Here is a 174,911-nt window from a genome sequence, read left to right as displayed (position 1 = left end):
ATGGTTCGAGGATTACAATGAATATCATCCTCACAAGGGGCTCAAGATGAAGTCGCCAAGACAATTCATCCGCAGCCAGTTACTAACCGCATCCTGTCCGGTTTAATAGGGGCAACTCCACTGGTGGGGTCATCCGGTATTTCGTAGTCACTGGGGATGAAGTAGGCAGAATAGCCCACAAGCAGGGTCTCGGTTTCAATGGTGCAGGTCCCGCCGCGATAGCCTTTTGGATATGTTGAAGACCGGTCTCCCTGAGAGCTCACATGAAATTGTGCTCCCACCGCCACCATCAGCGCCACAAATCCTGTTACAACCAGAAGCCGCATCCCTGGCGGCAATCTACGCCAAAAATTCATGCCGTTCTTTCCTGTTCGATGCTGTGAATGTTCCGGTGCTGGTCCCAGTTGTTTAAGTCACACTGGAGTTAGGCGGCGTCTACTTTGAGCTAACCTGCATAGTATTCTGCTTTGATCCGGTTCAACAATAGGCAATTGACAGTTCCAACTGACTACAAGCGCCAGGGTCTCTTCCAGTTAGTGCCTACTGCAAATCTGAATAATATTGCATCTTGATGCGGTCAATATAGTTTCTGAGATTTTCCTTCGATAAGCCATATTCCTTCAGAGGGGATTCGATAGGACAACCAAAGGTATTGATCAGGAAACCGAAGGCGCTCGCATCCAGCGTGGTGGGCTTATCTCCCAGAAAATATTTCTTGTCGCCCAGGCATGCGGAAAGTGCGTCTATATCCTGCATCCCGAGTTCAAAAATCTCTTCGGGTTTATGCCGCCCCATGCCGTGCCCATGAATTTGACGCCGAATCCTGTAGCGGTAGATAACTGCTGCGACATCCCGGATTGCTGGGGGCAAGACGTCAAAAATGGCTTTCTTGTTGACCTGCCAGTTCGCATCCGTATATTGCCAGCGGGTATACATGGTTGCCCAGAAAAGATGCTCTTCGACTAGGCGTTGCATGGCCAGGGATAGCGCGGCTTCTGCAGGATTCAACCCTTCGTCGAGGTCTTTATAATTGTCTTTGAGATGCCGGATGATAAAGCGGGAATCCGCTAATTTGATGTTTTCATCTTTTATATAAGGCAATTTACCTTTTGGCGCAAACAGTGGAAGTGTTGTCCTGATTGCATATTCAATCCCTGCCATACGCAAATACGTTTCTGTTTTGCAACAGAAATGACTTAAATTCGGATTACCCCAGGTACGCTCAAACTGGTACAGTATCAACACGGCTGTTCTCCATCCTGTCAATCAGCTTTCCACTCATCAGCTTGCCGTGGCAAGGGACAGCAGCCTAGCCTACTATGTTGCGAATTGCAAGTTACTATATTAAAGTTCACCCGCAAATGTTATAACCCCCGCAAGTGTTATAAGTTATGGGTGGATGAAGGAGGAAGCTGTGACAGGTGGTGCGGAAGCGCGTGATGACGCAATATTCAAGCGCTCTTCATGTCCCATTACCAATGGATTGAATATCTTTGGCGACAAATGGACGCTTCTGGTCATTCGCGACCTGGTGCTTGGTAAACGCCGTTATGCCGATTTTATCTCGTCGCCGGAAAATATCGCTTCGAACATCCTTTCCGATCGCCTGAAAAGATTGGAAGCGGCAGGCCTTGTCTCCCGGCGGGTATATCAACAGAAACCCGTTCGCTACGAATACGTTCTTACAGAGAAGGGCAACGATCTCAAGCCCATTCTGGAAGCAATAAGCAGATGGGGCAAGAAGCACTGTCCTGGTACCGACGTATTTCGCCCTGTCGATCAGCCCACATTACGAGTTTCAAAAACAGGAAGTACAAACAGCGATTTTAATAATTGAATGAACATTCTAAAGCTATCTCTTCGCATGCTTGGACGCGACTGGCGCGCGGGCGAGTTGCGCGTGCTGGTATTTGCGCTGGTCGTCGCAGTGGGTGGGATGACCACTGTCGGTTTTTTTGCCGACCGGGTGCAGGTGGCGCTTTCGCGCCAGGGCAACCAGTTGCTGGGAGCGGATCTGATCATTTTTTCGGATCATCCTTTGGCGCCGCATTATGCCGAGGAGGCAAAACGCCGGAACCTGTCGATTTCCTCTGCCGTCAAGTTCCCGAGCATGACCGCGAAAGGGGAGGAAAGCCTGCTGGCGGAAATCAAGGCCGTGGCGGAAGACTATCCGCTGCGTGGCGAATTGCGCATCAGCGAGGATTTCGGCAACGGAGCACCGCCTGCTGAGCGTGTGACCCATATTGCCAACAGGATTCCGTCCCCGGGCACGGTCTGGGTGGACGAGAAGCTCATGATCGGCTTGTCTCTCAAACGGGGGGACAGGATCGAGGTGGGGTCATCCCGCTTTGCTGTGGATGCGCTGATCACGCAGGAACCGGATTATTCGATCGGTTTTCTGAACCTGAGGCCGCGCGTGCTGATCAACGAAGTTGATCTGCCGGCAACCGGGCTGATCCAGCAGGGGAGCCGTATTGGCTACCGCCTGCTTGTTTCCGGCGATTCGGGTAATGTGGAGGAGTTCCGCAAATGGGCCGAACAACGCCTGATGCTGGGGGAGAAAATCGAGGGCATCCGTGACGCCCGGCCCGAAATCAGGTCGGCGCTGGAGCGGGCGGAAAAATTCCTGAGCCTGACTGCGCTGGCGAGCGTGGTGCTGGCAGCCGCCGCTGCGGCGCTGGCTGTGCGCCGCTTCACTCAGCGCCACCTGGACGGCTGTGCAGTGATGCGCTGTCTCGGCGCAAGCCAGGGAGCCATGCTGCGCCTCTATCTGTATCATTTTCTCATCCTGGGTTTCGTTGCCAGCAGCTTGGGCTGTCTTCTCGGTTTTGTGGCTCAGCAGGTTTTAACCCATTGGCTTTCGGGATTGGTCGAAGCCGAATTGCCATGGCCCACGGTATGGCCGGGTGTGCATGGAGTGCTGACTGGAATGGTGCTATTGCTTGGCTTCGCGCTACCTCCGCTGCTCAGCCTGCGCAGCGTACCGGCACTGCGCGTCATGCGCCGGGATATCGGCCTGCCGCCGCAGGGGCTTGCCGGCTATGGGCTGGGACTGGGCGTGCTGGCGCTGCTGTTCCTGTGGAAAGCGGGCGACATGCGGCTCGGTGCCTCCGTCATTGGCGGTTTCATCGTGGCGATAGCGGTTTTTGGCGTGCTCGGATTCCTGCTGATGAGAATGCTGGTCCACATCCGTAACCAGGCAGGTGGCGCGTGGCGCTATGGCCTGGCAAGCATCCGCCGTCGCGCCGCCGCGAGCGTGCTGCAGGCCGTGGCCCTCGGATTGGGATTGATGGCGCTATTGGCGCTGACGCTGATCCGGGACGATCTGCTGAGAAATTGGCGGACCAGCCTGCCTCCCGATGCTCCCAATCATTTTCTGGTAAATATCCAGGAGGACCAGCTGGAGCCGCTGGCGGTGTTTTTCAAAGAGCACGGGATACAGCCGCCGAGAGTTTTTCCCATGGTGCGGGGGCGTCTCACCGAGATCAACGGCAAGACGATCGCTTCCGAGGATTATGCCGATATCCGGGCAAAGCGGCTGGTGGAGCGGGAATTCAACCTCTCGTGGGCGAGCGAGATGCAAAGCGACAACCAGATCGTCAAAGGCCGCTGGTGGAAACCTGAGGACCGGGGAAAAGAGGAAATCTCGATCGAAGAGGATATTGCCAAGACCATCGGGATCCACGTGGGCGATACACTGACTTATGATATAGCGGGCAGCGTGTTTTCCGCCGAGGTCACGAGTCTGCGCAAGGTGAACTGGGACTCGTTCCGGGTAAACTTTTTCGTTGTGACGCCGCCCGGCGTGCTGGAGCAATATGCGGCAAGCTATGTGACGAGCTTTTATCTTCCGTCCCTGCATGTGGAACTGACGAACCAGCTGGTCAAGGAATTTCCCAACCTGCTCGTGCTGGATGTGGCTGCCATCCTCACTCAGGTTCAAAGAATGATCGAACAGGTGACCAAGGCGGTCGAATTCGTGTTCCTGTTTACACTGCTGGCAGGGCTGGCGGTACTCTATGCCGCCATCGTTTCCACCCAGGATGAACGCATTCAGGAGGCCGCCATATTCCGCACCTTGGGCGCAAGGCGAAGGCAACTGGCGCGCGCCTGGGCGGCTGAATTTGCCATATTGGGAGGCCTTGCCGGCTTTTTTGCGGCGGCGGGAGCAAGCGCGCTCGGTTATGTCGTTGCGGAATATGCACTGAATCTCACTTATACCTTCAATTCGTGGATTTGGCTCATCGGCATAGGCGCGGGAGCCGCAGGCGTGACCCTGGCGGGGCTGCTCGGTACGCGCGCCGCGCTTTCAACGCCACCACTCATGACCTTGCGCAGGATCTGATCGAATGCTCCCGTCTTGCCGCTTTGCTTCGAACGGATAGGCGGGATGAGCCGCTGCGTTGCCCATCTCGATATGGATGCTTTTTACGCCTCTGTCGAATTGAAGCGGTACCCGCAATTGCGGGGGTTATCAGTGGTCATCGGCGGAAGCGCGGAGCAGCAGCCAGAACTTTTCAACGGTAAGCCGCGTTTTTCAAAACTGAAAGGTTATGCGGGGCGGGGTGTGGTAACCACCGCCACTTATGAGGCTCGCGCTTTCGGCGTTTCCTCCGGCATGGGCTTGATGAAAGCGGCACAGTTGGCCCCGGAGGCTATCCTGCTGCCCGCCGACTTCAGCGCTTACCGCCGTTATTCGAATCTGTTCAAAGCAGCCGTTGCCTCGGTTGCGCCTCATATAGAGGATCGTGGTATCGATGAGATTTACATCGATCTCAGTGACTCGGCTGAGGACATCGTGACTCTTGCCTGGCGCATCAAGCAGGCTGTGCGGGAAAGCACCGGGTTGTCCTGTTCTATTGGTGTGGCGCCGAACAAGCTTCTGGCAAAAATCTGTTCAGACCTCGAAAAGCCGGATGGTCTCACTCTCCTGAGCATGGCGGATGTTCCAGCCAGAATCTGGCCTCTTCCCGTATGTAAAATCAATGGCATCGGGCCGAAAGCAAACCAAAAACTTGCAGCCTCGGGTATTTTCACCATCGGCGATCTGGCACAGGCTGACATCGTTTTCCTGCAGGCGCGGTTCGGGCGCAGCAACGGCTCCTGGCTGTACGAGGCTTCCCGGGGCATCGACGAGCGTCCCGTCGTGAGGCATGCGGAGCCCAGATCGATCAGCCGCGAGACGACGTTCGAGCGGGATCTGCATGCGCGTCGCGATCGTCCTGTCCTTTCGGAAATTTTCACCGGTCTATGCGCGGGTGTTGCCGAGGATCTCCAGCGCAAGGGCTATGCCGCCCGTACCATTGGCATCAAATTGCGATATGAAGATTTCCGCACCGTAACCCGTGATATCACACTCCCAGTCCCCACGGCGGATGCCGCTGCCATTCGCAAGGCAGCCCAGGAATGCCTGCGGCGGGTGCAGCTGGAGAAGAAATTGCGGCTGCTTGGCGTTCGGGCTAGCGGACTCTGCCCCGATACTGCATTGCAAAGCCCGGGCATGAGCCAGCAAGGGGAACTCCCCCTGGCTGCCCTGGATCTTCAATAAAGAAGTGCATATACGAATTGCTCGTGGCGCAAGTGGCCCGGTCAAATATGGGCGATAATTCCTTCTTTTCTCTTCATGGAGCAGTATGGGCAGTGTCCTTAGCTGCTTGAAGCATCTATTTGCGTATCTACTTGCTTTTACCCGATTTATCCATTCGCCATGCCAACAAAAAAAACACTGGCTCGCTTCGCCATCATCATTGTAATTCTCACGGTAGCGGGCTATGCAATATGGTTTGCAACGCGTCCGGCCCCCATAGAGGTTGAACTTGCGACCATCAAGCGGAGTACAGTGGAAGCCACCGTGGTGAATACACGTGCCGGAACAGTGACCGCATGCCGCCGTGCCAAGCTTGCGCCAGCGGCAGGGGGACAGATTGTCAAGTTACTGGTAAAGGAGGGTGACAGGGTCAAAAAAGGACAGGTATTGCTGGAATTATGGAATACGGACCTGACCGCTCAGCGCGATCTCGCCTGGCGCCAGCTCATCACCGCGGAAGAACGCCGCCGTGAAGCCTGCATCATCGCAGCCCATGCCAGCCGTGAGGCCGAGCGCGCGCGTCAGCTCGCCGAGAGAGGCTTCGTCAGCGCACAGAACCGGGAGAATGCCGATGCCGATGCACGCGCACGCCAGGCAAGCTGCGATGCGACTACTGCCGATGTGAAGCGGGCGCGGGCACAGGTCGAAGTAACAGAGGCAGGGCTGGAGCGCACGGTTCTGGTTGCTCCATTTGATGGTATCGTGGCGCTTGTCACCGGGGAACTGGGTGAATATACCACCCCATCACCTCCGGGGATTCCCACCCCGCCGGCTATTGATCTGATCGACGATAGCTGCCTCTATGTTACCGCTCCAATGGATGAGGTCGATGCGCCCAAGCTGAGGATCGGGCAATTTGCCCGCATTACGATCGATGCCTTGCCGGGCCAGACCTTCGCCGGCAAGGTGCGGCGGGTGGCGCCCTATGTCACGGAGGTAGAGAAGCAGGCGCGCACAGTGGATATCGAAGTGGATTTCGAAGAGATACCGGAACGGCCGTTGCTGGTGGGATATAGCGCCGATGTCGAAGTGGTGATCGAGCGCCATGAGAATGTGTTGGGCGTGCCCACCCAGGCGATCCGTCAGGGCGGCAAGGTGTTGCTGGTGAACGAGGAGAAAAGATTGGTTGAACATAAGCTGGAAACAGGACTTGCCAACTGGGCATTTACAGAAGTCACCGGTGGCCTGAAGGAGGGCGATCGCGTGTTGCTATCATCAGAGGCAAAGGAAATCAAGGCCGGCATGCAAGTCCGGGAGAAGGTTGCCGAGCAGTGAATCCAATGGGGCGACCCATTGATTCACTTCGCCAGAATAGAATGATTCGTCTTACTGACATTTCACGCGTTTTCCATATGGGAGACCAGGAGGTGCGAGCGCTCAATGGAGTCGATCTTGAAATCGGTACCGGAGAGTATGTTTCAATCATGGGTCCCTCGGGGTCGGGCAAATCGACTCTGCTCAACGTCATTGGCTTGCTCGACCAGCCGGACGGCGGACGCTATGAACTCGACGGCAAGGATGTAACCGATCTGTCGGAGATCGAGAAGGCACGTGTTCGCAGGGAAAAAATCGGCTTCGTGTTCCAGTCGTTTCATCTTGTGCCGCGATTGACTGCCGCGGAAAATATCGAGCTGCCGTTGATGCTGGAGGGAATTCCACCCGCCGAGCGAAAGTCGCGCGTGAATGAGGCGCTGCGGGGGTTCAATCTGCAGGATCGGGCCGCGCACCGGCCTCCCGAGCTGTCCGGCGGCCAGCGCCAGCGCGTCGCCATTGCGCGTGCTACCATCCTGCGGCCTACTGCCTTGCTGGCGGATGAGCCAACGGGTAATCTCGATCACCGTATTGGTGCGGAAGTCATGGTGCTGCTCGAAGGTTTGCACAGGGCGGGAACAACATTGATCGTGGTGACGCATGATCGCGAATTGGGGGCGAGAGCACAGCGCCATATCGCGATGCGTGATGGAGAAATTGTATCCGACGAGAGGCAGGATAAATTTCCAGGTGGGAACACCCTTGCATGATCTGCATCGACTTCCCATTTTTAGGATCTCATGGGTTTGCAATAAATCCTATGGTAACCATAAAACTGTTTATAATGAACTTGGCACATTTTGTACTATCACAGCTCCCTGTCCTGTCAGTTGCGCATTCACAGGTTCGGTTCTTTCGGGGAGATGGATCGAGGGCCTGCAATGCCGCATATTCTGGCTGCTCTGGCAATCGGGGTTTTCAGTTTTCTTCCTTGCCTGGCTTATGCTGACCTCAGCGGTCAGGTAATTCATGTTGCGGATGGAGACACCCTTACCCTTGTAATAAACAAGGAATGGGTAAGGGCACGCCTTGCGGGCATCGATGCGCCTGAAGCGAATCAGCCTTTTGGCAAGCTTTCCAGGGAATCTCTCTCCGATCTCTGTTTCTGGCAGCAGGTTACGGTTATTCCGAAAGGAAAAGACCAGTATGGCCGCATGTTTGCCCAAGTCCTCTGTGGTGATGTCGATGCCGGGGCAGAGCAGGTACGGCGCGGCATGGCCTGGGTTTACGATCACGATGTAAAAGACAATGACCTCAACCCCCTTCAGGCCGATGCGAAGGCTGCAAAGCGCGGATTGTGGGCTGATCCCTATTCAAAGCCGCCGTGGAAATGGCGCGAAGTGTGGCAGGAATGAAGATTTGACGTGAAACTTCGCGACACGTTGAGTCTCTCCATCAGAACCGTTGCCAGCTACCGCACCCGTTCGTTGCTCATCATTCTGGCAATGTCATTGGGGGTGGCGGCAGTGGTGGTACTGACCGCCCTGGGGGATGGCGCCCGCGGCTACGTGGTTCGCCAGTTTTCATCCGTCGGAACCAATCTCATCATCGTCTTGCCCGGTCGTGCCGAAACTTCTGGCAGCTTCCCCGGTGCAGCGTTGGGACAGACCCCACGCGACCTGACGCTGGAAGATGCGCGATCGCTTGTCCACCTGCCGCAGATCAAGCGGTATGCGCCGCTCAACGTCGGTGTTGCCGAACTTGCTTCCGCCGGGCGCCTGCGCGAAGTGACGGTGCTGGGAAGCACAGCGGATATACTGCCGATAAGGCACATGAATCTCGCGCAGGGCGGTTTTCTTGCCCGGGAAAAAGGAAGTGAGCGCAGCGCGCAAATCGTTCTGGGTGCACAGCTCGCGCAGGAGTTCTTTCCCCAAAGCAGTGCTATCGGTCAACGGGTAAGGCTGGGTGACAGGCGCTTCCTCGTTTCCGGCGTGCTTGCGCCGCAAGGCGAAACGATGGGCTTCAATACCGATGAAATTGTCATCATTCCTATCGATTATGCCCAGGCCCTGTTCAACACATCGTCCCTTTTTCGTATTCTGGTCGAAACCAGAAGCCGCAGCGACCTTTTGCCCGCCAAAGAAGCAATTCGCGACATTTTAAAGCAGCGACACGATGGGGAAGAGGACGTCACGGTAATTACACACGATGCAGTGCTTGCCACTTTTGACCGCATTCTGCGGGCGCTGACACTCGGTGTAGCTGGCATTGCCGCCATCAGCCTGGCGGTAGCCGGCATATTGGTAATGAATGTCATGCTGGTGTCGGTCAGTCAGCGCACCTCCGAAATCGGTTTGTTGAAAGCCATTGGCGCGCCTTCCGCCGAAATCCATCGTTTGTTTCTTGCCGAGGCGTTGTGGTTGTCACTGGCGGGTGGGATAGTGGGATTCGCATTGGGACAATTTGGAAGCCTGCTGATCCGGCTCGCTTATCCGCAGCTTCCTGCGTGGCCGCCCGCATGGGCTAATATTGCCGGGGTGGGAGTGGCTTTTGTAACAGGCCTGCTGGCCAGCCTTATACCGGCAGCACGTGCCGCCAGGCTCGACCCCGTACGCGCACTGAGTGGAAAATAAGCGGAAATGGGGGGCAAACAGAGAATGGATATAAAAGGGGTATGAAAGAGGCGGCATGAGTGTTATCGATACGCTGCGTTTCGCCCTGCGCTCGCTCACCGCACATCGCCTGCGCACCTTGTTGTCCGCAACCGGAATCGGCATCGGGATTGCCGCGGTTATCCTCCTGACTTCCATTGGGGAAGGAATTCACCAGTTCGTGATTTCGGAGTTCACCCAGTTCGGCACCAATATCATTACGGTCACGCCGGGAAAAATCAGGACCCACGGCAGATCGCTGGGCGCGATCGGAAGTGCGCGGCTCCTCACGATCGAGGATGCGCTGGCGTTGAAGGATTCCCGCTATGTCCAGCACGTCAACGCAGGCGTGATGGGCAATGCGGAAATACGGGCGAGCGGACGGAGCCGGCGGGTCACGGTCTATGGTGAAAGCCCGGATTTCGCCCATACATTCAACATGAATGTCGCAAGCGGACGGTTTCTGCCGGAGGATGATCCTCGCAATCCTCGCGCCTATGTGGTGCTGGGTTCCAAAGTGCGCACGGAATTGTTCGGCAGTGCGAATCCTCTGGGGGCTACGCTGCAAGTCGGCCTGTCGCGCTTCCGTGTGATAGGCGTCATGGAATCGAAGGGGCAGGTGCTGGGATTCGATCTGGACGATACGGTCTTCCTTCCCACTACCCGTGCGCTGGAAATTTTCAATCGCGAAGGTGTAATGGAAATCAACATTGCCTATCGGCCAAGCGCGCCACTGGAAGCCGTGGTGGACGATATACGCCGCATTCTCGTTTCAAGGCATGGGCGGGAAGATTTCACCATCACGCCCCAACAGCAAATGCTGAATACGTTGAATACCGTTCTGGACGTATTGATTTTTGCGGTTGCAGCGCTGGGCAGTATTTCCCTGCTGGTGGGTGCTGTCGGCATGGTCACGCTCATGCATATTGCCGTGACTGAACGCGTTGCCGAAATTGGCTTGCTCACCGCCCTGGGGGCGACCCGTGCCCGCGTCCGTATTCTGTTTCTGACGGAATCCACGGTGCTTGCCACATTGGGCGGTTTGGGTGGTCTGGCTACAGGCGTGGGAATAGCATGGCTGCTGAAATCCCTGTCAATCGGCCTGCCCGTGCAGATCCCATGGAATTACACTGCTAGCGCACTCGGAATTTCTGTGCTGATCGGCCTCGCCGCCGGCGTTATTCCCGCCATGCGAGCGGCACGGTTGAATCCGATTGAAGCGCTTCGGGCGGAATAGGTTTTCCCGTTCACCCTGAATCCTTCGTTGCCTCCCGCTTCCCTGTTCCTTCACCTTGCACCGCGAAAGAACAGCGGAATAAAAAATAAGGAGCTTTTAATCGCCAGAGACCTGTTTGTTCCTGCGTAGCCAGCGGAAAAAGAAAACATAAATAAAGGCGGGGACAAACGGGAGAATCCACGGGAACATCTGCGAAAACCAGGCTGCATAGAAGCTATTCATATAGCGCGCCTTGGCCGTGGAGCAGGCACTGGCATCCGGAAGGCGGCAGGCCAGGTCGATTTCGTAAGAAACCTGGACATGGGCGCGCCAGAGCCAGTAAGCCATTGATGCGGCAAAAACGATCAGCATAAGGACAAGCCAGTTTACCCGGCCTTCTTGTCGCATAGGACTCATTTTTTTCTCCACTCCATAGATAATGCTTCCGAGGAAAGCAAACACGCTTTGAAAAATGGCTGCTGGATAATCAGTAGGTCGGGCTTTGCCCGACGGTCTAAATGCTGTCGGGGCAGAGCAGGCTTACCTGGAGAGAGTACCATTGCCTCTCCTTTGTTTCTCCTTCTCCTTTATGGCATCCAAAGCCTTTTCCCCCCAGCACCTCACGCATTGCGGAAGCGCGAATGCCTGAGCAGGAAGATAGCCAGTAGCGGCAATACGAGGCCAATTACGGTCACTGAAACCAGCAGCGGACCCAGTTCGCTGTAATCCGCGGGAACAGTAAGCTTCCCGGTATCGGGGTCCGTCACTTCGCGCGTTACCATGAAAATCTGGTTCATGTATTTTGTTCCAAGCTGCGACGCGGACAGGGCAAGGTTGGTGAACGAGGCCATCACCGCGAAGAAGGTGGCTTTGAGGGTCTCCGGGGCGGAGTTGGCAATCCACGCCAGCATCGGGATCATTGCGATCTGCCCCAAGGGTGATTCCAGCGCCGTATCGATCACCGCAATAAAACGCGCATCCACCACGCCATTCGTCAGAGACGCCGTCCATTCATGCAAGCCGTAATACATTCCGATTATAGGCAGGGACAAGAAAGTGCCAACGACGGTAAGCCAGCCGATAATGTAGGCGATCGAACGTTCAGCCATGAATCGCCGAAAGATGAACATTCCCGCCAGGGTCAAGGTCGCGCCGATCAGGGATAATGTCGCCAGAAACTGCTGATCAAAGCCAAGGTGGTCGATCATCCACCAGGTTGAACCAGCCCCTGGCCCAGGTATGGCGCGGAACACGAATATCAGGATTGCCGTGCCCACCAGCACATTGCGCGCCTCGGGTTCCAGTTCGCCCGTCAGCCGCCACATCAGGAATAAGACGATAGCCATGGAAACCAGGAAGATGATTTCCTCTCCCCCCGGTATCTGGCTCAGGCCTACACTCAGGGAGACTGCCGTGAAAGCCAAGCCGCCGCCGAGTATCCACCAGTTCACCGGAGGAGGATCGGGGTTAACCCCAAGCAGCGCTTCCGATTCCACCCGGCTATGACCTTGCGCTACAAGACGCGCAATATCCCGCCGATGCAGCCATGAGGCGAACAGGACACCGGTAACGGAAACCAGCGGGATGATCAAGGCAAGCTCATAGACGAACAGGTACGCCGCGGCTTTGCCTGCTTCGGGTAACTCACCCACGCCTTGCAGGACATAAACGTTCACCACCGAGACCAGAATTCCCCCGCTGATGATGGCGACCCGGCCCAGCGTCTGCATAGTGACATGCATGGATTTGCGGCTTTCGAGCATTAACGGGTTTCCGTCCTTGTCGACTCGCGGCACGGCTTCCACTGTCATTGCATCCGCCACCACATCCTGAAGGACGTAGCCAATGGGCGCGAGCAATGCTGCGGTAACGTACCACGCCTCCACGGTAGCAATGGCGCGCATCTCCTCCAGGTGTCCAAGTAACCCGATCATGATGAGCAGGCTCAACGTGATCAAGCCGGCACCCAGATACACCAGCAGGCTCTTCCACCGCCATACAAGATCGACGAGGTGCCCGAGCGGCATCTTCAAAGCCCATGGCAGCATCATCCAGAACCCGAGCGCAGCAAGAAATTCGGCCGAAAGCCCCAACCGCTCCTTGACGTAAAACGTGCCGACGATTGACGTCAGCCCGGAAATACCCGCCGCTACGTAAACCATGAGCGGCGGCAGGTAGGATAGACGCATTTCGCGGCCCAGCGCGAAAATATTCTCGTCCAGCCAGCCGCCGACAGTGGCAAAGAAACCCATGGCTGGTCGCGCGGTTACAGTCATCGCGCTTTTATCGGGAGACTGGTTCATTGCTGGGGAAGGAAAGAAAGATTGTGGGGAGTATCTGGCACAAAAACGTTTTCGATTTTTTTGACTTCAAGGATGAAGCGCGGCAGCGATAGTTAATATTTCATATTACGCCAGCCGGCTCTGCGGTTATTGCTCTACGGCTGAGACAACCTGCTCCCGGACTCGGTTCCAGTAACTGGTTGCAACAAAGCCGTTGGCGCAGGTCAGGGTTGTCAACGTCATTATCAGGTATACCTCGCTTCGAGGCGCCTTGACATTGACAGCGGGATCGAGCAGATCGGGCGCTACCGCGACACGCCGCAGGGTTTCGCCAGCCAGCAGGATCGGCCAGATGCAGGCCAGCCGTTGACGAATCTCCGAGACGGGAATCGCCATGGTATAAATCCAGCCTTGATCCAGGTGCTCCACCGCCATCCTGATGAGCCGGTCGAGAACCGGTTTGAATTTTGGAAGGCTGCTGTCATTCAACAAGTCTGCTGGTTTCAGGCCCACCTCATCGAGAAGCGATTCGGGAATATAACAACGGCCATTGTGCAGGTCCCGGCCGATATCCTTCAGAATGTTGGTAAGTTGCAGTCCTTTCCCGAACCTTACCCCGATGGCCGCCATCTCCTCCACATCCCATCGCCCCATCGTCGGCCGGTGAGCACAGATCATCCTGGTCCAGAAATCCCCGACACAACCTGCGACATAGTAGGTGTACTGATCCAGGTCGTCCAGAGTGGATAGCGCCGCTAGATGGTCACTTGACTGGCCGGGAAAGCGGTTCAAGTCCATTTCCATCCCTTCAGTCAGCACCTTTATGACCCACTGAATGCGCTTCCGGTCATCGGGCGAACACTCCTCGTACAGCCTGAAACAATCCTCCAGCCGCTGCAGAAGAATGCTTTCTCCCGAGTCTTTCTGATGGGGGACCAGCGCGCTCTGAATCCCCTGAACCGCTTCCCGATCAACCCCGGCCGTCGTGAATTGCTCACGGAACTGGTCAAGGTACTTGAGCCGCTCTGCCCGGTCGATCAGATCAGTATCAGCAATGGTATCGGCCGCACGCGCAAACAGATACGCCAGGCCCATCTGGTCACGCACACCAATCGGCAGCACATTGAGTGTGAGATAAAACGAACGGGAAACCTGCTTGAGAAGGTCGTGCAGCAGCTCGTGTTTGGTGGAGGGGGTAGTCAAGGATGGAGATTCCGGAACGGCAATGGAAAGGGCTGAACATTACCTGCTGCTGGACCTTAAGGTCAAGCTGCTATGTTCTCGAATCACCTTCTCAAGAGTAATGGCTTAGAAATGCACATTTATGCTTACGGCGTAGCATGGGGAAGCGTGGCGCAATCCATCAAAGCTTTGTCCTGAAACCGTCCGAGCGGAAAAAGACACAAAGACTATCAGGTCTTGGACGTAGTACTTTAGTCCAATTGCTGAGCCCGTTTCAAGGCAATAACATCTGAATAGACCGATTTGGAAATGGAGTGAGAAATCATCTTATTCCTGAGCAGCGCTATAAAAAGAAGCGTCAGCACAATAGATGGAAAGATCAAGCAAAATTCAATACCTCGCCCATGTCAGACAAGATTCCAACGGCGTTTGGAAGGAACATCCGCTGGAAGAGCATTTACAAAAGGTTTCACGTTTGGCGGGGGAATTTGCCCAACCCTTTGAAGGCGGGGAGTGGGCTGCTCTGGCGGGATTGTGGCACGACTTGGGAAAATACTCAGCAGGCTTTCAGGACTACATCAAGTTAGCCAGCGGTTATGAGAAACAAGATGCGCACGTCGAAATTGAAGGTTCATCAAAGCGCGTAAATCACTCCTCCGCTGGCGCCATTTTCGCCTGCGAGAAAATGGGTGCAAAGGGAAGATTTTTAGCCTATTTGATTGCGGGTCACCACGCAGGATTGCCAGATTGGTCAACAGCGGAGACAGGCGCAGCAGCATTGGAATATCGGCTCGCCTCAAAGGAGCACCTTGAGGCATTGCCTTTCTCGAAAATTCCCTCCCAGATAATCAACCCAGACATATTGCCGTCCCAAAAACCTTTAGGCGGAGCAGATGGATTGGCGCTGTGGTTGCGTATGCTGTTTTCGTGCCTAGTGGATGCGGATTTTCTCGATACCGAGACCTTCATGGAGGAGGAAAGAGCAGTCATCCGTCGAGGTTAACGCGATCTAATTAACCTCCTTGCCGATTTCAATGACCACATGGAGCGAATGATATCGAAATCCGATCCCACTCCTGTTAACGCCATTCGTCGGGATATTCTGCGTCAATGTCGTACTAAAGCTGCTTTCATGCCAGGACTGTTTTCTCTAACCGTTCCTACCGGCGGAGGAAAGACATTGGCGAGCATGGCCTTTGCCTTGGAGCACGCGCTTGCCCACAACAGAAAGAGGATAATTTACGTTATTCCATACACCAGCATTATCGAACAAACTGCCGGTATCTTCCGTTCCATATTTGGTGATAACGTTGTCGAACACCACTCCAACCTGGATCCCGATAAAAGTGAAAATGCGCGCTCCCGCCTAGCGGCAGAAAACTGGGATGCTCCAATCGTAGTAACGACCAACGTTCAGTTCTTAGAGTCCCTATTTGCTTCCCGCACCAGCCGCTGCCGAAAGTTACATAACATAATAGACAGTGTAGTGGTAATGGACGAGGCGCAATTACTGCCGCCTGAGTTCTTGCAGCCTATTACGGTTGTAATAAATCTGTTGGCGACCCATTATGGTGTGACTTTTCTCTTCTCTACTGCCACCCAACCCAAGCTCGCTTCCTTCGAGATTTGCGGCCAAAAACCTTTTCGCGGTCTGGATAATGTGTGTGAAATCATCGAGGACCCAGATGCGCTATGCGCTGCATTAAAGAGGGTAGAGGTTGAAATACCTTCTGATCTATACAAGCCCCGGGATTGGGATAGCCTCGCAGCAGAACTCGCTCAATATCCCATCATGTTATGCATCGTCAATCGCCGCGACGATGCCCGTCTGCTCCATCGACTCATGCCGAAAGGCACGCTACATCTATCTGCGTTAATGTGTGGCGAGCATCGTAGTCGTGTTATTGCCGAGATCAAATCGCGACTAAGCCGTCATGAGTCGGTGCGCGTCATTAGCACTCAACTGGTAGAAGCGGGCGTAGACCTGGATTTTCCTGTGGTTTATCGCGCTCTGGCGGGATTGGATTCTATTGCTCAGGCAGCAGGCAGGTGTAATCGGGAGGGTAAATTAAAGGGGTTGGGGAGAGTGATTATTTTTGTGCCGCCAACTTCCGCTCCTCCAGGTTTGCTGCGACAGGCCGCACAAATTTCTGTCAGCCTTATGGCTGGGCTCGAAGAGGATCTTTTGGGGCGTATCGTTGTTCAGCGGTTTTTCGAGCATCTTTATGTTCGCGCTCCTTCACTGGATAAGCACAGTATTACTGATCTTCTCAGCAGAGACGCTCGACGGGCGCAGATTCAATTTCGCACAGTCGCACAAAAATTCAAGCTCATCGACGATAAGTACCCAACAATTCTAGTGCGGTATGGAAAGAGTGATGAACTCCTCGAACTATTGTCCCGCATTGGCCCGACGCGCGATCTTATGCGCAAGCTGCAGCGCTATGCTGTAAACATACCCGCGCGACTGTTTGTTCATCTGGCAAAGACCGGCGACGTGTACCCGATCCATTCGGGAATATATGCTCAAGTTGGAAACAAGCTTTACGATGAAACGCTGGGAGTTATCACAGACGGGGAAATAGCACCTGATGATTTAGTTGTATGAAACGAGTGGGGATAAGAATAATGAAGGCATTTTGCCTTGAGGTCACGGGAAATTTTGCGTGTTTCACTCGTCCTGAAATGAAGGTTGAGCGCGTCAGCTATGACCTTATCACTCCCTCAGCCGCGAGAGCGGTGTTTGAGGCGGTTTTATGGAAACCGGCAATAAAGTGGAAGGTGACGAAGATTGAAGTGTTGAAACCGATCAGGTGGATAAACCTGAGGCGTAACGAAGTCGGAGCAGTCATCTCCTCGCGCAACGTGCAGACCGCGATGAACCTGGGGAGGGGGAGATTGAGCCTTTACATAGAAGACGAACGGCAGCAACGAGCAGGCCTGTTCCTCCGTGATGTTGCGTACCGCATTCATGCTGGGTTCGAGCTTCTACCTAATGCGGGTGAGGGGAACAATCCAGGCAAATTCTTAGATATGTTCGAGCGGCGCGCCAGAAAGGGTCAGTGCGTAAATCAACCGTATTTAGGCTGCCGAGAGTTTGCCGCTGATTTCCGCTTGATTGAAGTGTCCGATGCGTTACCTCCTCCTATTAACGAAAGTCGTGATCTGGGCTGGATGCTGTATGACATGGATTACAGCGACCAAAAAAGCCCTAATCCATGCTTTTTTAATGCGAAATTGGAAAGGGGAGTAATTGATTTAGTGGACGTGGAGGTGCGGGGATGATTTTTCAAGCGCTATGCGCTTACTACGAACGAAATATCGATTTGCCACGTCCAGGGTTTGAGACCAAGGGCATTCCTTTCGTAATCGAAATTGATTCCCACGGCAAGGTAGTACAAATTGAAGATACGCGAACTACTTATGGGAAGAGGAAGAATCCTCGTAATTTCCTTGTCCCTCAGGGAGTGAAGAAAACTTCAGGCATTGTGGCTAACCTGTTATGGGATAGCGCTGAATATGTGCTAGGCGTAACGCTCAATGGCAAAGTGGAGCGGGTCAAGGAGCAGCATGCAGCATTTCGAGCGCGATTCGAGCAATTTTGTCTTGGAGTCGATGATGCCGGACTTAACGCCATTGGCCAGTTTTTTGCGACGGGAGACAGGATTCGGCTGGAAGCTGATTCACTTTGGCCAGAAATTCTGGAAACAAATCCTGTTTTGACTTTTCGTCTAAACGGAGACTTGGAACTAATTTGCCAGAGGCCTGCTGTGAGGGACGTATTGGCCAACGCCATCGACCCCGATACGGCACAAGTAACATGTCTTGTTACGGGGGCATCGCATAGCTTTGAGCGCTTACATACCTCTATTAAGGGTGTTAGAGGTGCGCAAACCAGTGGCGCAAATATTGTTTCCTTCAATAAAGAAGCCTTTAATTCATTTGCCAAAGAACAAGGAAGAAATGCGCCGGTGGGTAAACATGCCGCCTTTGCATACACCACAGCACTTAATTATTTGTTGAGTAACGAGTCAGGTCAGCGCATTCAAGTTGGCGATGCTTCCACCGTATTTTGGGCGGAAAGGCAAACCGAGCTTGAGGACATTTTTGGGGACTTATTTGATGAGCCCTCCAAAGATGATCCGGCAAAACAAACCAGGGCTGTCGAAGCATTATTCAACTCACCAAAGACGGGAGTTTTTACTGATAACAGCGATGATACGCGCTTTTACGTTCTTGGCCTTGCACCCAATGCTGCTCGCATAAGTATACGCTTTTGGCTGGTCAGCACGGTTGCCGAGATGTCTGCTCGGATTCAACAGCACTTTGACGATTTGAGGATGATCAAGCCAAGCTTTGAAAAATCCCATTTATCACTCTTCAGGCTATTGACTTGTACAGCCTTACAAGGAAAGTCTGAGAACGTCGCCCCTAATCTTGGGGGTGAATTCACCCGCGCAATTTTGGCAGGATTACCTTATCCCGCAACTTTGTTGCAAGCGGTTATCCGCCGCATCCGAGCGGAGAGGCAGATTACTTATCCGCGCGCCGCTCTTATTAAAGCCTATTTAAATAGGCAAGTTCGCTACTTACAGTCTCAAGAAGGGAGAATTACTGTGTCACTCGATGAAAGCAACAATAATGCAGGTTATCTAATAGGGCGTCTGTTTGCCGCGCTGGAAAAAGTACAGGAGGAGGCAGTCAATCCTAGCGCGACCATTCGCGATCGGTTCTACGGCGCTGCATCCAGTACACCTGTCACGGTATTTGCCAATCTGATGAAGCTTAAAAATCACCATCTTGCCAAGGTGGAGGATGGGCGTAAACGCTATTTTGAAAAATTGATTGGCGAAATAATGGCAGGCATCACTGATTTCCCTGCCCATTTGAGTCTTGCCGATCAGGGGCGCTTCGCCATCGGCTACTACCACCAGCGGCAGGCTTTCTTTACCAAATCCAACAAGCAGGGAGAATAAATCATGGCGTTAAACAATCGGTATGATTTCGTGTTGTTTTTTGATGTTAAAGACGGCAACCCGAATGGCGATCCCGATGCGGGTAACTTGCCTCGAATCGATGCAGAATCGGGGGATGGGCTTGTAACCGATGTAAGTCTCAAGCGAAAAGTGCGCAATTTCGTGGGTCTCATAAAAGGAGAGAAACCACCATTCGAGATTTACGTTAAAGAAAGGGCAGTGCTAAATAATCAGCATAAACGTGCTTACCTTGGCATCGGCAAACCTGAGTTGCTTGAAGGTGACGATAAAAAACACAAGGGTGGGGATGCAGTTGATGAAGCGCGGCAATGGATGTGCCGGAATTTTTACGATGTACGTACGTTTGGCGCTGTGATGTCGACGGGCGTGAATTGTGGCCAGGTTCGTGGTCCTGTACAGATGACTTTTGCCCGCTCCATCGATCCCGTTGTAACACTGGAGCACTCGATTACTCGTATGGCAGTTGCGACCGAGGCGGAAGCAGAAAAGCAAAGTGGAGATAATCGCACAATGGGACGCAAGTTTACCGTTCCTTACGGTCTTTATGTTGGCTATGGCTTTGTATCAGCCTTTCTAGCCGAGCAAACAGGTTTCGACGAGAATGATCTGGAGATGCTCTGGCAGGCACTTGCCCAGATGTTCGAGCACGATCGCTCCGCCGCACGGGGGCAAATGGCTACACGCGGCTTGTATGTGTTCAAACACGATAGCCAGCTTGGAAACGCTCACGCACACACCTTATTCGAAAAGGTTGCTGTTAGGAAAAAGGACGAAGCAAAGGTTCCGCGTGAATTCTCTGATTATGAAGTGACAATAAATGGTAATGAGATGCCCGTTAACGGGCAGCTTTCTCCTATGGAGGGCGTAACGCTTACACGGATGGCATAAGCGATGAATGAAATCATATTTCTGGTTGAGGAGGCCCCAGAAGGGGGTTATACCGCTCGTGCGCTAGGTGTCTATCTTTACCGAAGCAGATGATCTTGAGAGCTTGCAAGAACAGATACACGATGCGGTTCTTTGTCATTTCGATGAGGGTAAAGCGCCCCCTATCATTCGCTTGAATTGACCCGTAATGGGCTCGTCTCGAATTGCTCAGGAAAAACTGATGAATGTTGATACTGTCGAGCGTGATGACATTATCATGATTTCCGCGCTCCAGCACTATAGCTACTGTCCACGCCAGTGTGCCTTGATCCATATAGAGCAGGAATTCAGTGATAACGTGCATACTGCTTGGGGAGACGCCGTTCATGCTCGGGTAGACGAGCCTGGATGGGAGATTCAGCCCGGCGCTCGCGTGGAGCGGGCATTACCCGTATGGTCTGATCGGCTTGGGCTAACCGGTCGATGTGATGCAGTCGAATTTCGAAATGATGGAAGTATCTATCCCGTCGAGACGAAGCACGGTCCGCGCAAGACCAAGGCGCATGATGACCTGCAGCTCGCTGCACAGGCGGTATGCCTGGAAGAAATGACGCGCAAATCCGTTCCTCGCGGCGCGATATATCACCATTCTTCCCGGAGGCGGAGAGAAGTGGTGATAACCGATGCGCTACGTATCCAGGTGGAAGAGGTGACCGCGGCGGTGCGTGCTTTGCTGACTGCCGGTAAACTGCCGGCTCCTGCTAATGATACGCGCTGCAAGGAGTGCTCCTTGAAGGAAATATGCCAGCCGGAGGCATTGGCGGCCAAGGCGAGCCAAGCCTCCTTACGCTCGTCTCTTTTTGTTCCTGATTAGCAAATGCGCCAGATCCTTAATACGCTCTATGTCATGACACCCCATGCGTACGTCCATCTGGAAAATGACACCTTACGCATAGATGTGGAGCGTCAAAAGAAAATGCAGGTGCCGCTGCATCATCTTGGCTCGGTCGTTTGTTTTGGGAATATCCTGGTTTCACCTGCCTTGATGCACCGCTGTGCCGATGATGGAATCAGCCTGGTCTTGCTGGATGATAACGGGCGCTTCAAGGCTCGGCTCGAAGGCGGTATCAGCGGGAATATCCTGCTTCGTCAGACGCACCATCGTCGCGCGGTGGATGAGCAATTTACACTGGCAATCGCTCAGGCAATGATCGCCGGAAAACTGCGGAATTCAAGGCAGGTACTGATGCGTGGCGCGCGTGAGGCGGAGGATTTGGAAGATCGTGAAATTTTAAGTACTGTGGCGGAATCGTTGGCTCGCTCCATTCGCAACCTGCCCACCATATCAAGCCTGGATACGTTGCGAGGATTTGAGGGTGATGCTGCCAAGGTTTATTTCTCGGCATTGCCCTCTTTGGTTCGTCCCAATATTCGGGAGCACTTTGCCATGAATGGGCGGTCACGCAGGCCACCCCGCGACCGCTTCAACGCCCTGCTATCGTTCCTTTACTCAATGGTAATGAACGATTGTCGTTCTGCGTTGGAGAGTGTAGGTCTCGATCCACAATTAGGTTTTCTCCATGCAGTGCGGCCTGGACGAGCAGCGCTGGCTCTTGATCTCATGGAGGAATTTCGCGCCATCTTAGCTGATCGGCTCGCCTTGACTTTGGTAAATCGCGGTCAAATTACTTTCCGTGATCTCAGGGAACGTGAAGGAGGTGCGGTTTATTTGGAAGGTGAAGCAAGGAAGGCCGTAGTAATCGCTTATCAGGAGCGTAAGCAGGAGCAGATTACGCATCCGTTGTTGCAGACCAAAGTTTCGGTAGGGTTGCTGCCACAACTCCAGGCGCGCTTTTTGGCAAGAACAATCCGCGGCGAGATAGATGGATACGTACCTTTTCTTGTGAAATAGCCATGCTCATTATCGTAACGTATGACGTTTCCACAGAAACCAGGGAAGGGCGAAAAAGGCTCCGGCGTGTAGCAAAAATATGTGAAGGAATAGGGCAGCGGGTACAGAAATCAGTATTTGAATGTAGAGTTAACCTGATGCAATACGAAGAGTTGGAACGAAGGCTGCTTGCAGAGATTGAACTCAAGGAAGATAACCTGCGCATATATCGGTTAACGGAGCCCGTCGAATTGCACGTAAAGGAGTATGGAAGTTTCAGGGCGGTGAATTTTGAAAGGCCTTTAGTTATTTAACATGCGCGTACCTGAAGCTACGGTAAATATGCGGTATGTTCGCGCGTCCGTACTTACCTGATTAATATGGAAAAATTTTTTCAAATTTGATGTTTCAAATGTTAGACGGCAACTCTGGATACGGTTCGCGCACTTATAACAATTTCTTTTTTTGTATCATAACTTTGTAGTTGTACTGTAGCGCCCGGCCGAAGAGCCGGGCGAGGATTGAAACTCGAAGATGCCGTCAGAAGCGTAGTCCTGAAGGCTGTAGCGCCCGGCCGAAGAGCCGGGCGAGGATTGAAACATGAATTTCCGCATCCGCACTCCCCACTAGGAAGTAGCGCCCGGCCGAAGAGCCGGGCGAGGATTGAAACTTCTCGGGTTGAGGGGTTGCGACCTGCGCGAGTCGTAGCGCCCGGCCGAAGAGCCGGGCGAGGATTGAAACCTGTGAAACCAGCCGCAATGCCGTTTGGTAGGATCGTAGCGCCCGGCCGAAGAGCCGGGCGAGGATTGAAACAAGTTTGCCGGGCCGCAGTACATGGACGATTTTTCGTAGCGCCCGGCCGAAGAGCCGGGCGAGGATTGAAACACTTTAACCTCCCCTCCTCTCGATTATTTTCTCCGTAGCGCCCGGCCGAAGAGCCGGGCGAGGATTGAAACAAGTACGGACCCGGAAAGAAGGTATTGCCTGGACTGTAGCGCCCGGCCGAAGAGCCGGGCGAGAGTTGAATCGTTAAAACACCGTTCGAGCGGAAAAAAGCATCCCTACTCCAACGCTGCTTACTTGCAGAACTTCATGCGAATTTCGCCCCATCCGCTTTCCCCCTTCGCCTGACCCACACCCCGATCAAACCCATCCCACCCAGCATCATTGCGTAGCTTGCAGGTTCGGGTATAAGAGCGATTTGCCCGACCTGCCCATTGAGGCTTACCAGATAAAGGTTGCCGGAAGCGTCCTCACCGAATGAAGAGATACTCCCCGAAATGCCGGTTGGGGAGAGCAGTTCGGCAGTGCGGTCGGTAAGGTCTGTAATGCCCGAGCCGGTGAAGCGGAAGGACATCACCTTGTCGTTCACGAAGTCAGCAAAGAAGTAGGTGCCTGCCAGGCCGGGGATTTCTGAGCCGCGGTAGACATAGCCGCCAATGACTGAGGCGCCGTCTGCGGTATGGTTATATTCAAAGATAGGTGGCGTGTGGTTGGGAATCTGTGGATCGTTGGGAAAATTCACTAGCGTGCCCTCGAATCTGCGCCATCCATAATTCGCTCCGGCAGCGCCTATATCGATCTCCTCGCGGGCGTTCTGCCCGACATCACCGATGTAGAAAGTGCCGTTTTCCCGGTCGAAGCTGTCGCGAAACGGATTGCGCAATCCATACGCGTATATTTCCGGATTACCCCCGGTGACATTTCCATCCGGTATCGCATAACCATACTGCGTGGGATCATTAGGCAGGTGGTCAGATGAAACATCGACCCGCAGAATTTTGCCGAGATTGCTGGACAGGTTTTGCGCGCGATTCCCGGGATCATCGCGGAGGCCGCCGTCTCCTGTGGCTATGTAAAGATTCCTTGATTCACCGGGCCTGAAGCCGAGCCACCCGGCCTTGTGATTGTTGAACTCAGGTTGCTGCACAGTGAGCACTGTTTGCCGGCTAGTGATATCTGCCACGTTTGGCTGCGTCGCACTTACCTGGTACGTGGCGACTACGGTGTTGAGCGAGGTCTTGTCTATGTAATCGACATAAAATCGACGGTTGCTGGCAAAGTTTGGATCGAATGCCATGCCCAGCAGGCCGCGTTCGCCCTCGGTATCGACCGATCCTGACAGATCAAGAAATGGTGTTGGCTGCACAGTCCCATTCTGGAGGATTTTGATCAACCCGCCCTGTTCGACAATGAACAGGCGTGAGTCTCCTGCGGGCGATGTTGCGAACAAAGGGTGATCAAGGCCGCTTGCAACGATTCGGGTTTGCAGTTGTGCAAAAGCCGCTGGCGCTCCAAGGCTAGTGGCGAAGGCCAAAGTGAGCAGGGCAGAAAAGGGTTTGATCATGTCAGATCCTCAGAACCGATTAGAGTTGGAGTCAATAGCGGAAATAATGCGAAGGCCAATTTATGTATAGAAAAGGCAAAGTTCGCTGTCAACCCGGTTTGAGATTTGAAGGTGAATTTGAATTTATCGGCGTGTTTTCCATTCTCGAAAACGGATTTGGTCAAAATCTGTTGGGGATGGAAATCAGGTAGAAGTAGAAATCGTTAGAAGTCCGGCGGAAATCATGGGGAGGCTAAAAAGAGACAACTTGCTATACTGAATCATGGGTTGTCTTATTTTGTCTTATTCATCGTCATCCATTGCGGAGGGAGGCGCATGATTCACGAAGTAAGGGGCGATATCCTGTTGAGCCATGCTCAGGTCATTGCTCATGCCGTTGCCCCTCATGATCATTTCAGCCAAGGACTGGCTTTGAGTTTGCGCCAGCAGTGGCCCGCCCTGGTCAAGGATTTCCACCACTTCTGCCATGCCATGCACCCCAAAGCCGGCGATGTATGGGTTTGGTCGGGCGCGATGAGCAAGCGGGTGATCAGCCTGCTGACAAATGAAGCGCCGCCCGGCACCGGGGGCAAGCCGCCCCCGGCCAGAAAGGAAGTTTTAGAACTGTCGTTGCGCGAACTTCGCAATCTGCTGGAGAGCAAGAGGTTCACCCATATTGCGCTGCCGCGCCTTGCTACGGGTGCGGGCGGCCTGGATTGGAAGGTGGTGGAGCCCTTGATCGAGCGCCATCTCGGGGACCTGGACCTGCCTATTTACATTTATACTCAATATGAGGAAGGCGTTCAGGCCATAGAGCCGGGGTTGAGTCGCCCTGGCGGTGTCGACAGGAAACCGGACGCTTCCCACAAGCAATGAGCCTGACGCCTGGCGATCCTGGATTCGATTCCAGGACAGAGGGGTCAGGAGGGATTTTTGTGGGCGGGTAGCAGATGCAATGTCTGCTCGGGCGGTCCGGGAAGGAAGGGAGTGCGTCTGCCTGTCACCCAGCCTTCGTGTCCGCTACCGTAATAAGGTGACAGGGGATGTCCGCTCTGGCCGCCGGGCATCTCGAAATATCCATTCTCCTCATCGCCCGGGGCAACGGCGAGACGGTTCGACGCACCGAACGCCGGCCCCTGCACGCGTGGCATTTTGCTGTCTCCGGCAAGTTCATCTTTGGGCATATCCAGCCACTTTCCGATAAATAATGGTAAAGCCTGGCTGAAAGGGTGCCGGATATTCGCTGTGTTGCGTTCACCCCAGGTTCTCGCCGCGATACCGCCAGGCTGGCGCCGGAAACGTTCTGCAACCCGGTGCGCGCACTTGCCGAGGAGATCGTCCCAGTCAGAATGGACAGGGAGTAAAAGGTGCGGGGGACGTTCCTCTATTAATTTCCATACCGCATGTTCCGCCTGGTTCAACGGTGGCAGCACGAATTCCGGATATTTCTCCCGCACGGCTGCTTCGAAGCCGCGAAGCACGCCGCTTACAACTTCCTGGCGAAAGGCGCGCACCACGCGGTAGGCCACGGATTTTGTGGATGCACGTTCATCCCAATCCTTGAGCGCTTGTTGCATTTCGATGCGCCAGGGTGCCGCTTCGGTTCTTTCCAGGGTCTGTTCGAGAAGCTGTCGCCATCGCGCGAGGAACAGTGCCCGATCGTCCAGTTGAATAGCCAGCATGGTGGCGGGCGTGAAATGATCGTGTTGATAAAGGGTGTCGCGGATCTGCTTTGCCCGTGCGCCGAGATCAAAGCCGCCATCCCCGAGCCTCTCCAGCATCAGGCCATCCACAGTGCGCGCGTTCGCGGTCCAAAGACGCTGGTCGGTGGGATCGATGATGGTTGGATAGAGCGCGGGATCCAGCCATCCGTTCCAGCCGGTACCCGGTGCGCTCCAGTCTGCCGGGAGCCGCGGATCATACCCCTTGTCCCGTGCCGGAAGCCTTCCGGCAATAGTCCATGCGGTTCTGCCGGTCCGGTCACCGACGATAAAGTTCTGCGCGGGAATACCGGCATTCCGTACTATGACGATCGCCTGATCCACGCTTTCCGCCTGTTCCAGCTCGGTAAGCTTGATATCCATGGAGCCCGGTTGGTGCGCAGTCCAGGCAAATGCGAGGGGTATTCCGTCATGATCGGTTGCCGCAATGGGTCCCCATTCTGTTTCCTGGACCTCCAGTGTTTCATCTGCCGATCCGCGTACACGCAGCACTTCGCGATGCACTTCGATGCGCTTCCATCCATCCGCAGTCCGGTAGCGCAGGGGATCATCCGGATCGCGCGTTATCCGCACCCAGTCAATCAGGTCGCCATAGCTGTTTGTAAAACTCCACGCAATGTGCCGGTTGGAACCGACCGTGATTGCCGGCGTGCCCGGCAGGCTGGCGCCTGTGATGTCGCTTGCTTCCCCCGGTCGTTGCGGATGGGGATAGATGAAGCGTGTGCGAAACCAGATATTGGGGACGCGCAGTTCCAGGTGCATGTCATTGGCAACCAGCGCCGCGCCCCCGGCCAGCGAGCCAGTCACGGCGAAGCTATTGCTCCCAAGCACATCGTCGATGTATTCGTCGGGGCTATGCGTATCCACGGGAGGCATAAGGCCGGGATCGAGCTTGCGGAGATCGAGTTCGCTTGCAGGCGGGATATCCGGCCAGGCAAGGGGAGGGCCCAGCAACGGGGCATCCCATTTGCCACCCTTGGCGCTAAGAAACCGGAAGGCAGCCGGGGGAAGCGCATCCCGCAGGGTGGAGAAGGCAAGCTCGCGCACGTCACTTGCCTCTTTCAACGTGAAATACATCGCCCCGATGACCAGCAGGCTGTCTTCGCTGCGCCATGCCAGAGGCTGCAACCCCAGCAGAAGATAGGGGAAGGAGTTTGTCGTCAGCGCATCGAGACCTTCATTTACCCCATCTCGATACGCATCGAGCAGTTCACGCTGTTCAACCGGCAACTCTTTCAGCATCGAGGACGCGCGTGCCCGCATCCGATGCTTGCGTGCTTCCCGATCGGCGGGCAGGACGCGTGATCCGAATAACTCAGCCAGTTCGCCTGCAGGCTGCCGACGCAGCAGGTCCATTTCAAAGAAGCGTTCCTGCGCGTGAACATAACCCAGCGCCCAAACCAGGTCATGCCGGTTTTGCGCACGCAACGTGGTGGTACCGAGGGTATCGCGTTCGACAGCCACAGGTGCAGACAGGGCGTCCGTTTGCACTGTTCCTTCGTATTGCGGCAGGCTTCCACGCAATACCAGCCAGAGAATGCCAACGGACAGCAACGCCAGGATAACAAGGGCGCAGGCAAGACGGGCCAGACGATAAGGCGCCCGAGGAGTCATGCAGGCGGATTCACTACGGGGAAACCGCCACTGATAGCGTGCGGAACGACTATCGGGTGCGGATTATGCGAACAGGAGGGGATATGCAAGGCGTTTCCAGGAGTTCAAAAGCTTTTCCCGGATGGATTCCGCCGTCATTTTTCCCCATCCAGCCGGATGCAGGCGACAGGCAGCTGTGGCGGCTGTGGTCTCATATCCTGCCGTCATTCCTGTCAGAACCCTGGCGCGGCCGCTATTTCGTCTTGCTGTTCGCCAGAACGTATTCTGCGAGACGCTGGGCCGGTTCGCCCTGAATATTGGGGAAAGCGGTCATGCCCATGCTTCCCTTCTGGACTTTCTGAATGATGGCATCCTTATTGGCCATCTTCTCGCTCAATATCATTGCCGCGCCGGCTTCGGGTTTGTGGCATTTTGTGCAGTTTGTGCTGAATATATCTTCTCCCGTGGCATCCGAGGGCGGAGTGTAAGGATCTGTTTTCGAACAGCCCATCAAGCCAGCCAGTGCGGCAAACGTCAATATCAAAGTTGTCTTCTTCATTTTTGCTCCTGATTAAAGAGGAATCGTTTTTATACCGCAGGGAGGAGATTATAGCGCGCTATTCAATGCAAGTTACATTGCACTTGAGGCTTCATTCAACAATTCCTGATCATCGAGCGAAGTTGGCCCTGTACCTGTCACCTGCCGCTGCCCTTGGCCGGAAAATGGCTGGAAAATTATTCAGAACAATTTCTCCGCCCGAAATAACCAGGTCCGGGTATTCCAGGTTTTTCAGGTTATGGGTGGGATCGTTCCTGACAGCGATCAGGTCGGCAGGTGCGCCGGGTTGGAGGGTGCCGAGAAGGGGCAAGCCGAGGTGTTCCCCCGCTTTCGACGTGGCTGCGCGCAGGACCTCCAGCGTTTCCATGTTTCCCATCTGCATCATGAACATAAGCTCCTGGGCGTCGATTCCCCTGGGAATATCCGGATGTGCGATTTCAGCGCCATACAGCAGTTCGCCACCCTGCTCCCGCCATATGCGGACATTGTGCGCAACACCGGGGCATTTCGACAGGGTATCGAGCGTCGTAACTATTTTGACGCCCTGTGACACGGCCTTTTTTAACAGGAGTTCGGGGATGATGTCACAGGGCACATGCGCCCATTCATCCACGCCCGCATTAATGGCAATCTCCGCGCCTTTTGCCTCGGCGATATGGGCCGTTACCTTGCGTTTGTTCGCATGCGCTTCATCCACTATCGCCTTTACGATGCTTTCAGACAGCAGGGGCCAAGCAGTGTTGAAACCAGTATTGGGATGTGGGTGAGAGGAATGGGCGTGCTTTGCCGGTTTGTCACTTGCGGGTTCGTGACTGGGCGGTTTGTGGTTGGGTGGGCTGTGATGAGCATGACTATGGGCAGCTGCGGGAACGTCATGGTGATGCCCGTTCACATGACCGCCCGACCACGGCGCGCCGGGCTCGCCGCCGGGTTCCAGAGCGATCTTGATCACCACCGCTCCCGCATCGATCAGGTGGCGAACTGTTTCTCGTGCTTCTTTCTCCGTGGATACCGGTGTTGCGATATTCTTTTCCCCTGTCAGCGGAATAGGATAACCGCCAGGGGCGGTGATGATGGGTCCCGAGGTAAGCACACGCAAGGCGCCATTTCCCCCGTAGGGCTTGTGTACCGGTCCGCCTACGTCCCGGATGGTGGTAATCCCGTGCTTCAATACAGTATCGGCAGGAACACGCTGGAACGAAAGGTGCGCGTGCAATTCGATAAAACCGGGCAGTATCGTGGCATCTCCCAGATCGATGACTTTCGCATCACCGGATGGGAATGAGCCGCGCGGGCCGATTTGCCTTACCTTTCCGTTTATTACCTGTACCGACGTGTTCGTCCTCATGTTGTGGCCGTCGAAAACCCGTGCGGCATGCAGGAGAAGCGCTTCGTGCCTATCTGTCTGGGCAACAGCCGGAGGGGAAACCAGCATGATCGACATCAGCGATAAACCCGTCGTGATTCGGCTGGCGATGCTGGTGATTTTCAGGCAGGTGCTTTTCATAGCCTTTTTTCCTTTTATCCTTTATGCGTTTAGATGTTGCTCGATTCAGCAGCGTTTTTAAAACTCGTCCGGCTTCAGCATATCCAGCAGAACGCAGAGAGCGGCCATGAGAAAAAAACTGCCCCAGGCAGATTCGACCATTTCCTCTTTGTTGTCGCTGGTCTTATAACAGCAACCCCAGAATATTCCGGAAGGCGGATCGCCACTTTTTGCATGGTTGCCGTTTTCATGAAAACCAGTGAAGTAATCGCTTCGAACGATCGCGGCAATCTTCTGATGCGCAGAGGTACGCCATTGCGTTCCATCCGCCAGCAGTTCAGCGAGGGTGAGCATTGCGAGGGACACGATGACCGAGGACGAAGGGTCGGAAAGACCTGATGGATCATCCAGCCGATTCAGGGGCAGGGGTTCCGGTCGCGAGCGCTTCCAGTATTCACACGCGCGCAACGTGCAGGTCAGGTAAGGTTCTCCCCACAGTGCTGCTGCGCGGCTTAATCCCAGCATGGCCCACGCTTGACCGCGAGACCATACGCCTGCCTGCCCCGCTGGTTGAAAGTGCCCGTCAGCGAAGCATGCGCCGGGGTGAAATGCGCCGTTCCCGATCCCACACACTACTGACAGGGTGCTTGCGTGAGTACGCGCGACTTGATGATGAGCACTGTCCCCGCTGTGATTCAGAAGTTGGATCAGGGGAGCCAGCGAGTCCACGGAGATGAGTTGATTGCCTTCCTTTCCGCCTCCCATGTCTCTACCGAGTGGAACGCCACGCATTTTCGGATCATAGGAAGAGGCAATCGCGAAAATGGATGCCGAGGTAAGGCCACGCGCCTTTACGTCACCGAACCAGAGATCGCCAAGTGCTGCCCCGTACCAGAATATGAGGTTTCGGTTAATGGAGTCGATCGTGACTTTCGGGGATAGCCGCTGGCAGATGGCGGCAGCCTTATGGCGATCGGATAGGGCGCCGGTTATCCGTGATCGAAGCCACCAGCATGCTCCCCAGTATCCCCCGACCCAGGAACCGCCTGACGATAAAGTCCATCGATCGGCAACCCCCGGCGAATAAAGCGGAAAACTGTTCGCGCAGCTCGAATGAATGGCCTCCATGCGCTGTACCAGCAACTCCAGTGCCTGCTTCATTTCTGCATGATTCAACAGGATGCCTGGCGACTGTTCCTCGATGTTGTATCGGGTCTTTTCAAGCATGTGCATATCAAGTGGATGTATTGGATCAAGCAAACACTAAACTGTCTTCTTTCGCTGCCTGAATTACCCTTGCGCGAGGTCATGAGGATTATTGGATTCATGGCTTCACAGGTTCTTACATTTCAGGTTCTTACACCTTTGCGGTAGTCGCACGCTGGTGCGCGCCAGTTGGCGCCGGTGTTTGCGCTTTGCGTCGTCGGGCAGAAGCCAATCCCAGGGCCATCAGGCATCCGCACAAGAGCACGCCGATCAGCAAGCCCCAGGCAGACTGGGAACTGCCGGAATAATTCGAAAACGCACCATAAAGGGGCGGGCCTGATGCGAAGCCCCCGAAGAAAGCGACGGAAACAAAACCCGATGCCGTTGCTACCGGGCCAAATGCGGTATCCCTGATCAGCATGCTCATTGCGATTGCATTGGTGCCGACGGCGGTGAGGCCCATTCCCACAGCCCCTGCCCAGAGATACCAATGACTGTCCGCATTGGCCTTCATCGTCACTGCGATTGCGCAAGCTGCAATGGCAATGAGCACAAGCAGAAGCAGCGACTCGTCTTTCATTCTGGCGCCAAGGGGTGTCAATGCCATCCGCGAGAGTATTCCCATCACGCCGAAGAGGGCGATCAAGCTGCCCGCCACCGACAGCGGCATGCCTTGTCGGACGGCAAAGGTCGGCAGGAACGTAACGAAGGCGGAGAGTGCTATACCCACGCAAAACTGGATGGCCATCAAACGCAGCAGCAGTACATTCGGCAGCAGGACCGTGAAAGCTTTACGCGTTCCCGAGGGTTTTCGCGGAGCGATGTAAGGTGTCGTAATCCCGAACAGTATCGCTACCGGAACAACGATGCCGAATGCCACATGCCATCCGTATTGCGTTGCAATGGCGGGAAGAACCAGACCTGCAAAAAGCGCCGCGAGTTGAACACCGGATTGCTTGAGTCCTACGACTGTCGCCTTTTTCTCCGGTGACACCTGCTGTGCAATCAGCAGATTGGTGACCGGGTTTGCCAGTGCCTGGGCGATTCCACAAATGGCAGCCGCTGCAACGAGGGAGTAATAATCTTCAACCGTTGCAATCAGCGCAAAAGCAAGCGCTACGGTGAAGAAAAGCACTGCTAGCGCCCGCCGTGTCCCGATCCGATCCACGAACGCGCCTGCCCAGAGCGATAGAATGGCCGCGATGCCGAACGCGCTCATCACGAGATAACCCAGCAACCCGGCCTCAAAGCGCAGATCACGCACGAGGAATGGCCCCAGCGTGCTGATGGCATACAAGATCAGCATGGGCAGGGCCATGGCAAATACCAGGACAATCCTGAACCAGATGACTGCAAAGAGTGATTTAGTCAAAGTGATATACGTCCTCTTCCTGGAAGAAGTCGATGAGGCGGCGGCCTGTCGAACTGATAAGCGACTCGTCGGTGCCGTCGAGAATTCGCGACGTACGGGCTATCCTGTAAATTCCGGAGAGGGGCGTGAGGTCGCTGATGCCTTCGGCGCCGTAAAGCTGCACCGTCGAATCAGAGGCCATGCAGAGCGCCTGTGACGCGGCCATTTTGGCGACATTGATCCGCACATCGCTGGGGCATTGAATATCAATTCCGCGCGCAGCGATGCGAATCAATTCGCGCGCACTTGCAATAGCCTGATAGGCGTTGGCGATGTGCTGCCGTATGAGCTGCTTGTGCGGCAGCCGGGCTGAAAGGCCGCGGCGGGAATTGATGCGCGTCCCCATCAGGTCGAAACATCGTTGCGCCAATCCCACCCAGTTCATCGCGCGAAGCAGGCGGCCGAGACGGAGCCGTTGACTCATCAGCTCGATGCCATTGCCATTTTCGCCCAACCGGTTATATTCGGGGACCTGCACATCGGTGAAAGACATTTCCCCTTGGCCCAGAAAGCGCCCCAGTATGGGAATCTGGCGCTCGACACTGAATCCGGGCGAATTCGTGGGAACGAGGATCATTGAAAGCGTCTTGCGGGTATCGATTTCTTCTTTGCCAGTGCGCGCCAGGACCGTGACAAAAGTGGCGCGGTCGGCATTGCCGACAAACCATTTTCTGCCATTGATCGTCCAGTTTCCGTTCGATAGATGGGCGGAAGTCGTTATCAGGGTGGGAAACGAGCCGCCATGATCGGGCTCGGTCATGCCGTAACTGGGAATGGCTTCCCCGGCAACCATGGGTTCCAGGAAATTTCTGCGGATTTCATCGCTGCCGAATTTCAGGAGCATGTGTGCATCCAGGGCTGAATGGCTGCCGAAGATCGCGGATGAGAACTCTGAGCGCCCTTCCTGTTCGGCTACGATCAGGTAATCTTCGAGGGAAGCAATTTTTCCGCTGTGGGAGAGCGGATAAAACAGGCCCCAGAGGCCGGCATGCCGCGCTTTTTCGGTCAGTTCCGATTGCAGTTGCGCTGCCGAATCTCCTCCCTCGGCCAAGTGTGGCTCGCAGGGGATGATCACCTTGTCGACGAACTTTCTTACCTCTCGCGAAAGGGATCGGGCTGCTTCCGTGTGGGAGGATGCCCGATGCTCCCCATGCTCCTGATATGCTTGCAGCATCAATGTGCCCATTCGGGCTGACTCCGCTCATCAGGATACTGCGTGAACTCGACTTCGGCAGTCAGCCGCTTCTTATCGATTTTCCCCGCCGGGCTGAGGGGCAGCTGGCGGTAATAGCGCAGGTATTCGGGAAGCTTGCTTTTCTCCAGTCCCTTTTCATGGAGAAAACGGGTGAACTGGGAAAGTGAAGGACGTTCCGCGCCCTCTCTCATGACGAGACAGAGGCAAACCCTGTGTCCCAAGTCCGCATCGGCCACTGGAACGCAGGCTGCGCTCACAACAGCCGGATGGGAAACAGCAATGTTTTCAATTTGAGCGGGACTGATATTGACGCCGCCCCGAATGATGATGTCTTTCTTGCGCCCGGATAGCACCAGATGCCCCTCTTCATCAATCAGGCCGAGGTCACCGGTATACACCCATCCCTCCTGGTCACGATACAGGGCGTCGAGGTCCGGAGCGTTGACGTACTGCATGGGACTTATCGGGCCCCTGGCCATTATTTCTCCTATGCAGCCTTGCGGCACTTCCTGCTTCTGGTCATCGATTATGCGAATGGAACAGATTTCCGGATTGGGCCTTCCCGCCGTCCTGATAATGGTTTCCAGGTCATCATCCAGGGTCGTATGACAATTGACGCCATCTGCAGACCCATACAAGCTGATGAATCCACATCGGAACGCCTCGGTACAACGGCGAATGGAGGCCTCATCGATTTTCGCGCCGCCGCTGATGATGGCAAGCAGGCTGGATGTATCCGCCTGCGCCAACACAGGATCTGCGGCAATGCGCTGAAACATCGTGGGAACGCCCAATATATGCGTAGGCTTCAGTTCCCCAATGGCTTGAACAGCTGCTGCAACGTCAAATTGCCGCAGGACAACGAGGGATCCGCCAAGCCAGGATAAAACCCCGAATGTCGCCGTGGAGCCGAACGCCGTGCCGAGCGGCATCAGATAGAGTCCCCTGAAAGTCTTTCCTTCAGGATGAATTCGCCGCAGAAAACGGCCTCGCCCGCCCGCCAGCGCGTTATGAGAATAGGCAACCCATTTGGGCTCGGATTCCGTGCCGGATGAGATCAGGAAGCGGGCAGGTGAATCCGGACAGACTGTCGGCAGATCTGATTCAATGGGGCCGGCCCGGAACAAGTCATCCAGTGCGTGCCAACCGTCTCCGGCTGCTCCATCGACAACGAGGATGCGCAGTGAAAGCAAGGTGGGACGGATGGATTCGATCAATTCGCAAAGGTCGGTTTTTCCATATTCGCGCTCGACAATAATCGTACGGGCATCACAGCGTCTGAGCAGGGACTGGATATCGAGGCGGCCGCGCCCCGGCGGAAAAGGCGCCACGATGGCTCCAAGTGCTGCCGCCGCCAGATCGATTGCGCAGCTACGCCAGCTGTTATGAAGCTGGTATGAAATTACATCGCCTGCAACAATGCCCAATTCATGGAAACTGGCAGCCAGGCAATGAACCTTGTCCAGCAAAGCTGCGTAACTGATGGTGTGGTCGAGCGATATTACTGCCGGACTATCCGGGTGCTGCCGCACTTGCTCGCAAAACAACTCGTACAGGGATTTATTCGGATAGATTCCCTGCCGGGCCCATTGAGCGCGGACCTCGGCGGGGACCCTATCCAGAATGCCGGAATGGTTCATTTAAATCTCCAGGGAGAATTGACTTGGGTGTATGAGCCGGGAGTCAGCCCTGGCTGCAGATGTGCCAGGGTTTGCAGCTCGGCAAGATCTTCGATGACAACGGCGGCGGGAATGCCTGCGTGCTGGAAGAGTTCAACCCATTCATCAGCCGTTCTCAGGGGGAATACTTCGCTCAAGCAGCGCTGGAAGTCTTTGTTTTCAATGCCGGCAGTAATATCGAGGACTTCCGCGAGCCGTAATACCGTATCCACATCAGGGCATTCGACTGCAATCCTGCCCTGTCTTGTGGCGTAAACGTCATTGACTTCATTGATGATACTTGTCGAAGGTTTTGAACCGGAAGCCGGCAGGCTGTATATATCCCGGAAATCCTCGGCACACAAAAGTGTTGCTGCGCTCATGAGCGAGGAAGTGACCTTCGTACCCACATTGTTCATACACCGGTTAAGCAGCGCAATCGTGATGCCTTGAGCCGCTACCACGCCTCCGAGCACATCCAGGACAGTGAACAAGGAGCCGCCACGGCTGCTGCCGGCTCCTGCGACCTTTCCTGCCACTCCCGAATAGGCTTGGGCCATGAAATCCGTTCCGGGCATTGAATTTGAAGAGACGTGCTCGGCACAATCGGTGGCCCATCCACCCGCATAGGCATAAACCAGGGATGGGTTGATTGCCCCCAGATCGCCATGATCGAGATTGAGCAGTACCGCTTTGCCAGGCGCCCAGTTATGCAGAAAAACGTCGGCGTGTCGGGCCAGTTCCCTGATTTCTGTTTTTCCAGCCGCGGATTTGATATCGATTTCGCGCACCGTCTTGAGACGGTTGAGCGCCTGGAAACGCGCGGAGCAACCTTCAGCCATGGGCGGCATTCCTCGCAGGGCATCGCCGCCTGGCGGTTCTATCCTGATAACGGTTGCTCCGAGGAGTGCGAGCAAGTGCCCGGCGAGAGGGCCTTGTATGCGCCGGCATGATTCGATCACCGTGAATTCGCTTAAAGGCAGGTCATTTCCCGGCAATGCGCCAGCGGGACGCAGGTATTCGCCATTCGGCTTTGGTTCGGATGAGAACGACGAAAACGACCACGGGCCTTGATGCCAGATTTGTCTGGCATCGTCGTCCTGCGCCCGGTCATCGATCGAGCGGACAGGGCAGATGGCCATGCTGGTTCTCGCACATATCTGTGAGATACGGTGATAAGTCAGCTTCGAGATAGCGAGAGGCAGCTCATCCGGCAATGGCGATGCCGCCCTCGCGTACCGCAGCAGAAAAGCTCTCCATCCTTTTCCCGCCGCTGCTGAGCTTACACCCAGTTCCGTCCAGAATTTTTGCCAGGGACCGGCATCAAGCGTTTCGAGTTCAAAAAAGACTCCATCCGAGGAAACAAAAGGAGGGCAAGCGGGAGACGAACCAGGGAGTGAGCGGGGAGGTTCGGCGGTTTCAGGGGATTCCGAAGCGGTCGCCCCGGCGATATACTGGCTCATGCTCAACAAGGCTGCAGCTGCCATCGAGACAGTGCTGCCGGAAACAGGCAGTCCCCGCAGCCGGCCAATGGTAGCGGCGATGCTTCCCTGAAGCGCCAGTGCCGCGGTCAAGGTCGAAACGTAGTTCAGCCCTAGAGGTTTCGGCTGCCGATGGGTTCGCCCATGTACCGACATCAGCCCGCATGCTGCTTGCATGATGTTTTCGCTCACAGTTGCCTGCCGGGAAGGATCTTCCCACCGGGTGATCTCGCATATGACAGGGGCAGTGTGGGGTGTTTCGAATTCGAAGCACAATGCCTCATTATCTGCACAATTCTCATTTGCCTCGATATTCATGCCCAACGCTTCGGACTGATAAAGAAACGAGGCGGCTATGGGGGCAAAATCAGGGGTTATGCTTTTCGGACCCTTCATCACACAACCCGTCAATGGTTGATTCATGCTCATGTTTCTCTCAGGACAGGAGTAATTTCGGGTTCAACCCCCTGCAACGGCAGGCAGGATGGTTAACAAGTCGCCGTCAGTGAGTCTGGTCGAGAGGCCTTCTCTAAAGCGAATATCGTTGTCGTTCACATAGATATTGACGAAGCGGTGCGCCTGGCTCCCGGTGATCAGTTTTTCCTTGACGCCGGGGTATTGCTGTTCCATCCGTTCGATGGCATCGAGTACATTGGCACCATCCACTTCGATACGCTTCTGGTTGGCGGTAAGTGGTCTGAGTATGGTTGGGATACTTATGGTTATCGGCATATTTATTCTCCGTAGCTAGTTTTAAACACAAATAGTATTAATAAGAATTTCAATTCGCATTAATGCCTTCATTCAAATCAAAAGCGTATCGCGTCCATCCGATTCTTTGCGGATTCAGGCACTTTCACGGGTGCTTGAATCCCGTTGCCACTGCCAATATTCCTGATCGACCTGCCCGCGAAGAATCGAACGTTCAGAAGGTCATTTCAGAAGGCCCCTTTTAGAAGGCCCCTTTCAGAAGATCCCTAAGCGATCATTGCCCCCATCGATAATTCCCATTCCGCGTTATATGAATTTATCGTCCTGATTCTCTCTTCGGTGACCATTCCATCAAGAATGCGGAAGCTGCGAATTTCTTCTCCGTATGCGGGGTCGGTTGGAACAATGACATAATGGGACTGGGGCTGGGACGCATATTGCACGTCGGTACGGCTTGGATAGGCTGGCGTATGGGTATGGGAGTGATAAATCACGATGGGTTCTTCACCACGTGCTTCCATTTCTCTCCAGACCTGTAGCTGCTCTTGCGGGTCGAACCTGAAAAATGTTTCCGATCGGGCCGCATTGCGCATCGGGATGAGGCGCAGGGGAAGATTCGATTTTTCCAGACCGGCAATGACGCCGCAGGTTTCGAAAGGATGATCTTTATGTGCCTGAGCAAGCATTGCTTCAACAAGCTTGGCGTGTATAGTCAGCATGATTCTTATCCTCCATGATTTTGACATTAATCGGCATATTCCCGGTCGAGAAAAATATAATCTCGTCATTCCGGACCTGATCCGGAATCCAAAGGTTTTCCATGTTGATTGATAGGGCAGGTCGGGTTTCGCCCATGTCCAGGAGCTCTACCCGCGATGACGACTCGCTCAATAACTCGGCAACGTCTGATCCACATCCTGGATCCACGCCAGGATTCCGCCATCTAGGCTTTTGACGTTCGTAAAGCCCCGTTCGCGCATCTCCATGAGAACATCCCGGGACCGCACGCCCATCTTGCAGTGAAGCACGATGAGTTCATCCTTGTTCAATCGGGATAAAACTTCTTCGGACATCATCCTGTCCTTGGGAATATGATTTGCCCCTTCGATATGCACGATGTTCCATTCCTGGATTCCGCGAACATCGATAAGCTGCATGGCTACGCCACTCTCCTGCATCTCTTTCAGCTCCAGGGCGCTGATCGTGGGAACGTTGGGTTTACTGTCCGCCGTCGACCGCGGGAGTCCGCAAAATGCCTGGTAGTCGATCAGCCGGGTGATCGGCGTTCTTACCGGAGCCCGCCGTAGCGGGATGAATCTGAAGGTCATCTCCAGGGCATCGTAAACAGCAAGCCTGCCGAGCAGCGTGTTACCCAGACCGGTAATCAATTTGATGGCCTCGGTAGCCATGATCGCGCCGATGGATGCGCACAGTATGCCCAGCACGCCACCTTCCGCACACGATGGGGCCATTTCGGGTGGCGGGGGTTCGGGATAAAGGTCGCGGTAGTTCAGGCCGCATCCCCCTGGCGCATCTTCCCAGAAGACCGAGGCTTGTCCTTCGAAGCGGAAAATGGATCCCCAGACATAGGGCTTTCCAGCCAGCACACAGGCATCGTTGACGAGATAGCGGGTGGAGAAGTTATCCGTTCCGTCTATTACCAGATCGTAGTCCGATATGATGTCAATAGCATTTGTTGTCTCGAGACGTTCATCGTGAATCCGAACCTGGATATAGGGATTCAGGGCCTTGACCGAGTCCTGCGCGCTCCTGCATTTGGGTCTGCCGATATCCTCCTGCCGATGAATGACCTGCCGTTGCAGATTGGATTCATCGACAATATCGAAATCGATAATGCCTAGGGCTCCTACGCCGGCTGCGGCCAGATAGAGGAGCGTCGGCGAGCCCAGGCCTCCGGCGCCGATTACCAGGACCTTGCTGTTCTTGAGGCGCTGCTGCCCTTCCAGACCGACATCCGGAATCAGCAGGTGGCGGCTGTAGCGTGAAATTTCTTCTTTACTCAATTCTTGCGAGGGATGTACCAGCGGTGATAGCTGCATTCGAAACCTCCATGTTCAAGTCAAAGGATCATCATTTCTTAGAAGCTTGCGGCTATGCCGATTTGTCCCCACCGGCCTGGCATGGGATAACCCGGACGGTAGGCGTAATCAGCATCCAGAAGGTTTTCCATGGCCACGAAAATTTCTCCTTTCTTGCCTAGGAAAGGCAATGGGTGGGAGACACGCGCATTCATGATTACAAAGGAGTCGACCCGCTCGGTATTCACTGCGCCGGCTGTGCGGGGACGGCTGAGTGCCAGTACGCTGGACTGGTACTGGGTATCGATCGTCACGCGAATCAGTCTGAATTGCCCGTTGAGACCGGCTGTGACTGCCCTTGCCGGGGTATAAGGCAGATTGTCGATGGTGGGGTCGAGCAAGGTCAGCCCGCCGAATACCGTCCAGTGACGGCCGATATTCTGTCTGATCGCAATCTCGGCGCCCCGGATCAAATAGGTGCCAAGATTCAGAAACTGAGGCGGCGGCGGAACATTCGGCGGAAAGCCGAAGATGAACCGGTTTTTTACCTGATCGATAAAGAGGCTGACATCGATTTGCGTCGCGTCGACAGGCGTCAGTTTCAAACCGATCTCCGCATGGTTGAGTTCTTCCGCGGACAGCTGTTTCCATGTCTGCCCCAGTGGTGGAATCACGAAGGAGAGAACAGGTGCCTCCAGGCCCGGATAGTTGAGACCGCGTGAAACATTGCCGAAGAGGGTCAGCTTTTCGGAAATCAGGGAGAGGCCCGCGTGGGGTGAGGTTCTCGTGCGGAACATGCTGTGATCGTAGACACGTATCCCGACTGACGGCACCAGCGACCAGTTTTCATTGAGATCGATCTTCTGGCTTAATGCCACAGAGGGCGATGTAACACGAAAAGTCGGCGTATCGAAACTGTCTCGGGGAGCTGGCGGCAGCCGGTTGAATCGTACGTCGCCCGAAACCCAGTCGCTGTCGAGACCGGCAACAATAGCGCCCCCCTTCCATAGGGAGGATTCTTCTTTCCAGCGCATGCCGATCATCTCGAAATTGGTGAGCGTATCCCCATCCAGCCCTGCTTGATGCAGCCAGTTGCCTTCTCCCTTGTTGTAGTAAAAACGCAGGTCGCCCCGCCACGTATCATGCCGATGCGATACGAAGGCAGTCACCATTCCTGCCTGGGTGTTGTACCGAGGCGCTACAGCGGGAAGCGGGTGACGGTTGTCTCCGGGATCGCGCGCCTGATTGTCCACAAAGAGGAAGCTCGTGCCCATTGACCAATTGGCGTTCAGGCGCATCCCGATGCGTCCCATTACATTGTTCAGCTCGCCGTTCGCATTAGCCCGATGCCCATTCGATTGGGCATGGCCTTGCGCCAGCATGAAATCCACGTTTCCATAGCGGCCCACCAGATCCGCCTGCTCTATGAAGGTGCTGTAGTAGCCTCCGGATATTCTGCCGCTGGCATGCAGGCCGTCTTCAATGGCTCGCTTGGTTTCCAGATTGATCGAGGCAAAGTTGTTCCCGTTGATTTGTGGTTGCGGGCTTTTATATACTGTGATCGACTGCATGCCGTTGACCGGCAGAAGATCAAGCAAGGGATGGTTCCAGACCCCCATGTAAAATGGAACGCCATCGATGTAGGTTTTGATTTCGCTGCCGGGCCGGCTGACGCCCATCCCGCGGATATAAACCGCGCCGCCCTGATCCCCGCCAAAGGCGCCCACAGGGTTGTAGCGCGATATCTGGACGCCAGGCGTGTGCCGCAACGCGGTAGCCAGATCGAATGCATTCTGATCGTGCAACTGGCTTTCGGTGACGACTGCCGATGTGCTGGAAAAACCATCGATACGAACACGATCTATGATCGGATTGGCGGTTACCACAATCGGAGTGAGTTCAGTTTCATGTGCCATGGCAAAACCGGGGCAGATTATTGTCAAGACCGCAGATAGTGCGGATACCGTGCTTTTTCTTCTTATCATTTTTCTTGTTTTCATCGAATTCCTGTGAATTGCTGCAAGCAGGCTTAAGCAACAGGGCCAAAACAATCATCAATGCTGAAAATGACGTGAGCATTTGCTCGAAGTCGGAATGCATATCGAAATAAAGCCCGAAATAAAGCCCGAAGTGAAGCCTTGTACTGGGAAAAACCGGGAAGAGCTTGTCGCTCGCGGTCAGCAGAATGTCGGCAAACCCTGTATCGCTGCTGAGGTGGAATGTAAAGCAAATCGTGGGGATTAGGAATGTGGCATATTGCCGCATGTGACAAATTGTCGCATGTCATATTGCGGCACTCGCGCCAGATTTGACAGAGAAGGTTTCATCGTCTCGACAGGCTATATTTCCGGTATATATCCGGCATTGTGGAATCAGCCTTGCTGTTGATTGTCTTAAACATTGCAGTTCGATATCCGCTTATTTATCATGTCCAGAATGCCCGAGGCAGTTTGCCCCCGGAAACGAAATAAGCGGCGAAAAAAATTAACGACCTTTTGATCAGAGATTCGACACGAATTCAAAAAAGCGAATAAGTCGAGGAAAATGCCGCATTTCATGGTTTGGTTGATACCCATAAAACAGTAATGTTGTATTTTTACCCTTGCTGATTCCTACTGTGCGGCGTGCGCTCAGGTTTTTCACTCCCCGCGTATTGATCCTGCTTTTTGCTGCGCTTTCAGTCGCAGTCCTTCTTGCCTACCGGGAAATAGAAACATCCTGGTATCAGGCATGGCGGCTGTCGAAGCTGGCCGGTGATCTGAAGTGGGAGATGAGAAGCGGTCCGGATGAAGACTTCACGCGGTTTGCTCTTTCCCAGACTGGACCGTATGACATTCGTCTGGGCTACAGCCGCTTGCCCCAATTGCTTCAGAACCTGGAAAAACATGGTTTCGAGGTGCAGGCGCAGGCGCATGCTTCCGAGCAGATGAAGGATCTGGTCCGGCGGGGCGTGTTCGTGCCGTATCGTGAAAAATCCCAGGCGGGCCTCGAAATAACCGGAAGCAACGGGAAATCGCTATATCGCGTATCGTTTCCGGGACGGGTGTATGACAAATTCGAATCCGTTCCGTCGGTGATCACGAGCAGTCTTCTGTTCATCGAAAACCGAGAATTGCTGGATGAGACCCAGCCGAAAAAAAATCCCGCCATAGACTGGACCCGCCTCGGCAGGGCGATCCTGGACAAGGGAATCCAGGTTTTCAACTCCGATCATGACGTCCCTGGCGGCAGTACGCTTGCAACGCAGATCGAGAAGTACCGTCATTCTCCCAACGGGCTGACGCTTACCAGCGGCGACAAGTTCCAGCAGATTGCTTCCGCCTCAGTGCGTGCGTACCTGCAAGGGGACGGCACGCTGGCGGTCCGCAAACAAATCGTGGTGGATTACCTTAATACCGTTCCGCTGGCGGGCGCTCTTGGATTCGGAGAAACGAATGGAATCGGTGACGCTCTCTGGGCCTGGTATGGACTCGATTTCGACGAAACCAACCGCATCCTGAACTGGCAATACCGGAATGAAGCCGAATTTATCGAGGCCGCAGGGCGCTACAAGCACGTACTGAGCCTCATGATCGCGCAGAGGAGGCCTTCCTATTATCTGCTGGTCGGTCGCCAGGAACTGGGCGAACTCACCAATGCCTATCTGCGCGTGCTCACCCAGGTGAAAGTGATTCCACCCAGACTCAGGGATGCCGCACTTAGGCAACCTCTGCGGTTTCGGGATGCCTTCAAGCCGGAGGAGATCAAGGATTTTTCCGCCCAGAAGGCGGTCAACGCGGCTCGAGTACGCCTTGCGTCACAGCTGGGGTTACAGGGGCTGTATGACCTGGATCGGCTGGATCTGTCCGTGCAGAGCACGCTCGACATTGATCTGCAGAAAAAAACCACCGAAATGCTTCGCCAGTTGAGGGATCCGATAAATGCGGTAGCGGCGGGGCTGTATGGCCATCGCCTGTTGGGGAAAGAAGATCCCTCCAAAATCATCTATAGCTTCACGCTTTCGGAATTGACTCCTGACGGGGCCAAATTCCGCATTCTCGCTGACAATTTCGACCAGCCTCTCGATATCAACAAGGGGACCAAGCTGGATCTGGGTTCTACGGCCAAATTGAGAACACTCGTGAGTTATCTCGAAATTGTCGAGGTGTTGCATGGAAAATATGCAATCTGGGAACCGAAAGCGTTACGCGCGGAAGAGGTCGATCCGAGCGACGCGCTCAGCCGCTGGGCAATCGACTACCTTTTGCATAGCAGGGATAAGAGCCTGAAATCCATGCTGAATGCGGCCATGGAGCGCAAGTATTCCGCCAGTCCCTATGAGCGCTTCTTTACCGGCGGAGGCCAGCATGTCTTCCATAATTTCAAGCCCGAAGACAATTACAGGATCATGAGCGTACGGGAGGCCACGACCAACTCGGTCAATCTCGTTTATATCCGGTTGATGCGGGATATCGTGCGCTACTACATGTTCCAGGTGGGAGGATCGTCTGCCAAAATACTCAGGGACGCGAGTAATTCCGATCGGGAAGAATATCTTCGGCGCTTTGCCGACAAGGAAGGCAGGCAGTTCATCAACCGCTTTTACTTGAAGTACAAAGACAAGGGCGCTGATCCGCGCGAGGTGAACGATACATTCTTTTCGAGTTTCCGGCACACACCCCGGCGTCTCGCAGCAGCTTATCGCTATATTTATCCAGCCTCCAGTCTCGTCGAATTCGTAGCCTTCATGACGCCGCATTTGCCCAGATTCAAAAACCTGGATACCTATAGACTCGAGGATCTGTATGAGACTTACGCCCCGGGAAAATATTCACTGGCGGATCAGGGCCACATCGTCACGGTTCATCCTCTGGAATTATGGCTGGCGCGTTACCTCATCCTGCATCCCGGAGCCGGGTACAAGGATGTGATCGACGCGAGCGCCAACGAGCGCGTTGCCGTTTATCACTGGCTGTTCAATACCATCCATAAAAACTCCCAGGATGTGCGTATCCGCGGTCTTCTGGAGGTCGAGGCATTTCTCGAAATCCACCGCAGCTGGAAACGCCTCGGCTATCCTTTCGACTCTCTCGTGCCATCGCTCGCCACGGCTATAGGAAGCTCTGCAGATCATCCCGCAGCCCTTGCCGAGCTTATGGGCGTCATCCTCAACGATGGCGTGCGGGTGCCCGCGCTGCTGATCGAACGCCTTCGCTTTGCAGCCGATACACCTTTCGAGACAATCGTCGAGAAGAAACCTGTCAAGGGCGAAAGAGTATTTTCACCCGAACTGGCGGCAACGGTGCGCAGTGTCCTGACCAAGGTGGTGGCGGCAGGTACGGCTTCGCGGCTGGCCCATGCAATTGTGGAAGAGGATGGCTCGGAAATCCTGATTGGCGGGAAAACGGGGACGGGGGATCATCGTCATATCACGTTTTCTTCACCCGGAGTCATCAAGGAATCGCGTGTGGTGAATCGTTCCGCAACTTTTGTCTTCTTTATCGGCGATCGTTTTTTCGGAACCATGACTGCATTCGTGCCGGGAGTGGATGCAGCAAACTATACGTTTACCTCGGCTCTTTCCACACAGGTGATGAAGAAACTGGTACCGGTCCTCAAACCCCTCATTGACAGGCCTCCATCCTGGCCGGAATCCACTCTGGCGGAGGATGCGATCAGGAAAGCTTTGCCGGAAGAAAAGGAAAAACTGGAACCGGCTTCCAGCTAATAATACTTAAACGCAACTATTAATTCGGCGAGCAAACAGTACAAACGCCGTACCGGCGAAAGCCGGTATCCAGTGATGTTCAAAGCACGCCCATTATTGGTTTGGGCTGGATTCCGGTTTGCCGGATTGCGGGTGAGGCCCGGAGTGACGAGATTCATAGGATCAATGGTACCTGGCAGCGCCCGGATTCAGTCCTCCGTGTTGATCCACCACAGGAAAACGACTATTCCCAGCACAAGGGCGAGGCCGAGAATAGCCTTGGCAAATTCCTTCACAAACCAGAACACCATCGATTCATATAAATTCACATTTCCTCTCCTGATTTATTTTCGGGTCCACCACCACAGCAGAAACGACAGAACCAGCGACACCAGCAGCCCTGTGGTGAGCGGAAAGTAGAGCCTGAAATTCTCGCGTTCAATGATAATATCTCCGGGAAGACGGCCAAAAGGCAGTTTCGACAACCAGGGCCACAATAATCCCGCCAATAACAGGAGTATGCCGGATAGGATAAGCAGACGCTGCATAAGAATTCCCGACTCGTCATTTTCTGCGAACATGTTCCAGCCAGTGTAAACCGTTTTTTCCGGAAAGATCAATTTGCTCTTCCGGCTATCCCAAGCAAACCTTGTCCTCCGGAAATCATCAAGGGAGCTTGAATTTTCTACTGGATCGTTGCTGATTTAGGGGCGGGTCACAGCCGGTTTCTCCTGGGTTCATCCCACCGGTAGTCGATTATGTGTGAAAGCGAACGGAACGCGTGGGGGTCTGTCACTAGGATTAATAGATGACCTGCACCGTTCCCTTTTTTATGGAGAGGGTTTCCGGGTCGGCTGGTTTATCTTCTATCTTCGTTAATCGAATCTGATTGCAGTCCTCAGATTTCTGTTCTCAAGGAGGATAACATGAATATTCTGGTAAAGAAGAACTCCCGTAGTTTACTGACCATAGTTGCGTTGGTGTTCGGTATGTCTGTTTCGGTCGGTCTCAGCGCGCAGGAGTATCCTGGCAAGCCGGCAATGAATAAGAAGCCTGCACCGGTCGAGAGCAAACACCCCGGGGCCAGGGGTGGCAAGACGACTATCGAAGTTCCCGTATTGATGTTCGTTCCAGTCCAGGTTTCCGCCGAACTGGAAAACAAAGGGTGCTGGGTGAAATTTTTTGACAAGAAGAATTTTCAAGGCGATAGCCTGTTTTTAAGCGGCCCGGTCACCTTGCCTCGACTGATTGGCCCGTTTGGAAACGATTGGGAGAACAAGGTTCGCAGCGTCAAAGTCGGTCCCAAGGCCAACCTCACCATTTTTGACAATCACGATTATCGGGACGAGGATAAGTTTCTCGATGCTGGTGCGGATGTCGCTAATCTGTCGAAGGAAATGGGTTTTTTTGACAACTTCCGTTCAATGGTGCTGAATTGTATTTGATTTGCTGTCCGCTTCGTTGATCTGATCGATTCAAGGGGTGGAATGCAGCAGTTCGTAGGGCAGGTTCTATCTGCCGTCGCAACAGGATGGCGGATAGAACCTGCCCTACGGCTATCGGCTCATCAAGGACTTTCTAGGGGCGGCAGGAATCGAGGACGATGCGTTTGAGGATATGCAGACGGCGATGAAAGAAATGCTCTGCGCCGGGTACAACGACAATGGGTAATTCCTGCGGCGCGGCCCAATCCAGAACGGTTTTAAGCGGAACGACGTCGTCCTGATCGCCCTGAATGATCAGCACGCGGGGTGCAGATTGGACATCCTGCGTATCCTGCAGAAAGGAGAGGGAAGGGGCGCTCAAGCGTTCCACCGCTGGGGCGACCAGGACGACCTGCTGCGGCTTGAGCCGTTGCGCGGCGAAAATCTGGATCGCACCCCCGAATGAAAATCCCGCCAGGCACAACGCCGGAGAAGAATCGAAGCGAGAAGCATATTCCGCTGTTACAGCTTCCGCCACCGCCACCACATCCTCGACTTCTCCCATGCCATCATCGTTGCCTGAATAGAGAGGACCTTCGCTCTGCTCCACACCTCGGAAATTGAATTTGGCCGTGATAAATTCGAGTTCCAGAAAGGATTTGAACAGGGTATGCACTACCTTGTTATTCATGGTTCCGCCATAGAGCGGATGAGGGTGTGCGATAACGGCAATACCTCGGGGGGAAGGCGAAGCCGGCTCCGCCAGAACCGCTTCCAGCTTTCCCGCCGGCCCGTCAATGAACAGGTTTCGGGACAATTTTTGGGAATTATGCGCAGTCAATGGATGTACTTAAAATCGCGAGTACTGAGATCAGATCCGTAATCGCTCGACCACACGGCCGTTTTTCAGGTGTTCTTCGATGATTTCATCGATATCCTCCTTGTCCACGTAGGTATACCAGACATCTTCGGGATATACGACGATGACAGGACCTTCATTGCAACGGTCCAGGCAGCCTGCATTATTAATCCTTATCCTCTTGTTTTTAGTGTCCAGCTTGAGTGCCTTTACACGCTCTTTGGCGTAGTCGCGCATCGCCTGGGCGCCAAAGTTATTGCAGCACAAGGTTCCGGGTTCACGCTGGTTCACGCAGAAAAATACATGCCGATGGTAGTAGCTCATAAGTTTTTTTCTCGTATGGATGAGCAGGAATTATAACGATTATCGCAATTTAATTTCTGTCCACAAGCGGCTCAGCAGTCGCCGCTGCTTGCGATCGAGATCGCGCAGCATTTCAAGCCGGGCAATCAGTTCCGGATCGGGAAAAATGGCCTTGTTGCTTGCAATCTCGGGCTGGATGTATTGCAAAGCGTCGAGATTGGGATTGCCTGAGCCGATGAGGTTGGTGAGTTCTGCGGAATTCTTTCCATCCAGCATGAAATTGATGAATTGGTGAGCAAGATCGGGGTGTTTCCCGCTTTTGTGCAGAACCATGCTGTCCACTGCCAGCACCGCTCCCTCTTTGGGCGTCGAATAGCTGATCGTGAATTTTCGTCCGGTTTTCTGTGCGTCAAGCGCCGCCTGGAACATGTCGTTGGAATAACCGTGCGCCACCCACAGATTTCCCACCGCCAGTTCCTTGATGTAGCTGGTATTGCTGAAGGCCGCCCAATAGGGCTTGGCACGCACGATCAGATCGGCAGCCTCCTGCCAATGCCTCTCATCCGTGTCGTTCACCGAATAGCCCAGATACTTGAGCGCGGCAGCCATCAGCTCGCGTTGGCTGTCGAGCACGGTCACCCGTCCCCTGATTTTTTCCAGATATCTCGGCTCGAAAATAATTGCCCAGGTATCAGTCGGCAGGCCAAGCTGCTCGATCTTCTCCTTGTTGAAACCGAGCAGAGAGAGCGTGTAGGCGTAGGGGACCGAGTATATATTGCCGGGGTCGAAGGCCGTATCGAGATAGGCGGGGTTGATATTCCTGAAATTAGGCAGCAGCGATTTGTCCAGCGGACTCAGTACTCCCTGGCGGATGAGAGTGTCGAGCGCATTACCCGTGGGAACGATAACATCATAACCGGTGGCGCCCGCCGCGAGCTTCGCCAGCATTTCCTCGTTATCGGCATAATAATCCTGCGACAAGTCGCACTTGCAGGATTCCTCGAAACGCGTAACGGTTTCCGGCGCGATGTAGTTATTCCAGTTGAACAGGTGCAGGACATTTTTACCGCTGTTGGCCGCATCCGGATTCTGGGGACTGCACCCCGCGGTGAACGTTAGCAGTGACACCAGCAAGAAAAAGGGGAGTCGTGAAGAGTTCATCATTTCGCCGCTTATTTTGCCGTGTGAGGTTTCGCGCTCCCTTCCGAGGAGCCGTTTGATTCAAGCCGGGCGGCAATGATGATCATGACCAATGTCAGCAGCATCAATAATGTGGAGATGGCGTTCACTTCAGGCGTCACCGCCACTTTTATCATCGTATAAATCTGGATCGGCAGAATCGGTTCGCCTACACCCTTGGTAAAGAATGTGATGACAAAATCATCGATGGACAGGGTAAACGACATCAAGGCCCCTGCGACCACAGCCGGCATGATGAGCGGCAAGGTGACGAGCCGGAAAGTTTGCCACGGCGATGCGCCGAGATCGCGCGCCGCTTCGAAGATGCTTTCATCCATTCCCTGCAGCCGCGCCCGTACGATGATGGCAACAAAACCAATGCAGAAGGTAGTGTGCGCAATGATGATGGACACCATTCCGAGCGTGAAATTCAGGACTTGCAAAAAGAATAGCAGGATCGATACCCCAAGCAGGATTTCGGGCATTGCCACTGGAGTGAATACCAGTACCGGCAATACCTTGAGCTTGTACCGGTGTATCGCCAGGCCGGACATCGTGCCCAGCAGGGTTGCACAGAAGCTGGCGCACAGCGCGATGATGAGCGAGTTGCGTGCCGCCAGCAGCATCTCGGTATTGTTGAACAGCGCCTTGTACCAGAACAAGGTAAAGCCGACCCATTCAGCATTCAGCCTGGAATCGTTGAACGAGTACAGCACTACGATGATCAGCGGGATATAAAGGAAGGCGTAAACCAGCACGGCCGCGGACCACAACCAGGGATTGCCGCGCTTCATACTATAGCGCCCGTTGGCCGGTTGCAGAGCGGGCGAACCATGTCGTCAAGCCTGCTACGGACAGTACCGCCAGTGTCAGCATGATCGATAACGCAGAACCGAAAGGCCAGTCGCGCGTGCCCAGGAACTGATCCTTGATCAGGTTTCCAATGAGGATATCGCCTGTGCCGCCGAGTATGTCCGGCACGGCGAACATGCCCAGCACCGGAATGAATACCAGCGCGGACCCTGAAAATACGCCCGGCAGGGATAGCGGCCAGGTAACCCGCCAGAAGCGTTGCCAGGCATTCGCACCCAGATCTTGGGCCGCATCCAGAAGCGAGGGGTCGTGCTTCTCCAGGTTGGTATAGAGAGGCAGCACCATGAACGGCAGATGTACATACACCATGCCAACCAATACCGCAAAAGGCGAGAATAATAATGTGACCGGGGCGATTCCGAATGCGCCGAGAACAGTATTGACAAAGTGGCTGAGCGCGGATTCCGGGCCGAGAATGATCATCCAGGCGTAGATGCGGATGAGGAAATTGCTTGCGAATGGAAGTATTACCAACAGCACCATCAGGTTGCGCAAGTGTTTTCTGCTGCCGGCAATCAGTACTGCCAATGGATAAGCCAGGATGAGACAGATCAAGGTGGTGCCGAACGCAACCGCGAACGATTTAAGAAAGATCTCCGTGTAGATAAAGTCACTGAAAAAGAAATGATAAGCGTCCGAGGTGAATCCATATTCGCCAATCGCTTTGTCCGATGGCAGTGTAATGGGTGCCAGACCACCGAATTCACCCGGAAAGCGAAACGAGGTGAGAATCATGATCAGGCTGGGTGCAACAAAGAACACTATCAGAAACAACAGGGGCGGCCCGCTCACCAGCAGCCGGGCAAGCCGCTTTTCTTTCATTTCGCCCTTAATCATTGGGAATCATTGAGAAAAATGCCCGCATCGTGGCGCCAGGAGATCGTTACCTCGTCATCCACCTCGAAAAACTTGGCCCGGCCAGGAGCGGAATTTGGCAGTAAAGCTTCAATATAGGCACCGTTGACGAGTTCCACAATATAAGTGGTTACGTCGCCGACATACAGGAAGTCGTGCACTTTGCCGCGGAAATGGTTTTTTAACTGCGATTCATGGGATGGGTGAGAAATTCGCACCTGCTCCGGGCGGATGGCCAGCACACCCTTGTCGCCCACCTCCACACCTTCCCTGGCCGGCGCCGTTACCTCCCCCAGTCCTTCTATCGCGAGTTTCAGATGCGACGGAACAGCTTCCATAACCGCTGCATTCATCACACTGATTTTGCCGATAAAATCTGCAACGAAATAATTTCTCGGAGCACTGTAGATTTTAGAGGGTTCGTCTATCTGCTCGACATTCCCCCGGTTCATGACGGCGATGCGATGCGATAGCGCCAGCGCTTCATCTTGTGCATGAGTGACAAAAATAAAGGTAATGCCGATTTCTTTCTGGAGATTGATGAGCTCGATCTGCATCTCTTCGCGCAACTTTGCGTCGAGTGCGCCCAATGGTTCATCGAGCAGGAGCAGCCGCGGTCGATTCACCAATCCTCTGGCGAAAGCCACGCGCTGTTTCTGGCCGCCAGAGAGTTCGTGTGGAAAGCGATTGCCGAAGTTCGGCAGGTGAACCCGCTCCAGCAGTTCATTCACCCTTTTTTTTATTTCCTGTGGCGCTTTGCCTGCCATCTTGAGGGGAAAGGCGATATTGTCCGCCACCGTCATGTGCGGAAATAAGGCATAGGTCTGGAACACGGTATGGACAGGGCGTTTTTCCGGCGGGATGCCTACCATATCCTTGCCATCCAGCAGGATTTGACCGGAGTCCGGCAGATCGAACCCGGCTATCATCCGCAGCAGCGTTGTCTTGCCGCAACCGGATGGACCCAGCAGCGTGAAGAACTCGCCGGCTTCTACATCGATGCTGACGTTGTCGACCGCAGTGTAACTGCCGAAACGCCGCGTAACATTACGGATTTCCAGGAGCGCCATAGTCGGGGAAAATCAAGGTAAAACTCGACATTTTACCAAAATTTATGAAGCAACTGCTGCTCCCGCCATTCTCTTAAGGGACTTCGAACGCTATGATAAAGCGAGAGTCTGCAGGCAGTCAGGGCCATGCTAAAAAACAGAAAATTTCCGGTGCTGCAGTGCGAGGCTGCTGACCTCGCCGCAGCTTTCACATTCGATTTCGAAGGAGAGTCATCATGAGTTGGACCTATCTTGTCTTGGCAGGGTTGTTTGAAATCGGATGGCCTGTCGGGCTGAAGATGGCACAAGAGCCGTCGTCCCGTGTAACCGGTGTCGCTGTAGCTCTCGTCTTTATGGCCACCAGTGGCCTCCTGCTGTGGCTCGCCCAGCGTCAAATCCCTATTGGTACCGCTTATGCGGTCTGGACCGGTATCGGAGCTGCCGGCACGTTTCTTGTCGGCGTCTTCTTCTACGATGATCCGACGTCCATTGCTCGATACCTCGGGGTTGCGCTCATCGTCTCCGGTGTTGTCATACTGCAGCTGGCACATTGAGGTTCCCAGGCAACGCCGTTTCATGTAACCCGTCCGACGGCAGTCCGTTAACCCGCTTACAAAAAACCCCATCCCTGTGAAAGCGGATGGGGTGTGCTGCAGCAGTTACAACTGGATTAAAACTTAACCAACGTTATCCAGGATCACTCGGCTTTGCTTGTTCCATTGCACGTCCATGAGGTTGGAGAACCGTGCAATGACCTGGACGGCGAGGCCCCCTTGGAACAGCCCGGCCCAGGCCAGTACCACGAAGCCCCAGTGCAGCGGTGCGCTGAAGAGTTCCTCCATGAACCAGAAGGCATGGCCCCATTCGTTCAGGCCGACGTTCGGGAGACTCATGATTGGGCCGGCAATGACCATCACCAGCGGAAACGAGGTCGTCTTGTTGTAGAGTGGCAGTCGCGTGCTGGCATAGATGTACATCGATACGCCCATGATGATGTACATCGGGAACGAGCCATAGAACAAAGGAATATGGCTGGGAGTGAAACTGGTGTCACGAATGATCACCTGGTGCCATGAAGCGTCCTGCTCGGTGAAGAAGCTCGATCCCCAGTAGACGCCGAACAGGTATACCCCCAACCACATCAGGAAATAGAAGTACCGCTTGATCTCCTGCTTGATCGTCAGGCTGGCCAATTCCTCCTTGGTGCTGCGGGTCTTCCACAGCCACCCCCAGTATAAGGCGGCCATGGTGGGCCAGAGTATCATCTGGAAGCGCCACAGCCCCATCCAGACTTGCTCGAACTCCGGTTCCATGGAGTCCATCCCATGGGAATAGGCGTAGGTGCGTTGAAACCAGACCCAGAAAACCGCCATCCCCAGTATCGGCAGCAGACCCAGCTTGTAGAACCTGGAGTCATACCACTCCGACATATCGTAGGCAGGAGTGCTTGCCTTCGTCGCCTTATCTACTACTACTCTATTTTCAACTGCAGTAGCCATCACCAGCTCCTTTTGCAAATAATCCAGAATCCTCGAGGGAATCTGGAAATCAAGAACAAAGATTCAGGGGAAGTGCAGGAGGAGTACTTCCCCTGGCGTCTCCACGGATCAAAAGAGTGCTGCCGCAATATCCAAGGGGTTGAGGGAAGGTCCCCTTGGCAGCCTCAATGGATCAGAAGAGCGTTACCGCCAACAGTGCTACCGTCATGCCCGTAAAATATGAAAGGGCAAGGAGTTTTCCTACTTTCATCATCCTTCTCCTTATCAAAGCCGCGCCTTTACCGATACCGCGGTTTGTTAAGAAGTTGTGATCTTTTTGTGAAGTTTCTGTTATATTACTGTGAAGATGCTCCCTGGTCAACCCAATTCCCCTTCAAGGATTTCTCATGAAGGATGGACGGGAAAGGTCTCGGACGACGAGCTAGATGAATCAAGCCAGCGGCTCAATCCAGCGAATCAACTCAGGACGTGAGTTCCCTTTGCAGGGCGCTGGGGTGTTGCAGGGATTGCGGGGGGAGCACTGGACGTGCCGGACAAAGGGAATTCAAAGGGAACTCAAAGGCGCCGCCGCAAGCAGCGCTTGCGGATCACGGGCAATAACAGGCCATGACAGGTGAAGCACCGCCTCAAGTAATGGGCGGCTTGCGTGGCCTTTGACTTAGCGGAAAACGAGGATAGGAAAGATCTTTGCGTGCGAAAAAATCTCCGCCCTTATTTCCCCAGATGCCACAGTATCACTATGATCAGCAATACGATGAAGATGGTGAGTCGCCGGCTCTCACGTTTTTTCTCCAGGATAAACCGGTCCATCTTTTCTTCCAGGGCACTGGTGCGTATCTCCGTCAGGGCATGATGCATCAGGCGGGGAAACTGGGGCATGATTACCGCCCAGCTCGTGGCTTCCTTGCGCAGGCGGTGACTGAATCCCCTCCACCCCAACTGCTCCGCCATCCAGTTTTCCAGGTATGGCTTGGCCGTCGTCCACAGGTCGAGATTAGGGTCGAGGTCCCGTCCCAGTCCCTCGATATTGAGCAGCGTTTTTTGCAGCATCACCAGTTGCGGCTGGATTTCGACATTGAACTGGCGCGATGTTTGAAACAGCCGCAACAATACCCGCCCAAATGAAATCTCACTCAAGGGCTTGTCGAAAATGGGTTCGCACACTGCGCGGATAGCGGTTTCGAAATCATTGACGCGCGTGTTTTTCGGCGCCCATCCCGCTTCCACGTGCGCTTCCGCCACACGCTTGTAGTCACGGCGGAAGAAAGCTAGGAAATTTTGCGCGAGATAGTTCTTGTCCTCGTCGGTAAGGGTTCCCATTATGCCGAAGTCGACTGCGATATATCGGCCGTCACTGCCGACAAAGATGTTTCCCGGATGCATATCGGCATGGAAATAGCCGTCGCGGAACACCTGGGTGAAAAAGATTTCCACCCCGACGCGGGCAAGCCGCGGAATATCCACTCCCTGCTCACGCAAGGCTGTGACATGACTGATGGGCGTGCCTTTGACGCGCTGCATCACCATGACACTCGAATAGCAGTAATCCCAGTAGACTTCCGGTACGAGAAGCAGGGGAGAATCCAGGAAATTGCGCCGCAACTGGCTGCAATTGGACGCTTCGCGCATCAGATCCAGTTCATCGTCGAGATGACGAGCGAATTCGCTCACGACTTCCCGTACCTTGAGCCGCTTGGCATCCGGCCAGACTTTTTCGAGCAGAAGGGCGCCTGTGTCCATCAGTGCGATATCATGGGCGATTACAGGCGCGATGCCGGGACGCAGTACCTTGACTGCGACTTCCGTACCATCATGCAGCACCGCCAGATGAACCTGGGCAATGGACGCGCTTGCTACCGGTTCCGCATCGAACAGCAGAAAAACTTCATTGACGGGTTTTCCATAAACCTCTTCCAGTGTCTTGAGGGCAATGCTCGAGGGAAATGGGGGCACCTGGTCCTGCAGTTTCGCCAGTTCGTCGGCGATATCGGGCGGCAGAAGATCCCGCCGGGTGGAGAGCATCTGGCCGAACTTGACGAAGATGGGGCCCAGAGCCTCCAGGGCGAGGCGGAGACGTTCGCCACGCGCACGGTCCAGTTTACGCCAGAATGTTGCCGCTCTGACGACAGGTCGCAGCAGACGCAGACGCTCGTGGCTCAGGAAGAATTCGTCGAGGCCGAAGCGGAATGAGACGGCGAGTATTTTGAGAAGACGAAAGAAACGCATTTATCCTATTCTGCTACCCCGGTTCACCCAGGGAGTTGCTCAGATGTTCCTTGATCTTCTCAGTTCACTTATAAAGACTTGTTTATGAGGCTTTCCACACGCAGTTCCAGTTCTAACACATGATCCTGCAATCCGGCCACTTCATCGGCAAATGTGCGCATGTCGGTCGGCTTGGCAAGTACCGGCTGTTCTTCGGTGAGGTACTCCATCAACGCCTGAGACAAATTATGAAGGGTTTCGTTATGCCAGTAGATCAGGTTTTCCCCCGCGCGGACCACCCGGTGAGCGAGGAGGTCCCCCATCACATCGCTTAAATCCTGCTCCACGTCCCAGCGCAGATTCTGCCCGATCTCGAGGATTTCCTGGCCGAATATGTTATCCCCGGAAATTCTGACTTCACGGTATGCGGCTTCATCGCGGACAAGCAGGCGTGGCAGCAACGCCGGCATGATGGTCAGGATGGCGTCGTTGCCAGCAGCGGTGGATGCCGCCGCCACCTCGCCGGTAGGCTGGATGACGACGGCAAGATCAAAAAAAGGTGGGACGCGAAAACGGGCAGTCTTCCCGGCGCACGGCTGTAGCCGTTTGCGCGCCCAGCTTTCTCCACGCAGCATATGGTTGAGCGGCGCTATCGCCACCGATGCCAGCATGGAATCCGGTCTCTAGGAGACTTGTTGAATTCCAGCGAGCAGCCAGACAGCATCAGGATCTTTGAGATCCTTTTGCACGTGCCAGATTTCATCGAACGCTTCCGGCGCTGACTGGGGCGACTCGCGCAACTGACCATTGAAGCGGACACTGGCAATTGCCATGTCTTTTTCCGTGACCACTTCAAGCAGCTGCGCATTGATCGCCAGCACGTCGGTCCGTTGGGGCTCGTTACCGCGCTCGTTGATCTGCATGCTGATCTCTGCATACATCTCGGGGGTAGTATATTCCCGGATATCGTTCAGGTCGCGCGCATCATTTGCTGCCTGCAAGCGTATGAATGAAGTCTTCGCGTTACGCAGGAAAGGTTCCACCTGAAAATCAGCGGGAATATTGGCTGTGCCGGAAACCGGTGCCACCGCGCTTGCTCTCGGGGTTGTCTCCGATCCGGAGCCTGTGGCGGATGTTGCTCCGGGTGTGACGCCGTGATCGGTTGAGGTCCCCTGCATGCCCGAATACTGCATCGGGCGAGCCGAGTGTTCCTGCCTTGGTTTGCGCAGCATGCGCATGACAAAAAAGACCCCGCCGATCAACGCTGCCAGCATCAGCACGTCCATCATATTGATTCCTTCGAATGCGCCGCCCATGAAAAGCGCAGCCAGCAATCCTCCCGCCGCTAAACCGGCCAGTGGTCCCAGCCACTTATTGCCGGCTGGGCGTGCGGCTGCTCCGGGCGCGGCGCTGGGCGTCTGTCCGGGCTGGGGTGCTGCCTGCTGGCTCATGGATTCCCGTTGCTTGCCCATACTTTGACCGCCACCGAAGCGTTTCGCCTCGGCATCGAAGGCCGCCAATCCGAAGCTGAAAACGGCCAGGGTCAACAGAGTCAATATTTTCTTCATGAAGGTCTCCCGGAGGATACGTTAAAGTAAAGAGTATAGCACCATCAATTCAAGGAAATGTCGCCTAAAATCAGAATCGCTCACGTCTTTGAGGAATCCTTTCAGGGATGAACGATTGATGGAGGAAAAACAGTTCAGGGAGGGGGAGGAATTGCCCTGGCAGTCCGGCAGCAAGGGATGGCAAAACATCTGTCATATGAGGGTTGACGTACAGACGCAGTCGAAGATCATGTCTCTAATCGCCAGTTTGATGCTGGATGCGGTATCGTGATTTCCCGCAACGCTGCTGGCAGTATAAGGAACAGGGTAAAGGGTGCTTGCTGACAAGACCGAAGGCGCGAAGGACTGAAGGATCGCAGGGGGCGGAAAAATCATCCGGTTTATCCTGTTCCAGCTATCGCAGCATCTTTTGACCGGATATCTTCAATCTTCAGCCTGATTTCAAGGGACCGTGTTCGACAGATGCGACAGGTGCTATTGCGAGGAACATAGGTGGAGATTCAACGCATACTCATCGCCACCGATTTCTCCCCCCGCGGCGAAAGAGCGGTGCAACGCGGCGCGCAACTTGCCGCGGAGCATGCGGCCGAGCTGTATCTGTTGCATGTCCTTCCCGCATTGCCGCTCGAAGTATTCAAGCGCCTGATAGCCGAAACGCCGCTGGAAACAGAACAGAGACTCTACAACCGGGCAAAGGCGGCACTGCAGAACAGGGCGGAAATACTGGCATTGAAAGGCATACGGGTAAAGCATCACGTTGCCATCGGCAGGGCGCACCTCGAGATTAACCGCTATGCCCAGTCCCATCATGTGGATCTCATCGTGATCGGGGATCAGGGGGAAAGCTTCGCGCGCGAATTCTTTTTGGGGACGACCGCATCGAAAACGCTCCGTACCGGCCATCACCCCTTGCTGATCGTCAGGCAGGAGCCCAGGGATAAGTACAAGCACGTGCTGGTACCTGTCGATTTTTCGAAAAATTCCCTGAATGCGCTGGAGATGGCATTGAAAGCTGTGATGGATGCATCCATTCACGTATTGCATGCGGTGGAAATGCCGCTCGGGCAGAAAATGAAGCAGGCAGGCTTCGATGCAGAGCAGGTTGAACACTTTCGCAGCCAAATATTGATCCATGCCCGCGAAGGCATGGAGAAGATAGTGAGCGATTACGCGCACGGGGACAGGCGTGTTGCATCCCTTATCGAATACGGCCATGCACCGGATATGATCCGCGAGAAAGCGCAGGCACTCGATATTGATCTCATCGTGATAGGCAAGCGTGGTCAGACAGAACTGGATGAGGCGCTATTCGGGTCAGTCACAAAGCATGTCCTTTATGAAACCCCTTGCGATGTGCTCGTAGTCAACCCGTAATATGATTGTCTTAATATGATGCTGTAATTCTAAGATGCTGGCGGAGCGCTGAATCCTTATGCGTTCAGATCAAGTCCTTGCCATGAAAATTTTGACGGTCAACACAGGTAGCTCATCGGTACGCGTGGCAGCATTCGTTCACCATGAGGAAAAACTGACGGAGCTTGCGAGTGTCAGGGAAGATTCCGGCGGTGAACCGGAGAGCACTCTCCAGGAATTCGTGCAGACCCACAAACTTGCCAAGATAAACGTCGTGGTGCATCGCGTCGTGCATGGAGGCATGCGCCTTACTTCCCCTTGCCTGATCGATCGGGATGTGGAAAGGGAAATCGAACGTCTCGCGCCGCTGGCGCCCTTGCACAATCCTGTGGCATTGAAATGGATATGTGGCGCCAGTGGAGTATTCGGCGCTCGTACACCGCAAGTTGCAGTATTCGACACCGCGTTTTTTACCCATCTCCCGACAGTTGCGCAAACTTACGCCATCCCGCACGAGCTGACCGAAAAATACAGATTGCGCCGGTACGGCTTTCACGGACTGGCGCATCAGGCCATGTGGCGGGCTTGGCGCGACCAACATCCGGACCTTCTGCAAAATGGAAAAATCATCTCGATGCAGCTCGGCGCCGGTTGCTCGATCACGGCGACAGATAAGGGATTGCCTTGCGACACTTCCATGGGATTCTCGCCTCTGGAAGGGCTCATGATGGCGACACGCTCGGGTGACCTAGACCCGGGTCTGATGACGTTTTTGCAGCGGCAGGAGAGCTTGACGCCGGAGGAGATGGATCGGCTGCTGAATGAGCGGTCCGGTTTATCGGGAGTATCAGGAATCAGCGCAGATATACGAAAGCTGTTGAAATCGGAGGATGAGCGCGAGCGCCTCGCGATCGATTTGTACTGCTACCGTGCGCGTAAATATCTGGGTGCCTATCTTGCTGTGCTGGGCGGGACAAATGCAGTGGTTTTTGGCGGAGGTGTAGGGGAGAACGTTCCAGTCGTGCGGGAAAAGATTCTGGCAGGAATGGAATGGTGCGGAATCCATCTTGATGCGAAAAAGAACAGCGATGCGAGCGGGATGTCATGCATCAGCAGCGAAACAAGTAAGGTCGAGGTGTGGGTAGTTCCCGTGAATGAGGCGGCAATCCTCGCACAGGAAGCAGAGGCAGTCATTTCCAGCCGCCGCTAGCCTTGCGTCAGTGCCGGGATTGGCAGTAACCAGTGCCTGGAAAAAAGGAGGATTCAATATGAACCGTGCTTCGCCTGCAGTACAAACCCAAAGCAATCCGCTCTCGCCGGACGAACTGCGCAAGATCGATGCGTATTGGCGCGCCGCCAACTATCTCTCGGTGGGGCAAATCTATCTGCTGGACAATCCGTTGCTCCGGGAACCCCTCACGCTTGCACATGTCAAGCCGCGGCTGCTGGGGCATTGGGGCACATGCCCCGGCCTCAGTTTTATTTACACGCATCTGAACCGGGTGATAAAGAAATTCGATCTGGATATGTTCTACATATGCGGGCCAGGCCACGGTGGACCGGCAATGGTGGCGAATACATGGCTGGAGGGCAGCTACAGTGAATTCTATCCCCGCATTTCAAGGGATGAGGCGGGAATGAAGAGGCTGTTTCGGCAGTTTTCCTTTCCCGGAGGGATTCCGAGCCATGTTGCCCCGGAAACGCCGGGCTCGATAAACGAAGGCGGGGAACTGGGTTACTCGCTTTCGCATGCTTTTGGAGCGGCCTTTGACAATCCGGATCTCATCGTGGCGTGCGTGGTGGGTGATGGAGAAGCTGAAACCGGACCGCTTGCAGCCTCCTGGCACTCGAACAAATTTCTCAATCCGGTCCATGATGGAGCGGTGCTGCCTATTCTGCATCTCAATGGCTACAAGATCGCAAATCCGACGATACTCGCGCGCATCAGCCGAGAAGAACTGGAAGACCTGTTTACGGGGTACGGGTACGAGCCCTATTTCGTGGAAGGGTCCGACCCCGAGCTCATGCATCAGGCAATGGCTGTCGTACTGGACGCTGCAATCGAGAATATCCGGAGAATACAGCGGGAGGCGCGCAGCCGCGGACCAAATCCGGGGAAGAGCCGGGAAGCTATCATCTATTCCCGCTGGCCGCTGATTATCCTGCGTAGCCCCAAGGGCTGGACCGGACCGGAAGAAGTGGATGGGAAAAAGCTGGAAGACTACTGGCGCTCACACCAGGTACCCCTTGCGGAACTCGGCTCAAAGCCGGATCACCTGAAGCAGCTGGAAGACTGGATGAAGAGCTACAAGCCCGAAGAGTTATTCGATGAGAACGGTTGCCTCATGCCGGAGCTGGCGACGCTTGCCCCCGAAGGCAATCGGCGCATGGGCGCGAATCCCCATGCCAATGGCGGTCTGCTCCTGAAAGAGCTGGAAATGCCCAATTTTCGCAGCTATGCCGTTGACGTACCTGTGCCGGGAACGGAAGTGCGTGAAGCAACACGAGAAATGGGTAAGTTTCTTCGCGACGTCATGAAACTCAATCTGGATAGCTGCAACTTTCGGGTAATGGGACCGGATGAGACCAGTTCGAACCGACTTGACGCCCTGTTCGATGTAACAGCACGAACCTGGGTTGCCCAGCGGCTACCCGAGGATGAGCGCCTCTCTCCCGACGGGCGGGTGATGGAAATATTGTCCGAACACATATGCCAGGGCTGGCTGGAAGGCTATCTGCTTACCGGACGCCACGGGCTTTTTTCCTGCTATGAGGCTTTCATCCACATCGTTGATTCCATGTTCAACCAGCATGCCAAATGGCTCAAGGTCAGCAAGGAAATCCCTTGGCGGCGGCCCATCGCCTCCCTCAATTACCTGTTGACATCGCATGTGTGGCGCCAGGACCATAACGGCTTTTCCCATCAGGACCCCGGTTTTATCGACCATGTCGCCAACAAGAAGGCAAGTATCATTCGTGTTTATCTTCCGCCGGATGCGAATACCCTTCTTTATATTACCGACAAGTGCCTTCGTTCCCGAAATTTCATCAACGTCGTCGTCGCGGGAAAACAGCCCGCGCTCCAGTGGCTGGATATGGATGCGGCCATCAAGCACAGCAGCGCAGGTATCGGTATCTGGGGGTGGGCGAGCAATGATCAGGGGGGCGAGCCGGATGTAGTCCTGGCTTGCGCCGGCGACATTCCTACCCTGGAGACGCTGGCTGCCGTGGATCTGCTGCGGCGTCATGCACCCGAGCTCAAGATAAGAGTAGTCAATATCGTCGACCTGATGACCCTGCAGCCCCAATCGGAACATCCGGACGGGCTTTCAGACTGGGACTTCGATACGCTGTTCACAACCGACAAGCCCATCATTTTCGCTTATCACGGCTATCCCTGGCTGATCCATCGCCTGACTTACCGTCGCACCAATCATCCCAACCTGCATGTGCGCGGCTACAAGGAGGAAGGCACCACGACTACGCCGTTCGATATGACAGTGCTAAACGATCTGGACAGGTTTCATCTGGTAATGGATGTGGTTGACCGTGTACCCAAGCTGAGTCCCAAAGGCGCCTACCTCAAGCAACTGATGCGCGACAAGCTGATCGACCATAAACGCTATATCAGGCAATACGGCGAGGACATGCCGGAGATACGGGATTGGCATTGGCCTTCACACGGCTCGTAGCCACTGCCTGTCCAGGAAAACCGGGGATTAAAAATGTTTTTATCATCGTGCATGCTATATTGAAATGTAACTCCAGTAACTCCAGTGTCTTCATGGGAGCGGCCGTTCAAAGGGACTGTACATTCACATAAGAAGCTTCTTTCCGGACCGCTCTGAATCTTACGAAATTCATATCGATATTGATTGGAATCGTATATCGTTCATTATTCGAAATATCCAGCTATCGGATCGGATAGGAGCATGGATGATACTGATCATCAATTTCATTGCGCTGTATGCCTCGTTTTCACTCAATCACATGCTCGCCATTTACTGGGGCGCCGTGCTGCCGGTGCTATATGCCCTTGTTATTGCACCGCACGCCTTGATCGGCAGATCGGATATCCCTCGATTGACGATAACGAAAGTTCTCGCGGTGAAGTGGAACAATGCGGAGGAACTGACCACTTACATTGTGAAATACTGGATGGCTTTGGCATATCCGGTCACTTCGTGGAAAAAGCAGCGCAACAGCCTCGTTTTGTCCCTGACATCATTCTTCCTGGGCGTGGTCTACATTCTCAAGGAGTTGCTCGCCGCGGGGGTGGTGATGTTCGTAGTCGGGTATGTCCTGTATCAGATGAGCGCTCGGGTGGACAGACCGCGAGCGGTGCTTGGTAATCCTGACTTCAGGGACGGTACTGACAATGAATTTGCCAGGAAAGAATGGGAACTGGCTGCAATGTCCATCATCGCGTTTTCGGAGCTATATCCAGATGACAAGGCATTCAAGAAGGCAGCTGATGAGGTGCTGGAAGATAACGATGTGAAATCGATGCTGACGAAATACCGCTATGATTACGGTGCAAGCTGGCTGAACGTTGCATAATTTTCTCCGGGGGCATCCTGAAGCGGGGCTACTCGCGGGAATGAGACCAAGCCGTGCGGCCAGCCAGATCATGGGGCGGTTCTACCGCCGTCTCAACAGGATAGCGGGTAGAACCGTCCTACGGCTGCTCTATCGAATACTCACCCTTTTCATCTCACTATTTGTCGTACGTGACGAGGTTTTTTTCGTTGGTATCGACGACAAAGACAGCCAGCAGGCGTGCGGGCTGAGTCTTGCTGTTATTTGCACTGACGGCATGATGATCGCCCGGCAGTTCAGCGAAGTTCTCGCCGGCGCGATAAACCTTTTCCGGACCATCATTGACTTTGCTACGAATTTCTCCTTCCAGGACCGTTGCATAGATGAAAGCCGACTTTGGATGAGTATGGGCGGGCGATGAACCTCCGGGCTCGTATTCGACAAGCACGCCTTTCATGCTTTTGCCAGGCACGTTCGGAAGGGCATGATCAAAGGCCAGCGTTACCTTGGACTCATCAGCAGGCAGGTTATCGGCTGAAGCTACGCTTATGGAGAGAGCTGCGAAGGCAATCCCGCAGAGAAGTCTGGTAAACATCATGCCTCCTTTCGTTGATAGAAATTAGTGGAGAATTTGTTAGTCATGCTCATGGCTTCACAGGATAACGGCTGGAAATGGCAATGCGATTCCAGGCATTGATGACTACCGAAAGCCACTCGACAGCCGATATTTCATCTTTTGACAGATTGGTTGCTGCTTGTTCATAGATGGCATCCGGCACTTGCCCCTCAGAGATCAGTGTAATTGCTTCTACCAGCGCCAATGATGAACGTTCCTTTTCGGTAAAATACCCGGTCTCCCGCCAGGCTGGCAGGACACTTATGCGATCGCTTGACTCGCCACTGGATAGAGCGTCGTGAGTATGCATCCTGATACAGAATGCGCACTGGTTGAGTTGGGATGCACGAAGGCGCAACAGATGTGCAAAGCCATCCGGGATGCTTGCGGAAGCAGCAGCCTCCGCTGCCAGCTTCTCAAGGCCCATGATTGCCTGGTAAAGGGCTGGAGCGGATTTGCCAAGATTGATTCTTTCTGACATAAAATCTCCTCCCCTGTATGTACCGGCCCACGAATAAGCTCTCGGCCGGACGGATTCGCAGTGATGGGTTCGGCGTGGCGAACCTTTAAGATCGACAAACGTCGAACTCGTCCTTGTCAAGCTCCCTCCTCGTGAAGCGAGACAGATTCCCGACGCTCATCGCTGCCCGCCGGCACCCGCTCCATATCCTCCGCCTGATTATCTCCAGTAAAAGTTTGATAGTGGATCGTCTAATGACACGGCATTTCGCCTTTCATTTCAATTTATAGATGAAGATAAAGAAAAGGCAAATCAGTACTGGACGAGCATTTGGAATGGACACGGCAACTCGACCCAATTCAACACACCATAAAGCGATATACGATGAACCAGGCCTTCCGTTGATGTTCCTTTCAAGGTTCACGGTTTTTTGCCGATAAAGACTTTAGTAACCTCCCGTTACCGTCGTCAGTAACCCATAACGCCAGTTCATGCTTCTCGTGCACGCTTCCGATGCCGCACGAAGGGGCCTCTTTCAACTCCAGATATTTGTTTACTGAAAAGATGGAGGTTTATGAGAATAAGTTCTTTTACCAAACTGTTTGCCACTGTTCTGATACTGCTTCTCCTGACAATTGGAGCAATGGCTTTCCAGGCGCTGAATATCCAGGATGACATCGTTGTGACCCAGAACTGGACGCAGTCAAAATTGAATGAGGCGTTAGGTCACCTGCATCGGAATATGCTGATGATGGTCGCGCTCACTGTTACCACGCTGCTTTCTGTCGTCGTTGCTATTGTCTATACACGCCGCACAATCTTGCTTCCACTCGCTCAACTTCATGAAGAGGCGAAAAGTATTGCCGAGGGAGCTTATCAAGCCTGCTGCGGCATTGATACAAGCAATGAATTGGCGGAGTTGGGGGCAATGTTCAATTCCATGGCTGTGACAATCGAAAAGGATATCGCTACACGCCGCGCACTTGAAGAATTCATGCAGCAGGCCACAGCAATATTTGAAAACAGCAGCGAGGCAGTGATGATAACCGATGCTGAAAATATCATTGTCAGCGTGAATCCTGCCTTCACGAAGGTAACCGGTTACCGGCCCGACGAAGCGGTGGGAAAAAACTGGGATTTGCTGGAAACCAGCATGAAAGGACAGCCTTTCTTTTTAACAGTTAAAAATTCACTTGACACTACCGGCCGTTGGGAGGGGGAAATGACGAGCTGGCGCAAGAACAGGGAAGCTTATGTTGAATGGCGCAGGGTGAATGCCATTTACCGTGACGGCGGCTCCATCCATGGATGGATAACCTTGTTCTCGGATATCACTCCCGAGAAGAAATCGGAGGAATTGATCTGGCAGCAGACCAATTTCGATCACCTGACGGATTTGCCTAATCGCCATATGTTTCACAATCGACTGGAACAGGAAATCAGGAAAGTGGATCGCCTCGGATCATCGCTGGCATTGATTCTCCTGGACCTCGACAACTTCAAGGAGGTCAACGACACCTACGGGCATAACAGCGGGAATGTTTTGCTCAAGGAAGCGTCGTGGCGCCTCAATAGCTGTGTGCGCGGCACTGATACAGTAGCACGAATGGGTGGCGATGAATTCACTGTGATTCTCGCCCCATTAAAAAGCCTGATCAGTATCAATCGCGTCATTCGGGATATCCTGTATAAAATGGCAATGCCATTCCAGTTAGGGGATAAGACCGCCTATATATCGGCCAGTATCGGTGTGACTTTTTATCCTCATGATGCCACTGATCCCGAATCCCTGGTGCGGAATGCCGACCAGGCAATGTATGCTGCAAAGAATAAAGGCCGCAACTGCTTCAACTATTTCACTCCTACGCTGAATGAGGCTGCTCAAAACCGAATGCGCGTGGCGAGCGATTTGCGCGGCGCACTCGCCGACCACCAGCTTCAATTGTACTATCAGCCCATTGTCGAGCTTTCAACGAGCCAAATTCACAAGGCCGAAGCATTGCTTCGTTGGCATCATCCAGAACTCGGGTTGATCAATCCTGCCGATTTTGTTTCAATCGCCGAAGAAACCCGAATGATCGTCGATATCGGTAACTGGGTGTTCCAGAAGGCGTTACAGCAAGTTGCTGCATGGCGCGTGTCCTACTTTCCTCAATTCCAGATCAGCATTAACACTTCTGCCGTGCAGTTTCGAAAGGATGTGGATCTGTTCAGCTCATGGCTTGGTTTGCTACGCGAGATGAGACTGCCCGGCCAGAGTATCGCCATCGAGATTACTGAAAGGTTGCTGATGGACACCACCTGCGATGTCAGGTCTAAGCTCCGCGGTTTTCGGGAGGCGGGCCTGCAAGTTTCCCTGGATGATTTCGGGACGGGTTATTCGTCTCTGGGATATCTTAAAAGATTTGATATTGATTACCTCAAGATAGACCAGACCTTTGTGCAAAACCTCGCCCCGGATTCAGAGGATTTAGCGTTATGCGAAGCGATCATCGTCATGGCGCATAAACTGGGGATAAAGGTGATCGCCGAAGGGATAGAGACAATGGAACAACGTGACCTGCTTACTCTCGTCGGCTGCGATTACGGGCAAGGCAACCTGTTTTCCAAAGCAGTGCCTGCAAAGGGCTTCGAGAACGGCATAACGGAACAGGAAGAAGTATCGGATATGTCATTGAGGATCAAGAACAACAATGGGCGCGAAGACAGCGTTCGCACCGGTTCGAGCAGAGTGCTGCTGCCGTATAACGACACAACTCAGCCCTCTGTCTTCACTGCCCGGGGCGCTTTGAGGCCTCCGGGTTAATAAATCTTCCGTTCGAGTTTTGCTTCGTGCAGTACCGCGGTCGCTAGTTCTTCGATGGATTTGCTGGTCGCGTCGAGATAGGGGATTCCTGCGCGGCGCATCAGCTTTTCCGCGCTCTGCACCTCATACTCGCAGTTCCCGAGGGAAGCGTACACGCTCTCCGGCTTGCGTTCGCTGCGTATCTCATGGAGTCGCTCAGGATGAATGGTAAAGCCGAACAGCTTGCTTTGCGGATTCCTGATCTGGGCAGGAAGCTCTCCGCGCTGGAAATCCTCGGGAATAAGGGGGTAGTTTGCCGCATAAATTCCATATTGCAAGGCGAGATAGAGACAAGTCGGCGTCTTGCCGGTACGGGAAACGCCTACCAGGGTAACATCGGCCCGGTTCCAGTCTTTCTGCGACAAGCCATCGTCATGCTTCAGAGCGTAATTTATTGCGTCGATGCGCTTCCAGTACCCGGTTGGATCGGAAACACGATGAGAACGCCCCATGTTTTCCGACGAACGCAGGCCCAGCTCAGTTTCCAGTGGAGCAATAAAAATGCTGAAGCAATCGAGATGCAGAGCGTCGGCGGAATTGATAATAAGCCTGGTTTCGGGATTCACCAACGTACTAAACACCACTGGGCGCGCGCCGTCCGCGATGCACTGCTCATTGATCGTCCGGACGACCGAAGTGGCTTTTGCCCTGCTGTCAATGTAGGGTAGGGTGATCTCATCCAGGGGAATATTTTCGAATTGACTGAGCAGGCTATGTCCCAGCATTTCCACCGTAATCCCGGTACGGTCTGAAAGAAAGAAGGCAGTTCGACGAGTCGGTTTGGGGGTAATCGGCATGATCGGCATGGTTATGAGAAACTATCGATGATTTCCGGGTGGAAATTCCGCTTGAAAATGTAGCACAATTCTTCTTTGGCCATCATTTGCACAATCAGGAGTCAAAATGGACGAGTCGCCCTATATAGCCTGGTTTGACACTCTGCGCATGACGGATGTGGGGCGCGTCGGCGGCAAAAACGCCTCCCTTGGCGAGATGATCAGCCAACTGACCGGGATGGGAGTCCGGGTTCCCGGCGGTTTTGCAACTACTGCCGATGCCTATCGCGATTTCCTGGCTCAGGATGGGCTCGCACAGCGTATCGAGCAGACCCTCGCTGAACTTGATATAGAAGATGTTCAAGCACTGGCTGCGGCAGGCACACAAATTCGCTCCTGGATAGTGCAAGCATCATTCCCATCTCGTCTGGAAAATGAAATTTCTGCTGCTTACGAGAAAATGCTGGGCGAGGCGGAAGGGGAAATTTCGGTAGCGGTGCGTTCTTCGGCCACTGCCGAGGATCTGGTGGATGCGTCGTTTGCCGGGCAGCAGGAGACTTATCTCAATGTCCAGGGACTGGATAATCTTCTGAAAGCGGTCAAGGATGTCTTCGCTTCCCTCTACAACGACCGTGCCATCTCTTATCGTGTGCATAAAGGTTTCATTCATTCCGAAGTCGCGCTTTCGGCCGGAATACAGAGGATGGTGCGCAGCGACATCAGTGCCGCGGGAGTGATTTTTACACTGGATACCGAATCCGGTTTTGACAAGGTGGTTTTCATCACCGCCTCCTATGGGCTGGGTGAAACCGTCGTCCAGGGCGCAGTCAATCCCGACGAGTTCTACGTCTACAAACTGGCATTAATGCAGGGAAGACCAGCCATTCTGCGGCGTAACCTGGGCTCGAAACTCATCAAGATGCGGTTTGCTGAAGGGCGCGGCGCTGCCCGGGCGGTTGAGACAGTGGATGTGGAAGAGGGGGATCGTAAACGATTCTCCATTAACGATGCAGATGTGGAAGAGCTGGCCCGTCATGCTCTTGTGATTGAGCGGCATTATCAAAGACCGATGGATATCGAGTGGGGCAAGGATGGTGCGGACGGCAAGCTCTATATTCTGCAGGCCCGGCCGGAGACAGTGCAGGCGCACGCCGCGATGGATACATTGCGGCGCTATCGCCTGAAGGACAAATCCGCGATCCTCGTGTCAGGGCGCGCCATCGGCCAGAAAATAGGGAGCGGACCGGTGCGCCTGGTTCCGGACGCGCAGGAAATGTCGCGGGTACGCGAGGGTGACGTGCTGGTAACCGATATGACCGATCCTGACTGGGAGCCGGTAATGAAAAGGGCTGCCGCCATCGTTACCAATCGCGGAGGACGAACCTGCCATGCGGCAATTGTTGCGCGTGAGTTGGGGATTCCCGCTGTAGTCGGCTGCGGCAATGCCACCGACTTGCTGAGGGAGAATGAGATTGTCACCGTATCCTGCACCGAAGGGGATACCGGCAATATTTATCAGGGGAAGCTGGAAGTCGAGGTGACCGACCTCGCGCTCGAAAGCATGCCGAAGGCTCCGGTCAAGATCAGTATGAATGTCGGCAACCCCGAGCTTGCCTTCGGGTTTCAACGCATTCCCAACCATGGAGTGGGGCTGGCGCGGCTTGAGTTCATCATTGCGCGCATGATCGGCCTGCACCCAAAAGCAGTGCTGCAATTTGCCAGCCTTTCGCAAGACGTGAAGCAGCAGGTCGAAGCCCAAAGCAGCGGTTACGCCGACCCCGTCAGTTTTTACGTGGAAAAGCTTACCGAGGGGATCGCCACCCTGGGCGCTGCCTTTTTTCCGAAACCGGTAATCGTGCGGATGTCCGATTTCAAATCCAACGAATACTCCAGCCTCATCGGTGGCCATCACTATGAGCCCAAAGAGGAAAACCCGATGCTCGGCTTTCGCGGCGCTTCACGCTACGTGGCGGATGAATTCAGGGACTGTTTCGAGCTGGAATGCCGGGCGCTGAAGAAAGCACGCGACGAAATGGGTCTGACCAACCTGGAAATCATGATTCCGTTTGTGCGGACACTGGCCGAGGCCCGAGGTGTGGTGGAACTGCTATCGGAAAACGGCTTGAAGCGTGGTGAGAATGGACTGCGCCTGATCATGATGTGCGAGATCCCGTCCAACGCATTGTTGGCAGAACAGTTTCTGGAGTATTTTGACGGTTTCTCGATCGGCTCCAACGATCTTACCCAACTCACCCTCGGACTGGACCGTGATTCTAGCCTCGTTGCAGAAGCCTTCGACGAACGCGATCCGGCGGTAAAAATGCTTCTGAGCATGGCTATTCAAGCATGCCGTAAAACCGGTAAATATGTCGGAATCTGTGGACAGGGGCCTTCCGATCACCCTGACCTCGCACGATGGCTGATGGAAGAGGGCATTGAAAGCCTGTCGCTTAATCCCGATACCGTCATGGATACCTGGTTATATCTGGCGAAGGAGGCAAAAAAACAGTTATAGTCAAAGAATCCCGTCGAGTTCGAAATTTGTCAATCATCTGCCGGTAGGCGACTTTCAGGCAGGCGACTTTCACTGTCATAGATTCGACACATCGTTATGAGAACATTGATGCCGGTGTTAGCATTTACCCCTTATGTGAACACCCTCGGTCTATCCTCTCCCTTAAGACCTAGGCCCAGATACGGTCAATCTCCGTTCTGGGCTTTTTTCTTTTCCATGATATGACATTCCACTAATTGCAAAGAGAAGGGGTGAAATGAAGTGATAAAGCGACCAACTTTCGAGGAGATGAGGGATGTGGCGAAGGATGTAGCGAATCCTTGTATTCAGAGATTCGTTGCAACAGGTACCTTGGTGAAGGAGATAAGAAATGTCGGTAACTTCGGATGCAAAAAGAATGTTTGTGGAAAATCTGAACACGTTTGGCGATAAGGAAACTCAGCCGGAAAAATACAATCTTTATCTCGGCCTTATTTATCTGACGGCGTCAGTGGAGCAGATTCAGCAGGAGTTGGAGGAAATCAAGCGGCAAATAGCCAAGAGGAATTAAGGCGACACCTACAGGAGTTGAACGGTCCTCGTCCCCCATTCGCCTTGGTTTTTCCCCCCGCTCACACTGAGCTTGTCGAAGGGCCAGTCGGGAAACCACGTGAAATAGGGGGAAACGATCAGATTGGTATCGAAGTTATTACAAGTCATTCTGGCTTCTGCGAGGGTTGCAGAGCATTTTGATAGGGCCTTGCATCCACCGGAATATCTATCGTGAAGGTTGTGCCACGATAAGGTGAGCTATCGACTGCGACGCTTCCACCATGGCTCTCCGCAACGCTTCGCACATACGGCAAGCCAATACCCCAGCCCTCCTTGTTTCCTCTTTTTGCGGCCTCTGCCCTTCCGAATACCTGAAATATACTCTCGATTTGTTCAGGCGGGATGGATTCTCCTTCATTGTGCGCAGACAGTAGCATACGCTCGTTTTGTGAAGCAATCTTGATTCGAACAGGCGTATCGGGAGAGCCATATTTCACCGCATTTCCAATAATATTTTCCACTGCCCGTTTGATTGCCTCTCGATCCCACCATCCTACAATAGAAGCGCTGATCAGCGGAAAGCGTGCCCCATGAATGGCAGTGAAATTGTCGAGTACTTCCTTCAGGACTTCCTGTATGTCGAATTCCTCGAGCCGCAGGTGCAATCGTTCTCCCATCTGGAATTTTATCGAGTCGAGCAAATCGCGAATCATTCCATCCATCCGGCTCAAGTTGCTCATGATTCCTTCCGCGAATTCCTTTATCTTGGTCAAATCGGAATTGGATTTGATGAGTTGAGCGGCAAGGTAGGCATTTGATAATGGATTTCTCAGGTCGTGAGCAAGTGTTGCAACAAATCTTTCCTGTAGCGCTGCCTGAGTCAAGGCGAAGGCATTGACGGACTCACGGATTGATCCATCGATAGAAGCATTGATAATGTAAATTTCACGATCATTGAGGTGTACGTCATTCATCTTTAGAACATCAAAGATTGTCCACCGCAGTTGCTGATATTCCGCGATTACTGAGTGCGCGTTATAGCTTGTAAGGCGCGCGCGCTCCCCACCGTGCTCCGCGGCTACCGTAGTACCCTCATTTCCTGTTGCTCTCGGATAATCAGGCGTAATAGCTTCGGCGAGGTTATCGTACAGGGCTGGAAAGGTATTGATGATGATCGGGTTGGGTAAATGCTCGGCTTCCTTAATGCTGTTTCGAACCCTTTTTACCCATTCCGAAAGTACTTTATCTCGAAGCTCGAGCATTCTTCGAGCAGTTGGGGAAAGTTTCTCAGGATTGATATTTTGATCACTTGCCAGAGTCACGATAAACACCCTTTTTTATTGATGAGGAGGGAAGCAATATGATTTTGAGCCTTGAGAAGATAACCAAGAAGAGGTGGTGAGTGACGGGTCGGAGCATTTACCATGTTGGGGAAGTATTACATGTGAGGGGCGTGACTGCAAAGCTTCAGCTATCTGGTCATGTTATTGTTGCGGAGGGGAAGCTATTTGGGGTTATGGAATCCCGGCTTGAACGGGTATAAATCTAAATCAGACGGGGGAAACCCCGCCTTTTTGTTTTATAGGAACGAAACGATGAGAAGAATAATTGAAGCTTTCATACTGGTGGCTGCCATGAGCAGTGAAGCCACTGCCTACCAGGCTTATCCAACATGGAAGACGAGTGGAACCGTAAGCGACAGTTATCGGAAGTGCAACGGATCGAGCAGGGTGCCAGACGCTGCCAGTCGGGAATTGCCGACTGCTTAATACAACTCGAACGTCAGAATAGAATTGAGCAGAGAGATAAGGAATTGCGTCACCGCCAGCTGAAAGTGGGACGGTACAGGTCGGAGTGGCGTTAAATCTGCTACCTGAATGCTAAGTAACTGTTGGTGCCGACACCAAGAGTCGAACTCGGGACCTTCTGATTACAAATCAGCTGCTCTACCAACTGAGCTATGCCGGCGTGGATGCAATTATAGAGATTGGGAAGGAGGAGAGCAAACCGGTAATACGGGTGACAGGTCGAACTTACTTGACTACCTGAAGCCGACGGTTCTTGGTGGCCTTGGCAGGTGACTGATGCGATGAGGGTTGGGGCTCATCGGGTTCTTTACCGGCAGTCTCATCCTGCGAGGCATCCGATTCCACCTCGGGTGGAAAAATCATGCCGCGCGCAGTTTCTTTGGCGAATATTCCCTGGACTGTCGTCACAGGAATGGAGATTTCACGCGAGACACCGGCAAACCGCGCCGAGAACTGTATCACTTCATTTCCAAGCGTGAGGTGGTGCGCAGCGTCGTGGCTGATGTTGAGAATAATCTCGCCATTCTTTATATGTTCGTCCGGTACCCGGGTGTTGTCATCCACTTTAACCGAGATGTAGGGCGTATAGCCGCAGTCCGAGCACCACTCATAAATGGCGCGAATCAGATAAGGCTTGGTAGAAAGCTCTCTCATTTGCGCATGGCCTTTTCAGAGGCTGTGAGCGCATCAATGAATGCCGGTCTGCTGAACAGGCGCTCGGCAAATTTCAGCAGGGGCGCAGCTTGCTTGGGTAGCTGAATGCCATAATACTCGAGCCGCCACAGCAGTGGTGCAATGGCGACATCGAGCATGGAAAATTCGTCCCCCAGCATATGTTTCTGTTTGGCAAAGACAGGGGCGATCAGCGTCAGGTTGTCGCGAATCGTTGCGCGAGCTTTTTCCGCTGCTTTCGGGTTGCCGTTCTCCACCGCTTCGAGATGACAGAAAAGTTCCTGTTCAAAGCGGTGAAGAAACAGGCGCGCCCGCGCCCGCATCACAGGGTCTGCGGGCATCAGCTGCGGGTGAGGGAAGCGGTCGTCAATATACTCGTTGATGATATTGGACTCGTACAGGACGAGGTCGCGCTCTACCAGGACGGGGACGCGACCATAAGGGCTCATCACTGCCAGATCTTCAGGCCTGTTGTGCAGGTCGACATCAATGATCTGAAAATCCATACCTTTTTCGTACAGCACGATCCGGCAGCGATGGCTGTACGGACAGGTAGTGGCTGAGTACAAGGTCATCATGACCAGTTATTTCCCAACGGTATCAAATCGGCAGCTTTCCAGATAATGATCAATCTCAATGAACGTCCTTCCAGTATTCCTTCTTGAGGGCGTAGGTCAGTACCAGCATGAGAAACAGGAAGAGCATCACGATGATTCCGATCTGCACGCGCTTGTTGGCCGCAGGCTCGCCCAGGTAAACCAGGAAATTCACCAGATCAGCAACGTATGCGTCGTATTCCGTCTTGGAAAGCGATCCCGGTTTCGCGAGTGTCAATTCCTTTATTTCATGTGTACCGCCGTGGCCGTCATCCTCTGACTTTACGTCGAGGATTTGCTCTCCTTGCAACTCGTACAGCACATGGGGCATGGCGGCCTTGTCGAATACAAGGTTATTCCAGCCGGTTGCAGTGCTGTCATCCCGATAAAATTTCCGCAGGTAGGTATAAAGCCAGTCGGGACCACGGGAGCGGGCAATGACGGAGAGATCAGGCGGAGCTACGCCGAACCATTGCTTTGCTTCTTTCTTTGGCATCGCCACCGTCATGAGTTCGCCGACTTTCTGACCTGTGAATATGAGGTTTTCACTGATCTGCGACTCGGTAAGGCCGAGATCGCGCAGGCGGTTATAACGCATGAATTCCGCGCTGTGGCAGGACAGGCAGTAATTGACAAAAGTCTTTGCACCCCGCTGCAGGGAAGCCATGTCCCTCGGCTTGATGGGCGCCGTATCAAGTGTTACTGCCGACTCGCTTGCAAATGCGACAAGTGGAGCCAGACAAAAAACAAATACGATGCTTTTAAGGTTTCTCATTATCTCACCCTGGTCGGTTCAGGCTTGGTTTTATCGATCTTGCTGTACCACGGCATGAGAATGAAAAAAGCGAAATAGATTACCGTGAATATCTGCGCGAGCAACGTGTAGAGGGGTGTGGGCGACTTCGTGCCCAGCCAACCAAGCACAAGGACGCTGATGACAAAAAGTGTAAGGGCAAACTTGAAAATTGGCCCCTTATACCGGATGGATTTCACCGGACTGCGATCGAGCCAAGGCAACAGGGCAAAGATCGCGACGGAGCCGCCCATCAGCACGATGCCCCAGAGCTTGGCATCTATCCAGAGAAAGTTGACTGTAACTGCCCTCAGCATCGAATAGTATGGGGTGAAATACCATACCGGTGCGATGTGGTCGGGAGTCTGCAGCGTGTTGGCGGGAATGAAATTATTGTATTCCAGGAAGTAACCGCCCATTTCCGGCATGAAGAATATGATGCCGGTAAACACGATCAGGAACACGACGACGCCGAAAATATCCTTTACCGAATAATAGGGATGGAAGGGAATGCCATCCACGGGGATATGCGTCACGGGGTCCTTGTTGGCCTTGATTTCGATCCCGTCCGGATTGTTCGAACCTACTTCATGCAGCGCCAGAATATGGACGATCACCAGCACCACCAGCAGGCCGGGCAGGGTCACCACGTGATAGGCAAAGAAACGGTTGAGCGCCGCATCCGAGAGCATGAAGTCGCCCAGAATCCAGTTCGACAGCGTCTGGCCGACCACCGGGATCGCGCCGATCATGCTGATGATCACCTGCGCGCCCCAGTATGACATCTGCCCCCAAGGCAGAATATAGCCGGTGAATGCCAGCATCATGAGGACGAAAAAGATGCCCATGCCGATGACCCAGAGAAGCTCGCGCGGTTTGCGATAGGAGCCATACATCATTCCGCGGAACATGTGCAGGTAGACGACCACGAAGAACATCGAGGCGCCGGTGGAATGCATGTAACGGATAATCCAGCCATAATTCACGTCACGCATGATATATTCCACCGAGGCGAATGCCATACTGGCATCCGGCTTGTAGTTCATCGTGAGGAAAATACCGGTGAGAAGCTGGTTCACCAGCACGAGCATGGCAAGTGAACCGAAGTAGTACCAGAAATTGAAGTTCTTCGGCGCATAGTACTCGCTTAGATGCGCCCTCCAGTTGGCTGTCAACGGAAATCGGGCGTCGATCCAGCCGATCATTGCCTCCAGTCGCTTGCTCATTTTATGCAGACTCCTTATCAGACCCGACCAGCAGGCGCGTGTCGCTCAAATACATGTGGGGTGGGACAACCAGGTTAGTGGGTGCCGGAACTGCCTTATACACACGTCCTGCGAGGTCGAACTTGGAGCCATGGCACGGACAGAAAAAACCGCCGAGCCAGTCGGGGCCGAGGTCTGCGGGCGCAACGTCCTTTCGGAATACCGGGGAGCAGCCCAGATGGGTGCAGACCCCTTCAACCACGAGAACGGCGGGCTTGATCGAACGGGTTTCATTCTGAGCGTATTTCGGTTGCTGATTCTTTTCAGATTTTGGGTCGGCAACCTGGTTGTCGAGCTTCGGCAATGTCGCTAACATATCCTGAGTGCGGTTCAGAACCCACACCACCTTGCCGCGCCATTCCACCAGAAGCAGCATGCCCGGCTCGACCTTGCTGATATCCACTTCGACTGGTGCCCCGGCCGCCTTGGCGCGTTCGCTGGGCATCATACTCATTACGAAGGGAGTCGCTACCGCAACAGTCGCGATCCCGCCGGCAACAGAAGTCGCGGCCAGGAGAAAACGCCTCCTGCTGTTCATACCTTCTTTTTTTTCAATATCCGCCATATTTGCAGTCCCGTTTTCCGATTTGGACTTCCAGAAAAATTCATAAAAAAACTTAACCATTTTACCATGATACGTATTGGAAAATAAATATTGATTGCAAGATGATTTGAGTGGGCAAAGCGGGGAGATTCAAAATTATCTATTTATAATCAATCGGATATGACAAGATTGTTACCGATGTGTGTCTCCGTCGGTTGAAATGGCTCCAAGTGAAGTAGTCCCGGATTTGAAGCCTTTGAAAGATCAAACAGGCGGGCCAAACAGCCAGCCTTGCAACTATAATGTTTTGATTATGGAAAACCTGTGGCGCAAAGTGATGCTTCAGTCGATCTGCGCGAGATAATGGGTGTGAGGGAGGGCAGGACCGTTAGAAGGATGACGGGAACGGAAAAGAGGCGGCAGCCATAACAGAACAACTGGAGATCATGCGATGACTATGAGGCCTGTATGAAACGACCTGTTGTCAATTGTCCGCAGTGCGGCAAGAGTATCGTCTGGGATAACAGCAACCCTTTTCGCCCGTTTTGTTCGGAACGTTGCAAGCTGATCGACCTGGGGCAGTGGGCGGCGGAATCCTATCGTATTCCGGATACGGGAAAGGATTCGGAAAAACAGGAGAGCGATCCGTCAGGAAGCGAGAAATAGGGGTAGGGGCGACCAGGTTGCCAAGGTGTTCGGCGGTTTCCTATTGAGTCGGCGAGCGGGCAGTGCAAACGTCATATCGGCAGAAACCGGTATGACGTTCAAAGCACGCCATTATTGGTTGGGGCTGGATTCCGGTTCACTGGATTCCAGCTCAGGACCGGAATGACGAGATTCATAGTATTTTCTGGCCAGATCAAGAGATTAATGGCGGACTGTCTTTCGCACCTCGTCCTGAAAAACATCATCGTGTCGCGGAAGCGGTTCGGGTTTTTCAGGCCTTCTGCCCGGTGTCGCGCACCTGCCCAACGCCGCGCATCAGGGCGATGCCGTGGGCACCATGTTCCCAGGCAATGGCAAGATCCTCGCTCCGCAGTCCACCCAGCGCATATACAGGGATGGAGCTGCCGTGGATGAGCCTGGCAAACTTCCGCCAACCCAGCGGAGGAGAATCAGGATGACTCGATGTCGGCAGTACGGGAGCCAGAACGGCGAAATCCATTTCCAGTTGCTCGGCCTGGAAAAGCTCCTCGGCATTGTGGCAGGAGGCTCCGCACCATTCCACATCGGGTCGCTTCGAAAGATTCATCAGGTCAGCCGATGTAAAATGAATTCCATCCATGCCGAATTCATGGCAGAGGCTGGCGTTACCCGTACCACTGTTCACGAGGATGCGGGCGCCGAAATGATGGACCAGTGCAGTCACTTCACGGGTAAAGGCATCCAGCGCTTTGCCCTGTATTCCTTTTTCACGTAGCTGCACCAGCCGCAGTCCTTCCTGGAGGGCGATCTCGATTCGGGCTGCTGCAACCTTTGGTCCCCACTCCGCGACATTCGTAATCCCATAAACGGGGGGCAGGTCAAGTGCACGCAATACGGGTGCGTTGGCAGGAAGCAATGGTTCTACAGAGACATTGCCCGCAAACTGCCACGACAGCTCCTGGTCTTCATACGGATGAGGCTCGCCATGCCACTCCAGCACACGATAAAAGTGAAGCCGTACGGTTGCATGAGGGTAGGTAAATGTGCGAATTATCCAGGGGTACGCATGCTTGACATGTATGCCCAATTCTTCCAGCAGTTCGCGCTTGAGTGCGTGCAGCAGTGGCTCGCCCGCATCGGCCTTGCCACCCGGAAACTCCCAGTAGCCGGCATAGGGTTTGCCTTCTGGCCGGCAGGCTAAAAGAAAGGAACCGTCGCTCCGGGTGATGACGGCGGCAGCAACTTCCACGATAGAGGGAGCAGGAAGCATGAAGAGGTTTATCGCTCCTGGTGGAACTCTGTTTTGTCCGCGGTTTTCTGCCCGGCTTTCTCTCTACCTGCCCAGTCGCGCGCGAACTGCCACGCCACCCGGCCATTGCGGGAACCTCGTCCCAAGGCCCAGCGTAGCGCCTCTTCCCGTATGCTGTCATCCATTTTCTCTATCCCGAAGTAGGCAAGCCAGCGCCTCACAATATCCAGGTACTGTTCCTGGTCGAAAGGGTAAAAAGATACCCATAAACCAAAACGTTCCGATAGCGACGTCTTTTCCTCGACCGTTTCGCTCGGGTGAATCTCGCCGCCGATATGCCGCGTGTCCTGATTGTCCACCATATATTCGGGCATCAGGTGACGCCGATTGGAGGTGGCGTAGACAAGCACATTCTCGGAGGCAGTGGCAATAGAGCCATCGAGAACCACTTTTAGTGCCTTGTAGTCTGGCTCGCCGGATTCAAACGACAGGTCGTCACAATAGAGAATGAAGCGTTCGGGGCGTTGGTATATCTTCTCCACGATTTCAGGCAGATCAATGAGATCGTGCTTCTCTACCTCGATGAGACGCAATCCGTCGTCCGCGTATTTATTCAGCATGGCTTTTACCAGCGACGATTTGCCCGTGCCGCGGGCTCCCGTAAGCAGCACGTTATTGGCAGGATAGTGCCGGACGAATTGCCGTGTATTCCGGTCTACAAGATTTTTTTGCCGCTCTATGCCCTGCAATGCCTCGAACGTGATGCGATCGGGATAATGCACCGGTTCGATGGTCCCGGTGCGTCCTGTCTTTCGCCAGCGGAAAGCCGCGGCATTCCAGTCCGGATTGGGCACGTCAGCGCGCAGCAGCCCCTCCAGGCGGGAGAGCAAGGTTTCCGCCCGATCATATAAGCTATCCCAATCGTTCATGAGCTGTCCTGAAAATACTCAATTATACCCGTAACAAATCCAGGGTCCGACCCCGGAACCTGCTCACGGTAGCTGCAGGTACATCGAGAAAGACCGGTTGTAAGCTTCAGGCAGTATGGGGACGGTGTCTGCCGCCGAAAGCTGGGTCAAATGCATGATTTATGTGCGCTAACGAACGGAATAGCTCAGCTAAAAACGCCATGATTTAACGCGGTACGTCAGGCAGTTGTCCAGGTGCCGGGTTCCCGGTTTCCGGTTCCGACCGAACCGTAAAAACCAAGAAGATAAAAATCTTTGATGGGTTTCAGCAATTGGCAAGCGTACGCTTTCCGGGAAACTTCCTTTAAATTGAGCAACCTCTCAGGAGAAAACACTATGAATAATATGCCCAGCAAAAAGTCAATCATTTCTCTCGCGCTCGGATCTGCTTTCGCTGCAACGCTCGGTACTTCTTCCGTTGCTTCTGCGGCCGACAATCCTTTCGCCGTACAATCCCTTCAAAAAGGCTTCATGGTAGTGGGTCAAAATGACGACAAAGGCGGATATGATGCCACCGGCGGATATGGCGACAGGAAGGATGGATATGGTGACACTGGCGGATATGGGGACAGGAAGGATGGATATGGTGCCACCGGCGGATATGGCGACAAGAAGGACGCCTACGGTGGTGACAAGAAGTATGGAGAAGGCCGCTGCGGGATGTCCATGGCGGACACCGATAATGATGGCAGGGTAAGCAGGGAAGAGCACGCCCGCCACGCTGAAATGATGTTTAACAAGATGGATACCAACAAGGATGGGTATATCGATAAGGATGAAGCCAGCGCGATGAGGAAAAAATACCGCGGCCATGGCCACGGGTCCCGGTCCGACGACCAGTATCGTGGCTCAGGCGACCAATACCGTGGAGGCGATCAGTACCGCGGTGATCGCGATGGCGGCGTCGATGTGCATCGTTACCGCGAATATGGTGCAGGCGAGACGGTTCCCCGTGATTTGCCCCACATGAGGCCCATGGGCGAGTAAAGCACTGTTCGTCAGGGATGACTTCCGCCTTGCCGATAAACGGTTAAAACCGGTTATCGGCAAGGTTGTCCTGGGGCAGAACGACAGGGCATCGGTGCTTATATCTTATATATTTCTACCGATTGCAGTGTTGCAGACCCGGGACATACGCACTGGTATCAGCTCCGATACTCCGCGTTGATCTTTACATAATCGTAAGACAGATCGCAGGTCCAGACCGTGGCTGCGGCCTGTCCTCTATTCAGTGCGACGCGCACGGTAATTTCCGGTTGTTTCATCACTCGCTGTCCCTCTTTCTCCACGTAAGCGAAGGCTCTCCCCCCGTTTTCCGCAACCAGCACATCGTCGAGATAAAGTTGCAGTTTGTTGATATCAAGAGCCTCTACGCCTGCATAGCCGATGGCGGCCAGTATTCGCCCGAGATTAGGATCTGCGGCGAAGAATGCTGTTTTGATCAGAGGTGAGTGTGCAATCGCATAAGCAATCTTGCGGCATTCCGCCACGGTTTTGCCACTTTCTACCTGGACTATGATGAACTTGGTCGCGCCTTCGCCATCGCGCACGATTGCCTGAGCAAGTTCCACTGCGACACCGGTTATCGCATCCTGCAATTGCACAAAATCCGGACTTTCCTTATCTACGATGGGTGAATGAGCGGCGCATCCGGTGGCCATCAGGATGAATGCGTCATTGGTGGAAGTATCGCCGTCCACGGTGATGCAGTTGAATGAATGGGCAGCGGCGTGCTGGACCATGTGTTCCAGCAATGGGTTGCTTACGGCGGCATCGGTTGCGATAAAACCCAGCATCGTTGCCATATTCGGACGAATCATCCCCGAACCCTTGGCAATTCCGGTAATTGTCACGGTTGTACCATTGAGGGAAATCTGCCGGGACGCTGCCTTGGGGACAATATCGGTTGTCATGATCGCCTCAGAGGCGGCAAACCAGTTATCGGCTCCAAGATCGTTTATTGCCCTTGGCAACCCGGTAACGATTCTGGGCAGAGGCAACGGCTCCATGATCACGCCGGTTGAAAAAGGCAGTACCTGTTCACTTGCACACCCGAGTAGCCGGGCAGTCTCGGCGCAGGTCGTGCGGGCATCTTCTATGCCCCTTTCGCCGGTGCCGGCGTTGGCGCACCCCGTATTGATGACAAGGGCACGAATAGAACCATTTGAATTGAGGGCCGAGAGATGTTCCCGGGAGACGGTGACTGGCGCTGCGCAAAAATCATTCTGTGTAAACACTCCCGCCACCGTCGCACCGTCATCCAGAACGATGACCAGCAGGTCCTTGCGCCCCGGTTTCCTGATGTTGGCTTCCGCTATGCCCAAGGTGATGCCTTTTATGGCCAGGAGTTGTTCGGGCAGGGCAGGTGTAAAGTTGACGGGCATAATAGATAGTAGATAGGCGAGATAATTGGCGAATGAAGCACAATCGATGCTCGGGTAAAAGAAGACAGTGGTATTATCGTCCCCCGTTGTTTTTTGAATCGGAAGAGCAGATTGTGAAAAAACGCAATGCTAACCCATCTTCAGGTTCTCCTCCATCCCATCTTTTCAGCCGCTGATAATGCCGAATAGCCCGGCATTAACCTGACGAACAGAAATTAGAATTTTTGTAACTGATAGAAATATTGTTATCGGCGAATGGCTTTCGTTCGCCGCGCCCCCGTTTTACTGGGTATACCGCTTGATGCGATTAGGCCGGACCGGGAATGAAGGAGAAGATGCATGAATTGTGATAAAGAACTGGATGTGCGCGGGCTGAATTGCCCGCTGCCCATATTGCGTACTAAAAAATCACTTGTGGATATGATATCGGGTCAGATATTGAAAATTGTCGCCACGGATCCCGGCGCTGTAATCGATTTCCAGGTTTTTGCCGAGCAGACGGGAAATGAGTTGCTGTCGTCGTCGGAAGCAGCGGGTGAATTCACGTTTTATATGAAGAAGAGGTAGCAAAGAAGAAGTAGCAGGAAGCAGCAAGGAGCAGGAGTGGCTTAAGGAAAATCTGAACCATCAGAATTCACGGTATGCCACTGGCCTTTCTGGACACGCGTGCAACCGTTGCGTTACGCGCTGGTAGGCTGCCGGTGAATCGATCGCGCGTTGAGCGGCGACGGCACCATTCATCAGACGCTGATGCAAAGGTTTCAGTATCCCCTCCACCCAGAGCCTTGAGTCAGCCCGGGCCTGGTTTTGCGAAGCATAATAACGTGGTTGGGAAAATGCCGCACGCAGTGGTTCCTCCAGCATTCTCGCTCCAATACGAAAGTGCGATTGCCATGCGGACACATGCTCCAGCTCATGTTTGCGCACGATATTTCTTCTGCAGCTGTCGTTAAGTTCCCTGGCAAGATATACCCGCATTGCCGCAAATCCCAGTTTGACCGAGACATCCGGCACCATGCACGTCCGCCCGTCCGTGCTTGTCCGCCACCTGGCCCGGAATTCGTATTTGAATTCCGGTTCGGCATGCGTCAGTCCGTACACGTTGTGATACGCGTCGCTGGTCTTTCCTGACACCGATTGAAGCGCCTTGGCGGTGCGCGAACTGTCCTCGGCCGGGATGATATCCGTGTACACAACCGCCACCTTGCCGGCACCCATCAGTTTCTCGCAGCCGGCTTTAAATGAGTCATTGCCAGCCAAAGCCATCCGTTCCGGTAATAGAAGCAGCAATAGCAGTCCAGCGAAAAAACTGGCTGCAAGGTCTTTGCCGGTTTGATCGTTCCCGGTGAATCTCAAGTGGTTAAACCAGGCAGAGTAAGGTGGGAAGTGGGGTCGCAATGAGCCTCACGTACAGGTAAGCGTGGCAGGTAAGCGTAGTTTCCCGATAACGACAACATTACGCCTACCACTTTTGTGTTGGCTATCGCACAGAAGTCGGCTGCCCGATGGGAAATACTAGACTTTCACCTGAAGTCATCTCTCTCTGGACCCGCGGCTTTTTGCGGGGACCGGCCTGTTTAATCTTGGTGTCAATCAAAGGACCAAGCACAAAGGAGCCTAATCCTTGGATGCTTTCGCGACACAAGCAACAGAAATCTGGCCCCTGGTTGCATACTTCTTCCTCGTCGTCGCGCTGGTTGCGGGCATCATGGCGCTTTCGTACGTCATTGGAGAGCGTCATAGATCGAAGGCTGCGGACGAGCCATTTGAAAGCGGCATTGTCACTGTCGGCCTTGCGCGCTTACGCCTGTCCGCCAAATTCTATCTGATCGCGGTGTTCTTTGTGATCTTCGATGTGGAAGCTGTATTCCTTTTTGCCTGGGCCGTTGCTTTTCGTGAATTGGGCTGGCCTGGTTATATCGAGGCGCTCATCTTCATATCTATTCTGGGAGCGGCCCTCGCTTATTTATGGCGGCTGGGTGCGCTGGATTGGGGGTCGACCAGGCATTCGGCTGGCAGGTTTGCCAAAGATTCAAGGAGTCCAAACCATGCGGTGGTCTCTAAGTAAGCCATCCGACAAAACCTCCGGGGCAGCAACGTCCGGGTCTTCAATAATTCGCGATAACGGTTTTGAGGAAGACGGGCGCCGCAGCGTATTGCTGACGCGATTGCAAGACCTTGTCGCCTGGGGCCGCAAGAATTCGGTCTGGCCTTACAATTTTGGCCTGTCGTGTTGTTATGTGGAAATGGCGACCAGCTTCACCAGCAAGTATGACCTTGCCCGGTTTGGCTCTGAAGTTATCCGCGCCTCTCCTCGTCAGGCCGATCTGATCGTTATTTCCGGTACGGTTTTTATCAAGATGGCGCCCGTGCTCCAGCGGCTTTACGATCAGATGCTTGAACCGCGCTGGGTTATTTCGATGGGTTCATGCGCGAATTCGGGTGGAATGTATGATATTTACAGCGTGGTACAGGGTGTAGACCGATTTCTTCCCGTGGATGTTTATGTTCCCGGTTGCCCGCCTCGGCCCGACGCATTCATGCAGGGGCTGAATCTGCTTCAGGATGCGATCGGCAAGGAAAAGCGCCCATTGAGCTGGGTGATCGGTCCGCAGGGGATCGAGCGACCGGCTGAAGGATCGCAACGGGATCTCAAGCGGTCCGAGCGAATGCGCGCCACGACCCTGGGCAGTCCCGACGAGGTACAGAAGTGAGCGCAACCTCCAGTCTTGCCGCCCCACAGGATATGCAGAATATACCGAATATGCCTGATGCGCCAAACGCTTCAGATGTGCTGGAAGAACTGAAGAGCCGCTTTGGTCCGCCTGCTACTGGCGACTCAGGAGGGCCAATGGGTTTAGTGCAAAAAACCGGCGCTGACCTTCCCACGCAATGGGTCTCCAGGAACAGAGTGCATGAGGTCCTGCACTACCTGAAACTGGGAGCGGAGCGGCCTTACCGAATGCTGTATGACCTGACCGCGATTGACGAGCGTACACGCGTACACCGCGAAGACCAGCCGGCAAGCCAATTCACTGTCATCTATCACCTGCTGTCGTTCGAGCGCAATGCGGACATGTGCCTCAAGGTCGCGCTCACCGATACTGATCTTCGGATGCCCACCATTACCGATATCTGGCCTGCGGCAAACTGGTACGAGCGTGAGATATGGGACATGTTCGGGATCGTCTTCGACGGGCATCCGCACCTGCGTCGAATTTTGTTACCCCCCTGGTGGCAGGGTCATGCCCTGCGCAAGGATCATCCGGCTCGCGCGACCGAGATGGAACCGTTCCATTTGTCTGCGGAGAAGGAGGAGGCTGAGCAGGAAACGCTGCGTTTTCATCCTGAAGAATGGGGAATGCGCCGCGCACACGACGGCACCGATTTTATGTTCCTCAACCTGGGGCCGAACCATCCCAGCGTGCATGGCGTATTTCGCATTGTACTGCAGCTCGACGGCGAGGAAATCATCGACGCTGTGCCAGAGATTGGCTTTCACCATCGCGGAGCGGAAAAGATGGGGGAGCGCCAATCCTGGCATACCTACATTCCCTACACCGACCGCATCGATTACCTGGGAGGGGTCATGAACAACCTTCCCTATGTGCTGGCCGTGGAAAAACTGGCAGGCATTGAAGTGCCTGATCGGGTAAAGGTGATGCGCGTGATGATGGCTGAATTTTTTCGTATTGCAAGCCATCTGGTGTTCTACGGAACTTTTACCCAGGACCTGGGCGCGCTTTCCCCGGTATTTTTCATGTTCACCGACCGCGAGCGAGTGTTCGATGTCGTCGAAGCCATCTGTGGGGGGCGAATGCACCCGAGCTGGTATCGCATCGGCGGGGTAGCTCAGGACTTGCCCAATGGATGGGATCGGATGGTGCGGGATTTCCTGGATTATATGCCTGCAAGACTGGCTGAGTACGACAAGATTGCTGTGGGCAACCGTATCCTGAAAGCCCGGACGCGAGGTGTCGGCAGTTACTCGAAAGATGAAGCGATCGAATGGGGCGTGACGGGGCCCAATCTGCGCGCCTGCGGCTTCGAATGGGATTTCCGCAAGGCACGGCCGTATTCGGGCTACGACCAGTTCGAGTTCGATGTGCCAACCGGCCAGCATGGCGATTGCTATGACCGCTGTGCCGTTCGCGTACAGGAAATCCGCCAGAGCCTGCGCATCATCGAGCAGTGCCTGGAAAACATGCCGGCCGGCTTGCATAAAGCGGATCATCCGCTCACCACGCCGCCGCTCAAGAGGCATACCTTGCATGACATCGAAACGCTCATCGATCATTTTCTGGGTGTGAGCTGGGGGCCTGTCATTCCTCCGGGGGAAGCATTTATAGGCATCGAGGCGACCAAGGGAAACAACGGCTATTACCTGGTTAGCGACGGCAATACCATGGCTTATCGGGTGCGTATCCGCACGCCTTCCTTTCCGCACCTGCAAATGATTCCTTTGATCAGTCGTGGACTGATGATTTCGGATTTGATCGCCATTCTGGGCAGCATCGATTTTGTCATGGCCGACGTGGATCGCTGATGTGGATCGGCTGAGGGGATCGCTGAGGGGATACTGAGGGGAAACAATGCTGAGCGAACAGGAGAGGAGAGAAATAGAAGCGCATGCGCGGCACTACCCGAATAATCGGGCGGTATGCATCGAGGCGCTCAAGATCGTGCAGCAGCATCGCGGCTGGGTATCGAACGAGGGGATTGCCGACGTGGCCGAGGCACTGCAGATGAAGCCGGCTGAACTGGAGAGCGTTGCAACCTTCTACAACATGATTTTCCGCAAGCAGGTAGGCAAGCATGTCATTTTGCTATGCGACAGCGTCAGTTGCTGGATCATGGGTTATGAACGCCTGCGCGAGCACCTGGGAGACAGGCTAGGTATCAGGCCGGGTCAGACCACCGCCGACGGGCGCTTCACGCTATTGCCGAATGTGTGCCTGGGCGCCTGTGACCACGCTCCTGTCATGATGGTGGATGATGCGCATTACCAGGACCTGGATCCCCCCAGGATCGATGAAATTCTGGCAAGTTATCGACAGGAAGAAGAAAAATCGAGCGATGGAAACGCCGCTGACTCATAACATTTCACCGGGCAGGGAGCCGCCGGATCTTGCGCAGTACGAGAAGGCCGGCGGTTATGCCGGGCTGCGCAAGGCGCTCGGCATGTCGCCGGCGGAAGTTCAGGCAGCGGTGAAGGAATCAAATCTGCGCGGGCGTGGCGGAGCGGGGTTCCCAACTGCACAGAAATGGAGTTTTGTGCCGATGGGCGATGATGCGCCGCGGCCCAAGTATCTCGTTTGCAATGCCGACGAGATGGAGCCGGGGACATTCAAGGATCGCATGTTGCTCGAAGGCGATCCCCACCAGTTGATCGAGGGCATTATCATCAGCGCCTATGCGATCCAGGCTGACGTAGCTTACGTATTTCTGCGCTGGGCTTACAAACTGGCAGCCCGGCGCATGGAGGGGGCAATCGCTGAAGCATGCCGCCACGGCTACTTGGGTAAAAATATCCTGGGCTCGGCATACAGCCTGGAGATGCATCTGCACGTCAGCGCCGGGCGTTATATGTGCGGGGAGGAGACTGCGCTGCTCAATGCCCTCGAAGGCAAGCGCGCCAATCCACGCGCCAAGCCTCCATATCCCCAGGTGAGTGGCCTGTGGGGCAAGCCTACCATTGTCAATAACGTGGAAACCTTGTGCAACATTCCGCACATCCTGAACCAGGGCGCCGAATGGTTCAAGAGCTTGAGCCGCAGCGACGACGGCGGAACCAAGCTGTACGGGGTAAGCGGGAGAGTGAAGAATCCTGGGCTATGGGAATTGCCCATGGGCACTTCTATGCGGGAGATTCTGGAAGAGCATGCGGGCGGCATGTGTGACGGCTATCAGTTTCGCGGGTTGCTGCCGGGTGGCGCTTCGACGGATTTTGTTACTGCCGAGCACCTCGACCTGGCGATGGATTTCGATTCGATGAAAAAAGCCGACAGCCGCCTCGGCACCGGCACCATGATTGTCCTTGATGACAAGACCTGTCCCGTTGGGATGCTGCTCAATCTGGAGCATTTTTTCGCCCAGGAGTCATGCGGCTGGTGCACCCCATGCTGGTCGGGGCTTTCCTGGATCGAACAGATATTGCAGGACATGGAGGAGGGTCGCGGCCGGGCTTCCGACCTTGAACTGCTGGAATCCCATACGCGCCTCCTGGGTCCCGGACATACCTTCTGCGCCCTGGCGCCGGGTGCAGCCGAGCCGCTGCAGAGCGGCCTCAAGTATTTTCGCGATGATTTCGAGCGCCATATCCATGAGAAACGCTGCCCCTGGAGCCAGACGTGAGAGTTGAAACGGGAAATATAGCGAGGCTGGCAAGGCGAGTGTGATGACGACTATCCATATCGACAATCGTCCCTATCCTGCCAAAGATGGTGAGAATTTATTGCAGGAGTGCCTTTCGCTGGGATTCAACCTGCCTTATTTCTGCTGGCATCCCGCGCTCGGCTCGGTAGGCGCGTGCCGCCAGTGCGCGATCAAGCAGTTCAAGAACGAGGAAGACAAGCGCGGCAAGATTGTCATGGCGTGCATGACTGCCACTAAAGACGGAATCCGGATTTCCATCGACGATCCCGAAGCAAAGGAATTTCGCACGAGTGTGGCGGAATGGCTGATGGTGAATCATCCGCACGATTGCCCGGTGTGTGACGAGGGCGGCGAATGCCATCTGCAGGATATGACGGTCATGAATGGGCATGTCTATCGCCGCTACCATGGCCGCAAGCGCACCTTCCACAACCAGGACCTCGGCCCGCTGGTCAACCACGAGATGAATCGCTGCATTCAATGCTATCGCTGCACGCGGTTTTATCGTGAGTATGCCGGCGGTCGGGACCTGGATGCACTGATGCTGCGCAATCAGGTCTACTTCGGCCGTCATCAGGATGGCGTTCTCGAAAGCGAGTTCAGTGGGAACCTGGTGGAGATTTGCCCTACCGGTGTTTTTACTGATAAGACACTGAAGCGGCACTATACGCGCAAGTGGGATTTGCAAACGGCGCCATCGGTGTGTGTGCATTGCGGGCTGGGTTGCAACACCATTCCCGGCGAGCGTTACGGTGCGTTGCGGCGCATCCGCAACCGCTTCAACGGGGCGGTAAATGGTTATTTCCTGTGTGACCGCGGCCGCTACGGCTACGAATTTGTCAATAGCGAGCGCCGGACCAGACAACCCCTGCTGCGAAAAAACAGAACCGAACCACTGCAACTTGCCAGCAAACGCGATGCGCTTCAGCATCTGGGCGAAATGTTATCCGGCAGGACCCGGGCGATCGGTATCGGTTCTCCGCGCGCTTCGCTCGAAGCCAATTTTGCGTTGCGCACCTTCGTTGGGCGCGACCGGTTTTATCTCGGAATCTCTGAAAGGGATTCCCGCCTGCTTGCTTCCGTTCTGGATATTTTAAAGAAAGGCCCTGCCCGCACCCCGTCATTGCATGAAGTGGAATTGGCGGATGCGGTGCTGGTATTGGGTGAGGATGTGGCCAATACCGCGCCGCGCCTCGGACTGGCCCTGCGGCAGTCGGTGCGCCGGCAGCCGGAAAAGATAGCGAAAAAAATGGATATTCCGCTCTGGAATGATCATGCGGTGCGTGCAGCGATGCAGGAAGAGCATGGGCCATTGTTTATCGCCACCATGGCGAATACCCGGATCGATGATATCGCCACCCGCACCTTCCGGGGACCTCCCGCTGAATTAGCCCGTCTGGGGCTCGCAATAGCGCATGCACTCGATCCGATCGCGCCGCAGGTACCGGATTTGTCCGACACGACACAGGCATTGGCAGGTGCAATCGCCGAAAAGCTGATGGCAGCAGAGCGCCCGCTGGTCATTTCCGGCATGGGTTGCGGAGACAACGCCGTAGTTGAGGCAGCAGCCAATGTGACATGGGCGCTTTGCAATATGGGTCGCCCTGCTGAGCTCTGCTATGTAGTTCCTGAATGTAACAGTCTTGGCGCCATGCTGCTGGGTGGCGGCAGTCTCGAAACCGCACTGGAAGCGATGAACGATGCTGCTGCGGATATTCTCATCATTCTCGAAAATGATCTTTATCGGCGGGGAGATGCCGCCATGGTTGATCGGCTTCTCGCTGCCGCGCGGCACATCGTGATGATCGACCACATTGAGCATGCGACCAGCGCGAAGGCTGACATGGTGTTGCCGGCCGCGACCTTTGCCGAGGCCGATGGCACCCTTGTGAATAACGAAGGCCGGGCGCAACGGTTCTTTCAGGTATTTGTACCCAAGGGTGAGATCGAAGGTGATATCAAGGGTGATACTCCACGCGATATTCCCGGCGATATCCAGGAAAGCTGGCGCTGGATGCGGGACATCATAGTTGCCGGCCGCGGGGACGAAAGGCAATGGTCAAGCCTGGACGATGTCACTGCTGCTTGCGTTGCGGCGATTCCCTTCCTGGAACCCATTTTACGCGCCGCCCCCCCGGCGGCTTTTCGTATGGACGGACAGAAGATTCCGCGTGAGTCCCATCGTTATAGCGGACGCACCGCCATGCACGCCAATGTAAACATCCACGAACCCGAACAGCCGCATGATCCCGATACAGCCTTGGCATTTTCGATGGAAGGCTACCTGGGTCATCCGCCGCCGTCGCTTATTCCCCGGTTTTGGGCCCCCGGCTGGAATTCGATACAGGCGTTAAACAAGTTCCAGGACGAAGTGGGTGGTCAGCTTTCCGGGGGGGATCCAGGCGAGCGCCTGATCCAGGCGACGCCGGGGAAAAAAGCTGCTTATTTTGAAAATATACCGCCCGGCTTCGAGCCGCGCCCGGGCGAATGGCTGCTGTTGCCGTTGCACCACATCTTTGGTTCGGAGGAGTTGAGCATCCTCGCGCCCGGCATCGCCGAGCTCAGTGCCCAGCCCTATCTCGCGCTCAACCCGGAGGATGCAAGTAATCTCGGATTGACTGCAGGGGATGAGGTGCAGTTGCGCTTGAGGGCGCAGACGGATGTCACGGCAGATGGCTCAGCGGCAGATGGCTCGGCGAATGCCGCCACTACTCCCGCTGAAATTTTCCGGCTGACGCTGCGCTTCAAGCCTGCGCTGCTGCACGGTACTGCGGGGCTCCCTGTCAGCCTGACAGGCATGGGTAATCTTGCGGGAGTCGCCTTGCCAGCATGGGGCGAGCTAAAGAAGGTGTAAAGGGGAAAGGCGGAGAAGGGAAAGCAAATGTAAGGATAGATAGAGGAAAGAAGCTCCGAATGGATTCAGCCATGAATAGTGGATTCAGTCATGAATGAATGGGCCATCATCTGGGCGAACCTGATTTTGATCCTGGCCGTCGTGTTTGCTTTCTCGGCGATGCTGTCCTGGATCGAGCGCCGCCTGCTCGGCCTGTGGCAGGATCGCTATGGACCCAATCGGGTAGGGCCCTTCGGGGTTCTGCAAATCGTCGCTGATTCGATCAAGCTTCTTACCAAGGAGGACTGGATACCCCCCTTTGCAGACAGGGCGGTGTTCGTGCTGGCGCCGGCAATCGTTGCCGTCACCACGCTGCTTGCGTTTGCCGTCGTGCCAATCGCGCCGGGCATCGGCGTGGTCGATCTGAACATCGGATTATTGTTTTTTCTTGCCATGTCTTCGCTTGGCGTCTATAGCATCGTGCTGGGTGGATGGGCATCCAACAGCAAATATTCGCTGCTCGGGGGCTTGCGCGCAGCGGCACAGATGTTGAGCTATGAGGTTTTCATGGGTCTGGCGCTCATGGGTGTTGTCATGCTCGCCGGTTCATTCAACCTGCGCGATATCGTTGCCGCGCAGGAAAATCTCTGGTTTTGTGTGCCGCAGATCCTGGGCCTGGCAACTTTTGCCGTAGCAGGCATTGCCGAGGCGCGCAGGCTTCCTTTCGATTTGCCCGAGTCGGAGAACGAGCTGGTCGCAGGCTTTCATACCGAATATTCCAGCATGAAGTTCGGTCTGTTTTTCATTGGCGAATACGTCGGTATCACCCTTATCTCGGCAATGATCGTCACCTTATTCTTCGGCGGGTGGCTGGGCCCACTGCTGCCTCCACTGGTCTGGTTTCTGCTCAAGACTTTTATCGTCGTCGCCTGCTTCGTCCTGCTGCGGGCGGCATTGCCACGCCCCCGTTACGATCAGTTGATGGCCTATGGCTGGAAAGTCATGCTGCCAGTCACGCTTGTCAATTTGTTGATCACCGGCGCAGTCGTATTGTCAACGGCATAACTGCTCATATAGCTTCGGGAGAAGATCATGTGGAATTCTCTGAAGACAATGTGGATCGTTTTTCTGCACATGTTCCGCCGCCGGGTAACCATTCAATACCCGGATGAGAAGCCCAACATCCCGCCGCGCTGGCGCGGACGCATCATTCTAAGCCGCGATCCGGACGGGGAGGAACGCTGTGTCGCCTGCTACCTCTGTGCGGCAGCCTGCCCAGTGGATTGCATCGCGCTTCAAGCCACCGAAGATGAGCACGGACGCCGCTACCCCGAGTTCTTCCGCATCAATTTTTCGCGCTGCATTTTTTGCGGATATTGCGAAGAGGCCTGCCCTACCGACGCGATCCAGCTTACGCCGGACTTTGAAATGGGCGAATACAACCGGAAAAACCTGGTGTATGAAAAAGAGGATCTGTTAATCGATGGCACCGGCAAATATCCCGGCTATAACTTCTACCGGGTGGCGGGAGCTACGATCGGAGGAAAAAACAAGGGCGAGGCCGAGAATGAAGCGCCTCCGGTAGACCCGCATTCGCTGTTGCCTTGATCCGTACCTTTGATTACTGATTCAGGAGGAGGTTATGGAAGCGACATTCTACTTGTCCGGAGCGGTTGCCGCCGCAGCCACGCTGATGGTCATTACGCGGGCGAGCGCCGTACATGCATTGCTCTACCTGATCGTATCCCTGCTTGCGGTGGCGATCATCTTTTTTGTGCTGGGGGCGCCGTTTGTCGCCGCACTGGAGGTCATCATTTACGCAGGCGCTGTCATGGTGCTGTTCGTGTTCGTGATCATGATGCTCAACCTCGGCAAAGCCGCCGCGGTCAAGGAGCGGGAATGGTTGAGTCCCGGCATGTGGGTGGGACCCTCCATACTGTCGGCATTGCTCCTGGCAGAACTGATTTATATCCTTGTTCAGAATGTACAGGATATGCAGGGCGCGTATGGCGGTGCCATAATCTCCAGCGGGGTTGTGGTCGATTCGAAGGAAGTCGGCATCGCGCTCTTCGGGCCCTATCTCCTCGGTGTCGAGCTGGCATCGCTGCTGCTGCTGGCGGGATTGGTCGGCGCCTGTCATCTCGGCTGGCACACCGAGCCACGTTTCGGTTCGCATTCGGCATCCCGTTCGGATGGAGCGGAGTCGTGACGACGGCCGCCGCATCCGCTGCTACCACAGTTGCGGCTGCTGTTCCCATGCATCATGGCCTGCTACTCGCCGCAATCCTCTTCGCGCTGGGAATGACCGGCATCCTTGTGCGGCGCAACCTGATTTTTATCCTGATGTCGATCGAGATCATGCTGAATGCTGCCGGACTTGCCTTCGTGGTGGCCGGTTCACACTGGGTCCAGGCCGACGGGCAGGTGATGTTCATCTTTATCCTGTCAGTGGCGGCGGCCGAAGTCTCTGTCGGCCTGGCATTGCTGCTGCTGTTGCACCGCCGCTTCCAGACACTGGACGCCGATGCGGTAAGCAAGATGCGGGGGTGATAATATGCTGCCCCTGCTCTGGCTTATTCCCACGCTGCCTCTAGCCGGCTTCCTGCTGCTGGTGCTGGGTGGAAACCATCTGGGGCATCGCAGTATCGCGGTAATCGGGACGGGATCGGTGGCTCTCTCGGCACTCATTGCCATCCTGATCGGAATCGACTTCGTCGCTGCGCCGCCACCGGGTTTTGTTTTCCGGCAGGAAGCATGGACCTGGATCGCTGTGGTCGATTTCTCGCCAGGAATTGTTTTTTATCTTGACGCCTTATCACTGGTGATGGTCCTGGTCGTGACTGTCATCAGTTTCCTGATACATCTTTATTCCACAGAGTTCATGAGTCGCGATGAGGGCTATGCGCGCTTTTTCGCCTATATGAATCTCTTCGTCGGCTCGATGTGCATCCTGGTTCTTGCCGACAATCTGCTGTTTCTTTACCTGGGCTGGGAAGGGGTGGGACTTTGCAGCTACCTGCTGATCGGATTCTGGTATCGCGACCCTGCCAATGGGCGCGCGGCGCGCAAAGCATTTATCGTGACCCGGGTCGGCGATACCGCCATGGCGATCGGCTTTTTTCTGCTGTTCACTCATCTGGGAACCCTTGATATCCAGCCGTTGATGCAGCGCGCGACGCAGCAGTGGCCGGAGGGGTCGGAGCTCGCTATTCTCGCTGCAGCGCTTCTGCTTGGCGGTGCGGTGGGCAAATCTGCCCAGCTCCCGCTACAGACTTGGCTGCCTGATGCAATGGCCGGCCCCACACCAGTGAGCGCGCTGATGCATGCGGCGACTATGGTAACAGCAGGCGTATATCTGATCGCCCGCACGCATGCGCTCTTTACGCTCGCCCCAGTAGTGCAGCTTGCGGTAGCAGTGGTCGGCGCCCTTACCCTGCTGCTGGCGGGATTCAGTGCGCTTGCGCAAAACGACATCAAGCGGGTGCTGGCCTATTCGACCATCAGCCAGCTTGGTTATATGTTCCTTGCTCTGGGAGTAGGCGCCTGGTCAGCCGCCATCTTTCACCTGGTGACGCACGCTTTCTTCAAGGCTCTGCTGTTCCTGAGTGCAGGTGTGGTCATCATGAGCCTGCACGAGGAACATGATATTTTCCGGATGGGTGCATTGAGGAAAAAACTTCCCGTTACATTCTGGACTTTTCTGATTGGCAGCGCATCGCTCGCGGCGCTGCCGCTCGTTACTGCGGGCTTCTACAGCAAGGACCTGATTCTTTGGCAGGCCTGGTCGTCAACAGGAGGGAATCCATGGTTATGGGCCGCGGGGTGGGGAGGTGCAATATTGACGGGACTCTACATCTTTCGCGTGGTGTTTCTCGTCTTTTTTGGCCAAGCGAGGACTGCGACGCCTCCCGAAACCCGGCGGCCAGGGCTGCGCATAACTATACCGCTTGTCGTTCTTGCAGCATTCTCTCTGGTGGGCGGATGGATTGAAACCCCGCCTTTTCTCGGAAATTTAACGCTGTTTTCCGATTTTGTTCAGCATGCCTTGCCGCCGACTCAGCTCGTTCATGCCGGTAAAAACGACGAAACCATTCTGGAACTGCTCGCAATTGCTGCCTCTCTTGGCAGCATTGCGCTGGCATACCTGTTGTTTTTGAGATATCCCACCTTTCTCCATAGGCTGATGCTGATCCCGGCATTGGCAAGAATCCGGGAGTTCTGGCATTTTGGTTGGGGCTTCGACAGTTTTTATGAGTTCCTGTTCGTCCGGCCCTATCTCTGGCTTGCACATGTCGATCAGCGTGACGTGATCGACGATATCTACCGCATGGCGTTTGCATGCACACTCAGGTGGCTCCAGAAGATCAATCGGCACGACCTGATCGACAATATCTATAGCGGCCTGGCCGGGCTTTGTCTGTTTTTCCATCGCGCCTTGAGTGCAACGCAAAGCGGACAGGTACGTCGCTACGCGGCAGCGATTGCCGCCGGATCGATCGGTATTATATTCATGGGGGTATTCGCATGATCCTCGCTGCATTGATTTTCATTCCGGTAGCGGGCGGTTTGCTGTCATGGATGGCGGATCGCTGGCATCCGGGCGCGGCAAAGTGGCTCGCATTGGCCACGGTGGGCATCGAGTTCGTATTGACGATATGCCTTTGGCTGCAGTCTGCCAGCGCTATGGCTCTTCCCGCTCACGGGGGGTGGCTTGCCGAGACCAGGGCGGAATGGATTCCGCGTTTCGGAGTGAGCTTTCATCTGGCCATGGATGGAATAAGCCTCATCCTGGTCGTGCTGACCGCTTTTCTGGGGATAGTATCGGTGGCATGTTCCTGGACGGAAATCCAGAAGCGTGTCGGGTTCTTTTACTTCAACCTGCTATGGACTGTGGCAGGGGCGATCGGTGTATTCCTTGCGCTGGACCTGTTTCTGTTTTTCTTCTTCTGGGAGCTGATGCTGGTGCCGATGTATTTCCTGATTGGGATCTGGGGCCATGAGAATCGGCAGTATGCATCAATCAAGTTCTTCATTTTCGCGCAGGGGAGCGGTATGTTCATGCTGGTGGCAATTCTCGCGCTGGTATTCGTCCATTACCGTAGTACTGGAGTGCTGACATTTGATTATTTCGATCTGTTGAATGCCACACTGTCTCCCTCCACCGAGATGTGGATCATGCTCGGCTTTTTCATTGCGTTCGCAGTCAAGACGCCCATCGTGCCATTTCATACCTGGCTGCCGGATGCACATACCGAGGCGCCGACAGCAGGAAGCGTGATTCTTGCAGGAGTGCTGCTGAAAACAGGAGCCTACGGACTATTGCGCTTTATTGTTCCGCTATTTCCAGAGGCCGCGGCGCATTTTGCTCCGGTGGCGATGGTGCTGGGAGCAACCGGAGTTCTCTATGGCGCTTTCCTGGCGTTCGCCCAGACGGATTTCAAGCGCCTCGTGGCCTACACCAGCGTAAGTCACCTGGGCTTTGCCGTGCTCGGGATATTCGCCTGGAATCCCTGGTCGCTTGGGGGAGCCGTGATGCAGATGATCGCGCATGGCATCAGTACGGGAGCATTGTTTGTAATCGCAGGCATTTTGCAGGAGCGGACCCATACACGCGATATGCAGCGCTTTGAAGGCCTGTGGAGCGTCGTACCGCGCCTGGCGGCAATGGGATTGTTTTTTGCTATTGCCGCGCTTGGGCTGCCGGGAATGGGTAATTTCGTCGGGGAGTTCCTGGTACTGATGGGATTATCCACCAGCAGCAGCGTGCTGGCGTCCGTCGCAACCGTGGTATTTGTCGCCAGTGTCGTGTATGCGCTTGCGCTGGTGCAGAAAACTTTTCATGGCGAGAATAAGCATGGTTGGCAACTACATGATCTCTCAAGCCGTGAAATGGCGACCCTGTATTCAATGGCAGCCATTACCTTATGGCTGGGGTTGTACCCGCAGCCGGTACTGAATGCCGCGCCAAACACCGCAAATAGTCCGCCTGCGATTGCTGTTACCCGCCATGAGGTCAATGTGGAATGAACCCGATGCCCTCCGCGCTACACTCCGACTCCCTGCACTTCGACCTCTTGACCCTGTCACCGCTCATTCTCCTTGCCGCAGCTGCGGTAGTGGTGATGCTGGCCGCAGCCTTTTACCGTCATCCCCGGCCGGTCATGATATTGACGCTCGCCGGCCTGGTTCTGTCATTTGCGGCATTGTTCCTGCCCCACGGTATCGCGGGCATCGCGTCTCCTCAGGTCACGGCTCTGCTGGTACTGGATCACTACGCGCTGTTTTTCATCGGACTCATCGTTGTCGCGACCTTTGTCGTCGCGGTGCTGTGTTACCGCTACTTCGGCGGAGACGAAAGCCGGCATGAAGCGCTTTACATCCTGTTACTGCTGGCCGCCCTTGGTGGGGGAGTTCTGGTGGCAAGCAGCCATTTTGCTTCGTTTCTCCTGGGTCTGGAACTACTCAGCATTTCGTTGTTTGCATTGATCGCCTATCCGCGATTCACAGAGCGTCCTCTCGAAGCAGGAATCAAGTACCTGATCCTCGCCGGGTTCTCATCCGGGTTGCTCTTGTTTGGCATGGCGCTGGTCTATGCGCAGCTTGGGACGATGCAGTTTGTGAAAATCGGGACAATGCTTGCTGAGCCTAACGGAGCGTTGGAACTCTATGGGTTGGCGGGGCTCGCACTGATTGTGACCGGTGTTGGATTCAAACTGGCGCTGGTGCCCTTTCACATGTGGACTCCGGATGTATATGAAGGTGCACCTGCGCCGATTACCGCATTCATCGCCACTGTTTCAAAGGGCGCCATGCTTGCCCTGCTGCTGCGCTATTTCCTCATGGCAGGCGCGCACCAGTCGCAGTCGATCACATTCTCATTGAGCCTGGTTGCCGTCACGACGATCTTGGTTGGCAACCTGCTCGCCCTGTTACAGGATAACATCAAGCGGATTCTTGCCTATTCCTCCATTGCACAGCTTGGCTATCTGCTGGTCGGGTTCCTGGCCTTTGATCAGCTGGCGATCGAGGCGGTAGCTTATTTTCTGACAGCCTATTTCGTCACCATGCTGGGCGCCTTCGGTGTGGTAACGGTATTGTCCGACGGGTTCAATGACGAATCCGGGGGCGAATTGCATGGTGCAGCGGAAAGGGATAGCGACAGGCTGGCGGATTATGCAGGTCTGTTCTGGCACAGGCCGTGGCTGGCGGGAGTGTTTACCGCCATGCTGCTGTCGCTGACTGGAATCCCCCTGACAATGGGCTTTATCGGCAAGTTCTATATAGTAACGGCCGGGGTGGAAGCATCGTTATGGATGCCTGTGATTGCGCTGGTTGTCGGCAGCATCATCGCGCTGTTCTATTACCTGCGTATTATCACAGTGATGTATGCGTCGGGCTCGGAGGCAACCGGTGAAGCAATCATGCCGCGCGTTGCATCACCCTCCTTTGCGGAAAGTGTAACGCTGGCGGCGCTGGCGTTATTGCTTATATGGCTGGGCATCTTTCCGACCCAGCTTATTGATGTGCTTGAAGGAACGGTGGTGGATTTGACCTGATTACGTGCTTCGTCTATTTGTCCCTGTCTTGCTGCCTGCTTTGTCGCTCGCCTTGGCGTTTTATCATTGAATGACTGCGCAGGCGTCTGCAGCCTCCGCGAACTTCCGATATCGCGCCAGCCACTGAAACGGAATGGGGAATTCGTAAGTATTCTGTCTTGCCGCATGTGTCGCCACGAGGGCGCCCAGCATGATCGATCGGCCGCAGCTGTCTCCACCCGCGCGTATGTTGGTTTCGACTGCGCTCCGGTAATCGCTGGCAGTTTGCGCAATGTGGAAGATGACAGGCAGACCTTCCGTGACGTGACAGGCGGGACCGAAGCGTTCAGTTGCACCGATACCATCCGGCCTGGGCATTGAGAGTGCTTCTTCAAGCAGCGGCCGGAGCACGCTGCCTGCAAGCGGCAAAGCATCTGCCAGGGCTTGTGGCATTGACATGCCATGCAAAAGGTTGAATAACGCTGCGGCAGAACATTGCGCGGCGGCAACGGCCGTTTCGTTATTGTTTGTTATGCGCACCACTTCATCGACCCGCGGCATGAGCTCATCCAGTGTTCCTGTGTGTGCGGCCACCAGCGGTGGGATCGCTGACAGGGATGGATGCTGGTCGTCATCCGCGCCGGAGGCTGCCGGAAATTCCGCCGGTTCCAGTGGTAACAATGTGCGCAGCGTGAAGCGAGTAGGGGAATCAATATACCCCACGTATTTCCCGCCCGGCCCGAAGCAGGCGCGATATTCGCTCTGATACTCGACCCGGTTGAACCGTCCGTGCTTTGCCAGGTGCTGCAGCATCAGCAGACAAACCTCTCCATAGGAGCTTGACTCGCCGGACATCTTTCCGCCATGCGCAAAGTATCCCTTTCCCCCGGCATAATTTGCCTCCTCCGGTTGCAGAAATACAGGCCCCGCGGACCCCGAGCTGCTTCGATCTCTGCGATGCGGGCAGAATCATAAATCCAGTGCAGCCCTAGGGCGGCGCTGTCCGCTATCAGAGCGCCAAGAACCGCCTCACTATTCAGACTCTTCATTCTTCACATCCTTTCAGGCTTCCAGAGACCAGAAATCCAATGCCACTGGACATTCTGTCAGCTGATTTCTTCCTCCACCGGCAGCTTTCGGGCTTCATCTTCCAGCATGATGGGAATTCCATCCCTGATGGGGAATGCCAGCCTGTCGGCCTTGCAGATGAGTTCGTTTTGAGACTTCCGGTACAGCAGCGGCGATTTGCATAACGGGCATACCAGAATGTCGAGCAATTTCGGATCCATAATTCAGCCTCAATTTTAAGGTTTCACCTCAATCAGTTGCTTGCAATCAGCCCAGCCATTTTCCAGGCACTCTGCTTGAAGCTGTTTTCCAATGTTCAAAGGACGCCATTGTTGGCTTGGCTGGATTCTAGGTCAAGCCCGGAATGACGGGATTCATAATAATTTTCTGACCAGATAATAAGGCGAAGCCCGATTTTTCGTCGGCCTTCGGTCTTCCAGCACTATTCCCGGTTCTGAGTGGTGAAAGTGATGCGATTGTATCCCGCCATTCGCGCTGCCTCCATCACTGTTATAACTGACTGGTGCGTTGCCCTGGCGTCCGCATTGATGACTATCACCGGGTCTACACGGCTTCCTGCTGCCGTTCGCAATTCGTCGTGGAACTGGGCAACATTCCGAAACTGGATAGGCGTTCGATTGATCATGTAGTTCCCGGTCGCGCTGACCGAGATATCGATGACATTCGATCGCTCGCCGGATTTTTCGGAGGAGGCTTGCGGCAAAGTGATTTCCAGTTCCGAAAACCGGGAGTAGGTGGTAGTGATCATCAGAAAAATCAGGATGACAAGCAGCACATCGATCATCGGGACCAGATTGATTTCAGGTTCTTCTTTGTGTCTGCCGCGCTGGAAATTCATGACCAGGATTCGATGGAATAGGAGAGCAATGGATGAGAGCGGATAAGAGCAGTTTCAGGTGAGCGGGTTATAATGGATCGGGCATAACGTCTCCAGTAATCAGCCCTTTCTTTCGCCATGAATGATTTCCACCAGTTTCAATGCCTGCAATTCCATCTCTATTATCAGCTCATCCACCTTCGCGCGGAAATACCGGTAAAACATGATACTGGGAATGGCGACAAGGATGCCAAAAGCGGCATTATAAAGCGCTACGGAGATGCCATGCGCCAGTTGCGCCGGGTTGTTGCCGCTGGCAGGAGTGGTTGCGCCGAATATTTCGATCATGCCGACCAGTGTCCCGAACAGGCCCATCAACGGGCTTATGGAGCCGATCGTTCCCAGAGTGGTGAGATAGCGTTCCAGTTGATGGGCAACGGCACGACCGGCTTCTTCTATGGATTCTTTCATGACTTCCCGCGTACTGGTGTCATTTTTCAGTCCGGCAGAAAAAATCTGACCGAGGGGAGAATGCTTCTGGAGACGGCCGAGCATTTCGGAAGACACGCCCGCTTCGCGGTACTCACGCACTACCAGCGGCAAGAGATTCCGCGGTGCGACCACGCTGAGGCGCAGCGCCCAGATGCGCTCGCCGATGATGGCTACCGCGACGATGGATGCCAGAATGATCGGCCAGATCGGCCAGCCGGCGGCTTGAATCAACGCGAACACGGAGGGAGTCTCCTTGGCAAAAATACAGAAATAGAGTCCGAATCAGAGCGAATCAGGGCTTCGGGGATGGTCTTAATGTAGCGTGCTGCTGTGATTTCAGCAAGAATGAAAGGTTTTTTATTGTCCACAATTGCTGTGGATAAGTTTGTGGGTAATATGCAGATAGAGCTTTTAAGTCGCCCTTCCATAACAACTTTTTCTGACTAGACTAATTTTTGAACTTATCATATATTAATTTAAAAACATAAGGTTACATTATACCCAGATTTCGCGCGGGTTGGCGCTGCATAATATGCTATTTTCGTGACAGGTGTGGATTATTGTAAAATGTCAAGATGAATCACGTTCTGGAAATGGGTTTCGAGCGGGCGGTCATGAGCGTGAGCGAATTGAACCGCAACGCCAAGGAGTTGCTGGAGCAGGCTTTTCCATTGTCCTGGGTGGCTGGCGAGATTTCCAATATCAAGTGTTATGGCTCCGGCCACTGGTACTTCTCCCTGAAGGATGAGATTGCTCAGGTGCGCTGTGTCATGTTCCGGGAAAAAAACCAGTACCTGGACTGGCAGCCCCGGGACGGCATGCGGGTGGAAGTGCGGGCGCTGGTAACGCTATATCATGCGCGCGGCGATTTCCAACTGAACATCGAGACTATCCGCCATGCCGGACTCGGTTCGCTGTTTGAAGCTTTCGAGCAACTCAAGGCGAGGCTTGGAAAAGAAGGATTGTTCGATTCCGAGCGTAAGAAACCATTGCCCGAGTTTCCAAAGCAGATTGGAATCATCACTTCTCCTGCTGCCGCCGCGCTGCATGATGTACTGTCCACCTTGCAGCGACGCATGCCTTCCGTCCCCATAATCGTTTATCCAACGCCTGTTCAGGGCGCCGGCGCTTCAGTAAAGATCGCGAGCGCCATTCAAACCGCTGCAAGCCGGGCTGAGTGCGATGTACTGATACTGTGCCGGGGCGGTGGTTCTCTGGAGGATCTGTGGGCTTTCAACGAGGAGGTTGTGGCACGCGCAATTGCGGCTTGTTCCATTCCCATTGTCAGCGGAGTAGGTCACGAAACCGATTTTACCATTGCGGATTTTGTCGCCGATGTCCGGGCGCCCACGCCGACCGGCGCATCCCAGCTCGTGTGTCCGGACCGCGCAGAACTGGCGAGACGTGGAGAAATTCTTTGTGGACGCATGCATCGCGCGATCCAGCGGCGCATCGAAAGCCGGATGCAGCATACCGATATGCTGGGATGCCGCCTGGTGCATCCGGGAAAGCGTATCGAAGCCCAACTGGTACAGCTTGCGCGTTTGCGCGAACGCCTGGAAAGAGCATGGCAACGTCATGCGAAAGAGCGGTGTTGGCGCTTGCGCGAGCTCCAGCAGCGCATGAAGATTGCCAGGCCCGACATTCCACGGCTGGAAGAGCGCCAGCAGGAACTCGGTCTACGCCTTCAGCGGGCGATCGCATCCCGGATTGAAACTCTCGGCATGCACTTGCAGCGCAGGGAAGCAAATCTTTCCCATCTGAATCCGGATTCCGTTCTGGCGCGAGGCTACAGTATTGCTTATACCCCCGATGGCACGGTATTGAGAAGAAATGATCAGGTCGACGTTGGTGATGTCATCCGCGTGACGTTTGCGAAAGGATGGAGCAAGGCGTCCGTGATGGAGAAGGGCGAGTAGTGGGAATGCGTATGCAGGATCGCATTCCATAACCTTCTGTCGAGTCTGGACATTCAGCCAAGGGTAGTGCAGACTTGACCGTTGGTGGGATTGTACCGAATCCGCATCGAACTCCCGTTCTCCCGCAGGGGAGAGATAAGTTTTTCCCGGATAAAAAGACGCTATGGAGATCGTTGCCATTCAATTCCGTTTATATGTTTCTGCCACTGGTCTCTGCCACTGAATCCTATCAGCTCTTTCCACAAAAATATGTCTCCAAAAATCTTTCTCACGCTGGGCGCAGTCAATGCATTTCTCTGCGTCGCTTTGGGTGCGTTCGGCGCGCACGGCCTGAAGCAGACGCTCTCCGCTGATATGCTGGCCGTATACCAGACCGGTGTGCAGTATCATTTTTATCATGCGCTCGGCCTTATCGCAGTGGGTCTCGTGCTGTTTCAGTTTCCCGCTTCCAAATGGGTGGCGTTATCCGGATGGCTGATGTGTGCCGGAATTGTTCTGTTTTCTGCCAGTCTTTATGCGCTGAGCCTCACGGGCATACGCGGCCTTGGCGCCATCACCCCATTGGGCGGCGTGTCATTCCTCACGGCGTGGGCCCTGCTTGCCTACGGCTCGTGGACAGCAAGATAAACCCATTTCTGTGAGTATCCGGGGATCAGGTTCCCCTGATATTCGTGACCCGCCTGCATTCTGTCATCCTGTGACGCTTCATCATTTTTTTGCTCCTTGTCCCCGTGGCGTGGAATCCGCGCTCGTTGCCGAGCTGGAGCGCCTCGATGCATCTGCCATAAATCGTCAGGACGGGGGCGTGGAATTCCAGGGAGACTGGGATACCTGCTATCGAACCAATCTGGAAAGCCGTATTGCCAGCCGTGTTCTCTGGCGCGTGGCCAGCGAACCTTACGCTACCGAAATTGACGTATATAAGGTTGCGCGCCACTTGCCCTGGCACGATTGGTTCGCTCCGGCGCTTACAATCAAGGTCAACGTGGCTGCTATCAAGTGTCCGTTGCAGAGCTTGGATTTCGTTACGCTCAGGATCAAGGATGGAGTCTGCGACAGGTTCCGCGAAGTTGTCGGCAGCCGGCCAAGTGTCGATACCGGGCAACCGGATATCCGGATTCACGGCTTTCTCGATGCCCGCAGGATTTCTCTGTATCTGGATACCTCGGGTGATGCGTTATTCAAGCGTGGCCTCCGAAAGAATATCGGAGAGGCTCCACTACGGGAAAATCTTGCTGCAGGAATTTTATCGCTGGCAGACTGGCGCCCAGGAATTCCGCTGCTTGATCCCATGTGCGGGAGCGGAACCTTTCTGCTCGAAGCGGCACAAATTGCACTGAATATACCCCCAGGACTGGAACGGGGTTTTGCTTTCGAAAAGCTCAGGATATTTGACAAAAAACGATGGGAACAGATCAGAAAGGCGGCAATTGCAAAGCAAAAGACGAAATCGCAGCAACCGATATACGGCAGCGATTTGTATGGCAGTGCGATTGCTGTTGCCCAAGCCAATCTGGCGGCTGCCGGGCTTTCTGAAGCGGTTACTCTCAAGCAGGCGAACGTGCTGGAACTATCCGCGCCGGCGTTCTCTGGCTTTCTTGTCACCAACCCGCCCTACGGGGTGAGATTGGGGGAGCAGAAACAGCTCATGGAGTTTTACCCGAAACTCGGAGACGTGCTCAAGAAGAAATTCAGCGGATGGAATGCCTACATACTGACTGCTGATCCGCAGCTTCCCAAGCTCATACGTTTGACAGCCTCGCGCCGGATTCCGCTCTTCAACGGCGCGCTGGAGTGCCGCTTACTGGAATATAAAATTGTATCGGGCGGGATGCGCAAAACGAAGAAAACTGCCATCGATGAGCCAGGGCGGGTAACGGGAGTCGGGTATGAGTAACCCCATGACGCCGGTACGGAGCATATGGCTGGCGATATTCCTGGGGTGCGCGGCCCTGATCAGCTATGCGCTTTATCTGCAACTCGTGAAAAATCTTTTGCCATGCCCGCTTTGTGTCGTGCAGCGCATTGCCTACTGGTTGACAGGCTTAACTGCGCTGGCCGGTTTTTTTCATATTCCGGGAACAACAGGTCGCCGCATCTATGCCGGCCTGATGACAGTCTTTGCGTTCACCGGAGGACTGGTTGCCTTGCGGCAGGCCTGGCTTGTCCGCTACCCGGGGGCATTCGAATGCGGTATCAGCCCCGAAGAAGAGTTTCTGAACGCGCTGCCGCTGGCACGATGGTGGCCCGTCATGTTCGAAGCAAATGGCGATTGTGCCGATGTCACGTGGAAATTTGCTTCGCTTACTCTTCCGGATTGGTCGGCAATTTTCTTCATGATCCTTGTCGCTCTCTCGATTTATGTCCTGCTCATCCGCGAGAATCGGCGCTAGTGATACACTAACAGCTGCCCTGAACCCTTCGTTCACCGTTCGCCCTGAGCCTCTTTGGCAGGCTCAGGACAGGCTCGTTGAAGAGGGGTTGAGTCGATCAGGGCAGGACAGGAATATTGTGAGGAGCACGGTTCTGCCTACAACGTCTCCTTGAAAAATTGAACTCCCATCCCTATATATGATTGTATGATCCATCTTTGATACAAGGAAACGGAACTGCCCATGAAGCGAATTTTTCTATTTGTAGTTACCAACCTGGCCATCTTGCTGGTGCTGAGCATCACGCTACGCTTGTTGGGCGTTGACCGCATGCTTGACGAGCAGGGTGTGGGCATTGATTACAACTCACTGCTTGTCATGGCGGCAGTAATCGGTTTTGGCGGTTCGCTGATTTCGCTTGCCATGTCCAAGTGGACTGCGAAACGCATGACGGGAGCAGTCGTGATCGAGCAACCTTCCGATCCGACCGAGCGCTGGCTGGTGGAAACTGTTCGCCGCCAGGCTGAACGCGTTGGCATTGGTATGCCGGAAGTGGCGATTTACGATGCGCCTGACATGAATGCCTTTGCTACCGGCATGAACCGCAACGAGGCATTAGTGGCGGTAAGTACCGGCTTGCTCCACAGCATGACTAAAGATGAAATCGAAGGAGTGCTGGCACATGAAATAAGCCATGTTGCCAACGGCGATATGGTGACACTTGCGCTGATTCAGGGTGTCGTTAACACCTTCGTAATCTTTTTATCAAGAGTCATCGGGCATTTTGTGGATAGGGTTGTATTCAAAACAGAGCGAGAGCATGGGCCTGCCTTCATGATTACCACGCTGATTGCTCAAATGGTGCTGGGAATATTGGCAAGCATCATCGTGATGTGGTTCAGCCGGCAGCGCGAATTTCGCGCGGACGCGGGTGGTGCGCAGCTGGCCGGACGCAACAAAATGATCGCAGCGCTTGAACGCCTGCAACGCCGGCACGAACCCTCCCAGTTGCCGGAGCGGTTGGAAGCATTCGGTATTTCTGGAGGCGAAGGGGGTCTCAAAACCCTGTTCATGTCTCATCCGCCACTTGAAGTGCGTATTGCAGCGCTTCGCGCAATGACCTGATCAGCCATAAATTAAAAAGGGCGGGAGCATAAACATGCTCGCGCCCTTTTTTGCGCCCTGTCAGAATTGACGCGTCAGGTTTGACAAGCTTTTACTTCCTTGTTCCTTGCGCAGTTCAAATTTCTTCTTCATCCTCCATATTCTTCGGCGGATTCCCGTCGTGCACCAGATTCTGCCGTCTCTGGAGGTAGGCATCGCGGATAAACTCGTATTTATCGAGCGAAGCTTCTTCGAGAGTTTTCTCGGATTTGAGCAATCCGGCGCGGGTGTCTGTAACCTTGGTGGAGCCCACTATCGGACCTATAAAGGGTGCCACGAAAAAGCTGCCCACAAAAACAGGGTCAGTCACGGTGTCGATGACGCGGCCGCCTGCGTCCCGGGTGGAACTGGGTCCGAGGAAGGGTAATACGACATAAGGCCCGCTTGCGACTCCATAATAGCCCAAGGTTTGCCCAAAATCTTCATCGTGCTTTTCAAACCCGATACCGCTCGCCAGATCCACAATCCCGGCGAGGCCCAAAGTGCTATTCACTACGAACCGGGTGCTGCTGGTGAGTGCATTACCGAATTTGAGCTGCAGAAGGTTATTCAAGGTGATCGGTATGTCACCGAGGTTGGAGAACACATTTCCCACCGCTGTTTCGAGGGGGTCCGGCATTATCCATCTATAACCCTTTGCGATCGGTCTCATTAGATAGTCATCAACCGATTCATTGAATGAAAATATCTTGCGGTTGACGGATTCCCACGGGTCTTTTTTACTGTAGGTCGGGTAAGTGGCAGGCGGGGCTGCATTTTTGAATACGGGTCCCTCAATCGCTTCTGTTTGCCTGCTGTCATCAACAGAAGCGGTTTTGGCGGCCGAAGCGTTGTTCTCTGCAGAGACGCTTCCATCAGCCGCAGTGTCCTTAGCCATGGCCCCACCGTTAAGGAGAAATCCAAGAAGTAACGGCAATAATAGAGGAGAAGGTTTGACGGAGCGTGCCATAGTCAAGGTAAAATCCTGAAGTTGACAGGGAATATTTTTCGTCATTATATGCCTAATTTCAAGGAAGAAAACACTTTTTTTCTCGCCCAATTCCTGCAGTTTTTTCTGGTAGGTTTGTTCCTGTTCATCTGCTTTACGACGCAATTCTCACGATCTTGATGCCCTCTCCCCTATCCTCTCTCCCACAATGAGAGAGAGGTCCGATAATCCAATCTTTTGCTGTCTATCCAGCAGTCTTTTGCGAGCAGAAATGGAAATGAAGAGTAATGTAGCGCTTCCTGCAAACTATGCAGCGCGCCGGGAGAAATCCTTGAGGCGAAAACCGAGTAGCCATAAGGTGATAAAGTAACTTGCCGCACCGATTGTCACGACTCCTGCCAGGCGTATCCCTCGCACTGCCGCCGTATCCGTCAGCCAGGAAATATCGCTGCCTGAAGCAAACCATAATATGGTTCCCATCATCGCCAGGGCTCCCGATATTTTCGCCATAAAAATGCCCCATCCTGGTTGAGGCTGGTAAATCTGGTGGCGCCGTAATTTGTAATAGAGCATGCCCGCGTTGATACAGGCGCCTAATCCAATAGCAAGCGCCAGCCCGGCGTGTTGCAGCGGTATGATGAAGGCGAGATTCATCAACTGGGTCGCGACAAGCGTGATAAGGGCTATTTTTACCGGTGTCTTGATGTTTTGCCTTGCGTAGAAACCAGGCGCCAGCACTTTCACCAGAATCAGTCCCAGCAGACCCACGCTGTACGCTACGAGAGCATTGCGTGTCATCCAGACATCGTTGGTCGAGAACTCGCCGTGATGAAACAGTGTCGTGATAAGCGGCGTGGCAAGCAGTGCCAGTGCCAGCGCTGCGGGCAGCGTCAGCAGCATGGTCAGGCGCAAACCCCAGTCAAGCAGCCGGGAATATTCATCCGTGCTGTTGTCGGCATAGTGCCGCGACAAGGATGGCAGCAGGACCGTTCCGAGTGCAACACCCAGCAGACCGGCGGGAAACTCCATTAACCGATCCGCATAATAAAGCCAGGAAACGCTGCCCGTGACAAGAAAGGAAGCAAATATCGTGTTGATCAGCAGACTGATCTGGCCGATGGACATGCCGAAAACCGCCGGCGCCATTTGCTTGAGAACGCGCCACGCGCCATTGTCTCGGGATTTCAGGCGTGGGCGCGGCATCAATTTGAGGCGTATGAGGAACGGTACCTGGAAGGCAAGCTGGAACACGCCCCCGATGAATACTGCCCACGCGAGCGCCAGCACTGGCGGATCCATGAGTGGTGCCAGCCATAGCGAACAGCCGATAAACGACAGGTTGAGCAGGGCCGGAGTCAGCGCAGGCACCGAAAATCTGCTCCAGGTGTTGAGTATGCCGCCAGCCAGCGACACGAGCGAGATGAACAGGATGTAGGGAAACGTGATCCGCAGCAGTTCCACCGTGAGCTCGAATTTCTCGGGGTTTGCCGTGAATCCTGGCGCACTCACATAGATGACCAGCGGCGCCGCAATAACGCCTGCCAGCGTGACCGCAAATAGCGCAATGAACAGCAGTGTTGCGACATGACTTACCAGTTCGCGCGTATCTTCGGCTGTGCGGCGATTCTTGTATTCGGCAAGTATGGGTACGAAGGCCTGCGAAAACGCCCCTTCGGCGAACAGACGGCGCAACAGGTTGGGGATACGGAATGCCACAAAGAAAGCGTCGGTTTCGACGCCTGCGCCAAAAATGCGGGCAATGATGACATCCCGCACAAATCCCAGAATGCGGGATATGAATGTCATCCCGCTGATGGTGGCAAGGGCTTTGAGCAGATTCATGGATGCGTATGTTAACTGAATACCTGAAGTTTAGGGTTGCTTCACCATGAGCCATTCTTCATTGTCGTTCTCCGGCAGGTGGGATCAAATCAGTACAAGTGCTGCAATGGTTAGCAACAACAGATAGAGTTGTCAGTTTTCTTGCAATCAGGCGTAAACATCCGTATCATTCAGAAATTTTCCGTAAAGGGTAATCCGAGGAATTTTCATGGCCAACAGCGCACAAGCAAGAAAACGTGCTAGACAGAATATCAGTCATCGTAACTGCAACATGAGTTTGCGCTCGGAGTTGCGCACAGCAATCAAGCATGTGAGGAAGGCGATCGGATCGGCTGACAAAAATACTGCCCAGGCTGCATATCAGGCGTCTGTCGGTACCATAGATTCGATTGCGGACAAGGGAATCATTCACAAGAACAAAGCAGCCCGTCATAAAAGCCGTCTCTCGGCAGCCATCAAGGCGATGGCCTGATCGTTCAAATCCCAACAAAAGAGCCCGGGAATCACTCGGGCTTTTTTGTTGGCGCTCCTTTTGTCAATGGTTAGCACAAACCCGATCATGACATGGGTACGCAAAAGTTTCCGGCTTGAGCAGGAAAGGATCGGTTTCGGCTGGGTGGAGTCCGCATTGGCATCGGCATTAGCGGCGTTTACATAGATTTAGCGGGATCATGCATCGGGATCTTCTGGTCCTTCTGTATCATAAGCTTTCGCCTTCCGGTTTCCGGCCGCCTCTGTCAGCGTCGATACCAGATCCATCGGCACTGGAAAAATAACGGTATTGGATTTATCGCCCGCAATTGTCGTGAGCGTCTGGAGATAGCGCAGTTGCATGGCGCCGGCTTGCCGCGACAGCGTTTCTGCCGCCTGCATGAGTTGCTCGGATGCCTGTAATTCACCCTCTGCGTGAATCACCTTGGCACGGCGCTCGCGTTCCGCCTCCGCCTGCCGGGCAATAGCCCGTATCATGGATTCATCGATGTCCACATGCTTGATCTCGACATTCGAGACCTTGATACCCCAGGCATCGGTTTGAATGTCCAGCACCTTCTGGATATCCATGTTGAGCTTCTCGCGTTCAGCCAGCATTTCATCGAGTTCGTGCTTGCCTAATACCGATCGCAACGTGGTTTGTGCGAACTGACCGGTGGCGGCAAGAAAGTTTTCCACCTGGATGATGGATTTTTGCGGATCCACCACGCGAAAATACACCACCGCACTGACTTTTACAGAGACGTTGTCGCGTGAAATGACATCCTGGCTCGGTACGTCCATCACTATGGTACGCAGATCAACTTTCACCATTTTCTGGATACCGGGAATGATGATGATGAGGCCGGGGCCTTTCACCTTGTAGAAGCGCCCCAGCAGGAACACGACACCGCGTTCATATTCTCGCAGAATCCGGAATATCGAGAATAGGGCGAGGATAAGAATGAGGGCGAGCGTGCCGAATACCGAATTGGCGAGCATAAGTGTCTCCTGGTTATTTTTCAGTTGCGATTACGTGCAGGACGAGGCCGTCGATTCCTGTCACGCGCACCTTCTGGCCCCGGACCAGTGGTTGGGCGGAATGCACACTCCACAACTCGCCGCGAATACGCGCCATGCCCTCGCCGGAAGTGTCTTCCAGCATTTCTCCCACTGCGCCGACCATATGCTCCTGACCACTCACCAACGGTTTCTGGCGGCTCTTGAGCGCCATGCCGATTACGGAAACCAGGAAGAGGGCGCTGGCGAAGGCTACTCCACCGATGATCGGCCAGGGGATACCGAAACCGGGCACATCGCTGTCAATCAGCATCAGGGAGCCCACGACGAAAGCGATAATTCCGCCGATACCGAGAGCGCCGAAGCTGGGCAAGAACACTTCGGCCACCATGAATCCGATACCGAGCAGGATCAAGGCAAGTCCGGCATAACTCACCGGCAGTAACTGGAAGGCATACATGGCGATAAGCAGACAGATGGCGCCTGCCACACCGGGCAGCACAAAACCGGGGTTGGCAAACTCGAAGAACAGTCCGTAGATGCCGATAAGCATCAGGACATAGGCGACGCTTGGATTGGTGATGATGGCGAGCAGCTGCGTGCGCCAGTCGGGTTCTACGACTTCCACAGTGGTGGAGGTGGTATCGAGTGTACGGTCCTGGCCGAGTACGTTCACTTGCCTGCCATTAATCTGCTTTAACAGATCCGCAATGTCGGCAGCGACATAATCGATGACTTTGAGGTTTAGCGCTTCGGAGGCCGACAGGCTGACTGCTTCGCGGACGGCTCTTTCCGCCCATTCCACATTACGTCCGCGCATCTGTGCCAAGCCGCGTATGTATGCCGCAGCGTCATGAACCATTTTGCGGGACATTTCATCCTTTATGGGAAGCTTGTCCTCTTTCTCCGGATTTTGCTCGCGGTTCTCGCCAGATTTCGGTTTGGCCCCGGGTTCAGGCTCTGATCCTGGCAAGCCGCCAATTTCTATTGGCGTTGCGGCACCCAGGTTGGTGCCCGGCGCCATCGCGGCGATATGGCTTGCATAAAGGATATAAGTGCCGGCACTGGCTGCCCGAGCCCCACTCGGCGCCACAAAAGTTGCCACGGGCACGGGTGAAGCCAGGATGCCGCGTATGATCTGCCGCATGGAAGTGTCGAGCCCTCCCGGCGTGTCCAGTTGTAGCACCACGAGCAGCGCGCTCTCGTTCGCTGCGCGTTCCAGCCCTCGCTGGATGAAATCGGCGCTGACAGGAGCAATGGGACCATCGACTTTCAACACCACGACGGGGGAGGCCCGAACAATTGACGGCAACAGAAGCAGTATCGTCAGGATACTGGCAGAAAGAGTTCGAATGAGCAGTTTCATTTGTTCAATAGACCGTTTCATCCGTTACAAATTCGCCAAAAAAGCTTGGCAGATGCTTGCAATGCCCTTTATTTTGGCGCATAAAGCGACTTCCATATCAAAAGCATTTATTTCATGAAGAGACCGGTAAGCAGAATTCTCGTTATCAATGATGAAAAACTGATACTCAAGGAGCTGATAAAGGGATTGAACGCCGCGGCCAAATCCCTTGAAAACCCTCTCGGCCTCATGTTTTCAGGAGTCACTACTGCGCGCGAGGCGCTTCAGGCCATTCAGGAAGATGGCGACATTCAGTCCGTGCTGGTGGACGACACGCTCTACACCCTGAAAAATGGCGAGAAGGGTTCCCGCATCCTGCAGATGACCGCGCTGAAACTGGTGCAGGAAATAACCCGTTTCCGCCCCGAGCTGGATATCTACATCCTGATCGCGCAGGAGAAAGAGGATGAGGTGGTGGATGCGCTGTTTTCTGAAACCGTGGATGGTTATTTCTACCGGGAAGAGCGCGATTACCGGGGCATGTACCGGATTTTGAACGCGCAGCTTCAGGAAAAAGCGCGCACGCCTTTTTACGATCAACTCAAAAATTATGTATTGATGGCAAAGGATGCCTGGCATACGCCGGGGCATTCTTCGGGCGATTCGTTGCGCGATAGTCCCTGGGCCAGCGATTTTTATCAGTTTATCGGCGAGCATATTTTTCGGGCAGATCTGTCGGTATCGGTGCCCATGCTCGATTCGCTCATGGAGCCTTCCGGCGTCATCGCGGAAGCGCAGAAGATTGCGGCAAAGGCGTTTGGCGCCCGCCGCACTTTTTTTGCCACAAACGGCACCTCTACCGCCAACAAGGTGATATTCCAGACGTTGCTCGCCCCCGGCGAAAAGCTGCTGCTGGATCGGAACTGTCATAAATCGGTTCATCACGGGGTTGTCTTATCCGGCGCCCATCCAATCTATCTCAACTCCTCGGTAAACAAGAAATTCGGGGTTTATGGGCCGGTGCCCAAACAGACACTGTTCAGGGCAATCGAAGAACATCCCGATGCCCAGGCGCTCATACTCACGAGTTGCACCTACGATGGTTTCCGCTATGACCTGCCTCCGATCATCGAGGCCGCGCATGCCAAAGGCATCAAGGTGATCATCGATGAAGCCTGGTACGGCTTCGCCCGCTTTCATCCGGCTTTCCGTCCCACTGCCCTGGAAGCAGGCGCTGATTATGCTACTCAAAGTACACATAAGGTGCTGTCGGCTTTTTCCCAGTCCAGCATGATTCATGTCAATGATCCCGAATTCAACGAGCATCTGTTTCGGGAAAATTTCAACATGCATACTTCCACCAGCCCGCAGTACAGCATGATTGCAAGCCTCGACGTGGCGCGCAAACAGGTGGTGATGGAAGGATACAAATTGCTGTCGCGCACGCTGGAACTGGCGAAGGAAGTGCGCGAGCAAATCAATTCGACCGGTGTGTTTCGCGTACTGGAACTGGCGGATCTGCTGCCTGACGAGGTGAAGAGCGACAATATCCAGCTCGATTCGACCAAGGTGACGGTTGATATCTCCCGTTGCGGTTTTACCGTGGAAGATCTGATCCGGGAACTGTTCGAGCGATATAATATTCAGGTGGAAAAATCGACTTTCAATACGCTCACTCTGCTGCTGACCATCGGTACCACGCGCAGCAAGGTGTCACGTCTTTATGATGCTCTCATGCGCATTGCACGCGAAGGCAGGGCGCCTCGCAGACTCTACCAGATCCCGGAGCTTCCGGGATTTACCGAATTGAAGTATCTGCCGCGGGATGCTTTTTACTGTGGTGGCGAGATCGTCCCGCTACTCGACGAGCAGGAACGGGTAAACGATAGCCTGAAAGGGAAGATCTGCGCGGACCAGATCACGCCTTACCCGCCGGGTATTCCCGTGCTGGTGCCAGGCCAGACCATTACCTCCGAGGTGGTGCAATATCTGATCGGCATGCTCCGGTCGCAGAAACGGGTGGAAGTGCACGGGATCGTTTATGATGGCTATCTGCCGTGTTTGAGGCTGTTGAGCGAGGTGGAGGAAAAGAGCTTGAAAAAGCTTGCGAAATAGGTAAAACTAAAGGATTCCACAGAATAAACCACAATAAATTCCACCACGTCGCACGGCGGCTCATGCCGCCGTGTTGCATTCTGATCTGGCAAATTTACCTATGTCGAATTTGATGAACACCTACCTGCGCCTGCCCGTTACATTTGCGAGGGGGGAAGGGGTGTGGTTATGGGACGAGGAGGGCAAGCGCTATCTCGACGCGCTTGCCGGAGTAGCGGTATGCGGGCTGGGGCATTGCCATCCCGTGCTGGCAAAGACACTTTGCGAACAGGCAAATACCCTTATCCATACTTCCAATCTCTACCATATCAGGAAGCAGGAACAGCTGGCAACGAGATTGACTGAGCTCTCGGGCATGGAGAATGCATTTTTCTGCAATTCAGGGGCCGAGGCCAATGAGGCAGCGATCAAGCTCGCGAGGTTGTATGGACATGGAAAGAATATCGATTTGCCGACTATTATCGTCATGGAAAAATCCTTCCACGGACGTACCATGGCCACCCTGACTGCAAGTGGCAACCGCAAGGTGCAGGCTGGCTTCGAGCCGCTCCTCACCGGTTTTGCACGGGTTCCCTATAATGACCTCGAGGCAGTCGCGCAGGTTGCGGAACACAACAAGAACGTCGTCGCTATCCTGGTTGAACCTTACCAGGGGGAGGGGGGGGTCAATGTGCCGCAGGCAAGTTACCTGCAAGGTCTTCGCCACCTCTGTGACCAGAATGGCTGGCTGCTGATGCTGGATGAAGTGCAGTGTGGAATTGGCCGAACCGGCAACTGGTTCGCTTTTCAATACAGCGGCATCACACCGGATGTCGTCACGCTTGCCAAAGGTCTGGGATCGGGCGTGCCCATTGGCGCATGCCTGGCGAAAGGTATTGCAGCAAATGTCTTCAAGCCAGGCAATCATGCCTCCACTTTCGGTGGAAACCCGCTCGCCTGCAGTGCTGCGCTTGCCACGCTCGAAGTAATCGAGGAAGAAGACCTGCTGCGCAATGCAATGGAAGTGGGCGATTTCATGCGCAGCCTGTTCAAGTCGCAGTTGGGGGATTTGCCGGATGTGATTGACATTCGCGGCCAGGGTCTGATGATAGGCATCGAGCTTTCGAGATCGTGCGGTGAACTGGTGACGGAAGCTTTGAAAAAAGGCCTTCTCATCAATGTAACCTCCGACAAGGTAATACGTCTGCTACCGCCGCTCGTGATCCAACGAAGCGAGGCTGAGCAGGTAGTCAACACTTTATCTCCCATTGTGAAGGAATTTCTGGCAGCTTGAGTTTTTTTGCGATCGCGAAAAGTGAACGGTTGAAGTCATCCGGGCTTGAGTCTTCGCAATGGACTCGCCCCTGACACCAAAATATGCAGATCAAGCATTTCTTACAGTTCAACGATTTTTCCCGGGAGGAATTCGAGTATCTGTTCGAGCGCACGCGCTGGATCAAGCAGGAGTTCAAACAGTACCGTCGCTACTGGCCGCTGGAAGACCGTACTCTGGCCATGATCTTCGACAAGCATTCAACCCGCACCAGGCTTTCGTTTGAAGCGGGAATGCACCAGCTGGGCGGGGCGGCGATCTATCTTTCCACTCGTGATACCCAGTTGGGGCGTGGCGAGCCGGTCGAAGATGCGGCACGGGTGATTTCGCGGATGGTGGACATCGTCATGATCCGTACCCATGAGCATGATATCGTCAGGCGGTTTGCGGCGCATTCGCGTGTTCCGATCATTAATGGACTGACCGATGAATATCACCCTTGCCAGATCATTGGGGATATTTTTACGTTCATCGAGCACCGTGGCAGCATTACCGGCAAGACAGTGGCGTGGATAGGGGACTCCAACAACGTTTGCAATACGTGGCTTCAGGCAGCGGAAGTATTCGATTTCAACGTACATGTCTCCACTCCGCGAGGCTACGAAGTGGAGCCGGAACGGGCCGGTCTTTACGGGACAAGCCACTATGAGGAGTTCGCCGATCCACATGAGGCAGTAAAAGGCGCAGATCTCGTTACTACGGACGTCTGGACCAGCATGGGATTCGAGGCCGAAACCGAGGAGCGAAAAAGGGACTTTGCGGATTTTCGGGTGGATGAGGAAATGATGTCGCATACCCGCAAGGATGCGCTGTTTATGCATTGCCTGCCTGCTCATCGCGGCGAGGAGGTGGCGGCGGAAGTGATAGACGGACCGCAATCGGTGGTATGGGACGAGGCGGAGAACCGTCTGCATACGCAAAAGGCACTGATTGAATACCTGTTGCTGGGAAGACTGGATAACGTCTGCTAGAGCAGGGTTTTCAATAGGAGTTATTCGGCGAAGTCCAGCCGGCATTTTTTTATCAATGAGACAAGCATGGGAAAAGAAAACAAGGCGAATGCCGCTGAGATTAAAAAAGTAGTCCTGGCATTTTCCGGGGGTCTGGATACATCGGTAATCCTGAAGTGGCTGCAGGATACCTATCGGTGTGAAGTTGTCACCTTCACCGCTGACATTGGCCAGGGGGAGGAGGTGGAACCTGCCCGGGCAAAGGCGAAGCAACTTGGCGTGAGGGAAATTTTTATCGACGACTTGCGCGAAGAATTCGTGCGCGACTTCGTCTTTCCCATGTGTCGCGCCAATACCATTTATGAAGGAGAGTACCTGCTCGGCACCAGCATTGCACGCCCGCTGATTGCCAAGCGCCAGATCGAAATCGCGCGGGAAACCGGTGCGGACGCCGTGTCGCACGGTGCGACTGGGAAAGGCAATGATCAGGTGCGCTTTGAACTCGGTTACTATGCACTTCAACCGGATATCAGGGTGATTGCACCGTGGCGCGAATGGGACCTTACATCCCGGGAAAAGCTTCTGAAATACGCGGAGCAGCACGGCATCCCGGTGGAAATGAAGAAAAAGGAAGGCTCTCCCTATAGTATGGATGCCAACCTTCTGCATATTTCTTATGAGGGACGTATTCTCGAAAATCCTGCGCAGGAGCCGGAAGAGGCGATGTGGCGCTGGAGTGTTTCACCGGAAAAAGCACCGGACAATCCCGAATATATCGACCTCGAATTCAGGCAGGGCGATATCGTGGCATTGAATGGGGAAGAGCTTTCGCCGGCGTCCCTACTTGCCAGACTCAATGAACTGGGAGGCAAGCATGGGATAGGGCGCCTGGATCTGGTCGAAAACCGGTATGTCGGTATGAAATCCCGCGGGTGCTACGAGACCCCCGGCGGCACGATCATGCTGCGTGCCCATCGGGCCATGGAGTCCATTACACTGGACCGTGAAGTCGCACATTTGAAAGACGAGCTTATGCCACGTTATGCCGAACTGATTTACAACGGCTATTGGTGGAGTCCCGAACGCAGAATGATGCAGACGATGATCGATGCGTCACAGGCGCATGTGAACGGCTGGGTGCGGGTGAAGCTCTACAAGGGTAATGTGATTGTCGTGGGGAGAGACTCGAAAACAGATTCGCTGTTTGATCCTCATATTGCAACCTTCGAAGATGACCAGGGTGCGTACAATCAGATGGATGCTGCCGGTTTCATCAAGTTGAATGCGCTCAGGATGCGGATTGCCGCCAATTTGAGAAATCGCAAATAATAGCGCTGGAATTACCAGCAGCAAGGAACAACAAAGGTGTTGAAAGTTGTGCAAGCATCATGCAATCGGAGGCGAAGCCTGTATATCTTAGATGATCATGAACAGAGCAGCGCCAAGGGGCTGGAAAGCCTGCCTTATGAAGACTGCATGAGATTCTTTTGAAAAGATTGATATGCCATCATTCGATATCGTTTCCGAAGTCGACAAGCAGGAAGTTAGAAACGCAGTTGACCAAGTGAATAAGGAAGTGAGCACGCGTTTCGACTTCAAGGGTTCTGACGCCCGCGTGGAACAGACGGATTACACGCTTACTGTTTTTGCCGACGATGAATTCAAGCTGGACCAGGTGTTCGACATCCTGACCGCCAAACTGGCCAAGCGAAATGTCGATGTGCGCTCCCTGGATAAGGGTCAGGTGGAAAAAATCAGCGGCAACAAGGTGAAGCAGCTCGTTACGGTAAAAACCGGCGTGGAAAGCGAGCTGGCTAAAAAAATTATCAGGCTCATCAAGGACAGCAAACTCAAGGTGCAAGGCAGCATTCAAGGGGATACCGTGCGCATTTCAGGCGCAAAGCGGGATACCCTGCAAGAGGCCATCCAGCTAGTCAAGAAATCGGTCACGGATTTTCCCCTGCAATTTCAGAATTTCCGCGATTGATCAATGAGCGATTCCGTTGATCCATTTTGCATACAAGCGATTGGCTACCTGGTTTAACGCCCATATCCGGCTGGACAGATCCACTTGCATTGCCTCTGTGGACTGCACCGCAGGGCCTGGGCTCGAAGCAATTTCCTCCGTACCGTGGCTGCACCAGGCTTTCACCATTCCTTCGGTCATTTCTACATGGCACTGCAATCCCAGGTGTTTATCCAGTGCGAATGCCTGATTTTTACACCAGGGGCTGGAAAGCAGCAGTGTGGCGTTATCCGGGAGAGTAAAAATCTCGCCATGCCAGTGGAACACCTCGCACTTTGAGAGATTCCCGAACCACTCCCGGGCTGGCTGATTATCGGCAGTGCTCGCCTCACCCCAGCCTATTTCCTTGACTGGGCTTTTGGAAACCACTCCTCCCAGCGCCTTCGCCATTAATTGACCACCGAGACAGTGCCCCAATACAGGAATATTGTTTGCCACTGCCTGGCGGATCAATGAGAGTTCATTTCTGATCCAGGGCAAATCATCATTTACGCTCATCGGGCCGCCCATGAATACCAGACCGCCGAATTGACCCGCGTCGGCAGGTACACTTTCACCGGCATCGATTTTTATGAGTTGCCAGGGAATTGCATGGCGATCGAGAAACGTGGCGAAATAGCCTGGCCCTTCGATTGGAAAATGCCTGAAGATTGCGACCGGCTTCATGGATACAATTGCACTCCGCTGGCTGGCGAGTAGGAATGGGAGGAAAGGGAATTTAGATGTTTAGTACCGGTCAGCGTGGCGCCAGGGGGCTATCTCGGTATCTGCAATCACCCTCTGGCCGGTAACCTGGATACCATCAAAATCTGCGCGCTCGTGTGCACCTACGAGGTAAGTTCCAGTCTTAACCAGGATCTCCACCTGTCCATTCGCCACAGCGACACTACCGCCACCGGTGCGCTTGCTGACACTGAAACGGGTGCCAGTGTCCCTGATGTAAGTGGTGCCCACCTTCAGATTCAGTTTTCCGGGCTGGTTACCCCTGACATCAAAAAAGGCGTTGCCCCGCAACAGTTCAATCCCGCTGGGTTCGGTATTGGTGACAGCAACACTGCTGTCGGCATCGAGGCTGATCGCGATATCGGGCGTTGCAAGGACAGTGAGCCGCTGGCCGGGAATGGTTTCATGGAGACGCGTCTTTATCGGCGCGGCAATGAACCAGGATAACAGGCCGAGCCCTACGGCGGTGGCTACGATGGAGCCATGCACCACGAACGGTAGCCACCGGTCGCGGGTTATGTCAGGCATGCAACTATACCCTCGCAATGACGAAGCGTTTGCCGGTGTGTCTGTCAGTGCTTGAATTGACCGTGATTGATATTCCTTCTGCAGTCGTGCTTCGGCAACTGTTATTTTTTTGAAGGGTCGGTAACGAAACCTATTCGCACCAGCCCCGCCTTTGCTGCAATGGACATCACCTGCGCTACATGCTCGTAGTGGACATGTTTGTCGGCGCGGATATGAAGCTCGATATTTGGATTTTGCCCTACCGCCTCAGTGAACCGGGGCGCCAGTTGATCCATTGTAACCGATTCACCGTTCCAGTAAAGACTGGAGTCGTCACGCAGTGCGAATTCCACGTGCTCTGGTTGAGTGATGTTTGGGCTGCTCGATGCCTTCGGCAGGTCGATTTTAACGGAATGCGTAAGCAGCGGTGCCGTAATGATAAAAATCACCAGCAGTACCAGCATCACGTCCACCAATGGTACGACGTTGATTTCAGCCATCGGTAGCTGCCGGTTACTGCTGTTCATGCTGCCGAATGCCATTACAGCCTCCTTTCGCCGGGTGCCGCTGCGGGGGAAACCAACGGAGTAACCACCCGCAAGGAACGCTCATCGCCGGGAGATCCGCCTGTTTTTGTTCCAACCGTGATCAGGACGAAAAGATCATGGGCAAAGGCATCCAGTCGCGCCAGCCAGATGCGATTGCGCCGTACAAATGTGTTATAGGCCAAAACCGCGGGAATTGCCACCGCCAGCCCGAGCGCTGTCATGATCAACGCTTCTCCCACGGGACCTGCTACCTTGTCCAGCGTACCTTGGCCGGATAATCCGATTTGGATCAAGGCGTGATAGATGCCCCATACTGTGCCAAACAAACCAATATAGGGGGCAGCCGAACCTGCGGATGCGATCACGGTGAGACCATTTTCCACCTGCGCTGCTTCCTGGTCGAGGCCATTGCGCAGTATGCGGGTGATGAACTCGCTTGCGCCACCCGCTGCCGCGAGATTTTGCAATCCATGTTTCTCCGAATCGGCGGCTGCGTTCATTGCCAACCTGGCAAGTTGCGCAAAGGCGTTGTCATCCGAATCCTCTTTCAGCGTCGAATTTACTTCCTGCAATGAACCCGCGCTCCAGAAACGCTTGAGAAAGGCGTCAGCCCGCTTTCCTACCATGATATTGGAGATACCCTTGGTCAGTATGAGATACCAGCTTGCTACAGAGAGCGCAAGCAGCAGTATGAGCACCGTCATACCGACGCCGTCGAGCTGCGCCAGAAAATTTGAAAATCCGAGACCTGTTTGCATTAGGTTAATCTCCTTGGAGTACAAAGTTGAAGGGTTGCAGGGCAACAGCCCGCACCGGTTGACCATTGCGTACGGTGGGTGTGCAGCGCCAGGTTTTGACAGCGGTCATGGCAGCTTCGTCCAGCCGCTTGAAACCACTGCTGTTCACTACGTGTGCCACATTGACGTATCCTTTTTCATCCAGTTCCACTCTTAATACGAGCTTTCCTTCCTCGCCGAGCCGTTTCGAAAGCGCTGGATAAGTCGGCGCATTCAAGTGAGGGCACGCGACCGATAATTCCGAGGAAAGCGAAACCGGGCCAGCCGGCATTTGCGGCGCAGGGGCTGCTTCCACTACTGGTTCGGGTTCGGCTTCAGGTTCGGCTTCGGGTTCCGGTTCCGGTGGAGGAGGGGGCGCGACCGGCTCGCTTTCGGTCAGTGGCGGCGCCTTTGCAACGAGTTGCTGAGGTTGCGGTTTCTTTACAGGTTTAGGTTTAGGCTTCGGCGGAGGAGGTGGCGTTTCAGGCTTGGCCTCTTCCTTTGGTTGAGGCGAAGGAATGAAATTTACTATCAGTGTCGCTAATTGTTCCGGTGGGGGAATCAGCTGTTGTTTGAACAGGAAATAAAGCAATCCGGCGTGGATCAGAACGACGAACATCAAACCAGACAAGGATATGCTGTTGTGCTTCAAGTTCATTGCCTGTCCTGCCATCTCAATACTTTCCATCCTGCTTTCCGTTCGCGGTATCGACAGTATTTCGCGCCAGCCATTCCTCGACGAGCGACTTGTTGATCAGGCCCATCCTGACTGTGCGCTGGTGTTTCTGATCATAGAAATAAGTCCGCGGTACTTCGCCGTACCAGCGGCCATCGATTTCCTGGCGCAGGCGTTCCGGCATATCCTCTGCGAAAACCCATTGTTCGAACTTGGCAGTTCCATAGTTTGCCGCCCGATCAGCGAGTTGAGGTATATCATCGATCGTGTCGGTAGCAATCAGTACCACATCCAGTCCCGGGTGACTCTTTTCAAGCTCGCTCAGCATTTTGAGTTCAGTGGGGCAATACTGGCAATCGAGGGACCAGAGGACGAGAATGAAAGGTTTGTTCGGCCGGGATGCAAGCACTTGCTCGAGGCTTCCCGATGTAAAAGGGCGAATACTTTCCGCCGCGCCGACAATGCCGACAGCGCCGAGGAAGAACATCAGTACGAGCGCCATCCGAAGCATAGTGCTACCAGAGCTACGGGCCAGCTCGTTGGGCGATGGGACGGGTTGGAATTTCAGAATACCTGACATTGGTAGTGTAAATCTAATTAAGAATCACTCGCAATTCAAGGCGGAATTGTACCACTAACAGGCGGCTGCACAAATATTCGAACGCAGTTTCGGATTTTTTTGGGCAACTTTGAGAAGGAATTTTCAATATCTACGACGATCGCCGCCATGATAGGCAGGAAAAAGGATTATCGCAATGTGACAAATTGTCGCAGGAGCAGAATAGAGCCCCTCCGAAAAACCTCCTCTATGACTTAAACTCGACCGCCTGGTTTTCGCGCCTCTCCAATATCGGACATGGGACCATGACGACTGTATTTCCTCATACTTTGCTCGAGCCGTCAGCGGAAGGGCAAGCGGAGGGGCATGCAGATAAACTTCGCCTAACATTACCTGCCTTATTAAAACAGCTACAGCAGCGTGCTAAAAGTTTGCTAACATTGCCGCCGGTGAGGAGTTTGCTCCTGTTCTTTCATCTTCCAAGAGTCTTCCAAGAGGCGAATCGTCCTGGCTACAAAACAGGAATTTTCGAATTTTCTGGCTGAAGTCGAACGGCGCGCCTATAAGCAAGCTTTATTTGCCGTACGGGATGAACATCTCGCCCTGGATATTGTTCAGGATTCGATGATGAAGCTTGTCGAGAAGTATTCGGCCAAACCCCTGGAAGAATTACCTCTCCTGTTTCAACGCATCCTGCAAAATACTATCCGGGATTTTTATCGTCGACAGAAAACACGCTCATTGTGGACGACACTGTTTTCGGCATTCATTCCTTCCGATCATGAAAAGGAAAGCGAAGATTTCGATCTGCTGGAAACTTTGCAATCCGATGCGTCATCATCTAAGGTTAATGATCCCCACCAACAGCTCGAGCAGTCGCAACTTATCAATCTGCTCGAGAGAGCTATTGAAACCCTACCGGCACGTCAACGCGAGGCTTTTCTATTGCGTTACTGGGAGGAAATGGATGTTATGGAAACAGCGAAAATCATGGGGTGCTCCGAAGGGAGTGTGAAAACGCACTGTTCCCGTGCAACCCATGCACTTGCCGCAATGTTGAAAAAACATGGAATCGGGCTATGAGTGAAACAGATGTAGGGAGGGAAGTGACGCGGTTGCTGGATCGTGGACTTGATGACATCAAGCAGGGCACATTAAATCGTCTCCAGTCTGCGCGTCGGGCTTCTCTAGAAAATTACCATGTGGCGGAAACAGTCGTCCGGCTTGGCCAGAGCGGGCAGGTCGCTTCATCGCGAGGTGGGCATCATGGTCATTCACGGGCTGGCAAGTTGTTATCGGTGATAACATTGTTGCTGGCTTTAGCGGGCGCCATTTATTGGCAGAATTTGCAGCAGATTGATGAGAATGAGGAAATCGAGATAATGCTGCTCGTGGATGATCTGCCGATAGATGCCTATCTGGACGATGAGTTGGGTGAATGGTTAAATCAGTCATAGCCGTCACATCGGCGCTGTGCCTGTTATTTTCGGTCCCGGTTGAAGCAGGTCAACCTGCCTGGGAAGAATTGAAGCCGCAGCAAAAGGAGGCGTTGGCTCCGCTCGCACAGGAGTGGAACGGGATGGACCCTGTAAAAAAGAAGAAATGGCTGGGCATTGCCAAACGCTATCCGCATATGACACCCGAAGAGCAGCACAGGACCCAGTTGCAGATGCGGGATTGGTATTCGCTGACTCCGGAACAGCGGGAGCTGGTACGTGAGAAGTATAAAACCATCAAGAAATTACCGCCGGAAAAGCGCCAGGAAATAAAGCGCAAATGGCGTGAGCATGAGCATCAGCAATGAAGCATTCCACTGTAGCAGGTGATTCAACACAGGTAGACAGGCAGACGCGTTTCCCGGTTTTCTGAATTGTTTTCTGTTTTTTCTCAATACTGCACTGCAATAAAACCAATACGAAAGCCTTCCTGATGGACTTCCCGACACCATGAAAATTTCCGCGCCGGGACTGGGGCGGAGATTACTGAGTATGCTGTATGAATCGCTGATTCTGGTTGCGGTTCTGTTTATCGCCAGTTTCGTTTTTCATCTTCTCTTCCGGGATACCAGTTCCGTTTTTTTCCGGCCCGCATTCCAGCTTTACCTGCTCGTGGTCGCAGGTATTTATTTCATCTGGTTCTGGACCCACGGTGGACAAACATTGCCCATGCAAACCTGGAAGCTGCGTGTAATCCGCGCCGACGGAGGTCCCCTTAATCTGAAGCAGGCGCTCGCACGCTATCTGTTTGCCGTCATCGGCATCTTTTTGTTCGGCTGCGGGATATTGTGGGGGTTATTCGATCGGGATGGATTGTTCCTGCATGACCGGCTTGCGGGTACCCGGATCGCGAAGATCGAGCAGTGAGAATACCTGACAGGATCGAACGTATTATGGGGCGGAGGCTGCGGTTGGGACCGCGGCCAAAGCCGCAACTCCAGGGTCGCCCTGGATCAGGCCTGGAACTGAGGCGTATCTGGATCAGGCATTGAGGCTATGCCGTTCCTCCCACTGTCAGCCCATCTATGCGAAGGGTTGGCTGACCCACGCCTACCGGCACGCTCTGGCCTTCCTTGCCACAAGTGCCCACACCGGGATCAAGCGACAGATCGTTACCGATCATCGAAACGCGGGTGAGTATATCGGGACCGTTGCCGATCAGGGTAGCGCCTTTCACCGGATACGAAATTTTTCCGTTTTCGATCATGTAGGCTTCCGCAGCCGAAAATACGAATTTCCCGCTGGTGATATCCACCTGTCCCCCGCCGAAATTGACCGCATATAACCCGTGTTTCACGGAAGCGATGATTTCTTCCGGGGTTTTGTCCCCATTCAGCATATACGTATTCGTCATGCGCGGCATGGGAATGTGCGCAAACGATTCACGTCTTGCATTTCCAGTAACGGGAACGTTCATCAGCCGTGCATTCAGGCTGTCCTGCAAATAACCCTTGAGTATTCCGTTTTCGATCAGCACTGTGCACTGCGTGGGATTTCCTTCATCATCGACATTGAGCGAGCCCCGTCGGCGTGCAATAGTGCCGTCATCCACCACCGTCACTCCCGGTGCAGCCACGCGTTCGCCGATTCGACCCGCAAATGCGGAACTCCCCTTGCGGTTGAAGTCTCCTTCCAGCCCGTGGCCGATGGCCTCATGCAACAGTATGCCCGGCCAGCCCGCGCCGAGCACCACCGTCATGGTCCCCGCAGGCGCCGGTTTTGCATGCAGGTTGACGACCGCCTGGTGAACCGCTTTTGCAGCATAGTCGCGCAGCACTTCGTCCGTGAAGTATGCATAGTCGAATCGTCCTCCTCCTCCCGCAACTCCTTGCTCACGATTGCCGTTTTCCTCGGCGATAACCTGCAGTGAGAGACGTACAAGCGGGCGCACATCGGCTGCCAGAAGACCATCACTGCGGGCAACGAGAACCACTTCGTATTCCCCTGAGAGGGAGGCCATGACCTGGATAACACGTTTGTCCAGCGCCCGTGCATAACTCTCGAGCTTTTCGAGCAAAGCCACCTTGTCCGTATCCTTAAGGCTGGCAATCGGATCCTCCGGCAGATAAAGCTCGCGCCCCTTGCTGCGCTTGACGGCCTGCACCGATTGTGTGACGCCATGGCGAGCGATGGCCCGTGTGGCCTGTGCGGCGGACACCAGCGCAGGCATGCTGATGTCGTCCGAATACGCAAAAGCGGTCTTGTCTCCGCTGACTGCCCGTACACCCACACCCTGATCGATATTAAAGCTGCCGGATTTGACTATGCCTTCTTCCAGAGCCCAGCCTTCAGCCCGGCTATACTGAAAATACAGGTCGGCATAATCGATGCGGTGCGCAAGCATCTGGCCGAACACGTTCTGCAAGCCGGGTGCATCCAATTCATGAGGTGCAAGCAGACAACTGTGGGCCGTCGCGAAAAGATCGTTAACCTGGATAGTCTGTTCTGTAATCATGGTAGTTAGTGGTGGAGAAGGAGAACAAGGTTCAATGGAATTCAGCAGTGACGCAGTGTGCGGTGATTCAAGGCGGGCAGGCTGCTGCGCAAGCTCGCCTGGTATTCCGGATCAATATCCGCGATGACGACCCCGGGTCCGCGCGGGAGGCGGTCCAGCACCACGCCCCAGGGATCGACTATCATGCTGTCCCCGTGGGTTTCCCGCCCATTGATATGGTATCCCCCCTGGGCAGGCGCAACGACGTATGCCAGATTTTCGATGGCTCGAGCGCGGATCAAGGTTTCCCAGTGCGCCTTGCCCGTGGTGGCGGTGAAAGCTGCCGGGGCGAAGATAATGTCTACCCGCCCCATGGAACGGTAAAGCTCGGGAAAGCGGATATCGTAGCAGATGGAAAGGCCGATGCGGCCAAAGGGGGATTCCAGGGCAACGACACCCTGGCCTGCCTCAATGGTTTCTTCTTCGGCATAGCGTTCAGTCCCCAGCTCCAGACCGAACAAATGTATTTTGTCGTACCGTGCGACCTGCTCACCATTGTCGTTGTATACCAGGCAACTGTTTCGTACCTTGTCAGGGCGGGAAGAAACCAGGGGCACCGAGCCGCCTACGAGCCAGAGGCCGAGACGCCTGGCAGTATTGCCCAGGAATTCCTGTATCGGCCCCTGATTATCCTGCTCACGTGCCGCTACTCTATCAGCATCTTCCATTCCCATCAGACAGAAATACTCGGGGAGCGCCGCCAGCTTCGCGCCGCGTGATGCAGCTATATCCAGAAGCCGCCCGGCTTCTTCCAGATTGGCGTAGATATTTGGACCTGCCGCCATTTGAATGGCGGCAACACGTATCGGCCCCCTGGGGGCTGTTTCAGGAGGAAGCGAGTTACAGGCTACGGAGTCTTGCATATTTGAAGTGTATTTTCCAGGCAGCGGGGAATACAGAGTAACTTAAAAGATTGTCTTTATAAAGTATTGTGGCTGATACCACGTTCGACATTGTCCCAGGCCGCCTTGGGGCTCCTATGTACTGGATTTAATGCAGGCGCTAGTTTGGCGAGCGTCATATAACGGGCATGGTCAGTCAATGCGACCGTTGCCGGCAGACCTCGCGTAAGGAGACTCGGGTCATGGTTGAGGTCCAGCCAGTTCCGGGGGGGGTTGCCCTATCCGGGTTACGACAGGATCTGCCCAGGTGCCGGTAATGTTGTAGTCCCTCGATGGAGCAGAGGTTTGTTTCATGGCTGTGCTTGCAATTACCGATGCCATCCCGACTACGGGAGACGCAAGTCCATAGGAAGGGGTAACCCTGATGTGAAGTTTTTGCGTTTCCGCTTCGAGATTCATCTGTCCATTCATGGTAACCCTTGCAGCCGGCCCGTTGATTTTAAGCTCATCCGTCGATGCAATGCCACTCGCGATATTTATGCTGCCGGAAATGTCGTCAAATCCGAAACCTTTACTGAACACATCGCGAAAGTCCAACGTGATCCGCCGCGGCAGCGAGCGGAGATTGAAAATGCCAAAGAGCCTGCCGATTCCTGGCTCAAACCCGGGAAACTGTCCGCGTCTTGCGTCAAGCTTAAACCTGCCGGACAAGGTGGAGTAATCTATCGACAAGGGATCCCCCTGCCAGGACAGGATGCCCTCAAGCGTGCCGCTTCCACTGGTTATGCGATCAGGAAGGTCGAATCGTTCCAGGAATTTGCCAATGTCATCTGCTTTCAGCATGACCGTAGCCTGCGTCTGCGGAGTTGCAGTCCGGCTTTTCCATAGACCTCGCATTGTTATCGAACTGTCCGGATTGACAATGTGCAGTTTGTCGATGTACCAGTTCCGTTCTTCCTGATTTGCAACCAGTTCCAGCTTACCCAGTTGTTTCTCGCCAAAGACAAAGTCGTCCGCGATTACATCGAGCGCCGGCAGATCCTTTTCCTGTTGGCCGCTCCTGGATACAGTACCTGGCCCGGAAGGAGAAATTGCAGGAATGATCAGCCTGTTCAGGCGCGCCACTATCTTGCCGGTGCCGGATGGGTTCCAGGTGATGCCTCCATTGACCTCCTCGCTTGCAATCATGCAATACCACAGACCGTCTTTTCTGTCAGCATCCAGCCTGACATCATCGAACTGCCTGCCTAGAAAGCCAAGCGATCCTATATAGAGGTTTAAGCCGCTCAAACTGGAAGGGGCGGCAGATTGGATTTCGAGCTGCTTGAGCAAAAGGCGCCAGCGGTCGAGATTCAATACGGGCAATGCACCCTTTATCACGATACCGGGCTCTTCAGGAGGAAAAACGGTTGAGGGACCGAAAACGACGGAACCGCGCTCCATGTAAAAATGACCGGCATCGTCCCGGTCGCGCCTGATCTTTGCCTTGATGCGCTCGCCATAGCTCAGGTGCAGTTCCTCGCTCTGTATACCTGTTGCCTTTCTTTCGAATTTCACTGGTATTGCATCATGCGCGGCCTTCGACAACGGCTCGGGCAGATCCGATGAAATTCCCTTTAAGGATGATTCAACGATCACATTCGTGGACCGGTTGTCTACGAGCACCGCTGCTTGCCAATCGCTGCTGCCATGTACGTGCCGAGTCCAGAAAGGGGCGCTGCGTGACGTGCTGGCTTGGGAGGCTTCATTCAGGTTGTCGAAATTGACCTTGCCGATAGCGGAAAAACGTATGCCACCGCCTGGCATATCAGAGGAAGTGATCAGCACGGGACCGCCGAGAAGACGGCCACTCAGGTTTTCCGTTCTTATTTCAGAACCGGTAAAGGTCAGTGCGCCGTTCAATTGCTCCAGCTCGGGAATATGTGGACCCGGATCGATCCGGTTGTTCATGAATCGGTAGTTGCCCCACAGTTTGATTTCCCCTGACCCGCGCAAAGGAATATCAAGTTTGAGCAGCAATCTCCCGTCGCCAGAAATATGGGTATTGTCCACCAGCCAGTTGTCGTAAGTGCCTGGGGTTTTTGCGGCAGCGAATGCCAGAAACTGATGGGTGGCGCCGCTCGCTTCCAGTTCGGTTTTGAGCCTCGCCTCGGCGGCAGTCATGTCAGGAATGATCAGTCTTGCGTTCCCCAGGCGCGCTCCAAGGATGTCCCCTTTGGAAACATTGATCTCCATGCGATTATCGTTAAGACGTACGTTGCCTGCGAGATTCTCTATCCGGGGCCAGCCGGGGAGGTGATCGAGCAGCATGCCCGATATCTTTGCGGCAAATTCGAAGACGCCGGGATTGCTTGAGACGGAGGGAGGTCGAGCCAGATTCCCCTTGAGGTGAAGCCGAGCATTCGAAATATTCCCTGCAACAATGGATTCTCCCAGCCAGTCAGGAAAATACTCTCTCCCTTTCCCGGGCAGGAGACGCAGCAGAGAAGGCGCGTCAGCGCGGGTGAGATGAGTTGTCAAGTCGAGGATACCCGGGCTGCCAGGCACTGTCTGGTAATTTCCATAGGCTGACCCGGCTGCATATGCACTGGAGAAGGAGATATTGCTGAACTTTATCGACTTTGAACCGTTGCTGGTCAGGTTCCATCTTATCTGTCCCGTAAGTATATTCAGCGTTATCGGTTCAACAGGTGTATCCGGCGGTTGCAGCACGGTGTTTTGGGAATCCAGATTCAGCGTGCCCCCCTGTTCGGTAATGTCAATATTCCCGCTGACACCAGTAAAGGCAGGCATGCTATCGGACCTTTTCATTCCCAGTCTGGTAAATCTCCCCGTGGCATGGAAAGAAGAGGGTGTCGGCCATTCGCCCGTCCATTTTATCAACATCGAATGCAGTTTGCCGCGGGGGGAAACAGCGCGGATTTTAGTCCGAAGCGGCTCGCTCATCGGCAGGTATTTCGTCAACTCCTCCAGTTTATCCAGTCTCAGGTTCTGGACGCTCAATGTGTTGCTATCCGGTTTGCCGGCATCGTGGTGAAGCTGCTGCAACGAAAAATCCAGCAAAGGCAAGGGCGGTTTGCCATAAAACGCAGCGGTGAGCCGACGTGCGAAAAGTTGACTGCCGTTGCTGCCTTTATCATCTATCTTGTGCCACCCGACCCTGCCTGCCAGCCTGGTCAGGTTCAATTCCGGCAGAGTCGGCGCGAGCCGCGCCTTTACATTCTGCAGGCGCATGTCTGCCGTAACTTTGTTCATATCTGCTCCGTCGATACCCGCCCAGATACGCAGCGCGCCAACACCCTGATTCAACTTTATTTCCTCGGGGAAGGGCAGCCAGGCACGCCAGGCTGCTATATCGGCACGGGTTATCTGCATGAAAAGCCGGCCCCGCCATAATCCGGGATTTGCGAGTGACTCTCCCTTGAAATCCCCACGCATATCGAGATGGGCGGCAAGCCGCGCGGGGGGTACGGCACTGATGCCGAAGCGATGATGTCTGCCCCGGTTCTCGAGGCGCAGGTTGACCAGCAGTTCCAGCTGCGGGGCAGCGCGCTGATCATCCTGCCAGAGGATATTGGCATTGTTTATGATGACTTGCCTCTGGTTGAGGAGCCAGTCGAAAAAGCCATCTTCACTTCCGGCAAATTCCTGCTTCAGTGCGAATCCGGCGACATGAATGACGCCGGCAGCGTCTCGACGTACGATCAAATCAGGCTGATCGATTGCGATTTCACGAAAAAGCAATTCGCCATGCAATATCGAACGCCATGAAAACGTGCCTTCAAGGCGATTCAGCAGCAAGGTGACACCCTCGTTATCATGCACGCGCACATCACGCAACATCATGTGAGGCCGGAACCCGTCCCAGTTCGCGCTGACCTCGCCCAGCATTACATATTGGCCGGAAGCATGGCTGATGGCGGAAGCGATGTTTTCACGGTACTGTTCGATATTCGGCAACAGCCAATAGCGGAGAGACAACAGCAGAACCGAAAAGACGGCTGCAACTGCAATCAGCACCCACATGGAAAGCCGGAACAGGAAGCTCCGTAGCACAAAAAATGAAATTGCTGACAGGTTCAATAAATTGTTCCGATACGGGTACTTGGGGAAGGACTCAGGAACATTCGGACCCCTGATGATTATTCGTTAAATCATACTCAAAGGAATCTGATCCGGAGGTGAATGCCGAGGGAAGACGTGACAAAGCGGATTAGATGCAGCAACAGGTTCTTTGTTCAATCCTTCAATAGAAGCTGCGGCATAGGTTATGCAGGAATTATCTACTCCACTCATTATCCTCCCATTTTATTTTAACCCGAATTCAATCATGCTTTCCCATAGTCCCGCCAGAGAAATAGTGCAATCTATCCTGCCGCTGAGCCGTTACGTCCAAGGTCAGGTGGCAAGCGACCCCGGCCTGCTGGCTGAGCTGGAGCAAAACCTGCAGCGACCTTTCATGCGAGAGGAAATGCAGGCATTTCTGCAGGCATCCGCTCAAGGAATAAATGATGAGGAAGGACTGCACGCGGTCCTGCGCGGCTTGCGCAAACAGGTGCTGCTGCGGGTAGCGTCGCGGGACCTGGCAGGACTGGCTGATCTGGCCGAGGTGATGTCATCCATGACAGTTCTGGCGGAGCTTACCATCGGTTTCGCGCTGGAGCGCTTGTACGCCTGGCTAGCTGAGCCAGGGCGTTACGGTCAACCGAAAAGCGCCGATAGCCGGGTTCAGCAGATGCTGGTCATCGGGATGGGAAAGCTTGGCGGTGGCGAACTCAATGTTTCTTCTGACGTGGATCTTGTTTTCGTATATCCGGAAGATGGCGAGACCGATGGACACCGGTCAATTTCCAATCAGGATTTTTTCGTTCGCCTGGGACGAAAACTGATTACAAGTCTTAATGACATTACCGCAGACGGTTTCGTTTTCCGGGTGGATATGCGGTTGCGGCCGTATGGGGAAAGCGGGCCGCTGACGATGAGCTTTGCCATGCTGGAAGAATATCTGATCACCCAGGGACGGGAATGGGAGCGTTATGCGTGGATCAAAGGCCGTGTCGTAGCAGGTCCGGGTGAAGAAAAACCAGTCCCTGTAGAGCAGATCACGCAACCCTTCGTGTTTCGCAAATACCTGGACTTCGGCGCCTACGAATCCATGCGCGCACTTCACGCCCAGATCCGCCGGGAGGTTCAGCGCCGGGAAATGTACGGAAATATCAAACTTGGGTCGGGCGGTATCCGCGAAATCGAGTTCATTGCCCAGGTATTCCAGCTGATCCGGGGCGGACGCGATCCGGATTTCCGCATCCGGCCCACGCTTGCTGTACTGAACTTGCTGGGGGAAAAACAACAGTTATCGGGGGAAACGGTGGCAGAACTGGTAGAGGCATACACTTTTTTACGCAACCTTGAGCATCGCCTGCAGTATCTTGACGATCAACAGACCCACGTTCTGCCTGAAAGCTCCCCGGATCAGTCGCTGATTGCAGCTTCGATGGGTTTTGCATCCTATGACGGATTTTTGAAGAAGCTCAACGACCATCGCTCGAATATAACGCGACATTTTGAGGCTATCTTCGCGACGCCGCGTACTTCTGAGGCCTCCAATGCGCTTGCCGACCTGTGGAAGGCTGGAGAAGACGGCGTTCAAGCCGAAGGCGCGCAGACGCAACTCACTAAACTGGGATTTTCCAATCCGGAGAAAGTTCTTGAGTGTGTGGAGGAATTTCGCTCGGGCACCCGCTACAGGCAACTGCCGCAAACGAGCAAAAAACGCATCGATGCGCTTGTTCCTGCCCTGATCGAAGTGGCTGCAAGGTTTCCTTCCGCAGACCTCACGCTGGAACGACTGATGCAGTTGCTGGAAACCGTCAGCAGGCGCTCGGCTTATCTGGCCCTCCTGCGCGAGCATCCCCACGCGTTGGGACGGGTAGCCAAGCTCGTCAGCGCAAGTCACTGGGCCAGTGAATACTTGAACAGGCATCCGATCCTGCTGGACGAACTGCTCCCGGGACAGTTTCGAGATCCGCTCGATTGGTCTCGTGCCGGGGAAAGGCTGATGCGCCAATTGCAGGATGCGGAGGGTTCCGGCGGCACCGATGTCGAACAGCAAATGGATATATTGCGGCATTTCCACCATGCCCAGGTATTTCAGTTGCTGGCGCGGGATGTGGAAGGATTGCTGCCACTTGAGACCTTGAGTGATCATCTTTCAGATCTTGCCGACTTGTTGCTCGATACCGTATTGCACCTCGCCTGGTCGGGGTTGAGGAGGAGGCATAGAGATATACCTGCTTTTGCCATCATCGGCTATGGCAAGCTCGGCGGCAAGGAACTTGGTTATGCCTCCGACCTCGATATCATTTTTCTCTATGACGATCCCCATGCCGACGCTCCAGAAAGCTATGCCCGGCTGAGCCAGCGTATCAACTCATGGCTCACCAGTTACACTTCAGCGGGATTGCTCTACCAGACAGACCTGCGTTTGCGCCCCAACGGTAGCAGCGGCCTTCTGGTGAGTTCGATTCAGGCATTTGCTGAATATCAGCATCACCATGCGTGGGTCTGGGAGCATCAGGCGTTGACTCGAGCGCGATTCGTGGCCGGAGATGCACAGGTAGGGGAGGCATTCGAGCATATTCGCAGGGAAGTGCTGCGTCACCCGCGGGAATTGCCGGATCTGAAACGGGAAGTATTGGTAATGCGGCAAAAAATGCTCGACGCTCACCCCAATAACAGCGGGTTGTTCGATATCAAGCATGACCGTGGGGGCCTTATCGACGTCGAGTTCATCGTGCAATACCTGGTCCTTGGATATGCCTGCCATCACAAGGAGTTGACCGGCAATATCGGTAATATCGCATTGTTGAAGCTGGCGGCAAAGCTGGGGTTGATCAGGAATGAAGTCGCAGAACCGGCCCTTAATGCCTACCGGGAATTTCGGCGGACGCAACACTGGCTGAGATTGAGCGGTTACTCCGACCTCGCTGGTTCGTCTTTCGCGAACGGCAAATCGCAAAAATTTGCACGCGTTGAAGCAGATTATTTTGAGAATGAAATCGCGGCAGTTTCCGGCTTGTGGAGCGAAGTCTTCGGCGCATCCGCGGTTTAGTCCTCCCTGGATTCAGGGTACACCTCCATCATATTCAGCAGTTCGATGAGATGAATGCGCACGCGCTGGAAATATTTCTTTAACCAATGGAGCAATTGTCTCTTGCGGTTTGGGTACGAAGTGCTATACCTCTAAAAAGTCCTGAAAAAATTCGACGTTTTCTTTGGTTATAGGTCCGTAAAGCCTATTAAATCTTTTAAGAAAGAGGGGAGAAAAGGGAGGTTTACATGCACTCAGTCAAAATACTCGCCGGAGCAACGTTTGCTACCGCCATTCTTTGCAGTCCCTCCGCGTGGTCCGCCGCCCCCGTGGTGTACAGCGGATCGGGCGCCAACGTAACTACCGCTCTTGACGCTTTTCGCGCCGCAATCGGAGGCGCCAAGAATACCGGTGCGCCCGAAATGAGCGGTCGCCGCGAAATCAGTTGGGATGGAGTCAGGCTTGACGGTACAGACGTGAATCCGAACACTCAAGTGGTTGACAGCGGTCATACAGTCATTCTCCCAGTTGATCGTTTCCGCGCCTAGGGCGCATTATTCGAGGATCCCTATGCGGTAAGCGGAGATGGCTTTGCCAGTGTTAACCCCGCCACGGCGGGGCAGTTTCCTGCCTTCAGTCCCAACAATACCTTCGTCATGCAGGATGACACTCCATACCAGTTCGACGACCGCTTCATCGGCCAAAGCTTCACCATTCCCGGCACGGCGACAGCAGCCGGGACACGTGGTTTCGGTGCCATCTTCGTCGATGTAGAAAAAGCTGGCAGCAGCAGCATCGAATACTTCGGTCATGACAGCAGTGGACACGAGGTCAGCCTCGGCACCTTTAATGTGCCCACGGGTACCAGCGGTGAACCGCAGTTCCTCGGCGTGCTGTTCGATCAGCCGGTGGTGACGGACGTGAAGCTGGCTGTGGGGACAAACACCCTGTTCAACTTCGATGGCACCCATTTTCAGTCGTTTGGCGGTGAAAATCTTGCTGGCGGTACTGATCTTGCCGTCACCGATGATTTCGTTTACGCGGAACCGACCATGGCAGCAGCCATTCCCGAGCCGTCATCTTATGCCTTGATGCTGGGGGGCCTTAGCCTGCTTGGTTTGATTGCCTATCGCAAGAGACCCGCGTTTAACCAGCTCTAGCATCATTTCAAACAAACCCCCTCTTAGCGAGGAGGTTTGTTTCAGTGACTTATTTTTATAGCTGACTGTTCCTGCAAGTGGCCCAAACACTCTCAGACCATCTGCAATCGTATTTGCCTATAACGGTAACGGGCTTATACTCTATCGGCAAATCGCTGGGATGGCACTTAATCCTAAAAACCGCCTGCCATTAATTAAGCTGTCTGTCAGCAGTAAATTCTGGTCTTCACGTTTGTTGCGAAACCGGATCTATCCCCGTCGGCATTCAGGATAAATTCCCTTTGATAGCAATTCCAGAATAAGCCGGGTACTAACGGACGAGCCGGGATAGGTATGTGGAACGGTTGCAAGTCCGGTGCAAACAGTCCGTTTTCCTGCATCCCTTCTCTCGAAAGGGAATCCAGAGGATCAGGAAATACGTTAGAATATACAAACTTAAATTCTCTCCGGAGTCTGTGAATGTCAATGGCTGACCGCGACGGTGTAATCTGGAGTGATGGAAAGATGATTCCGTGGCGTGAGGCTACCACCCATGTACTCACCCACACCCTGCACTACGGGATGGGGGTATTCGAAGGATTGCGCGCCTACGAAACCCCCCGTGGACCTGCAATTTTCCGTCTGAAAGAACACACCGATCGTTTATTCAATTCCGCGCACATCTTCATGATGAAGATGCCCTATGACAGGGCTACATTGATGCAGGCGCAGTGCGATGTCGTAAGGCAGAACAATCTCAAGTCGGGCTATATCCGTCCCATCGTATTTTACGGTTCGGAAGCGATGGGCATCTCAGCCAAAACGCTTTCCGTGCATGTGGCTATTGCAGCCTGGTCGTGGGGCACGTATCTCGGCCTTGATGGTCTCGAAAAAGGTATCCGTGTCAAGACATCGTCATTTACGCGGCATCATGTGAATGTCAATATGTGCCGCGCCAAATCAGTCACGACTTATGCAAATTCCATCCTGGCGCATCAGGAAGTAGCGCACGACGGCTATGACGAGGCGCTGCTTCTAGACGTGGACGGCTATGTTGCAGAAGGAGCGGGTGAAAACATATTCATCGTGAAGCAGGGCAAATTGTATACCCCTGACATGACTTCCTGTCTGGAAGGCATTACACGCGCGTCTCTCATAGAGCTCGCCGGAGAAATCGGCATTCCGGTTATCGAGAAGCGCATCACCCGAGATGAAGTCTATTGCGCGGATGAAGCCTTTTTTACCGGTACCGCAGCCGAGGTAACCCCGATCAGGGAGCTGGATAACCGCACGATAGGCAGCGGCAGGCGCGGCCCTGTCACGGAAAAACTCCAGGCCCTCTTTTTTGAATGCGCCAGGGGAAATGGCAAACATGCCGACTGGCTCACCTATGTCTGATAAAACTTTATATCCTCATCGATCCATTTAAGAGATACGTCTTAGGAAAATCTGATGCAGAAGCTTGCCGCCAACACCCAGCGCCAGATCGAGGTGACGTCCGATGATCTGCCGCTTCATTGTCCCACGCCTTCCATGCTGTTATGGAATTCGCATCCCCGGGTTTTTCTGCCCATAGAAGATACAGGGGAAGCGCTGTGTCCCTACTGTGGTACACATTATGTACTCAAGGGCGGCGCAGTTGCAGGCCACCATTGACCTGAATATACCTTAAAGCCCAAATACGAAATACGAGCAGCACAGTCGTAAACAGTGCGAATCCTGCCACTGAAGATACCATTGATACAGCTGAAATTCATCTACTGTCCACCCATCATCCATGCGTCAACTTCCACCAGAAATCTTCAAAGCCTATGACATTCGAGGGATTTTCGGAAAAACACTGACCGTTGAAGGTGCCGAAGCGATTGGTCACGCCATCGGCTCTGAGGGGCGTGCGCGCGGACTTGCCGCCATCACCATAGGGCGCGACGGAAGGTTGTCGGGTCCCGAGTTGGTGCAAGCCCTGGCCAGGGGTCTGCAAAAAAGCGGCGTCAACGTAATCGATGTCGGTGCTGTCGCGACCCCGATGCTCTACTACGCGGCGCATGAGTTGTCCGGTTATTCCGGCGTGATGGTAACCGGAAGCCATAATCCGCCGGAATACAACGGCTTTAAAATGGTACTGGGGGGAGAAACGCTTGCTGCGGAATCAATACAGGCCTTGCGTGCGCGCATCGAAAATGAAGACCTTGCTCACGGCAATGGAAGCTACCACAAGCAGGACATTGCGGAAGGATATCTCCGACGCATAACCGCAGACATAAAGCTGGGGCGGCCCATGAAGATTATCGTCGATTGTGGCAATGGGATACCCGGTTTATACGCTCCGGAGTTGTACCGCAGGCTCGGATGCGACGTAACGGAGTTGTTTTGCGAGGTCGACGGCAATTTTCCCAATCATCATCCGGATCCTTCGGTACCGGAGAATCTGCGGGATGTGGTGCAAGCGCTTGAAACGACTGATGCCGAGATAGGGCTGGCCTTCGATGGAGATGGTGACCGCGTGGGCGTAGTTACCAAAAGTGGAACGATCATTTATCCGGATCGGCAATTGATGCTGTTTGCAGCCGACGTGTTGTCGCGGAATCCGGGTGGCCGGATCATTTTCGATGTGAAATGTACGCGTAATCTGGCGCCCTGGATCGTGCAGCACGGAGGCGAGCCGATCATGTGGAAAACCGGTCACTCCTTCATCAAGGGTAAACTGAAGGAAACCGGGGCGCTGCTGGCGGGGGAAATGAGTGGCCATATCTTTTTCAAGGAGCGCTGGTATGGCTTCGACGACGGGCTCTATGCCGCAGCCCGTTTGCTGGAGCTGCTCAGTTCCAGGGTGGATATTGATGCTGCATTCAACTCGATTCCGGACGCGGTTAGCACGCCAGAGTTACAGATCAGGTTGAAGGAAGGGGAAAACTACGCGATTATCGCGCAACTGCAGAAAACAGCCCGCTTTGACGGGGCTGAGCGCATCATTACTATCGATGGAATGCGAGTCGAATATGAAGATGGTTTCGGCCTCGCGCGCTCATCCAATACCATGCCGGTAATCGTGCTGCGCTTCGAGGCAGACAGCGAGGCAGCTTTGAGGCGTATCCAGAATGATTTTTGCAGAGCGATCCTGCAAATCAAACCGGACGCGGAACTGCCTCATCAACTGAGGGGAAATCCTCTTTCCGCCACATGCTGATGAGTTGCTGGAATGTTCTGAAGGACGTTGCCAGCAAGTTACAGGAATGGAAATGCCCCGCGTGGGAAGTCAAACTGAGATATAACTGAATATGATGAACAGGAGAGAGGGCACCAGGACCAACGTTTTGTTCGTTTGCATGGGCAACATCTGCCGCTCGCCCACCGCTGAGGCCGTTTTTCGGCACCAGGTCATCGCGGCTGGGGTGGAGGAAGAAATCCACATCGACTCTGCCGGTACACATGATTATCACATCGGCGAGCCGCCGGATGAAAGGGCGCAAAGAGCAGCGGGAAGAAGGGGATATGACACAAAAGCATTGCGTGCTCGCATGGTAGATGAAAAGGACTTCGAGTTTTTTCACTATATTCTGGCAATGGACAGGGCGAACCTGGCTGTCCTTCAGAGAGAATGCCCAGCAGAATACAGTCATAAACTCGGATTACTGATGCAGTACAGTGAAAAATTCTCCGAAGGAGTACAGGAAGTGCCGGACCCTTATTTTGGGGGAAGCCAGGGCTTCGAGCATGTGCTCAACCTGGTGGAGGATGCCGGGCGGGGGTTGCTCAACCGGATTCGTACGGAAAATCGGGAAATGGGTTGCGCTGAATAACCGGAGTTGCGCATGCAGTTCAAGCCCAAGCGAAATTTCATCAAGCTGCTGGATGAGGTGGCGCGCAGTGTGTCGATGCCGCGATATCGATGTGTATAAAGGCGGGAGAGTCTATCCCGCCTTTTTTCGTGAATCAGGTTGAACCGAGCTTTTACTTATGGGTTTCGACCTGTACCAACGATTCGTGCTGCTCGATTACCGGTGGAGGAGGCGTTCTTTTACGTCGAGGCTGCGCTTTCATTGCTTCCGCTTCAGTTTCAGTTTCAGCAGGTCTTATCTTTTCGGGAAGGGTCTCGATCATGATCAGGCCCGCTGCACTTAAATCGAGGGATTGCGTGGCCCCTGGTTGCTGAGGAGGCTCAGCTTGCTGCCCCTCTTGTGCAGGAACTTCTTCCTGTTCGATTTCTGCGGTTTCTGCACGGGGCATAGCCATTTCCAGGGCGCTCACGAGAACCCTGGAGGTGTCGTCCTCCGGAACGCTCCTTGCTGCTTCAACCGGCGGCTCTGATACCGGCGGTTCTGATGCCATTAAAATCGACGCACCCATAACCGCTGCTTTGGTCGCTGCCTCCCTCCGGTCCTCAGACAGCTTGTCGGATGGCTCATAAGCAATCTGGTGTTCATTCGCTGGAGCCACTTTTTCGGTTATCGTAGCTGCCGGAGCAGGGGCAGATTCCACTGCAGCCACCTCGGGCACAACCACCGGCAGAACTCTATCCGCATGCAAAGGTGCGGAATGGGTGTCATCCCTTGCCCCCGCAGGGGATTCCATCAATGCCTCTTTTTCGTCCAGGAGGACAGAAGCCAGGGCAAGCGACGGTGTTCCATTTATCGGGCTCGAAATGATATCCGCCGCAGGATTGTCCTCATGCGCGACCTGATCGGCAGATTGCTGGAAAGGAGAATCCTTTACAATTGTCTGCCCGGCTTCACGCGCTGCACGATCCGGGCGCTCGCTCCGGTCGCGTTGCCTGCCACCACGCCGTCTGCGGCGGCTGCCTTCCTCGCTTGACTGTACGACTTCTTCCGTGGCGGACGGTTGCTCGGAAGAGAGCTTGAGGTCCGTCCGCGGTTTTTCTTCACGCTGCGGCCGGGGATGCTTTTTCGCAGCAGCTTTTTCGCCCGGAGTTTTTGCCTCGCTGCGTTCCTGGCGCTGGGGCACAGCTTCGCGCACCGACCCTGGGGCACCGCCTGGGCCGACTTCGCTCCCGCGCGCTGCGCGCTCATCACGTGGACGTTGGGCGGTGCGTGCCGCCTTTTCACTTTCACCGTTGCGTCCTTCCCGGCGGTCGCGGCGTCCCTGGCCCCGTTCCTCACGATGGGCAGCAGCGGCAGCCGGTTCGTGCCGAACAGTCTTTTCGCCGACCCCCACCTGTTTAAACCAGCCGAATATTTTATCGAGCAGGGAAAGCGGTTCCGGTTCATGCTGCGGTTTTTGCTCGCGTATCGGCGCAGGTTGGGACGGCGTGATGCCTCTTACCGCTGCCTGTTGCCGCACAGGCTTGGCTTCCTGTCCGCTTGAAGGGAGGGGGATCTCCTGGGGCGGTTTCTCCACCAACTGATAACTCGTCTGAACTTCACCAAGTTTTACGTCGTCATGACGCAGGCGCGTGATGCTGTAATTGGGCGTTTCGAGATGGATGTTGGGAATCAGAACGACACTTACTTTCAGGCGTGCTTCGATTGCATGAATTTCCGCACGTTTTTCGTTCAGCAGGTAGGTCGCTACATCTACCGGCACCTGAGCATGCAGCACCGCCGTATTTTCCTTCATCGCTTCTTCCTGAATGATTCTGAGGATATGCAACGCCGAGGAATCGGTGCCCCGGATGTGACCGGTGCCGTGGCAGCGTGGACAGGAAATGTAGCTGCTTTCACCTAGGGAAGGCCGCAGTCGCTGGCGCGATAATTCGAGCAAACCGAAGCGGGAAATCTTGCCCATCTGCACGCGTGCCCGATCGTAGCGCAACGCGTCGTGCAACCGGTTTTCCACCTCGCGCTGGTTGCGCGAAACTTCCATGTCAATAAAGTCGATCACCACAAGGCCCCCGAGGTCGCGCAGCCGCAGTTGCCGCGCAATTTCGTCTGCCGCCTCCAAATTGGTAGCCAAGGCCGTCTGTTCGATGTCGGAACCACGGGTGGCACGGGCTGAATTTACGTCCACCGATACCAGGGCTTCCGTATGATCGATCACGATCGATCCACCTGAAGGAAGGGTAACCTGTCGTGAATATGCGGTTTCGATCTGGTGTTCGATTTGAAAGCGGGAAAACAGGGGCACGTCGTCGCGATAGAGCTTGACCCGCGCTACATTGCCTGGCATGACATGCCCCATGAACTGGCATGCCTGCTCATAGATGCTTTCCGTGTCAATCAGGATTTCACCGATTTCCTGATTGAAGTAATCCCGAATTGCCCTGATGACGAGGCTGCTTTCCTGGTAAATCAGGAAAGCGCCGCTCTGGCCTTTGGAAGCATCTTCAATAGCGCGCCACAACTGCAGCAGGTAGTTGAGGTCCCACTGCAACTCTTCTTCGCTGCGTCCTATCCCTGCCGTCCGGGCTATGATGCTCATGCCTTGGGGAATGTTCAAATGCGACATGACATCGCGCAGTTCGGCGCGATCTTCGCCCTCTATGCGGCGCGAGACACCTCCCCCGCGCGGGTTATTGGGCATCAGCACCAGATAACGGCCCGCGAGTGAGATATAGGTGGTAAGTGCGGCTCCTTTTGTTCCCCGTTCGTCCTTGTCCACCTGGACGATGAGCTCCTGGCCTTCATGAAGCGCGTCCTGGACTCGAACCCGACCCGGGTCCGGGCTCTCTTTCAAATAAGAGCGGGAAATTTCCTTGAACGGCAGAAAACCATGCCGCTCACCCCCGTACTCGACGAAGGCGGCTTCGAGGCTTGGTTCAAGACGGGTGATAACAGCTTTGTAGATATTGCTCTTGCGTTGTTCCTTGCCGGCAGATTCAATGTCGAGATCGATGAGTTTTTGACCGTCGACAATAGCGACACGCAATTCCTCCGGCTGTGTCGCATTAAATAACATGCGTTTCATTTTTTATGCCTCCCGCGCTCTAGTCACGGGCAGACAGCCTACGCGCGCAGGAAAACATGTCCTGCGCGCGTATACGAGAGCTTTTAGTCAGACAACTTGATCATGGCGTGGTAGCTGCTTATTAGTAGCTGCTTGTTAAAAATGGCCACTTCTCTGGCTTATTCTCTGGCTTGTCACTGTGGCCCTGCTTTATTTCGCAAGCAGAACCAGGAAATTAGTTTCAATCAGGTTTCGACTAGGGCTGCCCGTAACCAGGCGCTTCGAAACTGAAAACTGAAATCGACGTGTGCTTTGAGCGCGTAAATCCATTACTATCGCTACTTTATTGGTGAGCGACATTAACCATATCTTGGGGTCAGCTCTTTTCCCTCGGATAAAATCCCATCAACAGTACCACCTCGTGCACCGGATAAAGGATAGGCTGGAACCCTGACTTGACAAGTATAAGTAGAGTTAAAGATTTACGCAAAGAATTTCCTCCAAGTCCTGCGGTGAAGGAAATCATAGGGGAGGACAGCAAGGGGCAGCGTATTGATAATTTTTTAATCAAACGCTTGAAAAACGTGCCCAAAAGTCACATCTACCAGTTGTTGCGCAGCGGGCAGGTGCGGATTAACAGCAAGCGAGCCGCTCCGGACTACCATCTCCAGTCTGGAGATACCGTTCGCATACCTCCGGTGAGAATGGTGGAAAGATCGGCGCCGCCCCCGAAGAAATTGAGCAAACCGGGTTTTATTGCATTCCAGGTTTTGTTCGAGGATGATGCACTGATTGCCGTCAACAAGCCTCCCGGAGTTGCCGTGCATGGAGGAAGCGGCATAAGTTTCGGAGTGATAGAGCAATTGCGCGCCCAGCATCCTGACTGGAGGTTTCTGGAACTCGTGCATCGACTGGACAGGGAAACTTCCGGCGTATTGCTTCTTGCCAAGAACCGGCCGGCACTTGTAGAGTTGCATCAACAACTTCGTGCTGGAGAGGTGGAAAAGCACTACCTGACCCTGGTCAAGGGGCGGTGGCGTAATGCACGACAGAGTGTCAGGCTGTCGCTCAGAAAATATCTGACACCTGCCGGTGAGCGGCGTGTAGCAGTGGAAAAGGATGCAGATGAAAAAAAAGGTGGAATGAGCGCTCATACTGTTTTCATCCTGCGAAAATCTTGGCAGAGCTTCAGCCTGCTGGAGGCTGAACTGAAAACCGGGCGTACCCATCAGATTCGCGTGCACCTTGCCTATCTCGGGTTTCCTATAGCGGGAGATGACAAGTATGGTGATTTTGCCTTGAATAAGGATATTGCCCGGCGTGTTCCTGGTTTGGAGCGCATGTTTCTCCATGCCCGGGCGATCGAATTCACGCATCCCGTTACGCATGAAAAACTTCGTCTCGAAGCGCCGCTGCCGGATGATCTGCAAAAATTTCTGAATGCGATGGATAACCACGATAAATCATCGAAGCTTCCGGCGGAAAGGACGCTCTCCTGACTAGAGATCGCTACAGGTATGGTAGCCGGGGGCGGAAGCCAATGAGCAGTTTTGGCGGTTTTATGTTTGTGGCCTGTCGCTGCGGCAGGACGCTTTATTTGACTTGAAGGATCGAAATAATTATGTCTGATTCACAGAATCGAAATGAAGATTGGGACAGGCAGGTGCTGGAAAAGCTGGTGTTCTCCACCTTGCAGGAACAGCGTCGCACACGGCAGTGGGGGGTATTTTTCAAGTCTATTACTTTTATCTGGCTGTTTATCCTGCTATTTTTCGGTCTTGGGTGGTTTGAGGACAGCAGTATGTCCATTTCCGGCAAGCATACCGCTCTCGTCGATTTGCGCGGTGTAATCTCTCCCGACAGCATCAGCAGCGCGGAAAACATTACCGCGGGTTTGCAGCAGGCATTCAAGGACGCAAAAACGCAGGGTGTGATCCTGCGCATCAACAGTCCTGGGGGAAGTCCCGTCCAGGCAGGATACATCAATGATGAGATACGCCGCCTGCGTGCAGAATATCCTGAAATACCGCTCTACGCGGTCGTGGAAGATATCTGCGCTTCAGGTGGTTATTATGTAGCAGTTGCCGCCGACAAGATATATGTGGACAAGGCAAGTATCGTTGGTTCCATCGGCGTCCTGATAAACGGGTTCGGTTTCACGAAAGCAATGGAAAAGCTTGGCATCGAAAGGCGGTTGATCACGGCAGGGGAAAGCAAGGCCTTTCTCGATCCATTTTCTCCCAACAATCGCGAGCAGGAGGAATATGCAAAGAAAATGCTGGGTGATATCCATGAGCAATTTATTCAGGTAGTTCAGCAAGGCCGGGGCGAACGCCTGAAAGAAAGACCGGAAATATTCAGCGGCAAGGTGTGGACAGGTCAAAAAAGTGTCGAACTGGGGCTTGCTGACGGAATGGGCAGCGCGGAGTACGTGGCGCGGGAAATTATCAAGGCGGAACGCATTGTCGACTATACAACTCGGGAAGGAGTTGCCGAACGCCTTGCCAAGCGCTTTGGAGGAGTGCTAGCGGAAACATTGGGTGGTTTGGGAATGAGTGCGGGATTCCACTAATCCGGATATTTCGCCAGATTACTCTCGGGGCGACCCTGGCGAGTGGAGCAGTGTCTTCCGAAGGAAGATGCGACTCCGAAACGGGAAATTGCAAGGCGACCGTGCGGGGAAAAAGTACTCTGTATACGATACGCTTTCCCTAAGCGTACACTCTGACATAGGGGCGCGGTCGCGGCGCCCCTCCGCTGCACGATCCCACTTCGCGGTCCCTTATGTCGTGTTCCGGACGCTCTACCCATGCAACAAAAAGACAGCAGGTTTGTTACTGAGGTCGGGCGAGACGCGCTTCCACTCCTTGATGGTCCTGGTTGCGATGAATTCGTCTGCAAGGGTGAGATTGCATGCGATACAGAGAACCGTTCCTTCGCGGCAGGTGGCAGTGATCGCCTCCAGCAGCTTCTGGTTGCGATAAGGCGTTTCGATGAATATCTGGGTTTGATCGCTGGTGATGGAGTTCTTTTCCAGTTCCATGATTTTTTTTATACGCTTGCTGTTTTCAATGGGCAGATAGCCATGAAACGCAAAGCGCTGGCCATTCAATCCGGAGGACATCAGCGCGAGAAGAATGGAGGAGGGGCCAACGAGAGGAACTACCCGGATGTTTTTCTGGTGAGCCAAACGTACCAATCCAGTTCCCGGATCGGCTATTGCGGGGCAGCCAGCTTCCGATAACAATCCTGTATCTATTCCCGCGAGCAGTGGCGCAAGCAGGTTCTCAAATTCCCTGGCGTGAGTGTGTTCGTCCAACACCTGCATGGTAATCTGCTGCAAAGGGAGAGCACAGCCCACCTGTTTCAGGAATTGCCTGGCTGTTTTCGGATGCTCGACAATATAATGATCGAGCCGGGCAATACATTCATGAACCGCAGGAGGCACTATCCAGCCAATATCGCTGTTGCCTAATGGTGCAGGGATAAGATAGAGCGTTCCTGTACTCAAACTATCTCGACACCTTCAAGCGTCAGCATTTCAACAAGCGCAATGAGCGGTAAACCGATTAATGCAGTGGGATCCTCGCTTTCCATATGCTCTATCAGCGCGATCCCCAGTCCTTCGAGCTTCGCACTGCCGGCACAGTGATACGGTTGTTCCTTATCGAGATAATTTTCTATCTGATGATCGCTTAAGAGACGGAATTTGATACGAGAGGGCACGAGGCGTGCCTGCATGTTGCCTTGAGCGCTGTTGAAAAGGCAAAGTGCAGTATAAAACAGAACTTCTTTTCCACGGACAAGCTGCAACTGCCGGGTTGCATTGTGATGGTTCAGTGGTTTTCCGAGTTGGATACCTTCGAAAACCGCCACCTGGTCGGCGCCAATAATTAAAGCGCCGGGATGAGTTGCTGCAACTGCACGGGTTTTCGCAGCAGCCAGGCGAACGGCAGTAGCGTCCGGACTTTCACCGGGCAGAGGCGTTTCATCGATATCTGGATTACTGACGTCGAAGGGGATCTGCAGGCGCTGGAGAAGATCCCGGCGATAAATGGAACTGGACCCTAATATAAGCTGTTGCGCAATCTGCTTTGTTTTCAATGTTTATTATTTTGGAGGGGAGGGAGCTTTTTTGACACTCAAGGGCAAAAAATATATCATGCGCGCCGTGTAACGCTGCAAATTGACCAGGATTGTAATACCAAGTGTGCGCCGACATCAATTGAGTATCAGGGCGCGCGGCTTGCGGATATAAAGCATATAAGAAGTTATGTCCTATGTCAGGTAACCGCAATATGGGGTATTTCCAGAAAAGCAGCGAGATTTTGAAGCCGGTAGAAGACAAGAGCGCAATGTTTATGGGTATCCCGCTCGTCATAGATTCCCTGGATTTCGCGTGTAAGGCGGAAGTGTGCCGTGGTAAGATCGCGATTGCCGGATTTCAGCGTCTGCAGGATTATCTGGTTAACAACTCCGGTGAGTTGGGATATGGGGTTATTGGAGCGCTGAATGCAAACGGAAGGCCAGTTTTACGCGTAGACATTCAAGGTGTCGTAAACCTCCAATGCCAGCGTTGCCTGGAGGAACTCGAACATGTGCTCGACATCCATACAGAGTTGCTACTGGCGCAAAATGAGCAAGAGCTCCAGAGCTTTGATGAGGACGAGTACGTGGACTGCATTCTGGCTCAGCCCGATATGGATGTTCTGGTGCTTATCGAGGATGAAATCATTCTGGGTCTGCCCGTATCTCCACGCCACGAACAGAGCGAATGCACGTCTGGCAGACGGGAGGAGGGGAAGGCAATAAGGGAAGTATCTCCCTTTGCCGCTCTGGCGGCACTGAAAAAAACGCATTGAATTTATTGAGGAGTTGAATTTATGGCAGTGCAACAAAACAAGAAGTCCCCCTCCAAGCGGGGCATGCACCGGTCGCATGATTTTCTGAGGACGACGTCTCTGTCGGTTGACTCCGGCACGGGTGAGGTGCATTTGCGTCATCACATCAGTCCCACCGGCTATTATCGCGGCAAAAAGGTTGTCAAAACAAAAGAAGATTGAATTTCGCCCGTTGATTTTTCGGTCCGAAGTTTATTCCGGCCTCAAGGGCAGAAATTGACTATAACCGTAGCTGTAGACTGCATGGGCGGCGATCACGGCCCTCATGTGACGGTTCCCGCAGTCGTCGACTATCTCCAGAGCAACCCTGCGATCGACGTGGTTCTGGTAGGGTTGTCCGATGTTATCGAATCCGAGCTGCGTGCCATAAGGTGTACGCAGAACCCTCGGCTCAGGATTCATGCTGCAAGCGAGGTCGTCGGCATGGACGAATCTCCAGCGACGGCGTTGCGGGGTAAAAAAAATTCTTCGATGCGCGTTGCGCTCGACTTGGTCAAGAGCGGTGAAGCTCAGGCCTGCATCAGCGCCGGTAACACCGGAGCATTGTTAGCGACTTCCCGGTTTGTGTTGAAGACGCTCCCGGGTATCGATCGGCCGGCTCTTGCGGTGGTATTGCCCACCATGAAAGGGCACACCTATGTGCTTGATCTCGGCGCAAACGTGGATTGCACTGCGGAGCATCTGCTTCAATTCGGTGTGATGGGCGCCACCTTGGTCTCGAGTATCGAGAACAAGGAAAAACCGAGCATCGGTTTGTTGAATATCGGCGAGGAAGAGATCAAAGGAAATGATGTGGTGAAGCGCGCGGCGGAACTGCTACGTGACAGTGGGCTTAATTTCTACGGAAATATCGAGGGAAACGACATCTATAAAGGAACGACCGATGTGGTTGTGTGCGATGGCTTCGTCGGTAATGTTGCGCTGAAAACCTCGGAAGGCGTAGCGCAAATGCTCTCGCATTACCTGCGCGAAGAATTCAGGCGGAACCTTCTCACTAAACTTGCGGGGCTTATCGCCATGCCCGTGATCAGAGCCTTCAAGCGCCGTGTCGATCACCGGCGCTACAACGGGGCTAGTCTGCTCGGACTCCGCGGCATCGTCATCAAGAGCCATGGTTCGGCTGATAGGCGGGCATTCGGTTTTGCGATTGCGCGCGCCGTGGATGAAGTACGGGGCGGAATGTTGCGCCATATAAGCGAGCGGGTGGCGCAATTACCGCATCAATCCATGTCATCCTCCTCTTACACCCAATCGTTGGCGGAAGAGAGTCCGGTATGAAGTATGCCAGAGTCATTGGAACCGGCAGTTATTTGCCCGATAAAATTCTCACTAATCATGATCTGGAGCGCATTGTCGACACGAGCGACGAGTGGATCCGGACCCGTACCGGCATTGCGCAACGGCATATCGCCGCCGACTCGGAAATGGCAAGCGATCTCGCTTTGAATGCGAGCCGTGAAGCAATAAAGGCAGGTGGGATCGATCCACGGGAGATCGAACTGGTGATTGTCGCCACCACCACGCCCGACATGATATTTCCCAGCACGGCATGCATCCTGCAGGATAAGCTCGGTATCGGGGATTGCGCAGCATTTGATGTACAGGCGGTATGCAGCGGTTTTATCTACGCGCTTGCCACTGCAGATATGTTCATTCGAACTGGGAAATGCCGGACGGCGCTGGTTGTCGGCGCAGAAGTCTATTCACGCATACTGGACTGGAGCGACCGCAACACTTGCGTACTGTTCGGTGACGGCGCGGGCGCTGTGCTGTTGAGGGGCGATGAACAGCCCGGAATCCTTTCAACGCATTTGCATGCGGACGGGAGCCAGAGCAAGATTCTTTCCGCACCGGCTAACATCTGTGGCGGCAAAGTGCAAGGTAAACCCTTTGTTGTGATGGAGGGTAATACGGTTTTCAAGTTTGCGGTAAAGGTTCTGGAAGAAGTCGTACACGAGGCTTTGACTGAAAACAACCTGGAGTCATCGGATATCGATTGGCTGATTCCGCATCAGGCCAATATCCGTATTATTGCTTCGACTGCAAAAAAACTCGGCATTTCCATGGATAAGGTCGTCGCCACCGTGGATAAGCACGGTAACACTTCCGCCGCCTCGATTCCATTGGCCATCGATATCGCTGTCCGAGACGGGCGCATCAAATCTGGCCAGCATGTGCTTCTGGAAGGCGTGGGGGGAGGTTTTACCTGGGGAGCGGCATTAATCCGCTGGTAAGCCAGTTCCTGCTGCTGGACTCCCGTATTTTAATTGTTCTTGTTTCAGTTCCCTTTCCAGCGGGGTTTTAAAAACTTTTCTTTCCTCGGCTCGAAGGTTTTTTCGTTGCCTGCCGCAGATGGAACCGTCGAAGGGTTGTACTGATACTGATGAGCGTACAGGTTAAATTTGCATGTGTTTTCCCGGGACAGGGGTCTCAGTCCATAGGGATGATGGCCGGATACGGCAGTTTTCCAGTGGTACGGCAGACTTTTGCTGAAGCATCCGATGTGTTGAAGCAGGATTTGTGGGGGATGGTGTGCGACGGTCCGGCCGAAACCCTCAATCTGACCGTTAATACCCAGCCGCTGATGCTGACTGCCGGAGTAGCGGTTTACCGGGCGTGGCAGACCCTGGGCAAAGTCAGGCCGGCCTTCATGGCGGGGCACAGTCTCGGGGAATATACAGCGCTGGTAGCGTCCGAGGCATTGTCTTTTGCTGACGCCTTGCCGTTGGTACGCTTCCGCGCGGAGATAATGCAGCAGGCTGTGCCTGAAGGAGTGGGCGCGATGGCGGCAATTCTCGGACTCGATGATGACATTGTACGCTCGATCTGCCGGGAGGTTACAGAAGCATCGGATGGGGAATCGCTGGAACCGGCAAATTTCAATTCACCCGGACAGATCGTGGTTGCGGGTCACAAAGACGCGGTGGTTCGTGGTATGGAAGCGGCAAGGTCTAAAGGCGCAAAGCGGACCGTCATATTGCCCATGAGCATTCCTTCGCACTGCTCCCTGATGAAACCCGCAGCGGAAAAAATGCGCCAGCAACTGGCGCAAGTCACGCTTCGTTCACCCAAGATCCCACTATTGCATAATGCGGATGTAGAACAGCACGAGGATGCTGAGAGCATCAAGGAAATTCTGGTCCGGCAGTTGTTCAATCCTGTCCGCTGGACGGAGATCATCCGTTTTATTTCTGGCGCTGGCATCCATCACGTGGTGGAATGCGGGCCGGGCAAGGTTCTGTCCGGACTCAATAAACGTATAGATGCAAATTTGCAGAGCCTCGCATTGAGCGACGATGCGGCGCTTGGCCATGCGGCGGCTTTGGCAGGATAAAGGTCAAGCGGACATATCCAGCGTGGCCGCATTGCTCATCATTGAACGACGTATTGGAGATCATGCCGCAAAATCAGACAGCACTTGTAACCGGCGCCAGCCGGGGAATCGGGCAAGCCATTGCCCTTGAACTCGGTAGACAGGGGGTTACCGTTATCGGTACAGCGACAACAGAGGATGGCGCCCGAAATATCGATCACTTCCTGAAAGAGGCAGGCTTCAGGGGAACGGGGATGGCATTGAACGTGAATAACCCCGCACAGGTCGAAAGCGTTATCAAGACAGTACAAGAGGAATTCGGCGAGATCGCAATCCTGGTGAACAATGCCGGCATCACCCGCGACAACCTGCTTCTCCGCATGAAGGATGAGGAATGGGATGAGATCATGGAAACGGATCTCAAATCGGTGTTTCGCTTGAGCCGCGCCGTGCTGAGGTCAATGATGAGAGTGCGTTACGGGCGCATCATCAATATTTCCTCGATAGTCGGGGCTACCGGAAATATCGGCCAGGCCAATTATGCCGCTGCAAAGGCCGGAATATTCGGTTTCAGCAAGTCCCTTGCCCGGGAAGTGGCGAGTCGCAATATCACGGTCAATTGCATCGCGCCCGGGTTCATTGCAACAGACATGACTCAATCCCTTACAGAAAAACAACAGCAGGTATTATTTCAGCAGATTCCAGTCGGAAGGCTTGGATGCCCCGAGGATGTGGCGACAGCAGTGGCTTTTATTGCCTCACCCGCTGCCGCATACATAACGGGCGCCACCCTTCACGTGAACGGCGGAATGTATATGGATTAGCAATGGGAACGGCGCGCCAAGGATGGATTCCGCCTCATCCAGTCGCGCCATGTGACTGTATGGCTGTCAGAATGGGAGATGGGGTTTTGGTGTCCGGTGTATTAGGTCTGGAATGTGTCGATTTTACTAATATGGAAAACTTGCTAGAATGGCGGCGTTTTTTCTTACGGAGAGAGGTTACCTAGATGGAAAACGTGGAACAACGTATAAAAAAAATTGTAGCGGAGCAGTTGGGCGTGAACGAGGCTGATGTCAAAAACGAATCTTCCTTTGTGGATGATCTAGGCGCCGATTCGCTTGATACGGTGGAGCTTGTGATGGCGCTGGAAGAGGAGTTCGAGTGCGAAATTCCTGACGAACAGGCTGAGAAAATAAATACTGTTCAACAGGCAATCGACTATATCAATTCTCACAGCAACTGATTTTGTTTCCAGTAAATCCATATCGGAGTCATTTTGTCGAAACGTAGGGTAGTGATCACCGGACTAGGCATAATTTCGCCAGTCGGTAATTCGGTTTCAGATGCCTGGGCCAATATTCTTGCCGGGAAATCCGGGGTTACTCGAATCAACCGTTTCGACTCTTCCGCATTCGCTTCTCAGATAGCCGGAGAAGTCAAAGGTTTTGATATCACGAATTATCTTACCGCCAAGGACGCGCGTCGAATGGATGTATTCATTCATTACGGCATGGCTGCAGGAATTCAGGCGGTAAAGGATGCGGGTATTGAAGACATAGCCGCCAGCAATCTCGATCCTGAACGAATCGGCGTCAATATCGGCTCCGGTATTGGGGGGCTGTCCATGATCGAGGGAACGTACGACGCCTATCACGCCGGTGGTGTGCGCAAGATTTCCCCATTTTTCATTCCCAGCACCATCATCAACATGATCGCAGGTAATCTGTCCATCATGTATGGTTTTCAAGGGCCGAATCTGGCCATTGTTACCGCTTGCACCACCGCTACCCACTGTGTGGGGGATTCAGCCCGGCTGATAGAATATGGCGATGTGGATGTGATGATCGCGGGTGGAGCCGAATCCTGCGTAACACCCCTTGCAATAGGTGGATTTGCGGCAGCGCGAGCCCTTTCCACCCGCAATGACGACCCTGCCACTGCCAGTCGCCCATGGGATAAGGGCCGCGATGGTTTCGTCCTGGGGGAGGGGGCGGGTGTTCTGGTGCTGGAAGAGATGGAGCATGCCATGCGTCGCGGAGCCAGGATTTATGCTGAGCTTGCCGGTTTTGGCATGAGCGCCGATGCGTACCACATGACTGCACCCTCTGAAGACGGAGAGGGCGCCGCGCGTTGCATGACGAATGCGCTCCGGAATGCCAGGCTGAACGCGGATGACGTCGACTACATCAATGCCCACGGCACATCGACGCCGCTAGGAGATGTTGCAGAAACCGTTGCAGTAAAGCGATGCTTTGGAGAGCATGCAAAGCAGCTCGTGGTGAATTCTACAAAATCCATGACGGGTCATCTGCTCGGCGCAGCAGGCGGGGTAGAAGCAATATTCAGCGCGCTGGCCGTACACCACCAGGTTTCACCTCCCACGATCAATATTTTCGATCAGGACCCGGAGTGCGATCTGGATTATGTTCCCAACCATGCGCGAGAAATGAAGATCGATGTGGCAATGTCGAACTCATTTGGTTTTGGCGGTACGAATGGCACCTTGATTTTCCGAAGAACCTGATTTCTGCTTTGTGGCGAAACTACTGAAGCGCTTCATCCGCGTCGTTTTTCTGGGAACGGCGCTCTTTTCCGCATGGGTAGGGTATAGGGTCAGCAAACCCGTTGAGCTTCCCATTGTTCCTTATGAGTTTTCGATCGAGCAAGGCAGCAGTGTAAAAACCATCGCCGGTCAACTGGCGAATGCCGGTGTTTTGCCTGATGCCTGGTCTTTTGTCCTGTTGTCCCGCTTGATGGGTGTCGCTACATCACTCAAGGCGGGAGACTATGAGATTACTGCGAGCATTTCGCCATTTCAGTTGCTACAGCGAATAACCAGGGGTGATAGCAGCCAGAGTGAAATCAGATTCATCGAGGGCTGGACTTTTTCCCAGCTCAGGCGAATGCTGGATGAGCATCCCGCTCTCCGCCACCAGACCACTCACCTGAGCAACGGGGAGATTCTGCGGCTGATCGGAGCAACCGAGGCTGCGGCAGAGGGATTGTTTTTTCCGGATACCTATTTCTTTGCGCGTGGGAGCAGCGATGTAGCAGTATTGAAACGCGCTTACCGCGCCATGCACAACCACATGGATATCGCCTGGGCACAGCGGGCAGTAAACCTTCCTCTGAAAGATCCGTACGAGGCCCTGATCCTGGCATCGATCATTGAAAAGGAAACAGGTCGGGAGGATGATCGCAGAATGGTCGCCGCCGTGTTTATCAACCGCTTGCGGTCACGCATGTTGCTACAGACAGATCCGGCAGTCATTTATGGTCTGGGCGATAAATTCGATGGCAACCTGCGTAAAAAAGATCTCTTGAGCGACCAGGAATATAATACTTACACACGTCCTGGCCTGCCGCCAACTCCCATTGCCTTGCCTGGTTTGGCTTCAATCCGCGCCGCGCTCAATCCCGCAACGACCGATGCGCTGTATTTTGTTGCGAAGGGGAACGGAGAGTCCCATTTTTCCAGCAATCTGTCTGACCATAACCAGGCCGTTTCCAAATACCAGAAACGGTAGTATCCGGCCCATGACACGTGTACTGGGGCACCCGCGCGCAAGGGCGAGCGCTTTTTCTACTGTTTGATCCTGATTCCGATCTCTTCACAAAAGTTAAATTGAACATTACCTTCTTCAAAAGTAAAATAGTGCGTTATTTATCACAACGATAAGCAGAACTGCGCCAGGATGCGCTCCAGCAATCCGGGCCACACCAGTTCACCTCCCAATCCCGTCTCCAAAATTAAATAACTCAATCAGGAAGGAGCAAATGAGCCATACACTATATGAAGCCTCTGTCATTCGTGTGCAACGATGCGAACTGGCTGTTCCCGGTTCGAACCCTGGCATGTTCGAGAAAGCCCTGAAAAGCGGTGTGGATTTCGTTTTTCTCGATCTCGAAGACGCCGTTGCCCCGGATGACAAGCTGACTGCACGAAAAAACGTTATCGAGGCGCTCAATGACCTGGACTGGAGAGGCCACGGAGTGACTGTTTCGGTACGGATAAACGGTCTGGATACCCAGTTCATGGTTCGTGATGTGGTTGACGTGGTCGAAAAAGCAGGTCACAAGCTGGATACCATACTGATCCCGAAGGTGGGGATATATTCGGATGTCTATATGGTTGAAGCCATGCTCAACCAGCTGGAGATGCAGCAGGGACTGAAAAACCGGATAGGCATTGAAGCATTGATTGAAACGGCGCTGGGTATGGCGAATGTGGAAGACATTGCGCGCAATGGGGTGCGTGGTCGGCTCGAGGCGCTCCATTTCGGCGTAGCGGATTACGCCGCCAGCAATCGCGCCAGAACGACAAACATCGGCGGCCTCAATCCCGACTATCCGGGAGATCAGTGGCACGCTGCCATCAGTCGGATGACTGTCGCCTGTCGTGCTTATGGCTTGAGGCCGATAGACGGTCCTTTTGGCGACATCAAGGATCCGGAAGGCTATAAAGCGGCGGCAAGACGAGCTGCTGCTTTGGGCTGTGAAGGTAAATGGGCTATCCATCCGTCGCAAATCGATCTTGCCAATGAGGTTTTCACGCCACCTCTATCCGAAGTTGAAAAAGCACAACGTATCCTCGCGGCATTGCAGGAGGCGGCAGCTCAAGGGAAAGGGGCGGCTGCGCTGGACGGGCGCCTGATCGATGCCGCATCGGCAAGAATGGCCAATAACGTGGTAAAAATGGCAGAGGCGATAGGCGCAACCGCGACATAGCGTACTTCCGACCGCATCAAGCGGTCTTTCTTTTTCTCCTGATCCTGCCGGTGGGGATACTCAGGTTGACGGATACATTACTGTGAAGTATGACGCCGTTTCCATCAGGCAGGTTCGCTTTGTGCTTGAGTAATTCAAGGAATCCATGAAGCTTCCTGGATTGCGAGAGCCGTGACCCCGGAAAATAGTGAAAATTATTGTTGATAAATAAGGTGACGCATTGGATATACATGAGTATCAGGCAAAAGAAATTTTAATGAGGTATGGGGTCAAGACAGCGGAAGGGGGATTGGCATATACGATAGAAGAAAGTGTGCAGCGTGCCAGGGAAATCGATGGCAATGTATGGGTGGTGAAGGCGCAGATCCATTCGGGAGGACGCGGCAAGGCGGGGGGCATCAAGGTATGCAGGACTCATGACGAAGTCCGGGCGGCCGCTGAGGAGTTGCTGGGAAAGATTCTGGTGACTCGTCAGACGGGATCTGTGGGAAAGGTGTGTACACGGGTATATGTGGAAGCGGGCACGCACATTGCCAGGGAGATGTATCTCTGCTTTCTGATAGACAGAAGTTCGGAGCGTATCGTCATGATAGGCTCGGGGCAGGGTGGAATGGAAATCGAGGAGTTGGCTCACACAAATCCCCATGCCATCAAGAAGATTTTTATCGAACCCGCAGTTGGGTTGCAGGATTTTCAGGCGAGAGAGATGGCTTTTGCACTGGGCATGGAAGCGGCACAACTGCCTCATGCCGTTAAAACCATCCGGGGCTGCTATCGCGCCTTGCGTGATCTGGATGCAAACATGGTGGAAATCAACCCCCTTGTGATCACCGGGAGCGGTGAACTCATTGCTCTTGACGCGAAAATGAGCTTCGACGAAAACGCCTTGTTTCGCCGGCACGAGGTTGCCGAACTGCGTGATAAAACACAAGCCGATCCTCGGGAGATGGCAGCCTCCGATCATGGGTTGAGCTACATCGGATTGAACGGTGATATTGGATGCATGATAAACGGTGCCGGACTCGCCATGGCAACGATGGATATGATCAAGCTCGCGGGCGGGGAGCCGGCAAATTTCCTTGACGTGGGAGGTGGCGCGTCGGCTGAACGTACGGAAAAGGCATTTCGCCTGGTGCTGGCTGATAAAGGAGTCAAGGCGATGCTGGTCAATATCTTTGCAGGTATTAACCGCTGCGACTGGATTGCGCAAGGCGTCGTGCAGGCGGTAAGAAATATCGATATGAAAATACCGCTGGTCGTGCGCTTGTCCGGTACCAATGTCGAGGAGGGCCAGCGGATCATTGCTGAAAGCGGCTTGTCGATCATCACCGCGGGAACGCTGGCGGAGGCGGCCGAGAAGGTTGTCCAGGCGCGCAATCGCGCGGTTGCAGAAGAGTGCAAAGGGATATAAATGGCGATTTTAATTGATGAGAGCACACGGATCATAGTTCAGGGCTTCACCGGCAAGATCGGTACTTTTCATGCACAGGATATGATCAATTACGGTTCCAACATTGTCGGCGGCGTAACCCCTGGCAAAGGGGGGCAGCAGCATCTGGGGAGACCGGTTTTCAATACGGTGAAAGAGGCTGTTCAGCAAGTCGGTGCGAATGCAAGCATCGTGTTTGTGCCTCCGGCATTTGCGGCGGATTCAATCATGGAAGCAGCCGACGCAGGCATCAAATACTGCGTTGCCATTACTGATGGTATTCCTACGCAGGATATGATGACGGTCAAGAACTTTTTACGCCGCTTTCCTATCGAAGAACGCATGGTGCTTACCGGCCCGAATTGTGCTGGTACGATCAGCCCAGGCAGGTCGATATTGGGAATCATGCCGGGCCATATCTACATGCAGGGAGATGTGGGCGTCGTTGGCCGTTCCGGAACGCTGGGGTACGAAGCCGCGGATCAAATGCGGACGCTGGGCATCGGCATATCGACATCGGTTGGTATTGGCGGGGACCCGATTATTGGCAGTTCGCATCGCGATATTCTGGAGAGATTCGAAGAGGACCTGGAAACAAAAGTAGTGGTCATGATTGGAGAAATTGGAGGGCCTCAGGAAGTCGAGGCAGGCATTTTCTCCAGAGACCACATGAGTAAACCCCTCGTGGCGTATATTGCAGGCCTGACAGCGCCGGAAGGCCGCCGCATGGGACATGCGGGTGCGATTATCTCCGCAGCGGGTGAAAGTGCTGCGGAAAAAGTTGCCATCTTGAAAGAGCTGGGCGTCACTATTTCCCCCACCCCTTCGGCCATAGGGGAGACAGTCGCAAAGGTCTTGGCCAGAATGTAAGCGCGCAGGAGATTTCGCCACACACTTTTTAATGGCGACGAACGAACGTGGAGGCTTGGATATGTCAATCTGGATGACAGCGTTAAAAATCATTCCCTGGGGGAATGTGGTGGAATCCGCACCGCATATCGTAAAGGCGGCCAAGCACCTTTTTTCTGCCACAAAGAAGGAGACAGCCGATTTCTCGGCAGATTGGCAGACAGGAGATTCCTCGGGCAGCCTGGACAAACGTGTTCGTTTCCTGGAGGCGAAACTCATCGAGTTGAGTGATGAGCAGAGGTCTTCCGCCGAATTGATAAAATCGCTTGCTGAGCAGAACGCCCTGATGGTCGAAGCGATCGAGGTTTTTCGGGTTCGTGTGAAAATGCTGCTTACTGTTTGTATCCTGCTGCTGGGAGGACTTGCAGTTGTCATATTCAGGTTCGTGGTCTGATCTCAATTTTCTTGACATGGGATGTGGGTCCGGTTAGGCTACGCGCTGTTTTGGTCTGACCCGGTTACGCGGGTTTTCCAGCGCAGCGGATATGTGCAGGGGAGGCCGTATTCAATATGGATGCGGTAATGCAGATATCCGGGGAACATTGAATAATTTCACGGGATTACAGCATTTCTTGCGTCTTCCGGTTATCCCGATTTTACTCTGCAGCGTCCTTTTGCAAGGACTTGTTCAACGTTCCTGATAAACAACAACATCATTACGGAGTAAAGGAGAGAAGCAGATGTTAATGAAGCCTTGGCTGAGGCTGGTTACGCTTGCGTGTGGGGTGCTGTTTGCGGGCGCCACGTGGGCCAACTTTCCCAGCGTTCCCAAAGAGACGTATAAGGCGCTGAAGCTGGAGCAGTCGGCCTCGCCGAAGGAACTGCATTCGGCGCTGGTGAAGCGTTACAAGGATCCTGCGCAGGGAGCGGGACGCGGCACGCTGGCGAAGTACTGGGAGCCGATCCCGATGAGCATGTACTTTGACCCTGCCTCGTATTACAAGCCGCCTACCTCGATGAAGGAAGTAGCGGCGCGCGAGGAATGCGTCAAATGCCACACGGACGAATCGCCGGTATGGGTGAGTGCCTGGAAGAGGAGCACGCACGCGAACCTGGACAAGGTCCGGAACCTGAAGCCTGAAGACCCGACGTACTACAAGAAGGCGAAGCTTGAAGATGTGGAGAAGAATCTTCGCTCGATGGGCAAGCTTGGAGCCAACGACAAGCTCAAGGAAGTAGGGTGTATCGACTGCCACGTCGACATCAACAAGAAAGACAAGGCAGACCACATGAAGGATTTGCGCATGCCGACGGCGGACGTGTGCGGCACCTGCCACCTTCAGGAATTTGCCGAACGCGAATCCGAGCGCGACACTCTGGTATGGCCGAACAAGCAATGGCCGCAGGGACGCCCCTCGCACGCACTGGACTGGAAGGCCAACGTTGAAGTAGCCGTATTTGCCTCCATGCCGCAGCGCGAGATTGCCGAAGGCTGCAGCATGTGCCACACCAACCAGAACAAATGCGACTCCTGCCACACGCGGCACGAATTCTCTGCTGCCGAATCGCGTCATCCTGAAGCCTGCGCCACCTGCCACAGCGGAGTAGACCACAACAACTGGGAAGCCTACTCCATGAGCAAGCACGGCAAGACGGTAGCGATCATGGGCGACAAATGGAACTGGAACGCACCCCTGAAGGACGCCTACACCAAGGGCGGGCAGACAGCGCCCACCTGTGCCGGCTGCCACTTCGAATATGAAGGCAAGTACAGCCACAACGTCGTGAGGAAGATTCGCTGGGCCAACTACCCTGCGGTACCGGGCATTGCCGAGAACATCAACAGCGAATGGTCGGAAGCGCGGCTGGACTCCTGGGTCAAGACCTGCACCTCCTGCCACTCCGAGCGTTTTGCCCGCTCCTACCTTGAATTCATGGACAAGGGCACGCTGCACGGCCTGGCCAAGTACAAGGAAGCGCACGCCGTGGCCGAGAAGCTCTACAAGGAAGGTCTGCTGACGGGTCAGAAGACCAATCGTCCGACCCCGCTGCCGCCTGACAAGGAAATGTTCGCAGGCTTCACCCAGCTCTACTGGAGCAAGGACAACAACCCTGCTGCGATCGAGCTCAAGGTGCTGGAAATGGGAGAGAACAACCTTCCCAAACTGCACGTAGGACTGGCGCACGTCAACCCGGGTGGCTGGACCTATACCGAAGGCTGGGGCCCGATGAACCGCGACTACGTCGAAGTCATGGACGAGAACACCAAGATCCGTGAAATGGCGGCGTTGCAGGCGAAAGTAGCCAAGCTCGATGCCAAGCGCAAGGCAAGCCTGTTCGACCTTGACAGCAGCGAGAAGCTCTCGCTTGGCGGTCTGGGTGGCGGCATGCTGCTGGCTGGCACGCTTGCCCTGGCAGGCTGGCGCCGGCGCGAGAAGAACGAGGGCGTCCGCAAGGACTGATATCCTGTTTTGACCGCAAGTACCTCTAGCCGCGCCATTCTGGCGCGGCCTGGCTCCAAACTCCTCCCCTCACTGGGTATTCTCCTGGTGGCGGGAGGAATTCTTTTGCTCCTGTGGTTTGCCTGGGCGTGGTTCAACCCCGGGCCTGCCCCCTACCGCTACCAGCTGGCGGAAGAAGGCAGCGCAGACAAATTCCCGCAACTTGGACTGGGCAAGTGGCCGGACCTTTCCATTGCCCGGTATGAAGTCTTTACCGAAGACATTCCCCAGCCGCTGGCAGTACTGCATGCGGCAAGGCAGGGCAATGGCGCCCCGGTGAGGCTCGACTGGGAAAACCGCACGAGTGAGCTGCTGCTCACTCCCGATCTCAAACTCAATGAACTGGCCACCCTGGCTGCCGCCATCGACAAGTACGCCGACAAGGATGCGCTGGTACTTGGCTGGTGGGACACCTCGCGCCAGCTGAAGCTTCTCTCGAAGCGCGACACCCTGTTTAGCGGGCAGTTCTCCGACTACCTGGTCATCCCCACTCCGTGGCAGAAGCAGGCTGACGCCATCCGCAAATACGAAGACGACTTCTGGGGCGGCAAGGCAGGACGGGAAGAAGAGCAGAGATTCGAGCGCTTTGCCGATGCCCTGATGGCCGAACCTGAAGCGGGGGCTGCCATCCTGCGCGAACTGGCAGGCGATCGCGAAGCCTATCTCGCCATTCATGTCACCGACCTGTACAAGCTTGGCATCATGCGTCCGGGCCGGTTCGACGTTGCCTATCGCAACTTCCCGATGGAAGGCAACATGCATGGCATGGTCGACTATCTCAAGCGATGGGTGCTGGACAACAACTACAAGACCTACACCCTGCAATCCGTGTCGGACAGGCTGGTACGCGGCTACTTCCTCAAGGATGACAAAAGCGACCGGACGCTGATTGCGCAGATGCTGCCCTTCACCGAATCGATGCCGCTTGACCTGGCTGCGGTGCAACTCATCTACCAGACCGGAGGCTACTGGGTGTACAGGATACCGGGCGGCAAGGAGCCTGCATCTGTCGGCGCAACCCCGGAGGATGCCGCGTCCTTTCCAGCGCCCACCCTGCCTCCAGCCTCCGAGTAAATCCGATATCCGCAGTTGACTGACAGACGGTAGCAGAGGTTAATGACCACCCACTTCTGCCGACAGCCGCATCGGCAGTCACCCCACTGCATCCCATCATCAAAACGTAGCAGGGTAGCCAGGCAGCCCGGGCAAAGCCTGGGAATGCCTTCATTCGTCTGGCGGAGCCAGACCTGCTACTATAATCTCGTCATTCCGGGCTCGACTGGAATCCAGCAAACCGGAATCCAGCCCAAACCAGTAGCTATAAACTGCAAAGCGACCGTGCATGGGGAAAAAAGCGCTCCGGTTGCTGATACATCACTTTACTCAGTACACCTACATTAAAGCACGGTCGCGGCGCCCCTCCGCTGCCCGACCCCGCTACGCGGGTCCCCGTGCCGCGCTCCGTGCGCCACCGGTACCAGTGGTACCAGAAAGAGTGATAGTACTGGTGCTACCCCTCCATATAAACCGGAGATACAGTACGGGTACAACAAAAGGTGTGTCCTGAAGTTGCGATCATTGCGCTATCATTACAATGACAGGAAAGACAGACAAAAGAACAAGAACAGGAATAACAAAATACGGATCAGTTGTAGTCGCATGAAGCTGGAAGAGATACAAGAATCCAGGGATATAACGGAAACAACGGATATACTTGCCGAAAGAAAAAAGGAGGAAGGATGAACCATCGCATGACACTCGCCCTGGCCGCGGCAGCGCTGTTTGCGGTCATGGCCGGCAGCGCGTCTGCCCAATCGTTTGAAGGCCGCAAGAAATGCAGTTCCTGTCACAAGAGCCAGGCCGAATCCTGGGGCAGCACGGCGCACGCCAAGGCCATGGACTCGTTGAAGCCCAACAACAAGGCCGAAGCCAAGAAGAAGGCCAAGCTCGATCCTGCCAAGGACTACACCCAGGACAAGGACTGTGTCGGCTGTCATGTGGATGGCTGGGGCAAGGAAGGCGGCTACACGGTTGACGACCCGAGCAAGTTCCTGACCGGGGTAGGGTGCGAATCCTGCCATGGGCCCGGCTCCAAGTATCGTGGCATCCACCGCAAATCCGGTGCCGCTTATGAAAAATCGAAGAAGACCACCTCCCGCCAGGTGCTGGCCGATGCCGGGCAGGACTTCAGCTTCGAGGAAAGCTGCAATGCCTGCCACATGAACTACAAGGGCAGCCCGTGGAAGGGTGCCAAGGAACCCTACACCCCCTTCACCCCGGACGTGGACAAGAAATACACCTTCAACTTTGACAAGTACGTCAAGGACACCAAGGCCATGCACGAACACTACAAGCTCGATGGGGTCTTCACTGGCGATCCGAAGTTCAAGTACCACGATGACTTCCAGTCCAGCGCCAAGGTAGGCGAGAAAGGTTCGGACGACTGACATGGCGATGAAGACAGGTAGTGCCCTTTTGGTCGGCACACTCTTGGGGGTGGTGATGGTGGCGGTGGTATTGGGCGGCGAAGCGGCCGTCTCCACCACCGAATTCTGCACCAGTTGCCATTCCATGACTTATCCTGCGGAGGAGTTGAAGGAATCCTCGCACTATGGCGCCCTGGGCGCCAACCCCGGCTGCAAGGATTGCCACATCCCGCAGGGATTGCAGAACTTCCATCTGGCGGTGGCGACCCATGTGGTGGATGGGGCGCGCGAGCTCTATCTTGAGATGGTCAACGACTACTCCACGCTGGAGAAATTCAACGAGCGTCGATTGATCATGGCGCACGATGCGCGCATGAATCTCAAGAAGTGGGACAGCCGCACCTGCCGCGCCTGCCACAGGAATCCGCAGCCTCCTGGAGCGGATGCGAAGGCTGCGCACAAGAAGATGGAGACGGAAGGGGCCACCTGTATCGACTGTCACCAGAACCTGGTGCACAAGGAGGTTGCAGAAACCGACCTGAACGAGAGCATCAAGCAGGGCAAGATGGTGCTCAAGCCCGAAAAGAAGGATGACGACGAGGAAGAGGAAGACGAGGAGTAATAATCAGCCGATTCCCTGGCGGTTGTTACCCTTATTCCTTCGAGACGCCTGACAACAATACGAGTAATTTTCCTGCCCAACCGCTGTTTCCGGTGATAACCGGAACAGCGGTTTTATTTCATGGAGGCGTTGATTTCGTATGCCTGCCTATCTCCGCGCAGAAACGCCAAAAAGAAATCCCGGATGTATGGTATGGTTCACACTTTATAGTTACTTCCGGTTAATTACCCTACGGACTCCCGATAGCTGTCCCCAACACTAGATCCAGGAAATGCTACGCAACTTTCCCAAACCAGATACTCCATATGCACATAGAATGCGCGATTACTTTATCGCCGCACTCACTTTTCTTTGTGTAGCGCTCAGCCTGAATCTGGATGCAACTGGCAGCCTCTCGCAGCAAAACTTCATGGGATTGATCGCATGGACATTTCTGTTCGGACTGTTGATTGGGGAAAATAAAGAAGTGCGGATGCAAGTGATCATTGCGGTAGCTTTCGCTACTGCGGGTGAGCATTTTGCTTCCATTTATATGCAGGGCTACACCTATCGTTTTGGAAATGTGCCCGCTTACGTGCCTCCCGGGCATGGCATGGTTTATCTTACCGCAGTTGCCCTGGCCCGCTCCGGCCTCTTCCTGAAGTATTCCCGAAGAATAGCGGCTTTCGTGGTCCTGGCTTGCGGTATCTGGTCGCTCTGGGGGGTCAGCGGATATCCTGAGCAGGGAGATCAGGTAGGGGCGCTGTTATTTTGCGTGTTTCTCATATATCTGTTCAAAGGCCGCTCCCCAATGGTTTATCTGGCAGCCTTTTTTATTACCACCTGGCTGGAGTTGATCGGCACCGCAGCGGGGACATGGAAGTGGGCTACGATAGAGCCCGTTCTCAACCTATCCCAGGGGAATCCGCCAAGCGGTGTAGCGGCCTGGTATTGCCTCGTCGATGCGGTAGCGATTGGTGGCGCACCGGTATTATTGCGTGTTTTCACGAAAAGCGGCGAATGGGTCAAAGGAACCAAGTCCGAAAGTATCCGCCAGCAAGCAAGAAATGATTAAGAGTGAATGAATTTTATAATTCGCAGATAGTCTAAACTTTGGATTACTGATATACGTTAATACTGTACACCTTAATAAATTCGACTCGTCTCAAACAGACCAATGCTGTTTAACGCTCTACATAGCGTTAGTCTCTTCATCTTCTACAACCATTGTCGTACATCATTTCCTTATCTATAAATCATCCTCCTCCGACCGCATTGACACCCATGCGGATTCGAAGTATTGAATATGTCGTTTACCCAACTTAATTTAACGTCCGAGATTCTGCGCGCCATAGCAGATCAAGGCTATACCGACCCAACTCCGATTCAGGCCCAGGCAATTCCCCGTATCCTCGAAGGCAGGGATATCATGGGTGCAGCACAGACCGGTACCGGCAAGACCGCGGGTTTTACATTGCCGATGTTAAATCTCCTGCAACCCGGCGCTAACACCAGCGCCTCTCCCGCCCGGCACCCTATCCGTACACTGATTCTCGTCCCCACGCGCGAACTCGCTATTCAGGTACATGAGAGCGTAAAAACCTATGGCAAATATCTTCCACTGAGATACGCCGCAGTTTACGGCGGAGTGGATATGGAACCGCAAGCTCGTGAATTGCGGGCGGGAGTCGAAATTCTGGTGGCAACGCCAGGACGCCTGCTGGATCATATTCAGCAGAAGGCAATCAACTTATCCAAGGTAGAGATTCTCATACTGGATGAAGCAGACCGGATGCTCGACATGGGTTTTTTGCCGGATATCAAGCGCATTCTTGCATTGCTGCCGCCCAAACGCCAGAGTCTGATGTTTTCGGCCACATTTTCCGACGAGATCAAGAAACTTGCGGGGAAGCTTCTGAGAGAGCCGGTGCTGGTCGAAGTCGCGAAGCGCAACACTATCACTGAATTGATAACTCATGTAGTACATCCTGTGGTTCGCGAGCGCAAGCGTGAATTGTTGGCGCACCTCATCAAATCTCAAGACCTGAAACAGGTTCTGGTATTCGCGCGAACCAAGCATGGAGCGAGCCGACTGGCTCAGCAACTGGAACGGGATCACATCAGTGCAACGGCGATTCATGGGGACAAAACCCAACCGCAGCGTACTGAAGCGCTGACAAAATTCAAACAGGGCGAGGTCCGTGTCCTGGTGGCCACCGATGTTGCTGCCAGAGGATTGGACATCGAAGACCTGCCGCACGTGGTCAATTTCGAATTGCCGACAAATCCCGAGGACTATGTGCACCGCATTGGTCGCACAGGTCGCGCTGGGACGAAGGGAGACGCTGTATCGCTCGTATGCGAGGATGAGGCGGAATTACTCAAGGGTATTGAGAAGTTGCTCAAATTCAAGCTGGAATCGAAAGCAATTCCAGGTTTCGAGCCAGAGACCTTTGCCACCCAAGGGGAAGTTGCCACATCGCCCGGAAGAACTGACCATCGATCGAATCAACCGGTTGAGAAGAAATCTCCCGGATCGCAGTCCCGGAAACTGGAGCAGGCAAATTCCATTATGTCATTCAACGGCGCCAAGGGTAAAACTGCCAGGAGTTCAAAGGAGCCAACGCGTTTTCACCGAAAGAACGGCAAAATGCCGGAGGACCCTCTCTTTACTCAACCCTATACGCCGGGCACATTTTCCGGAGAGCCTTCGGATAGAGCCAGTGCCAAGTCAGAAACATCCCTGCCGGAAAAACGGTTTGACTATTTTGGCCATAAGCAGCAAAAAAAACCCGTTGCCGCGTTATTCATGCCCCCACGCAGTCAAAGCAAGGAGGAGCAGGAAGGGTGAGCCCGGATTGCCCGGTTAATGGAAGTCACCCCGCAAGTTGATCAGACAATCCGTATGGGAAAGCGATTGACCAGGATCTATACGCGGACCGGTGATGACGGAACCACCGGCTTGGGGGACGGTACCCGCTCTTCCAAGCAGAGCTTGCGTATCGAAGCCATGGGCACGTTGGACGAGCTCAACAGTTTCATTGGGCTGTTGCTTGCGGAAACGCTGGATGGCGAAACCAGGATAAAACTGGAAGATATCCAGCATGACCTGTTCGATCTGGGCGGGGATCTTTGCATTCCGGGACGGGTCACTATTAACGCCGGACAGGTCGAGCGCCTGGAGGCGCAACTGGATCATTATAACGAAGCGTTACCGGCGCTCAGGGAATTCATACTTCCCGGTGGCATTCGCGCCGCTTCATTATGCCACGTTGCCCGGGCAGTATGCCGGCGCGCCGAAAGGCGCCTCGTAGAGCTCTACCAGGCAGAAACGTCAGTTCCCGTACATCTACAGTATCTCAACCGGCTGTCGGATTTCCTGTTCGTGTTATGCCGCTTCCTGAACCGGCAGCAAGGTGTGGGAGATGTGATGTGGCAGCCGGGCAAAACGGCTGTCTGAAACATCTTCTTGCGCCGAAATCACCTGCTCTTTGCGGTATCCGCATCCTTTCGCCGAAAACCGTCGATCACCAGCAATACCGCCCCCAGTGAAATCGCTGAATCCGCCATGTTGAAGGCGGGCCAGTGATAGCCCGCTACATGGAAATCCAGAAAGTCGACAACATGACCCAGGGTGGCGCGGTCCCACAAGTTCCCCAAGGCGCCGCCCAGGATCAGACTCAAAGCGATGCAGAAAAATTTGTCTGCCGCATGCCTGTGCAGCAAAAAAACGATTAATACAGAGGCACCTGCGGAAACAATCGTGAAAAACCAGCGCTGCCATCCTCCCGCATCACTCAAGAAACTGAACGCTGCTCCCGCGTTGTATGCCAGCACCAGATTGAAAAAACCGGTCAGCGGCACATGTTCGCCATAATCCAATACGCCCTCTATCCAGCGCTTCGTGACGAAATCGAGCACCCCTACAATCAGCGCAATAACCAGGCTTACCCAAAGCTTCATATAAGCCTGTCCCCACAAGCAACTTGTTCAAGCATATCGTCTAACCTCGCCCGCCCCATACAGGTTGGATACGCACCGTCTGCAAATGGTCGGATATTCTTCGTCCGCACCTACATCCTCCCGATAATGCCAGCACCGTTCGCATTTCGGGTGAGCGCTGGGCGTTACGGCAACGCCTTCCTCTTCCAGTTTGTCAGTGTGAACAACCTGCGCCGCCGAGGTGATCATGACAAGCCGGAGATCATCGCCTAGCGACTCCAGCAGTGAAAAGTCGTCTCCAGCAACTCGAATCTGCACCTCGGCTGCAAGCGAAGAACCGATCTTCCCCGAGGCGCGAGACTCCTCCAGGGCTTTTTGAACCTGTGAGCGTAGCTCCCGTATCCTGCTCCAGCGCGCCATGAGCGCTTCCTCATCCGGCTGCGGCGGAAGCTTGTGCCACGTATGCAGCAAAACGCTGTCCCCCGAATCGCCGTGGAGATATTGCCATACCTCTTCGCAGGTAAAGCTGAGGATAGGTGCAAACAAGCGTACCAGGCTATGCGCAATATGATACAGCGCACTTTGCGCGGAGCGACGCGGAAGACCGCTGGCCCCGGCTGTATACAGCCGGTCCTTGAGGACGTCGAGGTAGAAACCGCCGAGGTCCTCCGAACAGAAATTATGCAAGCGATGCACAATCAAATGAAAGTCAAAGTTGCGGTAGTCTTCCACTACTTCATCCTGAAGCCTTCTCGTGAAGGCCAGTATGTAGCGGTCTATTTCCAGCCATTGCCCGATGGGTACGGTATCGGTTGATGAATCAAAATCTGCAAGATTGGCAAGCAGAAAACGCAGCGTATTGCGTATCCGTCTATAACTCTCCACCACCCGCTTCAGGATTTCATCCGATATCGACAGTTCTCCCGAATAATCCGTAGATCCCACCCATAAACGAAGGATGTCCGCCCCCGACGTATCCATCACCTTCTGTGGCGCAATCACATTCCCTTTGGACTTGCTCATCTTATGGCCGTGGCCGTCCACCACGAAGCCGTGCGTGAGCAGGGCATCGTAAGGGGCGCGGCCGTCAATCGCGCAACCGGTGAGCAGGGAAGACTGGAACCAGCCGCGGTGCTGGTCCGATCCCTCCAGGTAAAGGTCGGCTGGAAACTTAAGCTGTGGGTCTGGCTTTAAAACCGTATCGTGCGTCGTCCCCGAATCGAACCACACATCCAGTGTGTCCGTAAGCTTCTTGTAATTAGCTGCTTCCTCTCCCAGAAGTTCCGTCGCATCCAAGCGAAACCATGCTTCAATCCCTTCCTGCTCCACCCGTTGAGCAACCTGCTCCAGCAGTTCGCTCGTGCGCGGATGCAGTTCATGGGTTTCCTTGTTGACAAAAAGCGCCATCGGCACGCCCCAGTTGCGTTGGCGAGAAATGCACCAGTCCGGTCGGTTGTTCACCATTGCCTCCAGGCGGGCCCTTCCCCAGGACGGATAGAAGGCGGTTGCCTCCACTGCGGCTGTCGCCGATTCGCGCAGCGATTGTGCCACCCCCTGATTCATACCCGAGACTTCCTTATCCATGGATATAAACCACTGCGGTGTCGCGCGGAAGATGATCGGTGTTCGATGCCGCCAGCAGTGCGGGTAGCTGTGCTGAAGCTTCTCGTTTTTTAGTAAAAGGCCATTTTTTTCCAATTCCTGTATTACCACCTCATTCGCTTTCCATACGGAAAGTCCGCCGACGAGTGGTATAGAATCGAAGAAGCGCCCGTCATCCCCTACCGGATTCTCCACCGGCAAGCCGTACTTCTGCCCCACCACATAATCGTCCACTCCGTGTGCAGGAGCGGTATGCACCGCGCCCGTTCCCGCGTCCATGGTGACATGTTCTCCCAGAATGATGGGCACCTGCCGCGGGTAAAACGGGTGCTGCAGCAGCACATGCTCCAATGCATCGCCAGTGCATTTGCCCGCAATGCTCGCATCGGCTTTTGCGATTCCGTAGCGCAGCAAAGTGCCGTCAACAAGGGCATCTGCCAGAAGTAAGAACTCACTTCCGGTGTCGATTGCAACGTATTCTTCACTGGGATTCAAACTCACCGCCTGGTTGGCCGGCAATGTCCAGGGGGTGGTCGTCCAGATGACGACATAAATCGGCTTATCATCCTGGGTAATCGTATGCAGCAAACCTTCCGACGGCTTCAAGACCTTTTGCCAGAATGCAGCCGGATCAGCCACCTTGAATTTCACGTCTATCGCAGGTGAGGTCTTATCCTCATATTCGACTTCCGCTTCCGCCAATGCCGAGCCGCAATCGATACACCAGTTGACCGGTTTCTGACCCTGGTAGAGATAACCGCTTTCATAGATTTTGCCCAGTGCGCGGATAATGCCGGCCTCCGTGCGGTAATTCATGGTGAGATAAGGGTTATCCCAATCACCCAGGACACCGAGGCGGATGAAATCCGCTTTCTGCCGCGCAACCTGCTCCTTCGCAAAAGCGCGGCATAGCTCGCGCACCTTATCCCCCGGCAAACTCTTGCCATACTTCTTTTCGATCTGGTGCTCGATCGGCAGGCCATGGCAATCCCAGCCCGGCACATAGGGCGCATCGAAGCCTGCCAAGGTCTTCGACTTGATGATGATGTCTTTCAGTATCTTGTTGACTGCATGTCCTATGTGTATATCCCCATTGGCATACGGTGGCCCATCGTGCAGCACGAACCTAGGGCGGCCCTTGCAGGCTTCCCGGATTCTCTGATAAAGATTCTTTTCTTCCCATGCCTTAAGCATCACAGGCTCTCGCTTCGCGAGATCGCCCCGCATCGGGAAAGGCGTATCGGGCAGGTTCAGCGTTTTTTTATAGTCGGTCATGAAATATCGAGAAAGTAGCGAATGGCAGCCTTATCTTTGCACAAGCTTCTTTTCAGAAAGAGCGGGAGCGCTGGATAACGAGGAAAAGTACTTCTTTGTATTGTCCACATCCCGGCCAATCTGGCTGGTCAGAGCCTTGAGGTCGGAATATTTTTCCTCGTCACGCAGCTTATGAAGAAAATGTACCCGTAAATGGCGGCCATAAATATCCTGGTCGAAATCAAACAAGTGAACCTCCAGCACCGGCTTGCCATGCTCATGCACAGTGGGGCGCACACCCAGGCTTGCAACGCCTCGCAGTGTATCCAATGAAGGCACTTCCAATGACGGGGGCCTCTCGTTCCCCGGCGCTTCCATCTCCACTTCAACGGCAAAGATTCCCGACAGGGGCGGCCGGTTATGCTTGAGCTGGATATTCGCGGTGGGAAACCCGATCTTCTTGCCCAGCTTGTCGCCATCCACCACGCGCCCGCTGATGCTGTAGAAACGGCCCAGCAGGCATTTGACCAGCTCGAGTTCGCCCGCCGCCAATGCCTCGCGAACGGCCGTGCTTGAAACGCGCAGGCCGTTTACGGTAAAGCCTGGCATCTCCTCCACCTCGAAACCACACTCTGCCGAAAATGCCTTGAGCATGTCATAGTCGCCGGCACGGCGGGCACCGAAGCGAAAGTCGTCTCCCACCAGAACCCAGCGCGCAGCCAACCCATGCTGAAGGATGCGGACAATAAAATCTTCTGCAGGTATCCTGGCAAAATCGAAATCGAAGCGGCAAACATGCACCCGCTCCACCCCGACTGCCGCCAGCAATTCCAGCTTCTCCCGCAGGCTGGTGAGCCGCGTAGGCGCCTTATCCGGGGCGAAAAACTCCCGCGGATGGGGCTCGAAAATCATGACACATGATTCGAGACCAAGCCGGTCAGCCGCCTTTTTCAGGCGCGCAAGCATCGCCTGGTGCCCCAGATGCACCCCATCGAAATTGCCAATGGTGAGCGCAACCGGCGTATCAGCCTGAACGGGAATGCCGTGGGAAATGCGCATCTATTGCTGCTAAAATGCTGAATTGTAGCCTGTCTGGACGAGTTTCAGACAGTAGATTTTCAGGCGGTTAATGCCCCGAGGTGCGGGAACAAGAAATTCTACTGTTTCTAAGAGGCGGGATACTCTGCCGTAACCGGCATCCCTGATTGTATTTCCTGTTTGCAAGAGATGGTCAAGAGGTGAAACAGGAACGTAGTTCGGCAAGAAAACCGTATCATTTCTACGGTTGCTTCAGTTTTAAATCTTGCACGGCTGGATTCCAACAGAATTGGCACTATGCTACAATCTCGCCGGTTAAAAACCTGTACCTGAATTGACTGTTACAGGATAATCGTTTTAATAGGCCAAGTAGCTCAGTCGGTAGAGCAGAGGACTGAAAATCCTTGTGTCGGTGGTTCGATTCCGCCCTTGGCCACCATTAATTCGAAAGGTTAGAAGATTTAATATCGGAAAACCTTTTACTTTGTGTAATTCTTGTGTAATTGTGACGAGAATTACTACCTCATCTTCCGATAGCGGTCCTCAAGTTTGTCCATTGCTGTCTTGATATGTTCGCCGTTCTGGTGAGCATAACGTTCAACCATTATTAGGGTTTTGTGCCCTGATATCCTTTTTACAGTAGGCAGGTCCACTCCAGCCTGGACCAAGTGTGTGATAGCGGTATGGCGTAGCGTGTGCCGCACAACTTCGTCAGGATCCATTCCGGCGGCGGAAACTACACGGCGAAACGGTTTGCGAATATCCATCGTTGTGTCCTTCTTTTGCGCTTGGAGAAGGAAATAACCATGGAGTACCTTTCTGCAATCCAGTCATATAACCCTCTAGAAATTCTGCCAGTTGCCGGGTAATAGGCTGCTCACGTGCTCCCCCTTCGCGTTCGGAATGTAAATTGTTCGTTGCTTTAAATTAACGTTCTCGCGCCTAATTTCCAAAATTTCCATTCGACGCATAGAAGTCCCTAAGCCAATAACCATAAAGGGGTATATCTGAGGATTCTGGTCTTGCTTGGCACATTCAATTAGTCGTTTAATCTGCTCACTCGTGAGGTATGTAATTCTGCTTTGTTCCTCCCGGCATCGCTTGATAATAGCTGGCCGCCGATCAATCCATCCCCATTCGACTGCCTTATTACATAAGTGCGAAATCCCAGCCAACTCCCGATTTACTGTACCTGGGCTCGTGGTTTTTAGCTTGGTCGCGTCTTTAGGTTTTTGCTTCACCCCGCCACACATAGCGACTTCAAGAAGCGATGTTTTTTATACCGCTCGATGTCAAAAGAAGTGATTTTTGAAAGTGGGAAGCCTTTAAAAAACGGAACTACATGCAACGACAGGCGCCGCCGCTTCATCAAAAGGTCTTTTCCCCCTTCTTGTTCCAGTTTGGCTAAGTATCTCTCCGCCGCTTCCTCAAACCCAAGAACAATTTTTCGACGTTTTGGCAAATTGAGTTTGCCGGATTTGGCGTCCTGTCGCGCCTTTTCGATAAATTCTTCTGCCTGCGTGCGGGTAGTGCCATCCGATTCACGTCCGATTACACCCGTGCCGAGGTATTTGTAATTAAGGTTGACGGAAAGACAACATTTGACAGGATTGACAGGATTTGGTCGATAGGGTTGTCGAATGTGATTCAGGTTGATCCTGGAACCCATGCTCTGGAGATATCTGCGATTTACGGAAATCTTCACCATCCAACCTTCCCCATAATCAGAGCCCCGTTGAAGCAGGCAAGGTTTATCAGATAGATTTTCAGCTCGGGAGGACCCCAATGGGGGACAGGGGCAAGCTATTCCTTGCGCTACTTTGGGAAATGGGAGGAGTACGAGAATTTTCTTTCCAAACACCCGGAGTATGAACGAGGTACGCCTCTTCCTTAGCTCGGGGTGTTCGGCAGCCGATCGTCGGAATTATCGAGCGATTCCATCGCTGCCTTTAGATACTCGACTGCCAATTCACGGTCAACGCTCAGTTCCGCGATTTCTCGTTCGTGGTGGGAGATCATCTTTGCGGAATTAAGCACAGGATCGGGCTGGTCGGATATTTCTCCATACACTCAAAGCTGCTTGTGCAACGAAGGCCTTCCCTCGTACAAGCATCGCAATCTTGGGCGCAATGAAGAATTTTAGGAGGAGGTTGTTTGGGCGTGCCGGTTGGAGGTGGTGTTGGGGGTCCTATCACACCGGGAATATTCTGGGTTTTAGATTGATGTGCTACAGGTGGATCAGCTGCAGCTATTGACAACATAGCGGAAAGCCCGAAAAAGCTTATCAATTGTGTAGTTTGAATTAACCTTCTTGTTTTCATTTTTCTCCTCTATCCGTTCAGGTGAATAAAAAATCGATTTGGTACCAAAAAGATTAATCCGTCTACGATGATATTCCGTACCAAGTTTTACTATAGTCGACGCCTTTAAAGAATCAACGCGGAATAGAGAACAGAAATGCTCGCCTCGCTGCGCACAAGGCATGGGCCTTCGCCGTACTCGGAAGACCGGCATGGCGCGGGCCATCGCCTTCGATGCCCTTGACCTCGCAAAGAAGATCAAGCCAGATCAAGCTAAGGCTTGGATGAAGGGTCTCGGCGACAACGGCGAGGACGAAGGGAAGGTTCTGCGCCGCCAAATCGAGGAGTTTCTCGAATCCTTGGGAGAGAGAAGTGCCTCTGCTGGGCGTTTGAAGGATGCCTGGAGCCTCTTCCGTCGACCGTTCTATTTGCAAGGGCTGGTCCTGCTCGGCATGGCCAGTTCGATCGCATATGCGATCCAGACCGCTCCTCCTCCCAAGCCCTATGTCCTGGATCCGCGTCTCTTCACGTCGTCCCAGTCCTACACTCCCAGCAATCCTTACGTTCCTCCTCATCCGGCGTATGCTCCCCCTCGTTCGGCGTATGTTCGTCCGGCGACAGCTCCGAACGGAAACCGTGGCCAGCGACTGCCGCCTACGTCGCAGGCTATCCCCACACCCACACGGATGGCTACTCGAAGGTGACGATCGACAACAGCCAGGCTGCAGCCGGAGCAAACCGGACAAAGCTGGCGAAGGAGTTTGGGATAAGTCGGGAGACCCTTTATCAATACATCCGATAGGAAGAAAGATCGCGCTAGTTGGGAGAAATTTCAAAATCAGAACCAAAAACCAGAGATCGGGAGAAGCTCTTTGACAGCATGAACTCCATTATCTACATTAATAAATTACCAACCCGCCTTGCCGGAGAATGCAATGACACTACTCAGCCATTTCTTCAAAGTTCGCCATCTTATCCTGGCCGCAGCCTTAACTACCGGCCTTGGTTTTGTCAATCCTGCAAACGCCGAAATAGTCCTCCTTGTTGATCTTAACAGCAGGAAAGCAATTAGCCTGGGCACTTTGGGCGGGAACTGGAGCAATGCCTCCGGCATCAACGATGCTGGGCAGGTGGCTGGATACTCTCACACGGCTGAAGGTGGTCAGCATGCCTTCATCACCGCTCCTGATGGGGTGGAGATGAGAGACCTGGGCACTTTGAGGGGGGGTGAGAGCTATGCGTACGGCATCAACGATGCCGCACAGGTAGTGGGAGGCTCTGGCACTGTTGGAGGCTATGTCCATGCTTTCATCACTGGTCCGAATGGCATGGGGATGAGAGACCTGGGCACTTTAGGCGGGCACTGGAGCTATGCCTTCGGCATCAACGATGCCAGACAGGTGGCTGGATACTCTCTCACGGCTGATAGTAATCGTCATGCCTTCATCACTGGTCCTGATGGGGTGGGGATGAGAGACCTGGGCACTTTGGGCGGGAGCGGGAGCTATGCCTACGGTATCAACGATGCCGGACAAGTGGTTGGAAACTCTTCCACGGCTGAAGGTAGTCTCCATGCCTTCATCACCGGTCCTGATGGGGTGGGGATGAGAGATCTGGGAACTTTGGGTGGTCACTGGAGCTATGCCTACGGTATCAACGATGCCGGACAAGTGGTTGGAAACTCTTCCACGGCTGAAGGTAGTCTCCATGCCTTCATCACCGGTCCTGATGGGGTGGGGATGAGAGACCTGGGCACTTTATTAGGTGGGAACGGGAGCCAGGCCAACGACATCAACGATATTGGACAGGTAGTGGGATACTCTTACACGGCTGAAGGTTATTACCATGCCTTCATCACCGGTCCTGATGGTGAAGGAATGACGGACCTCAATTCGTTGGTTGACCTCCCTCAAGGGATGGTTCTAGTCCAGGCAATGGATATCAATAACAGGGGTCAAGTTATTGCTATTGCTATTCCTACTACTATCCCGAACCTGAAGCCTATGCCTTAATGCTCGCCGGGTTGGGTTTGATCGGGTTTATAGCGAGACGGAAGAAGATGGAAAATTTAAAACGTTATTGAGCTCTCGTCTCTTGTTCTGCAATATTGCCCTTTTGGGGCGAGTCGGTAGGGAGCAGGCTTTAGGCTTAACCAAACCGTCCGGAGAAATGGGGTAAAACCCGTAAGTAGCATAAAGGCTCCCTTTTGCTACATCTTTACATCCTGCCCTTTCACTTTTTTCAATACTTCCTCTTTCAACGAGATCGCTTTCAATATATCTCGAGTCGTCGCACAGTAGCGCACATACTTTAGGTTGTGGAATGCCCATCCCGGGACGCAATCCGCTACTTGGGCAGTC

The 174,911-nt window shown here is 54.1% G+C and carries 161 protein-coding genes, 2 tRNA genes, 1 pseudogene and 1 CRISPR repeat array; of the genes and pseudogenes, 94 read left to right on the top strand and 70 right to left on the bottom strand.

What is annotated here, in order from left to right:
* Positions 1–65: 65 nt before the first annotated feature.
* Positions 66–356 carry a hypothetical protein gene (locus AC52W5_RS10875; protein ID WP_495671008.1) on the bottom strand — a complete coding sequence of 97 codons (291 nt, stop codon included), beginning with the start codon at positions 354–356 and terminating at the stop codon, positions 66–68.
* 184 nt (positions 357–540) lie between these two features.
* Positions 541–1,245 carry a glutathione S-transferase family protein gene (locus AC52W5_RS10870; RefSeq protein ID WP_074973491.1) on the bottom strand — a complete coding sequence of 235 codons (705 nt, stop codon included), beginning with the start codon at positions 1,243–1,245 and terminating at the stop codon, positions 541–543.
* A 169-nt stretch (positions 1,246–1,414) separates the two neighbouring features.
* On the opposite strand from AC52W5_RS10870, the gene AC52W5_RS10865 reads away from it, so the two are divergent.
* The 8 genes from AC52W5_RS10865 (at position 1,415) to AC52W5_RS10830 (ending at position 10,726) form a co-directional block, all read left to right on the top strand.
* Positions 1,415–1,837, top strand: a complete 423-nt coding sequence (locus AC52W5_RS10865; RefSeq protein ID WP_495671005.1) for a winged helix-turn-helix transcriptional regulator — start codon at positions 1,415–1,417, stop codon at positions 1,835–1,837.
* The gene (locus tag AC52W5_RS10860) at positions 1,838–4,345 is read left to right on the top strand and encodes an ABC transporter permease (protein WP_495671004.1); all 2,508 of its coding nucleotides are present in this window, start codon (positions 1,838–1,840) and stop codon (positions 4,343–4,345) included. It begins immediately after the preceding gene.
* Between the two features lie 45 nt (positions 4,346–4,390).
* A complete protein-coding gene (gene dinB / locus AC52W5_RS10855) occupies positions 4,391–5,548 on the top strand; it encodes a DNA polymerase IV (protein ID WP_495671003.1) in 1,158 nt (385 codons plus the stop codon).
* Between the two features lie 159 nt (positions 5,549–5,707).
* Positions 5,708–6,862: an efflux RND transporter periplasmic adaptor subunit gene (locus AC52W5_RS10850; RefSeq protein WP_495671002.1), complete on the top strand. Its 1,155-nt coding sequence runs from the start codon at positions 5,708–5,710 to the stop codon at positions 6,860–6,862.
* Positions 6,863–6,903: 41 nt separating this feature from the next.
* On the top strand, positions 6,904–7,608 hold the full coding sequence (locus AC52W5_RS10845) for an ABC transporter ATP-binding protein (RefSeq protein WP_495671001.1): 705 nt from the start codon (positions 6,904–6,906) through the stop codon (positions 7,606–7,608).
* A gap of 171 nt (positions 7,609–7,779) precedes the next feature.
* A complete protein-coding gene (locus AC52W5_RS10840; RefSeq protein ID WP_495671000.1) occupies positions 7,780–8,253 on the top strand; it encodes a thermonuclease family protein in 474 nt (157 codons plus the stop codon).
* Between the two features lie 9 nt (positions 8,254–8,262).
* Positions 8,263–9,471: an ABC transporter permease gene (locus tag AC52W5_RS10835; protein WP_495670999.1), complete on the top strand. Its 1,209-nt coding sequence runs from the start codon at positions 8,263–8,265 to the stop codon at positions 9,469–9,471.
* Positions 9,472–9,526: 55 nt separating this feature from the next.
* Positions 9,527–10,726 (top strand): ABC transporter permease, encoded by a 1,200-nt coding sequence (locus AC52W5_RS10830; protein WP_495670998.1) that lies wholly within the window; start codon positions 9,527–9,529, stop codon positions 10,724–10,726.
* 96 nt (positions 10,727–10,822) lie between these two features.
* On the opposite strand, the gene AC52W5_RS10825 is transcribed toward AC52W5_RS10830, so the two are convergent.
* From AC52W5_RS10825 to AC52W5_RS10815, 3 genes are all read right to left on the bottom strand, one after another.
* Complete coding sequence (locus AC52W5_RS10825) at positions 10,823–11,077, bottom strand: hypothetical protein (RefSeq protein ID WP_495670997.1); 255 nt, start codon at positions 11,075–11,077, stop codon at positions 10,823–10,825.
* A 248-nt stretch (positions 11,078–11,325) separates the two neighbouring features.
* On the bottom strand, positions 11,326–12,957 hold the full coding sequence (locus tag AC52W5_RS10820) for an MFS transporter (RefSeq protein ID WP_495671007.1): 1,632 nt from the start codon (positions 12,955–12,957) through the stop codon (positions 11,326–11,328).
* A gap of 177 nt (positions 12,958–13,134) precedes the next feature.
* Positions 13,135–14,190, bottom strand: a complete 1,056-nt coding sequence (locus AC52W5_RS10815) for a phytoene/squalene synthase family protein (RefSeq protein WP_495670996.1) — start codon at positions 14,188–14,190, stop codon at positions 13,135–13,137.
* A gap of 349 nt (positions 14,191–14,539) precedes the next feature.
* Here AC52W5_RS10815 and AC52W5_RS10810 point away from each other — a divergent pair, with 349 nt between their 5' ends.
* The 8 genes from AC52W5_RS10810 (at position 14,540) to cas2 (ending at position 22,238) form a co-directional block, all read left to right on the top strand.
* Positions 14,540–15,172, top strand: coding sequence for a CRISPR-associated endonuclease Cas3'' (locus AC52W5_RS10810; RefSeq protein WP_495670995.1), 633 nt, complete (start codon positions 14,540–14,542; stop codon positions 15,170–15,172).
* Positions 15,173–15,220: 48 nt separating this feature from the next.
* Positions 15,221–16,777 carry a CRISPR-associated helicase Cas3' gene (cas3, locus tag AC52W5_RS10805; RefSeq protein WP_495670994.1) on the top strand — a complete coding sequence of 519 codons (1,557 nt, stop codon included), beginning with the start codon at positions 15,221–15,223 and terminating at the stop codon, positions 16,775–16,777.
* On the top strand, positions 16,774–17,454 hold the full coding sequence (gene cas5c / locus AC52W5_RS10800) for a type I-C CRISPR-associated protein Cas5c (RefSeq protein ID WP_495670993.1): 681 nt from the start codon (positions 16,774–16,776) through the stop codon (positions 17,452–17,454). Before cas3 ends, cas5c begins: the two co-directional genes overlap by 4 nt.
* Entirely contained in the window at positions 17,451–19,145 is a 1,695-nt protein-coding gene (gene cas8c, locus AC52W5_RS10795) for a type I-C CRISPR-associated protein Cas8c/Csd1 (RefSeq protein WP_495670992.1), read from the top strand. The genes cas5c and cas8c overlap by 4 nt, the downstream gene beginning before the upstream one ends.
* 3 nt (positions 19,146–19,148) lie before the next feature.
* A complete protein-coding gene (gene cas7c, locus AC52W5_RS10790) occupies positions 19,149–20,054 on the top strand; it encodes a type I-C CRISPR-associated protein Cas7/Csd2 (protein WP_495670991.1) in 906 nt (301 codons plus the stop codon).
* Positions 20,055–20,274: 220 nt separating this feature from the next.
* Positions 20,275–20,907 carry a CRISPR-associated protein Cas4 gene (gene cas4, locus AC52W5_RS10785; protein WP_495670990.1) on the top strand — a complete coding sequence of 211 codons (633 nt, stop codon included), beginning with the start codon at positions 20,275–20,277 and terminating at the stop codon, positions 20,905–20,907.
* A gap of 3 nt (positions 20,908–20,910) precedes the next feature.
* Complete coding sequence (cas1c, locus tag AC52W5_RS10780; RefSeq protein ID WP_495670989.1) at positions 20,911–21,945, top strand: type I-C CRISPR-associated endonuclease Cas1c; 1,035 nt, start codon at positions 20,911–20,913, stop codon at positions 21,943–21,945.
* A 2-nt stretch (positions 21,946–21,947) separates the two neighbouring features.
* The gene (cas2, locus tag AC52W5_RS10775; protein WP_495670988.1) at positions 21,948–22,238 is read left to right on the top strand and encodes a CRISPR-associated endonuclease Cas2; all 291 of its coding nucleotides are present in this window, start codon (positions 21,948–21,950) and stop codon (positions 22,236–22,238) included.
* 177 nt (positions 22,239–22,415) lie between these two features.
* Positions 22,416–22,952: a CRISPR direct-repeat array (repeat unit 37 nt; unit sequence GTAGCGCCCGGCCGAAGAGCCGGGCGAGGATTGAAAC).
* Between the two features lie 62 nt (positions 22,953–23,014).
* Here the strand turns inward: cas2 and AC52W5_RS10770 are convergent.
* On the bottom strand, positions 23,015–24,271 hold the full coding sequence (locus tag AC52W5_RS10770; protein WP_495670987.1) for a PQQ-dependent sugar dehydrogenase: 1,257 nt from the start codon (positions 24,269–24,271) through the stop codon (positions 23,015–23,017).
* Positions 24,272–24,586: 315 nt separating this feature from the next.
* Here AC52W5_RS10770 and AC52W5_RS10765 point away from each other — a divergent pair, with 315 nt between their 5' ends.
* Positions 24,587–25,126, top strand: coding sequence for a macro domain-containing protein (locus tag AC52W5_RS10765; RefSeq protein WP_495670986.1), 540 nt, complete (start codon positions 24,587–24,589; stop codon positions 25,124–25,126).
* Positions 25,127–25,170: 44 nt separating this feature from the next.
* Here the strand turns inward: AC52W5_RS10765 and AC52W5_RS10760 are convergent, their stop codons facing one another.
* From AC52W5_RS10760 to AC52W5_RS10705, 12 genes are all read right to left on the bottom strand, one after another.
* Positions 25,171–27,585 (bottom strand): penicillin acylase family protein, encoded by a 2,415-nt coding sequence (locus AC52W5_RS10760; RefSeq protein ID WP_495670985.1) that lies wholly within the window; start codon positions 27,583–27,585, stop codon positions 25,171–25,173.
* A gap of 232 nt (positions 27,586–27,817) precedes the next feature.
* Positions 27,818–28,123 (bottom strand): c-type cytochrome, encoded by a 306-nt coding sequence (locus AC52W5_RS10755; protein WP_074973464.1) that lies wholly within the window; start codon positions 28,121–28,123, stop codon positions 27,818–27,820.
* A 109-nt stretch (positions 28,124–28,232) separates the two neighbouring features.
* The gene (locus tag AC52W5_RS10750) at positions 28,233–29,630 is read right to left on the bottom strand and encodes an amidohydrolase family protein (RefSeq protein ID WP_495670984.1); all 1,398 of its coding nucleotides are present in this window, start codon (positions 29,628–29,630) and stop codon (positions 28,233–28,235) included.
* Positions 29,631–29,687: 57 nt separating this feature from the next.
* Positions 29,688–30,836 carry a glucuronyl hydrolase gene (locus AC52W5_RS10745; RefSeq protein ID WP_495670983.1) on the bottom strand — a complete coding sequence of 383 codons (1,149 nt, stop codon included), beginning with the start codon at positions 30,834–30,836 and terminating at the stop codon, positions 29,688–29,690.
* Positions 30,837–30,966: 130 nt separating this feature from the next.
* Complete coding sequence (locus AC52W5_RS10740) at positions 30,967–32,187, bottom strand: MFS transporter (RefSeq protein ID WP_495670982.1); 1,221 nt, start codon at positions 32,185–32,187, stop codon at positions 30,967–30,969.
* Positions 32,180–33,412: an acyl-CoA dehydrogenase family protein gene (locus AC52W5_RS10735; RefSeq protein WP_495670981.1), complete on the bottom strand. Its 1,233-nt coding sequence runs from the start codon at positions 33,410–33,412 to the stop codon at positions 32,180–32,182. Before AC52W5_RS10735 ends, AC52W5_RS10740 begins: the two co-directional genes overlap by 8 nt.
* Complete coding sequence (locus AC52W5_RS10730) at positions 33,400–35,061, bottom strand: AMP-binding protein (RefSeq protein ID WP_495670980.1); 1,662 nt, start codon at positions 35,059–35,061, stop codon at positions 33,400–33,402. The genes AC52W5_RS10735 and AC52W5_RS10730 overlap by 13 nt, the downstream gene beginning before the upstream one ends.
* Positions 35,058–36,989: a CoA transferase gene (locus AC52W5_RS10725; protein ID WP_495670979.1), complete on the bottom strand. Its 1,932-nt coding sequence runs from the start codon at positions 36,987–36,989 to the stop codon at positions 35,058–35,060. The genes AC52W5_RS10730 and AC52W5_RS10725 overlap by 4 nt, the downstream gene beginning before the upstream one ends.
* 30 nt (positions 36,990–37,019) lie before the next feature.
* On the bottom strand, positions 37,020–37,292 hold the full coding sequence (locus AC52W5_RS10720) for a MoaD family protein (RefSeq protein WP_495670978.1): 273 nt from the start codon (positions 37,290–37,292) through the stop codon (positions 37,020–37,022).
* 245 nt (positions 37,293–37,537) lie between these two features.
* On the bottom strand, positions 37,538–37,990 hold the full coding sequence (locus tag AC52W5_RS10715; RefSeq protein ID WP_112892669.1) for a M67 family metallopeptidase: 453 nt from the start codon (positions 37,988–37,990) through the stop codon (positions 37,538–37,540).
* Between the two features lie 168 nt (positions 37,991–38,158).
* Entirely contained in the window at positions 38,159–39,331 is a 1,173-nt protein-coding gene (moeB, locus tag AC52W5_RS10710) for a molybdopterin-synthase adenylyltransferase MoeB (protein ID WP_495670977.1), read from the bottom strand.
* A gap of 38 nt (positions 39,332–39,369) precedes the next feature.
* The gene (locus tag AC52W5_RS10705; RefSeq protein ID WP_495670976.1) at positions 39,370–41,310 is read right to left on the bottom strand and encodes a TonB-dependent receptor; all 1,941 of its coding nucleotides are present in this window, start codon (positions 41,308–41,310) and stop codon (positions 39,370–39,372) included.
* Positions 41,311–41,912: 602 nt separating this feature from the next.
* On the opposite strand from AC52W5_RS10705, the gene AC52W5_RS10700 reads away from it, so the two are divergent.
* Positions 41,913–45,017 (top strand): transglycosylase domain-containing protein, encoded by a 3,105-nt coding sequence (locus tag AC52W5_RS10700; protein ID WP_495670975.1) that lies wholly within the window; start codon positions 41,913–41,915, stop codon positions 45,015–45,017.
* Positions 45,018–45,340: 323 nt separating this feature from the next.
* Here AC52W5_RS10700 and AC52W5_RS10695 read toward each other — a convergent pair whose 3' ends face one another.
* Entirely contained in the window at positions 45,341–45,577 is a 237-nt protein-coding gene (locus AC52W5_RS10695) for a DUF2905 domain-containing protein (protein WP_495670974.1), read from the bottom strand.
* Between the two features lie 345 nt (positions 45,578–45,922).
* On the opposite strand from AC52W5_RS10695, the gene AC52W5_RS10690 reads away from it, so the two are divergent.
* Positions 45,923–46,441 (top strand): beta/gamma crystallin domain-containing protein, encoded by a 519-nt coding sequence (locus AC52W5_RS10690; protein WP_074973442.1) that lies wholly within the window; start codon positions 45,923–45,925, stop codon positions 46,439–46,441.
* Positions 46,442–46,574: 133 nt separating this feature from the next.
* Here the strand turns inward: AC52W5_RS10690 and AC52W5_RS10685 are convergent, their stop codons facing one another.
* Genes AC52W5_RS10685 through AC52W5_RS10660 form a run of 6 tightly spaced genes read right to left on the bottom strand, consistent with a single transcriptional unit; the run spans position 46,575 to position 51,559 of the window.
* Positions 46,575–47,237, bottom strand: a complete 663-nt coding sequence (locus AC52W5_RS10685; protein WP_495670973.1) for an alpha/beta hydrolase — start codon at positions 47,235–47,237, stop codon at positions 46,575–46,577.
* Between the two features lie 54 nt (positions 47,238–47,291).
* On the bottom strand, positions 47,292–47,603 hold the full coding sequence (locus AC52W5_RS10680; protein WP_074745398.1) for a (2Fe-2S) ferredoxin domain-containing protein: 312 nt from the start codon (positions 47,601–47,603) through the stop codon (positions 47,292–47,294).
* A gap of 39 nt (positions 47,604–47,642) precedes the next feature.
* On the bottom strand, positions 47,643–48,743 hold the full coding sequence (locus AC52W5_RS10675) for an ABC transporter substrate-binding protein (protein WP_495671006.1): 1,101 nt from the start codon (positions 48,741–48,743) through the stop codon (positions 47,643–47,645).
* An 11-nt stretch (positions 48,744–48,754) separates the two neighbouring features.
* On the bottom strand, positions 48,755–49,555 hold the full coding sequence (locus AC52W5_RS10670; protein ID WP_074973438.1) for an ABC transporter permease: 801 nt from the start codon (positions 49,553–49,555) through the stop codon (positions 48,755–48,757).
* Between the two features lies 1 nt (position 49,556).
* Positions 49,557–50,456 (bottom strand): ABC transporter permease, encoded by a 900-nt coding sequence (locus AC52W5_RS10665; protein ID WP_074973686.1) that lies wholly within the window; start codon positions 50,454–50,456, stop codon positions 49,557–49,559.
* A gap of 11 nt (positions 50,457–50,467) precedes the next feature.
* Positions 50,468–51,559: an ABC transporter ATP-binding protein gene (locus tag AC52W5_RS10660; protein WP_107761866.1), complete on the bottom strand. Its 1,092-nt coding sequence runs from the start codon at positions 51,557–51,559 to the stop codon at positions 50,468–50,470.
* A gap of 215 nt (positions 51,560–51,774) precedes the next feature.
* On the opposite strand from AC52W5_RS10660, the gene AC52W5_RS10655 reads away from it, so the two are divergent.
* On the top strand, positions 51,775–52,092 hold the full coding sequence (locus tag AC52W5_RS10655) for a DMT family transporter (protein ID WP_495670972.1): 318 nt from the start codon (positions 51,775–51,777) through the stop codon (positions 52,090–52,092).
* A gap of 123 nt (positions 52,093–52,215) precedes the next feature.
* Here the strand turns inward: AC52W5_RS10655 and AC52W5_RS10650 are convergent, their stop codons facing one another.
* The 4 genes from AC52W5_RS10650 to AC52W5_RS10635 all read right to left on the bottom strand — a co-directional run bounded on the left by AC52W5_RS10650 (position 52,216) and on the right by AC52W5_RS10635 (position 56,810).
* Positions 52,216–53,037: a methane monooxygenase/ammonia monooxygenase subunit C gene (locus tag AC52W5_RS10650; protein ID WP_074973434.1), complete on the bottom strand. Its 822-nt coding sequence runs from the start codon at positions 53,035–53,037 to the stop codon at positions 52,216–52,218.
* 711 nt (positions 53,038–53,748) lie between these two features.
* Positions 53,749–55,263, bottom strand: coding sequence for a ubiquinone biosynthesis regulatory protein kinase UbiB (ubiB, locus tag AC52W5_RS10645; RefSeq protein ID WP_074973431.1), 1,515 nt, complete (start codon positions 55,261–55,263; stop codon positions 53,749–53,751).
* A gap of 68 nt (positions 55,264–55,331) precedes the next feature.
* Complete coding sequence (locus AC52W5_RS10640; protein ID WP_495670971.1) at positions 55,332–55,913, bottom strand: ubiquinone biosynthesis accessory factor UbiJ; 582 nt, start codon at positions 55,911–55,913, stop codon at positions 55,332–55,334.
* Between the two features lie 12 nt (positions 55,914–55,925).
* Positions 55,926–56,810 (bottom strand): Tim44 domain-containing protein, encoded by an 885-nt coding sequence (locus AC52W5_RS10635; RefSeq protein ID WP_495670970.1) that lies wholly within the window; start codon positions 56,808–56,810, stop codon positions 55,926–55,928.
* A 118-nt stretch (positions 56,811–56,928) separates the two neighbouring features.
* Here AC52W5_RS10635 and AC52W5_RS10630 point away from each other — a divergent pair, with 118 nt between their 5' ends.
* The 5 genes from AC52W5_RS10630 (at position 56,929) to AC52W5_RS10610 (ending at position 62,723) form a co-directional block, all read left to right on the top strand.
* Positions 56,929–57,081 (top strand): hypothetical protein, encoded by a 153-nt coding sequence (locus AC52W5_RS10630; RefSeq protein WP_495670969.1) that lies wholly within the window; start codon positions 56,929–56,931, stop codon positions 57,079–57,081.
* A 221-nt stretch (positions 57,082–57,302) separates the two neighbouring features.
* Positions 57,303–58,184, top strand: a complete 882-nt coding sequence (locus AC52W5_RS10625; protein ID WP_074973425.1) for a universal stress protein — start codon at positions 57,303–57,305, stop codon at positions 58,182–58,184.
* 58 nt (positions 58,185–58,242) lie between these two features.
* Entirely contained in the window at positions 58,243–59,373 is a 1,131-nt protein-coding gene (locus AC52W5_RS10620) for an acetate/propionate family kinase (RefSeq protein WP_495670968.1), read from the top strand.
* A 58-nt stretch (positions 59,374–59,431) separates the two neighbouring features.
* Positions 59,432–61,855 (top strand): phosphoketolase family protein, encoded by a 2,424-nt coding sequence (locus tag AC52W5_RS10615; RefSeq protein ID WP_495670967.1) that lies wholly within the window; start codon positions 59,432–59,434, stop codon positions 61,853–61,855.
* 244 nt (positions 61,856–62,099) lie between these two features.
* Entirely contained in the window at positions 62,100–62,723 is a 624-nt protein-coding gene (locus tag AC52W5_RS10610) for a hypothetical protein (RefSeq protein WP_107761858.1), read from the top strand.
* 157 nt (positions 62,724–62,880) lie between these two features.
* On the opposite strand, the gene AC52W5_RS10605 is transcribed toward AC52W5_RS10610, so the two are convergent.
* Together AC52W5_RS10605 and AC52W5_RS10600 are read right to left on the bottom strand one after the other, a co-directional pair.
* Positions 62,881–63,300 carry a cupin domain-containing protein gene (locus AC52W5_RS10605; RefSeq protein ID WP_495670966.1) on the bottom strand — a complete coding sequence of 140 codons (420 nt, stop codon included), beginning with the start codon at positions 63,298–63,300 and terminating at the stop codon, positions 62,881–62,883.
* A 46-nt stretch (positions 63,301–63,346) separates the two neighbouring features.
* Positions 63,347–63,799 carry a carboxymuconolactone decarboxylase family protein gene (locus tag AC52W5_RS10600; RefSeq protein WP_074973419.1) on the bottom strand — a complete coding sequence of 151 codons (453 nt, stop codon included), beginning with the start codon at positions 63,797–63,799 and terminating at the stop codon, positions 63,347–63,349.
* 553 nt (positions 63,800–64,352) lie between these two features.
* Between AC52W5_RS10600 and AC52W5_RS10595 the strand changes: the two genes are divergently transcribed.
* Positions 64,353–66,584, top strand: a complete 2,232-nt coding sequence (locus AC52W5_RS10595) for a putative bifunctional diguanylate cyclase/phosphodiesterase (protein WP_495670965.1) — start codon at positions 64,353–64,355, stop codon at positions 66,582–66,584.
* On the opposite strand, the gene ppsR is transcribed toward AC52W5_RS10595, so the two are convergent.
* On the bottom strand, positions 66,581–67,429 hold the full coding sequence (ppsR, locus tag AC52W5_RS10590) for a posphoenolpyruvate synthetase regulatory kinase/phosphorylase PpsR (protein ID WP_495670964.1): 849 nt from the start codon (positions 67,427–67,429) through the stop codon (positions 66,581–66,583). The genes AC52W5_RS10595 and ppsR overlap by 4 nt on opposite strands.
* Before the next feature lie 97 nt (positions 67,430–67,526).
* On the opposite strand from ppsR, the gene ppsA reads away from it, so the two are divergent.
* Together ppsA and AC52W5_RS10580 are read left to right on the top strand one after the other, a co-directional pair.
* On the top strand, positions 67,527–69,914 hold the full coding sequence (ppsA, locus tag AC52W5_RS10585; protein ID WP_495670963.1) for a phosphoenolpyruvate synthase: 2,388 nt from the start codon (positions 67,527–67,529) through the stop codon (positions 69,912–69,914).
* A gap of 370 nt (positions 69,915–70,284) precedes the next feature.
* A complete protein-coding gene (locus AC52W5_RS10580) occupies positions 70,285–70,464 on the top strand; it encodes a hypothetical protein (RefSeq protein WP_074973411.1) in 180 nt (59 codons plus the stop codon).
* A gap of 8 nt (positions 70,465–70,472) precedes the next feature.
* Here AC52W5_RS10580 and AC52W5_RS10575 read toward each other — a convergent pair whose 3' ends face one another.
* Positions 70,473–70,613, bottom strand: a complete 141-nt coding sequence (locus AC52W5_RS10575; protein ID WP_177219693.1) for a hypothetical protein — start codon at positions 70,611–70,613, stop codon at positions 70,473–70,475.
* Positions 70,610–71,707, bottom strand: a complete 1,098-nt coding sequence (locus AC52W5_RS10570) for a sensor histidine kinase (protein WP_495670962.1) — start codon at positions 71,705–71,707, stop codon at positions 70,610–70,612. The genes AC52W5_RS10575 and AC52W5_RS10570 overlap by 4 nt, the downstream gene beginning before the upstream one ends.
* A 333-nt stretch (positions 71,708–72,040) precedes the next feature.
* Between AC52W5_RS10570 and AC52W5_RS10565 the strand changes: the two genes are divergently transcribed.
* Positions 72,041–72,214 (top strand): hypothetical protein, encoded by a 174-nt coding sequence (locus AC52W5_RS10565; protein ID WP_495670961.1) that lies wholly within the window; start codon positions 72,041–72,043, stop codon positions 72,212–72,214.
* A gap of 123 nt (positions 72,215–72,337) precedes the next feature.
* Here AC52W5_RS10565 and AC52W5_RS10560 read toward each other — a convergent pair.
* The 6 genes from AC52W5_RS10560 to petA all read right to left on the bottom strand — a co-directional run bounded on the left by AC52W5_RS10560 (position 72,338) and on the right by petA (position 76,144).
* Positions 72,338–72,413, bottom strand: a tRNA-Thr gene (locus AC52W5_RS10560).
* Positions 72,414–72,478: 65 nt separating this feature from the next.
* A complete protein-coding gene (locus AC52W5_RS10555) occupies positions 72,479–72,907 on the bottom strand; it encodes a ClpXP protease specificity-enhancing factor (RefSeq protein ID WP_074973407.1) in 429 nt (142 codons plus the stop codon).
* Complete coding sequence (locus AC52W5_RS10550) at positions 72,904–73,503, bottom strand: glutathione S-transferase N-terminal domain-containing protein (RefSeq protein WP_074973405.1); 600 nt, start codon at positions 73,501–73,503, stop codon at positions 72,904–72,906. Before AC52W5_RS10550 ends, AC52W5_RS10555 begins: the two co-directional genes overlap by 4 nt.
* 55 nt (positions 73,504–73,558) lie before the next feature.
* Entirely contained in the window at positions 73,559–74,296 is a 738-nt protein-coding gene (locus AC52W5_RS10545) for a cytochrome c1 (RefSeq protein ID WP_074973404.1), read from the bottom strand.
* A complete protein-coding gene (locus AC52W5_RS10540; RefSeq protein WP_074707774.1) occupies positions 74,296–75,540 on the bottom strand; it encodes a cytochrome b in 1,245 nt (414 codons plus the stop codon). Before AC52W5_RS10540 ends, AC52W5_RS10545 begins: the two co-directional genes overlap by 1 nt.
* Before the next feature lies 1 nt (position 75,541).
* Positions 75,542–76,144: a ubiquinol-cytochrome c reductase iron-sulfur subunit gene (petA, locus tag AC52W5_RS10535; protein ID WP_495670960.1), complete on the bottom strand. Its 603-nt coding sequence runs from the start codon at positions 76,142–76,144 to the stop codon at positions 75,542–75,544.
* A gap of 447 nt (positions 76,145–76,591) precedes the next feature.
* Here petA and yacG point away from each other — a divergent pair, with 447 nt between their 5' ends.
* Positions 76,592–76,789 carry a DNA gyrase inhibitor YacG gene (gene yacG / locus AC52W5_RS10530; protein WP_074973402.1) on the top strand — a complete coding sequence of 66 codons (198 nt, stop codon included), beginning with the start codon at positions 76,592–76,594 and terminating at the stop codon, positions 76,787–76,789.
* A 271-nt stretch (positions 76,790–77,060) separates the two neighbouring features.
* Here yacG and AC52W5_RS10525 read toward each other — a convergent pair whose 3' ends face one another.
* Both AC52W5_RS10525 and AC52W5_RS10520 read right to left on the bottom strand, forming a co-directional pair.
* A complete protein-coding gene (locus AC52W5_RS10525; RefSeq protein ID WP_495670959.1) occupies positions 77,061–78,038 on the bottom strand; it encodes a Nudix family hydrolase in 978 nt (325 codons plus the stop codon).
* A gap of 8 nt (positions 78,039–78,046) precedes the next feature.
* Positions 78,047–78,946: an ATP-binding protein gene (locus AC52W5_RS10520; protein WP_495670958.1), complete on the bottom strand. Its 900-nt coding sequence runs from the start codon at positions 78,944–78,946 to the stop codon at positions 78,047–78,049.
* A 375-nt stretch (positions 78,947–79,321) separates the two neighbouring features.
* On the opposite strand from AC52W5_RS10520, the gene AC52W5_RS10515 reads away from it, so the two are divergent.
* A complete protein-coding gene (locus AC52W5_RS10515; RefSeq protein ID WP_495670957.1) occupies positions 79,322–79,972 on the top strand; it encodes an EF-hand domain-containing protein in 651 nt (216 codons plus the stop codon).
* 158 nt (positions 79,973–80,130) lie between these two features.
* On the opposite strand, the gene argJ is transcribed toward AC52W5_RS10515, so the two are convergent.
* Positions 80,131–81,369, bottom strand: coding sequence for a bifunctional glutamate N-acetyltransferase/amino-acid acetyltransferase ArgJ (gene argJ / locus AC52W5_RS10510; RefSeq protein ID WP_495670956.1), 1,239 nt, complete (start codon positions 81,367–81,369; stop codon positions 80,131–80,133).
* Between the two features lie 339 nt (positions 81,370–81,708).
* Between argJ and AC52W5_RS10505 the strand changes: the two genes are divergently transcribed.
* A complete protein-coding gene (locus tag AC52W5_RS10505) occupies positions 81,709–81,936 on the top strand; it encodes a sulfurtransferase TusA family protein (protein ID WP_074973393.1) in 228 nt (75 codons plus the stop codon).
* A 60-nt stretch (positions 81,937–81,996) separates the two neighbouring features.
* On the opposite strand, the gene AC52W5_RS10500 is transcribed toward AC52W5_RS10505, so the two are convergent.
* Positions 81,997–82,725, bottom strand: coding sequence for a hypothetical protein (locus AC52W5_RS10500; RefSeq protein WP_495670955.1), 729 nt, complete (start codon positions 82,723–82,725; stop codon positions 81,997–81,999).
* 268 nt (positions 82,726–82,993) lie between these two features.
* Here AC52W5_RS10500 and AC52W5_RS10495 point away from each other — a divergent pair, with 268 nt between their 5' ends.
* The 13 genes from AC52W5_RS10495 (at position 82,994) to AC52W5_RS10435 (ending at position 98,133) form a co-directional block, all read left to right on the top strand.
* Positions 82,994–83,437, top strand: coding sequence for an NADH-quinone oxidoreductase subunit A (locus tag AC52W5_RS10495; protein WP_495670954.1), 444 nt, complete (start codon positions 82,994–82,996; stop codon positions 83,435–83,437).
* 46 nt (positions 83,438–83,483) lie between these two features.
* Positions 83,484–84,083 carry a NuoB/complex I 20 kDa subunit family protein gene (locus tag AC52W5_RS10490; protein WP_371265861.1) on the top strand — a complete coding sequence of 200 codons (600 nt, stop codon included), beginning with the start codon at positions 83,484–83,486 and terminating at the stop codon, positions 84,081–84,083.
* Complete coding sequence (gene nuoC / locus AC52W5_RS10485; protein WP_495670953.1) at positions 84,080–85,915, top strand: NADH-quinone oxidoreductase subunit C/D; 1,836 nt, start codon at positions 84,080–84,082, stop codon at positions 85,913–85,915. Before AC52W5_RS10490 ends, nuoC begins: the two co-directional genes overlap by 4 nt.
* 46 nt (positions 85,916–85,961) lie before the next feature.
* Positions 85,962–86,468 (top strand): NADH-quinone oxidoreductase subunit NuoE, encoded by a 507-nt coding sequence (gene nuoE / locus AC52W5_RS10480; RefSeq protein ID WP_074973386.1) that lies wholly within the window; start codon positions 85,962–85,964, stop codon positions 86,466–86,468.
* Positions 86,401–87,723, top strand: coding sequence for an NADH-quinone oxidoreductase subunit NuoF (gene nuoF / locus AC52W5_RS10475; RefSeq protein WP_256210314.1), 1,323 nt, complete (start codon positions 86,401–86,403; stop codon positions 87,721–87,723). Before nuoE ends, nuoF begins: the two co-directional genes overlap by 68 nt.
* Positions 87,724–87,766: 43 nt before the next feature.
* Positions 87,767–90,598: an NADH-quinone oxidoreductase subunit NuoG gene (nuoG, locus tag AC52W5_RS10470; protein ID WP_495670952.1), complete on the top strand. Its 2,832-nt coding sequence runs from the start codon at positions 87,767–87,769 to the stop codon at positions 90,596–90,598.
* 90 nt (positions 90,599–90,688) lie between these two features.
* Complete coding sequence (nuoH, locus tag AC52W5_RS10465; RefSeq protein WP_074973381.1) at positions 90,689–91,642, top strand: NADH-quinone oxidoreductase subunit NuoH; 954 nt, start codon at positions 90,689–90,691, stop codon at positions 91,640–91,642.
* A gap of 27 nt (positions 91,643–91,669) precedes the next feature.
* Complete coding sequence (nuoI, locus tag AC52W5_RS10460) at positions 91,670–92,185, top strand: NADH-quinone oxidoreductase subunit NuoI (protein WP_107762152.1); 516 nt, start codon at positions 91,670–91,672, stop codon at positions 92,183–92,185.
* A 34-nt stretch (positions 92,186–92,219) separates the two neighbouring features.
* Positions 92,220–92,786, top strand: coding sequence for an NADH-quinone oxidoreductase subunit J (nuoJ, locus tag AC52W5_RS10455; protein WP_495670951.1), 567 nt, complete (start codon positions 92,220–92,222; stop codon positions 92,784–92,786).
* Positions 92,783–93,127, top strand: coding sequence for an NADH-quinone oxidoreductase subunit NuoK (gene nuoK, locus AC52W5_RS10450; protein WP_495670950.1), 345 nt, complete (start codon positions 92,783–92,785; stop codon positions 93,125–93,127). Before nuoJ ends, nuoK begins: the two co-directional genes overlap by 4 nt.
* A 4-nt stretch (positions 93,128–93,131) precedes the next feature.
* Positions 93,132–95,105 (top strand): NADH-quinone oxidoreductase subunit L, encoded by a 1,974-nt coding sequence (gene nuoL / locus AC52W5_RS10445; protein WP_495670949.1) that lies wholly within the window; start codon positions 93,132–93,134, stop codon positions 95,103–95,105.
* Entirely contained in the window at positions 95,102–96,604 is a 1,503-nt protein-coding gene (gene nuoM, locus AC52W5_RS10440) for an NADH-quinone oxidoreductase subunit M (protein ID WP_495670948.1), read from the top strand. Before nuoL ends, nuoM begins: the two co-directional genes overlap by 4 nt.
* A 5-nt stretch (positions 96,605–96,609) precedes the next feature.
* A complete protein-coding gene (locus AC52W5_RS10435) occupies positions 96,610–98,133 on the top strand; it encodes an NADH-quinone oxidoreductase subunit N (RefSeq protein ID WP_495670947.1) in 1,524 nt (507 codons plus the stop codon).
* 63 nt (positions 98,134–98,196) lie between these two features.
* Here the strand turns inward: AC52W5_RS10435 and AC52W5_RS10430 are convergent, their stop codons facing one another.
* The 4 genes from AC52W5_RS10430 to AC52W5_RS10415 all read right to left on the bottom strand — a co-directional run bounded on the left by AC52W5_RS10430 (position 98,197) and on the right by AC52W5_RS10415 (position 100,750).
* Positions 98,197–98,967, bottom strand: a complete 771-nt coding sequence (locus AC52W5_RS10430; RefSeq protein ID WP_495670946.1) for an ADP-ribosylglycohydrolase family protein — start codon at positions 98,965–98,967, stop codon at positions 98,197–98,199.
* Between the two features lie 251 nt (positions 98,968–99,218).
* Positions 99,219–99,401 (bottom strand): Trm112 family protein, encoded by a 183-nt coding sequence (locus AC52W5_RS10425; RefSeq protein ID WP_074973368.1) that lies wholly within the window; start codon positions 99,399–99,401, stop codon positions 99,219–99,221.
* 221 nt (positions 99,402–99,622) lie between these two features.
* Entirely contained in the window at positions 99,623–100,039 is a 417-nt protein-coding gene (locus tag AC52W5_RS10420) for an ExbD/TolR family protein (protein ID WP_074973367.1), read from the bottom strand.
* Positions 100,040–100,138: 99 nt separating this feature from the next.
* Positions 100,139–100,750: a MotA/TolQ/ExbB proton channel family protein gene (locus AC52W5_RS10415; protein ID WP_074973365.1), complete on the bottom strand. Its 612-nt coding sequence runs from the start codon at positions 100,748–100,750 to the stop codon at positions 100,139–100,141.
* 335 nt (positions 100,751–101,085) lie between these two features.
* On the opposite strand from AC52W5_RS10415, the gene xseA reads away from it, so the two are divergent.
* From xseA to htpX, 5 genes are all read left to right on the top strand, one after another.
* Positions 101,086–102,429: an exodeoxyribonuclease VII large subunit gene (gene xseA, locus AC52W5_RS10410; RefSeq protein ID WP_495670945.1), complete on the top strand. Its 1,344-nt coding sequence runs from the start codon at positions 101,086–101,088 to the stop codon at positions 102,427–102,429.
* A 249-nt stretch (positions 102,430–102,678) separates the two neighbouring features.
* Positions 102,679–103,056 carry a DUF423 domain-containing protein gene (locus tag AC52W5_RS10405; protein WP_011380379.1) on the top strand — a complete coding sequence of 126 codons (378 nt, stop codon included), beginning with the start codon at positions 102,679–102,681 and terminating at the stop codon, positions 103,054–103,056.
* Between the two features lie 70 nt (positions 103,057–103,126).
* Entirely contained in the window at positions 103,127–104,326 is a 1,200-nt protein-coding gene (locus AC52W5_RS10400) for a THUMP domain-containing class I SAM-dependent RNA methyltransferase (protein ID WP_495670944.1), read from the top strand.
* Positions 104,319–104,822 carry a disulfide bond formation protein B gene (locus AC52W5_RS10395; protein ID WP_495670943.1) on the top strand — a complete coding sequence of 168 codons (504 nt, stop codon included), beginning with the start codon at positions 104,319–104,321 and terminating at the stop codon, positions 104,820–104,822. The genes AC52W5_RS10400 and AC52W5_RS10395 overlap by 8 nt, the downstream gene beginning before the upstream one ends.
* 222 nt (positions 104,823–105,044) lie before the next feature.
* A complete protein-coding gene (gene htpX / locus AC52W5_RS10390) occupies positions 105,045–105,926 on the top strand; it encodes a protease HtpX (protein WP_074973356.1) in 882 nt (293 codons plus the stop codon).
* A gap of 115 nt (positions 105,927–106,041) precedes the next feature.
* Here the strand turns inward: htpX and AC52W5_RS10385 are convergent, their stop codons facing one another.
* Both AC52W5_RS10385 and murJ read right to left on the bottom strand, forming a co-directional pair.
* Positions 106,042–106,842 carry an MlaA family lipoprotein gene (locus AC52W5_RS10385; RefSeq protein ID WP_495670942.1) on the bottom strand — a complete coding sequence of 267 codons (801 nt, stop codon included), beginning with the start codon at positions 106,840–106,842 and terminating at the stop codon, positions 106,042–106,044.
* A gap of 357 nt (positions 106,843–107,199) precedes the next feature.
* Positions 107,200–108,735: a murein biosynthesis integral membrane protein MurJ gene (gene murJ / locus AC52W5_RS10380; protein WP_495670941.1), complete on the bottom strand. Its 1,536-nt coding sequence runs from the start codon at positions 108,733–108,735 to the stop codon at positions 107,200–107,202.
* Between the two features lie 208 nt (positions 108,736–108,943).
* Between murJ and rpsT the strand changes: the two genes are divergently transcribed.
* The gene (gene rpsT / locus AC52W5_RS10375) at positions 108,944–109,207 is read left to right on the top strand and encodes a 30S ribosomal protein S20 (protein ID WP_074973352.1); all 264 of its coding nucleotides are present in this window, start codon (positions 108,944–108,946) and stop codon (positions 109,205–109,207) included.
* A gap of 197 nt (positions 109,208–109,404) precedes the next feature.
* Here the strand turns inward: rpsT and AC52W5_RS10370 are convergent, their stop codons facing one another.
* Both AC52W5_RS10370 and AC52W5_RS10365 read right to left on the bottom strand, forming a co-directional pair.
* On the bottom strand, positions 109,405–110,208 hold the full coding sequence (locus AC52W5_RS10370; protein WP_074973350.1) for a slipin family protein: 804 nt from the start codon (positions 110,206–110,208) through the stop codon (positions 109,405–109,407).
* Between the two features lie 13 nt (positions 110,209–110,221).
* Positions 110,222–111,592 (bottom strand): NfeD family protein, encoded by a 1,371-nt coding sequence (locus tag AC52W5_RS10365; protein ID WP_074973349.1) that lies wholly within the window; start codon positions 111,590–111,592, stop codon positions 110,222–110,224.
* A gap of 114 nt (positions 111,593–111,706) precedes the next feature.
* Between AC52W5_RS10365 and AC52W5_RS10360 the strand changes: the two genes are divergently transcribed.
* The 5 genes from AC52W5_RS10360 to AC52W5_RS10340 all read left to right on the top strand — a co-directional run bounded on the left by AC52W5_RS10360 (position 111,707) and on the right by AC52W5_RS10340 (position 117,935).
* On the top strand, positions 111,707–113,686 hold the full coding sequence (locus AC52W5_RS10360) for an aminotransferase class I/II-fold pyridoxal phosphate-dependent enzyme (protein WP_495670940.1): 1,980 nt from the start codon (positions 111,707–111,709) through the stop codon (positions 113,684–113,686).
* Positions 113,687–113,786: 100 nt separating this feature from the next.
* Positions 113,787–114,959 carry an aspartate aminotransferase family protein gene (locus AC52W5_RS10355; RefSeq protein ID WP_495670939.1) on the top strand — a complete coding sequence of 391 codons (1,173 nt, stop codon included), beginning with the start codon at positions 113,787–113,789 and terminating at the stop codon, positions 114,957–114,959.
* Positions 114,960–115,042: 83 nt separating this feature from the next.
* Positions 115,043–115,969, top strand: coding sequence for an ornithine carbamoyltransferase (gene argF / locus AC52W5_RS10350; protein WP_495670938.1), 927 nt, complete (start codon positions 115,043–115,045; stop codon positions 115,967–115,969).
* A 66-nt stretch (positions 115,970–116,035) separates the two neighbouring features.
* On the top strand, positions 116,036–117,277 hold the full coding sequence (locus AC52W5_RS10345) for an argininosuccinate synthase (protein ID WP_495670937.1): 1,242 nt from the start codon (positions 116,036–116,038) through the stop codon (positions 117,275–117,277).
* Between the two features lie 172 nt (positions 117,278–117,449).
* Positions 117,450–117,935, top strand: a complete 486-nt coding sequence (locus AC52W5_RS10340) for a YajQ family cyclic di-GMP-binding protein (RefSeq protein ID WP_074973340.1) — start codon at positions 117,450–117,452, stop codon at positions 117,933–117,935.
* Here the strand turns inward: AC52W5_RS10340 and AC52W5_RS10335 are convergent, their stop codons facing one another.
* The 6 genes from AC52W5_RS10335 to AC52W5_RS10310 form a co-directional block, all read right to left on the bottom strand.
* A complete protein-coding gene (locus AC52W5_RS10335) occupies positions 117,936–118,640 on the bottom strand; it encodes a type 1 glutamine amidotransferase (protein WP_074973338.1) in 705 nt (234 codons plus the stop codon). It lies immediately after the preceding gene.
* A 60-nt stretch (positions 118,641–118,700) separates the two neighbouring features.
* A complete protein-coding gene (locus tag AC52W5_RS10330) occupies positions 118,701–119,225 on the bottom strand; it encodes a FecR family protein (protein ID WP_074973336.1) in 525 nt (174 codons plus the stop codon).
* Between the two features lie 101 nt (positions 119,226–119,326).
* Complete coding sequence (locus AC52W5_RS10325) at positions 119,327–119,746, bottom strand: ExbD/TolR family protein (RefSeq protein ID WP_074973334.1); 420 nt, start codon at positions 119,744–119,746, stop codon at positions 119,327–119,329.
* Positions 119,746–120,510, bottom strand: a complete 765-nt coding sequence (locus AC52W5_RS10320; RefSeq protein WP_074973332.1) for a MotA/TolQ/ExbB proton channel family protein — start codon at positions 120,508–120,510, stop codon at positions 119,746–119,748. Before AC52W5_RS10320 ends, AC52W5_RS10325 begins: the two co-directional genes overlap by 1 nt.
* 4 nt (positions 120,511–120,514) lie before the next feature.
* Entirely contained in the window at positions 120,515–121,186 is a 672-nt protein-coding gene (locus AC52W5_RS10315; RefSeq protein ID WP_074973671.1) for an energy transducer TonB, read from the bottom strand.
* Positions 121,187–121,202: 16 nt separating this feature from the next.
* Entirely contained in the window at positions 121,203–121,706 is a 504-nt protein-coding gene (locus tag AC52W5_RS10310; protein ID WP_495670936.1) for a thioredoxin domain-containing protein, read from the bottom strand.
* Positions 121,707–122,270: 564 nt separating this feature from the next.
* Here AC52W5_RS10310 and AC52W5_RS10305 point away from each other — a divergent pair.
* The 4 genes from AC52W5_RS10305 (at position 122,271) to AC52W5_RS10290 (ending at position 124,126) form a co-directional block, all read left to right on the top strand.
* Positions 122,271–122,846: an RNA polymerase sigma factor gene (locus AC52W5_RS10305; protein WP_074973328.1), complete on the top strand. Its 576-nt coding sequence runs from the start codon at positions 122,271–122,273 to the stop codon at positions 122,844–122,846.
* Positions 122,843–123,220: a DUF3619 family protein gene (locus tag AC52W5_RS10300; protein ID WP_495670935.1), complete on the top strand. Its 378-nt coding sequence runs from the start codon at positions 122,843–122,845 to the stop codon at positions 123,218–123,220. Before AC52W5_RS10305 ends, AC52W5_RS10300 begins: the two co-directional genes overlap by 4 nt.
* Positions 123,202–123,567, top strand: coding sequence for a DUF3106 domain-containing protein (locus tag AC52W5_RS10295; RefSeq protein WP_112892720.1), 366 nt, complete (start codon positions 123,202–123,204; stop codon positions 123,565–123,567). Before AC52W5_RS10300 ends, AC52W5_RS10295 begins: the two co-directional genes overlap by 19 nt.
* Positions 123,568–123,709: 142 nt before the next feature.
* Entirely contained in the window at positions 123,710–124,126 is a 417-nt protein-coding gene (locus AC52W5_RS10290; RefSeq protein WP_495670934.1) for an RDD family protein, read from the top strand.
* Between the two features lie 127 nt (positions 124,127–124,253).
* On the opposite strand, the gene tldD is transcribed toward AC52W5_RS10290, so the two are convergent.
* From tldD to AC52W5_RS10275, 3 genes are all read right to left on the bottom strand, one after another.
* Positions 124,254–125,714 carry a metalloprotease TldD gene (gene tldD, locus AC52W5_RS10285; protein ID WP_107762124.1) on the bottom strand — a complete coding sequence of 487 codons (1,461 nt, stop codon included), beginning with the start codon at positions 125,712–125,714 and terminating at the stop codon, positions 124,254–124,256.
* Positions 125,715–125,755: 41 nt separating this feature from the next.
* Entirely contained in the window at positions 125,756–126,616 is an 861-nt protein-coding gene (locus AC52W5_RS10280; protein WP_495670933.1) for a carbon-nitrogen hydrolase family protein, read from the bottom strand.
* Between the two features lie 219 nt (positions 126,617–126,835).
* Complete coding sequence (locus tag AC52W5_RS10275) at positions 126,836–130,678, bottom strand: YhdP family protein (RefSeq protein ID WP_495670932.1); 3,843 nt, start codon at positions 130,676–130,678, stop codon at positions 126,836–126,838.
* 247 nt (positions 130,679–130,925) lie between these two features.
* On the opposite strand from AC52W5_RS10275, the gene glnE reads away from it, so the two are divergent.
* The 7 genes from glnE to AC52W5_RS10240 all read left to right on the top strand — a co-directional run bounded on the left by glnE (position 130,926) and on the right by AC52W5_RS10240 (position 138,624).
* Positions 130,926–133,706 carry a bifunctional [glutamate--ammonia ligase]-adenylyl-L-tyrosine phosphorylase/[glutamate--ammonia-ligase] adenylyltransferase gene (glnE, locus tag AC52W5_RS10270; RefSeq protein ID WP_495670931.1) on the top strand — a complete coding sequence of 927 codons (2,781 nt, stop codon included), beginning with the start codon at positions 130,926–130,928 and terminating at the stop codon, positions 133,704–133,706.
* A 227-nt stretch (positions 133,707–133,933) separates the two neighbouring features.
* Positions 133,934–134,233 carry a hypothetical protein gene (locus tag AC52W5_RS10265; RefSeq protein WP_495670930.1) on the top strand — a complete coding sequence of 100 codons (300 nt, stop codon included), beginning with the start codon at positions 133,934–133,936 and terminating at the stop codon, positions 134,231–134,233.
* 108 nt (positions 134,234–134,341) lie between these two features.
* Positions 134,342–134,845, top strand: coding sequence for a PEP-CTERM sorting domain-containing protein (locus AC52W5_RS10260; protein WP_495670929.1), 504 nt, complete (start codon positions 134,342–134,344; stop codon positions 134,843–134,845).
* 459 nt (positions 134,846–135,304) lie between these two features.
* On the top strand, positions 135,305–136,222 hold the full coding sequence (locus AC52W5_RS10255; RefSeq protein WP_495670928.1) for a branched-chain amino acid transaminase: 918 nt from the start codon (positions 135,305–135,307) through the stop codon (positions 136,220–136,222).
* 54 nt (positions 136,223–136,276) lie between these two features.
* On the top strand, positions 136,277–136,480 hold the full coding sequence (locus tag AC52W5_RS10250) for a zinc-finger domain-containing protein (protein WP_133669024.1): 204 nt from the start codon (positions 136,277–136,279) through the stop codon (positions 136,478–136,480).
* 121 nt (positions 136,481–136,601) lie between these two features.
* Positions 136,602–138,011: a phosphomannomutase/phosphoglucomutase gene (locus AC52W5_RS10245; RefSeq protein ID WP_495670927.1), complete on the top strand. Its 1,410-nt coding sequence runs from the start codon at positions 136,602–136,604 to the stop codon at positions 138,009–138,011.
* 91 nt (positions 138,012–138,102) lie between these two features.
* Positions 138,103–138,624 (top strand): low molecular weight protein-tyrosine-phosphatase, encoded by a 522-nt coding sequence (locus tag AC52W5_RS10240; RefSeq protein WP_081363489.1) that lies wholly within the window; start codon positions 138,103–138,105, stop codon positions 138,622–138,624.
* A gap of 151 nt (positions 138,625–138,775) precedes the next feature.
* On the opposite strand, the gene AC52W5_RS10235 is transcribed toward AC52W5_RS10240, so the two are convergent.
* On the bottom strand, positions 138,776–141,685 hold the full coding sequence (locus AC52W5_RS10235; protein WP_495670926.1) for an Rne/Rng family ribonuclease: 2,910 nt from the start codon (positions 141,683–141,685) through the stop codon (positions 138,776–138,778).
* Between the two features lie 491 nt (positions 141,686–142,176).
* Here AC52W5_RS10235 and AC52W5_RS10230 point away from each other — a divergent pair, with 491 nt between their 5' ends.
* Entirely contained in the window at positions 142,177–143,163 is a 987-nt protein-coding gene (locus AC52W5_RS10230) for an RluA family pseudouridine synthase (RefSeq protein ID WP_495670925.1), read from the top strand.
* Between the two features lie 122 nt (positions 143,164–143,285).
* On the top strand, positions 143,286–144,236 hold the full coding sequence (locus AC52W5_RS10225) for a S49 family peptidase (RefSeq protein ID WP_495670924.1): 951 nt from the start codon (positions 143,286–143,288) through the stop codon (positions 144,234–144,236).
* 231 nt (positions 144,237–144,467) lie between these two features.
* On the opposite strand, the gene AC52W5_RS10220 is transcribed toward AC52W5_RS10225, so the two are convergent.
* The gene (locus AC52W5_RS10220) at positions 144,468–145,175 is read right to left on the bottom strand and encodes an SAM-dependent methyltransferase (protein ID WP_495670923.1); all 708 of its coding nucleotides are present in this window, start codon (positions 145,173–145,175) and stop codon (positions 144,468–144,470) included.
* Positions 145,172–145,768 (bottom strand): Maf family nucleotide pyrophosphatase, encoded by a 597-nt coding sequence (locus AC52W5_RS10215; protein WP_495670922.1) that lies wholly within the window; start codon positions 145,766–145,768, stop codon positions 145,172–145,174. The genes AC52W5_RS10220 and AC52W5_RS10215 overlap by 4 nt, the downstream gene beginning before the upstream one ends.
* Positions 145,769–145,944: 176 nt before the next feature.
* Here AC52W5_RS10215 and AC52W5_RS10210 point away from each other — a divergent pair, with 176 nt between their 5' ends.
* The 20 genes from AC52W5_RS10210 to AC52W5_RS10115 all read left to right on the top strand — a co-directional run bounded on the left by AC52W5_RS10210 (position 145,945) and on the right by AC52W5_RS10115 (position 165,875).
* Entirely contained in the window at positions 145,945–146,526 is a 582-nt protein-coding gene (locus AC52W5_RS10210; protein WP_495670921.1) for a YceD family protein, read from the top strand.
* A gap of 21 nt (positions 146,527–146,547) precedes the next feature.
* A complete protein-coding gene (gene rpmF / locus AC52W5_RS10205; RefSeq protein ID WP_107762114.1) occupies positions 146,548–146,727 on the top strand; it encodes a 50S ribosomal protein L32 in 180 nt (59 codons plus the stop codon).
* Positions 146,728–146,781: 54 nt separating this feature from the next.
* On the top strand, positions 146,782–147,843 hold the full coding sequence (gene plsX, locus AC52W5_RS10200; protein WP_495670920.1) for a phosphate acyltransferase PlsX: 1,062 nt from the start codon (positions 146,782–146,784) through the stop codon (positions 147,841–147,843).
* A complete protein-coding gene (locus AC52W5_RS10195; RefSeq protein ID WP_112892726.1) occupies positions 147,840–148,799 on the top strand; it encodes a beta-ketoacyl-ACP synthase III in 960 nt (319 codons plus the stop codon). Before plsX ends, AC52W5_RS10195 begins: the two co-directional genes overlap by 4 nt.
* A 149-nt stretch (positions 148,800–148,948) precedes the next feature.
* Positions 148,949–149,899, top strand: a complete 951-nt coding sequence (gene fabD / locus AC52W5_RS10190; protein WP_074973291.1) for an ACP S-malonyltransferase — start codon at positions 148,949–148,951, stop codon at positions 149,897–149,899.
* Positions 149,900–149,961: 62 nt separating this feature from the next.
* Complete coding sequence (fabG, locus tag AC52W5_RS10185) at positions 149,962–150,702, top strand: 3-oxoacyl-ACP reductase FabG (protein WP_074973289.1); 741 nt, start codon at positions 149,962–149,964, stop codon at positions 150,700–150,702.
* A 185-nt stretch (positions 150,703–150,887) separates the two neighbouring features.
* Positions 150,888–151,124 carry an acyl carrier protein gene (acpP, locus tag AC52W5_RS10180; RefSeq protein WP_074973287.1) on the top strand — a complete coding sequence of 79 codons (237 nt, stop codon included), beginning with the start codon at positions 150,888–150,890 and terminating at the stop codon, positions 151,122–151,124.
* 33 nt (positions 151,125–151,157) lie between these two features.
* The gene (gene fabF / locus AC52W5_RS10175) at positions 151,158–152,405 is read left to right on the top strand and encodes a beta-ketoacyl-ACP synthase II (RefSeq protein ID WP_495670919.1); all 1,248 of its coding nucleotides are present in this window, start codon (positions 151,158–151,160) and stop codon (positions 152,403–152,405) included.
* A gap of 10 nt (positions 152,406–152,415) precedes the next feature.
* Positions 152,416–153,408, top strand: coding sequence for an endolytic transglycosylase MltG (gene mltG / locus AC52W5_RS10170; RefSeq protein ID WP_495670918.1), 993 nt, complete (start codon positions 152,416–152,418; stop codon positions 153,406–153,408).
* A 250-nt stretch (positions 153,409–153,658) separates the two neighbouring features.
* Positions 153,659–154,609 (top strand): HpcH/HpaI aldolase/citrate lyase family protein, encoded by a 951-nt coding sequence (locus AC52W5_RS10165; protein WP_495670917.1) that lies wholly within the window; start codon positions 153,659–153,661, stop codon positions 154,607–154,609.
* Between the two features lie 220 nt (positions 154,610–154,829).
* Positions 154,830–156,020: a malate--CoA ligase subunit beta gene (locus tag AC52W5_RS10160; RefSeq protein ID WP_495670916.1), complete on the top strand. Its 1,191-nt coding sequence runs from the start codon at positions 154,830–154,832 to the stop codon at positions 156,018–156,020.
* Positions 156,021–156,908: a succinate--CoA ligase subunit alpha gene (gene sucD / locus AC52W5_RS10155; protein ID WP_495670915.1), complete on the top strand. Its 888-nt coding sequence runs from the start codon at positions 156,021–156,023 to the stop codon at positions 156,906–156,908. It begins immediately after the preceding gene.
* A gap of 61 nt (positions 156,909–156,969) precedes the next feature.
* Positions 156,970–157,341, top strand: coding sequence for a hypothetical protein (locus AC52W5_RS10150; protein ID WP_146162459.1), 372 nt, complete (start codon positions 156,970–156,972; stop codon positions 157,339–157,341).
* A 292-nt stretch (positions 157,342–157,633) separates the two neighbouring features.
* On the top strand, positions 157,634–159,349 hold the full coding sequence (locus tag AC52W5_RS10145) for a multiheme c-type cytochrome (RefSeq protein ID WP_495670914.1): 1,716 nt from the start codon (positions 157,634–157,636) through the stop codon (positions 159,347–159,349).
* A 9-nt stretch (positions 159,350–159,358) separates the two neighbouring features.
* Entirely contained in the window at positions 159,359–160,462 is a 1,104-nt protein-coding gene (gene haoB, locus AC52W5_RS10140) for a hydroxylamine oxidation protein HaoB (RefSeq protein ID WP_495670913.1), read from the top strand.
* 665 nt (positions 160,463–161,127) lie between these two features.
* A complete protein-coding gene (gene cycA / locus AC52W5_RS10135) occupies positions 161,128–161,835 on the top strand; it encodes a cytochrome c-550 CycA (RefSeq protein ID WP_495670912.1) in 708 nt (235 codons plus the stop codon).
* Between the two features lies 1 nt (position 161,836).
* Positions 161,837–162,436, top strand: a complete 600-nt coding sequence (locus AC52W5_RS10130) for a NapC/NirT family cytochrome c (protein WP_113068729.1) — start codon at positions 161,837–161,839, stop codon at positions 162,434–162,436.
* Positions 162,437–162,707: 271 nt separating this feature from the next.
* Positions 162,708–163,490 (top strand): hypothetical protein, encoded by a 783-nt coding sequence (locus tag AC52W5_RS10125; protein WP_495670911.1) that lies wholly within the window; start codon positions 162,708–162,710, stop codon positions 163,488–163,490.
* Between the two features lie 231 nt (positions 163,491–163,721).
* Positions 163,722–165,266 carry a DEAD/DEAH box helicase gene (locus AC52W5_RS10120; protein ID WP_495670910.1) on the top strand — a complete coding sequence of 515 codons (1,545 nt, stop codon included), beginning with the start codon at positions 163,722–163,724 and terminating at the stop codon, positions 165,264–165,266.
* Between the two features lie 54 nt (positions 165,267–165,320).
* On the top strand, positions 165,321–165,875 hold the full coding sequence (locus AC52W5_RS10115) for a cob(I)yrinic acid a,c-diamide adenosyltransferase (protein ID WP_495670909.1): 555 nt from the start codon (positions 165,321–165,323) through the stop codon (positions 165,873–165,875).
* A gap of 20 nt (positions 165,876–165,895) precedes the next feature.
* On the opposite strand, the gene lspA is transcribed toward AC52W5_RS10115, so the two are convergent.
* The 3 genes from lspA to AC52W5_RS10100 are packed head-to-tail and all read right to left on the bottom strand — an operon-like array spanning position 165,896 to position 170,272.
* On the bottom strand, positions 165,896–166,378 hold the full coding sequence (gene lspA / locus AC52W5_RS10110; protein WP_495670908.1) for a signal peptidase II: 483 nt from the start codon (positions 166,376–166,378) through the stop codon (positions 165,896–165,898).
* 27 nt (positions 166,379–166,405) lie between these two features.
* Positions 166,406–169,234 carry an isoleucine--tRNA ligase gene (gene ileS / locus AC52W5_RS10105; RefSeq protein WP_495670907.1) on the bottom strand — a complete coding sequence of 943 codons (2,829 nt, stop codon included), beginning with the start codon at positions 169,232–169,234 and terminating at the stop codon, positions 166,406–166,408.
* Between the two features lie 30 nt (positions 169,235–169,264).
* Entirely contained in the window at positions 169,265–170,272 is a 1,008-nt protein-coding gene (locus AC52W5_RS10100) for a bifunctional riboflavin kinase/FAD synthetase (protein WP_495670906.1), read from the bottom strand.
* Between the two features lie 342 nt (positions 170,273–170,614).
* On the opposite strand from AC52W5_RS10100, the gene AC52W5_RS10095 reads away from it, so the two are divergent.
* Positions 170,615–170,690: transfer RNA gene (locus tag AC52W5_RS10095), tRNA-Phe, on the top strand.
* A gap of 79 nt (positions 170,691–170,769) precedes the next feature.
* Here AC52W5_RS10095 and AC52W5_RS10090 read toward each other — a convergent pair.
* From AC52W5_RS10090 to AC52W5_RS10080, 3 genes and pseudogenes are all read right to left on the bottom strand, one after another.
* Positions 170,770–171,504: pseudogene (locus tag AC52W5_RS10090) on the bottom strand (tyrosine-type recombinase/integrase).
* Positions 171,489–171,920, bottom strand: a complete 432-nt coding sequence (locus AC52W5_RS10085) for a hypothetical protein (protein WP_495670905.1) — start codon at positions 171,918–171,920, stop codon at positions 171,489–171,491. Before AC52W5_RS10085 ends, AC52W5_RS10090 begins: the two are co-directional and overlap by 16 nt.
* 221 nt (positions 171,921–172,141) lie before the next feature.
* A complete protein-coding gene (locus AC52W5_RS10080) occupies positions 172,142–172,321 on the bottom strand; it encodes a hypothetical protein (RefSeq protein ID WP_495670904.1) in 180 nt (59 codons plus the stop codon).
* A gap of 442 nt (positions 172,322–172,763) precedes the next feature.
* On the opposite strand from AC52W5_RS10080, the gene AC52W5_RS10075 reads away from it, so the two are divergent.
* The 4 genes from AC52W5_RS10075 to AC52W5_RS10060 all read left to right on the top strand — a co-directional run bounded on the left by AC52W5_RS10075 (position 172,764) and on the right by AC52W5_RS10060 (position 174,634).
* Positions 172,764–173,255, top strand: coding sequence for a hypothetical protein (locus tag AC52W5_RS10075; RefSeq protein WP_495670903.1), 492 nt, complete (start codon positions 172,764–172,766; stop codon positions 173,253–173,255).
* Positions 173,252–173,353, top strand: coding sequence for a helix-turn-helix domain-containing protein (locus AC52W5_RS10070; protein ID WP_495670902.1), 102 nt, complete (start codon positions 173,252–173,254; stop codon positions 173,351–173,353). The genes AC52W5_RS10075 and AC52W5_RS10070 overlap by 4 nt, the downstream gene beginning before the upstream one ends.
* A gap of 133 nt (positions 173,354–173,486) precedes the next feature.
* Complete coding sequence (locus AC52W5_RS10065; RefSeq protein ID WP_495670901.1) at positions 173,487–174,563, top strand: HAF repeat-containing protein; 1,077 nt, start codon at positions 173,487–173,489, stop codon at positions 174,561–174,563.
* A complete protein-coding gene (locus AC52W5_RS10060; RefSeq protein ID WP_074976043.1) occupies positions 174,563–174,634 on the top strand; it encodes a hypothetical protein in 72 nt (23 codons plus the stop codon). The genes AC52W5_RS10065 and AC52W5_RS10060 overlap by 1 nt, the downstream gene beginning before the upstream one ends.
* The last annotated feature ends 277 nt before the right edge of the window (positions 174,635–174,911 follow it).

The sequence above is a fragment of the Nitrosospira sp. CT genome (assembly GCF_059489795.1).
The sequence above is the reverse complement of the archived record's forward strand: the minus strand, read 5'-3'. Positions and strand labels throughout refer to the sequence as shown.

Bases quoted from the DNA above. Each gene is read 5' to 3' on its own strand.
- cas1c (WP_495670989.1), top strand. From the start codon at position 20,911: ATGCGCCAGATCCTTAATACGCTCTATGTCATGACACCCCATGCGTAC.
- AC52W5_RS10820 (WP_495671007.1), bottom strand. From the start codon at position 12,957: ATGGGTTTCTTTGCCACTGTCGGCGGCTGGCTGGACGAGAATATTTTC.
- AC52W5_RS10355 (WP_495670939.1), top strand. From the start codon at position 113,787: ATGTCGAATTTGATGAACACCTACCTGCGCCTGCCCGTTACATTTGCG.
- AC52W5_RS10570 (WP_495670962.1), bottom strand. From the start codon at position 71,707: ATGCTCGAGCTTCGAGATAAAGTACTTTCGGAATGGGTAAAAAGGGTT.
- murJ (WP_495670941.1), bottom strand. From the start codon at position 108,735: ATGAATCTGCTCAAAGCCCTTGCCACCATCAGCGGGATGACATTCATA.
- AC52W5_RS10810 (WP_495670995.1), top strand. From the start codon at position 14,540: ATGGAAAGATCAAGCAAAATTCAATACCTCGCCCATGTCAGACAAGAT.
- AC52W5_RS10695 (WP_495670974.1), bottom strand. From the start codon at position 45,577: ATGTTCGCAGAAAATGACGAGTCGGGAATTCTTATGCAGCGTCTGCTT.
- AC52W5_RS10745 (WP_495670983.1), bottom strand. From the start codon at position 30,836: ATGCTTGAAAAGACCCGATACAACATCGAGGAACAGTCGCCAGGCATC.
- AC52W5_RS10315 (WP_074973671.1), bottom strand. From the start codon at position 121,186: ATGAACTTGAAGCACAACAGCATATCCTTGTCTGGTTTGATGTTCGTC.
- AC52W5_RS10265 (WP_495670930.1), top strand. From the start codon at position 133,934: ATGCACTCAGTCAAAATACTCGCCGGAGCAACGTTTGCTACCGCCATT.
- yacG (WP_074973402.1), top strand. From the start codon at position 76,592: ATGAAACGACCTGTTGTCAATTGTCCGCAGTGCGGCAAGAGTATCGTC.
- AC52W5_RS10125 (WP_495670911.1), top strand. From the start codon at position 162,708: ATGCTACGCAACTTTCCCAAACCAGATACTCCATATGCACATAGAATG.
- AC52W5_RS10630 (WP_495670969.1), top strand. From the start codon at position 56,929: ATGGAGGAAAAACAGTTCAGGGAGGGGGAGGAATTGCCCTGGCAGTCC.
- AC52W5_RS10525 (WP_495670959.1), bottom strand. From the start codon at position 78,038: ATGCTTCCTGCTCCCTCTATCGTGGAAGTTGCTGCCGCCGTCATCACC.
- petA (WP_495670960.1), bottom strand. From the start codon at position 76,144: ATGGCGGATATTGAAAAAAAAGAAGGTATGAACAGCAGGAGGCGTTTT.
- rpsT (WP_074973352.1), top strand. From the start codon at position 108,944: ATGGCCAACAGCGCACAAGCAAGAAAACGTGCTAGACAGAATATCAGT.
- nuoI (WP_107762152.1), top strand. From the start codon at position 91,670: ATGTGGAATTCTCTGAAGACAATGTGGATCGTTTTTCTGCACATGTTC.
- AC52W5_RS10425 (WP_074973368.1), bottom strand. From the start codon at position 99,401: ATGGATCCGAAATTGCTCGACATTCTGGTATGCCCGTTATGCAAATCG.
- AC52W5_RS10715 (WP_112892669.1), bottom strand. From the start codon at position 37,990: ATGCTGACTATACACGCCAAGCTTGTTGAAGCAATGCTTGCTCAGGCA.
- AC52W5_RS10575 (WP_177219693.1), bottom strand. From the start codon at position 70,613: ATGACTTGTAATAACTTCGATACCAATCTGATCGTTTCCCCCTATTTC.
- AC52W5_RS10665 (WP_074973686.1), bottom strand. From the start codon at position 50,456: ATGAAAGAAAAGCGGCTTGCCCGGCTGCTGGTGAGCGGGCCGCCCCTG.
- argF (WP_495670938.1), top strand. From the start codon at position 115,043: ATGCAGATCAAGCATTTCTTACAGTTCAACGATTTTTCCCGGGAGGAA.
- AC52W5_RS10620 (WP_495670968.1), top strand. From the start codon at position 58,243: ATGCGTTCAGATCAAGTCCTTGCCATGAAAATTTTGACGGTCAACACA.
- dinB (WP_495671003.1), top strand. From the start codon at position 4,391: ATGAGCCGCTGCGTTGCCCATCTCGATATGGATGCTTTTTACGCCTCT.
- AC52W5_RS10730 (WP_495670980.1), bottom strand. From the start codon at position 35,061: ATGAACCATTCCGGCATTCTGGATAGGGTCCCCGCCGAGGTCCGCGCT.
- AC52W5_RS10300 (WP_495670935.1), top strand. From the start codon at position 122,843: ATGAGTGAAACAGATGTAGGGAGGGAAGTGACGCGGTTGCTGGATCGT.
- AC52W5_RS10655 (WP_495670972.1), top strand. From the start codon at position 51,775: ATGAGTTGGACCTATCTTGTCTTGGCAGGGTTGTTTGAAATCGGATGG.
- AC52W5_RS10610 (WP_107761858.1), top strand. From the start codon at position 62,100: ATGATACTGATCATCAATTTCATTGCGCTGTATGCCTCGTTTTCACTC.
- AC52W5_RS10340 (WP_074973340.1), top strand. From the start codon at position 117,450: ATGCCATCATTCGATATCGTTTCCGAAGTCGACAAGCAGGAAGTTAGA.
- AC52W5_RS10075 (WP_495670903.1), top strand. From the start codon at position 172,764: ATGGCGCGGGCCATCGCCTTCGATGCCCTTGACCTCGCAAAGAAGATC.
- AC52W5_RS10295 (WP_112892720.1), top strand. From the start codon at position 123,202: ATGGTTAAATCAGTCATAGCCGTCACATCGGCGCTGTGCCTGTTATTT.
- AC52W5_RS10545 (WP_074973404.1), bottom strand. From the start codon at position 74,296: ATGAGAAACCTTAAAAGCATCGTATTTGTTTTTTGTCTGGCTCCACTT.
- AC52W5_RS10165 (WP_495670917.1), top strand. From the start codon at position 153,659: ATGAGCCATACACTATATGAAGCCTCTGTCATTCGTGTGCAACGATGC.
- AC52W5_RS10755 (WP_074973464.1), bottom strand. From the start codon at position 28,123: ATGAAGAAGACAACTTTGATATTGACGTTTGCCGCACTGGCTGGCTTG.
- AC52W5_RS10260 (WP_495670929.1), top strand. From the start codon at position 134,342: ATGCAGGATGACACTCCATACCAGTTCGACGACCGCTTCATCGGCCAA.
- AC52W5_RS10735 (WP_495670981.1), bottom strand. From the start codon at position 33,412: ATGGGCACATTGATGCTGCAAGCATATCAGGAGCATGGGGAGCATCGG.
- nuoF (WP_256210314.1), top strand. From the start codon at position 86,401: ATGAAATTCTGGCAAGTTATCGACAGGAAGAAGAAAAATCGAGCGATG.
- AC52W5_RS10550 (WP_074973405.1), bottom strand. From the start codon at position 73,503: ATGATGACCTTGTACTCAGCCACTACCTGTCCGTACAGCCATCGCTGC.
- AC52W5_RS10235 (WP_495670926.1), bottom strand. From the start codon at position 141,685: ATGAAACGCATGTTATTTAATGCGACACAGCCGGAGGAATTGCGTGTC.
- AC52W5_RS10130 (WP_113068729.1), top strand. From the start codon at position 161,837: ATGGCGATGAAGACAGGTAGTGCCCTTTTGGTCGGCACACTCTTGGGG.
- nuoL (WP_495670949.1), top strand. From the start codon at position 93,132: ATGCTGCCCCTGCTCTGGCTTATTCCCACGCTGCCTCTAGCCGGCTTC.
- rpmF (WP_107762114.1), top strand. From the start codon at position 146,548: ATGGCAGTGCAACAAAACAAGAAGTCCCCCTCCAAGCGGGGCATGCAC.
- cas4 (WP_495670990.1), top strand. From the start codon at position 20,275: ATGAATGTTGATACTGTCGAGCGTGATGACATTATCATGATTTCCGCG.
- AC52W5_RS10405 (WP_011380379.1), top strand. From the start codon at position 102,679: ATGTCTCCAAAAATCTTTCTCACGCTGGGCGCAGTCAATGCATTTCTC.
- cas2 (WP_495670988.1), top strand. From the start codon at position 21,948: ATGCTCATTATCGTAACGTATGACGTTTCCACAGAAACCAGGGAAGGG.
- AC52W5_RS10435 (WP_495670947.1), top strand. From the start codon at position 96,610: ATGCCCTCCGCGCTACACTCCGACTCCCTGCACTTCGACCTCTTGACC.
- AC52W5_RS10635 (WP_495670970.1), bottom strand. From the start codon at position 56,810: ATGAAGAAAATATTGACTCTGTTGACCCTGGCCGTTTTCAGCTTCGGA.
- AC52W5_RS10765 (WP_495670986.1), top strand. From the start codon at position 24,587: ATGATTCACGAAGTAAGGGGCGATATCCTGTTGAGCCATGCTCAGGTC.
- cas8c (WP_495670992.1), top strand. From the start codon at position 17,451: ATGATTTTTCAAGCGCTATGCGCTTACTACGAACGAAATATCGATTTG.
- AC52W5_RS10420 (WP_074973367.1), bottom strand. From the start codon at position 100,039: ATGAATTTCCAGCGCGGCAGACACAAAGAAGAACCTGAAATCAATCTG.
- AC52W5_RS10840 (WP_495671000.1), top strand. From the start codon at position 7,780: ATGCCGCATATTCTGGCTGCTCTGGCAATCGGGGTTTTCAGTTTTCTT.
- AC52W5_RS10325 (WP_074973334.1), bottom strand. From the start codon at position 119,746: ATGGCATTCGGCAGCATGAACAGCAGTAACCGGCAGCTACCGATGGCT.
- cycA (WP_495670912.1), top strand. From the start codon at position 161,128: ATGAACCATCGCATGACACTCGCCCTGGCCGCGGCAGCGCTGTTTGCG.
- AC52W5_RS10555 (WP_074973407.1), bottom strand. From the start codon at position 72,907: ATGAGAGAGCTTTCTACCAAGCCTTATCTGATTCGCGCCATTTATGAG.
- AC52W5_RS10540 (WP_074707774.1), bottom strand. From the start codon at position 75,540: ATGAGCAAGCGACTGGAGGCAATGATCGGCTGGATCGACGCCCGATTT.
- AC52W5_RS10770 (WP_495670987.1), bottom strand. From the start codon at position 24,271: ATGATCAAACCCTTTTCTGCCCTGCTCACTTTGGCCTTCGCCACTAGC.
- xseA (WP_495670945.1), top strand. From the start codon at position 101,086: ATGAATCACGTTCTGGAAATGGGTTTCGAGCGGGCGGTCATGAGCGTG.
- tldD (WP_107762124.1), bottom strand. From the start codon at position 125,714: ATGATTACAGAACAGACTATCCAGGTTAACGATCTTTTCGCGACGGCC.
- AC52W5_RS10505 (WP_074973393.1), top strand. From the start codon at position 81,709: ATGAATTGTGATAAAGAACTGGATGTGCGCGGGCTGAATTGCCCGCTG.
- AC52W5_RS10690 (WP_074973442.1), top strand. From the start codon at position 45,923: ATGAATATTCTGGTAAAGAAGAACTCCCGTAGTTTACTGACCATAGTT.
- AC52W5_RS10310 (WP_495670936.1), bottom strand. From the start codon at position 121,706: ATGGCGCTCGTACTGATGTTCTTCCTCGGCGCTGTCGGCATTGTCGGC.
- AC52W5_RS10830 (WP_495670998.1), top strand. From the start codon at position 9,527: ATGAGTGTTATCGATACGCTGCGTTTCGCCCTGCGCTCGCTCACCGCA.
- AC52W5_RS10605 (WP_495670966.1), bottom strand. From the start codon at position 63,300: ATGATGTTTACCAGACTTCTCTGCGGGATTGCCTTCGCAGCTCTCTCC.
- AC52W5_RS10250 (WP_133669024.1), top strand. From the start codon at position 136,277: ATGCAGAAGCTTGCCGCCAACACCCAGCGCCAGATCGAGGTGACGTCC.
- AC52W5_RS10660 (WP_107761866.1), bottom strand. From the start codon at position 51,559: ATGGCGCTCCTGGAAATCCGTAATGTTACGCGGCGTTTCGGCAGTTAC.
- AC52W5_RS10850 (WP_495671002.1), top strand. From the start codon at position 5,708: ATGCCAACAAAAAAAACACTGGCTCGCTTCGCCATCATCATTGTAATT.
- AC52W5_RS10720 (WP_495670978.1), bottom strand. From the start codon at position 37,292: ATGCCGATAACCATAAGTATCCCAACCATACTCAGACCACTTACCGCC.
- ileS (WP_495670907.1), bottom strand. From the start codon at position 169,234: ATGACCGACTATAAAAAAACGCTGAACCTGCCCGATACGCCTTTCCCG.
- ppsR (WP_495670964.1), bottom strand. From the start codon at position 67,429: ATGCCGATCATGCCGATTACCCCCAAACCGACTCGTCGAACTGCCTTC.
- cas3 (WP_495670994.1), top strand. From the start codon at position 15,221: ATGATATCGAAATCCGATCCCACTCCTGTTAACGCCATTCGTCGGGAT.
- AC52W5_RS10240 (WP_081363489.1), top strand. From the start codon at position 138,103: ATGATGAACAGGAGAGAGGGCACCAGGACCAACGTTTTGTTCGTTTGC.
- AC52W5_RS10615 (WP_495670967.1), top strand. From the start codon at position 59,432: ATGAACCGTGCTTCGCCTGCAGTACAAACCCAAAGCAATCCGCTCTCG.
- AC52W5_RS10335 (WP_074973338.1), bottom strand. From the start codon at position 118,640: ATGAAGCCGGTCGCAATCTTCAGGCATTTTCCAATCGAAGGGCCAGGC.
- AC52W5_RS10145 (WP_495670914.1), top strand. From the start codon at position 157,634: ATGAAGCCTTGGCTGAGGCTGGTTACGCTTGCGTGTGGGGTGCTGTTT.
- AC52W5_RS10565 (WP_495670961.1), top strand. From the start codon at position 72,041: ATGAGAAGAATAATTGAAGCTTTCATACTGGTGGCTGCCATGAGCAGT.
- AC52W5_RS10515 (WP_495670957.1), top strand. From the start codon at position 79,322: ATGAATAATATGCCCAGCAAAAAGTCAATCATTTCTCTCGCGCTCGGA.
- AC52W5_RS10280 (WP_495670933.1), bottom strand. From the start codon at position 126,616: ATGCAAGACTCCGTAGCCTGTAACTCGCTTCCTCCTGAAACAGCCCCC.
- AC52W5_RS10065 (WP_495670901.1), top strand. From the start codon at position 173,487: ATGACACTACTCAGCCATTTCTTCAAAGTTCGCCATCTTATCCTGGCC.
- AC52W5_RS10085 (WP_495670905.1), bottom strand. From the start codon at position 171,920: ATGGGTTCCAGGATCAACCTGAATCACATTCGACAACCCTATCGACCA.
- AC52W5_RS10210 (WP_495670921.1), top strand. From the start codon at position 145,945: ATGTCAGGTAACCGCAATATGGGGTATTTCCAGAAAAGCAGCGAGATT.
- AC52W5_RS10100 (WP_495670906.1), bottom strand. From the start codon at position 170,272: ATGCGCATTTCCCACGGCATTCCCGTTCAGGCTGATACGCCGGTTGCG.
- AC52W5_RS10430 (WP_495670946.1), bottom strand. From the start codon at position 98,967: ATGTCCGGCGAGTCAAGCTCCTATGGAGAGGTTTGTCTGCTGATGCTG.
- AC52W5_RS10225 (WP_495670924.1), top strand. From the start codon at position 143,286: ATGTCTGATTCACAGAATCGAAATGAAGATTGGGACAGGCAGGTGCTG.
- AC52W5_RS10195 (WP_112892726.1), top strand. From the start codon at position 147,840: ATGAAGTATGCCAGAGTCATTGGAACCGGCAGTTATTTGCCCGATAAA.
- AC52W5_RS10245 (WP_495670927.1), top strand. From the start codon at position 136,602: ATGCGTCAACTTCCACCAGAAATCTTCAAAGCCTATGACATTCGAGGG.
- AC52W5_RS10760 (WP_495670985.1), bottom strand. From the start codon at position 27,585: ATGACTCCTCGGGCGCCTTATCGTCTGGCCCGTCTTGCCTGCGCCCTT.
- AC52W5_RS10875 (WP_495671008.1), bottom strand. From the start codon at position 356: ATGAATTTTTGGCGTAGATTGCCGCCAGGGATGCGGCTTCTGGTTGTA.
- AC52W5_RS10725 (WP_495670979.1), bottom strand. From the start codon at position 36,989: ATGAGCATGAATCAACCATTGACGGGTTGTGTGATGAAGGGTCCGAAA.
- AC52W5_RS10640 (WP_495670971.1), bottom strand. From the start codon at position 55,913: ATGCTGGCATCGGTGGCGATAGCGCCGCTCAACCATATGCTGCGTGGA.
- AC52W5_RS10290 (WP_495670934.1), top strand. From the start codon at position 123,710: ATGAAAATTTCCGCGCCGGGACTGGGGCGGAGATTACTGAGTATGCTG.
- acpP (WP_074973287.1), top strand. From the start codon at position 150,888: ATGGAAAACGTGGAACAACGTATAAAAAAAATTGTAGCGGAGCAGTTG.
- nuoG (WP_495670952.1), top strand. From the start codon at position 87,767: ATGACGACTATCCATATCGACAATCGTCCCTATCCTGCCAAAGATGGT.
- AC52W5_RS10825 (WP_495670997.1), bottom strand. From the start codon at position 11,077: ATGCTGATCGTTTTTGCCGCATCAATGGCTTACTGGCTCTGGCGCGCC.
- htpX (WP_074973356.1), top strand. From the start codon at position 105,045: ATGAAGCGAATTTTTCTATTTGTAGTTACCAACCTGGCCATCTTGCTG.
- ppsA (WP_495670963.1), top strand. From the start codon at position 67,527: ATGGACGAGTCGCCCTATATAGCCTGGTTTGACACTCTGCGCATGACG.
- glnE (WP_495670931.1), top strand. From the start codon at position 130,926: ATGCTTTCCCATAGTCCCGCCAGAGAAATAGTGCAATCTATCCTGCCG.
- AC52W5_RS10150 (WP_146162459.1), top strand. From the start codon at position 156,970: ATGTCAATCTGGATGACAGCGTTAAAAATCATTCCCTGGGGGAATGTG.
- AC52W5_RS10370 (WP_074973350.1), bottom strand. From the start codon at position 110,208: ATGCTCGCCAATTCGGTATTCGGCACGCTCGCCCTCATTCTTATCCTC.
- lspA (WP_495670908.1), bottom strand. From the start codon at position 166,378: ATGAAGCTTTGGGTAAGCCTGGTTATTGCGCTGATTGTAGGGGTGCTC.
- AC52W5_RS10520 (WP_495670958.1), bottom strand. From the start codon at position 78,946: ATGAACGATTGGGATAGCTTATATGATCGGGCGGAAACCTTGCTCTCC.
- AC52W5_RS10595 (WP_495670965.1), top strand. From the start codon at position 64,353: ATGAGAATAAGTTCTTTTACCAAACTGTTTGCCACTGTTCTGATACTG.
- nuoH (WP_074973381.1), top strand. From the start codon at position 90,689: ATGAATGAATGGGCCATCATCTGGGCGAACCTGATTTTGATCCTGGCC.
- AC52W5_RS10860 (WP_495671004.1), top strand. From the start codon at position 1,838: ATGAACATTCTAAAGCTATCTCTTCGCATGCTTGGACGCGACTGGCGC.
- cas7c (WP_495670991.1), top strand. From the start codon at position 19,149: ATGGCGTTAAACAATCGGTATGATTTCGTGTTGTTTTTTGATGTTAAA.
- AC52W5_RS10320 (WP_074973332.1), bottom strand. From the start codon at position 120,510: ATGCAAACAGGTCTCGGATTTTCAAATTTTCTGGCGCAGCTCGACGGC.
- AC52W5_RS10670 (WP_074973438.1), bottom strand. From the start codon at position 49,555: ATGAAGCGCGGCAATCCCTGGTTGTGGTCCGCGGCCGTGCTGGTTTAC.
- AC52W5_RS10385 (WP_495670942.1), bottom strand. From the start codon at position 106,842: ATGGCTAAGGACACTGCGGCTGATGGAAGCGTCTCTGCAGAGAACAAC.
- nuoJ (WP_495670951.1), top strand. From the start codon at position 92,220: ATGGAAGCGACATTCTACTTGTCCGGAGCGGTTGCCGCCGCAGCCACG.
- AC52W5_RS10650 (WP_074973434.1), bottom strand. From the start codon at position 53,037: ATGGCTACTGCAGTTGAAAATAGAGTAGTAGTAGATAAGGCGACGAAG.
- moeB (WP_495670977.1), bottom strand. From the start codon at position 39,331: ATGCAGCTATCACCGCTGGTACATCCCTCGCAAGAATTGAGTAAAGAA.
- argJ (WP_495670956.1), bottom strand. From the start codon at position 81,369: ATGCCCGTCAACTTTACACCTGCCCTGCCCGAACAACTCCTGGCCATA.
- AC52W5_RS10345 (WP_495670937.1), top strand. From the start codon at position 116,036: ATGGGAAAAGAAAACAAGGCGAATGCCGCTGAGATTAAAAAAGTAGTC.
- cas5c (WP_495670993.1), top strand. From the start codon at position 16,774: ATGAAACGAGTGGGGATAAGAATAATGAAGGCATTTTGCCTTGAGGTC.
- AC52W5_RS10115 (WP_495670909.1), top strand. From the start codon at position 165,321: ATGGGAAAGCGATTGACCAGGATCTATACGCGGACCGGTGATGACGGA.
- AC52W5_RS10680 (WP_074745398.1), bottom strand. From the start codon at position 47,603: ATGAGCTACTACCATCGGCATGTATTTTTCTGCGTGAACCAGCGTGAA.
- AC52W5_RS10705 (WP_495670976.1), bottom strand. From the start codon at position 41,310: ATGAAAACAAGAAAAATGATAAGAAGAAAAAGCACGGTATCCGCACTA.
- fabG (WP_074973289.1), top strand. From the start codon at position 149,962: ATGCCGCAAAATCAGACAGCACTTGTAACCGGCGCCAGCCGGGGAATC.
- AC52W5_RS10845 (WP_495671001.1), top strand. From the start codon at position 6,904: ATGATTCGTCTTACTGACATTTCACGCGTTTTCCATATGGGAGACCAG.
- AC52W5_RS10255 (WP_495670928.1), top strand. From the start codon at position 135,305: ATGTCAATGGCTGACCGCGACGGTGTAATCTGGAGTGATGGAAAGATG.
- AC52W5_RS10395 (WP_495670943.1), top strand. From the start codon at position 104,319: ATGAGTAACCCCATGACGCCGGTACGGAGCATATGGCTGGCGATATTC.
- AC52W5_RS10750 (WP_495670984.1), bottom strand. From the start codon at position 29,630: ATGAAAAGCACCTGCCTGAAAATCACCAGCATCGCCAGCCGAATCACG.
- nuoM (WP_495670948.1), top strand. From the start codon at position 95,102: ATGATCCTCGCTGCATTGATTTTCATTCCGGTAGCGGGCGGTTTGCTG.
- AC52W5_RS10330 (WP_074973336.1), bottom strand. From the start codon at position 119,225: ATGCCTGACATAACCCGCGACCGGTGGCTACCGTTCGTGGTGCATGGC.
- ubiB (WP_074973431.1), bottom strand. From the start codon at position 55,263: ATGCGTTTCTTTCGTCTTCTCAAAATACTCGCCGTCTCATTCCGCTTC.
- sucD (WP_495670915.1), top strand. From the start codon at position 156,021: ATGGCGATTTTAATTGATGAGAGCACACGGATCATAGTTCAGGGCTTC.
- AC52W5_RS10580 (WP_074973411.1), top strand. From the start codon at position 70,285: ATGTCGGTAACTTCGGATGCAAAAAGAATGTTTGTGGAAAATCTGAAC.
- AC52W5_RS10365 (WP_074973349.1), bottom strand. From the start codon at position 111,592: ATGAAACTGCTCATTCGAACTCTTTCTGCCAGTATCCTGACGATACTG.
- AC52W5_RS10675 (WP_495671006.1), bottom strand. From the start codon at position 48,743: ATGAACTCTTCACGACTCCCCTTTTTCTTGCTGGTGTCACTGCTAACG.
- fabD (WP_074973291.1), top strand. From the start codon at position 148,949: ATGAGCGTACAGGTTAAATTTGCATGTGTTTTCCCGGGACAGGGGTCT.
- AC52W5_RS10600 (WP_074973419.1), bottom strand. From the start codon at position 63,799: ATGTCAGAAAGAATCAATCTTGGCAAATCCGCTCCAGCCCTTTACCAG.
- AC52W5_RS10360 (WP_495670940.1), top strand. From the start codon at position 111,707: ATGAAGAGACCGGTAAGCAGAATTCTCGTTATCAATGATGAAAAACTG.
- nuoE (WP_074973386.1), top strand. From the start codon at position 85,962: ATGCTGAGCGAACAGGAGAGGAGAGAAATAGAAGCGCATGCGCGGCAC.
- AC52W5_RS10120 (WP_495670910.1), top strand. From the start codon at position 163,722: ATGTCGTTTACCCAACTTAATTTAACGTCCGAGATTCTGCGCGCCATA.